Raw genomic sequence first — 222,541 nt, forward strand, 5'->3', positions numbered from 1 at the left:
TGGCCAAAGAGAAGTTCAACCGTTCGAAGCCTCACTGCAACATTGGGACGATTGGCCATGTTGACCATGGCAAGACGTCGTTGACGGCGGCGATCACGAAGGTTCTTGCGGAGACGGGCGGCGCGACGTTCACGGCGTACGACCAGATCGACAAGGCGCCGGAGGAGAAGGCTCGCGGCATCACGATCTCGACGGCGCATGTCGAGTACGAGACCAACAACCGTCACTACGCGCATGTCGACTGCCCCGGCCACGCGGACTACGTGAAGAACATGATCACGGGCGCGGCGCAGATGGACGGCGCGATCCTGGTGGTGTCGGCGGCGGACGGCCCGATGCCGCAGACCCGCGAGCACATCCTCCTGGCGCGCCAGGTCGGCGTTCCGGCGCTGGTGGTGTTCCTGAACAAGTGCGACATGGTCGACGATCCGGAGCTTCTGGAGCTGGTGGAGCTCGAGGTTCGCGAGCTTCTGTCGAAGTACGACTTCCCGGGCGACGACATCCCGATCGTGCGCGGCTCGGCGCTTGTGGCGCTGGAGAACGGCGATCCGGTGCTCGGCCGCGACGCGATCCTCGAGCTGATGACGCAGGTCGACGCCTACATCCCGCAGCCGGAGCGTCCGGTTGACCAGCCGTTCCTGATGCCGATCGAGGACGTGTTCTCGATCTCGGGCCGCGGTGCTCGGCCGCGACGCGATCCTCGAGCTGATGACGCAGGTCGACGCCTACATCCCGCAGCCGGAGCGTCCGGTTGACCAGCCGTTCCTGATGCCGATCGAGGACGTGTTCTCGATCTCGGGCCGCGGTACGGTGGTGACGGGTCGCGTGGAGCGCGGCATCGTGAAGGTCGGCGAGGAAGTCGAGATCGTGGGCATCCGCCCGACGGTGAAGACGACGGTGACCGGCGTCGAGATGTTCCGCAAGCTGCTCGATCAGGGCCAGGCGGGCGACAATGTGGGCGTGCTGCTGCGCGGCACGAAGCGCGAGGACGTCGAGCGCGGCCAGGTCGTGTGCAAGCCGGGTTCGGTGAAGCCGCACACGAAGTTCAAGGCCGAGGCGTACATCCTGACGAAGGAAGAGGGCGGCCGTCACACGCCGTTCTTCACCAACTACCGCCCGCAGTTCTACTTCCGCACGACGGACGTGACGGGCGTGGTGACGCTGCCGGAAGGCACGGAAATGGTGATGCCGGGCGACAACATCTCGGTGGACGTGCAGCTGATCGTGCCGATCGCGATGGAAGAGAAGCTGCGCTTCGCCATCCGTGAAGGCGGTCGCACCGTCGGCGCCGGCGTCGTCGCCGCCATCATCGAGTGATCGATTAAGACGGGATGCGCCCGGCGCATCCCGTTCCGGCCTGAACACCCGGCGCCGATGCGCCGGGCTGTTGATACCGGCGGTACAGCACCTCGACCTTCGTGCGCCGCCGGCTATAGTGCCTCGCGATTCGAGAAGCGGGCGATTTGGGCGATGCCCCGGTCCGCTTCTTTAGGAGTGTAGCTCAACTGGTTAGAGCACCGGTCTCCAAAACCGGGGGTTGGGGGTTCGAGTCCCTCCACTCCTGCCATCCCTTCGGTCGGATGGCGGGCAAGGCGGCAAACGTCCTTTGACGCGAGGCAGCTTTGCGGGCTATACGCCCGCTTCGTGCATTTGGACGGTTGCGTTACGGGTTGTCCGCAAGGGGGCTCGCAACGACATACTGCAGGCCGGCGCGCCAATGTCACACGTTTGGCGCGGGCCGCATCAGAGGCGTTTCGAGACGAGCATGGCGAAGACGAACCCGGTCGAGTTCTTTCAGCAGGTCCGCGCGGAAGCCCGCAAGGTCACCTGGCCGACCCGCCGCGAGACGCTGATCACCACGGCGATGGTGTTCGTCATGGTGGTGCTGGCCTCGCTGTTCTTTCTGGTCGCCGACCAGATCCTGAGCTTTGCCATCGCGCAGATCCTTCAGATCGGCCGGTGAGGAGAGACGCGATGCCGATGCGCTGGTACATCGTCCACGCCTATTCGAACTTCGAGAAGAAGGTCGCCGAATCCATCAAGGAGCAGGCGGCGCAGCGTGGGCTGAACGACCTGTTCGAGCAGGTGCTGGTTCCGACCGAGAAGGTCGTCGAGGTGCGCCGCGGCCGCAAGGTCGACGCCGAGCGCAAGTTCTTCCCCGGCTATGTGCTGGTGAAGATGGACCTGACCGACGAGGCCTTCCACCTCATCAAGAACACGCCGAAGGTCACCGGCTTCCTGGGCGCCGACAACAAGCCGATGCCGATTGCCGAGAAGGAGGCCATGCGCATCCTTCAGCAGGTGCAGGAAGGCATCGAGCGGCCCAAGCCCTCGATCACCTTCGAGGTCGGCGAGACGGTCAAGGTGTCGGACGGCCCCTTCGCCTCGTTCAATGGCATCGTCGAGGAAGTCGACGACGCCCGCTCGCGCCTCAAGGTGGCCGTGTCGATCTTCGGCCGCGCCACGCCGGTCGAGCTGGAATACGGGCAGGTCGAGAAGACCTGAGCGGCATTCGCAAAGCGGAATTCGTCAAAGGCGCGGCTGGGTCCGCGCCTTTTTCTTTGCGCCTCGTCCGGCGGCAACGGCCGCGTTAGCGGGTTAACACCCGGGCGGCTGCCGCGCGTCCTATCCTCCCGCGAGCCACGCCGCCTGTAATGGCGCAACAAGGGAGGATCGAATGGCTGGCAAGCGCATCCTGATGATCGTCGGCGACTATGCCGAGGATTACGAGACCATGGTGCCGTTCCAGGCGCTGCTCGCGGTTGGTCACACCGTGCATGCCGTCTGCCCGGACAAGAAGGCGGGCGACAGCATCGCCACCGCCATCCACGACTTCGAGGGCGCCCAGACCTACTCGGAGAAGCGCGGGCACAATTTCGCGCTGAACGCGACCTTTGCCGATGTCGACCCGGCCCGCTACGACGCGCTGGTGATCCCCGGCGGCCGGGCGCCGGAATATGTGCGGCTCAACGCGCGCGCTCTCGACATGGTCCGCCACTTCTTCACGGCGAACAAGCCGGTCGCCGCCGTCTGCCACGGCGCGCAGCTGCTCGCGGCGGCGGGTGTGCTGGAAGGGCGCACCTGCTCGGCCTATCCGGCCTGCAAGCCGGAGGTGGAGCTCGCCGGCGGCACCTATGCCGACATCGCCATCGACGCGGCGGTGACGGACGGCAATCTCGTCAGCGCTCCGGCGTGGCCGGCGCATCCGGCCTGGATCGCCCAGTTCCTGACCGTGCTCGGCACCACCATCGCCCATGGCGAGGTGAATACGGCGCGCAAGGCGGCCGCGTAGGGCGGCAGCACAAGGCGGGGCGGGCCCGCGCACGCTCGCGTGAGCCTGCCTTCGCGCCCGGGACGATCCCGGCTATGATGATGCGGCGGGGCGCGAGGCTCCGCCGTCGAGGGGAGGCGCTTCATGTGCAAGCTCTTCATCGAGGCCGACCCGCGCCTCTGGCAGACGCGGCTGAAGTCCGTGCGCCTCAACGGCTTCTCGACCAGCGTGCGGCTGGAGAACCTCTACTGGCAGGTGCTGGAGGAGATCGCCCAGCGCGACGGCATGAGCCTGCCCCAGCTGCTCGCCAAGCTGCATGAGGAGCTGGTCTTCACCCATGGCGGGGTCGAGAATTTCGCCTCCTTCCTGCGGGTCTGCTGCGGGCGCTACCTCGCGCTTCAGCTCGAGGGCGACGTCCCGCGCGACCTCGGCACGCCGATCCGCAGCCTCGACGCCGATGCGATCCTCGCCCGCGAGGCCCGGCGGACCGGCCGGCGGCGCAGCTTGTCCTCCGCCGCCTGATCTCCTGTCCGGCACGGCGATGCGCTCGTCCCGGAGGCCGGCGATTGCGTTGGCGCGCGAATTGCTATAACGGAGCGCCTGCATCCCTCGGGGTGCATTCATACGCGGGAGGCACGGCCGGTTCGCCAGCCGGCGTGAAAAACGTGCCGCGACCGCGATCCTCAATATACGCCGCCCGCGATGAAGCCGTCGCGACGGTGTGCTTTGGCGTTTGCGACCGGCAGTCGCGCCGCCGAGGAGGCCACTATGGCGAAGAAGATCACCGGCTACGTCAAATTGCAGGTGCCGGCCGGCTCGGCCAACCCTGCGCCGCCGATTGGCCCCGCGCTCGGTCAGCGCGGCCTGAACATCATGGAGTTCTGCAAGGCGTTCAACGCGCAGACCGGCCAGATGGAAAAGGGCATGCCGATCCCGGTCGTGATCACCGCGTATCAGGACCGTTCCTTCACCTTCGAGCTGAAGACCCCCCCGGTCTCCTACTTCCTGAAGAAGGCCGCCGGCCTCGACACGAAGAAGAAGCCCGGCTCCGGTTCCAAGACCCCGGGCAAGGGCGGCTTCGCCGGCAAGGTCACGCGCGCCCAGCTCGCGGACATCGCCGAGAAAAAGATGAAGGATCTGAACTGCGACACCGTCGAATCGGCGGTCCGCATGATCGAGGGCTCCGCCCGTTCCATGGGCCTCGAAGTGGTGGGTTGAGCTGATGGCCAATGTTTCCAAGCGTTTGCGCGCCGTGCGCGAGGGTGTTGACCCCGCGAAGCTGTACGGCCTCGATGAGGCGATCGCTCTCCTGAAGGAGCGCGCGACCGCCAAGTTCGACGAGACCATCGAAGTGGCGATGAATCTCGGTGTCGATCCCCGTCACGCCGACCAGATGGTCCGTGGCGTGTGCAACCTGCCGAACGGCTCGGGCCGTACGGTCCGCGTCGCGGTGTTCGCGCGCGGCGCCAAGGCCGACGAGGCCAAGGCGGCGGGTGCCGACATCGTCGGCGCCGAGGATCTGCTCGAGACCATTCAGGGCGGTACGATCGATTTCGATCGCTGCATCGCGACCCCGGACCTGATGCCGCTGGTCGGCCGTCTCGGCAAGGTGCTGGGCCCGCGCGGCCTGATGCCGAACCCGAAGGTCGGTACCGTCACCATGGACGTGAAGGGTGCCGTGGAAGCCGCCAAGGGCGGCGCGGTCGAGTTCCGCGTCGAGAAGGCGGGCATCATCCACGCCGGCATCGGCAAGGCCTCCTTCCCGGTCGACAAGCTCGCCGAGAACATCCGCGCCTTTGCCGACGCGGTAGTCAAGGCCAAGCCGACCGGCGCCAAGGGCACCTATGTCCAGCGCATCGCGCTGTCCTCGACCATGGGCCCCGGCCTGAAGATCGAGCCGGCGAGCGTCCTGGTGGCTGGCTGATCGCCAGTCGCAAGACGCGGCGCGGGAGCGGGGCCGGTCGCGGCCCCGTGATCGCGGCGATGTGGATTTGTCAAGCCCTTGATGCTATCAGGGGTGACAAATCCCGAAGGACCCACTATATGGGCGGTTTCGCTCTCGATGACGAGTCGAGGGTGGGCCGATGAGATTCTCAAGCTTTCGCCCGCGTAAAACCGGGCGGAGAGGCCGGCAGGGTTCGCCCTGCCGGCTTTAAGTCCTGTCCGAGACTGCCGGTGCCCCTCTTCGGAGGTGGCTTAATCCCATTCCGGGGCCAGCATAGACGGGGTACGGACCGAAGAAGGGTTCCGGCGTGTCGGGACTTGGCTTTCGGCTCGAACCAGCGCCTTGGCCGGTTTTCCGGTCCCAGGGGGACAGGATACTAACCGTCGTCTCTCCGCGAGGAGGGGCGGCAAGGCGCAAACCCGGCGGGGAAGGTCCTCTTCCTCGCCACCGGAGAGCAAGTGAAGTGGATCGAGCACAAAAAGAAGAGCTCGTCACGTCGCTGTCCGAGGTGTTCAAGAGCACTTCGGTCGTCGTCGTGGCCCACTATTCCGGCCTCACCGTCGCCCAGATGCAGGCCCTGCGCCGGCAGATGAAGGCGAGCGGTGCGACCGTGAAGGTGGCGAAGAACCGCCTCGCCAAGATCGCTCTCGAAGGTTCGGATGTCGCTCACGTCGCGTCCCTGCTCAAGGGTCCGACCATCATCGCTTATTCCAGCGATCCTGTAGCGGCTCCGAAGGTTGCCGTCGACTTCGCCAAGGCGAACGACAAGTTCGTCATCCTCGGCGGAGCGATGGGCACGACGGCCCTGAATGTGGATGGTGTGAAGGCTCTGGCCACCCTGCCGTCCCTCGATGAACTGCGTGCGAAGCTGGTTGGCCTCATCCAGGCCCCGGCGACCAAGATCGCCCAGCTCAGCACCGCGCCGGCGGCGAAGCTCGCCCGCGTGTTCGGGGCCTACAGCCGCGAGAACGAAGCCGCGTGAGGCTTCCCGGTAATACTGGTTCGAACCGAAATCCAAGGACTTAAGTAAAATGGCTGATCTGTCGAAGCTCGTTGACGAGCTTTCCAACCTGACCGTCCTCGAGGCTGCCGAGCTCGCGAAGCTCCTCGAAGAGAAGTGGGGCGTTTCCGCTGCGGCCGCCGTGGCCGTGGCCGCTGCCCCGGGCGCGGCTGCCGGCGGCGGCGCCGCGGCTGCCGAAGAGCAGACCGAGTTCACCGTTGTCCTGGCTTCGGCCGGCGACAAGAAGATCGAGGTCATCAAGGAAGTCCGCGCCATCACCGGCCTGGGCCTCAAGGAAGCCAAGGACCTCGTCGAAGGCGCGCCGAAGCCGATCAAGGAAGGCGTTGCCAAGGACGAGGCCGAGAAGATCAAGGCCCAGATCGAGAAGGCTGGCGCCAAGGTCGAGCTCAAGTGATCTCCTGATCACGTGGGGCCGCCGGTTCGCCGGCGGCCTCTGCCTTCGGGCGTGTGTCTTCGGGTTCTGCCTGAAGGCGACGAAGGGAAGCCCGACGGCTTCCCCGACGATCCCGCCAAGGGTCGTCCGGCGAGCCGTCGGTGCGGAATGGTCGACAGGGCCGGCGTTACGACGCCGTATCCCTGACCGATTGTTTCGCGATCATGCGCCTCCACGGACGGCCGGCGGGGCCTGCCCGTCGGATCGTGGGTGGCGCGGACGGATACTCGGACGGAGCGAGGAGCGACATGGCGCAGACGTTCACCGGTCGTAAGCGGGTCCGCAAGTTCTTCGGCAAGATCAAGGAAGTGGCTGAGATGCCGAACCTCATCGAGGTTCAGAAGGCATCCTACGACCAGTTCCTGCAGATCGAAGAGCCGAAGGGCGGTCGCGCGGACGACGGCATTCAGGCGGTTTTCAAATCGGTTTTCCCGATTTCGGACTTTTCGGGCGCTGCCATGCTCGAATTCGTCCGCTATGAGTTCGAGCCGCCGAAATATGACGTGGACGAGTGTCGCCAGCGCGGCATGACGTTTGCCGCGCCGCTGAAGGTGACGCTGCGCCTCATCGTGTTCGATGTCGATCCGGATACCGGCTCCAAGTCCGTCAAGGACATCAAGGAGCAGGATGTCTATATGGGCGACATCCCGCTGATGACGATGAACGGCACCTTCATCGTGAACGGCACCGAGCGCGTCATCGTCTCGCAGATGCACCGTTCGCCGGGCGTGTTCTTCGACCACGACAAGGGCAAGACCCACTCCTCGGGCAAGCTGCTCTTCGCCGCCCGCATCATCCCGTATCGCGGTTCCTGGCTCGACATCGAGTTCGACGCCAAGGACATCGTGTATGCGCGCATCGACCGCCGTCGCAAGATTCCGGTGACGAGCCTCCTGTTCGCCCTCGGTCTCGACGGCGAGGAGATCCTCAACACCTTCTACGAGACCATCACCTTCACCCGCACGAAGGACGGCTGGCGCATGCCGTTCGATCCCAAGCGGATGAAGGGCTACAAGGCCGTGGCCGATCTCGTCGACGCCGACACCGGCGAAGTCGTGATCGAGGCCGGCAAGAAGGTGACGGTCCGCCAGGCCCGCCAACTCGCCGAGAAGGGCCTCAAGGCCCTCAAGATCTCCGACGAGGAGATGGTCGGCCAGTATGTGGCCGAGGATCTGGTGAACCCGACCTCCGGCGAGATCTATGTCGAGGCTGGTGAGGAAGTCACCGAGAAGATGCTGAAGCAGCTCTCGGAACTCGGCTATGACGAGCTTCCGATCCTCGACATCGACCATGTGAACGTGGGCGCCTACATCCGCAATACGCTGGCGGTCGACAAGAACCTCACCCGTGAGGACGCGCTGTTCGACATCTACCGCGTGATGCGTCCGGGCGAGCCGCCGACGCTGGATTCCGCGCAGGCGATGTTCCACTCGCTGTTCTTCGACGCCGAGCGCTACGACCTCTCCGCGGTCGGCCGCGTGAAGATGAACATGCGCCTCGACCTCGACGCCGAGGACACGGTGCGCGTGCTGCGCCGCGAGGACATCCTCGCGGTCATCAAGACGCTGGTCGAACTGCGCGACGGCAAGGGCGAGATCGACGATATCGACCATCTCGGCAACCGCCGCGTCCGCTCCGTCGGCGAGCTGATGGAGAACCAGTACCGCGTCGGCCTGCTGCGCATGGAGCGCGCCATCAAGGAGCGCATGTCGTCCGTCGACATCGACACCGTGATGCCGCAGGACCTGATCAACGCCAAGCCGGTGGCGGCGGCGGTGCGCGAGTTCTTCGGCTCGTCGCAGCTCTCGCAGTTCATGGACCAGACCAACCCGCTGTCGGAGATCACCCACAAGCGCCGTCTCTCGGCGCTTGGCCCGGGCGGTCTGACGCGCGAGCGCGCCGGCTTCGAGGTGCGCGACGTGCACCCGACGCACTATGGCCGCATCTGCCCGATCGAGACGCCGGAAGGCCCGAACATCGGCCTGATCAACTCGCTGGCGACTTTCGCCCGCGTGAACAAGTACGGCTTCATCGAGGCGCCCTACCGCCGCGTGCGCGACGGCCAGGTCCAGGGCGAGGTGGTCTATCTCTCCGCCATGGAGGAGGGGAAGTACTACGTCGCGCAGGCCAACATCCCGCTCGACGCGGAAGGCCGCTTCACCGAGGACCTCGTCGTCTGCCGTCACGCCGGCGACGTGCTGCTGGTGACGCCGGACCGCGTCGACTTCATGGACGTGTCGCCGAAGCAGCTCGTCTCGGTCGCGGCCGCGCTCATCCCGTTCCTCGAGAACGACGACGCGAACCGCGCGCTGATGGGCTCGAACATGCAGCGCCAGGCGGTGCCGCTGGTTCGCGCCGATGCGCCCTTCGTCGGCACGGGCATGGAGTCCGTGGTCGCCCGTGACTCGGGCGCGGCCATCGCCGCGCGCCGGACGGGTGTCATCGACCAGGTGGACGCCACCCGTATCGTCATCCGCGCGACGGAAGAGAACGATCCGTCGAAGTCGGGCGTCGACATCTACCGGCTGCAGAAGTTCCAGCGCTCCAACCAGTCGACCTGCATCAACCAGCGTCCGCTGGTGCGCGTGGGCGACCGCGTGGCGAAGGGCGACATCATCGCGGACGGTCCCTCGACCGACCTCGGCGATCTCGCGCTCGGCCGGAACATCCTCGTCGCCTTCATGCCGTGGAACGGCTACAACTTCGAAGACTCGATCCTGCTGTCGGAGAACATCTCCAAGGGCGACGTCTTCTCCTCGATCCACATCGAGGAGTTCGAGGTGATGGCCCGCGACACCAAGCTGGGTCCGGAGGAAATCACGCGCGACATTCCGAACGTGTCGGAAGAGGCGCTGAAGAACCTGGACGAAGCCGGCATCGTCTATATCGGCGCCGAAGTGCAGGCGGGCGACATCCTCTGCGGCAAGATCACGCCGAAGGGCGAGAGCCCGATGACCCCGGAAGAGAAGCTGCTTCGCGCCATCTTCGGCGAGAAGGCGGCCGACGTGCGCGACACCTCGTTGCGCGTTCCCCCGGGCGTCACCGGCACGGTCGTCGAGGTCCGCGTGTTCAACCGCCACGGCGTCGACAAGGACGAGCGCGCCCAGGCGATCGAGCGCGAGGAGATCGAGCGTCTCGCCAAGGACCGCGACGACGAGCAGGCCATTCTCGACCGCAACGTCTTCGGCCGCCTGGCCGAGATGCTGGACGGGAAGACCGGCGTCGCCGGCCCGAAGGGCTTCAAGAAGGACACCGTCCTCACCCGTTCGGCGCTGACCGAGTACCCGCGCAGCCAGTGGTGGCAGTTCGCGGTTGCCGACGATCACCTGATGGGCGAGCTGGAAGCGATCCGCAACCAGTACGACGAGTCCAAGAAGCGTCTCGAGCAGCGGTTCCTCGACAAGGTCGAGAAGCTGCAGCGCGGCGACGAGCTGCCGCCCGGCGTGATGAAGATGGTCAAGGTCTTCATCGCGGTGAAGCGCAAGATCCAGCCGGGCGACAAGATGGCCGGCCGTCACGGAAACAAGGGCGTGGTCTCGCGCATTGTCCCCGTGGAGGACATGCCGTTCCTCGAGGACGGCACGCCGGTCGACATGGTGCTCAACCCGCTGGGCGTGCCGTCGCGCATGAACGTCGGCCAGATCCTGGAGACGCATCTGGGGTGGGCCTGCGCGGGTCTCGGCAAGGTCATCGACCGCGCCATCGAGAGCTACCGGCAGACCAACGACGTCGCGCCGCTGAAGGATGCGTTCGGCAAGATCTACGGCAAGGACGAGACCGTCGCCTCGCTCGACGAGGAAGGTCTGGTCGAGCTGGGATCGAACCTGCGCCGCGGCGTGCCGATCGCCACTCCGGTGTTCGACGGCGCCCGCGAGGCGGACATCGAGCACATGCTGGAGCTGGCGGGTCTCGACAAGTCCGCGCAGTCGACGCTGTTCGACGGCCGGACTGGCGAGCAGTTCGACCGTAAGGTGACGGTCGGCTACATCTACATGCTGAAGCTGCATCATCTTGTCGACGACAAGATCCATGCGCGCTCGATCGGCCCGTACTCGCTCGTCACCCAGCAGCCGCTGGGCGGCAAGGCGCAGTTCGGCGGCCAACGCTTCGGCGAAATGGAGGTGTGGGCGCTCGAGGCTTACGGCGCGGCCTACACGCTGCAGGAGATGCTGACCGTCAAGTCGGACGACGTGGCGGGACGCACCAAGGTCTACGAGGCGATCGTCCGTGGCGACGACACCTTCGAGGCGGGTATTCCCGAGAGCTTCAACGTTCTCGTGAAGGAGATGCGTTCGCTCGGCCTGAACGTCGAGCTGATGAACTCCAAGACCCACTCGGCGGTGCCGACCCCGGGCGAGAGCCTGCCGGCGGCCGAATGACCGACTGACAGGGGGGCGGGCGCCGACGCGGCGTCCGCCCCTTTCGACCGCTCGATAGACCAGACTTTTCAGTGACCACAGGCACACGCGGCGGCGGTGCCGGGGTCCAGCCGAAGGAGACGGCGATGAATCAAGAGGTCATGAATCTCTTCAACCCGGCGGCGCCGGCGCCGACTTTCGATCAGATCAAGATCTCGATCGCGAGTCCGGAAAAGATCCTGTCGTGGTCCTTCGGTGAGATCAAGAAGCCGGAGACGATCAACTACCGCACGTTCAAGCCCGAGCGTGACGGTCTGTTCTGCGCGCGTATCTTCGGCCCGATCAAGGATTACGAGTGCTTGTGCGGCAAGTACAAGCGCATGAAGTACAAGGGCATCATCTGTGAGAAGTGCGGCGTCGAGGTCACGCTGTCGCGTGTGCGCCGCGAGCGCATGGGCCACATCGAGCTCGCCGCCCCCGTCGCGCACATCTGGTTCCTGAAGTCGCTGCCGAGCCGCATCGGCCTGCTGCTCGACATGACGCTCAAGGACCTCGAGCGCATCCTGTACTTCGAGTACTACTGCGTCATCGAGCCGGGCCTCACCCCGCTGAAGGAGCGTCAGCTCCTCTCGGAAGAGGACTATCTGCGCGCCCAGGAAGAGTATGGCGACGACTCGTTCACCGCGCTGATCGGCGCGGAGGCGATCCGCGAGATTCTGCGCGGCATGGACCTCGAGAAGATCGCCGGCGACCTGCGCAAGGAGATCGCCGAGGCGACCACCGAGCTCAAGCCGAAGAAGCTCGCCAAGCGCCTGAAGATCGTCGAGGCCTTCCAGGAGTCCGGCAACAAGCCGGAGTGGATGATCCTGACGCACGTCCCCGTCATCCCGCCGGACCTGCGCCCGCTCGTCCCGCTGGACGGAGGCCGCTTCGCGACCTCCGACCTCAACGACCTGTACCGCCGCGTCATCAACCGCAACAACCGCCTGAAGCGGCTGATCGAGCTGAAGGCGCCGGACATCATCATCCGCAACGAGAAGCGCATGCTTCAGGAAGCGGTCGATGCGCTGTTCGACAACGGCCGCCGCGGCCGCGTCATCACCGGCGCCAACAAGCGCCCGCTGAAGTCGCTCGCCGACATGCTGAAGGGCAAGCAGGGCCGGTTCCGCCAGAACCTGCTCGGCAAGCGCGTCGACTATTCCGGCCGTTCGGTGATCGTTGTCGGTCCCGAGCTGAAGCTGCACCAGTGCGGCCTGCCGAAGAAGATGGCGCTGGAGCTGTTCAAGCCCTTCATCTATTCGCGCCTCGACGCGAAGGGCCTGTCCGCCACCGTGAAGCAGGCGAAGAAGCTCGTCGAGAAGGAGCGTCCCGAGGTGTGGGACATCCTCGACGAGGTGATCCGCGAGCATCCGGTGATGCTGAACCGCGCCCCGACGCTGCACCGCCTGGGCATCCAGGCGTTCGAGCCCGTGCTGATCGAAGGCAAGGCGATCCAGCTTCACCCGCTGGTCTGCGCCGCCTTCAACGCGGACTTCGACGGCGACCAGATGGCGGTGCACGTGCCGCTGTCCATCGAGGCGCAGCTCGAAGCGCGCGTGCTGATGATGTCGACCAACAACATCCTGCACCCCGCAAACGGCGCGCCGATCATCGTGCCGTCGCAGGACATCGTGCTCGGCCTGTACTACCTGACCATGATGCGCGACGGCGAGCCCGGCGAGGGCATGGCCTTCGCCAACATGGGCGAGATCGACCACGCGCTGGCCAACAAGGTCATCACGCTGCACACCAAGGTGCGCGGGCGTTATATCGGCGTGGACGAGGACGGTAACCCGGCCTCGAAGATCTACGAGACCACGCCGGGCCGCATGAAGCTCGGCGAGCTGCTGCCGAAGAATCCGAAGACCACCTTCGACGTCGTCAACAAGCTGATGACCAAGAAGGAAATCTCGAACATGATCGACACCGTCTACCGCCACTGCGGTCAGAAGGAGACGGTCATTTTCTGCGACCGGATCATGACGCTCGGCTTCTCCAACGCCTTCCGCGCCGGCATCTCGTTCGGCAAGGACGACATGGTGGTGCCCTCCAAGAAGTGGGACATGGTCGAAGAGACCCGTGCTCTCACCAAGGAGTACGAGCAGCAGTACAATGACGGCCTGATCACCCAGGGCGAGAAGTACAACAAGGTCGTGGACGCCTGGGGCAAGTGCTCCGCGCGTCTGGCCGACGAGATGATGGCCGAGATTTCGGCGGTGAAGACCGACCCCAAGACGGGCCGGGCCAAGCCGATCAACTCGATCTACATGATGGCCCATTCGGGCGCCCGTGGTTCGCGCGAGCAGATGCGTCAGCTCGCGGCCATGCGCGGCCTGATGGCCAAGCCGTCGGGCGAGATCATCGAGACGCCGATCATCTCGAACTTCAAGGAAGGCCTCTCGGTTCTCGAGTACTTCAACTCGACCCACGGCGCTCGTAAGGGCCTCGCGGACACCGCGTTGAAGACCGCGAACTCGGGCTATCTGACCCGTCGTCTGGTCGACGTGGCGCAGGACAGCATCATCACGATCCGCGATTGCGGCACCGACAACGGCATCGCCATGCGTGCCATCGTCGACGCCGGCCAGATCGTTGCGACGCTGGGCTCGCGCGTCCTTGGCCGCACCACGGCGGAAGACGTGATCGAGGGCGGCACGGGCAACGTGCTCATCCCGGCAGGCCACATGATCGACGAGGCCGATGTCGAGCGCATCACCAAGGCGGGCGTGCAGGAGATCAAGATCCGCTCCGTGCTCACCTGCGAGGCCAAGAACGGCGTCTGCGGCACCTGCTACGGCCGTGACCTCGCGCGCGGTACGCCGGTGAACATCGGCGAGGCCGTGGGCGTCATCGCGGCGCAGTCGATCGGCGAACCGGGCACCCAGCTCACCATGCGCACCTTCCACATCGGTGGCGCGGCGCAGCTGTCCGAGCAGTCCTTCATCGAGGCTTCCTTCGAGGGCACGGTGAAGATCCGCAACCGCAACGTGGTGCGGAACTCGGAAGGCGAACTGATCGCGATGAGCCGCAACCTCTCCGTCCTGATCGTCGATCACGACGGCTCGGAGAAGGCGGCGCACCGCATCCAGTTCGGCGCCAAGCTGAAGGTGGACGAGGGCGACACGATCAAGCGCGGCCAGCGCATCGCCGAGTGGGACCCCTACACCCGCCCGATCCTCACCGAGGTCGAGGGCACGGTGGGCTACGAGGACCTAGTGGAAGGCGCCTCGCTGAGCGAGACGGTCGACGAGTCGACCGGCATCGCCAAGCGCGTCGTCACCGACTGGCGCACGGGCCGCGGCTCGGAGCTGCGTCCGTCGCTGGTCGTCAAGGGGCCGGACGGCAAGGTGCTCAAGCTGCAGCGCGGCGGCGACGCCCGCTACACGCTGCCGGTCGACGCCATTCTCTCGGCCGACCCGGGTGCTCACATCAAGGCAGGTGACGTTCTTGCCCGTGTGCCGATGGAAAGCGCCAAGACCCGCGACATCACGGGCGGTCTGCCGCGCGTGGCGGAGCTGTTCGAGGCCCGTCGTCCGAAGGATGCGGCGATCATCGCCGAGATCTCGGGCACGATCCGCTTCGGCAAGGACTACAAGAACAAGCGCCGCCTCTCCATCGAGCCGCAGGATTCGACCGACGATGCGGCCGAGTATCTGATCCCGAAGGGCAAGCACATCCATCTGCAGGATGGCGACCTCGTCGAGAAGGGCGACTTCATCGTCGACGGCAACCCGGCGCCGCACGACATCCTGGCGATCAAGGGCGTCGAGGAACTCGCCGCCTATCTCGTGAACGAGATCCAGGAGGTCTACCGGCTGCAGGGCGTGTTGATCAACGACAAGCACATCGAGGTGATCGTTCGCCAGATGCTGCAGAAGGTCGAGATCGACGACGCCGGCGACAGCGATCTGCTCACCAACGAGCAGGTCGACGTCGCGGAGCTGAACGAGCTCAACGAGCGGCTGATCGCCGAGGGCCAGAAGCCCGCGTCCGGTCATCCGGTCCTGCTCGGCATCACCAAGGCGAGCCTGCAGACCCGCTCGTTCATCTCCGCCGCCTCCTTCCAGGAGACGACGCGCGTGCTCACCGAAGCGGCGGTCAACGGCAAGTCCGACGACCTCGCCGGCCTGAAGGAGAACGTCATCGTCGGCCGTCTCATCCCGGCCGGCACCGGCGCCCAGATGTCCAAGCTGCGTGTCACGGCCACGACCCGCGACGATCTGATCGCTGCGCAGAACGAGCAGGACAACGTCGCGAGCAACGCGCCGCAGATCGAAGGTCCCGCCGCCGCCGAGTGATCGGTCCAGCAGCGAAAGCCTGACAAAGAAGAAGGGCCGCTCCTCCGGGAGCGGCCCTTTTCATTTGCGTATCTGGTGCGGCTGGGTCGGATCGCTCAGGCGACGGTCAGCCGGACGTCGAGGCTGCCGCGCGTGGCGTGGGAGTAGGGGCAGACGATGTGGGCGCGGTTGACGAGATCCTCGGCGACCGAACGCTCGATACCCGGCAAAGAGATGGTGAGCGCCACGTCGAGACCGAAGCCCTGGCCGTCGTCGCGAGGCCCGATGCCGACATCGGCGGTGACGGTGCTGTCGTCCGCCACCTTGATCTTCAGCTGGCTGGCGACGAACTTCACCGCGCCGAGGAAGCAGGCGGAATAGCCGGCGGCGAAGAGCTGCTCCGGGTTGTTGCCGGCGCCGCCGGGTCCGCCGAGTTCCTTCGGGGTGACGAGATCGACCTTGAGCGCGCCGTCATAGGTGGCGGCGGAACCGGTGCGACCACCGGTGGCGGTTGCCTGGGTCTTGTAGAGAACCTTCATGGTGAACTCCTTGGCGTGAAATGCCGGCTTCTGCTCAGTTTGCGATAAAATATCGCGTGCGATACAAATTCCAATAGATCGTTCTCCAACCATTGTCCATCTAAAAATTATCGCGCAAACTATTATCTAGATAGTACAGAGGGCGGAGGCGATACCGCATCGCGGCCGGAAGCCGCCAGGACCGAGCAGGAGAGGGACATGACAGGGATGGATGACGGCCGCAGTTTGGAGGGGCAGTTCTGCTTCGCCCTCTATTCGGCAACCCATGCCGTGATGCGCAGCTATCGGCCGCTGCTGGAGCCGCTTGGCCTGACCTATCCGCAATATCTGGTCATGCTGGTGCTGTGGGAGGCGGGGGAGGAGACCGTCGGCGGAATCGCCGACAGGATGTTCCTCGATCCGAGCACCCTCACGCCGTTGCTCAAGCGGCTGGAGGCCATGGGGCTGGTGACGCGCCGGCGGAATCCCGATAATGAGCGCCAGCTCATCATCGGTCTGACGGACGCGGGTCGGGCTCTTCAGGAGAAGGCGAGGGCGATTCCCCAGGCGCTGCTCTGCGCGTCGGGGCGCGCCTTGCCGGATCTCCTGGCCCTGCGCGACGAACTCAAGGGGATTCGCTCCGCTTTCGACGCCGTTCGCGGCGCGGATTCGGCCGGAGGTGATTCCACTGCCGCCGCCAACCCGGTATGATCAATCGCCTTATTCGTTAATTGCGTCCGGGGCCTATGGGACGAAATCTAACGTCTACAACGGCTCGCACGGGGCTGTGAGCGCGTGAAATCGCAGTTCGGGGTTGACGAAAGGCGAGTCGGCGCGTAGAAGGCGCCTACTTTCACGGCAGGCGGTTGGAATTACCGCGTTCGGACGCCTTGTCCGGACAGAGAATCCCAAGACGCTGCCGGGACGCATGCACGACCAAATCCGGCGCATGATCGCGCATTCCGGCGGTTGATCCAACCGTCCGCGTGATCCTCTGAACGTACAGCGCCCTCGGCCAGGAACTGGCCGGCGGCGCTTCTTTCGTTCGCAGCCATGTCGGAGCGGGCCGATGGGCCTGGGTCGAGCTGACGGTTCCGATCCGTTGAGAGCCAAGAATGCGGTTGTGGCCGCGGAAATTGGGTTAGCGCAGGGCTTCTTCAGTCCGAGCGCCGCGAGACGAAGGCGAGACACGTGCCGACGATCAACCAGCTGATCCGCAAGCCGCGGGAAGCCCAGAAGGCCCGGAACAAGGTTCCGGCGCTGCAGGCCAGCCCGCAGAAGCGCGGCGTTTGCACCCGCGTCTACACGACGACCCCGAAGAAGCCGAACTCGGCGCTTCGTAAGGTCGCCAAGGTTCGTTTGACCAATGGCTACGAAGTCATCGGTTACATCCCCGGCGAGGGGCACAACCTGCAGGAACACTCCGTGGTGATGATCCGCGGCGGCCGCGTCAAGGATCTTCCGGGCGTGCGCTATCACATCCTGCGCGGCGTGCTCGATACGCAGGGCGTCAAGAATCGTAAGCAGCGCCGTTCGAAGTACGGCGCCAAGCGGCCGAAGTGAGGATTTGAGCGATGTCCCGTCGTCATCGTGCAGAGCGCCGCGAAGTCACGCCGGATCCGAAGTTCGGGTCCGAGGTGCTGAGCCGCTTCATGAACGCCGTCATGTATGACGGCAAGAAGTCGGTTGCTGAGGCTATCGTCTATGGTGCGCTCGACCTGGTCGAGAACCGCGCTAAGGCGGAGCCGCTGGGCGTGTTCACCCAGGCGCTCGACAATGTGAGCCCGGCCATCGAGGTGCGTTCCCGTCGCGTCGGCGGCGCCACCTACCAGGTTCCGGTCGAGGTGCGTCCCGAGCGCCGTCAGGCGCTGGCCATCCGCTGGCTGATCACGGCTGCTCGCGGCCGCAACGAGAAGACCATGGTCGAGCGTCTGTCGGGCGAGCTGCTCGACGCCTCGAACAATCGCGGCACCGCCGTGAAGAAACGTGAAGACACGCACCGCATGGCCGAGGCGAACCGCGCCTTCTCTCACTACCGCTGGTGATGACGAGAGCCGGGACGAGGATCTGATATGTCGCGCACGCACGCTATCGAAGACTACCGCAACTTCGGCATCATGGCTCACATCGATGCCGGCAAGACCACTACGACCGAGCGGATCCTTTATTACACCGGCAAGAGCCACAAGATCGGCGAAGTCCATGATGGCGCCGCCACCATGGACTGGATGACCCAGGAGCAGGAGCGCGGCATCACCATCACGTCGGCCGCGACGACCGCTTTCTGGCATGGCAAGCGCCTGAACATCATCGACACTCCCGGCCACGTTGACTTCACCATTGAAGTCGAGCGTTCGCTGCGCGTGCTCGACGGCGCCGTCTGCGTGCTCGACGGCAACCAGGGCGTCGAGCCCCAGACCGAGACCGTCTGGCGCCAGGCCGACAAGTACAACGTGCCGCGCATCGTGTTCGTCAACAAGATGGACAAGACCGGTGCCGATTTCTATCGCTGCGTCGAGATGATCATCGACCGCGTGGACGGCAAGCCGGTCTGCTGCCAGCTGCCGATCGGCTCGGAGAACAATTTCAAGGGCATCATTGACCTCGTCCGCATGAAGGCGGTCGTGTGGGACAATGAAGAGCTCGGCGCGAAGTATCACGACGAGGAGATCCCGGCCGATCTTGCCGACAAGGCTGCCGAATATCGCGGCAAGCTGGTCGAGGCGGCGGTCGAGCTCGACGACGATGCGCTGAGCAACTACCTCGAGGGCGTCGAGCCCGACGAGGAGACCCTCAAGAAGCTCATCCGCAAGGCCGTCATCGGCCGCGTGTTCAACCCGGTCTTCTGCGGTTCGGCCTTCAAGAACAAGGGCGTGCAGCCGCTGCTCGACGCGGTGTGCGATTTCCTGCCGAGCCCGATCGATCGTGGCGCGATCAAGGGTATCGACTTCAACACGGAAGAAGAGACGGATCGCAAGCCGTCCGATTCCGAGCCGCTGTCGGTTCTCGCGTTCAAGATCATGGACGACCCCTTCGTCGGCACGATCACCTTCTGCCGCGTCTACTCGGGCAAGCTCGAGACCGGCATGGGCCTGCTGAACTCGACCCGCGACAAGCGCGAGCGCGTCGGCCGCATGCTGCTCATGCATGCGAACAACCGCGAAGACATCAAGGAAGCCTATGCGGGCGACATCGTCGCTCTCGCCGGCCTCAAGGAAGTCCGCACCGGTGATACGCTCTGCGATCCGGCCAAGCCCGTGATCCTCGAGAAGATGGAGTTCCCCGAGCCCGTCATCGAGATCGCGATCGAGCCGAAGTCGAAGGCCGACCAGGAGAAGCTGGGCATCGCCCTGTCGAAGCTGGCGGCGGAGGACCCGTCCTTCCGCGTGTCGACCGATCACGAGAGCGGCCAGACCATCCTCAAGGGCATGGGCGAACTGCATCTCGACATCAAGGTCGATATCCTGAAGCGCACCTACAAGGTCGACGCCAACATCGGCGCCCCGCAGGTCGCTTACCGCGAGACGATCACCAAGAAGACCGAGGTCGACTACACCCACAAGAAGCAGACCGGCGGTACCGGTCAGTTCGCCCGGGTGAAGTTCATCGTCGAGCCGAACGAGGTCGGCAAGGGCTTTGCCTTTGAAAGCGCGATCGTCGGCGGCGCGGTGCCCAAGGAGTACATCCCGGGCGTCAACAAGGGTCTGGAGAGCGTGCTCGGTAACGGCGTGCTCGCCGGCTTCCCGGTGGTGGACGTCAAGGTGACCCTCATCGACGGCGCCTATCACGAAGTCGACTCGTCGGCCCTGGCCTTCGAAATCGCCTCGCGTGCGGCCTTCCGCGAAGCCCTGCAGAAGGGCGGTCCGGTGCTGCTCGAGCCGATCATGAAGGTCGAGGTCGTCACCCCGGAAGACTACACCGGTTCGGTCATCGGCGACCTCAACTCCCGCCGCGGCCAGATCCAGGGCCAGGACATGCGTGGTAACGCCAACGTCGTGAACGCGATGGTGCCGCTCGCCAACATGTTCGGCTACGTCAATACGCTCCGGTCCTTCTCGCAGGGCCGTGCGACTTTCACCATGCAGTTCGACCACTACGAGCAGGTGCCGTCGAACGTCGCGCAGGAGGTTCAGGCCAAGTACGCGTGATGCGGAAGGCCTGAGTTTCTGAAGCGAATTCGTATCAACATCGAATAAAGACCGACGGAGAGCCCCGTGGCCAAAGAGAAGTTCAACCGTTCGAAGCCTCACTGCAACATTGGGACGATTGGCCATGTTGACCATGGCAAGACGTCGTTGACGGCGGCGATCACGAAGGTTCTTGCGGAGACGGGCGGCGCGACGTTCGCGGTCGTTCCATTGCTCTGGGGCGTTTTCCGGCAACATCACCTCGGAATGGACGACGCCCGGCTTGTTGGAGAAGTCGTGGTCACGGCCCAGCCGGTCATCGCGCAGCCGGGAGGCCGAGCGGTAGGCGGCGGCAGCGACCGCGCTGCGGCCCACCGCGCGTCCGATGACCTGAACGGAGAAATGGTAGATCGCCATGGCGACCGACCAGATACTGCCTTCAAGCGCACGTCGGAACGACGTATAAGCGCGCCCTCGAAATGAATTTCTCGGGATGATCCGCGCCGTTCCAGACCGTCCCGGTAACACAGAAGCATTCCGGCCAGTGCGAAACTATCATCGCTCCATCGACAGCTTATGGAGGACATGATGCGCAGGCCACGGGACTTTGACGCGGAACTGAAGGCGCTGGAGGGCAAGGCGCAAGACCTGAAGAATCGCAAGCTGCAGCAGCTTGGCGAACTGGTCATCTCGACCGGAGCCGACGCGCTCACCGCCGACGAACTGGCGGGCGCGCTGATCGTGCTGGCGGAGACGAAAGATGCCGGAAAGAGGGAGGCATGGGCGAAACGCGGGGCCGCGTTCTTTCAGGGCCGGACGCGGCGATCTGCGCCATCGGCTGACCGCGATGCTAACGGCGCTCCGTCGCAACCGGGCGGCACGCAATCGGCATCAGGCGGCGCGGGCGCGGCATGACATGCGGACATGGCAGGTCGAGCGGCGAAAGAGAACGCGGCACCTGATCGAACTCGGCGGTCTCGTCGTCAAGGCGGGCATCGTGAACCTGACCGGCGATGATCGCTCCGTCATCTACGGCGCGCTCCTCTGGATGGCCGATAAGCTCAAAAGCGATGAACGCGACAAGGCGTTGGCGCTGTGGGCCGCGAAGGGGAAACAGGCGTTCATGGCTGAGCGAGAGGGAGCAAAACCCATCCTGTCAAGGCAGATCCCACCGGATTGACCAGACCCGATCACGGGTGGCGCGGATACCCTACATATCGTAGCGCTGCCCGCCATCGGTCTGCTTGGAACGCAATGCGGTGCATCCCCCTACACGGCTTCGTCTTTTGCATCATAGTGACTCCCGGCGGCGCCGCCAGTATCATTAAGGAGGTAGGAATCGGACGGACTTTCACTATAAGGCCACATAGCCCACGATGCTGGCATAGCAGCATCCGCCCGCATGGCTCGCTCGCCAGCCTGTTCGGGAAGGCGGACAAACAGGAGGGGGCGGATGTATCAGTCGGGACTCACCATCAAGGACGCATTGGAGTCCGTCAGCAAAAATCTATACGTGCTGCCTGCCATACAGCGCGAGTTTGTGTGGCGGCCCGAACAGATTTGCCGCCTTTTCGACAGTCTGATGCAAGGCTACCCGTTCGGGACATTTTTGTTCTGGAAGGTCGAACCCGAAAAGAGCGCACAGTTCAAGTTTTATGGCTTCGTCCAGCACTATCATGCGCGGGATGCCGCCCACTGCCCAGAGTTGGGCTCGCTGCCTAACCGCGAATTGACGGCGGTGTTGGACGGCCAGCAGCGGCTGACGGCCCTCAATATTGGGCTTCGTGGCTCGATGGCGATCAAGGAGCCTAACAAATGGCGAACGAATCCCCACGCATTCCCGCGCCGGACGCTTCACCTCGATCTATTGGCGGCCGGCGGCGAGGATGAGGAGGGAGAAGCCTTCAGTTTCCGCTTTATAGAATCCGACAAAGCCGCCTTTGATGAGGCAAGCCTATGGTATCCAGTGCCTGACATTCTGGGTGTAGCCGATAATTCTCAGTTGTCCGAGTGGCTGTTTACGAAGTTCCAAGAACGTGGCCTTGGGAAGGACCTTCATGCCGGTGCCAGCCGTGCCCTTCATCGGCTCTTCAACGTCGTGCACACCGCTCCGAATCTTACTTTCTACACGGAGAAGAGTCAGGAGCTTGACCGTGTACTACGGATTTTCATCCGCATGAATTCGGGCGGCACCGTGTTGTCCTACTCTGACCTCCTTCTCAGCATCGCTATTGCCCAATGGTCAAAACTCGATGCCCGGCAGGAAATTCACGGCCTCGTTGACGAGATCAACCGGATCGGCGCGGGCTTCAATCTATCCAAGGATTTCGTTCTGAAGGCCGGGCTGATGCTAGCCGACATCGCCAGCGTTGGCTTCAAAGTCGAGAACTTCAACCGCGGCAATATGGGCGTCCTGGAAGGAGTTTGGGCCGATGTCCGAAGGGCGTTGGTGCTCACGGTCGAGCTCGCCGCGTCCTTCGGTCTGAATGAGCAAACGCTGCGTGCCGACAGTGCTCTGCTCCCAGTCGCCTACTACCTTTACAAGCGTAAGCCCGCGGCGAATTGGCTGACCCATCCGAGCTTCGCCGGTGAGCGTGACACAATCCGTAGCTGGCTGATCCGATCTCTGCTCAAGTCCTCCGGCATCTGGGGCAGTGGGCTCGATACCCTTCTCACAGCCCTGCGCGATGTTATTCGCGAGGACCACGACGCATTCCCGGCCGATCAACTCGAAAAGGTCATGGCTGGGCGAGGAAAATCCCTTTCGTTTGGGCCGGAGGAAATCGACGATCTCCTCGACATGGAATACGGTGATCGGCGGATGTTCCCGCTACTGTCGCTGCTCTACCCCTTCATCGACGTTCGTCAGTTGCACCACGTCGACCACTTCTTCCCCAAAAGCCAGCTTCAGCGGCGGCGCTTGGAGAGGGTGGGGTGCGATCACGACACCATCGATGCTTGTCTCGCCGTTCGTGATAGGCTGGCGAACCTCCAACTGTTGGAGGGCCTGTTGAATGTCTCGAAGAACGACTCGTTGCCTGCCGATTGGCTGAAAGCCACGTTCGCCGATGAGGTGCAAAGGCAGGCGTTCCTGGACCGTCACGACCTTGGCACGCCACCCACATCCGCCACAGAGTTCATGACGTTCTACAACGCCCGGCGTGAGCGCATCCGAGGACGCCTGACGAAGCTGCTTTCGCGTGAAGTGGTGGAACAGGCAACTGGACCTGCCCCTGAATTGCTGGTGCCCAGCCTCTCGTAGGAGCCACCCGGGCTCTTCGTTGGTTGAGGAATTTGCGTTCATCGTAGGGCCACAGCGAAAACGTAGTGCTCATCACTATCGGTCGCGGCCCGCCATTTCGCCTTGCGCGTGTCCGCCGCTTTCTCCTCGAAACCTGCAACCGCTACGCCGCGGAGGCCCCCGCAGATCGCGCGATCGTCAGCTTGTGAAGAGGGCATTTTGCCGTTCCGGCCGGCGTCACGGGCCCGCTTTCGGCAAGAACCGGGCATCCGGCGTTAGCGGCTCAACGGAGTGCCTCCGCGAGGCGTAGCAGCAGTGCCGTGACCATCGAGGGATCAAGAGGTGACGCGGCGTTCCGCAGCCGCGTCTCCGCATCGGCCACGATCCCGGAGGCGGCCTCGAGGGCGCTACGGCCGAGGGCCGTCAGTTCGGTCGTCTGAACGCGCCCGTGTTCGGGATGGGGTGTCCGCGCGATTAAGCCGGAACGCTCGAGCCCGACCAGGATGGCCTGCATGGTCTGCGGAGTCACGAAGGCGCGGCGCGCGAGCGCGGCGTTCGAGGCACCCGGTTCGACTTCCAGGAAGGCGAGCACCGCATATTGGGGCGTCGTCAGCCCCATCTCACGCAGTCCGCCATCCAGCCGGGTGCGAAGCGCCTGTTGAGCCTGCTTCAACGCAAAGCCGATCGTCGCGTACGGATCGTCCATCTGCGCGCCGACCTTGCGTCTTGACATATAAGGGCCCTTATAACTATGTATCAGCCTCCTGATATTAACCGGCTCGCATAGCCTAGGGAAAGCCCATTCATGCCCCATCTGATCGGACCCGATTTCATCGGTATCCAAGCCGAAGATCTCGAAGCGGCACGGAAATTCTACGCGGACGTCGTGGGGCTGAAGGTCGCCGCCAAGAGCCCTCCGGGGGCCGTGGTGTTCGACACCAAGCCGATACCGTTCGCCGTCCGCACCCCCGTGGTCGACCTCGGAGATACGGACAAGCTCGGTGAGGGCATTGCCATCTGGTTCGGCTGTGATGACGCCGACGCCCTGCACGACCATCTGATCGAGCAGGGCGTGCCCATTCTCTTCGCGCCCAAGGATGGACCGTTCGGCCGCTATTTCGCGTTCCGCGATCCGTTCGGCTACGCGATCACGGCCCATACGGTCGCGCCATCCTGAGGGGGAATGAAGCGGCCGGGCCTTTGGTCAACCCTTCTGGTTCAGGCCGAATGCCGGGTGATGAATCAGCTCCCCGCGTGGCTCAGTGCCGTCGAAGGGCAGGGCCTGAACCACCTCGGGAGGACAGCCAGTCACGCCCAGACCGGGGAACGCCCGAAAGCCGAACCGGGCGTAATAGGCGGGGTCGCCCACCAGCGCCGCGCCCCGGCTGGTCGCCCGCAGCCGGCGCAGGGCCTCCGCCATCAGGGCGCTGCCGATGCCCTCGCGATGTCTCGACGGCAAGACGACCAGCGGACCGATCAGGCTCCAGCCATCCCGAGTCTCGATTCGCGCTGGCGAGGCGGCGAGATAGCCGATCACCTCGCCGTCCTCCTCGGCCACGAGCGAGAGGCTGAGCCCGCCCTCCGCGCGGAGCTTCTCGACGATGCCCGCCTCGGTTCCGGTGGATTGCGCCAGCATCCGGAGCGCTTCGGTGACGAGCCGGCTGATTGCGGGGATATCGCCGGCGGTTTCGTTACGGATCAACATGTCATGCTTTCTGAACTCGGGTGGCGCGCACGGTAATCGAGTGCGTGCTGCTGACAAGGTCGGCCTTGTTTCGAGCGCGCCGCATCGCTCTTCTTCTCCCCTGAATTGACCCGCGTCATGGCGCCGGGACTACCAAGCGCGGATAGTAACCGGATGCGCAAGGGAGACGATGATGACGCGCGCCAACAACCGCCTGTTCTGGGGCTTCTGGATCGTGCTCGGCCTGTTCTGGCTGGCACTGAATCCCGGCATCTTCGCCGCCGGGAATTTCTTCGCGCTGCGCGGACAGATGGTGCAGCTCTCCGGTGTTGTGGCGATGGCGGCGATGAGCGTGGCGATGGTGCTGTCGCTGCGGCCGCGCTGGCCGGAGGCGCGGCTAGGCGGCCTCGACAAGATGTACCGGCTGCACAAATGGCTGGGCATCGGCGCGCTGGGACTGGCGGTGTTCCACTGGCTGTGGTCGCAGGGGCCGAAATGGGCGGTCGGCTTCGGCCTGCTTGAGCGCCCGAGCCGCGGCCCGCGGCCGGAGATCACCGATCCGGACCACCAGTTCCTGCTCGACCTGCGGGGCACCGCCGAGGGGCTGGGCGAATGGGCCTTTTACACCGTCGTCGCGCTGCTGCTGATCGCACTGATCAAGCTCATTCCCTACCACGTCTTCCGCTACAGCCACCGGCTCGTCCCGGTCGCCTATCTCGTGCTGGCGTTCCATGCCGTGGTGCTGCTCGACTACGGCATGTGGACGACCCCGCTCGGGCCGGTGATGGCGATCCTGCTGCTGGCGGGCTGCTATGCGGCCCTCGTCTCGCTCGCGGGGCGGATCGGCGCCGGACGGCGCATCGCCGGCGAGATCGCCGCGTTGCGCCATTATCCCGGCGTACGCTCGCTGGAGGCCGTGGTGAAGCTGGGGCCCGGATGGCGCGGCCACGCCGCCGGGCAGTTCGCCTTCGCCACCTCGAACGCCTTCGAGGGCGCGCATCCCTACACCATCGCCTCGGCGTGGAACCCGGCCGCACCGAGCGTCACCTTCATCGCCAAGGAGCTCGGCGATCACACGACCGGGCTGGTGGACCGGCTGAAGGTCGGCCAGAAGATCACCGTCGAGGGCCCCTATGGCTGCTTCACCTTCGAGGACGGGCTGCCGCACCAGATCTGGGTCGGCGCCGGCATCGGAATCACTCCCTTCGTGGCGCGGCTGAAGGAGCTGGCGGCGCTGGAGCCCGGCGCCGTGCGGCCGGAGATCGACCTGTTCCACACCACGCGGGAGGTGGACGAGGCGGCGCTGGAGCGCCTCGCGCGCGATGCCCAGGCGGCGAATGTGCGCCTGCATCTGCTGATTGACGCGCGCCACGGCCGGCTGACCGGCAAGCGCATCCGCGAGACGGTGCCGAACTGGCGGGAGGCGAGCCTGTGGTTCTGCGGTCCCAGCGGCTTCGGCGCTGCGCTGCGGGCCGACTTCGCCGCCCATGACATGCCGGTCGAAGGCCGGTTCCATCAGGAGCTGTTCGAGCTCCGGTAGGTGATGAGGGACGGGGCGGGAGCGGGCCTGCGAGGGCGCTTCCGCCCCGTCTTTATGCGTTCTTTATGCGGCGCTGCGGTATTTCGGATCGAACCCTTATCCAAGCACGCCTAGATCGTCGCCAGCTCAATAGAAGGAGCTGGATCATGCTCGATTTCATCTATCTCGCCATCGCCGTCGGCTTCTTCCTGCTGATGGCGATCTATGCGCGCACCGTGTCGAAGGGGTGAGGCGATGTTCGACCTCGTTCTCGGCAGCGCCGTCGCGCTGGCTCTTGCCGTCTACCTCGTGGCCGCCCTGCTGCGGCCCGAGAAGTTCTGACGCGCATCTCCCCCTTCCGAAGACTTCCGCCGAAAGGCATCCATCATGACCGTTCTCGGTTGGCTCCAGATAGCCATCGTCCTCGCGCTCGTCGTCGTCGCGGCCGTGCCGCTCGGCGCGTATATGGCGCGCGTCTATGCCGGCGAGCGCACGCTGCTCTCGACCGTGTTCGGCCCCGTCGAGCGGGGTCTCTACCGCCTGGCCGGCGTCGATCCGGCGCGCGAACAGGGCGCGCTCGCCTATACGCTCGGCATGCTCGCCTTCAACGCGGCGGGGCTGGTGCTGCTCTATGCCATCCTACGGCTTCAGGGCTTCCTGCCGTTCAACCCGCTCGGCTTTGCCGGGGTGAGCCCCGACCTGGCCTTCAACACTGCGGTGAGCTTCGTCTCCAACACCAACTGGCAGTCCTATGGCGGCGAGACCACCATGAGCCTGTTCAGCCAGATGGCCGGGCTCACGGTGCAGAACTTCCTCTCCGCCGCCACCGGCCTCGCGCTGGCGGTCGCGCTGGTGCGGGCCTTCGCGCGCTCCAATGCCTCGACCGTCGGCAATTTCTTCGTCGATATGACGCGCTCGACGCTCTATGTGCTGCTGCCGCTCGCCGTCATCACGGCGCTGGTGCAGGTGTGGATGGGCGTCCCGCAGACGCTCGACGCCACGGCGGCCGCGACCACGCTGGAAGGCGCGCAGCAGACCATCGCCATGGGGCCGGTCGCGACGCAGATGGCGATCAAGCAGCTCGGCACCAATGGCGGCGGCTTCTTCAACGTCAACGCCGCGCACCCGTTCGAGAACCCGACCGCGCTCTCCAACGCGCTGGAGATCTGGCAGATGCTGGTCGTCTCCACGGCGCTCGTCTTCGCCTTCGGCCGCCTCATCGGCGACCGCCGGCAGGCGCGGGCGCTGATCGCGACGATCGCCGTCATCCTCGTCGCCGGCATCGCGGTCGCCTACTGGGCGGAAGCGGCGGGCACCCCTTCGCTCCTCGCGGCGGGCGTCGATCCCGCCGGCGGCAACATGGAAGGCAAGGAGGTCCGCTTCGGCCTCGCAGCTTCCTCGCTCTTCGCGGCAGTGACCACCGGCCTGTCGGACGGCGGCGTCAACGCCATGCACGGCTCCTTCACGCCGCTGGGCGGGCTCGCGCCGATGTTCCTGATGCAGCTCGGCGAGATTCTGCCGGGCGGCGTCGGCTCCGGCCTCTATGGCCTGCTCGTCATGTCGATCATCGCCGTCTTCGTGGCGGGGCTGATGGTCGGGCGCACGCCGGAATATCTCGGCAAGAAGATCGAGGTGGCCGAGGTGAAGATGGCGATCCTCGCCGTGCTGATCCTGCCGACGGCGATCCTCGGCTTCTCGGCAGTGGCAGCGGTTCTGCCGACCGCGCTTTCCGGCCTCGGCAATGCCGGACCGCACGGCCTGTCGGAGATCCTCTACGCCTATTCCTCGGCGGCGGGGAACAACGGCTCGGCCTTCGGCGGCCTCTCGGCGAACAGCCCCTGGTGGAACACCACGCTCGGCCTCGCCATGCTGCTCGGGCGCTTCGCCTACATCGTGCCGATGATGGCGATTGCCGGCTCGCTCGCCTCCAAGACGCGGCTCACCGCCTCGACCGGCACCTTCCCGACCCACGGGCTGCTGTTCGTCGGCCTGCTGGTCGGCGTCATCCTGATCCTCGGCGGTCTGCAGTTCTTCCCCGCTCTCGCCCTCGGCCCCATCGCCGAGCAGGTGCAGATGCTGGCCGGCAAGACCTTCTGACAGATCGCGTTCGGAGACATTCGATGTCCACCGCTTCCCCCCACGCAAAATCCGCCTCCGCGAAAAGCGGCTCCGCCTTCGCCTCGCCCGAGCTGATCGGGCGGGCGATCCGGGACGCGTTCGTGAAGCTCAATCCGGCCGTGCTGATGCGCAACCCGGTGATCTTCGTCACCGAGATCGTCGCGGCCCTCGTCACCGTGCTGTTCGTGCGGGACTTCCTGGTCGGCAATCCGCTGGCTTTCACCGGCCAGATCATGGCCTGGCTCTGGTTCACCGTGCTGTTCGCCAACTTCGCCGAGGCGATCGCCGAGGGGCGGGGCAGGGCGCAGGCGGATTCGCTCCGCAAGGCCCGCACCGACACGGTGGCCAAGCGGCTGGGTGATCCGGCCGCCCGTACCGCCCATGACCGGATCTCGGCGCTCGACCTCAAGGTCGGCGACCATGTGCTGGTCGAGGCGGGCGACCTGATCCCCGGCGACGGCGAGATCGTCGAGGGCATCGCCTCGGTCAACGAGGCGGCGATCACCGGCGAGTCGGCGCCCGTCATCCGCGAGTCGGGTGGTGACCGCTCGGCGGTGACCGGCGGCACCACAGTCATTTCCGACTGGCTGGTGGTTCGCATCACCGCCGCGCCCGGCTCCTCCTTCCTCGACCGCATGATCGCGCTGGTCGAAGGCGCGGAGCGGCAGAAGACCCCGAACGAGCTGGCGCTCTCGGTGCTGCTCGTCGGCATGACGCTGATCTTCCTGATCGCCGTGGTCTCGCTCGCCGGCCTCGGCCGCTATTCCGCCGCCGACGTGCCGGTGCCGATCCTCGTCGCGCTGCTGGTCACGCTGATCCCGACCACCATCGGCGGCCTGCTCTCGGCCATCGGCATCGCCGGCATGGACCGGCTCATCCGCCACAACGTGCTCGCCATGTCCGGCCGCGCGGTGGAAGCGGCGGGCGACGTCGACACGCTGCTGCTCGACAAGACCGGCACCATCACCTTCGGCAACCGCATGGCGTCGGAGATCATCCCCGTTCCCGGCATCAACGAGCACGAGGCGGCGGTGATCGCCGTGCAGGCGAGCCTCGCCGACGAGACGGCCGAAGGGCGCTCCATCCTGGAGCTGGCGCGCGAGAAGTTCGGCATCGCCGCCGACCGCGTGGCGCTCGACGGGGCGTCCTTCGTGCCCTTCTCGGCCTCGACCCGCCTGTCGGGCGTGGATGTCGACGGCCGGCGCATCCGCAAGGGTGCGGTCGACGCCATCAAGCGCTTCGTGCTCTCGGTCGACCCGCAGGCGGCGACCGGCGTCGCGGCCTTCGACGCGGCGGTGGAGCGCATCGCCCGCTCCGGCGGCACGCCGCTCGGCCTTGCCGAGAACGGCCGGCTGCTGGGCGTCATCCATCTCAAGGACGTGGTGAAGCCCGACATCAAGGACCGCTTCGCCGAGCTTCGCCGCATGGGCATCCGCACGGTGATGGTGACGGGTGACAACCCCATCACCGCCGCCGCCATCGCCTCGGAAGCCGGCGTCGACGATTTCATCGCCGAGGCCACCCCGCAGGACAAGCTCGCCTATATCCGCACCGAGCAGCGCCACGGCCGGCTGGTCGCCATGTGCGGCGACGGCACCAACGACGCCCCCGCGCTCGCCCAGGCCGATGTCGGCGTGGCCATGCAGAGCGGCACGCAGGCGGCGCGCGAGGCGGGCAACATGGTCGATCTCGACAGCGATCCGACCAAGCTCATCGAGATCGTCGGCATCGGCAAGCAATTGCTGATGACGCGCGGGGCGCTGACGACCTTCTCCATCGCCAACGACGTGGCGAAGTACTTCGCCATCATCCCGGCGCTGTTCATCGCCGCCATCCCCGAGCTCGGCCTGCTCAACGTCATGGGGTTGTCGACGCCGCAGAGTGCCATCCTGTCGGCGGTCATCTTCAACGCGCTGATCATCATCGCGCTGATCCCGCTGGCGCTGCGGGGCGTGAAGTACCGCGCGCAGGAGGCCGGCACGGTGCTGGCGCGCAACCTGCTGATCTATGGCGGCGGCGGCATCGTGCTGCCCTTCGTCGGCATCAAGCTCATCGACCTCGCCATCACGGCGATCGGCCTCGCCTGAGGAGACCATCATGCTCGCTCAACTCCGTCCGGCGGTGACGCTGCTCATCGCCTTCACCCTGCTCACCGGCATCGCCTATCCGCTGGCGATGACCGAGGTGGCGCAGGCGCTGTTCCCGGCGCAGGCGCGCGGCTCGCTCGTCGAGAAGGACGGCGTGGTCGTCGGCTCGCGGCTGATCGGCCAGGGCTTCGCCGGGGAGGGCTATTTCCGCTCCCGTCCGTCCGCCGCCGGCAACGGCTACGACGCCGCGGCCTCCTCCGGCACCAATCTCGGCCCGACCAGCGCCAAGCTCGCGGAACGGCTGAAGACCGACGCGGCGGCACTGCGGGGGGCCGGCGTCGAGGGGCAGATCCCCGCCGACGCCGTCACCACCTCGGGCAGCGGCCTCGATCCCGATATTTCGCCGGCGAACGCTCTCGCCCAGGTTGCGCGCATCGCCAGGGCGCGCGGCGTGGAGGAGGCCCTTGTGCGCGATCTCGTCACGGCGCACATAGAGAAGCGCCCGCTCGGCGTGTTCGGCGATCCGCGCGTCAACGTGCTGGCGCTCAATATGGCGCTGGACGCGGCCGCGCCGCAGGCGCCGGGCCGCCCGGCTCCGGGCGAGGCGGCGCCGGCCACTGTGTCGGGCTCCTGACGGAAAGGCTTCATGAGCGCACAGGATCCGCCGCGCGCCGACCCGGAAGCCCTGCTCGCGGCGGCCGAGCGGGAGGCGCGCGGCAAGCTGCGCATCTATCTCGGCGCCGCCCCCGGGGTCGGCAAGACCTACGCGATGCTCTCCGCCGCCCGCGCCGCCAAGGCCGCGGGCGGCGACATCGTTGTCGGCATCGTCGAGACGCATGGCCGGGCCGAGACCGAGGCGCTGGTCGAGGGGATGGAGATCCTCCCGCGCAAGGGCATGGCCTATCGCGGACGGCTGGTGCCGGAGTTCGACCTCGAGGCGGCGCTGGCCCGCCGCCCGGGTCTGCTGCTGGTCGACGAATACGCCCATTCCAACGTCGACGGCAGCCGGCACCCCAAGCGCTGGCAGGACGTGCAGGATCTGCTCGCGGCCGGCATCGACGTGTGGACCACGCTCAACATCCAGCACCTCGAAAGCCTCAACGACGTGGTGCAGCGGATCACCGGGGTCCGGGTGCGCGAGACCGTGCCGGACACGGCGCTGCAGAAGGCGGACGAGATCATCCTCGTCGACCTGCCCTCCGACGAGCTGATCAAGCGTCTGGCGGACGGCAAGGTCTATGTCGAGGACACCGCGACCCGCGCCGCGCAAAGCTTCTTCAAGCCGTCCAACCTCACCGCTCTGCGGGAGCTGGCGCTGCGCCGGGTGGCGGCGCGGGTGGACAGCGATCTCGTCGAGCGCATGCAGGGCTCGGCCATCGAGGGGCCCTGGGCGGCCGGCGAGCGGCTGCTGGTCTGCGTCGGGCCGGACATCGCCGCCGAGCGCGTTGTGCGCGAGGCCAAGCGCCTCGCCGACCTGATGGATGCGAGCTGGTTCGCGGTGACGGTCGAGCGGCCGGGCTACGTCATGTCCGGCAGCGACCGCAAGCGGCTGGAGGCCGGCATGCGGCTCGCCGAGACGCTCGGCGCGGAAACCCGGTCGCTGGTCGCGGCGGACGTCGCCGCTGAGCTGCTGCGCTTCGCCCGCTTCGAGAACGTCACCCAGATCATCATCGGCAAGGCGCGGCGGCGCCGGCTGACCTCATGGCTGCGCGCCTCGCTGGCGGATGTCCTGGTGAAGCGGGCGGACGGCGTGGCGATCCACGTCGTCACCGCCGAGGCGGGGGAGGTGCCGGCGCGCCGCCGGTTCGCCCTGCCGCCGGCGGGGCCGTTCATGGGCTACGTCGCGGCCTCGCTCGGCGTGGGCATCGCCACCGTGGTCGGGCTGTTCCTGTCTCGGTTCGTGCCGCTGCCCAACGTCTCGATGCTCTATCTGCTCGCCGTGCTGCTGCCGGCGCTGCTCTATGGTGTCTGGCCGGCGATCACCGCCTCCGGCCTGTCCTTCCTCGCCTATAATTTCTTCTTCATCGACCCGGTGGATACCTTCACCGTCGCCCGCCCGCACGAATTGCTGGCGCTGCTGGTGTTCCTCATCGTGGCGGTGATCATCTCGGCTCTCGCCGGGCAGGCGCGCGAGCAGACCCGCATCGCCGCCCAGCGCATGCGAGCGACCCGGCGGCTCTACGAGTTCACCCGCAAGCTCTCCTCGCTCGCCGACCGCACCTCTGTCGCCGAGGCCGCGGCGGTGGAGCTGCACGCGGCGCTCGGCCATCCGAGCGTGATCCTGCTGTCGGAACATGGCGAGCTCTCCATCGCCGCCGCCTGGCCACCCGAGGACCGGCTCGACACCGGCTCGATGACGGCGGCGGCCTGGGCCTTCGAGCATGGCGAGGCGGCGGGGGCGGGCACCGGCACGCTGCCGCGCGTGCCCTGGCTGTTCCAGCCGCTCGGTGCCGCCGAGGGCGGGGCGCATATCGGCGTGGTCGGCATCGAGCGCGATCTGGAGACGCCCATGCTGGACGCGGAAAGCGAGCGCATCCTCGGCTCGCTGTGCGAGCAGACCGCGGCGGCGCTGGTGCGCACCATGCTGTCGGCCGAGGTGACGCGGGCGCGCACCGCCGCCGAAACCGAGCGGGTGCGCAACATCCTGCTCGCCTCGATCAGCCACGATTTCCGCACCCCGCTCGCTTCCATTCTCGGCGCGGCGACCAGCCTCATCGACTACGGGCCGGAAATACCGGCGGAGACCCGCCGCGACCTTCTGGTGCAGATGCGCGAGGAGGCGGAGAACCTCGACCAGATGGTGCGCAACCTCCTGTCGATGACGCGGCTGGAGGCGGGGGCGCTGGAGATCCACAAGGATTGGGTCGATGCGGTCGAGCTGATGAACCGCGCGGTCTCGGCGGTGCGCCGGCGCGGCGCGACGCAGCGCTTCGTGGTGACGGCGGCGCCCGACCTGCCGCTGATCCAGGCGGACCAGAGCCTGATGGACCAGGCGCTCGGCAATGTCGTCGCCAATGCCGTACGCTATGCCGGACGGGAGGCACGCATCGGCCTCTCCGCCACCGTCATCGAGGGGCAGCTGGTGATCGCGGTGACCGATGACGGGCCCGGCATCCCGGTCGAGACCCTGCCGCATGTGTTCGAGAAGTTCGTGCGCGCCTCGCGCGGCTCCGGGGATGGCGGCGACGGCTCGGGGCTCGGCCTTGCCATCACCAAGGGAATCGTCGAGGCCCATGGCGGCAGCGTTTCCGCCCGTAGCCCGGCGCCGGGCCAGCGGCGCGGCACGCGCATCGCCCTGCGGCTGCCGCTGCCGCCGGAGGCACCGGCGGAGGAGGAGGCGGCATGAGCGGGATCAGTGTGCTTGTCGTCGACGACGAGCCGGCCATCCATCGCTTCATGGCGCCGGCGCTGGCGGCGAACGGCTATGAGGCCATGCGCGCCGACACGGGCACGCAGGCGCTGTCGCTCGCGGTGAACCGGCGGCCCGACATCATCGTGCTCGACCTCGGCCTGCCGGACATGGACGGCAAGGAGGTGCTCCGGCGCCTGCGCGAATGGTCGGACGTGCCGGTCGTGGTGCTCTCGGCGCGCGACCGCGAGATCGAGAAGATCGAGGCGCTCGACCTCGGGGCGGACGATTTCGTCAACAAGCCCTTCGGCATCGGCGAACTGATGGCGCGGCTGCGGGCGGCTCTGCGCCATCGCATGCAGGAGAAGGGCGAGACGCCGGTGCTGCGGCTCGGCGGGATCGAGATCGACATTCCCCGCCATCGGGTGGTGCGCGACGGCGCGGAGATCAAGCTCACGCCGAAGGAATTCGAGCTGATCGCCTTCCTCGCCCGCCACGCCGGCAAGGTGCTGACCCATCGCCAGATCCTGCGCGACGTGTGGGGGCCGGCGCATGAGCACGACACGCAGTATCTGCGGGTCTATGTCGGCCAGCTCCGCACCAAGCTGGAGGCCGACCCGGCCAATCCCGCGCTGATCGTCACCGAGCCCGGCATCGGCTACCGGGCGGGCGACTAGCCGCGCCGCGTGCCTCGGCCGGGGCCCCGGCGCTTGCTTGCCCTGCTGGACGCTGGGAACATTGCATGAACGGCGATTCGGTGGAGGGGATGATGGCGATCCGGGGCAGGCAGGCGGTCGGGCAGTTCGGCATGACGCTGATCGTGCGGGACGTGGCCGCGGCGGCGGACTTCTATCGCGACGTGCTGGGCGCGCGGGAGCTGCGCCGTAATTACATGCACAATCATGGCGAGGCGCCGGGCGAGGAACCGCTCTCGTCGGAGATGGAGCTGGCCGGCGCCTATCTGACGGTGGTGAAGGAAAATCCCCGCTGGGGCGAGGCGCCGCGCGCCGACTGGCCGCGCTCGCCGCTTTCCGCCGGGGCACCGTCGACGGGGATCAATCTCTATGTCGACCATGTGGACGCCATCTTCGCCCGGGCGGTCGCCGCTGGCGCCTCGCCGCAGATCGCCGATGGAAAGCCGCAGGACGGCTATTGGGGCGACCGGCTGGCGCAGTTCTACGATCCGTCCGGCCATTTCTGGCGGCTGCTGACTCGCATCGAGGAGCTCGACGAGGAAGAGCTGCCGGAACGTTTCCATGCGCAGTGCGAAGCCATGCGCGCGGCACGGCGAGGCGCATCGTCGGCGAACTGACAGACTGCCGGGAGCCGACCACGTGCGCGGCAGGCTCCCGGCAGTCGCTCACGCTTCCATGTCGACGTCGCGGGTCTCGTGGCCGAGCAGCAGCGAAATCAGCGTCAGCACGGCCATGGACGAGAGATAGACACCCACCCAGAACGGGCTGCCGGCGCCGAGGCTCCACAGCGCCACCGCGATGAAGGGCGCCACCGCCGCGCCGAGGATCGACGAGACGTTGTAGGCGATGCCCGAGCCGGTGTAGCGGACATTGGCCGGGAAAAGTTCCGGCAGCAGGGCGCCCATCGGGCCGAAGGTCATGCCCATCAGGCTGAAGCCGAGGATGAGCCAGGCCATCACGCCCGCCGGCCCGGCCGCGAGCATCGGCACCCAGACGAGGCCGAAGGCGACGATGCCGAGCGTCACCCAGATGAGGGTACGCCGCCGGCCCCAGCGATCCGCCCACGGCCCCGAGAGCATGGTGAAGATGCCGAAGAACACGACGCCGATGATCATCATCAGCACGAAGGTCGTGTAATCGTAGCCGAGGCCGGGCAGGCCGGCGTTCACCCCGGCGCGGCCGTAGCTCAGCGAGAAGGTCGTCATCAGGTAGAACAGGACGTAGGTCGCGAGCATGTAGAAGGTGCCGAGGATCAGCTCCTTCCAGTGTGTCTGGAACACCGAGGCGAGCGGCAGCTTGTGGACCTTGCCGGCCTTGACGGTCTTCTCGAAGGCGGCGCTCTCGACGAGGTTGAGACGCACCCACAGACCGATGGCGACCATCACGATCGAGAACAGGAAGGGAATGCGCCAGCCCCAGTTGAGGAAGGCGTCGGAGGGGCGTGAGGGATCCTCCGACGGCATGACCGCGGCGATGATCAGGAACAGGCCGTTGGCGAGGATGAAGCCGATCGGCGCGCCGAGCTGCGGGAAGGTGCCGAACACGGCGCGCTTGCCGGGCGGGGCGTTCTCCGTCGCCACCAGCGCCGCGCCGCTCCACTCGCCGCCGAGCGCGAAGCCCTGGGCGAGCCGCATGACGACCAGCAGCGCGGGGGCGAACCAGCCGACGAGATCGTAGGTCGGCAGCAAACCGATGAGGAAGGTGGCGACGCCCATGGTGAGCAGCGCGCCGACCAGCGTCGCCTTGCGCCCGCGCTTGTCGCCGAGATGGCCGAAGAAGATCGCGCCGAGCGGGCGCGCCACCATGGCGGCGCCGAAGATGGCGAAGGAGGCGAGAAGCGCCGCCGTGTCGTTGCCCGCCGGGAAGAACAGGTGCGGGAACACCAGCACCGCGGCCGTGGCGTAGACGTAGAAGTCGTAGAACTCGATGGTGGTGCCGATCAGGCTCGCCAGGATGACGCGGGAGCGCGGATTGGCAACGGCCCCGGAATGCGGGGCGACAAGGGTGGAAGACATTCAAGGCTCCGAAAACGGCAGGCCGGCCGGGCAACGGGACGCGGGACGGCAAGTTTCGGAAGCCCTTTTAGACCACGAAGCCGGCAAATGCAGCGGGCCGGGCTCATACTTTCGAACGGACGGCGCGCCGCATCGGCCTTTCCCCGCCTCAGCCGGGGGGATCGACCTTCACCCCCTGCGGGCCGACCTCAATCTGCAGCGAGTTCCGGTCGCGCTCATAGGCCCGGTAGGCGAAGAAGGCGGCCACGCCCGCCAGCACCACGACGGCGACGGTCAGCAGGGTCCGGTTCATCTGGCTCTCCCGTTTCCGGTTCATCCCCGTCACGGCAGCGCCGCAACGGTACCCGAACGCCGGAAGCGCCGGGACGGTTCCCGGACGCCTTCCCCTGCGGATGACGCAACGCATCGCCCGGCCTCCGCGGCGGCGGTCCGGCACATGCCGGCGATGCCGTGCAAGACGGAAAGCATTGGTCGCCATCCGCCGCTGCGGCATGCGCCGCGCAAGACATCGGCCGGCGGAACAACACATAACGCGGCGCCGTGCGCGCTGAAAAACAATCGCTTCCGCTACGACGTAATGTTGCATGAACTGGCGGCATCATCGAAGAGATGGATAGGTATCGTTAGGTAAACATACCTTGGTATATTTCATGTTGAATCCATTTCAAGAACTGATATCTGTCATGCATTGGTCAAACGGCGCGTGTCTGGAACTTTCAAAGTCTTACTGAACGTAACTATTTGACGTTTGGTAAGTATAGGCGGCGGGCGGCGGGGCCCGTCCTTGCGCATCCGGACATGCGTCCTTTGCCGCGCCTCATACGCGCGATTGCGATCCCGTAAGCGGCCGAAAAGAGCCGCGCTTGTCCAACAGGTCGAGGAAACGTCAATGGAAGCGAGCTCATCGACCGCACGCGCCTGGGAACCCTGGTTCCAGCTGGCCTGCGGCATTCTCTGCATGGCGATGATCGCCAATCTTCAATATGGCTGGACGCTGTTCGTCGATCCGATCGACCAGGCCCATGGCTGGGGCCGCGCGGCGATCCAGACCGCCTTCACCATCTTCGTGCTGACCGAGACCTGGCTGGTGCCGATCGAGGCCTGGTTCGTGGACCGCTACGGCCCGCGCGTCGTGGTGATGTTCGGCGGCGTGATGATCGGCCTCGCCTGGATCGTCAATTCCTACGCCACCTCGCTGGCCATGCTCTATGCCGGCGCGGTCTTCGCCGGCATCGGGGCGGGCGCCGTCTACGGCACCTGCGTCGGCAACGCGCTGAAGTGGTTCCCCTACCGGCGCGGCCTCGCGGCCGGCGCCACGGCGGCCGGCTTCGGCGCCGGCGCGGCGCTGACCGTGGTGCCGATCGCCAACACCATCGCCGCGCACGGCTATCAGGCGGCGTTCTTCTGGTTCGGCATCGGGCAGGGCGCCATCGTGCTGCTGCTGTCGCTGTTCCTGCGTTCGCCCAAGCACAAGATCGCCGCGCCGAAGAAGGCGCTGAGCCTGCCGCAGAGCAAGGTCGACTACCAGCCCTCGCAGACGGTGACCAAGCCGGTGTTCTGGCTGCTCTACCTCATGTTCGTCATGGTCGCCTCCGGCGGCCTTATGGCGGCGGCGCAGATAGGCCCCATCGCGCACGACCTCGGCGTCGCCGACGTGCCGGTGAACCTTCTCGGCCTGCAGGCCGTGGCGTTGACGCTGGCGATCTCGCTCGACCGCATCTTCGATGGCTTCGGCCGCCCGATCTTCGGCTACGTCTCCGACCGGATCGGCCGCGAGAACACCATGTTCATCGCCTTCGGCACCGCGGCCGCGATGCTGCTGCTGCTCGTCTATCACGGCTCGAACCCGCTGGTGTTCGTGCTGGCGACGGCCTGCTTCTTCGGGGTGTTCGGCGAGATCTACTCGCTGTTCCCGGCGACCTGCGGCGACACGTTCGGCTCGAAATTCGCCGCGACCAATGCCGGCATGCTCTACACGGCGAAGGGTACGGCGGCGCTGCTGGTGCCGCTCGCGAGCATCGTGGCGGCCGCCTATGGCTGGTACGCGGTGTTCGCCATCGCGGTCGGGCTCAATGCGGCGGCGGCCTTCCTCGCCATGTTCGTGCTGAAGCCGCTGCGCGCGCGCTTCATCGCCAGCAGCGCGGTGGAGGCGGAGGGCGTCGGGGCGGCGGTCGGCCAGCAGTCGCCCGCGCACTGAAACCGTCGAAGAGAGAAACGAAAAGCGCCGGGCAGTACCCGGCGCTTTTTTGATTCAGAGCGCCGTCATGGCTGGGCTTTGGCCCGGTCATCCAGGCCTTCCTTGGCTCGTATCAGGAGAAAGGCGTGGATCCCCGGGACAGGCCCGGGGATGACGGTGTGATATTGCTCAGCGCTCGCCGGTCACTCCCGCATAGACCTCCGGTCGCCGGTCGCGCAGATGGGTGTTGAGCGCGCGGCCGGCCTCCAGCCGCTCGGGGGAGAGATCGACGACGATCAATTCCTCGCCTTCGCCCGCCAGCACCAGATTGCCGCCATTGGGATCGCCGACGCAGCTCAGCCCCATATAGTCGAGCGTGCCCTCGCTGCCGCAGCGGTTGGCATAGGCGACATAGAGCTCGTTCTCGAAGGCACGGGCCGGCACCACGAAATGGGAGACGGCGTCGTAGGGCTTCATGTTGGCGGTCGGCACGAGGACGAGATCGGCGCCGCCGAGCGCCAGGGCGCGCACCGCTTCCGGGAACTCGACGTCGTAGCAGATGAGGATTCCCAGCCTGTAACCGTCGATCTCCGCGAGTTCCGCCGTGCCGGGTCCGGGGGCGAACATCTCCCGGTCGAGATCGCCGAACAGGTGCGTCTTGCGGAAGTTCAGCAAGGGCGCGCCGTTGCGGTCGAGCAGTAGCGCGGCGTTGTAGATCGCGCCATCCCCGCCGCGCTCGGGGTAGCCGTAGCAAAGCGCGATGTTGCGGGTGCGGGCGATCTCGGCGGCCCGCCGCGCGCTCGGCCCGTCGGCGGGTTCGGCGAGGGCCTGCGCGGCATCGCGGCCGATATTGTAGCCGGAGAGGAACATCTCCGGCGCCAGCAGCAGGTCCGCGCCCTGTTCCGCGGCGGCGGCCGCCGCCGCGTCCAGCCGGTCGAGATTGGCGGCCGGCCGGTTGGCGGGATCGCCCGCCGTCTGCAGAAGAGCGAGCCGCATCAGTCGCCCCGCCGTGCCTTCAGCGCCGTCACCGACATGCAGAAGATCTCGAACAGCACCTGCGCGGCGGCATGGGCGGTGTTGCTGGTGGCGTCGTATTGAGGAGCGACCTCCACCACGTCGCCGCCGATCACGTCGAGCCCATTGAGGCCGCGCAGCAGCTCCAGCACCTCGCGGGAGGTGAGGCCGCCGATCTCCGGCGTGCCGGTGCCCGGCGCGAAGGCGGGGTCGAGGCTGTCGACGTCGAAGGAGACATAGACCGGGCCGGTGCCGAGCACCTGCCTGGCCTTTTCGATGATCGCCGGCACACCCATGCCGGTGACCTCCTCGGCGTGGATCACCGTCATGCCGCTGTCGTAGGAGAACTCCCACAGGAATTCGGCGCCGCCGCGAATGCCGATCTGGATGGTACGCTCGGGATCGAGCACGCCATCGAGCACCGCGTTGCGGAAGGGACCGCCGTGGTGGAACTTGGCGCCCTCATAGGTGCCGCTGGTGTCGCAATGCGCATCGATGTGCAGCATGCCGGCCGGCCGTTTCTCGCCGACCGCCTTGAGGATCGAGCCGGTGATCGAATGGTCGCCGCCCACCGAGAGCGGAACGACGCCGGCGCCGACGATTTTCTTGTAGAAGGCCTCGATGTCCTCGTGGCAGCTATCGAGGCTGAAGCGGGAGCGGAACGGCACGTCACCGATGTCGGCCGCCTTCACTTCCGCCGCCGGCACCATGTTCAGCACATGCTCATAGGGTCCGATGCGTTCGATGGAGCGCACGGCGCGCGGGCCGAGGCGGGCGCCGGCCCGGTTGGTGACGCCGAGATCCATCGGCACGCCGATCAGCGCCACGTCGAGCCCGGCGAAATCCGGCAATTCCGGCGCGTCGGGCCGGTAGGGCGCGTCGAGCAGCGTGGCGGCATTCGCCCACGGCCAGACGCGCTTCTCGCCGTCCTTGAACTGGAGTTCGGCAACGCGCTTGAAGGTCGGGTCGTAGACGACACCGCCGCCCACGCCCGCATATTTGGCCCGCAGCTTTTCGAGCTTTTCCCGATCGGACATTCTTGCCTCGTGCTTCTGGAAGTCCGGTGAGGCTACCCGGACCCGGCGTCATCGGGGAGGGGGCACGAGGCCGTCTTTCGTCGGATGACGCTGAGTGTGTCCCGGCGGGCTCAGCGGATGTTCAATAAGATCTCCGCCACCTCTTCCGGCGCGCTGAGGAAGGGCGAGTGGCCGGTGTCGAGCTGGTGCATCTGCGCGCCGGGCACCGCCGCCTGCATCTCGCGCTGCACGGCGAGCGGCAGGCCGCGATCCCGAAGGCATTCGACATAGTGGCGCGGCAGCCGGCCGAAACGGTGCGGCGTGATCGCCGAGACCGCCGTGAAGGGTGCGTGCGGGGTGACGCGCACGACATTGGCCATGGCGCGGTCGATGTCGTGCTCGGTGCAGTCGGAATAGAGCGAGCGGGAAATGAGGTCGCGACGGGCGAGGTCGAGACCGAGCCCTTCCTTACCGAGCCGCAGCATGCCCTGTGTCTCCACGATGGCCGGATTCTTGAGATAGGTCGGCGTCATCACGAAGTCACGGGCGGTCTTGCCGTTCGGCGCCATGAAGCCGGTCAGGTAGACCAGCGCCTCGATACGCTCGTGCATCTCCTCGCCGAGCCAGGTGCAGGTCGCCCCGCCCACCGAATGGCCGACGAGGATCGCCTTGCCCTCGATCTCCTCCAGCGCCGCGCGCGCGGGGGCAGCGTAGATCGAGATGTCGGTGACGGCGGCGGTCGGCGTCGTGTCGAAGCCGTGGCTGGCGAGGTCCGGGGTGATGACGGCGTGGCCGGCGGCGGCGAGGATGTTCGCCACCTTCATGAAGCAGCCGCCCCACTGCCAGGAGCCGTGGATGAGAATGAAGGTCGCCATGGCGTGTCTCCCCGTATCGTCCGGTGCTCATTGCCCGCGTGGTAGCGGGCGCGGCGTGTGCCGTCCAGCCTGGTATGCCACGGCGTACCGCCGATGAAGGACGGAAGTTGCGCTTTCACGGTATGCTGCGTCGGAGTACGTTTTGGTCATGGCGCCGGAATGAGCACAGAGCGCCGACAGAGGTGGTTGAAACATGCCGTATCGTCATGTGGTCGGGCCGCATGCCTATGTCTTCGCCGATCTCAGGGAACTGATGGCGAAGGCGACCCCGATCCGCTCCGGCGACATGCTGGCCGGCATCGCCGCCGCCTCGGCGGAGGAAAACGTGGCCGCCCGCATGTGCCTCGCCGAGGTGCCGCTGACGGCCTTTCTCAGCGAGGCGCTGGTTCCCTACGAAGACGACGAGGTCACGCGGCTGATCATCGACACGCATGATCAGGTCGCCTTCCGGCCGATCTCGCACATGACGGTAGGCGATTTCCGCGACTTCCTGCTGTCGGGCGTGGCGACCAGCGAGGTCCTTTCCGCCATCGCGCCGGGCGTCACCCCGGAGATGGCGGCGGCCGTCTCCAAGCTGATGCGCAATCAGGACCTGATCGCCGTCGCCCGGAAATGCCGGGTGGTCACGAAGTTTCGCAACACGATCGGGCTTCCCGGTACAATGGCGGTGCGGCTCCAGCCGAACCATCCGACCGACGATCCCGCCGGCGTCACCGCCTCCATCCTCGATGGTCTGCTCTATGGCTGCGGCGATGCGGTGATCGGCATCAATCCCGCATCCGACAGCGTGCCGGTGCTCAGCGAACTGCTCAAGCTGATCGACGGCATCATCCAGCGCTTCGACATTCCGACGCAGGCCTGCGTGCTCACCCATGTGACCACCTCGACCGAGGTGATCAATCGCGGCGTGCCGGTCGATCTGGTGTTCCAGTCCATCGCCGGCACGCAGGCGGCGAACGCCTCCTTCGGCATCTCGCTCGCGACGCTGAAGGAGGGGCGGGAGGCGGCGCTGTCGCTGAAGCGCGGCACGCTCGGCGACAACGTAATGTATTTCGAGACCGGGCAGGGCTCGGCTCTCTCGGCGAACGCCCATCACGGGGTCGACCAGCAGACGCTGGAAGCGCGCGCCTACGCCGTAGCGCGACCCTTTTCGCCACTGCTGGTGAACACCGTCGTCGGCTTCATCGGGCCGGAATATCTCTTTGACGGAAAACAGATAATTCGCGCCGGACTGGAGGACCACTTCTGCGGCAAGCTGATGGGCGTGCCACTCGGTTGCGACGTCTGCTACACCAACCACGCCGAAGCCGACCAGGATGACATGGATACGCTTATGACGTTGCTTGGTGCGGCGGGCGTAACTTACATCATGGGCATCCCCGGATCGGATGATGTGATGCTGAACTACCAGTCTACTTCATTTCACGACCAGCTTTACTTGCGTGAGGTGCTGGGCCTCAAGCGGGCGCCCGAGTTCGAGGCGTGGCTGCAGCGCATGGGCATCACCGGGCCGGACGGGCGCCTGAAAGCCCATCGCGGCAACCATCCCCTGCTCGCCGCCGCACCGGAGCTGGCGGCATGAGCAACCGCGTGAACGAGGAGGCGTTGCCGGCCGACTACGTGATCGAGGATGCCTGGCACAAGCTCGCCGGCACCACGCCGGCACGCATCGCGCTCGGCCGGGCAGGGGCGGGGCTGCCGACGCGTGAGGTGCTGCGTTTCGCTCTGGCCCATGCGCAGGCGCGCGACGCGGTGCACACCCCGTTCGATTCCGCCCGCATGGCCGGCGAGATCGCCACGCTCGGCTTCGAGACGGTCGAGATCGCCTCGGCGGCGCCGGCGCGCGACGCCTATCTGCGCCGACCCGACCTCGGACGGCGCCTGTCGGAAGAGAGCCGCGCCATGTTGCGCGACCGGGCCGGAGATCCGGTGGATGTCGCGATCGTCGTCGCAGACGGGCTTTCCTCGACCGCCATCCACGCGCAGGCCGTGCCGTTCCTGACCGAGTTCAAGATGCGGCTGGCGGAAGGGGGATGGAGCGTCGGCCCCGTGGCGATCGCCAGTCAGGCGCGCGTGGCACTGGGGGACGAGGCGGGCGAGCTGATGAAGGCCTCCGCGGTCGTGGTGCTGATCGGCGAGCGCCCCGGGCTGTCTTCGCCCGACAGCCTTGGCCTCTACCTCACTTTCGCGCCAAAGGCCGGGCGTACCGACGCCGAGCGCAACTGCATCTCGAATGTGCGGAGCGAGGGGCTTTCCCACGCCCATGCCGCCTTCAAGCTCGCCTGGCTGCTGCGCGAGGCACTGGCGCGGCGGCTGACGGGTGTGGCGCTGAAAGACGAGAGCGACCTGTTGCTGGTCAACGGCCAGCCGCCGGCACCCCGGATTGCGTAACGGTGCGGGCACGCAGCTTGCCGTCGGCAACGCAGTAGCGCCCGTGCCGGTAGGTGGCATCCGTCAGGCGAGCGTCGAGATGGCGAAGGGCCGTCAGCAGCTTTCGCACAAGGATATTCAGAAGCATGGTCTCCTCCATGGCCGGGATCGGCTCTGGAGGAGATTTGGCCGCGAGGCCGTAAGATCGCGATTGGAAATGTGACCTTGCGGCATAAGCGGCCGGTAAAGACCGTCCGCCGCTCAGGCCACGACCGGCGCGGCGACCGCGCCGAGCGCAACCGCGGCGTCCTGCGGCTTCAGCCGCACCTGAAGGCCGCGCTGGCCGCCATTGAGATAGACCAGCGCATGAGCCAGCGCCGCCACCTCGATCACCACCGGCACCCGCCGCGTCTGCCCGAAGGGGCTGATCCCGCCGACCTTGTAGCCGGTGATCCGTTCGGCATCCGCCGGTTTCATCATCTGCGCGGCCTTGCCGCCCAGGGCGGCGGCGAGCTTCTTCATCGAGATCTCGCGGTCGGAAGGCACGATCGCGCAGGCCGGCTTGCCGTCGACGAGCGTCATCAGGGTCTTCAGCACGCGATCCGGCGTCTCGCCGATCGCCTCGGCAGCCTGGAGACCGATACGGTCCGCGTCGGGATCGTAGTCGTAGACATGAACGGTGAAGGCGACCCCCGCCTGCTCCAGCGCCCTCGTGGCGCGCGTCGCTTTCGACACCGCAAACTCCCGTCAATCGCGCGACGCCCCGCGCCGTACGACCGTGAAGCACGATGGACGCCGCGAGGGAAGTGGCGGCGTCCCGATGGCCTGCGTCCGTAACGCTTTGGATACCTTAACCGCGCTACCTAATAGATGGACAGGAGTGGGCTCGATATCGCCCCTTGCTCCTCTAGTCGCTGGAGATGGCAGATTCGGCGTGTAGCAGGGAGTTCTCGCCATGAATCGCCGCAGGATCGCGTATAGCCGTATCGATCGCCGCCAATTCGCGCTTCTCGGCGCCGCGTCCGCCGTCTCGCTCCTCGGGATGGGAGGAGCGGCGTCGGCGCAGCGCATGTCCGACAAGATCCTCGGCGAGCCCGGGCCACTGCCGGAGATCGCCTTCGGCCCTGCCGATGCCAAGGTGACGGTCGTCGAGTACGCGTCGCTGACCTGCCATCACTGCCGCGACTTCCATATCAAGACCTGGCCGCAGGTAAAGGCGCGCTATGTCGACACCGGCAAGGTGCGTTTCATCCTCCGCGAGTTTCCGCTCGATCAGCTCGCCCTTGCCGGTTTCGCGCTCGCCCGATGCGCGGGTGAGGGGAACTGGTATCCGACCGCCGACCTGCTCTACCGCAACGACGACGCATGGGCTCATGCCCAGAACCCGCTCGACGGGCTGCGCGCGCTGATGCTGAAGAACGGCATGAGCAAGGAGCGCTTCGACAGCTGCCTTGGCGACAAGGCGCTGCAGGAGAAAATTTTGACGGTTTCCCGCAACGGATCGGTCGCGGGCGTCAACTCTACGCCAACATTCTTTGTCAACGGAAAGAAGTATCAGGGCTTCATGACGGTCGAGCAGTTCGCCGCGATCGTCGATCCCCTGTTGTGAGACCAGGGCGTCTGCCATGAACCTGTTGCGTACCGCCTTCCTGTTCTGCCTCGCCGCGCTGGTCGCCGGCTGCGCGGGCGGAGACTATGACGACCGCGCGTCGGTACCGATCCCGCCGAAGCTGAAGCAGGAGATGGCGGCCAAGGGCATGAGCCCGGCTGATCCCATCATGGTGCGCCTCTACAAGCAGGAGAGCGAGCTGGAGGTGTGGAAGCGCAACAGCTCCGGCCGCTATGCGCTGCTCAAGACCTATCCGATGTGCCGCTGGTCCGGCCGTCTTGGACCGAAGATGCGCGAGGGCGACCGGCAGGCGCCGGAAGGCTTCTACGCCGTGACCCCGGGTCTGATGAATCCCCGCTCGCAGTTCTATCTGGCCTTCAACCTCGGCTATCCGAACCAGCTCGAGAGCGCGCTCGGCTATAGCGGCAGCGCGCTGATGGTGCACGGTGCCTGCACCTCCGCCGGCTGCTACGCCATGACCAATGACGGCATCGCCGAGGTCTATGCGGTGGCGCGCGAGGCGCTCGCGGGCGGGCAGGAGAGCTTTCAGGTGCAGGCGTTGCCCTTCCGCATGACGCCGGCCAATTTCGCCAAGCACCGCGACGACCCGAACATGCCTTTCTGGCGCAACCTCAAGGAAGGCACGGACCTGTTCGCGGTGACGCGGGTTCCGCCGCACGTTTCCGCCTGCGGCGGGCGCTACCGATTCACGCCGGGCACGCAGCCCGGCGAGGAGGCCGCCGATCCGCTCGCGGCCTGCCCGGTCAGCCTGCCGGACCCGGTGGCGGAGGCCGCCGTCAGCAAGCGGGTGCGCGACGACCAGACCATCGCCCAGCTCGCGGTGTCGCAACCGACGGTGAGCGCCGCCTATGTCGATGGCGGCATGCATCAGAGCTTCCGCGAAATCCTGCGCCGGTCGGGCCCGCAGAAGCTCGCGGCTCTCACCTCGGGCAAGATTGAGGTCAGCCGGCCCGACGCCGCTCTCGCCGACCCCTACAAGGGTGCCGAGATGGCGGAGGTCGGGGCCGAGTAGGCGCGCCGCCAGCGGACGAGGGATCTGCCGGGAGGCTTGCCCCTACGGCAGGCTTGCGGCAGATAGGCCGCTCAACGATGGGGGCGCGGCGCCATGGCCAAGAGAATGACCCTGAACGAGATGCAGGCCAGTGTCCGGCATCTCCAGCGCCTTCCTTTCACCGAGCCGGAGCTCGCGACGATACGCCGGGCGACCCCGGCCGTGGCGCCGAAGCTGTCGCCCAAGTTCGAGCCGGCGGATGGCTGCTGCTACCTCGCCGCGCCGCAGCTCCATATGGAATTCGTGGTGGTGAAGTCGGTTCGGCTCCGTTTCCCATTCGGCATCGTGCTGCCGCGCTACACGATCTTTATGGGCTTCGAGCACGGCGAGATCTGGGAGCAGGGGCCGTCGGTGAACCGGTTCAAGGCTATCGCCTATGTCTTCCAGCGTATGGCGCTGACCGATAACTGGCTCGACGGCGAATACGGCCGCAAGCACTAGGCGCATCCCCGGTCGTCTGTCCCCGATGGTAAAACGCCGCCTGCGCGGCTATCTAGGCGGCATCGAAAAACTGGGGAGGCTTCGCATGTTGCGGACGTTTGGGTTGGGTGCGGCCATGATGGCGGCGGGGATGTCCTACGCCGCGGCTCAGAGCTGCGAGCAGAATTTCTCGGTCAGCGGCGTGCCGATGGTGACGGCCGTGGCCTTCAAGACCTTTCAGGACTTCCCAAAGCTCCGGCCGGACGTCGCGCTGGCGAAGCTCGCGCAGGGCGTGGCCGCCGAGGGCTTCCACGGCATCAAGGTCGACAAGACCCTGAGCTCGGTCGACGCCTATCAGGACACGGCGGGTTCCGGCCGCCTGCAGACCCTGCGCGTGGTGGCCCGCAAGCGCGGCGGCGGCACGCGCGTTGACGCGGTCTTCGAGATCCAGGCCGGCCAGATCGCCGACAGCAACATCGTGCGGAAGGGCCTGTGCACGATCGTGGAATCGGCGGTCGACTGAGTGCCGCCGTCCGGGCGGGAAGCTGGCTTATAGCGAAAAGCTCGGAACGTCAGAGGATTGCGAGCCTTTGTTGAAACGCCTCTGCTCGGATTCGATGGCGATATCGGTTGACGGACGGTGAGACCGGCCGTCACGCCGAGGCTTCAGGCAGACGAAGGGGGGCATTCATTTGCGCACCCGCTCGCTGTAGTTAGCACGGCTCCAGCAGTCAGGTGCGCGCGTGAAATCTCCTTTCCTCCATATGCGTCCGATGTTCTTCGGCTCCGTCCTCGGCGTTGGCGGCCTCGCCAATGGCTGGCGGGCGGTCAGCCGGTTGTGGGGCGTATCCCCCCTCGTGGGAGAGACGCTCGCCGTGGCGGCGTTCGTTCTCTGGCTGCTCTGGGCCGCGCTCTATGCCGGCAAGTGGCTGCGATACCCCGAAGATGCCCGCCGCGAGATCGGCCATCCCGCGCAGGGACTGGTGGCAGCCCTCGCGCCAGTGGCGACGCTGATCGCGAGCATGGCCATCGGCCCTCATGTCCCGCTGCTCGGCTGGAGCCTGTTCGCCTGCGGGGCGCTCGGCGTTCTCGCCTACGCAGCGTGGAGTGTCGGGGGCCTCTGGCAGGGCGGGCGCAACACCGAGGCGATGACGCCGGTGCTCTACCTGCCGACGGTCGGCGGCGGTTTCGTCGCCGCCATGGCCAGCGCCACCTTTGGTCAGCCGGGCCTCGGCTGGATGTTCTTCGGCATGGGATTCTTCTCGTGGATCTCGATGGAGTCGGTCTTCCTGACGCGGCTTTTCCAGCACGGCCTGCCCGCCGAACTCCGTACGACGCTCGGCATGCAGCTGGCGCCGGGGGCGGTCGCCTGCGTGGCCTATCTGTCGCTGTCCCCCGGACCGGTCGACCGCGTGGCGCTCGCGCTGTTCGGCTATGGCTGCTTTCTCGCCCTCGTCATGCTGCGGCTGATGCCATGGCTGCGCCAGCAGCCCTTCGGGCCCGGCGCCTGGGGCTACACCTTCGGCATCTCCGCCCTGCCGCTCGCGGCGCTGCGGCTCATCGAGCAGGGCGCGGGCATGCCGGTGGAGGCGCTGGCCGTGCCGATGTTCATCGCCGCCAACCTCATCATCGGCTGGATCGCCATGAGGAGCCTCGTCCTCGTCGGCCGGTTCCTGCGTGGAACGGCGCGGCCGACGCCCGTGGCGGGAGAGTAACATTGCATTGAAGGAGAAGGGGCGGCGCGAGATTGCGGGCGCGGCATCTTCGGGGTAGGAGCGGCGCTGCAGGGCGCCCACCGCCGAGCGTGGCTGTTTGACCGTCAGTGAAGGATGTGCCGGAGAGCCCGCGTTGCTATGATATGGCAGCCAGGGTGAGCACCCGGCATCCCGCCGTGATCGGAAGCTGAGATGAAGCTCGACTTCCTGACCCTTTATCTGGTCATCCTCCTCAATTCCCTCATCTACTGCGTCGTCTGGGCGGGGTTCTGCTACGTCCATCGCGGCATTCCCGGAGCGCGCTACTGGCTCGGTTCATCGCTGATGACGACGCTGGGCGGCCTGCTGATGTCGGGTGACGGCAGCGCCTATGGCCGCCTCCTGATGGTCGCGGGCAATGTCTTCGTCGTGTGGGGCTTCTTCTTCGTCTGGACCGGCATCCGCGTTTTCTATGGCGCAGAGCCGAACCGGCGAGCTGGAGGCTTCATGCTGGCTGTGACGGTGCTGGCCGGCATTCTGGCCGACGAGAGCCGGGCAAGCCAGAACATCGCCTATGCCGTCCCGCAGCTCGTGCCCCTGGGCTTCTCCCTGGTGACGCTGATCCGCAAGGGAGGAGGAGGCCTCGGTGCGCTCGTCGCCGCGGCCGGCGTGCTGGTGGCCATGGCGGGGCAGGGCACCGAGACGATCCTGAACACGCTGCGGCTCATAGGCGATCTTTCGACGGACGGCTACTATTCGGTCGCGGCCTTCCTGCTGGTTGCCGCGATCTTCGGCGCCGGCCTGTGGAATATCGGCTTCCTGCTGATGGCCATCGATCATCTGCACGGCAGGCTGGCGGGCCTTGCCCTGCTCGACGATCTCACCGGCTTGCCGAACCGTCGCGCGTTCTTCGAGGCGGCCGAGGCCGGTCTCAGGCAGGCGCAGAGGGCACGCCGGCCTTTTTCGCTGCTCATGATCGACGTCGACAATTTCAAGGAGATCAATGACCGGCTGGGACATGGCGCAGGCGATGCCTGCCTGCGTCACTTCTCCATGCTTTGTGCCGGGAGCGAGGCGAATCGCGTGGTGGCGCGCATGGGCGGCGACGAGTTCGCCACGCTTCTGGTCGGCGCCGATGCCGTGGCGGCCCGGGCGAGCGCCGAAAGGCTGGTGCAACTGGTCGCGCGTACGCCGCTGCTCTGGCTCGGCGAGAGCATCCCGATGACGGTGAGCATCGGCATCGCGGTGACGGATGCGGACCCCGCCTGCACGCTGGAGAGGCTGATCGACGAGGCGGATCAGGCTCTCTACGAGACCAAGCGGCAAGGCCGCAACGGCTTCAGCCTGGGCGGAGGATTTCGCTCGGGCGAAGTGACGGCGTCCTGACCGCCCCTCGCGCCAAGCCTGGTCCGTTCCTGAAGGGCAGGGGCTCTCAGGCCCCCACGACGCCGTCCTTCACCACGATCCGGAACCCCTTCAGCTCCACCTTCTCGAACAGGCCGGCCTTGCTGTAGGGGTCGCCGGAGACCAGCTTTTCGGCAGCGGTCCGGTCTTCCACCTCGTACACGATGACCGAGCCGCAGGGCTTGCCCTCTTCGTCCAGCATGGGGCCGGCGAAGACGAGGCTGGAGGCGATTTCCCTGAGATAGTCGAGATGCGCGGGGCGGGCTTCAAGACGCACGGAAAGAGCGTTCGGGCGGTCATAGGCGGTCAGAACGAATTGCATGATCAAAGCCCTGTCTGGGGGAGCGGAACCGACGAATCGGAGAGCCGCTACTCAGGCACAAAGCCGGCCCGGCTTGAAGGGCGCGCTTATTTGTAATAAACGAAGTTACATGAAACGGGACAGCCGCCTCTCATCCGTTCTCCACGCTCTCCTGCACATGGCCGAACGCGGCGAGCCGATGACATCGGAAACCCTCGCGCAGTGCATGTGCACGAACCCCGTGGTGGTTCGCCGTACCATGGGCCTGCTGCGCGAAGCCGGCATCGTGGCGTCGAGCCGTGGCCATGCCGGTGGATGGGCGATCGTCGCCGACCTTGAAAAGGTCACCCTGCGCCAGTTGCACGAGGCTTTGGGCGAACCGGCGATCTTCGCCATCGGCAATCGCAACGAGACGCCGGAATGCCTTGTCGAGCAATCGGTGAATGCGGTTCTCGACAAGGCCTTCGCGGACGCCGAGACGCTGCTGCTCGACCGATTTGCCAACGTCACGCTTGCGGCTCTCGTGGCGGATTTCGCCCGGCGCGCCGCCGTCAGGCGTCTACAGAAGGACTAGCCATGCAATACGACGTCATCGTCGTCGGGGGCAGCTATGCCGGAATGGCGGCGAGCCTCCAGCTCCTGCGTGCGCGCCGCAAGGTGCTGATCATCGATGCCGGGCTGCGCCGCAACCGCTTCGTCAGCCATTCCTACGGCTTCCTCGGCAATGACGGCGCCGATCCGGCACGAATCGCCAGCGAGGCACGGCGGCAGCTCGAAGCCTACCCGACCTACGCCCATGTCGAAGCGCTGGCCGAAACGGCCAACGGCCGGAGCGACGCGTTCACCGTCGTCACGTCGGACGGTGCCTCTTATGACGGCCGGCGCCTTCTCTTCGCGACCGGCGTCAGCGATGCGCTGCCGGAGATCGATGGATTGGCCGAACGCTGGGGCCGGAGCGTCTTTCTCTGTCCTTACTGCCACGGTTACGAGCTGAACCGGGGGCGCGTCGGCGTCATCGCGACCGGCCCGATGTCGGCGCATCAGGCCCAGCTTCTCACCGAATGGGGTGAGGTGACGTTCTTCACCAACGGCGCACTTACTCTCGACGAACCCGGCCGGGCCGATCTCGTCTCGCGTGGCGTGAGCATCGAAACGACCCCTGTCGCACGGCTCGCCGGCCACGCCGATGTCGAGTTGGTCGACGGGCGCCGCCTGTCCTTCGCCGGCCTCTTCACCGGCTCCCGCACCGCGCCGTCCACGCCCATCGCGCAGGCGCTCGGCTGCGCGATCGAGGACACGCTCTTCGGCACGCAGATCCGCACCGATGCCATGAAGGAGACGACCGTCGCGGGCGCCTTCGCCTGCGGCGACGCCGCGCGGGTACCCCATTCGGTGTCGCTCGCCGTGGGTGACGGAGCATGGGCCGGCGCGCAGCTCCACCGCTCGCTCGTCTTCCCGCCGTCATCGCAGAGGGGCTGATGGTTGGCCTCCGGCCATGGGTCATCAGCCCCCAGGCCGAGACGATCGCGTGCATAGGCTTCGATTTCGTCCTGTCGGTGAATGAGCCCCGCAAGGGCGGCTTGGTACGCCGCTCGGAGATCCTCTACGTCCATGCGAAGCATGTAGTTCAACATCGCCCGACCAAAGGCAGGAGGTAATGGGGCCATGGTAATCCTCGTCGATGGGGCAAAACGCGCGGGGCTCCGTAGAGTATCCCCGAGACGGCAAGCGCCGACGAGAGCCGTGAAGGGTTTCAGTAGGGGCCGTCAGCCCCAGCCTTGAGCACGCCCTCGACGACCTCTCTTCCAGCGGTGACGTTCCCACCACGTTCGGTCAGGTGGACGACCTGTGTTGATCCTGCCCACGTCGTTCGGAACAGCCCCTTCATGCCAAGTTGATCAGGCAGTCCCGAATCGCCGCATCCCCCAAGGGCGAGACGTTCGAGACGATCTGAAAGAACGTGCTCGTTGGCGGAGCCGTCACGCTGGTACAGGGCGCGGAGAACGGCCAGGCTGCGATGCTCGGCGACGATGCCTTCAAGGTCGCTGATCGGTTCATTGTTCATTCCCGGTGCCTTCACTCTGAGGACCACAGCCGCATGCCGGGACCGCCCCTCTCTCTCCTTAAAAAGGAAGCGGCGGGTCTGCCAACCGTGCTAGGTTGTGCCATGAACAAAATCGAGGATCGCGCCCGAGCGATATGCGAGATTGGACTGCTGGCGAGTGGCCTTAGCGCCGGCCGCGAACTGACAGACGCCGTCGACCGCTACTGGCCGGTGTTCGCGGTCGAGCTGAAGGCGGGAGTGGTCAATATGACCCCACGCCAATCGTTTGCAGATTTAGAGGCGGCGCTTGCCGCCTGTCGCAGCAAGATCACCTGACCCGCGCAGCAATCGCAAAAAGCCCAGCTCTCCCGAGCCGCCGCTCGATCGCCGCATCCCGGAGATCGAAGATCCGGTCACGCGCCGTCTCTGTGAACGGCTGCGGGGCGAGACGAGAAGAGATGAGATAATTTCGGGAACGTTCATCTCCTTCACCGGTTTTCCATCTGCTCAACCGCGCCGCATTGCGACCGCGCGGATCAATATACCTCGGACATCAGATGATGCCGGCTCCAGCAGAAGGAATTTACCATGGGTCTGTTCTCGAAAGACATCAAGACGATGGATGACCTCTTCGTGCACACGCTGCAGGACATCTATTATGCGGAGAAGAAGATCGCGAAATCGCTGCCGGCGATGATCGAGAAAGCCAGCGACCCGCAGTTGAAGGCCGACTTCCAGCGCCATCTCTCCGAGACGCAGAACCACATCCTGCGTGTCGAGGAGGTGTTCAAGATGCATGGCGCCGAGGCCAAGGCGGTGAATTGCCCGGCCATCGACGGCATCGTCGAGGAGGCCGAGGACGTCGCCGGCGACGTGGGCGACGCGGAGGTCCTGGACGCCGCGCTGATCGCCGCCGCGCAGGCCGTGGAGCATTACGAGATCACGCGCTACGGCACCCTCGTTTCCTGGGCGAAGCTGCTCGGCCGGCCGGACTGCGCGGGCGTGCTGATGAAGAACCTCGACGAGGAAAAGAACACCGACGCCAAGCTGACCAAGCTGGCGGAGGCGCGGGTGAACCTGCACGCCGCCGAGTAAGGCGCGCGTCGGCCGGCGCCGGACGGAGGCTCCCCCTTCTCCCTCCGGCGCCGGCCGTTTCCGAACCATGGAGGATGCCATGCCTGCCAAGTCAAAGGCCCAGCAGATGGCCGCCGGCGCCGCGCTGGCCGCCAAGCGCGGCGAGACCAGCAAGAGCGAGCTCCGCGGCGCCTCGAAGTCGATGGAGAAGTCGATGAGCGAGAAGGAGCTCGAGGAGCTTGCCTCGACCAAGCGCAAGGGCAAGCCGGAACACGTCGACCGCCGCTGAACCGCAATCCGTCTCCCCTCGCACAGGAGGACCACGATGGACGCCGTCAACCCGGGCACCGCCCATCCCGCGCCGCCCTTTCCGCGCCAGCCCCAGCCCATGCCCGGCATGACCGCCGCGATGCTGCCGCGGCCCGACCATGGAGAGACGAGCTACCGGGGGTCCGGTCGGCTGGAAGGCCGGCGCGCCATCATCACCGGCGGCGACAGCGGCATCGGCCGGGCGGTGGCCATCGCCTTCGCCCGCGAAGGCGCCGACCTCCTGATCTCCTATCTGAACGAGGGCGACGACGCGGCCGAGACGCAGCGCCTCGTCGAGGAGGCCGGTCGGAAGGCGGTGCTGGTGCCCGGCGACATCCAGCATGCGGAGAACTGCCGCGCCGTCGTCGAGGCGGCGGCCGGCGAGTTCGGCGGGGTGGACATCCTCGTCAACAACGCCGCCCATCAGGCGACGTTCAAGGACATCGGCGACATTAGCGACGAGGAATGGGAGCTGACCTTCCGCGTCAACATCCACGCCATGTTCTACCTGACCAAGGTGGCGGTCCCGCACATGAAGCCGGGCGGCTCGATCATCAACACCGCCTCGATCAATTCCGACAAGCCGAACCCCTCGCTGCTCGCCTACGCGACCACCAAAGGTGCGATCCAGAACTTCACCGCCGGTCTCGCCCAGATGCTGGCGCCCAGGGGCATCCGCGCCAACGCCGTGGCGCCGGGGCCGATCTGGACGCCGCTCATCCCTTCCACCCTGCCGCCGGAATCGGTGGAGCATTTCGGCGAGCAGGTGCCGATGAAGTGGCCCGGCCAGCCGGCCGAGCTGGCGACCGCCTATGTGATGCTGGCCGACCCGCTCTCCAGCTACGTTTCCGGCGCCACCATCGCGGTTACCGGCGGACAGCCGTTCCTCTGAGAGGGAACGAAGACGCAAGCTGCCGCGTTCATGCCCCGCAACCGCGCAGGGGGGTTAGGACATGGCATCGCGCAGCATGCGGTCGGGCCGGCCTTCAAGGTCCTTCTTCACCCGCTTCGCGCAATGGGTCGCCGTCCAGGCGGGCAAGCCGACCACCTTCGCCTGCGCCGCCGCCATCATCGTGCTGTGGGCGATCAGCGGCCCGTTCTTCGGCTTCGGCGATACCTGGCAGCTGGTGATCAACACCTCGACCACCATCATCACCTTCCTGATGGTGTTCGTGATCCAGAACAGCCAGAACCGCGACACGGCGGCGCTGCACATCAAGCTCGACGAGCTGATCTGCAAGAACCATCTCACGCGCAACGTGCTCCTCGATCTCGAAGAACTCGACGACGCCGCGCTGGAGGAGATCCGGGCCGAATATGAGGCCATGGCCCGCGCCGAGCGCGAGAACCGGGCGCCGGTGGCCGCCAGCCGGAAGGGCAAGGCCGAGCCCGGCGGCTAGGCCGGCGTCGGCGGGACGATCAGCCTCTTCCGGCCGCCTTGTCCTTCTTGCCGCTCCTCGCCCGCTTGGTCGCAGCCTTCCCGCCATCGGGCCGGGCGCGATTGGTGAAGCGGGCATTGCCGAGGCCGGTGCCGATGGTCAGCACCCCCCAGCGCTCGACGTCCTGCATGAACGGGGCCTCGCTCAGCCCCTGAACCACCGCGTCATTGTGCATGATCACGATCGTCTCGTGGCCGTCGATCTCGGGGATCGCGTCCCACAGCGCGGCGGGCAGGTTGAAGCGGGGGCTCTCCCAGTTGCCCGGCAGGTTCTGGGCGCCGGCCTCGATGGAGCCGTCGGCGGCGATGGCGCCGGGGCAGCCGACGCCGATGAAGGGGGCGAGCTTCAGCCCTTCCTTGGCGGCCTTGCGGACGAGCTCCTTCAGCATGTCGACGAGGCCGTCGATCGCCTCGCCGCGCGCCGTCGCCTCGTCGCCGTGGCGCCACAGCTCCAGCATGCGCACCTTCGCCCGGGAAAGGTCGTCCGCCTTGTCGAGGTTGAGCTTGACGATGCCGGCGCGGATGTTGGTGCCGCCGATATCGACCGCGAGGATGTCGTCGAAGCTCGCGAACATCCAGCTCGGCGCCAGATGCACCGCGCCGATCAGGCCGGCCTCGTCGGGATCGTTGCGGATCGGGCGCAGCTCCACCTCGATGTCCTCGGCGCGCAGCTTGAGCTCGGCGCGGGCGACTGCGATGGCGGCGAAACGTCCGGCTGTCAGCCCGCCGCCGACCGCTACACGCTGCGTGTGTCGCCAGTCCTTCGTGCGCAGCAGCCGGCGCAGCACGGTCGCGAGCTCCTGCGCGTAATCCTCGATGGCGCTCAGCACCAGCGCCTGCTCGTGCGGCATGCCCTCGGCGAGCACCTCGTCGATTCGGGCTTTCGAGAGCTCCCCGGTCGGCGTGTCGCCGAGCAGGGGGTGCCGCGTGTCGGCGATGCCGCGCCAGCGCGAGAGGCTCTCGAAGAAGGCGGCGCGGCGGGCGCGGTCGCCGACGAAGCCGTCCTCCTCGCGCAGCTGGCTGTTGCAGGCGTCGACGGTCACGCCGGTCAGGGTCGCAGCGCCGTGCACGCCCACTGCGGGCGGCGTTTCCGCGGGCTTGCCGTTGCCCTGGCCGCCGTTCTTGTCCCGCGCCTTCTCAGTCGTTGCCATGCCCACCCCACCCCACATGACGGCCCGCAGTGAGGATATGCAAGGGCTTGCGCACCTCGTCCGCCGGCATGGCCCAACGCTCGCGACGGTTCGCCTCTGGCTGCCAGACATAGTTCATGGGCGGTACAACGCGCCCAACCAACAGGCGTTCCCTACAAGGGACAACGCACTGGAAGGCGCCCAATTCGGACGTCTACCAATTTCGGCTTTCCGAGAATTGGGGCGCTTGGGCCGGGAGACGTCCCGGCGGCTATCTGCGCAGCGCGCGATTTCGATCGCGTCCTACCGTGTCAGCCCGGCTACGTGCGATCACCTACGCCACGGTTCTGCCGGTCGTTTATCTGTCAACCTCGGCGTGGTGGGGATCGACATGTCGGATTACGAACGTGAGCAGGAGCTCGTCGTCGCGTGCATTCTCGATCACCTGTCCAAGGTGGGCGTCGAGACCGACATCAAGCTGTATCACATCGCCGAACAGGCTGGTTTCAAGGAAAGGGCGATCTTGCAAAGCCTTCGCCGCCTGACGGACATTGAGATAATCCGACCTGTCGGCAATTGCTACGAGATGATCGGCAACATCTGACCGCCTGAGCTAGCGCGACATGTCGCCCTCATGGCTTCCTGGCCTCTACCAAGCAAGCGACCTTGGCCCGATGGCAGCGCCGATCCCGCCGACAATGCCTATTGCCATTATGTACCACAGGGCGACGAAGGCAGCGCCGTCGTTCACGCAGGCAATCGTGTAGGCCAACGCACCAATAGCCCCTGCAAGAAGCCCCGCGAAGAAGCCGGCGCGACGAAGGCGCGTTGGAATGCCGCGTCGCATGACGATCAAAATCAGCACTAATCCTGGTAACGATGCGAGAACAATCGCCGCTACGCATAGAAGCACGGAGAAAGGCGGGCGAACACCGGCAAGCGGCAGACCGGAGCTATCGAGAAGCGCACTCACTATGAGAAACAGCACGGCCGGCGCCAGCATGACCACGGGCTTCGGCGCAATTCCAGGAGTAGCGGCTGCACGAACCAGCGACACGGCGCCACTGGCCAGCAGCAGCATTGCCGTCACCTTGAACAGGAAGATCCAGCTTCCGAGAACAGCCGATAGATCGGCCCGGGCGCCGACCAGCGCAAGAACGAGAGCAAGTGAGGCCGGAACCGCGGCGATCACTGCGGCAGCGATCGCTGCGGCAAGGGAAACGCGACCTAGGCCTGATCGGCCCGCCTCGCGTGCCAGGCTGCCCACCAGCTCATCAGTTCCAACTTGGGAAGCCGCTCCTCGATGCGTCATTCGCTATTCCTCTGCTTTGCTGCAGCCATCAGCTTCTTCAGCGAACGGTGAAATGCCACCCGCACGGCCCCCTCTGTGGTGCCGAGGCGATCCGCTGCCTCGCGATGTGAGGCGCCTTCAAGTGCAACCGCTCGAAGCGCCGCCTGCTGACCGGTCGGGAGTTCTGAAAGAAGCTTCTCGACGTCCACAGCTTCGCGGTCGTGACGAGGGTCCGTCGAGACGAACAGTGTCGACCACTCCTCGTCGGACAGATCCACCCGTCCCCGCGCCTGTCGCTGCAAGCGTCGCATCGCGTCGACGGCCTTATAGCGAGCGATGGCGTTGAGCCACGGAACAAGAGGGCGGCGTGCATCCCACTGGTTGCGCTTGGCATGCACCGCGATCAGCACCTCCTGCACCACGTCCTCCACCTCGCCTGTGCCCAGGCTCATCCGACGAAAATGCAAGGTGATGATCCGACGCATGGATGCAGCGAAGTCGCGAAGAAATGCCTCATAGGCAACGGCATCGCCGCGCCGTTCCGCCAACATGGCCCGACTCCACATTGTCTCACGTGAGTTCATGTCGACATCTTCGTTTCCAGCCCCGCCATCGTTACTCTGGCCTTCGAAATTTTATCTCTACGGATCGCACGGCGACCGACGTCGATGGGCGTAACGACGAACCCTTTCAGAGCGAAAGACTCCACCGAAACGCGCTGCGTTCAAGCCTGCTGGATCGTCAACCTCTGGAGCAAATCGCCATGCTTAACCGCCGGACCTTCTCAAAAGCCGTTATCGCCGGGGCCGCGATGTCTCTCGTCGCGTCGAGGCATGCGGCAGCGGCAAAGGGCGCGAGACCCACTCCTGCGCGTAACGTTGTATTCGTTCACGGACTTTTCGCCGACGGATCATGCTGGAGCGAGGTCATCGCCCGCCTGCAGGCGAAGGGGTTGAATGCAACGTCCGTGCAGAACCCGCTGACGACATTGCCAGAGGCCGTCGCCTCGGCCCAGCGCGTGCTGGCGCGGCAGGACGGACCGACCGTCCTGGTTGGACATTCCTTCGGCGGCATGCTGGTAACGGAGACAGGCGTGCATCCGAACGTCTCGGCGCTGGTCTACGTGGCCGCCCGCGCTCCCGATGCGAACGAGGACTATGCCGCTCTTGCAAAGTCCTATCCCACCCCGCCGGCCAGTGCAGGCATCGTGTTTGATGATGATGAGGGAAGACTGGGCGAAGACGCCTTCCTGCGGGACTTCGCCGGTGACCTGCCGGCAGCCAGGGCAAGAGTCCTCTACGCTGTGCAGCAGCCCTTCAACAAGGCTCTTCTGGCTGGCAGGGTGACCCAGGCGGCGTGGCGGTCGAAGCCGAGCTTCTATGCCGTCTCGACCGAGGACCGCACAATCAACCCCGATCTCCAGCGTTTTATGGCGAAGCGCATGGGCGCAGAGACGATCGAAGTGCCCGCAAGCCACCTCTCTCTCATCTCCATGCCTGACGAGATCGCCGGCCTTATCCTCCAAGCTGCTGGGCAGACGGCGTAGCAAGAAGGGGGAACGCCGCTCAGCGTTCACCCCAGCCGGGAGCGTGCCGAATAAAGAACGTTGGTTGGGCTGGTCGGGAAACCTCTCGACCAGCCGGTCGAGCCTCTTGCGGCCTCGGAGCACGTCACTGGCGGCACGACAAGCCGGGAAGACCCCTTGCGTCGACTGGGGTCTCGCGCCCTCATTGCTAGGTTGCGGCACGAACCCTCAAGCCTGATGGGCTTACCTCCGGGAATCGCGCACATGGCGCATCATGCAGCCCTGCTAGGCGATGCCGACCTGCTGAAGAAGCAGGTCGAGGCCGGCGTGCTGGTCCACGCCGGCTACAGCGACGTGAAGCGGATCATCGAAGCGATCCGCTCGTCCCTGCAGGCAAGGGGGCTATAAGAAGCTCGCGCCTGTCAGGAAGTGACAGTGACGCCCCGCGCTCGAATGGCCATGATGCCCCCTTGGGAGAGGCATCATGGCCAACATCAGAGAAGCTCTGTCGAATCTTGAACTGGCTCTAGACGAGCAATCTGCGGTCTTGGCCATGGTCGGACGATCAAACAATCCAGCAGAATGCATCGAGATGATCCGCAAGAACGAGGGCTCATGGCAGCGCATGCTCGCGGCTCACCGGAAGCTCATTCGGCTGGCAAAGGCCGAAGCCTCGTCGCCATCGGGGTCGTAGCGCGCTGATCGCCGCTTGGCCGCCGTTTGACGGCTCATCTTCCACCGGGATACCCGCCTCGGCCGCTGCCGCGATGAAGGCCGCGCGGAAGGTCGACGCCGTGATATGGTCGACCCGCGCGCCGAGCGCAGCAAGCTGCGCGGTACGGTACACAATCGGTGTTCCATGAAAGCCCGCGGCTACTTCATCAGCAGACGAGCGTCGTACCGAACCCCTCCCTGCCGATAATGTCCTTCGGTAACGCAAGCCACCCAGCGCCCCTTGGCGTTACCATCGCACACGAATGCCCAGATTCCCCCCGACGCTTCGTTGCGTCTCGCCGCTCAGACCGGTCGTGTAATCGACCGATCCGAAGGCCGCGACGGTGGGCGTCAACCGGATCGAGACACCGCCGCGCACCTCGAGGGAGGTGCCTTCGAGCTCCGTACCCACATTGGTGCCGTTGAACACCACGTCCGACGACTGCGAGAAGGTGTGCCAGAGGTCAACGCTGATGAAGGGTTGCCAGACGGCGCCTTGGACAACGGTGGTGCCCTCCAGCCGCAATCCCAGCCGGCCTGTGAACGCATCGAAGCTCTGGAAGTCGATGGCGGAATAGAGGTCGCGCGTGTCATCGAAGTCGACGCGCTGCCAGATGGGCTGGGCCTGCGGCTCCAACGTCCAATTATCCGCGATCGTGAAGGGAACACCGCCTTCGAGCGAGGCGACTATCGCGTTCCCGTCGGTGTCTATGCCGACGCCCTGGATCGAGGATGTGCTTCCGCCGAGCCACGTGTACATGGCAACGGCGTCGAGGTACCAGCCGGTCGGTCCTATATGGGTCCAGTACCCGCCAATGCTGTCGCCCTGCAGCGACAGGCTGCCGGCACGGTTGCCGACGATGGCGAGCGTGTTGCCATAGACTGATCCGCTCGCATCGGCATGCGTATAGAAGAGGCCAAGCCGCTCCTGCCCCCATCCCGACTCATAGGCTATGAGGTCGAGACCGACTTGAAGGCCCCAGATATCGCCGTCGATCTCTGGCGCGAGTTGATAGTTGGGGCCGGCGACGGTCGAGCTCCAGCTCTGATCGTGCGTGCCGCCGAATACGCGGCCCCAGGCGGCGGTGGCGATGCCGAGATTGTCCAGCAGGGACTGGTCGCCGCGACGCTCGTGGAACGTGCCGAGCGACGCCGTTCCCATTTGCTGCGCCATCGCGGACGTAAGGACATAGCCGGGAACCTCCCCGCGAATGAGGGGCGTCTGAACCGGCGGCGGTGGTAGCGGTGGAGCCAGTGGTTCCGGCTCCGGAGGCGGCGGCAGGGTGACTCCGGAGCGCAGGAATCAATCATCACCATTGGCCTCATTCGGCGCTATGCCCCTCTGATAGAGAAGATATTCGAAGGGGCCGGCGGCAACCCGCGCGCCCAGCGCGAATTCCGTCTGGGAGGGGCGGCGCTTGGGCTGACGTGTCGCAGATGTCTCACCTGTCACAGACAGGCAGTCGGAGAATCTCATTTTTGACATACCCTCGGCGGTTCGCCTGATCGACGGCAGTCGCTTCTTGAAGCTGCAGCGATGCGATGTTGCGCCTTGTTCTAGCTGGCACGGCGCTTGCCATTCGTTCCCAGGCAAATCGGGAGAATGCAATGCCGTCATCCGTCTCTCTACTGGGGCTTGGCTCCATGGGTAGCGCTCTTGCTCGCGCCCTCATCGCGGCCGGAATTCGTCCGACATTGTGGAACCGCTCGCCCGCGCGCGGTGCGCCCTTTGCCTCCTCAGCCAACCTCACCGACAGTATCGTCGATGCGGTGGAACGCTCCGACCTCGTGATTTCCTGCCTGATCAACTATGCAGCGACCCGGTCCAGCCTCGACCGACCGGAGGTGATCGAGGCGTTGAAGGGCAAGACGCTCGTGCAGCTTGCGACGGGGTTGCCGGCCGACGCGACGGAGCTAGCCGAATGGGCCGGGCGACATGGTATCCGTTATCTCGATGGTCGAATCTGCTGCTTTCCCGCCACGATAGGCCGGCCTGATGCTGTGATTTACTACGGTGGCGACGCAGCTACTTTCGAGGCACATGTCGGGACGCTCGTAGCGCTGGCGGGTAAATCGATCTACGCGGGTGAAAACGTCACCAATCCGACCATGCTCGATTGCGCCTTCCTCAGCTACTGCTTCGCGGCGCCTATGGCGATGTTGCACGGTGCGGCGATTTGCGAGGCGGCGGGTCTCGACCCCGATCTCTTCTTCGCTGCCCTTCCATCCTTTTCAGCCGACGTGAACCGGCGCTCGGTGTCCTTTCGCGAAGCCATTCGGGCGCGGGATTTCGCCAATGTGCAGTCGGCGCTGCAAACCGATCTGGCTGGAGCGAGGATGTGGCTCACCTGTTCGAGCGAACTCGGTGTCGATCCGGCGTTCGCGCAGGCACTCCTCGATGTCATGAAGGTGCCCGTCGACGAAGGAAAGGGAGCGCTCGACACCGCCTATCTTTTTCAGACTTTCAGAGGCGCCAAGGGACGATTGCCATCATGACCAGAACTTCAAAAGTGGTGGGCTGAGCTGGCGGCATCTCCGCTGCGGTCGGCTCGACCTGATTCAGGTCGAGCACGGCGCGCACGCCATCGGCGGAGGGCGGCACACCCCGCCGAGGCGCGCTATCCGATCGCGCTCACCGCTGCTCAAGTCGCTCAAGGCGTTCTTCCAGCTTGGTCGCCTGCGTCCGCATCACCTGAAGCTGCTCGTCGGCGCGGATCGAGCGCTCCATCAACCTGGTCATAGTGGCGATCTGCGCGTCGACCACGCCCATGCGGGTGCTGAGCGAGGCATAGCTCGCCGCCATGGTGGCGGGCACCGAGCTCATGGTCATGACGTGTCTCGGCGCGCACGCCGGCATACCAGTCGCGGCCCTGCTCCAGCCGGCCGTTCGCGAGCGCAAGGGCAGATAGGTCCGCGCCAGGGCGATGAGGGCATCCATGCCGACCTTGAGGGCCGGCAGCTTCACCGGCTCCGGCTTAGGGGGGGCGCCGCGCACCCCGCACACATCATCGGCAGTAAGGTCGCCGCGGCGATCCGGCGGGCGCTTCGCGAGCTCGGCTTCAGCGCGCGCGGCGGGATCGTGAGCACGTCGCCGAAGAACGGCAGGACGGCTTCGAGGCCGGACGGCAGTATGAGGCGGATGCTCCAGGGATAGGTTCCGTTGGTTGGAAGGGGTTCGGCCGTTACCCGCTGCGGCTGTCCGTTTCGGCGCCGTCCTGCGGCTGCTTGACGCCTAGCCGGGTGGTCCACCCTGAGCTCCGGTCGAAGCTCCGCGTCACGTTGTCGATGCGGTAGGTGCCGTCGTGCCGAGTTCGCGTCCCGCTGCCGTGGGGAAACGGTCCGGGTGGCCCAGCCCGAGCCGTTTCTCAAGCCGGAGCAGACGATCGGCACATGCGTGAAATGCTGCTCCGGCACACGCGTCATTCACCTGAAGGGCAACGCCTGATAGGGATGGCGGATGGAAACGTTCATCACCGCTATCAAGTACATCCCACTTGTCGCGATTGGCTTGCTGCCGATCATGAATCCCCTCAGCACCGTGCCGTTGTTTCTGGCGCTGACCAAGCGGATGTCCGTACAGCACAAACGGAAACAGGCCTTGCGAGCATCGCTATATGCGTTCGCGATACTGGCCTCCTTTCTCTTTCTCGGTCACGGCATCATTGCGTTGTTTGGCATTTCCTTGCCGGGCATCCGCGTGGCCGGAGGATTGATCATCCTCGTGCTGGCCTTTCGCATGCTGTTCGCTGGCGAAGGTGAAGCCGCTTCTATCGAGTCCGCTCCTGCCGAGATCAAGCAAGCTGAGATCGATTTCTCCTTCTCGCCACTCGCCATGCCTAGCCTTGCTGGTCCGGGATCCATCGCCATCGTCATGAGCTATGGATCACAGGTGCCGGCAGACCACCGAATACTCGGCTATGTCGTCGTTCTGATCGGCATCTTCCTCTGTATCATGGTCGCCTACGCGGCCTTGGCATCAGCGAACTGGCTTGCGAAGTTCCTCGGTGAACATGGCATCCAAGCTGTGACCAAGATCATGGGCTTCTTGCTTACATGTGTCGCGGTGCAATTCATCGCCTCCGGAGTTCGAGAGTTTGTCGTATCGTTTTCTTAGACGGCGGCCAGCGAAGCCTTGCTCAACCTGCGACCGCGACGCGCAATGAAACTGATCTGAGCAATGCGTGGTGCGAGACCAATGAAGCGATGACGGCCGAAGGGATTGCAGCCGCCTTGGTAACTCCGAGTTCGTCCACCCTTTTTCTTATTGCCGCGATCATTCTCGGGTTAATTGCCGGGCTTCAGTTCATTCTCTCGAAGCGGCTGCACACGGCTGCACTGCGCTTCTGGGCGTCTTCCAATCTCGTCTTCTGCCTCGGATGCACGCTCTTTGCCATGCGCGACGTGCTCCCTCTCTCTGCGCCTTCGGTCGCTGGCAGCGGGCTGCTCATCCTCGGGATCGGCCTCATCGCTGGAGGCATCGCGGCCTTTGATGGCCGACGTCCGCGCTTCGGCCTCCTGTTTGCTGGACCTGTGGTCGCTGTAGCAATGCTCGCGGTCTCGGTTGCCGGCGGTGATCAGCCCGCCGAGCGGATCCTGATCTCTTCACTGGGCGTTACCTTTTACACCTTGCTTGCGGTGACCCTGTTGCTGCGCTTGAAAGTACACCGCCTCGACGGGGTCCAGGTACTGTGCGCCGGGGTCATGTTCCTCTTCGCCGCGGTCTATCTGGCGCGGGGCGGGGGTGTTTATTTCGGTGTGATCGATCCCACAGACCCTTTCGGCGGCGGCTGGGCGCGTGTGCTGGCCCTCACGATGGCCGTTACCTGGAGTTTTTGCTCGCTATTCCTACCGCTCGATCGGGCGGCGTCTGTGGATGGCCTCACCGGGCTTTTCAATCACAAGGCAACACTGTCGGTTGGACAAGACCGGCTGAAGGAAGCGCTGTCACGCAACCATCCTCTGTCGGTACTCCTGCTGGATCTGGACCACTTCAAGCGCGTGAACGACCGTTTTGGCCATCATGTAGGCGATCAGGCTCTGAAGGCCTTCGCAACGGTGATGTTGAGATCGGTACGCACGTGCGATGTAGTCGGCCGCCTGGGCGGCGAAGAGTTCTGCATCATTCTTCCTCTGTGTACCGAGGCCAAGGCCTTCGAAATAGCCGAGCGACTGAGGCGACGATGCGAAACCGAACTCGAGTTCGTCGCCCGTCATAGGATCAGCCTGACGGTTACGATCGGCGTTGTGACGCGCTCCCCCACTTGGGACACTATAAGTTCCCTGATGAAAGCGGCGGATGCGGCGCTGTACGAAGGCAAAGCGCTTGGTCGGAATCGCGTCATCTACGCAGGCGCGACACGCTCGACCGGCGAAATGGTACCTGAATTATAAGCCCTGGCGGATCGCTGTTCGTCTTGCCGGATTGGGATCGGCAGCTTTCACGTCAGCAGGATTCGTCTGGCACGGAGGGGGACTCACACTCGAAAACGCCTTCGTCCATCAGTTGCTATGAAGGGGAAATGGTCAGGAACGAAGTCGCCGGCTTTCGGTTCTACTGCTGCGGCAAGGACCGCATAGGGAGAACGACAATGACGAACGATCCGAAAAACAAGCAGGGAATGGGCGAGCACCACGATACCCGCCAGGGCGATCAGGGCCACAAGTCGAGCCAGCTCAATAACCCTGACAAGCAGCACACCCAGAGCCCCGGCGGCCAGAGGCAGCAGGGCGAGGAGCGCCGCGACCCGAACCAGCAGCACAAGGGCGGCCAGCGCTAACGCGGGCGTCTGCTCGCCGCCCGCCCCAGCTGAGTGCCAGGGCGGGCGGCGTTGTGAATGCAGTGTTCCTCGCACCGCAAAATCAATTCGATTTTTCCGGAACCATCGCCGCAAAGCCTATTTGTGCTCGCTGATCGACGCGGTCGAAGTCGACCAGCACGTCGTGCGCATCACCCCGTCCATGGTCGCCTCATGATGGCGAAGGATGTCGTGGAAGCCATCGGCTACACAGTGAAGTCCTACACCGCCTTCACCCTCAACGGCCTCAAGGTCTCCGAAGCGAACCGGATCACGCTCACCCGCGAGGACTTCGACGCATCCGAGGGACGGCTTGTGCCGACATTCGATCAGGCCACGTTCCTCACCCGCGCCGGACTGGACGAACTGGTGGCAAATGCCGCCGCGAAGAAGGTGCGGACCTTCGGCCCGTGGATGGTGGAGCGGATGGAGAACGGCGCCCCAAAGCGGCAGCCCAAGCCGGCACCGAAGGCCCCGGAAGTCCCGCCTGAAGGGCTCCCTTGGGAGGGCTGAACGCTCACCTCCCGGCCCCGCGAACCCCTCACTATAGGAAGACCTAGCGCGGCCCGAGGGAGCCTCGTGGAGGGCCGCTAAGCCCCCCACTATAGGGAAGACCTGCGGCGTCCCGCCGTGGCGCTTCCCTGCCGCTCTCAGCCGCCCCTTCACACGCGCATCGCGCCAACCTCCGCGCGCCCCAAAGCGGGCTCCTGTGGATAACTCGGTGTGGCCGTGTGAGGGGCTGTCTATCCCCTTTGCGAGCCGCTTCACGACCCCCGAAACGCCCCTTGAACGCGGACTCCTGATGCCGCAAGGAGTCCCCATGAACAAGCAACCGGAACCTCCTGTCCGACACCGCTGGTTTGACGATTGGCGAGGCGCTAGAGGTACTTCTCTTCGCAAGCTCGTGTCGGACATCACCTCTGAAGTCGAGGCGTTGGAGCAGGTTAGCGGAGCCCGCAAGCGAGCCCGGAAGGTGGTCGATAAGGCCCGCTTTGAGGCCGCCGTGGAGGTGGTCCTGAGCAACCTCGCGCACGAGGTGCTGGTGCCGAGCGAGGCCGGCCGCCTAGCCATACTCACCGGCAACGGCGCCAAGGGTGCCACCCGGTACGACAACAAGGCGCTTGGAGAGCCGCTGCGGACTCTGCTGGGGCACCTTCAGGAACTTGGGCTGGTGGATTGGCAATGGACCGGAGAGCGCGGCGTAGCCTCGTCTCTGGCGCCCACGCAGGCGTTCCGCAGCCGAGTTGAGAGGGCCGGCATTGCCATGGCGGACTTCGGCCGAGTGCCGGGTGAGGAAACTATCCTCCTCTCTGCCAAGCTTCCCCTCGGTGGCGAGGGTTCCGGCCTTCATCGGCGGGAGCGGCTGCCCTATGTCGACACCCCGAATACGACAGCGATGCGGGCGGCTGTTGAGGCCCTCAACGGCTTCCTTGCGGGCGCAGACATCGGCTTCGCTGAAGATGGTCTCGGAGCCGTAGACACCTCCGACCGCAGGATGCGTCGGCATTTCGTGCTGAGGGCAGGGGCCAACGGCGAGGCTCCGGTGGTCTCCTTCGACCTCGGAGGGCGTCTGTTCGGTGGCTTCTGGCAGAACCTTCCGTCTTCCCGGCGCAGAGGCATCCGGATCAACGGCGAGCCGGTGGCAGAACTCGACTACGGGCAGATGGCCGTGAGGCTGGCCTACGCGACCGTTGGTGCAACGCCTCCGGAGGACGACATGTACGCTCTTCCGGGGCTGGAGGGGCATCGAGCCGCCGTGAAGATAGCCTTCAACACGCTCCTGAATGCGGGGCCGAAGATGACCCGATGGGGCTATGAGCGGATGGACGGGGCAGAGGGCCAGGACGCCAGCGAACGCCTTCCCGAAGGCTGGACCGTGAAAAGGACCAAGGCTGCCATCCTAGCGCGCCATCCGGCGCTCGCCCCCTGTCTCGGGTCCGGCATCGGCCTCAAGCTCATGCACATGGAGAGCGTGATGCTGGTGGCCGTGCTGGAGGAGATGATGGAACGGGAGGTTGTCGGTCTCGGCATCCACGACGGTGTGCTCGCTCCAGCATCGAAGGCGGAGGAGGTGCGGACAATCATGGAGAAGATGGCGGTGGCGAAGGCCGGGACCACCATCCCGGTCTCCGTCGAGGCGCACTTTCTATAAGAGGCTCTGCTCCATCTACAGGAGGCGTAAGCACTAAGGGCGAGGTGGGGGAGAAGAAGGTGGGCGCCGTTCCGCGCGCGGTAGGCCCAATCCCGTCGCAATTTCCTGAAGGCGGCGCTCTATCACTGCGATTTGCGCGGCCCCGAGGGAGGAGTATTCCATGCCTTCACTTAGCCGGAAGAAAGCGCCGTCTCTGAGCGAAAGCACTGCCACGTCGTCAGGAACCTGCGCTGCGCGAGAATAGACGCTGGGGAACAGCGACAGGGCTCCATACACGAATCTGTCCACGAGGTCGGGTGCCTTGTTGTTCCAGACGTGGACGGCCACAAGCTGATTTCTGATCTTGATGCCGAACGTGGGCTGGAAGCTGACGCGGACGATGCCTGCGGGGCCCTCGGCGGTTACGGTGGCAAAATCCACAATCTCGCCGGGATGGCCGCGTCTCCAGTCGGCCAGCACCTTAATGCCCTCCTTGGCGGACTGGCGCTCGGGAGCTTGTTTAACGCCATCTAGCGAAGTGAGGACTTCTGCCTCCGTCAGCCCTCTTACAAGCAGTCGTTCCGCCGCGAGCTTGAGGCTCTTGTGGTAGTCATACCCGCCCTCGCTGGGCTGTAGGCGTTCTCGGAGCGCTGACTGCTGTCGTCTATCGCTTAGGCAAATCAGCTTCAGATAGGCAGAGAGACCGAAATTCGGCACGGCGCTTCTCCTTCTCGAAACGAGACGACGCCGTTCTGCCGGCAATCACAAGCCGAGAAGGCGCGCGCTGCAACCACGCGCACATGGGTGGCGCAAGGACGTGTAGCAAGGGAATTTGGCAGCAAATTCAAAAGAATTTTGGAATTCTTGCCTGTGCCGATTTTCATCGCGCTTGCCGCTCTCACGCGACATCCGAACGGCAGACGGCGATTACGGCCGAGGGCGAGTCGTTCTGCCGCAGCCGGCCAGTGCCCGCTGGGGTCCATCTTTGGGGTTCATTTGGGGTCCATGTCCATTTTCACGTCAGTGATTATCGAGGAAAATCAAAGACATACGGACATGCAAAATGACTGGCGCGCCCTAGGGGAGTCGAACCCCTCTCTCCACCGTGAAAGGGTGGCGTCCTAACCGATAGACGAAGGGCGCGCAGGCGCGGACCTTATAGGGGCGTGCGGGCCGGCGCACAAGACGTCGCGCGCGGTGTCGTCCACAGGCGTATGAGCTGGCCCCGTCACTTCACCATTTGCCGATATTCGGCAGAGAGGCCCAGGGCTCCTGCGGCGGCAGGGCGCCGCCCTTCTGGAGCAGCTCGATGGAGATATTGTCGGGCGAGCGGACGAAGGCCATGCGGCCGTCGCGCGGCGGGCGGTTGATGGTGACGCCGCCATCCTGCAGCTTCCGGCAGGTTGCGTAGATGTCGTCGACCTCGAAGGCGAGATGGCCGAAATTGCGGCCTTCGCCATAGGCTTCCGGATCCCAGTTGTAGGTCAGCTCGACCTCGGCGAGGCCTTCCTGTCCGGGGGCGGCGAGGAAAACCAGCGTGTAGCGCCCCTGCGGCACCTCCTTGCGGCGCACTTCCACGAGGCCCAGCTTGTTGCAGTAGAAGTCGAGCGAGGCCTCGATGTCGGTGACGCGCACCATGGTGTGAAGATATTTCATGGGTCCTCTCGCAAGCTTCGGCGGCCGCGCGGCCGGCAGGATGGGAGCGCAACATATGACGATGGACGATGACATCAAGGCGGCGTGTGTCGATCTGACGGACATTCTCGCCGGCATGCGGCGGGGTGTCGCCTTCACCGGTGCGGGCATCTCGACCGAGTGCGGCATTCCCGATTTCCGTTCGCCCGGCGGCCTGTGGACGCGCAATCGCCCGATCGATTTCGAGGCGTTCCTGACCAGCCGCGAGATGCGCAACGAAGCGTGGCGCCGGCGCTTCGCGATGGAGGTCGCCTTTGGCGGCGCCACGCCGGGGCGCGGCCACCGGGCGCTCGCCCGGCTTCTGGAAGAGGGCAGGCTGGCCGGCATCGTCACCCAGAACATCGACGGGCTGCATCAGGCCTCCGGCGTGCCGGACGACCGTCTCGTCGAACTGCACGGCAACAGCACCTATGCGACCTGCCTCGACTGCGGCGAGCGCTACGAGCTCGGCTGGGTGCGGGAGCGCTTCGAGGCGCGGGCGCAGACGGCGCCGGACTGCCTCGATTGCGGCGGGCCGATCAAGACCGCCACCGTCTCCTTCGGCCAGCCCATGCCGGGCGAAGCGATGACGCGCGCGGGCGAGCTGACCGCCGCATGCGACGTCTTCCTCGCCATCGGCTCATCTCTGGTGGTGTGGCCGGCGGCGGGCTTTCCCGTTCAGGCCAAGCGCAACGGTGCCCGGCTGGTGATCATCAACCGCGAGCCGACCGAGTTCGACGACATGGCCGATCTCGTGATCCATGCAGACATAGGCGACGTGTTCGAGGCGGCGACCACGTCCTGATCGCCGCGGCTAATCGCGCACCCGAATCAATTTGGGTGTTTTCGTGGCGGAATCGGATGCTATGCTCGGCCAGTCAGAATCATAAGTCTCTGCCATTGGTGCGGAGCGAAGCGTTCCTGGAGGTAGACAGCCGATGGTATCGGACGGTTCTCTGCCACGGACGGGACTGGTCTCGCGGAACGCGCTCGACCAGGACGCCGATGTCGCCGATCGTGCCGATGGCGGCCTCGTCCAGATCGCCGGTACCATCAAATGGTTCGACGTCTCCAAGGGGTATGGCTTCGTCGTGCCGGATGACGGTAGCGGCGATGTGCTGCTGCACGTGACCTGCCTGCGGCGCGGCGGCTTCAACACGGCGCAGGAAGGCGCGCGGGTGGTGTGCGAGGCGGTGGCGCGCGAGCGCGGCTTCCAGGCGCTGCGCGTGCTGTCCATGGACGAGTCGACCGCCCTTCATCATTCGCAGCTGCCGCAGGCGCGCACCCATGTGACGGTGCAGCCGGTCGGCGGCTTCGAGCGCGCCTGGGTGAAATGGTTCAACCGGCTGCGGGGCTTCGGCTTCCTCTCGCGCGGCGAGGGGACCGAGGACATCTTCGTCCATATGGAAACGCTGCGCCGCCATGGGCTGACCGAGCTGCGGCCGGGCCAGATGGTGCTGGTGCGTTTCGGGCCGGGGCCGAAAGGCCTTATGGCTGCCGAAGTGCGGCCGGATGGTGCCGCCACGCCGTCGTCTCACTAGGGAAGCGCTCGCCGCGCCATTGACCGCATGATCATCGCCCGTTCCGTGGCTGGCGCACGCGCCGCCGTGTTCCCGCATGCCGGCCTTCTCCGGCAGTGCGTGGCGGGCCTTGCCGCCGTCACGTTGCTGTTCGCCGCCCTGTTGTCCGCCCAGGCGGCCAGCTTCGAGAAGCTGACCGTCTCGACCAAGGCGGGGCCGGTGGTCTTCGAGGTCGAGCTCGCCGTGACGCCGGCCGAGCGGTCCAAAGGTCTGATGTATCGCACCGAACTGGCCCCGAACGCCGGCATGCTGTTCGACTTCGGGGTCGATCAGCCGGTCTATATGTGGATGAAGAACACCTACTTACCGCTCGACATGGTGTTCATCCGTTCCGATGGCCGTGTGGCCAGCATCGCGGCAAACACCGTCCCCCTCTCGACGGCCACGATTTCCTCCGGCGCGCCGGTGCGGGCAGTGCTGGAACTGCCAGCGGGCACGGCGAAAGCACGGGGCATCGCCGTCGGCGACCGTATCGAACATCGATTGTTCGCCGGAGGCTAACCGAAGTCGTCACAGCGCCCAGGGGGTATCCAGGACCTTCCACTGGCGGGCTTCGACGGGAACGTGTCGGCGCAGGTCCCGGCGCGCAAACGAGCGATCATGTCGTGATATAGGCAGGCAGTGGCGACCGCGGCTGGGCTCGAACCAGCGACCTGCCGCTTAGAAGGCGGCTGCTCTATCCAGCTGAGCTACGCGGCCCCGCTCCACCGGCAACAGACGCGTGTCAGTGGGTCCACTGGCCGACGCGGCGGAAGCTGAAATTGTCGGCATAGGCGATGCGGCGCCGGATCGGCTCCTGGGGCTCCTGCACCTGATAGGCGATGCCATGGCGCTCCGCGTAGGCGATCGCCTCTTCCTTGGTGTCGAAACGCAGGCGAAGCTGGCTCTTCATGTCGCCGGAACTGGTGTAGCCCATGAGCGGCTCGACCTGGCGCGGCTGTTCGGGCTCGTAGTCGAGCACCCAGAGCTTGGTCTTCGCCGTACCGGACTGCATGGCGTTGCGCGCCGGCTTGTAGATGCGTGCCACCATTTCCTTCGCTCCCTCGCCCCACGGGCCGCTCAGCTTCGCACGTCCGAATGGTCGGGGCAGCAGGATTCGAACCTGCGACCTGAAGTACCCAAAACTTCCGCGCTACCGGGCTGCGCTATGCCCCGACGCCGTGTAAACGTTACAGATGTTCGATTCTGGAAATCTGCACGCCTGCTACAGCGGCGATGAAATGGCACAGAATCGCTGCCGGCGGCAAGAGCGGTGCCGGAGTGGCGTCACGAGCCCGGGAGAAGATGGGCCCCGCGTCCTCGCCATGTCGTAGGCTGGACGATGATCCATGAGGCGATCGCCTGCTGCCTCTTTCCCCAATGATCGCGCCGGAGCGGGCCGGTGCGAGCCCTGCGTCGCGCGCATGACAGGGTGGAGAGGGGCACCAAAGTCGAATCGCGGCCAAGGCGGCTGCGCGCTATCGGAACGTCGTTTTTCCGAAACGGAAGGTTTCCGTCATGCATCGTGAGCGTATCCGCCAGCCGTCGCTTCTCGCCAAGGTCGTCAGCGCGGAAGAAGCGGCTTCGCACATACGCGACGGCATGACGGTCGGCATGAGCGGCTTTACCCGCGCAGGAGAGGCCAAGGCCGTGCCGATGGCGCTGGCCCAGCGGGCGAAGACCGAGCCGCTCAAGATCACCCTCATCACCGGCGCCTCGCTCGGCAACGACCTCGACAAGCAACTCGCCGAGGCTCACGTGCTTTCCCGCCGCATCCCGTTCCAGTCGGATCCGGCGCTCCGCAAGGCGATCAATGCCGGCGAGGTGATGTTCGTCGACCAGCATCTGTCCGAGACGGTGGAACTGCTGCGCACGCAGCAGCTCGGCCCGGTCGACGTGGCGGTGATCGAGGCGGTGGCGATCACCGAGCAGGGCGGCATCATCCCTACGACCTCGGTGGGCAATTCGGCGAGCTTCGCCATCCTGGCCAAGAAGGTGATCGTCGAGATCAACCTCTCCCAGCCGCTATTGCTGGAAGGGCTGCACGACATCTACATCCCGACCCGCCGGCCGGTGCGCCATCCCATTCCGGTCGTGGCGCCGGAGAATCGCGTCGGGCTGCCGTTCATCCCGGTCGATCCGGAGAAGATCGCGGCTATCGTCGTCACCTCGAAGCTCGATTCGTCCTCCACCGTGCTGCCGCCGGATGAGGAGACAAAGGCCATTGCCTGGCACCTGACCGACCTGCTGAAGCGCGAGGTGAAGCTCGGCCGGCTGACGAACACGCTCCAGCCGCTGCAGGCGGGCATCGGCACCATCGCGAATGCGGTGATGCACGGGCTGATCGAGAGCCCGTTCCACAATCTCACCATGTATTCCGAGGTGCTGCAGGATTCGACCTTCGACCTTTTCGACGCGGGGAAGATGGACTTCGCGTCCGGCTCGTCGATCACCCTGTCGCAGGCCAAATATCAGGAAGTGCTGCCGGATCTCGCCCGCTACAAGCCGAAACTCATCCTGCGCCCGCAGGAGATCAGCAACCATCCGGAAGTGATCCGCCGCCTCGGAGTCATCGCCATCAACACGGCGCTGGAGTTCGACATCTACGGCAACATCAACTCCACCCACGTGGGCGGCACCCACATGATGAACGGTATTGGCGGTTCCGGTGATTTTGCCCGCAACGCCTACCTCTCCGTCTTCGTTACCAAGTCGATCGCCAAGAACGGCGCGATCTCCAGCGTGGTCCCGATGGTCGGCCATGTCGATCACAACGAGCATGACGTCGACGTGGTAGTAACCGAGCAGGGACTGGCGGACCTGCGCGGACTGGCGCCGCGGGAGCGGGCAGCGGTCATCATCGCCAACTGCGTGCACCCGAGCTATCGGGATGCGCTGTCGGACTATTTCCAGCGAGCACTGGCGCGCGGCGGACATACTCCGCACGTGATCGAGGAAGCACTGAGCTGGCACGCGCGGCTGCGCGAGCGCGGGACGATGCTCGCCGGCTGATTCCCGGCGAGCGGCTCACGCTGTTGCGCCCCTTGGGGCAGGAAGGCTAACTCTGCCGCCTGTCCCCGACGCGCGAATCCTTAGCTCATGCCCGCACGCCTTCGCCTCTACCTCGCCGGACCCGAAGTGTTCCGTGCCGACGCCGCCGAGGAGGGTGTGCGGCTCGTGGCGCTGTGCGAGGCCGCGGGGGCGGAGGGGCTGTTTCCACTCCATGCCGAGGGCGTGGACATCCGTCAGGCCTGCATCGACATGATCGACGCGGCCGATGCCCTGGTCGCCAACATCTCGCCCTTTCGCGGCGTCCACATGGATCCGGGCACCGCGTTCGAGATCGGCTACGCGGAAGCGCGGGGCAAACCGACCTTCCTGTGGTCGGACGATCCACGCCCGCTGACCGAGCGGATGCCGCCGAATCCCGACGGGCGCGACAGTGACGGACATCTGATCGAGGACTTCGGCAGGCCGGAGAACCTGATGATCGTACCCAATGGCCGCCCGGTCCGGGCCAGCGCGGAAGAAGCGATCGCCGAGGCCGTGGGAGCGCTGGGATTCGCGGTGAAGAATCGCCAGCTCCAGCGCATGACGCGGGCGGCGGTAGCCGTCGCTCTCGTCGTCAGTCTTGCGGCGGCGCTTGCCGCTGGCGCCATCGTCAACCGCATCGTCGGCTGGTAGCCGCTCGAGCCTGCGACGCCACCACAACAAGTCGTGACCGGAACCCTAAGCGCGCCGACGTCGTTGTTGCCCATGAACCGGCGGGCATTTTCTTGCCTGCCGCCTCGTGAGTGACAGACGGAGACACATCATGCGCAAGCTGATTCTTGCTACCGCCACTCTCGGCATCCTCACCGCCGCCGGCGTGGCGACCGCGACGGCGCAATATCGCGAACCGATGTATGGCGGGCCGGTCTATCGCGGCCCCGTCTATGAGGGGCGCAACGTCTACATGGCCGAGCCGCGCGGCGTCGTGGTCTATGGCAATCGCTATATGCGGACCGCGCCGCTGGGTCCGAGCTACGGCTATGAGCCGAGCTACGCCGATCCCTGGTACATGCCCGGCGATCAGGCCATCATCAATCAGGAGCGTATCAACGAGCGCAGCAGCCGTTGATGCCGCTTCGCTCAGCACCTTCGTGAAGGGCGGGCCATCGGCCCGCCCTTTTCGTCGTGCATCGTGTCGACCTTGACGCGCGGTGCCCCGGGTCTCTTGAATGACGGCTGCGGACCGGCGCCGAACGCGGCGCGGGATGGCGATGATCGACGCCAAGCATTCGGAGACAGACATGACCAAGCACGCCGGGTTTCCCCTCGACACGTCTTCCCATGAGGAGAGGCTGGACCGGTTGGGGCAGGTGGCGGTGCATGTCGGTCTCGGGCTGCGTCCGGGGCAGGAACTGGTGATCACCGCCTCGATCGACGCCTTGCCGCTGGTGCGGCGCATCACCGAGCATGCCTACAAGGCCGGCGCGAGCCTCGTCACGACGCTGTTCAGCGACGAGGAGACGACCCTCATGCGCTTCCGCAACGCGCCGGACGACAGCTTCGACGCGGCCTCCGGCTGGCTCTATGAGGGCATGGCCAATGCTTTCAAGTCCGGTGCGGCGCGCCTTGCCATCTCCGGCGAGAATCCCTCGCTGCTCGCCCATGAGGATCCCGAGAAGGTCTCGCGAGCGAACCGTGCCCGGTCGAAGGCATATATGCCGGCGCTCTCGCTGATCGCGGGCTTTGACATCAACTGGACGATCGTCTCCTACGCATCGCCCGCCTGGGCGAAGGCCATGTTCCCGGGCGACCCGGAGGACATCGCGGTCGCCAAGCTCTGGCACGCCATCTTCGCCGCCTCGCGCGTCGACACGCTCGATCCCGTGGCCGCATGGGAGGCGCATAATCGTGAGCTGCAGGCGAGCACCGCCCGGCTCAACGGCCGGCGCTATGCCGCGTTGCGTTTCCGCGGCCCCGGCACTGACCTCACGGTCGGTCTCGCCGACGAGCATGAATGGGCGGGTGGGGCCTCGACGGCCAAGAACGGCATTGTCTGCAATGCCAACATCCCGACCGAGGAGGTGTTCACCACCCCGCACAAGGACCGGGTGCACGGCTATGTGACGAGCACCAAGCCGCTCTCCTACCAGGGCACGCTGATCCAGGACATCGCGGTGAAGTTCGAGGGCGGCCGAATCGTCGAGGCGACGGCCCGCACTGGTGCCGATGTGCTGAACAAGGTGCTCGATACCGACGAGGGCTCGCGCCGGCTGGGCGAGGTGGCGCTGGTGCCTCATTCCTCGCCGATCTCGAAGAGCGGCCTGCTGTTCTACAACACGCTGTATGACGAGAACGCCGCCAGCCATATCGCGCTCGGCCAGTCCTACAGCAAGTGCTTCATCAACGGCTCGTCGCTCACCCCGGAGGAACTCGCGGCCCGCGGCGCGAATTCAAGCCTGATCCATATCGACTGGATGATCGGTTCCGGCGAGGTGGACGTCGACGGCATCACCGCGTCCGGTGAGGCCGAACCGGTGATGCGCAAGGGCGAATGGGCCTGATGGTTCGCCGGCAGGAACGGGCGGCTTCCTGATGCCGCCGAACTATGATGAAGTCGCGCCGCCTCGTGGCCGGTCGAATCCGGCCATCGGACGGGAGGGCAGACTGATGTGTCGTTGGCGCGCCTGGTGGAAGGGGCTGCCGGCCCTTGCCGTGCTGGCCGCTGCCGCCATTTTCTTCGGCCGGGCTCCGGTGGAGCATGACCTGACGAGCCGGGCCGAGGCGCTGCTGTCCGAAATCGGCGAATCCTGGGCGCATGCGCGCTTTGAGGGGCGCAGCGCGGTGCTCGAAGGCGAGGCGCTGTCCGAGGAGGCGCGGATCAAGGTGCGCGCCGAGCTCGGTCGCCTTTCCGGCGTGCGTCTGGTCGAGGATCGCACGACGCTGCTGCCCGAGCGCCGGCCGTTCACCTTCGGCGCCATCCGCGACGGCAACAAGCTGCATCTGGAAGGCTATGTGCCTTCCAACTACGCCCGCCGCCGCATTGCCGAAGCCGCCGCCGAGATGGCGCCCGGCGTCGTGGTGAGCGGCGATCAGGAGCTGGTGCGTGCCCGTGGCGTGCCGGCCGGCGACTTCATCGGCGTCGTCGCCTTCGGCATCCGGCAACTGGCCAAGATGCCGTCCGGGCGCATCACGATCTCCGACGATGCCTTCTCGATCGAGGGGCGCGCGCCCGACTTCACGACCTATGACGCGCTCGAGGTGACGGTGCGCAGCGAACTGCCCGGCGACTTCAAGCTGGCGCGCTTCGCGGTGTTGCCGCCGGCGGTGTCGCCCTTCGTTTGGTCGGCCTCGCGCGAGCCGGATGGCGTGACGCTGTCTGGCTACATCCCGCTCGGCGATGCGCGTCGCTCCCTGCTCGACATGGTCCGCGCGGCGGTGCCGGGCGCGGCGATCTCCGACCGGCTGCGGCTGGCCGACGGGGCGCCGCAGACCGAGGGCTGGCTGAAGGCCGTGTCCTTCGCCCTCGGCCAGCTCGGGCGGCTGCCGAACGGCAAGGTCTCGCTCTCGGGCACCACCATCTCGGTGGAGGGTAGCGCGCCGGATTTCGCGGCCTATGACGCGCTTGCCGGTGCGCGCCGCAGCGTGCCGGAAGGCTACACGCTGACGCGATTCGCCGTGGAGCCGCCGACCGCCAACCCGTTTATCTGGAGCGTTCAGCGCAACGCCAACGGCGTGCGCCTGACCGGCTACGCGCCTTCCGAGGACGCCAAGCGCCTCGTGCTCGATGCGGTACGCGGCGACCTGCCCGGCGTGCCTTTGAGCGACGAAATGCGGATCGCCTCGGGCGGCCCGGCGGCCGAAGCCTGGGTCACCGCGACGGCCTTCGGCATCGACCAGCTCTCGAAACTGCTGACCGGGGCGGTGCGCGGCGACGGCACCACGCTCTCGGTTTCCGGCGAGGCGCAGGATTCGGCCGCTTTCAACACGGTGCTCGCCGCACTCGCGCAATCACCGCCGCGTGGCTTCACGCTACGGGCGGATGTGCGCCCCCCAGTGGTCTCGCCCTATGTCTTCAGCCTGCGCAAGGATGCCGATGGGCTGACGATCTCCGGCTTCTTCCCGTCGCCGACCGAGCACGAACGGCTAGTCGCCGCGGCAAAGGCACAGTTCCTCGGGGCGCCGGTGAACGACGTCTCGGCCGTGGCGCAGGGCGCGCCTCAGGGCTTCACGGCCGCCGCGATGGCCGCCATGCGCCAGCTCTCGCGTCTGGAGACGGGTGAGGCCCGCTTCGATGACGGCAGGCTGCGAGTGACCGGCGCGGCCCTCTATCCGGCGGCTGTGGCGTCGATTCGTTCGACGCTGGCTTCGGCGCTTCCCTCGGGCTTCTCGCTCGATGTCGGTCTTGAGGTGGCGGCGCCACACCCGATGGTCGACCGTGCCGCCTGCCAGAAGGCGATCGACGAGTTGCTGGAGAAAGGCACCATCGCCTTTCTCGATGACGGCACGCGTATCGATCCGGCGAGTTACGGGCTGCTCGACCATGTGGCATCCGTCGCGGCCAGTTGCCCGGACTCGATGATCGAGATCGCCGTCCGGCAGCCGCAAGCCAGCGCGGTGCTGGCGGCGGGACGGGCGCAGTCGGTAACCAAGTATCTGGCGGGTGCCGGTATCGCGCCGGACCGCCTCGCCACCGGGGAGCGCCCGGCGCTTGCCGCGCAGGCCACCGTACCGGGCCGTATCGGCGAGCCCGGCATCCAGCTGATCGTGAGGTGACGCCGATGTGGTTCCTGGCGCTCGAATTGTGGCCCTATCTCCTCGGCGCACTCGCCATCGGGCTCGTTACCGGATGGTTCGGCGGCTGCAAACCGGCGCGGCGCAAGACGACACCCGTCGAGGCAGAGGAGGCGGTATCGTGACCTCCTTCGCCATCGACGTCACCATTCTGCTGATGGCGGCCTATCTTGTCGGCTGTATCAGCGGCTGCTGGCTCCGACGTGTAATCACGCAGCGTCGCGCCGGCTGATTACCCTATCTATCGGTCCCGCCTCAGAAGCGGGAGCCGCGCAGGTCGGCTTCGATCTGCAGGGTGTCGCGCGTTCCGAAGCGCGACTTGTAGACCTGAGCGTTCTCCATCACGCGCTGAACGTAATTGCGCGTCTCGGAGAAGGGGATGCGCTCCACCCAGTCGATGGGATCGACCGAGGGGTCACGCGGGTCGCCATACTGGGCGATCCACTTGGAGACATTGCCCCGTCCGGCATTGTAGCCGGCGAAGGTCAGCACGTAGTTGTTCTGGTAGTTGTCCAGCAGGCTGCGCAGCTCGGCGGCGCCGAACTGGACGTTGACCGTCGGGTGGCTCAGCCGCTTGGGATCGTAGGTGGCGCCGGTGCGCTGGGCGATGGTGCGTCCGGTCGCCGGCATGACCTGCATAAGGCCCGTCGCGCCCGCCCGCGAAACCGCCGACGGGTTGAACATGCTTTCCTGCCGGGCGATAGCATAGACCAGCGACCGGTCCACGTCGGTGGTGATCGGCTGGTAGTTCGGGATGCCGATGGTGGGATAGGCCTCCGCTTCCAGCGGAATGCCGCGATTGAGCGCGACCTTGCCGATCGTCGTCATCGCGCGAGCGTCGCCCTGCTGCTTGGCGAGTTCGGCCAGCAGGCCGAGCTGGGCGGAATCCGGCAGACGCTCGGCGAGGTCGTAGGCGAGGGCGAGCGACAGCGCCGACTTGTCCAGCCGGTCCAGCAGCTTGAAGATCATCACGCCTTCATCGCGCGAGAAGGCGGTACGCTGGGCGGCCGAGGCGGCCGGCGCGGCGTTGATCCGCACACGGGAATTGCCCAGCCGCGCGCTGGCAAGCTGGCCGTAATAGGCCGTGCCGTATTCGGCCGCGGCGGCGTACTGCGCCCGGGCATTGGCGGTGGACCCCATCGCCTCGAGCGCGCGGCCCTGCCAGTAATAGCCGCGCGAAACGGTCGCCGGGTGGGTCTGCCGCTCGGGGATCTTGGAGAAATGCTGGAGCGCGGTCTTCGGATCGTTGAGGAAGCGCAGCGCGATCCAGCCAGAAGTGAACTGCTGCTCGGCGCGCAGATGCTCGTCGTCCGGCACCGCCGCGTCGCGGGCGACCTTGTAGGCGCCGCGGGCATCGCCTTTGTCGAGCAGGCCGCGAGCGACGAGACGGCGCTCGATCCACCACTCATCCGGATCGACCAGAACATCGGCGTCCTTCGGCGCGCTGGCCAGCGTGCGCGCCGCACCCGCGTGGTCGTCCTTGCGGCGCTGCACCTTGGCGAGCGTATAGAGATAGGCCGGGTCGGAGCGCAGCGACATCGGCACGGAGGCGAGGGCCTTGGCGACGTCGCCCTTGCCAGAAGCCAGCGCGATGCGGGCACGAGCGAGGGCGACCACGTCGTCGCCGGCCCGCTGTGCGGCGCGCAGGCCACGTTCGGCATCCTCGGCATAGAGCAGCTTGTCGGCCCGGCGCTTGTGGTCGCCGCGCGTCAGCAGTCCGCCGAACTCCACCATCACCGTCGATTCGGTGTCGGCGGACAGAGGATCCTCCTGCCAGGCATTGCGCAGCCACGCCGCGCCGGCCTTCTGGTCGCCGGCGGCGAACAGCGCGCGGGCGAGCGCGATCTTGCCCTCGCCGGAATAGGGCGCCTGCTCGGCGAAGAAGCCGAGGATCGTCTGCGGATCCTTGTTCTCGACGTAGAGCAGATATTCGAGTCGGCGGCGCAGCACGACGGGCGTCGGCAGGGTGGGGTGGGCGCGCAGGATGGCGACGGCCCGGTCGAAGCCGACGTCACGCGCGGTAACGCGCAGCGCCAGCCAGCGCACGAGCGCCTGGGCACCGGGATCGCGCATGGAATCGGCCATGGCCAGCGCCTGGGCGGATTGCCCCTTCTCCACCAGACTCACCGCCTGCTGGAGATCACCGGACGCACCGCCCAGCACGCGCGTCGGCATCAGGCTCGCCGCACCGGCGGAGGCGGCAGAAGCGGCCGTGAGCTTGGGGGAGGGCGTGATGGTGGGCTTCGCCGCAGGTGTCGCGACGGCCGTCGGCTTGGCGCTCGGCTTCGGCGCCGGCTTGGCGGCCGCGGTCTTGCCGCTCGCCTTGTCCTTGCTGGCGGTCGAAGGCTTCGCCACCGGCTTTGCGCCGGGCTTGGGAGCCGGTGTCGGCACCGGCGTCGCGTGGACGACGGAGGAAGCGACGGGTGTCAGGAGCGAGGCGGAGCCCAGCAGCAATGCGGCGGCGACCGGCAGAATCAGTCCGCCCGTCCGGCGACGCTGGACCGCATATTCGTTCTCGGACTCGCTCATGGGTTCTCGCATTTCCCGCCCAACAGACGACGTGTGATCCTGCGACGGTGCAGGCAGGACCATACCTATCTGTTGTCCCGCGATCTTATTGACGAATTGCTAACCACAACCCCACGCTTGCGCTCAACCTATACTCAACCGCTGCGCTTGTCTTGGCCAATAGGCGATCAACCCGGCGAAACCGGGGCAGGGTGCCGCACCCGGCCGGCTCTGCCAAGGCGCCGCGGGTCGGTGCGCCAACAATGTTCTTTCTTCGGCGCCGCCGACGCGATATCTGATGGCCCCTTTGCTGCGCCATGCCGGTTATGGCGCGCGAGAACGACGAGAAAAGCTTCAGGAGCGCTCCATGCCCCATTCGCTGCCCTTCCGTGGATCCTTTACGGCGCTCGTGACGCCGTTCCGCGACGGCGCGCTGGACGAGAAAGCGTTCCGGGACCTCGTCGACTGGCAGATCGAGGAAGGCATCCACGGCCTCGTGCCCGTTGGCACGACGGGCGAAAGCCCGACGGTCTCGCATGACGAGCACAAGCTCGTGGTCGAATGGACCGTCGAGCAGGCGCGCGGCCGCGTGCCCGTGATCGCCGGCGCCGGCTCGAACAACACCATCGAGGCCATCGACCTCGCGCGCCATGCCGAGAAGGCCGGCGCCGACGCGGTGCTCGTCGTCACGCCCTACTACAACAAGCCGGGGCAGGAGGGCCTGTACCAGCACTACAAGGCCATCAACGATGCGATCGGCATTCCGATCTACATCTACAACATCCCCGGCCGGTCGGTGGTCGACATGTCGGTGGAGACGATGGCCCGGCTGTCCGAGCTGAAGAACATTGCCGGCGTGAAGGACGCGACCGCCAATCTCGCCCGCGTCAGCATGCAGCGTCAGGCGATGGGGCCGAGCTTCAACCAGCTCTCCGGCGAGGATGCCACGGCGCTGGCTTTCATGGCCCATGGCGGCGACGGATGCATCTCGGTCGCCTCCAACGTGGCCCCGCGCCTCTGCTCCGACCTGATGAACGCCTGCATCGCCGGCGACTACAGCAAGGCGCTGGAGCTGCAGGATCGCCTGTTCCCGCTGTTCCAGGCGCTGTTCGTTGAAACCAACCCGAGCCCCACCAAATATGCGCTGAGCGTCCTCGGCAAGATCGCTGACGAGGCGCGCCTGCCCATGGTGCCCGTCACCGACAAGACCAAGGAAACCGTCCGCGCGGCCATGCGCCACGCCGGACTGCTCAACTGACCTAGATCGGGGCGTTCGCTCCGGTTCGGAGCAACAGCGATGGCCGAGAAAAAATCACAGACACGCAAGGTCGTCGCCGACAATCGGCGGGCACGGTTCGACTACGACATCGGTGAGGTGTTCGAGGCCGGCATCGCGCTCTCCGGCACGGAGGTGAAGAGCCTGCGCGGCGGCAAGGCGACGGTGGCCGAGAGCTATGTCTCGGCGAAGACCGGCGAGGCCATCCTCTACAATTCCTTCATCCCGGAATATCTGCAGGCGAACCGCTTCAACCACGAGCCGCGCCGGCCGCGCAAGCTGCTGATGCACAAGCGTGAGATCGCCAAGCTCTGGCAGGCGGTGGAGCGCGAGGGCATGACCGTGGTGCCGCTGCGCATCTATTTCAACGAGCAGGGCCGCGCCAAGGTCGAGCTCGCCATCGCCCGCGGCCGCAAGGCGCACGACAAGCGCGAGGCGCTCAAGGAGAAGGACTGGGCGCGCGACAAGCAGCGGCTGATGCGCGACCGGGGATAGAGGGTGCCCGATCTCGCCGTCGTCCCGACCATGGCGCTACCCAAAACGCCGAATTCAAAAGAAAAGCCCGGCACTTGGCCGGGCTTTTTGATTCGAAATGTCGGAGACCAGCCTCAGTCTTTGGCGCGCTCGACATAGGAGCCGTCGGCGGTCATCACCACGATGCGGGTACCGATGCCGACATGCGGCGGTACTGCCGAACGCACGCCGTTGGACAGCACCGCCGGCTTGTAGGAGGAGGAGGCAGTCTGGCCCTTCACGACGGGCTCGGTATCGACCACTTCGAGCACCACGCGCTGGGGCAGCTCGATGGCGATGGCGTTGCCCTCGTGGACGGAAAGCATGACCTGCATGCTTTCCTGCAGATAGGCCGCCTGGTCGCCGATCACGTCCGGCTGCACCGCGACCTGATCATAAGTCTCGGGGTTCATGAAGTGATAGCCTTCACCGTCCGAATAGAGGAAAGTGAAGGGACGGTCCTCGACATGGGCGCGCTCGACCTGCTCGGTCGTGCGGTAGCGCTCCGAGATTTTCGTGCCGTCGGAGATGCGGCGCATGTCGAGCTGCGTGACCGGCGTGCCTTTGCCGGGATGAATGTTGTCGGCGGTGAGCACGACATAGAGCCTGCCGTCGATATCGACCACGTTGCCCTTGCGCAGCGTGCTGGCGATGACCTTGACCATTGCGGTCCTCTGGCTGTTGGGTGCGCCACATCGCGCGGGGCACCGTGGGATTCCGTTGGGCGCCTCCTATACAAGCGCCCCCGCCATCCGCCAACCCCACCCGCGCCAACCGAAGAGAACTGTCGGAGGATCGCCAATGTCCCTTTCCGCCTCTCCCTGGTGGTCGCCCGAGCGCCACGCCGACCGGCGCCCGTTCCTGCTGGCCCGCCAGCGAATCCAGGGCGCGCTGCGCGCGTTCTTCACTGCACGCGACTTTGTCGAGGTGGAAACACCGATCCTGCAGGTCTCGCCGGGCAACGAGACGCATCTGAAAGCCTTCGCCACGGAACTTGAGGGGCCGGACGGGGCGCGCGCGCCGCGCTATCTACACACCTCGCCGGAATTCACCGCCAAGAAGCTGCTGGCGGCGGGCGAGCGGCGGCTTTTCACTTTCGCTCGCGTATTCCGCAACGGCGAGCGTACGGCGCTGCATCATCCCGAATTCACCCTGCTGGAATGGTATCGCGCTCGTGAGGGCTATGAGGCGCTGATGCGTGACTGCACGACCCTGCTGGCGATCACCGCCGAAGCGGTCGGCGCGCGGGAGTTCCATTTCGGCGGACATGTCTGCGATGTCGGCGAGGCCCCGGAGCGGCTGACCGTGGCGGAAGCCTTCGACCGTTTCGCTGGCATCGATCTGATGGCAAGCGTCGGTGCCGACGGTAACGACCGCGACACGCTCTGGCACGCGGCGCAGGCGCGCGGCATCCGCGTGGCGGCGGATGACGGCTGGGCGGATGTCTTCACCCGGGTCATGGTCGAGAAGGTCGAGCCGCATCTCGGCATTGGGCGGCCGACCATCCTGTGCGAGTACCCGATCTCGGAGGCGGCGCTGGCGCGGCCGAAGCCGACCGACCCGCGCGTCGCCGAGCGTTTCGAACTCTATGTCTGCGCCGTCGAACTCGCCAATGCCTTCGGCGAGTTGACCGACGCCGCCGAGCAGCGCCGCCGCTTCGTGCAGTGGATGGACGAGAAGGAGCGCATCTATGGCGAGAGCTACCCGATCGACGAGGACTTCCTCGCCGCGCTGGCGGTCATGCCGGAAGCCTCGGGCATCGCGCTGGGATTCGACCGGCTCGTGATGCTCGCAGCGGGTGCGCGGCGGATCGAGGACGTGCTCTGGGCGCCCGTGGCGCCCTGAGTTCTCCGCCGCTCAGACGAGCGCGTCGATATGGGCGCGCACCTTGGCGAACACGGCATGGAACATCTCCGGCGTCAGCACGCCAGTGTTCGTGTTGTAGCGGGAGCAGTGGTAGCTGTCGAAAAGCACCACCTCGCCGAGCCGGTGCACCGCGCCATGGGCGAATTTGTGCCGCGAGAGCTTCTCGCCATGGGCGGCCAGCACCTGGTCATGCGCGATCTTGCCCAGCGCCACGATGGCGCTGAGCCGCGGCAGCAGGCCGATGGTGGCCGCGAGGAAGGGGCGGCAGGTGCGCATCTCCTCGGTCGTCGGCTTGTTCTCCGGCGGCACGCAGCGCACGGCATTGGTGAGGCGCGAATCGACCAGCCGCAGCGAATCGTCCGGTCGCGCCTCGAAGGTGCCGGTGGCGAAACCGAAGCGGATCAGCGTCGAATAAAGCAGGTCGCCGGCATAATCGCCGGTGAAGGGCCGTCCCGTGCGGTTGGCCCCGCGCAGGCCGGGCGCCAGCCCGACGATGAGAAGCCGGCCGTCGACCGGGCCGAAAGAGGGCACGGGCTCGTTGTGCCAGGACGGCTCCTGCGCGCGCCAGTGCTCGCGGAAGGCGACAAGGCGCGGGCAGAGCGGGCAGTCCCGGTCCGGCTCGGCCTCGGCCGGGACAAGCCGTTCGCGCGCGGGGGCGGCCATTTTCATCAGGAATCCGACATCTCGTCGTTTTCATCCGCCGCCGGCGGCGCCGCGCGGCGCTCCAGGAAGCGCGGCGTCTCCTGCATGCGGCCGGAACGATCCGCCGGGTCGCGGCCGACGCGGGACTGGAGGTCGACGAGGTCGAGGAACACGTCCGCCTGCCGGCGCAACTCGTCGGCGATCATCGGCGGCTGGGTGTGGATGCTGGAGACCACGGTGACCCGGACGCCCTTGCGCTGGATCGCCTCCACCAGCGAGCGGAAGTCGCCGTCGCCGGAGAAGATCACGATATGGTCGACATGGGAGGCGAGCTCCATGGCGTTGACCGCCAGCTCGATATCCATGTTGCCCCGCACGCGGCGGCGGCCCTGGCTGTCGGTGAATTCGCGCGCCGGCTTGGTGACGACCGAATAGCCATTGTAATCGAGCCAGTCGAGCAGCGGGCGGATCGATGAGTACTCGGAATCCTCGACCAACGTCGTGTAATAGAAGGCCCGCAGGACGTAGCCTCGGCCCTGAAATTCTTTTAGCAAACGCTTGTAATCAATATCAAAACCGAGCGACTTGGTGGCTGAATAGAGGTTGGCGCCGTCAATGAAAAGCGCGATCTTTTCCATACCCTGAACCATACGAGGCAATACCCGGGGACAAGAGGGGTTGAAACATGTTGCGGCGCACCGCGAAGCACGCCGCCTTCCCCCGCCATAGACATAGCCCATTTGTGGCACCCGCGAGACGAAGCGGCGGACCGTCGTGCGTTTTGTGGTGGACAGCGAAAAGCCGCCGCCGCCTCGTTTGCCGCTCAGGTTGATGCGCCGCCGCACGCAAGGCTTGCTCCATCGTCCGCATTGGTTTAAGGAGGCCGCTTCCCTTACACCGTCAGGAGTGCCGAGGCATGGCTCGCGTCACCGTCGAGGACTGCATCGACAAGGTCGACAATCGCTTCGAGCTCGTTCTTCTTGCCGGCCACCGCGCCCGGATGATCGCGTCGGGTTCGCCGATCACGGTCGACCGCGACAACGACAAGAACCCCGTTGTGGCTCTGCGCGAGATCGCCGACGAGACGATTTCGCCGGAAGACCTGCGGGAAGAGCTGATCCATTCGCTCCAGAAGTTCACCGAGGTGGACGAGCCGGAGCCCGAGACCGTTCCGATGATCGCTTCGGGCGGCTCGGAAGGCGCGGACGATTCCGACATCATGCTCGACCGCATGACCGAGGAAGAGCTGCTGGCCGGTCTCCAGGGTCTCGTGCCGCCGGAGCCGAGCGACGACGACGAAGGCTGATCGACCATCGATCCGATCGAGCGGCCCGGCCCTGTGCCGGGCCGTTTGCGTTCTGGAGCCGAGTTCTCCTGCCTTTTCCGCGACATGCGGCTTGCGCGGCCGGGCGCCGCGGATGATATCTAGCGGATCGGCCCTGTCGGCCGACCATTCTCGCGAGTCCCTGTCATGATGCGGCAGTACGAGCTCGTCGAGCGCGTGCGCCGGTACAATCCCAATACCGACGAAGCGCTGCTTGACCGCGCTTACGTCTATGCAATGCGCGCCCACGGCACGCAGAAACGCGCCTCGGGCGATCCCTACTTCTCGCATCCGCTCGAAGTCGCGGCCATCCTGACAGACCTGAAGCTCGACGACGCCACTATCGTCGCGGCCCTACTGCACGACACCATCGAGGATACCGACGCCACCCGCGAGGAGATCGACCGGCTCTTCAGCCCGCAGATCGGCGCGCTGGTCGAGGGCCTCACCAAGATCAAGAAGCTCGATCTCGTCTCCAAGCAGGCCAAGCAGGCCGAGAACCTGCGCAAGCTGCTGCTGGCCATCGCCGACGATGTGCGGGTGCTGCTGGTCAAGCTCGCGGACCGGCTGCACAACATGCGCACCCTGAAATGGGTGCCGGAGGAGAAGCGTTCGCGCGTCGCGCAGGAGACGCTCGACATCTATGCGCCGCTCGCGGGACGCATGGGCATGCACGACATGCGCGAGGAGCTGGAGGACCTGTCGTTCCGCCAGCTTTCGCCGGAGGCCTATGAGTCCATTCGCAGCCGCCTGCAGGCGCTGAAGGAGAAGAACGGCGAGCTGGTCGCGGCGATTGAGCGCGAGCTCTCGGACGCCATCGCTCACAAGGACATCGCCGCCATCGTGAGGGGACGCGAGAAGCGGCCCTATTCGATCTGGCGGAAGATGGAGCAGAAATCGATCGCCTTCGAACAGCTCTCCGACATCTACGGCTTCCGCATCCTCGTGGAGAAAGTCGAGGACTGCTACGCCGCGCTCGGTGTCGTCCACACCAAGTGGCCGCTCGTGCCCGGCCGCTTCAAGGACTACATCTCGACGCCGAAGCAGAACGACTACCGCTCGCTCCACACGACCGTCGTCGGCCCGGGCCGCCAGCGCGTCGAACTGCAGATCCGCACCCGCCAGATGCACGAGATCGCCGAGTACGGCATCGCGGCGCATGCGCTCTACAAGGACAATGGCGGCCCCGACGTGCTGACCCGCGACTCCAACGCCTATGGATGGCTGCGGCGGACCATCGAACTTCTGGCGGAAGGGTCGAGCCCGGAGGAGTTCCTCGAGCACACGAAGCTCGAGCTGTTCCACGACCAGGTCTTCTGCTTCACGCCCAAGGGGCGTCTCATCACCCTGCCGCGCCGGGCGACGCCGATCGACTTCGCCTACGCCGTCCACACCGGCGTCGGCGACCGGGCGGTGGGCGCCAAGATCAACGGCAAGGTGTCGCCGCTCGTCTCCGAGCTGCAGAACGGCGACGAGGTGGAAATCATCACCGCGGCCGGCCAGACACCGCCGGCGGCATGGGAATCCATCGTCGTCACCGGCAAGGCCCGCGCCGCGATCCGCCGCGCCACCCGGGCGGCGGTGCGCGCGCAATATGCCGGGCTCGGCAAGAAGATCGTCGAGCGCGCCGTGGTGCGCGCCGGCAAGGTCTTCTCCGAGGAAAAGCTCGCCAGCGCGATCGGCCGCCTGGCGCGCCCCTCGACCGAGGACGTCTATGCCGCCGTTGGGCGCGGCGAGATGCGCTCGGACGACGTGGTGAAGGCCATCTACCCGGAATGGACCGGCCCGCGCCCCGAGGAGCGTGCCGCGCTCAAGGGGGAGGGCTGGTTCGAGCTGGAGAAGGGCCAGAGCCTCAAGTTCAAGATCCCTGGCATCGAGAGCGATCCCGATCCCAAGACGGCCATCCCGATCCGCGGCATCAACCGCGAGCTGCCGGTGCGCTTCGCCCCGAATGGCGGCGCGGTGCCGGGCGACCGTATCGTCGGCATCCTGACGCCGGGCGAGGGGATCACCATCTACCCGATCCAGTCGCCCGCGCTACAGGACTTCGAGGAGGAGCCGGAACGCTGGCTCGACGTGCGCTGGGATGTGGACGAGGACGACCCGCAGCGCTTCCCGGTGCAGATCGTCGTGGTGGCGAGCCACGAGCCGGGTTCGCTGGCGCAGATCGCGCAGGTGATCGGCGAGCGTGACGGCAATATCGAGAATCTGCGCATGTCCTCCCGCTCGGCGGATTTCACGCGCATGGTCATCGACATCGGCGTCTACGATCTGCGCCACCTCAATGGCATCATCGCCGATCTGAGGGCCCGCCAAGTTGTCTCATCCGTCGAGCGCGTCAACGGCTGAACCCGCCCCGCCGGGCGGATCGGTCGTGACGCGGCAGTGCGGATGGGCTATCACCCCAACCGTTCAGAAACTTCCGGGCATTCAGATGACACAAGACGAGGTCGTGGCCGAATTCCGTGCCGCCGGTGCGCTGCTTGAGGGCCATTTCATTCTGTCGTCGGGCCTGCGCAGCCCCGTCTTCCTCCAGAAGATGTTCATCTTCCAGGATCCCGTGCGCACCGAGCGGCTCTGCAAGGCGCTGGCGCAGAAGGCCGAGGCCACCTTCGGCAAGATCGACTACGTCGTCTCGCCGGCGGTCGGCGGCATCGTGCCGGGCTACGAGACGGCACGCCATCTCGGTGCCAAGGCGGTGTTCGTCGAGCGCGAGGACGGCCGGTTCCAGCTGCGGCGCGGCTTCGCCATCCCTGAGGAGGCGAAGGTGTTGATGGTCGAGGACATCGTGACCACGGGTCTTTCCTCCCGCGAGTGCCTCGCCGCCATCGCCGAGCACACGAAGAACGTCGTGGGTGCCGCCTGCCTGATCGACCGCTCGAACGGCAAGGCCGATCTCGGCGTGCCGCTGGTCTCGCTGGCCAAGCTCGACATTCCCGCCTATCCGGCCGATGCCCTGCCGCCGGAACTCGCGGCGCTGCCGCCGGTGAAGCCCGGCAGCCGCGGCATCCAGGGCGCGAAGGCGTAGCCGCCATGACCCGTATCGTCCCGCCGATCCGTCTCGGAGTGAACGTCGATCACGTCGCGACCGTGCGCAACGCGCGCGGCGGTGCGCTGCCCGATCCGGTGCGCGCGGCCCAGCTCGCCTGCGCGGCCGGCGCCGACGGCATCACCGCGCATCTGCGCGAGGATCGTCGCCATATCCGCGATGCCGACATGCGCCGCCTGCGCGAGGTGCTGACCGTTCCGCTGAATTTCGAGATGGCGGCGACTGACGAGATGGTCGCTCTGGCGCTGGAACTGAAGCCGCATGCCTGCTGCCTCGTGCCGGAGCGGCGCGAGGAACGCACCACCGAGGGCGGCCTCGACGTGCTGGGCGGCGGCATCGACCTCGCCCGCAAGGTCGAGAAGCTCGGCCATGCGGGTATCCGCGTCTCGCTCTTCGTTGCCCCCGACGAGGATCAGATTGCCCGTGCGGCGGATATCGGCGCGGCGGTCGTCGAGCTTCATACCGGAGCTTGGTGCGACTTCCTCACCGCCGGCGAAGCGAGCGCAGCGGAATCCGAGTTCACCCGTCTGCGGCGCGCGGCCGTACAGGGCAGCGAGCTCGGGCTGGAGATCCACGCCGGCCACGGCCTCGATTACGCCACGGCTGAGACGATCGCCGCTCTCGCCTCCGTGCGCGAACTGAACATCGGGCACTTCCTCATCGGCGAGGCGATCTTCGCTGGGCTCGAGGAATCGATCCGGCACATGCGCGAGGCGATGGCGCGCGGGCGGGCGCGTCTCGGCGCGCCGCAGGCGGCGTGAGGCGCTCGTGATCATCGGCATCGGCTCCGACATCACCGACGCCCGGCGCGTCGCCGAGGTGCTGGAGCGCCATGGCGAGCGCTTCCTCGACCGTGTCTTCACGCCGATCGAGCGCGCAAAATCCGACCGGCGGGCCCGGCGCGTCGAAAGCTACGCCAAGCGCTTCGCCGCCAAGGAGGCCTGCGCCAAGGCGCTTGGCACCGGGCTCGCGCAAGGCGTGTTCTGGAAGGACATGGGCGTGGTCAACCTGCCGTCCGGCAGGCCGACCATGGCACTGACCGGCGGGGCGAAGGCGCGGCTCGACGCCATCACGCCGGAAGGCTTCGAGGCGCGCATCGACCTCACCATCACTGATGACGGTCCGCTGGCCCAGGCCTTCGTCATCATCAGCGCCGTACCGAAAAAAGACGGTGGCTGACGTACTGTCACCTCGTGCGATCGTGAGCGGCGCGCGTTGCCGCGACCTCGCCAAGCGGTTATAGGAGCCGCACGGCCGCCTTGCGCGGCGCATGCCGCGCCGCGAGCGCACCGGAAGGCGACATGACTTCGACGACCGAACCGAAGAAGAAGGAAGGCGGCCTCGGCGAGACCGTCAAGGTGATCATCCAGGCGTTCCTGATCGCCATCTTGATCCGCACCTTCCTGTTCCAGCCGTTCAACATCCCGTCCGGCTCGATGAAGGAGACGCTGCTCGTCGGCGACTATCTGTTCGTGTCGAAGTTCAGCTATGGCTATTCGCGCTTCTCGCTGCCCTTCTCGCCGCCGCTCTTCGACGGGCGCATCCTCGGCTCGACGCCGAACCGCGGCGACGTGGTGGTGTTCAAGCTGCCGCGCGACGAGAGCACCGACTACATCAAGCGAGTGATTGGCCTGCCCGGCGACGAGATTCAGATGATCGGCGGCGTGCTGCACATCAACGGCCAACCGGTGAAGCGCGAGGATGCCGGCTACTGGATGGACGACGAGGGCGGCGGGCGTGTCGAGCGCGTGAAGCGCTGGACCGAGACCCTGCCGAACGGCGTGAGCTACTACACGCTCGATCTCGTGGACAACGGCTTCTACGACAACACCCCGGTCTACAAGGTGCCGGCCAACCACTATTTCATGATGGGCGACAACCGCGACAACTCCACCGACAGCCGCGTGCTCAGCCAGGTCGGCTACGTGCCCTATGAGAACCTCATCGGCCGGGCGCAGGTCATCTTCTTCTCGGTGAAGGAAGGCGACGCCGCCTGGCAGTTCTGGAAGTGGCCCTGGACGGTGCGCTGGGACCGCATCTTCTCCTTCGTGCGATGACGCGCAGCAAGGCGCGGCCCGCCGACGACATCGGCCTCGACGCGCTCGAAGAGGCTCTCGGGCACAGCTTCGCGGATCGCGCGCATCTGCGTCTCGCACTGACCCATATCAGCTCCGTGACGGAGGTTCAGGGCTCGCGCGCTCGCGTGCGGTCCTACCAGCGGCTGGAGTTTCTCGGCGACCACGTGCTGGGGCTGGTGGTTTCCGACATGCTCTACCGCGCCTATCCGCATGCGGAGGAGGGCGAACTCTCGCGGCGGCTGGCGGATCTCGTCTGCGAGGACGCCTGCGCCGAGGTAGCCCGCGCGATGGGGCTGGGCCCGCATCTTCGCCTCGGCGCCGGCGAGGAGCGTTCCGGCGGGCGCGATCGCTCCACCATTCTCGCCGATGTCGCCGAGGCGGTGCTGGCGGCGGTCTATCTCGATGCCGGCTTTCCGGCGGCGGAAGCGCTGATCGAACGGTTCTGGCGGCCACGGCTGGCGACTCCGGGAAGCTCGGCCCGCGATCCGAAGACGGCGCTGCAGGAATGGGCGCAGGGGCGGGGACTGCCGCCGCCACACTACCGGCTGGTCGATCGCTCGGGACCCGACCATAATCCCGAGTTCCGAATTGCCGTCGAGGTGCCCGGCTACGAGCCTGTCGAGGCGACCGGCACCTCCAAGCAGAATGCACAGAAGACCGCCGCCGCGGCGTTCCTCGAACGGGTTACTTCATGAACGAAACCACCGAAGAGACGCGCTGCGGCTTCGTTGCCCTGATCGGGGCGCCGAACGCGGGCAAGTCGACGCTCACCAACGCGCTGGTCGGCACCAAGGTGTCGATCGTCTCGCACAAGGTGCAGACCACGCGCTCGCTGGTGCGCGGCATCGCGCTCGAAGGCACGACGCAGATCATCCTCGTCGACACGCCTGGCATTTTCGCCCCCAAGCGCCGGCTGGAGAAAGCCATGGTCCGCTCCGCCTGGAGCGGGGCCGGTGATGCCGATGCCGTCGTGCTGCTCATCGACGCGCGTGCCGGCCTGACCGAGGATGTCGAAGCCATCATCAAGGGGCTCGCCGACGTGAAGCGGCCGCGGGCGATCCTGCTCAACAAGATTGACCTGGTGAAGCGCGACAGCCTCTTGGAGCTGGCCGCCAAGGTGGCCGAGCTCATCAGCTTCGACCGCCTGTTCATGGTCTCCGCGCAGAACGGCGACGGCCTCAAGGAGCTGCGCGAATGGCTGGCGCAGACACTGCCGCTCGGTCCCTGGCTCTATCCGGAAGACCAGATTTCCGATGCGCCCATGCGCTCGCTGGCGGCGGAGATCACCCGCGAGAAGCTGTTCCATCGCCTGCATGAGGAGCTGCCCTACCGCTCGACAGTCGAGACCGATAGCTGGCAGGAGCGCAAGGATGGCTCGGTGCGCATCGAGCAGACCATCTTCGTCGAGCGCGAAAGCCAGCGGAAGATCGTGCTCGGCAAGGGCGGAGAGACCATCAAGGCGATCTCCATGGCCGCCCGCAAGGAGCTGACCGAGATCGTCGAGGCGCCGGTGCACCTATTCCTCTTCGTGAAGGTACGCGAAAACTGGGCCGACGACCCCGAACGCTACCGCGAGATGGGGCTCGACTTCCCGCAATCCGACTGAGGCCGCCATGGAGTGGTCCGACGAGGGCATCATTCTGGGCCTGCGCCGTCACGGCGAGGCCAATGCCATCGTCGAGCTGATGACGGCCGCGCACGGGCGGCATCTCGGCCTCGTGCGCGGGGGGAGCTCGCGCCGGCAGGCAGCCGCCCTGCAGCCCGGCAACGGCGTGCGGGTCGTCTGGCGGGCGCGGCTTGACGAGCATCTCGGCACCTTCGCTCTGGAAGTCGTCGCGCCGCGTGCGGGGCGGTTGATGGCTTATGCCCATTCCGCCTTCGCGCTGAGCCATGTCGGCAGCCTCGTGCGCATGCTGCCGGAGCGCGACCCGCATCCCGGACTGCATGAAACGCTGGTCGCCGTGGTCGAGCATCTCGACGAACCGCGCCTCACCGGCATGCTGATCGCCCGGCTGGAACTGATGATGCTGTCGGAACTCGGCTTCGGGCTCGATCTCGATCGCTGCGCTGCAACCGGCGGGCGCAACGACCTGCTCTATGTCTCCCCGAAATCGGGGCGGGCGGTCAGCCGCGATGCCGGCGAGCCGTGGCGCACGCAGCTCTTCGAACTGCCCTATTTCCTCATCGGGGAGGTCGCCGAGCCCCCGTCGCGGCACGATGTCGAAGCGGCGCTGGAACTGACCGGCCACTTCCTCGCCCGGCGCGTGTTTGAGCCGCGTGGCACGGCCCTGCCGGATTCCCGCGCGGCGCTGATCGCCGCATTGCACCGGCTGGACGCTAGTTGAGCGGCGTCATGAAATTCGGGTCGGCGTAATAGTTCCCGTTGTGGAAGTAGCGTTTGCCGACCCACACCATGTTGCACATGGGAACCTGGACCTGGACCGGCTGCCCCCGCCAGTCCTGCCGGATGATAGGGCGTTCGCGGCAGACGTTCATCCAGCCGGTGGAGACCTGCGGCTCCCGTGGTTCCTGAATCACCTGCTCGCGCAGGCCGAGATATTGATAGGTCGGCCGTTGGGCGCTTGCCGGAAGGATCGACCATCCGGCAAGCGCGACGGCCAGTCCGAAGACAGGCGTCTTTCTCACTGCGACTGTTCCCCCGAATAGTCGTGCAGCAACCCTAGCGTGAGTCCGGCACTCTGCCTAGAATTTATTTTTAAATTGGAAATTGTTTCATTTCATGCCGAACGAATGCCGAGGGAAGCGGAGCGTGGTTTTCATTCGCGCCTCTGGCGCTCCTGCTGTCCTTGGGATCGGGCTTTGAAATGTGGCGCCATGCAAATCGTGCGCGGACAACGGCGCCGCCTTGCGCGTTCGCGTCTTGTTCCCGGCATCGCTTCGATGTAGCCAGAGGACATGGGAGAGCCACCGATTCCGACCGATGACGGCACGATCGAACCGATCGGCCTGAAGGCGGCGCTCGAGGAGCGCTACCTCGCCTATGCGCTCTCGACCATCATGCATCGCGCCCTGCCGGATGCCCGTGACGGGCTGAAGCCGGTGCACCGGCGCATCCTCTATGGCATGCGCCTCCTGCGCCTCGATCCGGGCGGCGGCTTCCGCAAGAGCGCGAAGATCGTCGGCGACGTGATGGGCTCGTTCCATCCGCACGGCAACATGGCGATCTACGACGCCATGGTCCGCCTCGCGCAGGATTTTTCCCAGCGCTATCCGCTGGTCGACGGGCAGGGGAATTTCGGCAATATCGATGGCGATAACGCCGCCGCCGAGCGCTACACTGAGGCCCGCTTGACCGATGTGGCGCGGCTCATCCTCGACGGTATCGACGAGGACGCCGTCGACTTCCGCCCCAACTATGACGGCACGACCGAAGAGCCGGTCGTCATGCCCGGCGCCTTCCCGAACCTGCTCGCCAACGGTTCCACCGGCATCGCGGTGGGCATGGCGACCTCGATCCCGCCGCACAACGCGGCTGAGCTGATCGACGCCAGCCTGCACATCATCGAGAACCCGCAGGCGACCACCGACGACCTGCTGAAATTCGTGAAGGGGCCGGACTTCCCGACCGGCGGGGTCATCATCGAGTCACCAGCCTCGATGGCGGATGCTTATGCCACTGGCCGCGGCGGCTTCCGCCTGCGCGCGCGCTGGCACAAGGAAGAGACCGGGCGCGGCACCTATGTAGTCGTCGTCACCGAGATTCCCTACGGCGTGCCCAAGTCGCGCCTCGTCGAGAAGATCGCCGACCTCCTCAACGAGAAGAAGCTGCCGCTGCTCGCCGACGTGCGCGACGAGAGCGCCGAGGATGTGCGGCTGGTGCTCGAACCGCGCGCGAGAAATGTCGACGCCGAGCTACTGATGGAAAGCCTGTTTCGGCTCACCGAGCTGGAAACGCGCTTCCCGCTGAACATGAACGTGCTGGTCGGCGGGCAGGTGCCGAAGGTCGTCAGCCTGCTGGAAGCCTTGCGCGAATGGGTCGACCATCGCCGCGAGGTACTGCTGCGCCGTTCGCGCTATCGCCTGGCGCAGATCGAGCACCGGCTGGAAGTGCTGGGCGGCTACCTCATCGCCTATCTCAACCTCGACGAGGTGATCCGCATCATCCGCGAGGAGGACGAGCCGAAGCCGGCGCTGATGGCGCGTTTCGAGCTTACCGACGTGCAGGCCGAGGCAATCCTCAACATGCGCCTGCGCTCGCTGCGCAAGCTCGAGGAATTCGAGATCCGCAAGGAGCACGACGCCCTCACCAAGGAGAAGGACGGCATCGAGAAGCTGTTGGCCTCCGAAGCCAAGCAGTGGAAGACCGTCGCCTGGGAGCTGGGCGAGACCCGCAAGATGTTCGCGCCCGACACCCCGCTCGGCCGCCGGCGCACCGGCTTCGGCGAGGCGGCCGCCCATGACGCCGACGCGGTGATCGAGGCGCTGGTGGAGCGCGAGCCGGTGACGGTCGTGGTGTCGGAAAAGGGCTGGGTGCGGGCGCTGAAGGGCCATGTCGCGGATCTCTCGACACTGGCCTTCAAGGGCGACGACAAGCTGAAGATCAGCTTCTTCGCCGAGACCACCTCGAAGCTTCTGGTCTTCGCCACCAACGGCCGCTTCTACACGCTCGACGCCTCCAAGCTGCCGGGTGGGCGCGGCCATGGCGAGCCGCTGCGCCTGTCGATCGACCTCGAGCAGGAGGCCGACATCGTCGACGTGCTGCCCTATCAGGGCGGGCGTAAGCTGCTGGTCGCGGCGAAGGAGGGCAGGGGCTTCGTCGTCGCCGAGGACGATTGCCTCGCCAATACCCGCAAGGGCAAGCAGGTGCTCGGCGTCGATGGGCAGGACGCCGCCACGGTGGTGCCGGCGGTCGGCGACAGCGTCGCGGTCATCGGCGAGAACCGCAAGCTCCTCGTCTTCCCGCTGTCGCAGATCCCGGAGATGGCGCGCGGGCGCGGCGTGCGGCTGCAGCGCTACAAGGACGGCGCGATGAGCGATGTGAAGGTGTTCGCCGCGGCCGATGGGCTGACTTGGACCGACACTTCCGGCCGCACCTGGACGGTGACGGATCTCACCGAATGGCGCGGCGAGCGCGCCGGGGCCGGCCGCCTGCCGCCCAAGGGCTTCCCCCGCAACAACAAATTCGCATGAAAAAGGCCGCCGGCGTAAGGCCGGCGGCCAGGTTGTCTTCGGTCCGGCGGGGGACGCAACACCCGGCCGGCCCATGCGGGTCGACCGGCATCCTTTCAGGCTGGTCGGCTGCCGGCGCCGTCAGACGCCGATCTTGCCGCCATCCTTCTTGGTGATCACGACGACCGCCGGGCGCACCGGTATGTCGTTCCTGAAGTCCGGCCAGCGGGTCGACAGGTCCTCGTAATAGGAGGGCCGCCCGAACGGCGCCCAGTCAGTGCCGCCGTCGCCCGGATGCTGGACGGCGACGAAGGCGGTGCGGTCGTCCGGTGTGAACAGCGGACCACACATCTCGGCGCCGACCGGCACGCGGAAGAACAGCTTGGAGGTAGCGCGCGCCTCGCCGTCCACATCGACCGCCCAGAGCCCGTCCGTACGACCGGTATCCTTCGGGTTGTTGCCGTCCGTCGCCACCCAGAGGCGGCCGGCGGAATCGACCGCGCAGTTGTCCGGCATGCCGAACCAGCCGTTTCGGGTGGTGTCGGTGGAGAAGGAGGCGCCGACCGCCGCAACGGAAGGATCGCCGCACTTCAGCAGCACTTCCCACCTGCCCTTGGTGGCGGCGAAATCGCCATCGGTCTCGGCGATCTCGATGATGTGGCCGAAGGCGTTCTTGGCGCGCGGGTTGGCGGCGTCGATCTGCTCGTCCTTGCGCTTCGTATTGTTGGTCAGCATGACGTAGACCTTGCCGTTCACGCCATTCGGCTGGATGTCCTCGGGACGGTCCATCTTGGTGGCGCCGAGCAGGTCGGCGGCGCGGCGGGTCTCGATCAGCACGTCGGCCTGGCTGTTGAAGCCGTTGGCGGCGGTCAGCGGACCTTCGCCGAAGACCACCGGCAGCCAGTTCAGCGTGCCGTCGGCCTCGAACTTGGCGACGTAGAGCGTCCCGGAATCGAGCAGGTCCATGTTCGCCGCGCGGTCGTTCGGGTTGAACGTGCCTGATGTGATGAACTTGTAGACGTAGTCGAAGCGCTCGTCGTCGCCGAGATAGAAGACCACGCGGCCATCCCTGGCCACGATCGACTCGGCGCCCTCATGCTTGAAACGACCAAGCGCGGTGCGCTTCTTCGGCACCGAATTGGGGTCGTTCACGTCCACCTCGACGATCCAGCCGAAGCGGTTCGGCTCGTTCGACTCTTTCGAGAGGTCGAAGCGGTCGTAGAAATTGCCCCACTCATAGGTGCCTTCCGGCACGCCGTAGCGCTTGTAGTTGGCGGCTTCGGGGTGGCCTTCCGGCAGCTGGCCGAGGAAGTAGCCGTGGAAGTTCTCCTCGGCCATCACATAGGTGCCCCAGGGCGTCACGCCGCCGGCGCAGTTGTTGAGCGTGCCGAGCACCTGCTTGCCGGTCGGGTCGTCCTTGGTCTTCACGCGGTCATGGCCGGCGACGGGGCCCGAAAGCTGCATCGGCGTGGTGGAGGTGATGCGACGGTTCAGCTTGCCCTCGCGCACCGGCTGCCACTTGCCGTCGACCTTGCGGATCTCGACGATGGTGCCGCCATGGGCCGCCATCTCGATGTCGACGCGGCTCAGATCGGCCGGCGCCACCTTCAGCTTACCTTCGGCGATGCTGACGATGCCGGGGAACATCAGGTGCTCGTTGGTGTATTCGTGGTTCACCACCAGCAGCCCGTGCTCGGACGAGCCGTCGAGCGGGATGAAGCCCACATAGTCGTTGTTGTAGCCGAACTGGCGACGCTGGGCTTCGGCGCTCTGGTTCTTCGGGTCGAAGGCCGGCGAATCGGGGAACAGCCCGTCGCCCCAGCGCAGCAGCACGTCGGCGTCATAACCATCGGCGACGTGGTGGGTCTCGTCGACGCCGGCTTCCACCTCGACGAAGCTGAACGCCGAGCCGCTGCTAGCGGAATTGTTCGCCGCCTGGGCCTTCTCGGCGGAGAGAAGCGCCATCGGACCGACGGTCGAGGCGATGGCGGAGACGGCGAGCGAGCCTTTCAGCAGACCACGCCGCGAGAAGCGGATCGAGATCAGCTCGCCCATCGTCGGGTTGACGGTCGGGTTGCTGCCGTCACCTTCGGCTTCTTCGAGCCGGCTGGTGCGGAACGGCGACTCGGGGACGGGATCGAGCGTATCGTCGGTCATGGCAGGGCTCCGGCAAGTCTGGAAATCTCTGGATTAGAGGTCTTCCAACTTGCTAGGCCTGTCCGATCACAGGGTCATGACACCCCATGCCATCGCCGGCCGCTGCCTATTCGTCGGCGCGTATCCAGCCGGCCGGGGCGAGCCGTTCCTGCGGCAGGAAGCGACGCTTGTAGTCCATCTTGTCCGATCCCTCGACCCAGTAGCCGAGATAGACATAGGGCAGGCCCATCGCTCTGGCCTTGGTCACATGGTCGAGGATCATGAAGGTGCCGAGCGAGCGCGCCGCCTCGTCGGGATCGTAGAACGAGTAGACCATCGACAATCCGTCGGCGAGCACGTCGGTCAGCGCCACGGCGTGGAGCGCCCCCTGGCCGCGCCCGTTGACGGCGGTGGCCGGGCCCCGCCGGCGATATTCGATGAGACGGGTGCGGACGTGGCTGTCCTCCACCATCATCGCGTAATCGAGCACGGTCATGTCGGCCATGCCGCCGTCGCTGTGGCGGCTGTCGAGATAGGCGCGGAACAGCGAGTACTGCTCGGCCGTCGGCACGGCGGCGCGGATATCGCCTATGAGGTCCTCATTAGCCTGCCGCACGCGGCGGAAGCTGCGGGTCTCGTGGAAATCGTCGACGCATACCCGAACCGAGACACAGGCCCGGCACTGTTCGCAGGCGGGACGATAGGCAATCGACTGGCTGCGGCGGAAGCCACCATGGGTCAGCACGTCGTTGAGCTGGGTCGCCCGCTCGCCCACGAGATGCGTGAAGACCTTTCGCTCCGAGCGCCCCGGCAGATAGGGGCAGGGCGACGGTGCGGTGAGGTAGAACTGCGGTGTATCGCGCGGGTGCTCTGTCACGGGTGCTTCACGTAGCGGCTGCGCCAAGGATCGCGCGAGCCGGCCCGGACGTCAAAGCCCCTTTTGTTCCCGTTCGCGCTTTCGTGTCAACGGTAGCGGCGCAGGGATGCCGCCCGCTCCTCGGTGTTGGTGACGACGGTGCCGATGATCAGGTCGTGGAGCAGCCGGCGACGGCTGTTGAACAGGCCGACGATGGCGACCAGCGGCGTCAGCACGCTCGTCGACACCCAGAACAGCACGACACTGACCACGGCGAGCAGCGGATACATCGGCGCGCCGTACCAGAGCCGCATCTCGATGCCCATGGTGCGCATGCCGATCGTCGCCGAGTGCGGGCCGCCGAGAGTGAGGCCGGTATAGACCAGCCCCCACACCACGAAGCCGGGACTCAGCAGGCCGAACAGGAACCAGCCCACGCCGAAGGTGACGAAGCCGAGGACGAAGATCAGCAGCGCCGCCAGTCCGATCGGCACGCAGATGATCAGCGCATCGATCAGGAAGGCCACGAAGCGGCGGAACAGCACGCCCTCGAAGTACTCCGGCTCGGACACCGGACTGAAGGCGTAGGGCTTGGGCTCGCCATAATATTGCGCGTCGGACATGCCGGTCTCCTTGCGAGCCTCAGGTGGTGGTGGAGCGTGGCCGGAACAAGCCCCGCCGCGCTCCACGACGGCCATCGGGACGTCAGTTGCCGCTGCGCCAGTCGATGCGCTCGACATCCATGCCGTTCTCGATCAGCGCCCGGTAGACCGCGTCGGCATGGGTACGATCGCGGGTTTCGACCGTTACGTCGAGACGGGCGCCCTTGGCATGGACGTCGAGGAAGTGGCGCTTGTGCTCGACCTCGAGAATGTTGGCTCCGAGGCTGCCGAGCAGGCTGGCGATGATGCCGAGTTCGCCGGGGCGGTCGAGCATGGAGAAACGGAAGGAGACGATGCGTTCCTCGCGCTCCAGCTCGCGCATCATGATCGAGGCGACGATGCGCGGGTCAATGTTGCCGCCCGAGACCACCAGGCCGACCTTGCGCCCGCGATAGCGGTCGGGCTCGGCGAGCAGCGCCGCGAGGCCCGCCGCGCCGGCGCCCTCGGCCAGCGTCTTCTGCTGGGTCAGGAACAGGTTGACCGCCCGCTCGATGGTCGGCTCGCTCACCAGCACCACGTCGGAGACGAGGGCGGAGACGATCTCGCGGGTCAGCGTGCCCGCCTGCTTCACCGCGATGCCTTCCGCCAGCGTCGCGCCCTCGCAGGGCAGGCCCTGCTGATGCAGCGCGTTCCACATCGACGGGTAGAGGCGCGTCTCGACGCCGACGATCTCGATGTCCGGCCGCAGATGGCGGGCGGCGACCGCCATTCCGGAGATGAGCCCGCCGCCGCCGACCGGCACCAGCAGCGCGTCGAGATCGGGGGCGTCCTCCAGCATTTCGGCGGCGATGGAACCCTGGCCGGCGATGACATGGGCGTCGTCATAAGGGTGGACCCAGACAAGGTTTTCCTCGCGGGCGATGCGGTCGGCTTCCTCGCTGGCGTCGCCCACCGACTCGCCGTGCAGCACCACGCGGGCGCCGTGCGCCTCGGTCGCGGCGACCTTCACGATCGGCGTGTGCTTGGGCATGACGATGGTGGCGCGGATGCCGAGCCGGGCCGCGTGATAGGCGACCGCCTGGGCATGGTTGCCGGCCGACATGGCGACGACGCCGGCGGCCCGCTCCTCCGGGGTCAGGCTGGAGAGCTTCACTAGCGCGCCGCGCTCCTTGAAGCTCGCCGTGACCTGGAGGTTTTCGTATTTGACGAAGACATGGGCGCCCGTAATCGCCGAAAGGCGCGGCGCCGGCAGCGTGGGCGTGCGCAGCACCGCGCCGTCCAGCACCTTGCGTGCGGCGGCGACGTCGGCGGGAGAGACGGGCAAAGTCATCGAACCACTCAGAATTCTCGCGGCGAAGCTGCCGCACGATTGAGGAGCCCACCCGGCCGCAACACAAGGAAAGCCGCCAGGAGGGAATAGATCACCACGTCGCGATACGCGATGTCGAAGGCCGAGGACCACACGATTTCGACGCCGGCGACAAGGGCGGCGCCGAGAAAAGCGCCCGGCACCGAGCCAATGCCGCCAATAATTGCCGAAATCAAGGCTTTGAGCGTAATCGCCAGTCCATCGCCGGGCGAAATCGTACCGTAGGCGATCACCATCGCCGCGCCTGCCAGCCCGGCGCAGGCGCCGGCGAGCGCGAAAGTCGCACCGACCAGAAGCGGCACCCGCACGCCGAGCAGCACTGTCATGAGCGGGTCCTGCGCGTAGGCGCGCCAGTTGCGTCCATAGGGTGAGAAGGCGATGAGGCCGAGCAGAGTGGACACGCCCGTCAGCGCGAGCCCCGTGGCGAGGAACTGCGCCGGGGTCGTCGTAGCGACGAAACCGTCCTGTCCGGCGATGTAGATCGGCCGGTTGAGCAGGGCCGGCAGCCAGTTCTCGCGGCTGCCGGAAGTGATGCGGAAAGCCTCCGACAGCGTGATGGCGACGGCGATGGTGGCGATCAGCACCGGCTGCGGGGAGCGGGTTCGTCTCGCGATGGGTGCGAATACCGCCCGCCCGACAATCCAGCTCAGCAGCGCTGCCGCCGCCACGCCGAAGATGAGCGCAAGGGCCAGCGTTCCCGGACCGAGCCGGGCGTGGACGCCCGCCACCCCGACGGCGATGAGCATGTAGATGCCGCCCGCGACCGCGATTTCGCCAAAGGCGAGGTTGATGCGTCCGTAGAGGCCGTGGACCAGCGCAAATCCCGTAGCGATGAGCCCGTAGACGCCGGCCATCAGGACGCCGCCCAGAGCTTGCTGGAGCCAGTAGGCCTCACGCTTGCCGAGGGCGAACAGGGCAGGGCGGCTCGCTTCGGCAACATCCGAAAGGCCCCAGCGCTTGAGGATGTGGAGCTTGATGCCCCCCACTGGGCCTCGATCGGTATCGACGGCCACGAGATCGAACCGCCCGGCCCCGGTCTGCGACGCGAAGCTGCAGATCAGCCAGTGCGGACCGCTGCCCAGCGGGCCTCGCGCCCGATAGCTCAACCGGAGCCCCGTGGCGGAGCCGGCCACCGGATTGAGCGAGCTCTCGGCGATCGTGGTCTCGTCGTCGTGCAACAGCGGCGCGACCGCGCGGCAGATGCGCGCCTGATCGGCGTCGATGATGGAGCCGCAGCCCGGCAGGAGCAGCAGGCCGAGGAAAAGCGCGAGACGAGCAACGGAGCCGGTTCGGGCGATGGGAACCGGCATGGCGGGTGCCGCGAGGCGCTCAGGCCTCGCGGGCGAGCTTCTCGGCGACGCGGGGCGCGAAATAGGTCAGCACACCGTCGGCGCCGGCCCGCTTGAAGGCCATCAGGCTCTCCATCATCGCCTTTTCGCCGTCGAGCCAGCCATTGCGCGCGGCCGCTTCGATCATCGCGTATTCGCCGGACACCTGATAGGCGAAGGTCGGCAAGCCGAAACTCTCCTTCAGCCGGTAGACGATGTCGAGATAGGGCAGGCCGGGCTTCACCATCAGCATGTCCGCGCCCTCCTCGATGTCGAGCGCGGCTTCACGTAGCGCCTCGATACCGTTGGCGGGGTCCATCTGGTAGGTGCGCTTGTCGCCCTTGAGGCAGCCGGACGAGCCGACCGCGTCGCGGAACGGGCCATAGAAGGCCGATGCGTATTTGGCGCTGTAGGCGAGGATCTGCGCGTCGAGATGGCCGGTGGCATCGAGCGCCCGGCGGATGGCGCCGACCCGCCCGTCCATCATGTCGGACGGCGCGATCACATCGGCACCGGCATCGGCCTGCACCAGCGCCTGCTCGACCAGCACGGCGACCGTTTCGTCGTTGAGGATGCGCCCATCCGCGTCGAGCAGCCCGTCATGGCCGTGGCTCGTATAGGGATCGAGCGCGACGTCGGTGATGAGGCCGATCTGCGGCACGGCGGACTTGATGGCGCGCAGGGCCCGGCAGACAAGGTTGTCGCGGTTGAGCGCCTCGCGTCCGTCGACCGTCCGCAGAGTCGGATCGGTGTAGGGGAAGAGAGCGAGGGCGGGAATGCCGAGATTCGCGGCCCGCTCCGCCTCGCGCACCGCCTCGTCCACGGTGAGCCGCTCCACGCCCGGCATCGAGCCGACCGGGGTGCGCTCGCCATCGCCGTCCATCACGAAGATCGGCCAGATCAGATCCGCGACGGTGAGCGTGTTCTCCCGCATGAGTTGGCGCGCCCATTCCGACTTCCGGTTGCGCCGGGGGCGCTGCACCAGATCGAGCTTCGACGACACGTCCGGCCGGCCAGCGGGCTCGGGATAGACAGGGCGCGGACGGGCGAAGGGAATGGTCATGGACATGCTCGCAAAGGCTGGTTGGGTCGCTCGGACCTCGAAGCGGCAGTTTCGAATGCTTATAGCTTCATATGAGACGAAGCGCGACCTGTTCAGCCGGGCGATTGCGTATAAGCCCGTCAACACGTCGCAGGGCATGTTGACGCGCCCCGTTACCCCCTAGCCGGACGGCTGGCTTTTCCCGGCGTGCCGAACAGCTTAAGTGGCGATGGGGAAACCGAAGCGAGGCCGGCGACGTGACGACAGATATCGGCATCAGGTTCGAGGTGCGCGGCGCGGCCGGCATCGTCACGCTCGACCGCCCACGGGCGCTGAACGCGCTCGACCATCCCATGGCACGTGCCATGCTCGCCCAGCTTGATGCGTGGAGCGGCGACAATCGGGTTGCCCACGTGGTGCTGCGCTCGGCGCATGACCGCGCCTTCTGCGTCGGCGGCGACGTGCGGGCGATGGCGACCCTCGGCCGCGCCGGACGCAAGGAAGAAGCGCGCGACTACTGGCGGGATGAGTACAGGCTCGATTACCTCATCGCCCGCTATCCCAAGCCCTTCGTCTCGCTGGTCGACGGCTTGTGCTTCGGCGGCGGCTTCGGCATGTCCGGCCACGGGCGTTACCGCGTCGCCGGCGAGAATCTCGGCTTCGCCATGCCGGAAGTCGCCATCGGCCTGTTCCCGGATGTCGGCGGCACCTTCATGCTGCCGCGCCTTCCCGGCTGGAGCGGCACCTGGCTCGCGATGACCGGCGCGCGCATCGGCATGCCCGATGCCATGGCGCTCGGGCTTTACACCCATCACATCCCGACCGTCCGCTGGCCGGAGCTCGTCGAGGTCCTCGCGGCGGGCGAGGCGATGGACGGCACACTGTCCCGCTTCGCCGTCGCCCCGCCGCCTCCAGCCCTGCAGGCGCTCTACTCGCACATCGACCGCATCTTCGCGGGCGGCTCGGTGGAGGCGATCCTGATCGCGCTGGAGAAGGTCGGGGAGGGCGAGGGGCCGGTCGCCGAATTCGCACGCGCCCAGCGCGACACCCTTCGCCGCGCCTCGCCCACCAGCGTGCACATCGCCTTCCAGCAGATGCAGCGCGGCCCCGGCACCGACCTTGCCGGCTGCTTCAAGCTGGAGTTCCGGCTCGTCACCCATCTGCTCGACCAGCACGACTTCTATGAAGGCGTGCGCGCCCTGCTGATCGACAAGGACCAGAAGCCGGTCTGGCGCCCCTCCCGGCTGGAGGATGTCGATCCGGCCGCCATCGCCGCCATGTTCGACGCGCCGCTTCCCGACGATTTGCTGCTTGCCTGAGCGCGTTTTGGAGTATGGAAGCGGCATGAGCTCGCCCTACGACCCCATCGACGCCACGCTTGGCCCCGCCGGCGCGCAGATGCCGCCCTGGCAATGGCGCGTGCTCGTCTATCTGCGCGGGCTGGCGGGCTTCCTCATGCTGAAGACCGTCTATAGCTGGACGCTGATCTGCGGCGTATGGGATGGCGATACCAGCCGCTTCGAGATGCTCTCGCTGGCGGCGCAGTCGGCGGTCATCTGGGCGGCGATCATGAATCCCGTCGCGGCGGTCGGGCTCTGGCTCGGCGCGTCGTGGGGCGTCGTGCTCTGGCTGGTGACGGCGATGGTGCAGATCCTCATCAACGCCTCCGCGCCGGAAGGCGTCGGCCGGCTGATGTTCGTCGCCGCGCTGGAGACGGTGCTGGTCGCGGCCTATGCCTTCCTCACCTACAAGGCGACGCGAGAGAGCGAAGGCTGATCGTAACCTTTCGTTAACGCATTGCGGTGACGAAGGATTCAGCCTTTCGCTTAAACCGATCTTAGCGGCGCGATCCCACACTCCGGTTCTTGATCAGAGGGAGCCAATCCCCAGAAAGACACCGGGGTGTGATGATGCGAGCAGGTCAGGCGGCCAACGTCGTTCCGTTCACCGATGCCGAGGAAACCCGCGCGGACGACGTCCGGCGGGACGAACTGCGCCCGCTCTATCGCGAGGCCGTCACGCTGGTCGAGCGGCTGCACCGGCGCCTGCTCGACGTGGTGAAGGACGAGTTCGACCGGCGCGGCCGCGACGACGTGAACGCGGTGCAGGCGCTGTTGCTGTTCAACATCGGCGATTCCGAGCTCACGGCCGGCGAGCTGCGCACGCGCGGCTACTATCTCGGCGCCAACGTCTCCTACAATCTCAAGAAGCTGGTCGAGATGGGCTATCTCGATCACCGCCGCTCGCGCATCGATCGCCGCGCCGTGCGCATCAAGCTCACCGAGAAGGGCGAGGAAGTGCGCGCCGTGGTCGAGGGGCTGCATCTCAAGCACATCGCCACGATCGAACAGATCGGCGGCATCGGCCCGGGCGAGTTCCAGATGCTCAACAAGGCGCTGAACCGGCTGGAGCGCTTCTGGACCGACCAGATCCTGTACCGCCTCTAGCGCTGCCTCGCCTGCGGCACGACTCGGCGTTCGTCTGCGGCGCAGCAATCTGATACAGCGGCATGCAGGGCGCTCCCGCTGTCCATCAGAGCCGCGATCGTGACTCCGCTGCGTCTATTCATCCTGCTGAACCCGGCCATCGGCCTCGTCTTCGCGACGGTGTTCGTCGTGCTCTGGCTCAACCAGCGCAATCGGCCGTACATCCTCATGATGGCCGGTGCGTCGGCGTCGTATGCGCTCGCGGTCACGGCCCAGATGACGATCCCGGCCATGCCCCGGATCGGCCTCAATACGATGACGTCGGCGGTGCTCTACCAGCTCGCCCTCAGCCTGTTCGTCGATGCCATGCTGACGCGCGTCGGCGTGGTCGGAAACCGCCGCTGGCTCCTCGGCATCTCGGCGGTCATCCTGTCGCTGGTCGCCTATTTCTTCTACGTCGACGACAGCCTCTCGACCCGCATCTACGTGCAGAATCTCGGCGCGGGGGCGATGCTGTGCTTCGCCGCGCTGCGTCTTCTCGCGGCGCCGGTCTGGAAGCCCATCGACCGGGTGCTGTTCTGGGTCGTGCTGCTCACCGGGCTGCATTTCCTGCCGCGCACGGTGATGACGATGCGGGTCGACGTGCCGGCGGGCATGATCACGCCGGAGAATTTCGGCCGCTCGCTGTTCTATTCAGCGCTTGGTTTCGCGCTGGTCATCCTGGCGCTGCTGCTCTGCCTCACCTTCCTGCTGGCCGTGGCGCTGGACATTTTCGACGACCTGCGGCGGGAGCGGAACGGCGACAGCCTCACGCCCCTGCTCAACCGCCGGGGCTTCGAGGAGGAGGCCGACCGGCGCCTCGTGCGTCTGCACGGGGCACCTGCGAGCGTGATCTTCTGCGATATCGACCGCTTCAAATCGATCAATGACGGCCACGGCCACGCCGCCGGTGACGAGGTGATCCGCGCCGTCGGCCGGCTGATCGCCGAGGAACTGCGGCGCGAGGACATTGCAGGCCGCATCGGCGGCGAGGAATTCGTGATCCTGCTTCCCCAAAGCGGCCATGAGGACGCGCGCCTGCTGGCCGAGAGGCTGCGGGCGCGGATTGCGGAGCTGCACATCGGTGCCCTTGCCGGTGCGACGCTTACCGCCAGCTTCGGCGTGGCGGAGGCAGGGCCCAACGAGCCGCTGGACGAAGTGATGGAGCGCGCGGACGATATGCTCTATCGCGCCAAGCGCGGCGGGCGGAACCGCGTCGAGGGCTGAGCCGGTTCAGCCCTGCAGGAAACCTTCCAGCGTGTTGGCCACGTTGGTGCCGATGGCATCGACGGCATAGCCGCCCTCCATCACGAACAGCGTCGGCATTCCCAGCCGGGCGATCCGCGCGCCGATCCTGAGATAATCCGGGCTGTCGAGCTGGAAGGCCGAGATGGGATCGCCCTTGAAGGTGTCGACGCCCAGCGAGACGACCAGCGCGTCCGGCGCATAGGCTTCGAGGCGTGCGCAGGCCGCTTCCAGCGCCGCGCTCCACGCCGCGTAGTCGGTGCCTTTGGGAAGCGGATAATTGGCGTTGAAACCCTCGCCGGCCCCGGCGCCGGTTTCGTCCGCATAGCCCAGGAAATACGGATAGGCCTGTCGCGGATCGGAGTGGATGTTGCACACGAGCACGTCGGCGCGGTCGTAGAAGATCGACTGCGTGCCGTTGCCGTGGTGATAGTCCACGTCGAGGACGGCCACCCGCGCAGCGCCCCGGTCGCGCAGGCCCTGCGCCGCGACGGCGGCATTGTTGACGAAGCAGTAGCCGCCCATCGTCGCCTGCTGGGCGTGATGGCCGGGCGGGCGGCAGAGGGCGAAGGCCATCCGCTCGCCGGCCGAGATCAGATCGGCGCCGGTGAGCGCGAGGTCGGCGCCGGCCTGCACGGCGTCCCAGGTGCCCGGAACGATGCAGCAGCCGCCGTCGAAGGAGAAGAAGCCGAACTTGCCGTCAACGTAGTCCGGCTCGATGTCGCGCATGCCGGGCGCCCGCCAGAAGCTCGGCAGCGCCGGATTGTCGCGCCCGCTCGCGGTCCACAACTCCCAGGCCGTGGCAAGAAAACGCACATAGGCCGTGTCGTGCACCCGTCGAACCGGGTCGAGGCCGTGCGCGGTCGGCTCGACGAACAGCCCGAGCCGGCGCTCGCCGAGCGCCTTCATGATCATCGCGACTCGCTCGGGCTTCTCGAAGGCCGGCACGATCCGGCCGTGCGTGAGTTCGACATGGCCGGCATGGCCGAGATGTCGCGGCGAATGGATGATCTTCATGGTCAAAGCGTCCGGAAACGGTCGCGGGGCAGGGAGCCCAACGATAAGCAACGCCAGTGGGGAATGCCATCCGCTGGCCACCCCGTGTCGCACGGTTCGGCGCGAGCTGCCGCGTGGATGCAAGGCGCTTCTGCGGCAGGCGTGCTTTGAAACGTTCCGGGTGCTGTGCTAAGCGACCCGCCTCGATTTCGCGGCCGGCACGAGGTCGGCCGGGAGGCATCGCCACCGCCCAGGGAGGCCGGTCTATGTCGTCCGAAGCTCACGCTTCTTCCAGCAACACCATCAGCCGCTTCTTCTCGGCGTCGCTTGCCGAGACCGATCCGGAGCTCGCCGGCGCGATCACCGCCGAACTCGGTCGCCAGCGCGACGAGATCGAGCTGATCGCTTCGGAGAACATCGTCTCGCGCGCCGTTCTTGAGGCGCAGGGTTCGGTGCTGACGAACAAGTACGCCGAGGGCTATCCGGGTCGTCGCTACTACGGTGGCTGCCAGTTCGTGGACGTGGCCGAGCAGCTCGCCATCGACCGCGCCAAAAAGCTCTTCGGTGCCGGTTTCGCCAATGTGCAGCCCCATTCGGGCGCGCAGGCGAACACCGCCGTGTTCTTCGCCCTCATGCAGCCGGGCGACACCTTCCTCGGCCTCAACCTCGCCGCCGGCGGTCATCTGACCCACGGTGCGCCGGTGAGCCTGTCGGGCAAGTGGTTCAAGCCGGTGCCTTACAGCGTGCGCCGCGACGACCAGCGCATCGACTATGAAGAGGTCGCCAAGCTCGCCGACGAGCACAAGCCGAAGGTGATCGTCGCCGGCGGCTCGGCCTATCCGCGTCACATCGACTTCGCGAAGATGCGCGCCATCGCCGATTCGGTCGGTGCGTATCTGATGGTCGACATGGCGCACTTCGCCGGCCTCGTCGCGGGCGGCGCGCACCCCAATCCGGTGCCGCATGCGCATGTGACCACCACCACGACCCACAAGACCCTGCGCGGCCCGCGCGGCGGCATGATCCTGACCAATGACGAGGATCTGGCGAAGAAGTTCAACTCCGCCATCTTCCCCGGCATCCAGGGTGGCCCGCTGATGCACGTCATCGCGGCGAAGGCCGTGGCCTTCGGCGAGGCGTTGCAGCCGGAGTTCAAGGTCTACGCGAAGAACGTCGTCGAAAACGCGAAGGCGCTTGCGGAAAATCTCAAGGGCCACGGCTTCGAGATCGTCTCGGGCGGCACCGACACGCACCTGATGCTGGTCGACCTGCGGCCGAAGAAGCTGACCGGCAAGGTCTCCGAGATCGCGCTCGGCCGGGCCCACATCACCTGCAACAAGAACGGCATCCCGTTCGATCCCGAGAAGCCGATGGTGACGTCGGGCGTGCGCCTCGGCACGCCGGCGGGCACCACCCGCGGCTTCGGTGTCGCGGAATTCCAGCAGATCGGCGATATGATAGCGGAAGTTCTCGACGTGCTCTCGCAGAAGGGCACGGACGAGGATAGCCTCGTCGAGGCGGCGGTGCGCGGCAAGGTCGCCGAGCTTCTCGCCCGCTTCCCGATCTATAGCTGAGGCCCACGATGCGCTGTCCCTACTGCGGAAGCCTCGACACCCAGGTCAAGGACTCCCGTCCCACCGAGGACAGCGCCGCCATACGCCGCCGCCGCATCTGCCCGGATTGCGGCGGCCGCTTCACCACCTTCGAGCGCGTGCAGCTGCGTGAGCTGACCGTCCTCAAGCGCTCCGGTCGCCGCGTTCCCTTCGACCGCGACAAGCTCGCCCGCTCGATCGAGGTGGCGCTGCGCAAGCGCCCCGTCGATCCCGAGCGGGTCGAGCGCCTCGTCTCCGGCCTCGTCCGGCGGCTGGAAAGCATGGGCGAGAGCGAGATCACCTCCGAGATGATCGGCGAGCGGGTGATGGAAAGCCTCAAGCAGCTCGACGACATCGCCTATGTCCGCTTCGCCTCGGTCTACCGCAATTTCCGCGAGGCCAAGGATTTCGAGGCCGTTCTCGGCGAGCTCGAGACCCGGCCTTCCGATGGCCTCTCCGATGATGACGATCTGAGACCCGTCCGCCGCGCCGGCGGTGCAGGGCTCGATGATTGATGCCGCTCCCCACGCCTCCTGCCGGAACGGCATGTTCCTGCCATGACCAAGACCTCTTATGACGAAGCCCTGATGGCCGCCGCGCTGAGCGCCGGCCGTCGGGAAATGGGCCACACCTGGCCGAACCCCGCCGTTGGCGCGCTCGTCGTGCGCGAGACGCCGCAAGGCCCCGTCGTGCTCGGCCGCGGCTGGACCGCGAAGGGCGGGCGCCCGCACGCCGAGCCTCAGGCTCTGGAACAGGCCGGGGAGGGCGCGCGCGGCGCAACCCTCTACGTGACGCTGGAGCCGTGCTCCCATCACGGCGGCACGCCGCCCTGTGTCGACGCGGTGCGCGCGGCGGGGATATCCCGCGTGGTGGCGGCCATCGAGGACCCGGATTTCCGCGTCGCCGGGCGCGGCTTCTCCATCCTGCGCGAGGCGGGCATCGAGGTGGAAGTCGGCGTCGGCGCGGCCGAGGCGCGCGTCGCCCATGCCGGCCACATCCGCCGCGTCACCGAGGGGCGGCCGCACATCATGCTCAAGCTCGCCGTGTCGGCGGACGGCAAGGTCGGGCTGGCCGGCCGGCGTCCCGCGGCGATCACGGGCGAGGTGGCGCGCGGGCGGGTGCACATGATGCGCTCGCTGCATGACGCGGTGCTCACCGGCATCGGCACCGTGCTCGCCGATGATCCTCTGCTGACCTGCCGTCTGCCCGGCATGCAGGACCGCTCGCCGCTGCGCATCGTGCTCGATGCGTCGCTCCGCCTGCCTCCGACCAGCGCGCTCGCCCGCAGCCTCTCCGTCGCCCCGCTCTGGGTCGTCGCGGCGGAGGACGCGCCGGACGCGCCCGAGGCCATGCTGGTGGCGATGGGCATCGAAGTGATGCGCGTGCGCCGCCGTCCCGATGGCGAGCTCGACCTCAACGAGACGCTGAAGCTGCTGGCGCTGCGCGGTATCACCCGTGTCATGGTGGAGGCTGGCCCACGCATCGCGGCGGCCTTCCTGCGCGAGCGGCTGGTCGACGAGGCCAACGTCTTCGAGGCGCCGGTACGGCTTGGCGACGAGGCGCTCGATGCGCTGGAGGGCCTGCCGCTTTCCGCCCTCGATGACTATCTGACGGTCTGTGAAAGCGAGCGGCATGGCGAGGATCGCCTGCGCATCATGAGGCGTCGTTAATGTTCACCGGCATCGTCACCGACATCGGCACCCTGCGCGCCGTGGAGCCCCGCAACGACGTGCGGCGGCTGACCATCGCCACCCGCTACGACACCGCGACCATCGAGCTCGGCGCCTCCATCGCCTGCTCCGGCGTGTGCCTCACCGTGGTGGCGACGCAGCCCGATGCCTTCGAGGTCGAGGCCGCGCCCGAGACGCTGGCCGTGACCACGGCGAGCGGCTGGACCGAAGGCCGCCGGCTCAACCTCGAGCGCGCGCTGAAGATCGGCGACGAGCTCGGCGGGCACATCGTGCAGGGACATGTCGACGGCATCGCCCGCGTCGTCGAGCGCGAGGATCTCGGCGAAACGACCCGCTTCACCTTCGAGGCGCCGGAAGCGCTGGCTCCCTTCATCGCCGTGAAGGGCTCGGTGACGCTCGACGGCACCTCGCTTACCGTCAACGATGTCGACGGCACACGCTTCTCCTGCCTTCTCATCCCCCACACGCTCACCCATACGACATGGGGCGACGTCCGCGCGGGCGGTCTTGTCAATATCGAAGTCGACATGATGGCCCGTTATGCTGCGCGTCTTGCGGAGTTCCGTTGACGGCTGTACGTCGTCGGCCCGAGCAGAGTTCATGAGGTTCCTTCCATGGCGAGCCCCCGCCCGCCGCGTGCATCCGATGATGCCGCTGCCGCCGTGCCGCTGACCGGCGCGCGCGTCCTCATTGTCGAGGCGCGCTTCTATGACGATATCGCCGACGAGCTTCTGGCGGGCGCCCGGCAAGCGGTCGCCGCTGCCGGCGCCACGGCGGACGTGATCTCCATGCCCGGCGCGCTGGAGATTCCGACCGCCATCGCCATTGCGCTTGACGCCGCCGCCGCCGCCGGCACCCCCTATGACGCGGCCGTCGCGCTGGGCTGCGTGGTGCGGGGCGAGACCTATCATTTCGAGATCGTCGCGGGAGAATCCTCGCGCGCGCTCATGGATCTCGCGGTCGCCCGCAAGCTGCCGCTCGGCAACGGTATCCTCACCGTCGAGAACGACGAGCAGGCCTGGGCCCGCGCCCGCGTGTCGGAAGGCAACAAGGGCGGCGGCACGGTCGAGGCGGCTTTCGCCCTGCTGCGCCTCAAACGGCGCGTGGGTGAGGCATCATGACGAGCGCCAAACCCGTCAATCACAAGCCGCTGCGCAAGAGCGCGGCACGGCTCAACGCCGTCCAGGCGCTCTACCAGATGGATCTGGCTGGGACGCCGCTATCGGAAATCCTCGCCCAGTTCGAGAGCCATTGGATCGGGCAGGAGATCGAGGGCGACGAGATCGCGGCTGCCGACCTCAATCTGTTCCGCGACATCGTCGGCGGCGTGGTGCGCGAGCAGCGCGCCATCGATCCGGTGCTCGACGCGGCGCTGGTGAAGGGCTGGCCCCTCAAGCGCATCGAGGCGGTGTTGCGCGCCGTGCTGCGCGCGGGCGCCTATGAACTAACCGAACGCTCCGATATTCCCGCCCGCGTCGTCGTGGCGGAATATGTGAACGTGGCCGCCGCCTTCCTCGACCGCGAGGAAACCGGCATGGTCAACGCCGTGCTGGACGGGCTGGCGCGTGAGAAGCGGCCGGCCGAATTCACCGGCTAGGGAGGCGGGATGACGGCGGGTGGCTCCGGCGATGCGAAGGCTTCGGGTGAAGACCTGCTGATCGCCCGGCTGTTCGAGCCGATCGCGACCCACCCCGGCGCGCTCGGCCTCAAGGACGATGCCGCGCTGCTCTCCGTCCCGCCGGGCCACGAACTCGTCCTGACCAAGGACGCTCTGGTCGCCGGCGTGCACTTCTTCGCCGACGATCCGCCGGAAGCCATCGCCCGCAAGGCGATGCGGGTGAACCTGTCCGATCTCGCCGCCAAGGGCGCCGAACCCCTCGGCGTACTGCTCGCCTTCGCCATCCCTCCCGAAATGGATGCCGCCGCACTCACCGCCTTCGCGCGTGGTATCGGTGCCGACGCGTCCCTCTACGGCGCGCCGCTGCTCGGGGGCGACACCGTGCGCACGCCGGGGCCCTTCATCGTGTCCATCACGGCCTTCGGCGTTGTGCCGGCCGGGCAGATGGTGCGCCGGGCAACCGCAAAGCCCGATCAGGCCATTGTGGTGAGCGGCACCATCGGCGACGCGGCACTGGGCCTTGCCCTGCGGCTCGACCCGTCGCGGGCGGGGTTTGCCGGCCTCGGAGAAAAGGCCGCCTCCTTCCTGAAGGAGCGCTATCTCCTTCCACGGCCGCGCCTTGCGCTCGCCCGTGCTCTGCGAGGCCGGGCCAGCGGAGCGATGGATGTGTCGGACGGGCTGGTGGGCGACCTGACGAAGATGCTGGCTGCCTCCGGCGTCGCCGGCGAGATCGAGGTCGACCGGGTGCCGCTCAGTCCCGCCGCGCGCGCGGCCATCAAGGCCGAGCCAGCCCTGATCGAGACCGCGCTGACCGGCGGCGACGACTACGAGATCCTCGCGGTCATGCCGGACGAGGAACTGGACGCCTTCACCACCTTCGCGACGGCGGCCGGCATCGGCGTCTCGGTCATTGGCCGCACGCAGGCCGGGCAGGGGCTGACGGTGCGCGCCTCCAATGGAGCGGCGATGACCTTCGCGAGGGGCAGCTTCAGCCACTTCTGAGACTGCACCAAAGGCTAGGCGATTCCCCGATTGCCTGTGCCGAGGCTCCGACCTAGCCTCTTGGGGAAGGCATCGGAGCATCCGGTGCCTGACATCGGGAACCGCCAAAATGAAAATCGCCAAGATTCTGATCGCAGCCGCCGCCCTTGCCATCGGCACGGGCGCCGCGCAGGCCGAGATCAAGAAGGTGCGCATCGGCACCGAGGGTGCCTATCCGCCCTTCAATTCGGTCGACACGACCGGCAAGCTCATCGGTTTCGATATCGATATCGCCAACGCGCTGTGCGAGAAGATGAAGGTCGAATGCACCTTCGTGGCGCAGGACTGGGACGGCATCATCCCGGCGCTGCTCGCCAAGAAATACGACGCCATCGTCGCCTCCATGTCGATCACCGACGAGCGCAAGGAAAAGGTGGATTTCACCATCCCCTACTACCTGACGCCCGGAAACTTCATGGCGCCGAAGGACACCAAGATCACCGAGATCACGCCGGAGGCCCTGAAGGGCAAGGTCGTCGGCGCCCAGTCGTCCACGACCAGCGCGACCTATCTCGAGGACAAGTACAAGGGCACCGAGGCCAAGCTCTACCCGACCCAGGACGAGGCCAATGCCGACCTCGCCGCCGGCCGTCTCGACGCCGTCCTCGTCGACAAGTTCGTGGGCTATGAGTGGCTGGAGAAGACCGACGCCGGCAAGTGCTGCAAGTTCGTCGGCCCGGACCTCAAGGACGTGAACCCGCAGGGCACCGGCATCGCCGTCCGCAAGGAGGACACCGAGCTTCGCGAGATGCTCAACAAGGCGATCAAGGAGATCCAGGCGGACGGGACCTACCAGAAGATCAACGCCAAGTACTTCCCGTTCCCCATCAACTGAGGACGGAGCGGGCGGCGCGTTCCGGCGCGCCGCCCTTGCACGCCTTCCCCGTCTCCCGAAAGTCCTTTTCATGAAGACCGACACGATCGTGCTCGGTGCCGGCATCGTCGGTACCTCCATCGCCCTCAATCTCGCGATGCGCGGACGGTCGGTCGTCCTGGTCGACCGGAGAGGGCCGGGAGAGGAGACCTCCTACGGCAATGCCGGGCTGGTCGAGCGGGCCTCGATCTATCCCGTCGCCTTTCCCCGCAGGATATCCGCGCTGGCCGACGTCGCTCTCGGCCGCAATCCCGCGGCGCATTACCACTGGAACGCGCTGCCCGGCCTCGTGCCGTGGCTGTTCGCCTACTGGCGCGCTTCCGCGCCTGCGCGCATCCTCAACTATGCCCGCACCATCGAGACCCTGCTGGCCCACAGCCTCGCCGAGCATGAGCGCCTCGCCGGGGCGAGCGGAGCCGGGCATTTCTTCCGCGAAGGCGGCTGGCTCAAGCTCTACCGCACAGAGGCCGGGCTTGAGAACGAGCGCGGTGAGTTTCCGCTGGCCAGCCAATACGGCCTCAGCGCGCGCGAGATCGGCGTCGACGAGGCCCTGGCGATGGAACCGTCGCTGCGCCCGGTGTTCCGCGGCGCGGTGATCTGGTCGGACCCGCACTCGGTCTCCAGCCCCGGAGGCGTCACCCAGGCCTATGCCGCCCATTTCGCGGCATTGGGCGGGCACGTGCGCCGCGGCGACGCGCGCACCCTCGCACGTCTCGGCGCGGGCTGGTCGGTGACGACGGAGGAGGGTGGTGTCGAGGCGCCGGAGGTGGTGGTCGCGCTCGGCCCGTGGGCGATGGACGTGCTGCGCCCCTTCGGCCTGCGCCTGCCGCTGCAGGTCAAGCGCGGCTACCACATGCATTATCACGCCGCAGACGGCGCGGCGCTGTCGCGGCCGGTGCTCGATGAGGAAGGCGGCTACGTCATCACACCGATGGTCGGCGGCATTCGCCTGACGACGGGCGTGGAATTCGCCCGCCGCGACGCGACGAAGACGCCCGTGCAGCTCGATCGCACGGAGACGCTGGCGCGCCAGCTCTTCCCCCTCGCTGCACGCGCCGAACCGGAGCCGTGGATGGGTTCCCGCCCGGCCTTCCCGGACATGCTGCCCGTCATCGGGGCAGCGCCCGGCCAGAACGGCATGTGGCTCGCCATCGGCCACCAGCATCTGGGTTTCACGCTCGGGCCGATCACCGGCCGGCTGCTAGCGGAGATGATGGACGGGGAGACGCCCTGCACGGATCCCGCGCCGTTCTCGCCGCACCGCTTCGGCTGAAACGCGCTGCCCGCCACCGCCAGAAAAGCGAATGGCCGGGACGGGCCCGGCCATGACGCATCCTGCGCGAAGCGTAGGGCGATCCTACATCCCCGGCCGGAAGTTGGTGGCGTTGAAGATCTGGCCGATGAGCGAGACTTCCTGTCCGCCGGTCGGCGTGGAGCGACTGATGAAGTCGAACACCTTGCCATCCTTCAGGCCATAATCCGCGATGCGGGTGACGCGCTTGTCCTTCGGGTCGAAATAGACCGCGAGCACGCGCTGGTCGACGATCTCCGGCCGCATGAACATCACCTTCTTGGCCTTCTGCGAGATGTAATAGAACACCTCACCGTCCACGGTGGCGACGGTCGAAGGGGTGCCCAGCACCAGCAGGACCTGCTCCTGGCTCGACCCGATGGGAATTTGCTCGAGCGCCCCCTCGGTGATCACATAGCCACGCTGCTGTTCGGAGACGAAGCCGGTGGGCGAGCGCGAGAGGCCCATATTGGCCGTGGCCATCGGCATGCCGCCGGAGCAACCCGCGAGCCCGACCGCCACGACCCCTGTCGCCGCCAGCGCAGCCAAGGCGGAAAGACGGGCGCCGGGCGCCCCCTTCTGCGTCACGCGCGTCGATGCCATCCACTCAACTCCAACCATTCGCCGTCCAGACGGACCCGTCTCTTCCGACGTGATACGGCAGAAAGCACAGGGCAGGGGCCTGAGGCAACCGGGCACCCCGCCGTAGCGTCAGCAAGACCCGTGCGGGGTTGCCAGCGCCATCGGCCCGCGCTACCCCGCCAGTGCCGGTCCGCCAAGGGGCGCGGCGACGTCAGCGAGGCAGGAACCGTCCATGATTCTGCGTTTCTTCCGCCGGAATGACGGAGGCGAGACCATTCAGCGGCTCTATGGCGCGATCGTGGCGCAGGCCCGCAATCCGGCCTTCTATACCGATTATGATGTCCCGGACACCATCGAAGGCCGCTTCGAGATGATCCTCGTCCATGCCTTCCTGCTTTTTCATCGCCTGAAGGACGAGGACGGGGAACGCCGGTCCCTCAGCCAGAAGGTGTTCGACGTCTTCTGCGTCGATATGGATTCCAACCTGCGCGAGATGGGCGTCGGCGACCTCACCGTGCCGAAGAAGATGAAGCGTGTCGCCGAAGCCTTCTACGGCCGCGTCGGCGCCTACGAGGCGCCTCTCGACGCCCGTCAGGCCGATGCGCTCGGCGAAGCCGTGCTGCGCAACGTCTATGCGTCCCGTCCCGAGGCGGACCTGCAGGCGAAGGCGCTCGCGACCTATATGATCGACACCGCCGGGGCGCTGAAGGCCATTCCCTTCGAGACCTTCGCGTCCGGCGACTTTCCGGCGCCTTCCCCGGTCCGGAACCCTTCCACGGAGACTGCCCCGTCATGACGGATGCCTTGCCTCTTACCCATCCCGTTCTCGTGGCCAGCCTCCCCGAGGACGGACTGACATTGAAGATCGCGCCGGACGCGGCGACGCGCGCCGCGCTGGCGAAGGATTTCGGCATTCCCGGCATTCCGGCCGTGAAGGCCGAGGTGACGCTCCGGCCGGAGCGTGGGGGAACCGTGCACGTCACCGGCCACGTCGACGCGGTGGTGACGCAGACCTGCGTGGTGACGCTCGAGGACTTCGATTCTCCGGTGTCGGAGGAAATCGATCTGCGCTTCGCGCCGGAGGACCAGATTCCCGAGATCCGGCCGGGCGCCGAAATCGACGTCACCGAACTCGACCTTCCCGATCCGCTGGTCGACGGCACCATCGACGCCGGGGCCGTGGTGGCGGAATTCCTTGCTCTCGGCCTCGATCCTTACCCCCGCAAGCCGGGCGCAGAGTTCAAGGGGCCGGCCGAGCCGGGACCCGAGGAAACCTCCCCCTTTGCCGCTCTCGGGCGGCTGCGGGGCAAGGATGACGAGGACTCCAATTAGTCCCGCCATGACCGAGAAAATGCAGGACGCTATTGTCATGCGCGTTCATCTGGGGCATGCCGTCTGCACAAGAGCGGCACTGTCCCGCCGCCCCAACGCCGAATGAGACCGCGCCGCTAGATGTCCTCGACCGTCCGAATAGCGCTCGACGTCATGGGCGGTGATCACGGCCCCGACGTGGTTCTGCCCGGCGCCGAGATCGCGCTGACGCGACACCCGGACATCAGCTACCTGCTGTTCGGCGATGCCGGCCGGATCAACGACATCCTCAAGCAGCACCCGCGCCTCGCCGCAGCGAGCACGGTGATCCACACCGATGTCGTGGTGCGCATGGACGACAAGCCCAGCCAGGCGCTGCGGCAAGGCCGCCGTGTCTCCTCCATGTGGCGGGCCATCGACGCGGTGAGGCTGGGGGAGGCGGATTGCGCCGTCTCGGCCGGCAACACCGGCGCGCTCATGGCGATGGCCAAGGTCAATCTCAAGACCATGGCCGGCATCTCCCGCCCGGCGATCGCCTGCCTGTGGCCCACCACGCGCGGGGAAAGCGTGGTGCTGGACGTCGGCGCCTCGATCGGCGCGACCGCGCAGCACCTCGTCGACATGGCGGTGATGGGCGCGGCCATGGCCCGCATCGTCTTCGATATCGAGCGCCCGACCGTCGGCCTGCTCAATGTCGGCGTCGAGGAGATCAAGGGCGTCGAGGAAGTGAAGGAAGCGGCCGCCGCGCTGCGCGGGACCGGCCATCCAGGACTCTCCTATCACGGCTTCGTCGAGGGCGACGATATCGGGCGCGGCACGGTCGACGTCGTCGTGACCGAAGGCTTTTCCGGCAACATCGCGCTCAAGACCGCCGAGGGCACCGCCAAGCAGGTGGCGGAGTTCCTGCGGGGTGCGATCAACCGCAGCTTCATGGCGAAGATCGGCTACCTGCTGGCGCGCGGAGCCTTCCGCGCCCTGCGCGAGAAGCTCGATCCGCGTAAGTCGAACGGCGGCGTCTTCCTCGGCCTCAACGGCGTCGTCATCAAGAGCCATGGCGGCACCGACGCCGAGGGTTTCGCCTCGGCCGTCGATATCGGCTACGACATGGTTCGCTACCAGCTCCTGTCCCGCATCGAGGCGGGAATGAATGATCGTCCCCAGGTCGCCGCGACCGGCCCGGCGGAAGCCACCGTCTCCGGCGAGTTACAGGTTTCATCGTGAGTGCTATCCGTTCCGTGGTACGCGGTGTCGGCGCCTATCTGCCCGCCCGCTGCCTGACCAATGCCGACCTCGTGCAGATGGTCGACACCTCCGACGAATGGATCGTCCAGCGCACGGGCATCCGCACGCGCCATATCGCCGCCGAAGGCGAGGTGACGTCGGATCTGGCCCTGAAGGCCGCCCAGGCCGCCCTGGCAGATGCCGGGTTGGAGCCGGGCGACATCGACCTGATCGTGCTGGCCACCTCGACGCCCGACAACACCTTCCCGGCGACGGCCGTCAGCGTGCAGGCCGGCCTTGGCATCACCCATGGCGCGGCCTTCGACATCCAGGCGGTGTGCTCCGGTTTCGTCTACGCACTCGCGACCGCTGACAATTTCCTCAAGTCCGGCGCCTACCGGCGCTGCCTCGTCATCGGCGCCGAGACCTTCTCGCGAATCCTCGACTGGTCCGATCGCACCACCTGCGTCCTGTTCGGCGACGGCGCCGGTGCGCTGGTGCTGGAAGCGGTGCGGGACGGCGAGGATGGCCGCGGCGTGCTGACCACGCATCTGCGCTCCGACGGCCGCTACAAGAACAAGCTCTATGTCGACGGCGGCGTCTCCTCGACCCGCAGCGTGGGCTATCTACGCATGGAGGGCCGGGAGGTCTTCCGCCATGCCGTCGGCATGATCACCGACGTGATCGTCGATGCCTTTTCCGCGACGGGCGAGAGTGCCGAAACCATCGACTGGTTCGTGCCGCATCAGGCTAACCGGCGCATCATCGACGCGAGCGCCGTCAAGCTCGGCATCGCGCCCGAAAAGGTGGTGATCACCGTCGACAAGCACGGCAACACCTCCGCCGCGTCGATTCCCCTCGCGCTGACGACGGCGCACGCCGATGGCCGCATCAAGCGTGGCGATCTCGTGCTGCTGGAGGCGATGGGCGGCGGATTCACCTGGGGTTCGGCGCTCGTTCGCTGGTAATGCGCTCCCGGAGCGCTATGCGCCGTTGACCGGCGGCAGTGACGGCGCCTAGTTTGGCGCTTCAAGAAAAGACAGGGCCGACGGAACAGGGAAGACAGCAATGGCGGGTCGCACCATCACGCGCGCCGATTTGTGCGAGGCGGTATATCAGCGTGTCGGGCTTTCGCGCACCGAGTCGGCGGCGCTCGTCGAAACGGTTCTGTCCGAGATCGCCGATTGCGTGGCCCGGGGAGAGACGGTGAAGCTGTCCTCCTTCGGCTCCTTCGTGGTGCGCCAGAAGGGCGAGCGCGTCGGCCGCAACCCGAAGACCGGCGAGGAAGTGCCGATCGCGCCGCGCCGTGTGATGGTCTTCAAGCCGTCCAACATCCTGAAGCAGCAGATCAACGCCGCCTCGCTCGAATCGTGAGCCTGCGGCAGGAGCAGATGAGCGTGGAGAAGGGCCCGGACGCCTTCCGCACGATCAGCGAGGTCGCTGAAGATCTCGATCTGCCTCAGCACGTCCTGCGTTTCTGGGAAACCCGCTTCCCGCAGATCCGCCCGCTGAAGCGCGGCGGCGGGCGGCGCTATTATCGCCCGGACGATGTCGAGTTGCTGCGCGGCGTGCGCCACCTGCTCTACGGGGAGGGCTACACGATCCGCGGCGTCCAGCGCATCCTCAAGGAGGAAGGCCCGCGCTATGTGCAGGCCATCTGGCGCGACGCCGAGGCGGAAGCCCGCGCCGTCGCCGAACTGGACGAACGCGAGGAGCGGGCAGGGCGCCACGCCACTGTCGACGCCGGCCATCCCGGCCGCGCTCGCGAGGCCGAGCCGCCGCGTTCCGGGCCGCTCAGCGGCATCCTGAACCTTCTTCCCACGCGCCAGCGCGAGCCGGTCGAGGAGCCGTCGCCGCGTCGCGGCAAGCGCCGGCCCGAAAACGAGCCGGATCTTCTGGAACTGCCGCTGCTGCCCGACATGGCGCCGCAGAGCAAGCCGTCGCGGCAGGAACTGCAGCCCCGAGTCGAGCCCCCGCGCATGGATCCTCCGCGAGCGGAGCCGCCGCGCATGCCTCCGCCGCGCAGCGAGCCCCCCCTGCGTGGGGCGCCTCCAAGGCCCGAAGCCGAACAGGACCCGACCGACATGCCCGACCCGCGCCGTCTGCCGCCGCGCGAGCCGGCGCGCCTTGCCGAGTCGCGGCCCGCCGAGCCCCGCCCGGAAGGGCGCGCGGCCTTTCCGTTCCGCGCGGTCGCGCCGGAGCCGGATGCGGACGACTATGCCGATGATGTGGACTACGTGCCCGAGCGTTCCCGTCCGGCGCCTGTCGCGCCGCGGCCCGCCGAGCCGGCGCCGGTCAGCCGGGCGCCGCTGCGCGCGGACGGGGCACAGGAAAACGAGATCCCCGTCCGGGCGAAGCTGAGCCGCGACGACGTCCAGCGGCTCCAGGCCGCGCTCTACGAGCTTCAGGACTGCCGGCGCATACTCGATACCGCGCGCGCTCAGGGCTGAGCGCGGCGGGTAGTGCCGAAGCACGGGCGCACCTGCCGGCCGCGCCCATCATCCCCGTCTCAATCGATGACGGCGATATCGACCTTGGTGACGCCCCGCCGGCGGAACCCGAGTTCCTCTGCTGCGGCCGTCGACACGTCGATGATCCGGCCCCTCACGAAGGGACCGCGATCGTTGATCCGCACCACCACCGAACGGCCGTTGATCTTGTTGGTGACGCGGACCTTGGTGTTGAAGGGCAGGCTGCGATGCGCGGCCGTTAGTGCCTGCGCGTTGTGCCGCTCGCCATTCGCGGTGCGGCCGCCATATCCGTAATAGGACGCCGTTCCCGACGTCGCATAATTGCTTTTCTTGTCAGCAAGCGCGGCATTGCCGCCGGCGATAAAGATAACCCCCGCCGCGACTGCCGCGCCGGCGATCCGTCCCATTCCCCAAGCCGTCAATACCCTCGTCCTTCTCCAATTGCATCCGAGGATTGTGCATGGAAAGGAATTATGGCCGGAGGATCACGACAATATGGCTATAATGGGATCGGCCGAACGTGTCGCGGCGCACAGCATAAGAAATAACACAGGCATAGTCACGATCGACTTGGTCCAATCCCCAAGATGAATCGTGATATTTCGACAATCGCCCAAAATTCTAGCCTCCACGCCAAACGCTTGATTTTTCGTGTCGAACGAACCGCTGCGGGAGATGGCGGCAATTGCTGGAACGCTTCCGCCGGCCCTATTCTCGGCCGAAAGCTGCGATGGATTCACCGCGTCCGGCGGTGCTAAGGAGCGCGGCGAAACGACAGGCCTCGACAGGGAGCGTCACCATGGCGACCAAGGATATCCGCAAGGCTCAGCAGCCGGTCACGGAGGAGGTTGCGCATGTGCTGCGGACCCTCGGCGTGCCGGATTCGAGCTGGCGGAACGGCACCCGTCCCGTGCGCTCGCCGATCACCGGCGAGGTGGTCGCCCATGTCGCCGAGGCCAGCGCCAGGGACGTCGCCCACGCCGTCGACCGCTCCATCGCCGCCTTCGAGGCGTGGCGCACCGTCCCGGCACCGCGCCGGGGCGAGCTCGTTCGCCTGCTGGGCGAGGAACTGCGCGCCCACAAGGCCGAGCTCGGCCGGCTGGTGACGCTGGAAGCCGGCAAGATCGTCTCCGAGGGCCTCGGCGAGGTGCAGGAGATGATCGACATCTGCGACTTCGCCGTCGGCCTCTCCCGCCAGCTCTACGGCCTCACCATCGCGTCCGAGCGGCCCGGCCACCGGATGATGGAAAGCTGGCACCCGGTGGGGCCCGTCGGCATCATCACCGCCTTCAATTTCCCCGTGGCCGTGTGGTCGTGGAACGCCGCCCTGGCGCTCGTCTGCGGCGACAGCGTGCTGTGGAAGCCCTCCGAGAAGACCCCGCTGACCGCTCTCGCGGTGCAGGCCCTGTTCGAGCGGGCCGCTGTCGCCTTCGGCGGCGCGCCGGAAGGCCTGTCGCAGCTTCTGGTCGGCGGCGCCGAAGTCGGCGCGGCGCTGACCGACGACACCCGCGTGCCGGTCATCTCGGCCACCGGCTCGACCCGCATGGGCCGCATCGTCGGCGAGCGCGTCGCACGCCGCTTCGGCCGGTCGATCCTCGAACTCGGCGGCAACAACGCCGCCATCGTCTGCCCTTCGGCGGACCTCGATCTCGCGCTGCGCGGCATCGCCTTCGCCGCGATGGGCACCGCCGGGCAGCGCTGCACCACGCTGCGCCGCCTCATCGTGAACGAGGGCGTCTACGAGACGCTGATCCCGCGTCTCGCCAGGGCCTACGGCTCGGTCGGCATCGGCGATCCGCGCGAGGCCGGCACGCTCATCGGGCCGCTGATCGACGCCGCCGCCTATGAAGGCATGCAGAAGGCCCTTGCCGAGGCCCGCGCAGCGGGAGCGCGGATCCATGGCGGCGAGCGCGTGCTCGCGGCGGAATGGCCGGACGCCTACTACGTCCGCCCGGCACTGGTGGAGATCGATTCGCAGATCGACATCGTGAAGCACGAGACCTTCGCGCCGATCCTCTATGTGCTGCGCTGCGCCGGTCTGCCCGAGGCGATCAAGCTGCACAACGCCGTGCCGCAGGGCCTGTCGTCGTCGATCTTCACCAACGACTTGCGCGAGGCCGAGACCTTCCTGTCGGCGGAGGGCTCCGACTGCGGTATCGCCAACGTCAATATCGGCCCGTCCGGCGCCGAGATCGGCGGTGCGTTCGGCGGCGAGAAGGAGACCGGCGGCGGCCGCGAATCCGGCTCCGACGCGTGGAAGGCCTATATGCGGCGCGCCACCAACACCATCAATTACTCGCGCGCCCTGCCGCTCGCTCAGGGCGTGTCGTTCGACATCGACTGATCGGGAGACGCCGGCTCCGCCGACCAGAAGCGCACGACCTCGTCGAGGGCCGGCCGCGGCCGGTCCTCGTTTGCCTGCACCGGCCTGCCCACATGGATGAAGCCGGCCACCTTCTCCTGCGCCGTCAGACCGAGGAGGGCGGCGGCCTCCGGGTCGCGGCCGGGCCATTTCAGCAGCCATTGCGTGGCGAAGCCGAGCGCCGAGGCGGCGACGGTGAGCGCCATGCCCGCCGCCCCGGCCGAAAGCACCTGATTCCACTCCGGCACCTTGGCTGCGGCATCGGGCCGGCTGACCAGCACGACCGTCAGCGGCGCGCGCATCATGTAGAGCGTCCACATATCCGCCTTGGCCGCCGGCAGGCCGGGATTCTGCCGGGCATAGAGGGCATCGAGCCTTTCGCCCAGCACGCGGCGGGCATCCCCCTCGACGACGATGAAGCGCCAGGGAACGAGCCTTCCATGGTCCGGCACCCGCGTGGAGAGCCGCAACAGGCGCTCCAGTTCCTCCGGCGTCGGTCCCGGCTCGACGAGGCCGCGCAGCGGCGCCGAGCGGCGCGCTTCGAGCCTTGCCAGCATTTCCTCCGACGTCGGTACGGCGAGCGGCCCGGCATCGGCGGGAGGGTCGACCGATGGATGATGGCCATGCGCGTGATGATTCATGGCGATGGCTCCTCCGCGTCCCCGTGTCGCCCCATCATAGGGCGGTCCTGCCGAATCCACACCCCGACCTGATACGAGGCGCCCTTGCCGCTGTGTGGGCCCGCTCTACTTACAGCGGCAATCCGGTGTGGAGCCCTGCATGAGTCTCTTCATCCGCATCGTCTTCGCCATCGCCGCCTGTGCCCTCATGGCCGTCGCCGCGGCCCTGCTGGTCTACGCTCCCTATGTGGTCCTGCGCGACAGTCTGGCGGGGACGGCGGTACTCCACGAATCTCTGCTGGGCGTGGTGGGCTATCTCATCGTCGCCATCGCCCTGTTCGACGTGGCGAAGTATTTCTTCGAGGAAGAGGTGCCAGCCGGCCGCGAGCGGCGGTCAGCGGGCGATGCCCGGCGCGGGCTCACCAAATTCATCTCCACCATCATCATCGCGATCTTCCTCGAAGCACTCGTGCTGATCTTCGAAACCGCGCGCGATGATGTGACGGAGGTGAAATACGCCGCGCTTCTCGTGCTCGCCGGCTGCGTGACGCTGGTCTCGCTCGGCCTGTTCCAGCGGCTGAGCGCCTCCGTAGAACAGACGGTCGGCCCCGAGCCCGATACGAAGGACGAGGAAAAGCAGAGCCCGAAAGACGCCGGCCGGCTTGCATCATGACCGGCAAATGGCTACAGAGACGGCGCCTCACGGCGTCGGAGCGTAGCGCAGCCCGGTTAGCGCACTAGTCTGGGGGACTAGGGGTCGGAGGTTCAAATCCTCTCGCTCCGACCATTCCATCTCTTTCCGTTTTAACACGGTGGAAACCATGACGGTGCCTAATGGGCACCATGATGGATCCGAACGACATCTCCGTGAACACGGTGGCGCCGTCGCCCGATGAGGCGAACGTGGAGCCGGGAGATGCGATTCGGACAACCGGCACGTTGCGGCATCTGCGCCGTCTCCTGTTCGGACCCGCCATCGCCGCCTTGCTCGTTGCCGGCGCGACCAGCCAGATCGCAACGCCGCGTTACACGGCGCAGGCCCGTGTGTGGAGCGATCATCGCAGCTTCGCCGCAGGTCGGGACGGCGTGCAGGTGCTCTCCTCGCGTGAGTTCGCCCGGCAGGTCATCGAAAGCCACAACCTCGCGGCGCGCCTCGCCAAACCGCTGGGTGAGCCGGCCAATGCGCTGTCCGGCGCGGTAAGTCTCGCCGGCTTCGCCACGCCGCCCGAGCCCATGCCCGCTTCGCGCGAGGCGCTGGCACTGCGCACGATCGAACGTGGCCTGAGCGTGCGCGACGCGGGGAATGGCCAGATCGCCGTCGATTTCGCCTCGCCCGACCCGCGTCTTTCCGCCGATGTCGCCAACGCCTTCGCCAGAAACTACCTCGAGCTGCGCGAGACTCGCGGTCCGTTCAGCATGGACCCGAACGGCGCGACGACCGCGCCGTCTCCGGCGCCGGTGCGAATCATCGCCTCGGCGGTGCCCTCGACGTCGGCGCGCTGGCCGACCCCGCTGATTTCCAGCCTCGCGACCGGCATCGGCACCTTCCTGCTCGTCCTCGGCTTTCAGGCGCTCGCCCGCCGCCGTGCCTCCACTGGCGGGCAGGAGATCGGTGCCGTGCCCATGCCGGAAATGGCGCCGCAGACGATGCAGCATCTGCCTTGGATCGGCGCCGCGACCGGCGACTATGCGGACGAGACGGAGAGCCCGAGGCCGTTCCGGCGCTTCTCGCGCGAGCGGGAGCTCGCGGACCTCTCGCGCCTCGTCGAGCTGCGCGGCGAGGCGGCTCGCCTCGTCATCGTGACCGGCGCGACGGCGGATGAAGGTATCGCCCGCTGTGCCATCTCGCTCGGCCGGTCGCTGTCCGGCGCGGCCGAACGGCGCGTGGTCATCGTCTGCCTCGATGTCGCGGCCGAACCGCTGGATGCGCTGGCGGCCGATCCCCGCGCACCGGGCCTCACCGACCTGCTGTTCGGCGTCGCCAGCTTCTCCGACGCGATTCACCGCGAGAACGGCTCGCGCTGCCACGTCATCCCGCCCGGACGCGGCGCGCGCGAGGCGAGCGGCCTCGTCGCCTCCGACCGGCTGCCGTTGATCCTCACCGCCCTCAAGCAAACCTATGACCACGTCGTCGTCGCCGCGCCGCCGCTCGGGCGGACGGAAGGCGCCGAGCGTATCGCTGCGCTCGACCCGACGACGATATTGGTGACGCACCCCGGTGCCATGGCGACCGATGCGGTGCAGGCCTTCGATGCGCTGGCAGCTCAGGGGTTCGGCGATATCGCCATGGTGACCTTCACGCCGGAGACCGAGGCCGGCAGCCTGCCACGCGCCGCGTAACGCCGATTCTCAGAGCGTGTCCGGCTTGCGGTCGTGCTTCTGCATCCAGCGGATCAACCAGGCCGCCGGCACGATCCAGCCGATCCCCAGCAGCGCATAGGCGACGAACTGCCAGAAGCCGGGCAGGGTGGTGACGCGCCCCTGCGCCAATGCCATGGCGCCGAGCGACCAGCACACTACCAGCACCACCATCAGCACCGTGCCGATGAACTTGCGCAGGCGGGCGGACATGCCAGGGCGCTGATCGGTCATGCTCGTACTCCGTCTGGACGGCGCCTGCGCGCGGGACAAAGAGTCCCGTTGCGCCCGGGCGCCCGCCTCTATATCGCTCGCGGCGCCCGGGAGGAAGTCGCCCGGCGCGGGACGGCCGGTGGGGCTGGCGGCCGTCATTGCAGGGAGCGCGTGCAATGGCCCTCGATCAACTCGCCACATCGCAGGATGGTGCCGCGGCGCCGCTCGCCGCCGACCGATTGCGGCCGGTCCGGCTCTGGCTGTGGTTCGTCGCGGCGCTGATCGTGCTGATGGTGGTCGTGGGCGGCGCCACGCGGCTCACCGAATCCGGTCTTTCCATCACCGAGTGGAAGCCGGTGACCGGCACGCTGCCGCCGCTGAGCGCGGAAGCGTGGCAGGCCGAGTTCGACAAGTACCGGCAGATCCCGCAATACCAGCAGATCAACCGGGGCATGAGCCTCGAGGAGTTCAAGTACATCTTCTGGTGGGAGTGGGGGCATCGGCTGCTCGGCCGCCTCATCGGCTTCGTGTTCCTGCTGCCCTTCCTGTTCTTTCTCTGGCGCGGGCTGGTCGACCGCGCGCTCGGCTGGAAGCTCTCCGGCCTGTTCGTGCTCGGCGGCCTGCAAGGCGCCGTCGGCTGGTGGATGGTCGCCTCGGGGCTGGTGAACCGGGTCGACGTCAGCCAGTACCGCCTTGCCACCCATCTGACGCTTGCCTGCATCATCCTCGCCGCCACGGCGGCGGTCGCGACCTCGCTCAAGCCGGCGGCGGAGCGGCGAGCGTCATCGGACTGGCTGCGCGGCTATGCCCGCATCCTGTTCGGCGTCGTGCTTCTGCAGATCTTCCTTGGCGGCCTCGTCGCCGGCCTTGACGCCGGGCTGACCTACACGACCTGGCCGCTGATGGACGGCCATCTGGTCCCGCCGATGGCCAATCTCTTCGTTCAGCAGCCGGCGTGGCGGAACTTCTTCGAGAACGTCCTCACCGTGCAGTTCAACCACCGGCTGGTGGCTTACGCGCTGTTCGCGCTGGCCATCGGCCACTGGCTCAGTGCGCGGCGGGTGGGCGGCATGGTCGCCCGTCGCGCCCTGCTCATCCTCGGCCTTGTGGCGGCGCAGGCCACACTCGGCATCCTGACGCTGATCTATCAGGTACCGATCGACATCGCGCTGGCGCACCAGTTCGGCGCGACGATCGTGCTGATCGCCGTGACGGTGAATCTCGTGCGATTGCGGCAGGATGCCTAGCGCTCCTTGAGCGATACATACTCACCCTAAGGAGTCGACTCGGCCTGGCTCTCAGAAGCGGTAGGCGACATCTTTGACCGTCATCCCCGGGCTTGGCCTGGGGATCTACCACTTTGCCGGTGCGCCCGCGGGGCTCAAGGCGTGGATGGCCGGGTCAAGCCCGGCCATGACGTGTCTCCAAGCACTCCGGTCGCAGATTACGGGTCAGCCTCTGGGATTCTTCCCAGTCTCGACGTCAGCCCGGTCAAAGCCGACGTGTATCCGGGATCGCTCTCCATTCTGCACGCGATCCCGGATACGGCCTGGCGACCGTTCCGGGATGACGCTTCAGGGGATGGAGACGGACGCGCCCCGCGCTACTCCGCCGCGCTGCGAGGTTTCATCGGCCGGCGCTCCAGCACCTCGGAGAGGAAGCGGCCGGTATGGCTACGCTCGCTCCTGGCGATCACTTCCGGCGGCCCCGCCGCGACGATCTCGCCGCCGCCGTCGCCGCCTTCCGGGCCGAGGTCGATCACCCAGTCGGCGGTCTTGATGACCTCGAGATTGTGCTCGATCACCACCACCGTGTTGCCCTGCTCGACCAGTTCGTGCAGCACTTCCAGCAGCTTGGCGACGTCGTGGAAATGCAGGCCGGTGGTCGGCTCGTCGAGGATGTAGAGCGTGCGCCCGGTGGCCCGGCGCGACAGCTCCTTGGAGAGCTTCACGCGCTGCGCCTCGCCGCCCGACAGTGTGTTCGCCTGCTGGCCGACATGGATGTAGCCGAGGCCAACACGCGAGAGCGTCTCCAGCTTCTCGCGCACCGCCGGCACCGCCTTGAAGAACTCCGCCCCCTCGTCGACCGTCATGTCGAGCACGTCGGCGATGGACTTGTTCTTGAAGGTGACCTCCAGCGTCTCGCGGTTGTAGCGCTTGCCCTTGCAGACATCGCAGGTGACGTAGACGTCGGGCAGGAAGTGCATCTCGATCTTGATGACGCCGTCGCCCTGGCACGCCTCGCAGCGCCCGCCCTTCACGTTGAAGGAGAAGCGCCCCGGCCCGTAGCCGCGCGCCTTGGCCTCGGGCAGGCCGGAGAACCATTCGCGGATCGGCGTGAAGGCGCCGGTATAGGTCGCCGGGTTCGAGCGCGGGGTGCGTCCGATCGGCGACTGGTCGATGTCGATCACCTTGTCGAGATGTTCCAGCCCCTCGATGCCGTCATGGGGGGCGGGCGGTTCGGAGGCACCGTTCAGCCGGCGCGCCACCGCCTTGTAGAGCGTGTCGATCAGCAGGGTCGACTTGCCGCCACCCGACACGCCGGTGACGGCCGTGAACAGGCCCAGCGGGATCGATGCCGTGACGTTCTTCAGGTTGTTGCCCCGCGCATTGACCACGCGAAGCATCCGCTTCGGGTTCGGCTTGCGCCGCTTGGGCACCGGCACGGTCATCTCGCCGGTAAGGTATTTTCCGGTGAGGGAGTTCGGGTTGGCGAGGATCTCCGGCGGCGTCCCCTGGGCGACGATCCGCCCGCCATGCACACCGGCGCCGGGACCGACATCGACCACGTAGTCCGCGGCGAGGATGGCGTCCTCATCATGCTCGACCACCACCACCGTGTTGCCGAGGTCGCGCAACCGCTTCAGCGTACCGAGCAGTCGCTCATTGTCGCGCTGGTGCAGGCCGATGGACGGCTCGTCCAGCACGTAGAGCACGCCGGTCAGCCCTGAGCCGATCTGCGAGGCGAGGCGGATGCGCTGGCTCTCGCCGCCCGACAGCGTGCCGGATGCCCGGGCGAGCGTGAGATAGTCGAGACCGACATCGAGCAGGAAGGCAAGCCGCTCGCGGATCTCCTTGAGGATGCGTACCGCGATCTCGTTCTGCTTTTCGGTGAGCTGGCCGGGCAGGGCGGCGAACCAGTCGAGGGCATGCCGCACCGAAAGCTCCGCCGCCTGCCCGATGTGCCGGCCGGCGATCTTCACCGCCAGCGCCTCGGGCTTGAGCCGGTAACCGTTGCAGGCAGCGCAGGGCACGGCGGAAAAATACTTGCCGATCTCCTCGCGCGCCCAGTCGCTCTCGGTCTCGCGCCAGCGGCGCTCCAGGTTGGTGACGATGCCCTCGAAGGTCTTCACCGTCTCATAGGCACGCATGCCGTCGTCATAGACGAAGCGGATGGTCTCCGCGCCCGAGCCATGCAGGATCACGTCCCGCACTTTCTCCGGCAGCTCCGACCACGCCAACGTAAGCTTGAAGCCGTAGTGGCGGGCGAGCGCGTCGAGCGTCTGGCCGTAATAGGGCGAGGTCGACTTCGCCCAGGGCGCTATGGCGCCCTGCTTCAGCGTGCGCGACTTCTCCGGCACCACGAGGTCCGGGTCGATCTTGCTTTCATGGCCGAGGCCATCGCAGACCGGGCAGGCGCCGAACGGGTTGTTGAAGGAGAACAGCCGCGGCTCGATCTCGGGGATGGTGAAGCCGGAGACCGGGCAGGCGAACTTCTCCGAGAAGACGATGCGGCGCGGCTCGCCATTCTCTTCCTTCTCGTCGGCGAACTCGATCACGGCGATGCCGTCGGCGAGGCCGAGCGCGGTCTCGAAGGAATCCGCGAGGCGGCTGGCGATGTCCGGCCGCACCACGAGCCGGTCCACCACCACGTCGATGTCGTGCTTGAATTTCTTGTCGAGCGCCGGCGCGTCGGCGATCTCGTAGAACTCGCCATTCACCTTGACGCGCTGGAAGCCCTTCTTCTGGAATTCCGCGAGCTCCTTGCGGTATTCGCCCTTTCGCCCGCGCACCACGGGGGCAAGCAGATAGAGCCGCGTCTTCTCCGGCAGGGCCAGCACGCGGTCCACCATCTGGCTGACCGTCTGGCTCTCGATCGGCAGCCCGGTGGCGGGCGAATAGGGCACGCCGACGCGCGCCCAGAGCAGGCGCATATAGTCGTAGATCTCGGTCACCGTGCCGACGGTCGAGCGCGGATTCTTCGAGGTGGTCTTCTGCTCGATGGAGATGGCCGGCGACAGGCCGTCGATCTGGTCGACGTCCGGCTTCTGCATCATCTCCAGGAATTGCCGCGCATAGGCCGACAGGCTCTCGACATAGCGTCGCTGCCCCTCGGCATAGATGGTATCGAAGGCGAGCGACGACTTGCCCGAACCGGAAAGCCCGGTGAACACCACCAGGCTGTCGCGCGGGATCTCGAGGTCGACATTCTTCAGATTGTGCTCGCGCGCGCCACGTATCGTGATCGAACGGGCGTCGCGGCGCGGCAAATCCACGCGGTCCTTCATTCCGAACTCTTCTCGCCGGTGTTTTTAACGGGCGGCTACGCCGGGTGGTGCATCTCCGGGGCGGCGCCCGTCCCGGCGAGGAGTCAGCCCCCGACGCCGTGCAGCGCCGCCGCGAGACCGGCCGCCGCGATCATCCCGCCGGCTACGGCGAGAATGGCGCGGCGGACGAGCGCCTGACGGGCTTCCTCGGCGCGGATGGCGATGGCGCGGGCGCGCGGACGGTTGCGCAACTGGGTCATGATGGGACGAAGCTCCCTTGAGAACGCAACGCTAACATAGTCTCGCTCCCGCGCTGTGCAATGCGCGACTCGTTCACTTGCACCACCCTAACCATAATGCTAGGAACATAACAAGAACGATCGCTGTACTGGATGTTCCGGCGTTTTCTCCCGGGCGTACGGGGTGGAAGGCCGCGCGGCGCAAGGTGTGGACAAGGGTCCCGGCGCGGGGCGCGGGCCGGCGGCGGCTGGTTTAAGATGCGTTCCCTTATGCAAGCGCGCGCCACGGCGGGCGTCCCACTGTTTCGGAGGACAAGATGGCGGGCAGCGTCAACAAGGTGATCCTGATCGGCAATCTCGGCCGCGATCCGGAGGTGCGCACGTTCCAGAATGGCGGGCGGGTCTGCAACCTGCGCATCGCCACCTCCGAGACCTGGCGCGACAAGGCGACCGGCGAGCGCAAGGAGCGCACCGAGTGGCACAGCGTGGTGATCTTCAACGAGAACCTGCTGCGCGTGGCCGAGCAGTATCTGCGCAAGGGCACCAAAGTTTACATCGAGGGCCAGCTCGAAACCCGCAAGGCCACCGACCAGTCGGGCGCCGAGCGCTACTTCACCGAGGTCGTGCTGCGTCCGTTCCGCGGCGAGCTGACCATTCTCGACAGCCGTAGCGGCGGATCCTCCGAAGGGGGTGACGAGTACGGCGCCGGCGGCAGCGATTTCGGCTCCGGTGGCGGGAACTTCGGTGGTGGCTCGGGTGGTGGGCGCTCCTTCGGCGGCGACCGCAAGCCGGCGGCGGCCGTGGGTGGTGGCAGCAGCGGCGGCAAGTTCGGCGGAGGTGGCGGCGGCGACCTCGACGACGAGATCCCGTTCTGACGTTCCGGGACTGACGCGCAGGGCCCCGTGACCCTCGCCCCGCTGCTCGACGCCTCGCTGGCGATCCGCATCCATGCCTTCGCCGCCCTCGCGGCGCTGGCGTTGGGAGCGGTTCAACTCGCCGCACCCAAGGGTACGCTGCCGCACCGCGGCCTCGGCTGGCTGTGGGCGGCGCTGATGGCGACGGTCGCGCTCTCGTCCTTCTGGATCCACGAGATGCGCTGGTTCGGGCCGTTCGGGCCCATCCATCTTCTCTCGCTCTACGTCGTCTGGGCGCTGCCGCGGGCGCTGTTCCGCGCGCATCGCCACGACGTCGCCCGTCACGCGGCGGGCATGCAGGGCCTGTTCCTCGGCGGGTTGGTGCTGGCCGGGCTGTTCACCCTCTGGCCGGGCCGCATCATGCATCAGGTGCTGTTCGGCAATTGAGCCGACCGATCAGGCGAGGAAGGCGGCGCGGATTCCGTCGATCACGAACTGCACCGCCAGCGCCGCCAGCACGATGCCGAGAAGGCGCGAGAGGATGACGTTACCGGTGACACCGAGCAGGCGGTCCATCCGCTCCGCCGCGCGGAAGACCGCGAGACAGCTCGCCACCACCAGCAGGGTGATCACGAGCAGCGCCAGCAGCCGCACCGGATCGCCCTTCGCCTCGCCGGCGAGCAGCAGCATGGCGGTGATGGCGCCGGGGCCCGCCATCAGCGGTATGGCGAGCGGGAACACCGCCAGCGTGCGCAGCAGCTTCTCGCGCTGGGCCACCTCGGAAGCGTCGAACTTGCGCTCCGTGCGGCGCCCGAACACCATCTCGAAGGAGATCGTGAACAACAGCAGCCCGCCGGCCATGCGGAAGGCGGGCAGGGTGATGCCCAGCGCCGCCAGCAGCGGCGCACCGACAAGGCCGAAGACGACGAGGATGGCGAGCGCGATGGCCGAGGACCGCCACGCCACCAGCCGGCGCTCTTCGCCCGTCAGATCGGTGGTCACAGCAAGGAACAGCGGCGCGAGGCCGATGGGGTCGATGACGACCAGCATCGTCACCGCGGCCGAGAAAACGTAGTCCAGCACGATCCTGCCCGCCCCCGAAAGCCCGTCCGCGCCCTATAAGACCGCGCCGCGCCATGGCTGCCAAGGGGGCTTTCCTCCGACCCGGCGCTGGCCCACCAGCGGGCGCGTGGACCATGCTTTTCCGCCCCTTTGCGAGGCGCCGGCGCCATGCTTCCGCCACGATCCAGCGACGTTGTGGAAACTTGCCCGCAATCCTTTGATTTTAAACGGATTTTAAGGGCGCCGAAAAAGCCGTCCGACTGGCGCTTCCGACCGGAATCGGCTACACAGGTGCACCTGTTCCGCAACCACGGAAAGTCGTTTCCTTGTCCGATTCCGATACGATCAAGCCGGAGGGCGGCGGCCCTTCGGATATCCGGCCCGTCTCGATCACCGAAGAACTGTCGCGCAGCTATCTCGATTACGCGATGAGCGTGATCGTCTCCCGCGCCCTGCCGGACGTGCGCGACGGCCTGAAGCCGGTGCATCGCCGCATCCTGTTCTCCATGCGCGAGAACAACTACACGCCGGATCGGCCGTACAACAAATCCGCCCGCGTCACCGGCGACACGATGGGTAAGTACCATCCGCACGGCAACCAGGCGATCTACGACGCGCTGGTGCGTCTGGCGCAGGACTTCTCCATGCGCCTGATGCTCGTGGACGGGCAGGGGAACTTCGGCTCCATCGACGGCGACCCGCCGGCGGCCGAGCGCTACACCGAGGTGCGCCTCGCCAAGCCGGCGATGACGCTGCTGGACGACCTCGACAAGGACACGGTCGATTTCCAGGACAACTATGACGGGCGCGAGCAGGAGCCGACCGTGCTCCCGGCCCGCTTCCCGAACCTGCTGGTCAACGGCGCCGGCGGCATCGCCGTCGGCATGGCCACCAACATCCCGCCGCACAATCTCGGCGAGGTGGTGGATGCCTGCCTGGCGCTGATCGACGACCCGGCGCTCGATGTCGAGAAGCTGCTGGACTACATTCAGGGCCCGGACTTCCCGACCGGTGCGCTCATCCTCGGCCGCAGCGGCATCCGCCAGGCCTATCTGACCGGCCGTGGCTCCATCGTGATGCGCTCCCGCGCCACCATCGAGGAGCTGCGCAAGGACCGCGACGCCATCGTCGTCACCGAGATTCCCTACCAGGTGAACAAGGCGACGATGATCGAGCGCATCGCCGAGCTGGTGCGCGAGAAGCGGCTGGAAGGCATCGCCGAGATCCGCGACGAATCCTCCCGCGAGGGTCTGCGCGTCGTGTTCGAGATCAAGCGCGACGCCCAGGCGGACGTCGTGCTCAACAATCTCTACCGCATGACGGCGCTGCAGACCTCCTTCGGCGCCAACATGGTGGCGCTGAACGGCGGCAAGCCGGCGCTGATGACGCTGCACGACCTGCTGACCGCCTTCATCGCCTTCCGCGAGGACGTCGTTAGCCGGCGCACTAAATTCCTGCTGCGCAAGGCGCGCGAGCGGGCCCATGTGCTGGTCGGTCTCGCCATCGCGGTCGCCAATATCGACGAGGTGATCCACACCATCCGCACCTCGCCGGATCCGGCGACCGCCCGCGAGGCGCTGATGACCCGCGACTGGCCGGCGATGGACGTCGCGCCGCTGATCGCGCTGATCGACGATCCGCGCCACAAGCTGGCGGCGGACAACACCTACCGCCTGTCGGCCGAGCAGGCCCGTGCGATCCTCGACCTGCGCCTGCAGCGCCTCACCGCGCTCGGCCGCGACGAGGTGGCGGACGAGCTCGACAAGATCGCGGTGGAGATCCGCGAATATCTCGACATCCTCGCCAGCCGCGAGCGCATCCGCGCCATCGTCAAGGACGAACTCATTACGGTCAAAGCCGAATTCGGCACCGACCGGAAGACCGAGATCACCGAGGCGGAAGGCGATTTCGAGGACGAGGATCTCATCGCCCGCGAGGACATGGTCGTCACGGTCTCGCATGCGGGCTATGTGAAGCGCGTGCCGCTCTCCACCTACCGGGCGCAGCGGCGTGGCGGCAAGGGTCGCTCGGCGATGCAGACCCGCGACGAGGATTTCGTCACCCGGCTCTTCGTCGCCTCCACCCATGCGCCGGTGCTGTTCTTCTCGTCCAAGGGGCAGGTCTACAAGCTCAAGGTCTGGCGCCTGCCGATCGCCGCGCCGCAGGCGCGCGGCAAGGCGCTGGTCAATATCCTGCCGCTGACCGAGGACGAACGCATTACCTCCATCATGGCCCTGCCGGACGAGGAAACGTGGAGCCGGCTACAGATCATGTTCGCGACCACCGGAGGCACGGTGCGGCGCAACGAGCTGTCCGACTTCACCAATGTGAACCGCAACGGCAAGATCGCCATGAAGCTGGAGGAGGGCGAGGCGATCGCCGACGTCCAGCTCTGCACGGTGGCCGACGACGTGCTGCTCACCAGTGCCAATGGCCAGTGCATCCGCTTCCCCGTCACCGAGGTGCGCGTGTTCAAGGGCCGCGACTCCATGGGCGTGCGCGGCATCCAGCTTGAGGAGGGCGACCGCCTCATCTCGATGGCCATCATCCATCACGTCGACGCCACCGCCGAGGAGCGCACCGAATACATCAAGCGCGCCAATGCCGTACGCCGTGCGCAGAACGGCGCCGAGGCCGAGGACGTTGCGGATGTCGCCGATGCCGAGGTCGAGGAGGCGCCGGAGGAGGGCGAGGCGGCCGCGGCCGGCGCCGCCAGCTTCGACCAGGCGCGTTACGTCACAATGAGCGCGGCCGAGCAGTTCATCCTCACCCTGTCGGAGAACGGCTACGGCAAGCGCACCTCGTCCTACGAGTACCGCACGACGCGGCGCGGCGGTAAGGGCATCGTCGCCATGGCGGTCAACGACCGCAACGGGCCGCTGATCGCCTCCTTCCCGGTGGAGGAAGCCGACCAGATCATGCTCGTCACAGATGGCGGCCAGCTTATCCGCTGCCCGGTCAACGGCATCCGCATCGTCGGGCGCGGCAGCCAGGGCGTGATCGTGTTCAACACCGCCGACGACGAGAAGGTCGTCTCGGTCGAGCGCGTGAACGAGGAAGAAGGCGAGGGCGACGAGGACCTCGGCGAGGAAGCGGCGGACTGATCGGCCCGCCGTCCTCATCCAATCAACGAGGGAACGGCGCCATCGAGGCGCCGTTGCTTTTTGAGGATCACGCCATGCGTCGTCTCTGCGTCTTTCTCGGCTCCAATGCCGGCCATCGGGCGGATTATGCCGAGGCCGCCGTCGCCCTCGGCACGCTGCTGGCACGGGAGGGCATCGGCCTCGTCTATGGCGGGGCCTCGGTCGGGCTCATGGGCCGGCTGGCCGATGCGGCGCTCGCCGCCGGTGGAGAGGTCATCGGCGTCATTCCGCGCGGCATCCTTGAGCGCGAGGTCGCCCACAAGGGTTTGGCGGACCTGCGCGTCGTCGGCTCCATGCACGAACGCAAGGCGCTGATGGCCGAGCTCGCGGACGGCTTCGTCGCCCTGCCCGGAGGCGTCGGCACGCTGGAGGAACTGTTCGAGATCTGGACCTGGGCACAGCTCGGCAGCCACGAGAAGCCTTGCGCACTGCTCAACATCGCCGGCTATTACGACCGGCTGCTCGGCTTCCTCGACCACGTGGTCGGCGAGGGTTTCATGCGCGCGGCGCATCGCGACATGCTGCTGGTCGCGGACGAACCGTCTGCCCTGCTGGCGCGGCTGCGCGCCTATCGCGCGCCTCAGGTCACCAAATGGATCGGCCGCGAGGAGCGCTGAGCCGGCGGGCGGGCGGGGGCGGCGGGCACACCGCATATATACCGTATCGCTTGCGTCCGCAGCGGGAGGCCGCTAACCCTTGCCCCGCATCGAGAGGCTCCGCATGAGCGCCACGCGCACCGCCTTCTATCCCGGCTCGTTCGATCCGCCGACCAATGGCCATGTCGAGGTCGCGCGCGCCGCCGCCCGTCTCGTCGACCGGCTCGTGGTCGGCGTCGGCATCCATCCCGGGAAGGCGCCGCTGTTCAGCGCGCCCGAGCGGCTGGAGATGCTGCGCGAGGTCTTCGAGCCGATCGTCGCCGCCGAGGGCGCGCGCTTCGACTGCGTGACCTTCGACAATTTGGTGGTCGACGCCGCCGAGGCGCAGGGTGCGGGCCTGCTCATCCGCGGCCTGCGCGACGGCACCGATCTCGATTACGAGATGCAGATGGCCGGCATGAATGCGGTGTTGAAACCGCGGGTGCAGACCGTCTTCCTGCCCGCATCGCCCATTGCCCGCCCCATCACCGCCACTCTGGTCAGGCAGATCGCCGCCATGGGCGGCGACGTGTCCGCCTTCGTTCCGCCCGCCGTGCTGGCCCGGCTCCGGGCCCGGCTCGGGCGCGACGGCTAGCGGCGGGCCGCGGTCCGCCTTCGCTCAACGGAGTTCCATCGATGATCCGAAGCCTTATTGCCGCCTTCGCCCTCGTCGGCGCGCTGGCCGTCGCGGCGGTCTCGCCGGCGGCGGCGCAGGCCCCCAAGCTGCCGCCGAATGTCGATCCGCAGAACGCCATCATCATGCAGACCACCAAGGGACCGGTGGTCTTCGCCCTGCGCGCCGACCTCGCCCCGCAGCATGCCGAGCGCATCAAGACGCTGGCGCGCGAGGGCTATTACGACAACGTGCCGTTCCATCGCGTCATCGAAGGCTTCATGGCCCAGACCGGCGACGGACAGTACGGCAACGGCACGGGCGGCTCGCGCTATCCCAACCTGCCGGCCGAGTTCTCCAACGTGCCCTTCAAGCGCGGCACGGTGGGCATGGCCCGCGCCTCGAGCCCGAACAGCGCCAACTCGCAGTTCTTCATCACCTTCGGTGACGCTTCCTTCCTCAACGGCCAGTACACGGTCATCGGGCAGGTCGTCTCCGGCATGGAGAACGTCGACAAGATCAAGCGCGGCGAGCCGGTGCAGAACCCGGACAAGATCGTCTCGATGAAGGTCGCCGCCGACGTCAAGTGAGCGCGCGAGCACCGCACGCCGCCCCGCATTCTGAAGGAGAGAGAAAATGACCGACACCGCCGAGACCACGCTGCTGCTCGAAACCACGCAGGGGCCGGTCAAGATCCGCTTCCGCCCGGACCTCGCGCCCGGCCATGTCGCGCGCATCGCCGAGCTGGCGAAGCAGGGCTTCTATGACGGCGTGCCGTTCCACCGCGTCATCGAGGGCTTCATGGCCCAGACCGGCGATCCGACCGGCACCGGCCGCGGCGGCTCGGGCAAGAACCTGAAGGCCGAGTTCAACAAGGGCCGCCACGTGCGCGGCACCGTGTCGATGGCCCGCGCCCAGCACCCGGATTCGGGTGACAGCCAGTTCTTCATCTGCTTCGCCGACGCCGGCTTCCTCGACGGCCAGTACACCGTCTGGGGCGAGGTGATCGAGGGCATGGAGAACGTCGACAAGATCAAGCGCGGCGAGCCGGTGCAGAACCCGGACAAGATCGTCAAGGCGACCGTCTCCGCCTGATCGCCGGCCCATCCACAACGCTGTCCCGGACGCGCGCGAGCGCGCTCCGGGACAGCTTTTTCCAGGCCACCTTTTCAACCGCCATCGTTTCCGTTGCCATGCGTGTCGACCTGTTCGATTTCGAGCTGCCCCCCGAGCGGATTGCGCTGCGTCCGGTCTCGCCGCGCGACGCGGCGCGGATGCTGGTCGTGCACCCCGGCGACGCGCCCGAACTGACCGACGCACACGTCTTCGACCTGCCGGCGCTGCTCCGCCCCGGCGACGCGCTGGTGGTGAACGACACCCGCGTCGTCCCCGCCCGCCTCGACGGCATCCGCCGCCGCACTTCCTCGCAGGGCGAAGGCGTGCGGGTCGAAGCCATGCTCCACAAGCGCGTCGGCCCCGATACCTGGCTGGCGCTGGCGCGCCCCGGCAAAAGGCTCGCGCCCGGCGACCGCATCGCCTTCGGCGGGGAGGGCAATACCTGCCTCCTCGGCTCGCTCGACGCCACCGTGGAAGAGAAGGGGGAGGGCGGCGAGGTCACGCTGCGCTTCGATCTTTCGGGCGCGGCTCTGGACGAGGCCGTCGCCGCCGTCGGGCATATCCCGCTGCCGCCCTACATCGCGGCCAAGCGGCCGGACGACGAACAGGACCGCAGCGACTACCAGACGATGTTCGCCGCTTATGAAGGCTCAGTGGCCGCACCCACGGCCGGCCTGCACTTCACGCCGGATCTGATCCACCGGCTGGAGGAGCGGGGCGTCGAGACCCATCGCGTCACCCTGCATGTCGGCGCCGGCACCTTCCTGCCAGTCAAGGCGGACGACACCACCGACCATCGCATGCATGCGGAATGGGGCGAGGTCTCCGCCGCGACGGCCGAGGCGCTCAACACCGTGAAGGCGCGCGGCGGGCGCGTCGTCACCGTCGGCACCACGGCGACCCGCCTCATCGAGAGCGCCGCTTCGGACGCTGGCCGGCTCGCCGCCTGGCGTGGCGAGACCGACATCTTCATCACGCCCGGCTACCGCTTCCGCTTCATCGACGGCATGCTCACCAACTTCCACCTGCCGCGCTCGACGCTGGTGATGCTGGTGGCGGCCTTCATCGGCCATGAGAGCCAGAAGCGCGCCTACACCCACGCGATCGCGAACGGCTACCGCTTCTATTCCTATGGCGATGCCTGCCTTTTGCTGCCAAAAGCGCGCGCATGATCGAACAGACCGAATTCCAGTACCGCCTGAAGGCTACCGACGGCGCCGCACGTCTCGGCGAGGTCCTCACCCCGCGCGGCGTCATCCGCACGCCGGCCTTCATGCCGGTCGGCACCGCCGGCACGGTGAAGGGGATGTATCCAAGCCAAGTGCGCGAGCTCGGCGCCGACATCCTGCTCGGCAACACCTATCACCTGATGCTGCGCCCCGGCGCCGAGCGCGTGGCGAAGCTCGGCGGCCTACATGAACTCATGCGCTGGCCGCACCCGATCCTCACCGATTCCGGCGGCTTCCAGGTCATGTCGCTAGCCGCGCTGCGCAAGATGAGCGAGAACGGCGTCACCTTCCGCTCGCACATCGACGGTTCCTATTACGAGCTCACGCCCGAGCGTTCGGTCGAGATCCAGGGCCTGCTCGGCTCCGACATCCAGATGCAGCTCGACGAATGCGTGCGCCTGCCGGCGAGCCGGGAGGAGATCGCCCGCGCGCTGCGCCTGTCGCTGCGCTGGGCGGAGCGCTCCAAGAAGGCGTTCGAAAGCCAGCCGAAGGGGCGGGCGCTGTTCGGCATCGTGCAGGGCGGCGACGATCCGGCGCTGCGCGAGGAATCCGCGCGCGGCCTCGTCGACATCGACTTCCCCGGCTATTCCATCGGCGGCCTCGCGGTTGGCGAGCCGCAGGACGTGATGCTGAGGATGCTGGAGGTGGTGAACCCGATCCTGCCGGCCGACAAGCCGCGCTACCTGATGGGTGTCGGCACGCCGGACGACATCATCGAGAGCGTGGCGCGCGGCGTCGACATGTTCGACTGCGTGATGCCGACCCGCGCCGGCCGGCACGCCCAGGCCTTCACCCGCTTCGGCAAGATCAACCTGAAGAACGCTCGCCATGCCGAGGATTCCCGGCCGCTGGACGAGGAAAGCGACTGCCCGGCGGCGCGCGACTACAGCCGCGCCTATCTTCACCACCTCATCCGCTCGGACGAGATGCTGGGATCCATGCTGCTGACCTGGGTGAACCTCGCCTACTACCAGAGCCTGACGGCCGGCATCCGCGCCGCCATCGCCGAAGGCCGGTTCGAGGACTTCAAGGCGGGAGTGAAGGAAGGCTGGGCGCGCGGCGACATACCGGCGCTCTGAACGCCGCTCGGCCCTCAGAAATCGTCCCCGGAATCGTCATGGCCGGGCGTGGCCCGGCCATCCACGACTTCCCTCGGTCAAGACGTGGATGCCCGGCACAAGGCCGGGCATGACGTCGTCCGGCCGGATCAGCCGTGCAGCTTGGCGGCGATGCTCGCGACGTGCTTGCCCTGATAGCGGGCGCCGTCGAGCTCGGCCTTGGAGGGCTGGCGGCTGCCGTCGCCGTCCGTGATGGTGGACGCGCCATAGGGCGAGCCGCCCTTGATCTCGTCGACGCCCATCTGGCCCTGGAAGGCATAGGGCAGACCGACGACGACCATGCCGTGATGCAGCAGGGTCGGGACGAAGCCGAGGATGGTCGATTCCTGCCCGCCATGCTGGGTCGCCGAGGAGGTGAACACCGAGCCGACCTTGCCGACCAGCGCGCCCGTGAACCACAGGCCGCCCGTCTGGTCGATGAAGCTGCGCAGCTGCGAGGTCACGGTGCCGAAGCGCGTGCCGGAACCGAAGACGATCGCGTCGTAATCCTTGAGTTCGTCGACCGTGGCGATCGGGGCCTTCTGGTCGAGCTTGAAGCCCGCCTTCTGGGCGACTTCCAGCGGCACCGTCTCCGGCACGCGCTTGACCGTCACCTCGGCACCGGCTTCGCGCGCGCCTTCGGCGACCGCTTCCGCCATGGCTTCGATATGCCCATAGGACGAGTAGTAGAGAACGAGAACTTTGGCCATCGGATCGACTCCTGTATCGGTTCGCCGGGCCGCTCCGTGGGCCCCGCCTGAATTCGTGGCGCAAAGCTAGTCCGCCCCCGGCGACACCGGAAGCGGTATGATCGACAGGACGGTCTTGCATCCATGCAATGCGAAAGTCCTTGGCCCTCCATTCGCGCATCCACCGAAAGCGGCAGCATGAAAGGGCAGGGCGTCTTGCCATCGCCGGACGAAACCCTTAATGCCCCTCCCGTGGGAGCCCGTAGCTCAGCCGGTAGAGCACGTGACTTTTAATCATGGGGTCCTGGGTTCGAGTCCCAGCGGGCTCACCACCGTCAAACTTCCGAGCGGGATCGACTAGGTATCTGGCCTTAATTGCGGCCACCGCCGATCCCGGTACAGTCTGCCCCCGCGGGGTGATGGTATCCCCGTCTCCGGCCATTCCGGCCAAGGGCGCAGGCGCAATGAGTGCAACGGTACGTTCGGTTACCTACGATCTTCTGCGGAAACTCGAACTGACGACCTTCTTCGGCAATCCCGGCTCGACCGAGGAAACCTTCCTCAAGGACTTCCCGGCGGATTTCACCTATCACCTCGCGCTGCAGGAAGCCTCCGCCATTGCCATTGCCGACGGCTATGCGCAGGCGACCGGCAAGCCGGCCATCGTGAACGTCCACACCGCCGCCGGCCTCGGCAATGCGATGGGCAATCTGATCACCGCCAGCCTCAACAAGACCCCGCTCATCGTCACCGCCGGCCAGCAGACGCGCGAAATGCTGCTGATGGAGCCCTGGCTCACCAATGTCGACTCCACCCAGCTTCCACGCCCGTGGGTGAAGTGGGCCTATGAGCCCGCGCGTGCGGAGGACGTACCCGCCGCCTTCATGCGCGCCTACGCCACCGCGGTGCAGGCGCCGGCGGGTCCGGTGTTCCTGTCGCTCCCGCTCGACGACTGGGACAAACCGTTCGACGGCCCGGCCGTGGTGCGCACAGTGAGCCGTCGCATCGCTCCCGATCTCGACCGGCTGGAGGAATTCGCCGACCTGCTCTCGCGCGCAGCTAATCCCGCGCTCATCTTCGGTGCCGCCATCGATCGCGGGCACGGCTGGTCCGCCGCCGTCGCGCTGGCGGAGAAGCTCGACGCGACCGTTTGGGCGGCACCGGCGAGCGAGCGGGCACCGTTCCCGGAAGACCATCCGCTCTATGTCGGCGGCCTTCCCTTCGCCATCGGCCCGCTTTCCGAGCGGCTGAAGGGCCATGACGTCGCCATTGTGATCGGTGCGCCGGTGTTCCGCTATTACCCCTATGTCGCCGGCGAGTATCTGCCCGCCGGGCTGCGGCTGCTGCATATCAGCGACGATCCGGCCGAGACGGCCCGCGCGCCCGTGGGCGACAGTCTGGTCGGCGACGCCGTGCTGGCGACGCGGGCGCTGGCCGACCTGGTGAAAGCCCGGGCCTCCAGCGGCGCGAGCCGCCCGAAACTCTCGCACCGCATGGCGCCGCACCCGGCCGCCGAGCCGAAGGCCTCCACAGGTCCCGTGCCGACCGCCGCCGAGGTGTTCGCCGCGCTCGCCGAAGTGCGGCCGTCGCATGCCGTGCTGGTCGAGGAGTCACCGTCCAACCTCGCCGACCTGCACCGCCGCTGGCCGATCACCGAGCCGGCGACCTTCTTCACCTTCGCCAGCGGCGGCCTCGGCTGGAACCTGCCGGCCTCGGTGGGCATCGCCCTCGGCGAGCGCGACACCGGTCGCAGGCGGCCGGTGATCATGGTCATCGGCGACGGCTCGTTCCAGTACTCGGTGCAGTCGCTGTGGACCGCCGCCCGCGAGAAGCTGCCGATCGTCTTCATCGTGTTGCGTAACGGCGAGTACGGCATCCTCAAATCCTTCGCGGTGCTCGAGGACACCCCCGGCGTGCCCGGCCTCGACATTCCCGGCATCGATATCGTCGCCCTGGCGAAGGGCTATGGCTGCACGGCCGAGCGCATCACCGACCTCGCGGCGCTCAAGGCCAAGGTCGCCGCGGCGTTCGGCGGCGACGGCCCGCATCTCTTCGAGGTGCCGATCGATCCGTCGATCCCGCCGCTGATCTGATCGCCAGCTTGCGCGCGTCGACGGAAGCTTTTCCGCCGGCGCGCGGAAAAGTGACACGATGACGTCGCGGCACCGCCGTTTCCTCTTCTGTGGTTACGGCGTACCAAAGCGGGCGCCTTTGCCGACCGATGGAGACCTCCATGCCCTCGACCACTGCCCGCGTACCGACCGCCAATGCCAGCCGCTATCTCCAGCAGCTCTGCAAGCACTGGGCGCACAAGCTGGAGGTTTCCTTCACGTCGGAGCATGGCGAGGTGAAGCTGCCGGACGGCGCGCTCGCCACCATGGACGCCGCGCCCGAGGCGCTCGACGTGCGCATCGAGGCCGGCGACGCCGAGGTTCTGGAGCGGATGAAGGACGTGGTGGCACGCCATCTCGACCGCTTCGCCTTCCGCGAGGCGCCGCTGCCCTTCGACTGGCGCGACGCCGCCTGAGCCGCCGTTCACCCGCTCTTGCGGATGCGGAAGGCGATCACGGCGCCGTCCCGGTCCTGCGCCTCCAGCGCGTGACCGGCCTGCTGCACGAGATGGGGAATGTCGATCACCGCCATCGGGTCGGTGCACTCGACGAGGATCACCGTTCCCGGCGCCGCACGCTCCAGCGCCCGCCGCGTGTGCAGCGCCGGCAGGGGGCATTTCAGCCCCTTCAGGTCGAGCCGCAGCGCGGCGGTTTCGCGGTCCATCGCACAACTCCCGCGCCCGAGTAGGACGGCCGCCCGCCGCCGGCAAGCGGAAAGCGTGATCGGGCGATGGCGCCCGCCCGCTTGACGCGACGGCACCGAAGCCCGAGTTCAGGGAAACAGCGAGGGGAGGCGTGCATGCGGCTGATCGGCTTTGCGGGATGGAGCGGGGCGGGCAAGACCACGCTGCTGGCGCGGCTCATTCCGGTGCTCGTCGCGCGTGGCCATCGCGTCTCGACCATCAAGCACGCGCATCACGAATTCGACGTCGACAAACCCGGCAAGGATTCCCACACCCACCGCGTCGTCGGCGCTTCCGAGGTGCTGGTCTCCTCGGCCAATCGCTGGGCGCTGATGCACGAGCTGCGCGGCGCGCCGGAGCCGGACCTGCCGGAGCTGGTGAGCCATCTGGCGCCGGTCGATCTGGTGCTGGTCGAGGGCTTCAAGCGCGACCATCACCCCAAGATCGAGATTCACCGCGCGGAGGTCGGCAAGCCCTTCATCCACCCGCAGGACCCGTTCGTCGTCGCCATCGCCTCCGACACGCCGCTGCCGGGCCTGCCGCTGCCGGTGCTCGCGCTCGACGACGTGGAGGCCATCGCCGATTTCGTCGACCAGCACGCCGCGCCGATCGACGGCATCGCGTGGCGGCCCGACGCCGGTCAGAGCGCCGGATAGGCAGCGACCAGGCGCTCCGCCTCGGCGAGGTCGTCGGGCGTATTGACGTTGAAGAACGGATCGAACGGATCGGCCGGCCAGTCGATCGCGGCGGCGCCCAGCCGCTCGGTCCAGCGGTCCATGCGGCGCTCGCCGTCCTCGACCAGCCGCCGGCGTAGTTCGCCCCGCGCCTCGACCGGCCACAGCCCGACCACCGGATGCGCCCGTCCGCCCGAGTGCGCATAGGCCGCCCCGGTCTCCACAGCCGCCGACAGAAGGCGCCGGGCGAGATCCGAGGGCAGGAAGGGGCAGTCCGCTGGCACGGTCAGCAGGAAGCGCTCCTCCGGCCGATGCCGCGCCACATGGTCGAGCCCGGCGAGAATGCCGGCCAGCGGCCCCGGCGCATTGGGCAGGGTGTCCGGCACCACCGGCAGGTCGAGCCCGAAGCGCGCGGCGGAACCGTTGGCGTTCAGCAGCAGCGCGCGCACCTGCGGGCGCAACCGCCGCGCGATCCGCGCGAGGATCGTCTCGCCGCCAAGCACGCGCAGCGCCTTGTCGCCTCCGCCCATGCGGCGCGACAGGCCACCGGCCAGGATGAGGCCGGTCGGAACATCGGCGGCCATTACGTCACCGGCCGGGTCAGGAGATAGGCGGAGACGGCGACGAAGATCGCCCCGATGATCGTCAGCACCGGCACGGAGAGGCCGATGACGACCAACAGCCCGAAGCTGCCCGCCATGCTGCCGGTCGCCACGAGCTGGGCCCAGCGCGGCACCACGCCGTTCTCGCGCCACGCCACCACGGAGGGGCCGAGCCGCGGATGGGTCAGCAGCCAGTTCTCGAAGCGCGGCGAGGAGCGGGCGAACAGCCAGGCGGCAAGAATGAGGAACACCGTCCCCGGCATCACCGGCGTCACGATGCCGACCACGCCGAGAGCCACGCACACCCAGGCGAGCACGAACAGGATCCAGCGTCCGGGTGCCGCAAGGGAATAAAGTTTCGGCCGCCGCTCCATCATCGGGGTTCGCATAGCCGCACCATCAAGTCATTCGATCCTACTCATACAATATTCATCCCGCGCTTAGGAGTTTCACCGCCACGTCGCGTTCAAAAATATGTAAGAGCAGGCGCAGTGCGGCGCCACGCGGGCCAACGAGATCAGAATCGTTCTTAACTGTTGCTGTCGCCTCGGCCCGCGCGCGCTCCAGAAGATCGCCATGTATCTCCAGCCGTGCGAGGCGGAAGCCCGGAAAGCCGCTCTGCCGCGTGCCGAGCACATCGCCTTCTCCGCGCAGCTTCAGGTCCTGCTCGGCGAGGAAGAAGCCGTCCTCGGAGGAGCGCAGCGCCTCCAGCCGCTGCCGGGCGACCTCGCCCAGCGGGCGGCGGTAGACCAGCAGGCAGGTCGAGGCGATGTCGCCGCGCCCCACGCGCCCGCGCAATTGATGAAGCTGGGCGAGGCCGAAGCGCTCGGCGTGCTCGATGACGATGATGCTCGCCTCCGGCACGTCCACCCCGACCTCGACGACCGTCGTCGCCACGAGGAGTTGCGTCTGCCCCGCGGCGAAGGCGGCCATGGCGGCGTCCTTCTCGGCCCCCTTCATCTTGCCGTGCACGAGGCCGACGCGCGCGCCGAAATGGGCCTGCAGGTCGGCGAAGCGGGCCTCGGCCGCCGCGAGGTCGGAGCTTTCCGATTCCTCCACCAGCGGACAGATCCAGTAGGCCCGCCGCCCCTCGGCGAGCGCCCGGCCGAGGCGGGCGACCACCTCGTCGAGCCGGTCGGAGGGGATGGCGCGGGTGTCGATCGGCTGGCGACCCGCCGGCTTCTCGCGCAGCTCGCTCGAATCCATGTCGCCGAAATAGGTCAGCACCAGCGTGCGGGGAATGGGCGTCGCGGTCATCACCAGCACGTCGACCGCCTCGCCCTTGGAGGCCAGGGCGAGCCGCTGGTGCACGCCGAAGCGGTGCTGCTCGTCGACGACGGCGAGCGCGAGGTCGCGGAAGCTCACGCCCTCCTGGAACAGCGCGTGGGTGCCGATGACGAGGTCGATCTCGCCGCTCGCCAACGCGGCCAGAAGCTGCTCACGGGCACGCCCCTTCTCACGCCCGGTCAGCAGCGCCACCCGCAGTCCGGCCTGCCGCGCCAGCGGTTCGATGGTCTTCAGGTGCTGGCGTGCGAGGATTTCGGTCGGCGCCATCAGCGCCGCCTGTCGCCCGGCCTCGATGACGGTCGCCGCCGCCAGCAGCGCCACCACGGTCTTGCCCGAGCCGACATCGCCCTGCAGCAGCCTCAGCATCCGGTCGGAAGAAGCGAGGTCGGCGCGGATGGCCTTGAGCGCCTCCACCTGCGAGCCGGTGAGCGAGAAGGGCAGGGCCGCCTCGATCCTCCGCGCCAGCGCGCCGTCGCCGATGCTCGGGCGTCCGGCCTGCTTCACCGTGCGCGCCCGCAGCAGGGCGAGCGCGAGCTGGCCGGCCAGCAATTCGTCATAGGCGAGCCGCCGCCACGCCGGGCCGGCGGGGTTCGCGTCAAGCGTGTCGTGCGGCTGGTGCACGGTGCGCAGTGCGGCATGGAAGCCGATTACCGGCGCCTCCGCCTGCCATTCCGGCAGCTCGGCGGTCTGCGCCAGTGCGGCCTCGACCGCGCGCCGCACATGGCCATGGCCGAGCCCTTCCACCAGCGGGTAGATCGGCTCGATGGGCGGCAGCTTGGCGAGTCCGGCGGCGTCCACCACGCGGTCGGGATGCACCATCTGCGGGATGCCGTCATAGAGCGTCACCGTGCCGGACACCCAGCGCGTCTCCCCGACCGGCAGCAGGCGCTCCATCCAGCTCCGCTCGGCCTTGAAGAAGGCCAGCACGAGGTCGCCGGTCTCGTCATGCGCGTAGACGCGATAGGGCGCCCGCGAGCCGCGCGGCGTGGGTACGTGCCGGTCGACATGGATTTCCACCGTCACCACCGTGTCCGGCACCACCTGCGACAGGGTGGGACGCGCCCGCCGGTCGATGGTGGAGGAGGGCAGGTGCATCAGCAGGTCGAGCACCCGCGCGCCTTCCTCATGCCCCAGCAGCCGGTTGAAGGGCCGGGCGAGCTTGGGACCGATGCCGGGCAGGCCGGTGATGGACGCGAAATAGGGATTGAGGATGTCGGGCCGCATGGTGCGGGGAAGGTGGACGAAGGCGCGCCCGTGCGCAACGTAGCGGGCCGCTCGTCATCCCCGGGGCTTGGCCCGGCCATCCACGACTTCCGTTCAGCCCGGCGTGCGCGGCAAGTCGTGGATCCCCAGGCCAAGCCCCGGGGATGATGGCATTGCCGTTCCGGCTATGCGCTCCGCCTGCAGCACCGATCCGGGCCCGAGCAAAGGTTCTTCAGCCTCGCCCCACATACCCATCGCGTGACATCGCCCAATGCCTACCTGACATCGGCCGCGTGCCGCGCTAAACACTCGGCCTTCCACGGCCTTGAGCCTTTGGGGCACAGAACCCACATGACCGGAACCACCCGTTCGAGCGCCGGGCTCGATGCCCGCCGCCGCCGCATCCTCTACCGCGCCTGGCATCGCGGCACCCGTGAAATGGACCTTCTGATGGGCCGCTTCGCGGATGCCTATCTCGCCGCGCTGAGCGAGGAGGAAGTGGCCGATTTCGAGCTGCTCATCGAGGTTGAGGATCCCGACCTGTTCGGCTGGATCAACAGCGGCGAGCCTGCTCCGGAATTCGACACACCCATTTTTCACCGCTTCCGGCAGTTCCATCTGTCGGGTGAGGGCGTTCCCGAAATATGAAGACTCCGCATTCCGCCATCATCTCGCGCCTTTCTGCCGGCCGGACTCTGACGCTCGCCAACGTGCCCGCCGGCATGGAAGGGCTGGTGGTGGCCGATCTCGCGCGCGCCCTCGCCGCGCAGGAGAACGCCCCCTGGCCGACGCTGATGGTCGTCTGCCGCGATACCGAACGCATGGCGGAACTCGAACGCGCGCTCGGCTTCTTCGCGCCCGGCGTCGAGGTTCTGCCTTTCCCCGCGTGGGATTGCCTCCCCTATGACCGCGCCTCGCCGAACGCGTCGATCATCGCCCGGCGCATGACGACGCTGGCCCGCCTCGCGCGGGTGAAAGGACGCGAAGCGGGCACCATCGTGCTCACCACGGTGAACGCGGCGCTCCAGCGCGTGCCCCGGCGCGATCTGGTGGCCACGCAGTCCTTCTCGGCCGCCCCCGGCAACGCGCTGTCGCTCGACGAGGTGGTCGGCTGGGCCGAGATCAATGGCTTCCAGCGCACCTCCACCGTGCGCGACACCGGCGAATACGCGGTGCGCGGCGGCATCGTCGACCTGTTCCCGCCGGGGCTTCCGGCCCCCGTGCGGCTCGACTTCTTCGGCGACACGCTGGAATCCATCCGCTCCTTCGATCCCGAGACCCAGCGCACGGCCATGCAGATGCGCGCGCTCGATCTCGTGCCGATGAGCGAATTGCAGCTCACCACCGAGTCGATGCGCCGTTTCCGCATGGCCTATGTCGCCGCCTTCGGCGCGGCCCAGCGCGGCGACCTGCTCTACGAGGCGGTCAGCGAGGGACGTCGCTATCCCGGCATGGAGCACTGGCTGCCGCTGTTCCATGACGGGCTGGATACGCTGTTCGACTACGCGCCGGACGCGCCCATCGTCATGGAGGCGCAGGGGGATGAGGCCGCCGCTTCGCGCCTCGACCAGATCGCCGACTATTACGATGCCCGCAAGCACGGCATGGAGCACGCCTCCGGCGGCGCCCCGTACAAGCCGCTCCCGCCCGACGCGCTCTATCTCACCGCCGAGGAGTGGCAGGGCCGGCGTCAGAAGGCGGCGAATGTCGCCGTCTCCGGCTTCGCCCTGCCGGAATCCAAGGACGTCATCGACCTCGACGGCCGCCCCGCGCGCTCCTTCGCGCCGGAACGCGCGGACCCGGAGGTGAACCTCTTCGAGATCGCCGCCGACTATCTGCGCGATCTCGCCACGAAGAAGCGCACCATCCTCGCCGCGTGGTCGGACGGCTCGCGCGACCGCCTCGCGACGGTCCTCGCCGATCACGGCTTGAAGGGCACCCAGACCATCGGCTCACGCGACGCCGCTGACACCCTGCCGAAGGGCGCCATCGGCCTCGCCGTTCTGGGCATCGAGGGCGGCTTCGAGACCGACACGCTCGCCGTCATCGGCGAGCAGGATATTCTCGGCGACCGTCTGGTGCGGCCCAAGCGCAAGGCGCGGCGCCCGCAGGACGTCATCGCCGAGCTGACCTCGCTCACCGCCGGCGACCTCGTGGTGCATGTCGACCACGGCATCGGACGCTTCATCGGCCTCAAGACCATCGAGGCGATGGGCGCGCCGCACGACTGCCTCGAGATCCACTACGCGGAAGGCTCCAAGCTCTTCCTGCCGGTGGAGAATCTCGAGCTGCTCTCGCGCTACGGCTCGGAGGATACCGAGGCGCAGCTCGACCGGCTGGGCGGCGGCGGGTGGCAGGCCCGCAAGGCGCGGATGAAGAGCCGCATCCGCGAGATGGCGGCCGAGCTCATCAAGGTCGCCGCGCAGCGCCAGCTCCAGGAGGCGCCGCGCCTCGTCCCGGCCGCCGGGCTCTACGACGAGTTCCGCGCCCGCTTCCCCTATGAGGAGACCGAGGACCAGGAAGCCGCCATCGAGGCGGTGTTCGACGATCTCGGCTCCGGTCACCCCATGGACCGCCTCGTCTGCGGCGATGTCGGCTTCGGCAAGACCGAGGTCGCGCTGCGCGCCGCCTTCGCGGTGGCGCTCAGCGGCAAGCAGGTGGCGGTGGTGGTGCCCACGACGCTGCTCGCCCGCCAGCATTTCAAAACCTTCTCCGAGCGCTTCAAGGGCCTGCCCATCGTGGTGCGGCAGGCCTCCCGGCTGGTCACGGGCAAGGAGCTGTCGGAGACCAAAAAGGGCCTCGCCGACGGCACGGTCGACATCGTCGTCGGCACCCACGCCCTGCTCGGCAAGACCATCTCCTTCAAGGATCTCGGCCTCGTCATCATCGACGAGGAGCAGCATTTCGGTGTCTCCCACAAGGAGCGGCTGAAGCAGCTGCGCGCCGAGGTCCATGTGCTCACGCTCACCGCGACGCCGATCCCGCGCACCCTTCAGCTCGCCATGACCGGCGTGCGCGAGCTCTCCATCATCGCCTCGCCGCCGGTGGACCGCCTCGCGGTACGCAGCTTCGTCACCCCCTTCGACCCGCTGATCGTGCGCGAGGCGCTGCTGCGCGAGCGCTACCGCGGCGGCCAAAGCTTCTACGTCTGCCCGCGCATCGAGGACCTCGCCGAGGTCAAGGACTTCCTCGACCGGCAGGTTCCGGAGGTGCGGGTCGCCGTCGCGCACGGCCAGATGGCGGCGACGCAGCTCGAAGAGATCATGTCCGCCTTCTATGACGGCCAGTTCGACGTGCTGCTCTCCACCACCATCGTGGAATCCGGCCTCGACATCCCGACCGCCAACACGCTGATCGTGCACCGCGCCGACATGTTCGGCCTCGCCCAGCTCTACCAGCTGCGCGGGCGCGTCGGCCGCTCGAAGACGCGCGCCTACGCCATCTTCACCCTGCCGGCGGAAAAGCAGGTGACGGCCCAGGCCGACCGCCGGCTCAAGGTGCTGCAGTCGCTCGACACGCTGGGCGCCGGCTTCCAGCTCGCCAGCCACGACCTCGACATTCGCGGCGCCGGCAACCTGCTCGGCGACGAGCAGTCCGGCCACATCAAGGAAGTCGGCTACGAACTCTACCAGGAGATGCTGGAGGAGGCGATCGCCAACCTCAAGGCTGGCATCACCGCGCCGGTCGCCGACAAGTGGTCGCCCACCATCTCCATCGGCACGCCGGTGCTGATCCCGGAGGAGTATGTCGCGGACCTGCATGTCCGCCTCAGCCTCTACCGCCGGCTGGCCGATCTGGAGACGGATGCGGAGATCGAGTCGGTCGGCGCCGAGCTGGTCGACCGCTTCGGCCCGCTCCCCGAGGAGGTCGAGCAGCTTCTCAAGCTGGTGTCGATCAAGGCGCTCTGCCGCCGCGCCAATGTGGAGAAGGTCGATGCCGGCCCGCGCGGCATGGTGCTCACCTTCCGCGACGGGCTGTTCCCGAACCCGGCCGGCTTCATCGCCTATGTCGGCAAGCCTCACGTCGTCGCGAAGATGCGCCCGGACGGAAAGGTGGTGTTCTCGGAGGACTGGCCGAGCCCGAATGCGCGGCTCAAGGGCAGTGCGGCCATTCTCAAGGAGCTGGCGAAGATCGCCGAGCAGGGCGCCAAGGCAGCGTAAGCCGCCCGGCGCCCGGTATCGTCACTCGATCGGGCTGCCATAGGCGCCGTCGCTGTCCGGCAGGATGTCGGCATCGACGTCCGAGCCCGGACCGGCGTCGTTCATGTAGTCGCCGCCAGCCTGGTTCATGTAGTCCTGGCTCTTATCGGTGCCGGGATCGTTCGGCATCGGGCCGGGATCGAGGTAGTTCGGGTTGTTGATCGGCGGAATGGTGATCTCGAGGCCACCACCGTTCCCCGGCTGGGCCCTCGGATGCACCGTGATCGATTCCTGCGCGGCCGCAGGCAGGGCGCCCGCGATCACGAGAGCGACGGCGGAAATGACGGCGTAACGCATGGTCCGGCTCCAGGACGCGATTTTCGGCGACTTCGACAGGGTGACGCGCAGCAGGTCCACCGGACCGGCGCGTCACGTTCTTCCCTAAGGACCGCGTTCCGGCCGCGCTGTCCAGCCCTTCATGTGCCCGAAGGCGAGGTTTCCGCCGGCCGTGGTAGCGCTCTCCTTAACGTCGCTCGTGGAGCGGCGGGATCAGCCCGCCCCCTGCCACCAGCTCTCGGCCAGCGTTCCGGAAAGCGCCACCCGCGCCGGCCGCTCCACCTTGCGCCAGCGCGCCACCCATTGGCCTGGCGTGTAGAAAAGCGGCACGGAGAAGCGCGCGGAGATCAGCACCCGGTCGAGCGCCCGCACGGCGGAGACGAAATCCGCCCGCTCGCGCGCGGCGAGCAGCGCCTCGATCATCGCGTCGGCGGCCGGGCTCTTCAGGCCCATGAAATTGCGCGTGCCCGGCGTGTCGGCGGCGGCCGAGCCGAAATAGAAGGACTGCTCGTTGCCGGGCGAGAGTGACTGGTCCCAGATATAGGGCACCATGTCGTAGTCGTAGGTCTGCTTGCGGGCCTCGAATTGCACGTTGTCGACCAGCCTTATGTTCAGCTTCACGCCGGCTCGACGCAGCATGTTCTGGTAGGCGAGGGCGAGCCGCTCCTGGTCCTTCGTCCCCACCACGAGCTCCGGCGCGAAGGGCCTGCCCGTGGCGCGCGAGGTGAGGGTGCCGCCCTTCAGGTCCCAGCCGGCGGCGGCGAACAGTTCCAGTGCCCGGCGCAGCCGCTCGCGGTCGCGGCCCGAGCCGTCGGAGCGGGGCGCATGCCAGGTACCCTCCATCACCTCCGGCAGCACCGTATCGGGGAAGCGCGCCAGCAATTCGCGCTCGCGCGCATCGGCCGGGCGGCCGAGCGAGGACAGTTCGGAGCCATCATAGAAGCTGCCGTTGCGGCGGTAGAGGCCGAAATAGAGATTCTCGTTGGCCCATTCGAAGTCGAACAGCTCGACCATGGCCTGCCGCACCCGCACGTCGGTGAAGATCTCGCGACGCATGTTGAAGATCAGCGCCGAATAGGGCTTCGGCATGCCGGTCTCGATCTCCTCGCGGACGATCCGCCCGTCGCGCACGGCGGGAATGTCGTAGCCGGTCTTCCAGCGACCCGGGTCGGTCTCGAAGCGTATGTCGTAGAGCCCGCGCTTGAAGGCCTCGAACTGGGCGTTCACGTCGCGATAGAAATCGTAGCGCAGGCTGTCGAAATTGAAGTTTCCGCGATTGACCGGCAACTCCCGGCCCCAATAGTCCGGAACGCGCGCCAGGATGACGGTTTCGCCGGGCTTGACCTCGACCGCCTTGTACGGGCCGCTCCCGAGCGGCGGGGTGAAGCTGGTCTGCTCGAAGCGCTCGGGATCGACCGCATGGCGGGCCAGCACCGGCATGAGCGCGAGGATCAGCGGCAGCTCACGGTCGACCACCCCGAAGGTGAAGCGAATGACGCGCGGCCCCGTCACCTCGGCCTTCGCGACCTTGCCGTAATAGGAGCGGTGATTCGGCCGCCCCTTTGCCCGCAGCAGCTCGAAGGAGAAAAGCACGTCATCCGCCGTCACCGGCGCACCGTCCGAGAAGCGGGCGCGGGGATCAAGCTCGAAGGCGACATAGCTGCGGGCGTCGTCCGTCTCGACGCTGCGCGCCAGCAGGCCGTAGCAGGTGAACGCCTCGTCCGGGCTGCGGGCCATGAGGCTTTCGACAATGTTCCAGCGCACGAAGGGCGGGGCCGTGCCGCGCACGATGAAGGGGTTCAGACTGTCGAAGGTGCCGACCGCACCCTGCGTCAGCCGTCCGCCCTTCGGTGCGTCGGGATTGACGCTCTTGTAGTGCGTGAATCCATCGGGATAGAGGGGCTCGCCATGCATCGCGATGCCGTGGCGGGCCGCGGCGGCTTCCGCGCGGGCGAATGACAGTGGAGAGTAGCCGAATGCCGCCCCGCACCCGGCGATTAATACGTTGCGCCCGAAGGCGCGCCGGGTGATATCGATCACGCCTCGGCTCCCTGGTCACAGATTCGGCTCGCGGCCATGGCAGAGTTCTAGCATGAACAGGACACCGAAATTCCCGAGGGTCACTGTGTCGCCTCATTTGGACGGGAGACAGCCCCTCGATCCCGATACGGCGCTGAGGCGTCTGCCGCCTTCGCTCACGTTGCGGTTCGCACGACAGGAACTCGATATGATCATACGCTCCACTTTCGCGCGCAGCCTTGCGGGTGCTGCCCTTGCGCTCGCCGTCGCCGGCTCCGCCGCGGTTGCGCAGCAGCAGCCGAAGCCGGCCAAGCCGGCGGCCAACGCCCAGCAGGCGCCGGCCAATGGTCAGCAGGCCGCCGCTCCGCAGCAGATCCCCGCCATCCCGATCCCGTGGGTGAAGCGCTGCCGCCAGGAGCCGTCGATCAACAAGGAAGTCTGCGAGATGGAGCAGTCCATCATCACGGACACCGGGCAGTTCCTCGTGCGCTTCGGCATCTTCGAGGTGAAGGACGATCCGAAGAAGGCCTTCACCGTCGCGTTCCCCACCGGCCTCCTGCTCCGCAACGGCTTCCGCATCGCACTCGCCAACGAGCAGCCGATGCTCGGCACCTTCGTCATGTGCGACGAGCGCGTGTGCCGCGGTGACATCCAGGTCGATCAGGGCTTCGTGGACCGCATGAAGAAGGCCCCCGGCCTGACGCTTCAGGTCGCGAACGCCGTCGGCCGCCTGATCTCCTATCCGATCGGCCTCGGCGACTTCGCCAAGGTCTATGATGGCCCGCAGACCGACCAGAAGGTCTTCGAGGAGCAGCTCAAGAAGATCCAGGAGCAGGTCAAGACCCGCCAGGAAGCGCTCAAGGCCGAGGCCGAGCAGCGCGAGCAGCAGACCAAGGCCGGCCTCGAAAAGCTCGGTGCCGAGAAGCTGAAGAACGCGCAGCCCGCCCAGTAAGGCCGCGCCGACTTCCTGAAACGAAAACGCCCGGCCATGTGCCGGGCGTTCTTGTATGTGCGGGGTTGTTTACCGGCCGGATAGCTCGGCAGCGCCGGAGCGCCGTCACCTTATTGCAGCCGCTCGCTGCGCACGCGCCAGCCGCCGTCGCCGTCCGCCGCCAGCATTTCCTCGACCTGCGGATGGCGCACCGGCTCACCCGAGGTATCGGGTTCGAGATTCTGCTCGGAAACATAGGCGACGTATTCGGTCTCCGCGTTCTCGGCGAGCAGGTGATAGAAGGGCTGGTCCTTGGTCGGGCGGATCTGTTCGGGGATCGATTCCCACCACTCATCGGTGTTCGAGAATTCGGGATCGACGTCGAAAACCACGCCTCGGAACGGGTAGAGACGATGACGGACGACCTGTCCGATGCGGTATTTTGCGTTCCGCTCTTTCATCATAAACCCGCTGACCTTCCTCACGGCGAGCCCTACGGGTGCGCCTGCTTCGTGTCAACCGGAGGCTGATGCAACGACCGTGCCCGTGCAGAAGGCACAGTGCTGCGAAAGTCGCGCTCCGGGAAGCTTCGTTAGCGGTTGACCACCCTCGGGCGAGCCGGTAGCCAGCCGGCATGGCCGAAGTCCTGGCGCTGGCGCTTCCCTTCTTTGGTGTGATCTTCCTGGGTCTGGGGTGCGGCCGGCTGGCGCGCATCCCCGAGAGCGGGCTCGCCTGGCTCAGCTTCTTCATCGTCTATGTGGCGCTGCCGGCCCTGTTCTTCTCGCTGGTGGCGCGCACGCCCTTCCACGAGTTGACGAACGGCACCTTCATCGCCGCGACGACCCTCACGACGGCCGCCTGCTTCGCGCTGTCGCTGCTGGTCGGCCTGTGGCTGCGGCGGGGCAATCTGCCGGAAGCCACGATCGCCGCCATCCTCGGTTCCTACTCGAACGTCGGCTATATGGGGCCGGGCCTGACGCTCGGCGCGCTGGGCGCCGCGGCTTCCGTGCCGACCGCGCTGATCTTCGTCTTCGACAGCCTGTTCTTCTTCACCATCGTGCCGGTGCTGATGGCGGTCAGCGGGCGCGACAGGCACAGCCTCGGCGCCACGCTGCTGCTGGTGGTGCGGCGGGTGGTGACGCACCCCTTCAACGTCGCCACCTTCCTCGGCGTCGCCGCCGCCTTCTTCGAGTTCCACCCGCCGGCGGCCGTCGAGAAGACGCTGGAATTCCTGCGCAACGCCGCCGCGCCCTGCGCGCTGTTCACTCTCGGTGTCTCCGTCGCCCTGCGGCCGATGGAGCGCATGCAGGGCGAGGTGCCGTGGCTCCTCGCCATCAAGCTCGTCGTCCATCCCGCGCTGGTCTGGCTGGTGCTGACGAGCGTCGGCGGCTTCGAGCCGGTCTGGATCGCCACCGCCGTGCTGATGGCCAGCCTGCCGCCGGCCCTCAACGCCTTCATCATGGCGAAGCAGTACGAGACCTACGTCGCCGGCGCCTCGGGCGGGGTGTTGATCGGCACGGTCGTCTCCGTCGCCACGGTCACGGCGATGCTCTACGCCGTGCAGCACGACATGCTGCCCTACGGCCTCAACTGACGGTCACAGCCGCGTTCCCGCCAGCAGGCGCGGCACGTCGCGCGTCGGCCCCACGCCTTCGCGCATGACCACCCGGCGCAGCCCGGAGGATTGTCCGAGCAGCCAGAGGCCGAGCCCGCGCAGCCCGGCGACCGGCAGCAGGTCGGAGAGCAGCGAGCGGTTGAAAAGGTCCACCGCGAAGCCGCGGCTCGCCACGTCCGCCCGGCGGCGGCGCTCATAGGCGTCGGTCACCGACGCACCGCCGATATCCTCGCCGGCGCGGACGGCGTCGCTCGCCAGCTCCGCCAGCGTGGCCGCGTCGCGGATGCCGAGATTGAGCCCCTGCGCGCCGATCGGCGGGATGATGTGCGCGGCTTCCCCGATCAGCGCGATCCGCCCGCGCGCAAAGCGCTCGGCGGTCCGCTGGCTCAGCGGGAAATGCCCGCGCGGCGAGACGAGGCCCATCCGCCCGAGGATCGAATGCGCCTTGCGCTCCATGACGCGCGCGAACGCCTCCGGCTCCAGCGCCGCAAGTTCCTCCGCCTCGGCCGCCGACACCACGCAGACCACGCTCGACCGCTCGCCGGGCAGCGGCACGAGCGTGAAGGGGCCGGTCTTCGTGTGGAATTCCGTGGAGACGTCGCCATGGGGCCGGCTGTGCGCCAGCGTCGCCGTCACGGCCACCTGGGGATACTCGCGCACCCGCATCCCGATCCCCGCCGCCCGCCGGCTGGGCGAGTTGCGCCCGTCCGCCGCCGCGACCAGCGCGACATCGATCGACGCGCCGTCGTCGAGCTCCACGCGCGCCCGCTCCGGCCCCTCGACGACCTGCCGGACGCTGGCGGCGATGCGCTGGATGCGGGATTCGCCCGCCACCGCCTCGTCGAGCGCCGCGAGCAGCGTTTCGTTCTCGAGGTTCCATGCGAAGCCGTCGAGCTCCAGTTCGCTGGCGCGGAACTCGACCTCCGGCGCGCGCAGAAGCCGGCCCGTATCGTCGATCAGCCGCATGATGCGCAGCGGCGAGGCATTGGGGCGGAGCGCATCCCACAGGCCGAGCGTCTGCAGGGCGCGCACCGAGCCGTCCATGAGCGCCGTCGTGCGCGGGTCCGGCGCGCGGGAAGGGGCGACCAGCTTGACGGCGAGGCCGCCGGAGGCCAGAGCCAGCGCCGCGACGAGGCCGCTGGCGCCGCCGCCGATCACGGCGACCGTCTGTTCCGCTTGCGGGCGAGATGTCATATGGGCCTCCATCCGCAGTCGCCGGGACTATAAGCCGGCCCGCGAGTGTGGGATAAGCAGCCCCGCGTGGTCTGGCAATGCGGATCAATGCGGGCACATGCTATATGCGTAACGTGGAAGAAGCAGGCGGCAACGGTATGGAGCCGGCAGTCGGGGGAGAAGATCCGGTGGCGATCACGTCCAAGTCGCTCAGCGAGCGCCCGGCCGGCCGACGCACGCTGGCCTTCGCCGTCCACATCTTCACCGCCTCGGGCGCCGTCTGCGGCCTCATGGCGCTCATGGCGGCCGTGGAAGGGCGCTGGGCGATCATGTTCGCCTGGCTGGGCGCCGCTCTCTTCGTCGACGGCATCGACGGCACCATGGCCCGGCGCGCCCGCGTCGGCGAAGTGCTGCCGCGCTGGTCGGGCGAGACGCTCGATCAGGTCGTCGACTACCTGACCTATTGCCTCGTGCCGGCCTTCGCCGTGGCGAGCGCCGGGCTCATGCCGTTCTGGATGGGCGTTCTCGCCAGCGTCGCCATTCTGGTGACCAGCGCGCTCTATTTCGCCGACACCTCGATGAAGACCGAAGACCTGTATTTCCAGGGCTTCCCGGCGGTGTGGAACCTCGTGGTGTTCTACTTCTTCCTGCTGCCGCTCAATCCGTGGGTCATCGCCGGCGTTGTCGCGGTGCTGTCGGTCGGCACCTTCCTGCCGATCAAGTTCGTGCATCCGTTCCGGGTCGTGCGCCTGCGCCTGCTGACCATCGCGCTGCTGGCCGTCTGGGCGGTGCTGGCCATCATCGCCGTCGTGGACGACATGCGGCCGGACCTCTGGGTCACCGTCGGCCTGTGCGCCTGCGCGGTCTACTTCACCCTGTTCGGCCTGATTCCGTCGCGCCGCCGCGCGGATGGGCCGCACGACTGATGACGGCATTGGCGAGACTGGCAGGAGAGTGACGATGGCGTGGGCGATTCGTATTCACGAGACCGGCGGTCCCGAGGTTCTGAAATACGAAGAGATCTCGCTCGGCTCTCCCGGACCGGGCGAGGTCCGCCTGCGCCACACGGCGATCGGTCTCAATTTCATCGACACCTATTTCCGCAGCGGCCTCTACCCGGTGCCGCAGGGGCTTCCCTTCATTCCCGGCAACGAGGCGGCCGGCATCGTCGTCGAGGTCGGCGAGGGCGTCGGCGACCTCAAGCCCGGTGACCGCGTGGCCTATGGCTCCTCCCTCGGGGCCTATTGCACGGAGCGGATCATCTCCGCGGCGGTGCTGGTCAAGCTGCCGGAGACGATCAGCGACGAGACCGCCGCCGCGATGATGCTCAAGGGCATGACCGCCCGCTATCTGCTGCGCCAGACCTTCAAGGTGAAGGCCGGCGACACCATCCTCGTCCATGCCGCAGCCGGCGGCGTCGGGCTCATCCTGTGCCAGTGGGCCGCGCATTTGGGCGCCACCGTCATCGGCACCGTCGGCTCCGCCGAGAAGGCGGAACTCGCCCGGGCCAACGGCGCCGCCTACACGATCAACTACAACGAGGAGAACTTCGCCGAGCGGGTGAAGGAGATCACCGAGGGCGCGCTCTGCGATGTCGTCTATGACGGCGTGGGGCAGGCGACCTATCCGGCCTCGCTCGATTGCATCAAGCCGCGCGGGCTCTTTGCCAGCTTCGGCAACGCATCCGGTGCCATCCAGAATTTCAGCCTGCTCGCCCTGTCGCAGAAGGGCTCGCTCTACGCGACGCGACCGACGCTCTTCACCCACATATCCACACGCGCCGCCCTGCTCGAAAACGCCAACGATCTGTTCGGTGCGGTCGGTTCGGGCGTGGTTCATATCCCGGTCAATCAGCGCTTCAGGCTTGCCGATGCGGCGGAAGCGCACCGGGCTCTGGAATCGCGCCGCACCACCGGCTCGACCGTCCTTCTGCCCTGATGCCGGCGCGCCGGCGACTGGCGCGAAACGCGCCAGAAACCGGATCGGACGGACCAGACTTTGGGCTTGCCCCATAAAGGCGGCATGCCATGCTGACCTCTTGTCTACGGTCACATCGAAGCGTGCATGATCCGCGAGCAGAAGACCGATCCCCGTTTCCCCACCGGCTTGACGACATCGACCGTTACGTATCGGTGGCGATATGGATGACGTGATGACGGTGGCCGGCGGAGAAACGGCCAGCCCGGTTGCCGTGCTGGAAGCCGTCGCGCTCACCAAGCGCTTCGGCGCGCTCGTCGCCAATGACCATGTCAGCCTCTCCATCCGAGCCGGCGAGACGCACGCGCTGCTGGGTGAGAACGGCGCCGGCAAGTCGACGCTGGTGAAGATGCTGTGCGGTCTGCTGCAGCCCGATTCCGGCGAGCTTCTCTACGATGGCGCACCCATCGTCTTTCCCGATCCCGCCAGCGCGCGCGCCAAAGGCATCGGCGTCGTGTTCCAGCACTTCGCCCTGTTCGACGCCATGACGGTCGTGGAAAACGTCGCGCTTGGGCTGCCGGGGCACGAGCCGCTGGCGACGCTCGCCGGGCGGATCGATGACTGCGTGAGCCGCTATGGCCTGGCGGTCGAACCGTTCCGGCGGGTCGGCGATCTTTCCGTGGGCGAGCGCCAGCGGGTGGAGATCGTGCGCTGCCTGCTGGGCGACCCGCGCGTCCTGATCCTCGACGAGCCGACTTCGGTGCTGACGCCGGACGAGTCCGAGAGCCTGTTCCGTACCGTGGATCTGCTCACCGGCGAGGGCAGGGCGGTGCTGTTCATCAGCCACAAGCTCGACGAGGTGCGCCGGCTCTGCCATCGGGCAACCGTCTTGCGCGGCGGCAAATTCATCGCCGAGGTCGATCCCAGGCAGGAATCCTCGGCTGGCCTAGCCCGGCTCATGGTGGGAGCGGAGGTGCCGCGTCCGCCGCGCCTCATCCGGCACGAACTCGGCGAGCCGCGCCTTCTGCTGCGCCATCTCAACGTCGCCGGCGACGGCTCGCGCGGCTCGGCGCTGCACGATATCGACCTTGAAATCCGCGCCGGTGAGATCGTCGGCATCGCCGGTGTGGCCGGCAACGGGCAGACCGCCCTGTTCGAGGCGCTGTCGGGCGAGAAGCTGGTGGACGATCCCGAAAGCATCGTCATCGACAAGGTGCCGGCGGGCGGTCTCGGACCGACCGAGCGCCGCGCCTTGCGCGCCGGCTTCGTGCCGGAGGAGCGGCTCGGCCATGCCGCCGCGCCCGATATGACACTCTCCGACAACGTGCTGCTCACCACCCATGGTGACGGCGCCATCGTGAAATACGACGTCATCCGCCACTCGATCCTGAAGTCCTTCTTCCGGCGGATCGTGAAGGGCTTCGACGTGCGCTTCGGCGGCAAGGATCCCAAGGCGCGGCGCCTGTCGGGCGGCAATCTGCAGAAATTCGTCATCGGCCGCGAGGTGCTGCGCGACCCGGTCCTGATCGTCGTCGACCAGCCGACCTGGGGCGTGGACGCCGCCGCCGCGGCCTTCATCCGCACCACGCTGCGCGAGAAGGCGGCGGAGGGCTGCGCCGTGCTGGTGATCAGCCAGGACCTCGACGAACTGCTCGAATTCGCCGACCGCATCGCGGTGATGAGCGAGGGCCGGCTCACCACGCCCGTTCCCGTCGCCGAGACCTCGCGCGAGGCCATCGGCCTCGCCATGGGCGGCGCGCAGACGAACGGCGCGCATCATGCGCCGGCCGGGGAGGGCAGCCATGCCGCTTAGGCTCGAACGGCAGGAGAACATCTCCACGCTGCGCCTCGCGGCGGCGCCGCTGGTCGCGCTCGTCGTCACGCTGATCGTCGGCGCGGTGATGTTCGTCGCGCTCGGCCACGATCCGGTACGCGCCTTCACCATCTATTTCATCGAACCGCTGGGCGATCCCTGGACCTTGCAGGAGCTGGTGGTGAAGGCATGCCCGCTGCTGCTGATCGGCATCGGCCTCGCCTTCTGCTACCGCGCCAACCGCTGGAACATCGGCGCGGAGGGGCAATACGTCGCCGGCGCCGTGCTCGGCTCCTGGCTGGCGCTGGCGACCCACGGCACGGAGGCCGGTCCCTGGGTATTGCCGGCCATGCTGCTGCTCGGCGCCATCGGTGGCGCGCTCTGGGGCCTCATCCCCGCCTTCCTGCGGGTGCGCTTCGGCTCCAGCGAGATCCTCACCAGCCTGATGCTGGTCTATGTCGCCCAGTACGGGCTCGACTATCTCGTGCGCGGCCCGTGGAAGGACCCTCAGGGCTTCAACTTCCCGCAGAGCGTGACCTTCGACGACGTCGCGCTGATGCCGCTGCTGTTCGGAGAGGGGCGGCTGCACGGCGGCGTCATCCTCGCGCTCGTCACCGTGGTGGTCGCCACCTTCGTGCTGGGCCGCACCCTGATCGGCTTCTCCATCGAGCTCGGCGGCTCGGCGCCCCGCGCCGCGGCCTTCGCCGGCTTCGACGAGAAGCGCGTCACCTACGGCGTCTTCGCCGTCTCCGGCGCGCTGGCGGGGCTCGCCGGCATCGTCGAGGTGGCCGGCCCCATCGGCCAGCTGCAGCCCACCATCTCGCCCGGCTACGGCTTCACCGCGATCATCGCCGCCATGCTCGGCCGCCTGCACCCGGTCGGCATCCTCGTGTCCAGCCTCGTGCTGGCGCTGACCTATATCGGCGGCGAGGCGGCGCAGATCTCGATGCGCCTGCCCTTCGACGTCACCCGCGTCTTCCAGGGCACGCTGCTGATCGCCATCCTGGCGGCGGACGTGCTGGTGCGCTACCGCATCCGCCGGGTGGAGGGCGCGAGCCATGCTTGACGCGGCCATCCTCGGGGCGGTCCTCGCCAGCATCGTGGCGGCGGCGACGACGCTGCTGCTCGCCTCGCTCGGCGAATTGGTGGCCGAGCGCGCCGGCACCCTCAATCTCGGCGTCGAGGGCATGATGATCGTCGGCGCGGCGGTCGGCTACGCCACCGCCTATTCCTCCGGCAGCCTGCTGCTCGGCACGCTGGCCGCCATGCTTGCCGGCACGGCGCTCTCGCTCGTATTCGCGGTGCTTGCCGTATGGCTCGCCACCAACCAGGTGGCCTCCGGCCTCGCCACCACCATTCTCGGCCTCGGCCTCGCCGGCCTGATTGGCTCGCCCTTCGTCGGCACCCGGGTCGACGCCGCGCCGGCGCTCGCCATTCCCGGGCTGACCGATCTGCCGGTGATCGGGCCGGCCCTGTTCGGCCAGGACGCCTTCGTCTACGCCTCCATCCTGCTGCTCATCGCCGTGGCCTGGGGCCTCGCCCGCACCCGCGCCGGGCTGGTGCTGCGGGCGGTCGGCGAGAACCACGCGGCCGCCCACGCGCTCGGCCATCCCGTGCGCCGCATACGCACGCTGGCGGTGATGTTCGGCGGCGCCTGCGCCGGCCTCGCCGGGGCGCATCTGTCGCTTGCCTACACGCCCTTCTGGGCCAGCGACATGACCGCCGGTCGCGGCTGGATCGCGCTGGCGCTGGTGGTGTTCTCCGCCTGGCGGCCGCTCTGGCTGCTGGGAGGGGCCTATCTGTTCGGCGCGGTATCGATCTTGCAGCTCCACGTTCAGGGCTTCGGGCTCGGCATCCCCGCGCAGCTGCTTTCGTCGCTGCCCTATCTCGCGACGATCGCGGCGCTCGTCGTCATCTCGGCGCTCAAGCACGGGCAGGGGGCACCCGCCTCGCTCGGCGTGCCCTTCGTGCCGGATCGCTGACGAGGACGCACGGTTTCGACTGGCCCGACGGCCCCCGGCGCGCGACGCGGCCCGCGCGACGCCGGCAACAGATTGGCCGCGATTGATGGAGCGGAGACGTTCATGCGCAAGATTCTCGCCATGGCGGTGGCCCTCGCTTCGGGCGCCGTCCTCGCGGGCGGCAGCCCGATCGAGGCGCGGGCGGCGGAGAAGCTGAAGGCGGCCTGGGTCTATATCGGCCCGGTCGGCGATTTCGGCTGGACCTACCAGCACGATCAGGGCCGGCAGGCGGTGGAGAAGGAGCTCGGCGACAAGGTCGAGACCACCTATGTCGAGAGCGTGCCGGAAGGCCCCGACGCCGAGCGGGTGATCGAGCAGCTCGCCCGCGCCGGCAACACGCTCATCTTCACCACCTCCTTCGGCTACATGGAGCCGACGCTGAAGGTCGCCAAGCGCTACCCGAAGGTCTTCTTCGAGCACGCCACCGGCTACAAGACCGCCAAGAACGTCTCCACCTACAACGCCAAGTTCCATGAGGGCCGCTACGTCATCGGCCAGATCGCGGCGAAGACCTCGAAGACCGGAACGATCGGCTACATCGCCTCCTTCCCGATCCCGGAAGTGATCTCCGGCATCAACGCTCTGATGCTCGGGGCGCAGTCGGTCAACCCGGATATGAAGATCAAGATCGTCTGGGTGAACTCATGGTTCGACCCGGCCAAGGAAGCCGATGCCGCCAAGGCGCTGATCGACCAGGGCGCCGACGTGATCTCCCAGCACACCGACAGCCCCGCCGCCATGCAGGCCGCCGAGGCGCGCGGCGTGAAGGCCTTCGGGCAGGCGTCGGACATGATCAAGTTCGGCCCCAACGCCCAGCTCACCTCGATCGTCGACAACTGGGCGCCCTATTACATCGAGCGCACCAAGGCCGCGCTCGACGGCACCTGGACCTCGACCGACACCTGGGGCGGCATGAAGGACGGCGAGGTCGTCATGGCGCCCTACACCAACATGCCCGACGACGTGAAGAAGATGGCCGAGGCCACGCAGGCCGCCATCACCGCCGGCACCCTGCACCCTTTCAAGGGGCCGATCTACGATCAGGCGGGCAAGCTCGTCGTGAAGGAAGGCGAGGTGCTGCCGGACAAGGACATCCTGTCCATGAACTGGTACGTGAAGGGCATCACCGATACGGTGCCCGGCAAATAGCCGCGCGTCGTTAGCCGAGCGCGAGCCACGCATCCGACGCATGGCGGCATCGGCATCCCGGTGCCGCCGTCGTTGCCAAAGACGGTTGCATATGCCATTGCGCAGGCTGGAGCGCGACGGCATCACCCGCAAGCGCGGAAGGGCGAGAAGCGCAGCGTCGACACGATGAAAATCCCATTGGACATCGCTGCTCTTGGAGCGCGCGCGGCGGCGATGATCGACGAACTCGGCGCCATCTCCGCCAGCCCCGACCATCTCACCCGGCTCTTTCTCACCCCCGAGCATCGCCGCGCGGCCGATATCGTCGCGCGCTGGATGGCCGAAGCCGGCCTCGCGGTGAGCGAGGATGCGATGGGCACCGTGCGCGGGCACTGGCATCCCGCCGGCCGTGACGCGCCACGCCTGCTCATCGGCTCGCACATCGACACCGTGGTCAATGCCGGCAAGTATGATGGCCCGATGGGCGTCATACTGGGCATTCTCGCCGTGCAGGAGATGGTACGCGCCGGCTTCCGGCCTCCCTACGGCATCGACGTTCTCGCCTTCGGCGACGAAGAAGGCACGCGCTTTCCGACCACCCTGTCGGCCTCCTCGGCGGTCGCCGGTGTCTTCCCGCCCGCCAGCCTTGCCGCCGTCGACGCCGAGGGCATCAGCCTGCGCGACGCGCTGGTCGCGTACGGCAAGAACCCCGACGAGATACCGGCCGCCGCCTACGATCCGGGCAAGGTCATCGCCTATGTCGAGGCCCATATCGAGCAGGGGCCGGTGTTGGAGGCGGAAGGCGAGCCTTTGGGCGTCGTCACCGCCATTGCCGGCGCCTCGCGTCTGTCCGTTACCGTGACGGGCGAGGCGGGCCATGCCGGCACCGTGCCGATGCGCATGCGCCGCGACGCCCTGCTCGGCGCCTCCGAAATGGCCCTCGCGGTCGAGCGCATCGCCAAGGCCGACCCGCACGGCATGGTGGCGACCGTCGGGCGCATGCATGTCGAGCCCGGCTCGATCAACGTCATCCCGTCGCGCGTCGTCTTCACCATCGACCTGCGCTCCAGTTCCGACATGTCGCGACGCGAGGCGCTGACGCGCTTCGAGCGCGAGGCGCACCGCATCGCCGACCAGCGCCATCTCGGCGTGGTGATCTCGGCCTTCCACGAGGTCGCGACGGTGCCGTGCTATCGCGACCTGCAGCTCCGGCTGCGTAACGCCGTGGCCGACCTCGGCCACCGCGCGCCGTCGCTGCCTTCCGGTGCCGGCCATGACGGACAGGCGATGTCGAAGCTGTGCCCCATCGGCATGCTCTTCGTGCGCTGCCGGAACGGCGTCAGCCACAACCCGGCGGAATACACCTCGCCCGACGACATGGGACTGGCGGCAGCCGCGCTCATCCGTTTCATCGAGCGCTTTCAACTCCCGCAACTCGACAGCAGCACAGGCGGAGCACCGACGTGAGCAACCTTGGCGACGATACGCAGAAGCTGGCCCGCGAGGTCGACTTCCTCAAGGCGCTCGTGCGCGTGCCGAGCGACAATCCGCCGGGCGATTGCGCACCGCATGCCGAGGTTGCCGGCCAGTTGCTGGAAGAGCTCGGCTTCACCGTCGAACGCCATGTGGTGCCCGAGCCCTTCGTGAAGAGCTACGGCATGAAGTCGGTGATCAACCTCGTCGTGCGCGAGCGGTTCGGCTCGGGCAAGGGGCCGGTGATCGCGCTCAACGCCCATGGCGACGTCGTTCCGCCGGGTCAGGGCTGGACCTACGATCCCTACGGAGCGGAAGAGAAGGGCGGGGCGATCTACGGGCGCGGCGCCGCGGTCTCCAAGTCCGACTTCGCCACCTATACCTTCGCCCTGCTCGGCCTGAAGGAAAAGCCGGAAGGCCTCGACGGCACGGTCGAGCTGCACTTCACCTATGACGAGGAAGCCGGCGGCTTCGTCGGGCCGAAATGGCTGCTGGAGCACGACGTCACCAAGCCGGACTACGCCATCTCCGCCGGCTTCTCCTACGCCGTCGTCGTGGCGCATAACGGCGCGCTGCACCTTGAGATCGTGGTGCGCGGCAAGCAGGCGCACGCCGCCATGCCGGAGACCGGGGCGGATGCGCTGGAGGCTGCCACGGCCATTCTCGACGCGATCTATGCCGAGCGGCGCCGGCTTTACGGCATCATCAGCGCGACGCCCGGCATCGGCTCACCCAAGATCACGGTCGGCCTCATCTCCGGCGGCATCAACACCAACGTCGTGCCCGACCGCATCGTCATGCGCGTCGACCGCCGCCTGACGCCGGAGGAAGACGGCGCGAGCGTCGAAGCCGAACTGAGCGCTCTGATCGAGCAGGCGGTCGCGGGCCGGCCCGGCATCGAGATCGAATGCCGCCGCATCATCCTCGCCGAGCCGCTGCGCACCCTTCCGGGCACCGAGAAGCTGGTCGAGACCATCCAGAAGCACGCAGCCGCCGTGCTGGGCGAGACGCCGCCGGCGACCGCCGTGCCGCTGTACACCGATGCCCGGCACTACACGGCCGCCGGCATTCCCACCGTGCTCTACGGTGCCGGTCCCCGCTCCATCCTCGAGGCGAACGCGCACGCCGCCGACGAGCATGTGCGGATCTCCGACCTCAAGGCGGCGACGCAGGTGATCGAGGCCACGCTCCGTGACCTGCTGACGGCCTGAGCCGGAGATCGCCGGCGTGACCTGGAGCCGCCTGTTCGTCAGCCAGTACTTCCCGCTCTTCGTCTTCTTCGTCGGGACCGTACCGCTTCTGACGGGATGGGTCTGCTACCATCTCGCCATGCGCCCGCGCGCCGTTGCGGTCTTCCATCCGAGGGACCTGCAGACCTCCTATCTCGGCGCGCTCACGCTGCCCTTCGCCCTGTTTCTGGCCTTCATGGTCAGCGACATCTGGAACCGCGAGAACCGCTACGCGCAGACGGTGTTGCAGGAAGTGCAGCAGCTCGACGCCATGCTCGACATCGCGCGGGTGTGCGGTCCGAGCTGTGCGCCCGTCGACGAGGCGGTCGGCGCCTATGCGCGCTCCCTGTCCCGCTACGAATGGGACGAAGGCTGGGTCGCGCCCCGGCCGGAGGTGTCGCAGGCATTCGAGGGGCTGGCGCGTGCCATCGCCGGGGCCGAGGCGGACACGACAGTAGCGAGCCACATGCGTAGCGCGCTACTGTCCGGTGAAATCCAGTTGCGACGTCTGCGGACAGATCGCTACTTCATTCTCCATGCGGATCTCGCACCGCACCGCTGGATCGTGGTGCTGATACTCGGCGTGCTGTCGCAGATCGGGTTGGCGGCGCTACACGTCGGCAAGCGGCCGCAGCTCATCGTCGCCCTGGTGACGTTCTCGATCGCCTTTTCGACGACACTGGCTTACACCGTCGCGCTTTCCTGGCCGACGGTGGACGAGAGCATCGTGCCCTCCGAAGAGCTTCGCCGCATCCTGGAATAGGTTTGCGCGGCGGTCAGAAGCCGACGGCGGTGCCGTGCAGGTCGTACGCGTCGGCGCGCTCGATCTTCACCGTGACGATCTCGCCAACCCGCAGCGGCCGCCGCGCTGCTACGTGGACGCTACCATCGATTTCCGGCGCATCCGCCCGAGAGCGCCCCAGAGCCACAGTCGGTCCCACACTGTCGATAATCACCTGCTGGCGCGTGCCAACCTTGCGCTTCAGGCGACGGGCGCTGACACGCTGCTGCACTTCCATGAAGCGCTTCCAACGCGCCTCCTTCACTTCGTCCGGGACGGCGGCGCCGAGATCGTTGGCCGGCGCGCCCGCGACGGGCTCGTATTTGAAGCAGCCGACGCGATCCAGCTCCGCCTCATCGAGGAAGGAGATGAGTTCTTCGAACTCCGCGTCGGTTTCGCCCGGGAAGCCGACGATGAAGGTCGAGCGCAACGTCAGATCCGGGCAGTCCTTCCGCCACGCCTGGATGCGCGCCAGCGTCTTCTCCTGTGCCGCCGGGCGCTTCATACGCTTGAGCACACTCGGGGAAGCGTGCTGGAAGGGAATGTCGAGATAGGGGAGGATGACGCCGTCGGCCATCAGCCCGATCACTTCGTCGACATGCGGATAGGGGTAGACGTAGTGCATGCGCACCCATGCCCCCAGCGTGCCAAGTTCGCGCGCCAGATCGAGGAAGCGGGCGCGGACCTCGCGATCCTTCCACTTGCTCGTCGCATATTTCACGTCGACGCCGTAGGCCGACGTATCCTGCGAGATGACGAGGAGTTCCTTCACCCCGGCCGAGACCAGACGCTCCGCTTCGCGCAGCACATCGGCCGCCGGACGGCTGACCAGATCACCACGCAGCTTGGGGATGATACAGAAGGTACAGCGGTTGCTGCATCCTTCGGAAATCTTCAGATAGGCGTAATGACGCGGGGTGAGCTTGATCCCCTGCGGCGGCACGAGATCGACGAAGGGATCGTGCTGGGGCGGCACCGCCTGATGAACCGCCGCCAGCACGCTTTCATATTGCTGCGGTCCGGTGACGGCGAGAACGCCCGGATGCACGTCGCGGATCTGCTCGGGCTCGGCCCCCATGCAGCCGGTGACGATGACCTTGCCGTTCTCCTTCAGGGCGTCGCCGATGGCGGCGAGGCTCTCAGCCTTGGCACTGTCGAGAAAACCGCAAGTGTTCACGATCACGAGGTCCGCACCCTCGTGATGACGCGATAGCTCGTAGCCCTCCGAGCGCAGGCTGGTGATGATGCGCTCGCTGTCGACCAGCGCCTTCGGGCAGCCAAGCGAGACGAAGGAAATGCGCGGCGCGTCCACGCGCGCGGAGGAAAGGGCGTCGGACGACGCGATATCGGCCATGATCGGTGCGGCACCCGGGATTTTCAGGATCGCGAGCGGTTACGGCACGCGATCCATTCCGTCAACTGCGCACGCGGCAGCCCGGCCCCGCGTCGCCATCATGTGACGCGGAAAGTGCCGACGAGCCCAACTGGCTCAAGCGGCCTGCTCGCCGGCCTGCTGGGCGATGACGCTCTCGAACAGTTCGACCTCGGGATGACCGATATAGAGCGGCTTGTTGCCACCCGCGCTGCGGTGCGCCATGCGGAATTCTTCCGAACGAGTCCAAGCCTCGAAATCGGCCCGCTCGCGCCAGACCGAATGAGACGCGTAAAGCGTGTGGTCGTCCTTGGAAGGACCGCGAAGCAGGTTGAATGCGACAAAGCCCGGCACGCGCTGCAGATAGCTGTCGCGCTGGCGCCACACGGCCTCGAACTCCTCCTCGGATCCGTGCTTCACCTTGAAACGGTTCATGGCGAGGAACATGGCTTTCTCCTTTATCGACCCGGCACAGAGCAGACTTAGCTGATGGCGCAGCTAAGGTCGATGCGGGTCCTTGACGGAAAGCGTCACGCAAAAAAGAAGGGCGGCTTACGCCGCCCGCCGATATCCGGGAGAGACCGCCGGTATCGGAACTACTTCAGCTTGTCGACGTCGATACCGAAGGTGACGGCGCCGATGGCTACGTCCTTGTCAGAGATGGCGACGCTGACCTGGGCGATCTTCTTGCCGTCCTCTTCCTCGACCTTGTCCACGAAGATGGCGCCGGGGCCGACGGCATACGTCTTCTGCCACTTGGCCTCATCGGCCTGCCACAGATCGGACGTGCCGTCCGTCTGGCCGACGTTCAGGCCGCGATTGTCCATCACGAAGGCTTCGGTGATGACACCGCCCGAGGCTTCCTTCTTCTTGATCAGGAATTCAGACAGCTTGTTCTTGCGGATGCCGTCGATCAGCGCCTGGTCCTTGGCGACCCACGCCTTGTCGAGTGCCGTGATCTCCTCCTGCATCAGCTTCTTGTGCTTCTTGTTGGACTCGACGATGGCCGTGACGACCACAGGATCACTCAGCCAAGGCTCTATGTTCTTCTGGACATAGGCCGTCGCCGACTTCACGTGGGGCGCTTCGTCCTGCGCCACCGCGGGCGCTATGGCGAGAATGCTGGCCGCCGCGGCCAACACGGCGAGCCTGTTACGGATGGTCATTGGCGTTTCCTCCTCAGGGCGGTCTTTGCGCCGCCCGCCCTACCGTAACATGATGTAATCACTAGCCCGCAAGAGGTATTCGACGTTGCACGGCAACATAGATAGTGCATTCAATTCGCAACAGCGATATCGTTTTCGCGACAATAATATTGATTGTGATGTTTATATTTTACCCAAGGCAAACAATTGATGTATCTAGATAGGATTGATCACAAATTTTCGCAAACAATGTCATCTGGCCTCACGCAGAGGCAAGAGCACATGGGATCAGAGATGCAATGTCTTTCCTTAGAAAAGCGAGCGGCTCCTTAAACATCCGGATCGCCCTGGGATGCCACATTCCATGTACGATGCGCCGTATTCTTCATGGCGAACATCACTGATCACCGAAATGTGCGCGCTGAGAACCCCGCAATGCCGCTACGGATGAGGCGTTATCGGCGATATTCCTTGACTGCGTCATTTGCGCGCCAAATTGAAATGCAAAGAAGAGACTGCCGGCGCGGAATGTCGCCACCGGGCCGGATCAACCAAAAAAGCCGAGCACAGGGAGGTTCCACGATGACGAACGCGATTGAGCGTGCCGCCTTTCAGCCCCAGCCGATCCATGTGCGTGTCGGACGAGAAGACCTCGAGATCGAATCTCTCGACAGTGCCATCCACTTCATACGGTCGCTGCGCCACGACCATCTCGGCCGGTACGCCGAGATGCTGCTGACACAGATGGAATCGGCCCGCCAGCCGCAGCAGCAGCACGACGCCTGGGTTGCGTTCTCGACCTGGACCGACGCCTGTCACCTGCGCCACGACAGCGGTCACTGGAGCCGCGCCGCCTGAACGGGCGACGCCCTCGGAATTCAGACGCGGGGAGGGAGTTAACCTTCCCGCGTTTCGCCTGTCTTCCGGCGGATGTTGGTACACAAAGACAATGGCGATTGCGCCGGCGATGGGGTAAATCTGTCGCCGGGGTGCGAAGTAATCCGCCAAGCGAGCGATCGAATTGAAGCCTGTTCATCTTGCATCGGCCGTGCTGCTCGCCGGCCTCATATCCGCTATCGCACCCGCCTCCGCCCAGACGCCGACCAGCCCGACGATCACGGCGGCGCAAGAGCGGCCGGCGGCGCCTCAGGCACCACTGATTCTGCTTCTGGATGGCCTCGGCGTCTATGTCGAGAGCAATTACATCGGTGTCTCGTCGCTGGCACGACCGCTGCAGCAGCAGGGCTTCCGCACCCGTACCGACTCCCACCTGATGGCAAGGACTCAAGGGCTCGTGCCCGATATCATCATCGGGCATTCCATGGGCGGCGAGACCGCCATGCGTTACGCTGCCCGGCTGGTGCGTTCCGGCTATCCTGCACCGCTCATCATCACTATTGACGCCGCTCCCGCGCCGCCGCCCTGTCCGGTCGCGCGCTGCATCAATATCGCCGGCCCCGGCTTCACCCGCGTGCGCGGCGCCACAAACATCAGTGCCTGGGCGGCGGGAGCTCGCTTCGTCAATCACGCCCAGCTTCCTACTCATCCCGCGGTCAAGCAACTCATCCTGCAGGAGACAGGCTCGTGGCTATCGCGGCGAAAAGTGGCTTCAGCCGGCGCTTCGAACGCCAGACAATCTCGCGCGAAGCCCGCACAAGCTGACGGTACCCGGTCCAGTGCGCAGGCGCCCGCCACTTCCCCGAAGCCGAAGGCGTCCGCCCAGACCCTGCCGAACAGCGCCACCTCCGAGACGCCTCGCAACGGCGGCTGACCTTGCCCGCGCGAACGCGCTTGCCAAAGCGAGCGAGTTTCGAAACAAGGGCTGCGGCGATAGCCGGGGAAGGGTGGCCGAGTGGTTTAAGGCAGCGGTCTTGAAAACCGCCGTGGGTGCAAGCCCACCGTGGGTTCGAATCCCACCCCTTCCGCCAAAAACGACGTTATTTCAAGCGCTTGTTTCCTAATGCGCATGGTGTCGCGCCGCCGCTTGCGGCGAACAAAACGGCACCAACTGGGACGGAAGCGCACGCCTTGGCGCAGAAAGTCCCGAAATGTGTTATGCGTTCGTTCGCAGGCTTATGCGGGGAAGGGGTTATGTGCAACCTGTACAGCCATCCCAGCAACGCCGAGGCGATCGACGATCTGGTCGGCACATTGCCATCTGCCACACGGGGCACTCACACCGAACTCAGCATGATGCTGGTCTCGCTGTTCAGCACACCATCGATCGTACGGACCTCACGCAACACACGATCGAAATCGCTGAGGCTGGGGGCATGGATCTCGGCGATCAGGTCCCATGTTCCGTTTGTCGTGTGCAGCGAGTGAAGCTCTGGCATCCCGCGAAGCTGCTTGATGACGGCGGTGGTCGAACGTCCCGTCACCTCTACCATCATGATCGCCCGGATAGCCGAGCCGTCATGGTCCTGACGGAAGCGTACCGTGAAGCCGAGCACGGCCCCGGACTCAAGCAACCGGTCGAGGCGCTTCTGCACGGTGGCCCGGGTGACGCCCAGGATCGCCGCCAGCTTGGACACCGGCGCACGTCCGTCCTCCCGCAGGGCAGCGATGAGGCGATGGTCGAATTCGTCGAAGACATGCATGGTACAATATGTATCCTTGATGAAAGCAATCTGCTCTCGAATCGGAAAATAAGTTAACTCGATAGGAATTTCGAGCACAAACTGCTCTGCTCTAGCATGGCGCATGTTCGTATTTTGAGGCGCGCGGCGCCGGCCTTGGTCCGGCGCGCAGCCGGGAGCCGAATGCACCATGAGGACGATGCCGAGAATTTCCGTCCAGGCGCCACGAAGCGTCGTGATGATCCGCCCACACCACTTCACGCCGAACGAGGCGACGGCGGCGGACAATGCGTTCCAGACCTGCCCGGCGACGGGCGCCCGCGAGACCCTTGCCGAGGCGGCCTACCGCGAGGCGACAGGTGTAGCGGCAGCACTCGAACACGCTGGCATCACCGTTCAGCTGTTCGAAGACGAGAGCGGTGCGACACCCGATTCAGTCTTCCCGAACAACTGGTTCTCTACCCACACCGGCGGACATATAGCAATATATCCTATGTATTCTACAAGTCGTCGAGGCGAACGGCGCAACGATATCATCGAGACACTAAAACAGATCTACCGGGTTCAGGACATCATAGATTATTCCGGCCTCGAACAGGATGGAGTTTATCTTGAAGGTACTGGCGCCATGGTTCTCGACCATATCGAGAGGGTGGCTTATGCGGCGCGTTCCAACCGTAGCAATGAGGTAGCGCTGGAGCGCTTCTGCACCCATTTCAACTTCGAGCCGGTGGTGTTCGACGCCGTCGACGCGCAGGGGCGGGCGATCTACCACACCAACGTGCTGATGTGCATCGGCACCGAGTTCTGCCTGATCGGCCTCGACACGATCCGCGATGCCGCGCGTCGCGCCGAGATCGCCACGCGGCTCGCCGACACCGGGCGCGCCGTCGTCGACCTCAGCCATGAGCAGATCTGCGACTTCGCCGGCAACGCCATGGAACTGCACGGACGCAACGGGCGCATCCTCGCGCTGTCCTCGCGCGCCGCGCGGGCACTGCGTCCGGATCAGCTCGCGACACTGGAGCGCTCGGTCAGCATCCTGCCGCTCGACGTCCCGACGATCGAAATGGCCGGCGGCTCGGTGCGCTGCATGCTCGCCGGCATCCACCTGTCGCCCCGTGGCTGACACGGGACGACATCCCGACGCGATGAAGAGGGCGGCGCCGGCAAAGGGCGCCGCCCGGTCTTTCTCAGCGCGCCGCCTGCCGCGCCAGCACGCCCATCGAGGTGGTGATGAGGCGAGCCACGTTGAGCGCGCCGAGGCCCGCCACGTCGCGCTCCGGCATGAACTCCACGAAGTTCATCGCGGCGATGCGCCCGCGCGCGGCGGCGCCCTTGATGAGGTCGGTCATCTGATAGTAGCTCAGCCCACCGGGGCAGCGGCCGATGACGCCCGGAACCAGTGCCGGGTCCATGACGTCGGCGTCGATCGAGACGACGATGTTGGATCCTTCCGGAATGAGGGCCAGCGCCGCCTCGACGCCGTGCTTGTGGACCTCGTAGCCGGTGACGAACTTCGCGCCCCAGTCCAGCGCGTCCTGATAGTCCTGCGGCCGCGCCGAGCCGATGCTGCGCGCGCCGACCTGTACGATCCGCTCGATATGCTTCATCTCGGAAGCCCGGCGCATGGTCGAGGAAAGGCCCTGGCTCTCGCCCATATATTCGTCGCGCCAATCGATATGCGCGTCGATCTGCAGGATGGTGTAGCTCTCGCCGGTGGCGCCGAGCGCCTCGATCACCGGGATCGGGATGGAATCGTCGCCGCCGACGGTGATCGGCACCGCGCCGCGCGCCCGGATGGTGGTGATCGCCTTGCGGATGATCTCGCGGTTGCCGGCGGCATCGGCCTCGTCGAAGGGCAGGTTGCCACAGTCCACCGCCGCGAGCTCGGCGCTGGGGAAGACCGGGCCGCCGAGGTCGAAATCATAGTGCCAGAGATTGGCGGCGAGCGGCACGGTCGCCTCACGCAGCGCATCCGGCGCGTGGCGGCAATAGGCGCCGACCGCGCTGTAGGGGCTGGCACAGGGCGCGCCGATAAGCGCGACCGGAGCCTTGAGGCTGTTCAGGTCCGTGCAGGCCTCGATGCCCATGAAGGTCGAGGCGCTGGAGCCGAAGAGGGCGGCGAGATCGGGTTTGTCTGTCATGAAGGAAGCCTCGGAAGGTTTCTGGAAAAGAGAGCAGGGCGGGCTCGCACGGCACCCTCAGGCGAGAGGAATGCCGCGCTTCTGCGCCAGACGTTCGACCATCGCCCATTCCTCGTCGCGCAACTGGATGCCGTTGGCACGGTACTCGCGCTCGGTCGCGGCCGCGCCGCCGCCCGGCAAACGCACGGCGTCGAACCCCTGCGCCGGACGGGAACCGGTCAACGTTGCGATCATGCGGTCGGCCGCGGCGGCAAAGGCGGCCGGATCCTGGAACTGCGACACCGAAATGGCGATGAAGGTGTGAGCGTAATAGGCCGCGCGGCCGGTGGGATCGGCCGGCCGCTCACCCAGCCAGTCGCGCTCGCCGCTGAGCAGCGCCGAGAGCAGCTCGACCATCAGCAGCATGCCGAACCCCTTGGGGCCGGAGGGCAGGAGAGCGCCGGACATGCGCGACTCGCGGTCCATCACATTCAGGATCACGCGCAGCGGATCGTCGGTATAGATGCCCTCGCCATCAACAACGGCCTTCTCGTCGAGACGCTTGCCGTCGCGCGCGGCGAGGACGACCTTGCCCATCGAGCCGGCGCTCGTGGCCATGTCGATGACAATGGGATCGCGCTCGCCGCTCGGCACGGCGATGGCGAGCGGATTGGTGCAGAAATAGGCGTCGCGCCCGCCCCAGGGCGCGACGAGAAGCGGGCCGGTGCTCATCGAGATGCCGATCATACCCCGGTCCAGCGCCTGCAGCGCGTAGTTCGAGGCCATGCCGTAATCGCCCGAGCGCTTGACGGTGGCGAAGCCGACGCCGGCGCTTTCCGCCTTGGCGATGGCAATATCCATCGCCTTCTTGCCGACGACGTGGCCGCTGCCGCCATGACCATCGATCAGTGCGGTAGCGGACGACTCACGTTCGACGGCGATCGGGCGGCCGAAATGCATGACGCCGGCCTCGTAGAGTTCGTCGAGATAGGGCAGCAGGCCGAGGCCCTGCGTGTGATGCCCCCGCATATCGGCGCGCAGCAGGCCGTCGGCGAAGATCGTCGCTTCCTCGTCTCTCGCGCCGTGGACACGAGCGACGCTCGCATAAAGGGCGTGCAGACGGTCGATCGAGATGCGCATGAGGCGTTTCCGGCGTCGGTCGAAGGACGGCATCGCCCAAGGGGCGAAGCGCAGGACATGCCTTCTGTGAATATATTTATCCTATATGTCAACATACTTGACATGCGGAAACGTTGAATGTCAGTTACGCCCAAACGGAGCCAGTCGATGCCGAGCGTGGACAGGGAAAGCGGTGCCGCCGGCGCCATTCAGCCGATCATCGTGGCGGACCGGATCTGCAAGGATTTCGGCTCGCTTACGGTGCTGCGCGGCGTCTCGCTGGAGGCCGCCAATCACGACGTGATCTCGATCATCGGCGCCAGCGGCTCGGGCAAGAGCACCTTCCTGCGCTGCCTCAACCTGCTGGAGATGCCGACCAGCGGCGAGATCAGCATCCAGGGCGAGAAGCTCGACCTGAGGCCTGGCCCGGAGGGCCTCGTCTCCCATGACAAGGCGCAGGTGCGGCGCATCCGCTCCTCGCTCGGCATGGTGTTCCAGGGCTTCAATCTCTGGTCCCACATGACGGTGCTCGAAAACGTCATGGCCGCGCCCATTCACGTGCAAGGAAAGTCCAAGGCCGAAGCGCGCGAGAAGGCCGAGCACTACCTCCAGCGCGTCGGCCTCTACGAGAAGCGCGACGCCTATCCGGCCTTCATGTCCGGCGGCCAGCAGCAGCGCGCCGCCATCGCACGCGCGCTCGCCATGGAGCCGGCTGCCGTGCTGTTCGACGAGCCGACATCCGCGCTCGATCCCGAGCTTGTCGGCGAGGTGCTCAAGGTCATTCGCGGTCTCGCCGAGGAAGGGCGAACCATGATCGTGGTCACGCACGAAATGGCTTTCGCCCGCGACGTCTCCTCGAAAGTGCTCTTCCTGCACAAGGGAGAGGTGGAGGAAGCGGGACCGCCGCAGGAGGTCCTGCGCCAGCCGCGCTCGGAACGACTTCGTGCCTTTCTGACCCGGGCCGCCGTCTGACGGCGGCTCCAATCACCACAGGGGAATTATTCATGAAAAAGCATCTGGCCTTCGGGCTCGTCCTGTCCTGCCTCGCCGGCGCGCTCGCCGTGCCGGCCGCCGCGCAGGACAAGACCATCGTCTTCGCCACCGAGGCGGCCTATCCGCCCTTCAACCTGCTGACCTCGGACGGCAAGATCGCCGGCTTCGACGTCGACATCGCCATGGCCGCCTGCGAGAAGATGAAGCGCAAGTGCGAGTTCGTGCAGCAGGACTGGGACGGCATCGTCGCCGGCCTGCAGACCCGCCGCTACGACGCCATCTTCTCCTCGATGGGCATCACCGAGGAGCGCAAGAAGCAGCTGCTCTTCACCGATCCCTATTATCGCCCCTCGGCTTCCTTCGTCGGCAAGTCGGACGTCAAGGCGGACTTCAAGGATCCGACGCTCGGCGGCGTCACCGTCGGTGCCGTGCCCGGCATCTATGAGTGCTACGTGAAGAAGGCCTATCCGAAGGCCAACCTGACGGTCTACCCGAACTCCGACGCGCTCTATCTCGACCTGACCTCGGGCCGCCTTGACCTCGCCTTCAACGGCACGGTCGCGATCACCGATTCCTTCCTCAAGGGCGCCGACGGCAAGGGCTTCGCGCTGGCCGGCGAGCCGGTGCGCGACGTGCAGTGCCTCGGCGAGGGCGCCGGCGTCGCCATGCGCAAAGATGACACCGCCCTGAAGGACGCCCTGGACAAGGCCTTCAAGGAAATCCGCGCGGACGGCACCTACAAGAAGATCAACGACAAGTACTTCGCCTTCGACATCTACGAGTGATGCGCCGTGCCGGCGCGTCCCTCGCGGCGCGCCGGCCTTCGCCCGGCTTTCCGAACCGGACGACCAACGCCACCACCGCGGCTGACGCCGCAAGATCCGACCCACAAGGCCCGTTCCGATGGATGTGCTCGCCGACTTCCTGCCTATCGTCCTGCGCGGCATGCTGGTGACGGTCGTGCTCAGCCTGAGCGCGATGGTGCTGGCGACGGCGATCGGCCTCGTCGGCGCCTGGGCGCGGCTGGCTGGCAGCGCTCCGGTGAAGGCTCTGGCACTGATCTATACGGTGGTGGTGCGGGGCATGCCGCCGCTGGTGCTGATGCTGCTCATCTATTTCGGCGGCCAGACCGCGCTCAACGCGGCGGCCGACGCGATGCAGGTGGAGCCGATCCGCATCGAGCCCTTCACCGCCGGCATCGTTTCCGTCGGCATCATCTTCGGCGCCTATCTCACCGAGACGTTCCGCGGCGCCTATCTCGGCATCCCGCAGGGGGAGATCGAGGCGGGCGTCGCCTTCGGCATGCCGACCCTGACGCTGGCACGCCTCGTCGTGCTGCCGCCGCTGATGCGGCTGGCCCTGCCGAGCTTCTGGAACATTTGGCTGACGCTGGTGAAGGCCTGCGCGCTGGTGTCGGTCATCGGCCTGCAGGATGCTGTCTATGCCGCGCTGTCGATCGGCCGCTCCACCCGCGAGCCCTTCACCTTCATGCTGGTCGTGGCGGCGCTGTACCTTGCCTATACCGGGCTGTCCGACCTCGTCTTCCGCCGGCTCGGCCGGCACCTGGCGCGCGGCACCCGCGCGGCCTCGGTCTGAGGTGCCGCCATGTATGCCTGGCAGGTCGCCCTCGACCATATCCCGCTCTTCCTGACCGGCCTGCGCAACACCGTGCTGCTGCTGGTCGTCTCGACCGTCATAGCGTCGGTGTTCGCCGTGCCGCTGGCGCTGGTGCTGACGCGCAAGGTGCCGGTCGCCGCGCCGATCATCGAGGCGGTGAGCTACGTCTTCCGCGGGACGCCGCTGATCGTGCAGGTGTACCTGCTCTATTACGGGCTGGCGCAGTTCGCCTTCATCCGCACCAGCGTGCTCTGGCCATGGCTGCGCGAGGCGTGGACCTGCCTGCTGATCGCCTTCTCGCTCGGCACCTGCGCCTATCTCGTACAGATCCTGCGCGGCGCCATCGAGGCGGTGCCGCATGGCGAGGTCGAGGCGGCGCGCGCGGTCGGCATGACGCCGTTCCAGACGCTGCGCATCGTGGTGCTGCCGAACGCGTTCCGCCGCGCGCTGCCGAGCTACGAAAACGAGATCATCTTCCTGCTCCACGCCACCGCTATCGCCAGCCTGGTGACGGTGATCGACCTGGTCGGGGCAGGGCGCAACTTCAATACGATCTACTATTTTACCTATGAGGGCTTCGCCATCGCCGGTGTGATCTACCTCGCGATCGTCGGCGTCATCCGCCTTTCGTTCGGCCTTCTTGAAAGAAGGCTGCTGGTCCACCTGCGGCGCGCCGGCATCTGAGCCGCGCGCCATGCGCCGGCCGCCGCGGGCGGTCGAGCCACGGGAAGCATCATGACCGAACCGCTATCCGAGAGGACTCCCTCCGACTGGAAGACGCTGGCCGCCGGACTGCGCATCCGCTCGCAGGCCTTCATCGACGGGCGCTTCCGCGACGCCGCCGACGGCCGGACCTTCGAGACGGTCAACCCGGCGACCGGGGTGAAGATCGCCGACATCGCCGCCTGCGATGCCGCCGATGTCGACCTCGCCGTCGCCGCCGCGCGGCGCAGCTTCGAGGCCGGCGTGTGGTCGCGGCGCGATCCCACCGAGCGGCGGCGCGTGCTGGTGCGGCTCGCCGACCTGATCCTCGCCCATGGCGAGGAACTCGCGCTGCTCGAGACGCTCGACATGGGCAAGCTGCTGCGCGATTCCGCGACGCTGGACATCCCCACCTCCGCCGAGGTCTTCCGCTGGTACGGCGAGGCCTGCGACAAGCTGAACGGCGAGGTGGTGCGAGCGGGCGAGGGGGCCTTCGCGCTGATCGACCGCGAGCCGGTCGGCGTGATCGGCGCGGTGGTGCCGTGGAATTTCCCGCTCAAGATGGCGGCCTGGAAATGCGCCCCGGCGCTCGCGGCGGGCAACAGCGTCATCCTCAAGCCCGCCGAGCAGTCGCCGCTCACCGCCCTGCGCCTTGCCGAACTCGCCGCCGAGGCCGGCATTCCCGATGGCGTGTTCAACGTGCTGCCGGGCTTCGGCCATGAGGCGGGGCAGGCGATCGGCCTGCATGAGGGCATCGACTGCGTGGCCTTCACCGGATCGACGGAGATCGGCAAGAGGTTCCTCACCTATGCCGGCGCCTCCAATATGAAGCGCATCTGGCTGGAATGCGGTGGCAAGAGCGCCAACCTCGTCTTCCCGCAGACGAAGGACCTCGACCGAGCCGCCGGCTTCGCCGCACAGGGCATCTTCTTCAATCAGGGAGAAGTCTGCTCGGCGACCTCCCGCGTCTTCGTGCACCGCTCCATCGCCGAGGCATTTACCGAGCGCCTGCTGGCGAAGGTCGACGCCTACCGGCCCGGCGACCCGCTCGATCCGGCGTCCGGCATGGGCGCCATGGTGACGGAAGAGCACACGCGCCGCGTCATGGACTACATCGCCATCGGCAGCGAAAGCGCCACGTTGGCTTGCGGCGGCGAACGGGTGCTGACGGAAACCGGCGGCTGCTTCGTCGCCCCGACCGTTTTCACCGGCGTCGACCCGCTCTCGCGGATCGCGCGCGAGGAGGTGTTCGGCCCGGTGCTCGCCATTTCGACCTTCGAGGACGAGGCGGAGGCGGTCCGGCTCGCCAATGACTCCATCTATGGCCTCGGTGCCTCCGTGTGGACGGACGACCTGGGGCAGGCGCACCGCGTCGCACGCGCGCTGCATGTCGGTTCGGTCAGCGTCAACACCGTCGACGCGGTGGATGTGCGCACGCCCTTCGGCGGTGTGAAGCAATCCGGCAGCGGGCGCGACCTCTCGCTGCATGCCTTCGACAAGTACACCGACCTGAAGACGACCTGGATTTCGCTATGAACGCGCATGTGAGGCCGCCTCGCCTGACGGATGGCGACCGGCTGTGGTCGAACCTCATGACGATGGCCGAGATCGGCGCGCTGCCGCATGGCGGCTGCTGCCGGCTCGCGCTGACCGACGAGGACCGGCAGGCCCGCGACCTCTTCGTGCGTTGGGCGCGCGAAGCGGGCTGCGAGGTGAGCGTCGATCCGTTCGGCAACATCTTCGCCACCCGTCCCGGCCGGTCGCGCGACGCCGCCCATGTGCTGGTCGGCAGTCATCTCGACACCCAGCCGCATGGTGGACGCTTCGACGGCGTCCTCGGCGTCCTGGCCGGGCTGGAGACGGTGCGTGCGCTGAACGAACTCGGCGTGGAGACAGAACACGCCGTGACGGTGGTCAACTGGACGAACGAGGAGGGCGTGCGCTTCTCGCCCGGCCTGACCGGTTCCGGCGGCTTCGTGGGCGCCATCCGCTCCTACGACACCTCGGCGATCAGCGGCGTCGGCGGCGTGCCCTTCTATCCGGAGCTTCACCGCACCGGCTATGGCGGCTCGACCCGGCTGACGGCGCGCATCGCCGGCTATTACGAGCTCCATATCGAACAGGGGCCGGTGCTCGAGCGGGCAGGGGTCTCCGTCGGCGTTGTCGAAGGCGTGCAGGGCGTTCGGTGGCTGTCGGTGGACTTCACCGGGGAGGACCGCCATGCGGGCACTACGCCCGCGCGCGACCGGCGCGACGCCTTCATGGCGGCGGCGCGGCTCGCGGTCGACATGCGAACCGCCGCGCTGGCGCTCGATGACGCCTTCCGCATCACCTTCGGCCGCGTCAGCGTCGAGCCCGGCTCGATCAACACCGTGCCGGGCCGTGTGAACATGACGGTCGACCTGCGCCATTCGGAAGTCAGCCACCTCGACCGCATCGACGAGGCTATTCGCCGAGAAGTCGTTGCCCTGCACGGAACGGAAGGGGTGGAGGGCACGGTCGAGCGGCTGATGGACGTCGCCCCCGTACGCTTCGATCCGGCGATGCAGGCGAACATCGAGACCTCGGCGGCTGAGCTCGGCATCGCGACCAGCCGCCTGCCGAGCGGGGCGATGCATGATGCCAGCAATCTGGCGACCGTGGCGCCGAGCGCCATGATCTTCGTACCGTCGCGCGACGGTATCAGCCACAATGAGAATGAGTGGACCGATCCAATCCATGTCGCCGACGGCTGTGAGGTTCTGGCACGGGCCGTGCTGCGCCATGCGATGGGAGATATGGGACCGCACTGAGGGGGAATGATGGAAACGCCCGACGCCAATGTCAGGATCGGCGCCAAACTCAAACATGCCCGGCTTCTGATGGGCCTGAGCCTCAGCGAGCTCGGCCAGCGTGTCGGCGTCACCGAAGGCTATCTGTCAAAGCTAGAGAACGGGCGTTCGCAGGCATCCCTCGCGACGTTGCACAAGCTGGTGCAGGCGCTGGACACCAATATGAGCACGCTCTTCGCCGCCGCGCCCGAGGGGGAGGGAGCGGTGACGGTCGTGCGCGCCAAGGAACGCCCACGACTGGAGACGGGGCATCTGCGCGCCGGCAACCAGGTCGTGCTGGAGCGGCTGGTGCCGCACCGGCCTGACCAGCTCCTGCAGATCAACATCCACGTCATCCCCTCCGGCGGCGGCAGCCCGGACTTCATCAGCCATGGCGGGCAGGAGTTCGGTTATGTGCTGGCCGGCGCCTTCACGCTGGTCGTCGACGGGCATGAGCGCGCGCTGAGTGAGGGGGATTCGTTCTATTTCGACTCCTCCCTCCCGCACGGCTACCGAAACGATGGGGAGGCGGAGGCGCGGGTGCTGTGGGTGAACACGCCCCCCACCTTCTAGCGTCGGGCCGCGATCGTCAGCATCGCGCCTGTCGGTCAAGTATATATCCATTTAGGAAAGTTGCTTGACTTAACCGAGGTCGCTGCCTAAGCAGGAAGCCTCATTCCCCTCAGCGCGAGAATGCTCATGGCCTACGATGTGCAGGATGTCCGGCGGCAGTTTCCCGGGCTCGCCCGCGAGCGCGACGGCAAGCCGGTCGCCTTCCTCGACAATCCGGCGGGCACGCAGGTGCCGCTTTCGGTGGTCGATCGCATGGCGGCGGCCATGCTGCACACGAACAGCAATCTCGGCGGCTATTTCGACACCTCCGTCGAGGCCAGCGAGCTCGTCGCCAAGGCCCACCGCGCCGCCGCCACGCTGGTGAACGCTGCGGAGACCGGGGAGGTGTTCTTCGGCCAGAACATGACGACGCTGACCTTCGCCATGTCGCGCAGCATCGGCTCGCTCCTGAAGGAAGGCGACGAGATCGTCCTCTCCCGCATGGACCACGACGCCAATGTCGCCCCCTGGCTGATGCTGGCGGAGGACAAGGGCCTCGTGGTGCGCTGGCTCGACTTCTCACCGGAGACCTACGAGTTCGACCTCGCCGATCTCAAGGCGCTGATGAACGAGCGCACGCGCCTCGTCGCCGTATGCTACGCCAGCAACGTGACCGGCACGATCAACGACATCGCCGCCATCTCGGCCATCGCGCACGAGGCGGGAGCACTGGTCTATGTCGACGCGGTCCAGTACGCGCCGCACGGCCTCATCGACGTGCAGGCGCTCGGCTGCGACTTCCTCGTCTGCTCCGCCTACAAGTTCTTCGGCCCGCATTACGGCATCTTCTGGGGCCGGCGCGAGGTGCTGGACCGGCTGCGCCCCTACAAGGTGCGCGCCGCCTCCAACGATCTGCCCTGGCGCTTCACCACCGGCACCACGAACCGCGAGCAGCTCGCCGGCGTGCATGCGGCGATCGATTACATCGCCGGCCTGTCGCGCTTCGACGCGGGAACCGCCGGCACGGCGGGGCTGCGCGAGAAGCTCGCGGCGGGCTTCAAGGTGATGAAGCAGCACGACGACATGCTCACCCAGCGGCTGATCGACGGCCTGAAACCGTTCAACCGCGTGCGCATCCTCGGCATCACCGATCCGGCGGCGATCGGCCGGCGTGTCTCGACCGTCAGCTTCTTCGTCGAGGAGGCGTCGTCGGCGGACCTCGTGAAGTCCTGGGCGGCCGATGGCCTTCAGGTCTGGAGCGGGCACAATTACGGACTCGAAGCCAACCGGCGGCTCGGCATTCTCGACCTCGGCAGCGGCATCCGCGTCGGGCCGGTACATTACAATACGGCCGAGGAAATCGACCGGGTGATCGGCGCCGTCGACCGGTCGCTGGGCGGCCGCTAGCGGCCCGGCGCGCCGGATCGCCCTAGAATGCCCCGACGAATCGGCCGCCCGCCGAACCCCGGCGCGGCGGCCACGACCGGAGGGCAGCGGGCATGGATTCGGCGGCATTGCTTCACATCCTCTACCTCGTCGCCATCGTCGCCGAGGCGATGACCGCCGCGCTGGCCGCGGGGCGGCGGCAGATGGACTGGGTGGGCGTCTACCTGCTCGGCTGCATCACGGCGCTGGGCGGCGGCTCGGTGCGGGATGTGCTGCTGAACCGCTATCCGCTCTCGTGGGTCGAGCATCCGATCTATCTCGTGCTGACCGGCGGGGCAGCGCTGGCGACCATCGCCATCGCCCGCCACATGCGCCATCTGCGGCGGCTGTTCCTGTTCCTCGACGCCGTCGGCCTCGTGGTCTTCACGGTGATCGGCTGCAACATCGCGATGGGGCTCGGCATGCCCGTGATCATCGTCGTCGCCGCCGGGATGATCACCGGCTGCGTGGGCGGCGTCCTACGCGACATACTCTGTGCCGACGTGCCGCTGCTGTTCCGTGCCGAACTCTATGCCACCGTCTCCATAGTGACTGGCGGAATCTATGTTGCTGGCCAGCAGACCGGCATTCCGCACGAGGTGCTGATGGGCCTCGCCATGGCGACCGGGCTCGCCCTGCGCCTGCTCGCGCTGCGCTTCGGCTGGAGCATGCCGAAATTCGTCTACACCGATCAGCTCCACTAGGCGCTCCGTTCGGTGCATAGCCACGACGCAGCGACATGCAACCACAAGGCGAATTCGAGGCAGACACGTGACACCAGTGCCATGCCTTGCGTGGATTGCTCTTGCCCTGCCGTTACTTACCCTTCGTTCACCATAACAGCCGACGCGCCCCATTTTCGCCTCACTGAGGCAGCCTCCTGAGAGACAAGGAGTGGGATCGTCGGTATTCTGTCGCGATCTCGGGTGAGGTGCGCCTCCGCCTGTCCGGACGATGAACGAGCCGGACGGAAGGGCAGGGCGCTCACGATTGGTTGGGGTGCATGGGGACGTTTCCAGTTTTTGCTCGTGCCGGCGGCACGTGGGTGGCAAACGGAACCGCCGCCCGGATCGGCCGGGTCGTCGCGCTCTGCGGCGTGGGCCTCCTGGTCGCCAACTGCAATGGCGGTTCCAAGCTCACCAGCAAGATCGACCCGAAATACGGCGTCTCCGCCAGCCCGCGCGTCGTGGCGGCCGGTCAGCCGGTGCCGAAGGGCGGTGGCACCTATCGCGTCGGCAAGCCCTATGTCGTCGCCGGCAAGACCTACGTTCCCACGGAATCGACCAATTATCGCGCCGAAGGTCTCGCCTCCTGGTACGGCGATGACTTCCACGGCCGCCTGACCGCCAACGGCGAAGTCTTCGACATGCACTCCATCGCCGCGGCGCATCCGACGCTGCCGATGCCTTCCTATGTGCGCGTCACCAACATGGCGAACGGCCGTTCCATGGTGGTGCGCGTCAACGATCGCGGGCCGTATCACGGCAACCGCGTGATCGACGTGTCGCAGCGCGCGGCCGACCTGCTCGGCTTCAAGAATCGCGGCACGGCCCGCGTCCGGGTCGAATATGTCGGCCGGGCGCCGCTGGAAGGCTCCGACGATATCCAGCTCGCCTCCACGCTTCGCCAGAACGGCCAGCCGGCCCAGATGTCCGGCGTGATGGTCGCCTCCGCCGGCTCCATGCGCGGCGTCGCCCCGACCGGCGATGTGCCGGTGCCTTCGGGCCGCCCGTTCGATCTGGGCAACGGCGACGAGATGGCCGCCGCCCCGACGGCGGTGCGTACGGCCGCGATGGCTCCGGCACGCGTCGCCAGCAAGCCTCGCCCGGCGCCCGTCGTAGCCGCCGCTCCGGCTCCTCGCGTTGCCCCGGCTCCCGCTCCCGCCGTGCAGGTGGCGAGCCTGCAGCCGCCGGTGCGCGCGCCGAAGCCGGCACCTGCCGCCGCTCCCGCCCAAGCCGGCATGCCCGCGGGCTGGGTTGTCGGGCCGCAGCCGGTCCTCGGCTATGCCGAGACCGGTGCCGAGATGACCGCCGACTCCGGGCGCGGTCTTTACTGATCCTTCCAAACCCCGCGCCTCGCGGGGTTTCTTTTCCTCCGGCCACGCCGCCGCCGAGGAGCCGCATTGCAGCGGCCTCCGCCGGCTGCTAACTCTGCCGGGGGAGGGTTGTTGAGCATGCTGAGCATGATAGGCCCCAACCGGCACCTGTCCGGCCTGCCGATCATCCGCCGGATAGCCTGCGCCGCGCTCCTCGTCGTCGGCCTCGCTGCCCTTGCCATACCCGCGCGTGCCCAGTCGCAGCCGGACATCGCCTCTCCGCAGGCCATCCTCGTCGATTTCGAGAGCGGCTCCGTGCTGTTCGAGCGCGCGGCGGATACGTCGAGCCCGCCCGCGAGCATCGCTAAGATGATGACCATGGCGGTCGTCTTCCGCGAGATCGCCGAGGGGCGAGTATCGCCCGATACCGAATACAAGGTCAGCGAATACGCCTGGCGGCGGGGCGGGGCGCCTTCTGGCGGTGCCACCATGTTCGCGGCCCTGAACAGCCAGATCAAGGTCAGCGACCTGCTGCGGGGCGCCATCGTGCCTTCCGGCAACGACGCCGCCATCGTGCTCGCCGAGGGCATGGCCGGCAACGAACTGGCCTTCACCGTGAAGATGAACGAGGAGGCCAAGCGCCTCGGCCTCACGGGCTCGTCCTTCGTCAATGTCAGCGGCCTGGCCGATCCGGCCCAGAAGACGACGCCGCGCGACATGGCGAAGATCGCCGCGCACATCATCCGCAGCTATCCCGACCTCTACAAGATCTACAGCGAGCCGGACTTCCTCTGGAGCAAGATCCGTCAAAGCAACCGCAATCCACTGCTCGGCATGAGCCTTGGCGCGGACGGCTTCGTGACCGGCTACCAGAAGGACGCCGGCTATAACCTCGTCGGTTCCGCGATCCAGAACGGTCAGCGGCTGATCGTCGTCATCATGGGCTCCAAGACCGAGAAGGAGCGGGCCGAGGATGCCCGCCGGCTGCTCGAATGGGGCTTCCGTTCCTTCGAGTCGCGCCTGCTCTTCCAGTCGGGGCAGGTGGTCGGCGAGGCAACGCTCTATGGCGGGGCGCGGGGCGGGGCACCGCTGGTCGGTACGGGACCGATCTATGTGCTGGTATCGCGCACCGGCGACGAGAAGGTCACCGCGCGCATCCGCTACGAGGGTCCGATTCCCGCTCCGGTCGAAAAGGGGGCGGTGCTCGCGCGGCTACAGGTCTATCGCGGTGATCAGCTCGCGCTGGACGTGCCGCTGGCCGCGGCGGAAACCGTGCCGCAGGGGCCCCTGTGGCGGCGGGCGATGGATGGAGCCTACGAGCTGGTCGTGAGCCTGCTGCGTCAGGGCTACGCCAAGCTGACGGGCTGAACATGCCGCCTCGCAGGATCGACACGCCCGCAAACGCCGCTGCCGAGATAACGCCGGCGCGCGTCCGGCGCAAGCCTGGCCGTTTCATCACCTTCGAAGGCGGGGAGGGCGCCGGCAAGTCCACGCAGGTGCGCCGGCTGCAGGAGCGTCTCGCCTCCATGGGTATCGACGCCGTGGCGACGCGCGAGCCGGGCGGCTCGACCGGCGCCGAGATCGTCCGCCATCTCATCCTTTCCGGCGCCGCCAAGCCTCTCGGGCCATTGGCCGAGGCCGCCCTGTTCGCCGCCGCCCGCGCCGATCATCTCGACGCGACGATCCGGCCGGCACTGGCCCGTGGGGCCTGGGTGGTCTGCGACCGTTTCGCCGACTCGACACGAGTCTATCAGGGAGCGCTCGGCAATATCGATCCCCGCCTGATCGCGGCGCTGGAGACGGTGACGGTGGGCGAGACCAAACCCGACCTGACCATCATCCTCGACATACCGGCGGAGGAGGGGCTGGCGCGAGCCACGGCCCGTTCAGGCATCGCGGCCGACCGTTTCGAAAGCGAGGGGCTGAGCTTTCACCGCAGCCTGCGCGATGCTTTCCGGGAACTCGCCGAGGCCGAGCCCGAACGCTGCGTGCTGATCGATGCGCGCGGCGATGCGGATACGGTCGCGAGCACCGTCTGGAGCGCGGTCCGCCAGCGGCTCAAGCCTGTCGCGCGCCGCCGGAGTGCCGCCACGTGAGCGAAGTAGCCCTGGAGGCCGACCGCTTCGGCACGGCACCCTCACCGCGGGAGAACCGGCGCCTCATCGGCCATGACGAGGCGCAGGCTCTTGTGCGCGCCGCATGGGATGCCGGCCGCCTGCCGCACGCCCTGCTCCTCGGCGGTGCCGAAGGCGTGGGCAAGGCGACGCTGGCCTATGCCATCGCGCGCTTCGTGCTTTCCGGCGGGGCAGCGCCCGCCCATTCCATCACCGTCGACCCCGACCATCCGGCTGCGCGACAGGTCACGGCCCTCTCCCATCCCGATCTTCTGGTGTTGCGCCGCACGCCCTCCGACAGCGGCAAGCTGCCGGCGACCATCCCGGCGGAGACCGTGCGGCGGGTGCGCAGCTTCTTCGGCTCCACCGCCGCGCTGGGCGGCTGGCGTGTCTGCATCGTCGACACGCTGGACGAGATGAACGTCCAGGGCGCGAACGCATTGCTCAAGACGCTGGAGGAACCGCCAGCGCGCGCCCTGTTCCTGCTGGTGAGCCATGCACCCGGCCGCCTGCTGCCGACCATACGCTCGCGCTGCCGCATGGTGAACCTGCGGCCGCTGACGGGGGAACAGGTGGTGGAGGCGCTGGCGAACCTCGCTCCCACCATGCCGGACCTCGACCGCGACCGCTTCGCCGAGGCGGCGGACGCTTCGGGCGGCAGCGTGCGCGAGGCATTGGCGCTGCTCTCCGGTGACGGGCTGGCGGTGCGCAACGCGACCAACGTGCTGCTGGAGGGCCTTCCCGACATCGACCCCAAGGCGCTGCACACGCTCGGCGAGCGGCTTCAGGGCGACCGGGGAGGGGCGCTGGAGAGCTTCGTCGGCACCGTCGAGAGATGGATCAGCGACCACGCCACGGGCCGCCGCCAGACCGCCTCCGTGCGCCTTGCACGCCTGCCGGAGGTGTGGGAGAAGGTTCGCCGCGCCGCGGTCGACGCCGACGTCTACAATCTCGACCGCAAGACCCTCGTCTTTCGGATCTTCGCGTCGCTCAACGAGGCCCTGCGCCCCTGACCGGAGCGGAAGCCGGACACGCCGCAGGAAGCGACCTTGAAGCCCGCCTTCTACATCACCACCGCCATCGATTACCCCAACGGCTCGCCGCATATCGGCCACGCCTATGAGAAGATCGCGTCCGACGCCATCGCCCGCTTCAAGAAGCTGGACGGCTACGACGTCTTCTTCCTCACCGGCACCGACGAGCACGGGCTGAAGATGGCGCAGACGGCCGAGAAGCAGGGGCTGACGCCGTTCGAGTGGGCGACCAAAAATGCTACACGCTTCAAGGAGATGGACGCACTTCTTGGCGTAGATTACGATCGCTTTATCCGCACCACGGACGAGGACCACATCGCCTCCTCGCAGGAAATCTGGCGCCGCATGGTGGAAAGCGGCGACATCTATCTCGGCGCCTATTCCGGCTGGTACTCCGTACGCGACGAAGCGTATTATGCAGAGGACGAGACCACGGTGAACGCCGATGGCGTGCGTCTCGGCCCGCAGGGCACGCCGGTGGAGTGGACCGAAGAGAAGAGCTATTTCTTCCGCCTCTCGGCCTATCAGCAGAAGCTGCTCGACTATTATGACGCTCACCCGGACTTCATCCGCCCGGACGTGCGGCGCAACGAGGTGACGAGCTTCGTCAGGGGTGGCCTGCAGGACCTCTCGATCAGCCGCACGACCTTCACCTGGGGCATTCCCGTGCCGGACGCGCCCGAGCATGTGATGTATGTGTGGGTCGACGCGCTCACCAACTACATCACGGGCGTCGGCTATCCCGACACGGCGAGCGAGAGCTTTAGGCGCTACTGGCCGGCGAACCTGCACGTCATCGGCAAGGACATCATCCGCTTCCATGCCGTGTACTGGCCGGCCTTCCTGATGTCGGCCGGGCTGGAGCCGCCGAAGACGGTGTTCGCCCACGGCTTCATCCATAACCGCGGGGAGAAGATGTCGAAGTCGGTCGGCAACGTGATCGACCCCTTCGATCTCGCCAAGGCCTACGGCGTCGACGCGCTGCGCTATTTCCTGCTGCGCGAGATTCCCTTCGGCCAGGACGGCTCCTACAGCCACGAGGCCATCGTTGCGCGCACCAATGCCGACCTCGCCAACGACCTGGGCAACCTGGCGCAGCGCTCGCTGTCCATGATCGCCAAGAACCTCGGCGGCACGCTGCCGGCGCCCGGCCCGCTCTCGGCCGACGACGCGGAAATCCTCGCCAGCGCCGACGCCATGGGCGCCAGGGTGCGCGAGGCAATGGACGGCCAGCAGATCCATCACGCGCTCGGCGCGATCTGGCAGGTCGTGGCCGACGCCAACCGCTATTTCGCCGGTGCGGCGCCGTGGGAGCTGCGCAAGACCGACCCGGAACGCTTCGGCACCGTGCTGTGGACGACCGCAGAGGTGATCCGGCAGGTGGCGCTGCTCGCCCAGCCCTTCATTCCGGTGAGCGCCGGCAAGTTGCTGGACCTGCTGGCGCTTTCCCCGGACGCGCGCGGCTTCGCCAGCCTCGGTGACGCCGGCCGGCTCAAGGGCGGTACGCTGCTGCCGGCGCCGGCGCCGGTCTTCCCGCGCTATGTCGAGCCCGAGGCCTCGGAGCCGGCATGATCGTCGACAGCCATTGCCATCTCGATTTCCCGGACTTCGCGGCGGAGCTCGACGCGGTCGTCGCGCGGGCGCGGGCGGCGGGTGTCGGCCGCATGGTCACGATCGGCACCCGCGTACGCCGTTCCGGGGAGGTGAGGGCGATCGCCGAGCGCTTCGACGACGTGTTCTGCTCCGTCGGCACCCACCCGCACAATGCCGGCGAGGAAGCCGACGTCACGCTCGACGAACTGCTGCGCGAGGCGGACCATCCCAAGGTGGTCGCCATCGGCGAGGCCGGGCTCGACTACCATTACGATACGGCGCCGCGCGAGGCGCAGCATGCCGGTTTCCGCCTGCATATCGAGGCGGCGCGCCGCACCGGCCTGCCGCTCGTCATCCACGCCCGCGAGGCGGATGACGACGTGGCGGCGATCCTCGAGGAGGAAAGCGCCCGGGGCGCGTTCGCCTTCGTGCTGCACTGCTTTACCGCCGGGCCGGAACTCGCCCGCCGCGCGGTGGCGCTGGGCGGCTACGTGTCGTTTTCCGGCATCCTGACCTTCAAGTCCGGCGCGCCGCTGCGCGAGATCGCCGCTGCGCTGCCGGCCGACCGCATCCTGGTGGAGACGGACGCGCCCTATCTCGCGCCCAATCCTTGGCGCGGAAAGCGCAACGAGCCTTCCTATGTCGTCGAAACGGCCCGTATACTCGCGGAGACGCGCGGCGTGTCCATCGAGGACATCGCCGCGCTGACCACCGGAAACTTCTTCCGTCTCTTCTCCCGCGCATCCTGAAGGCTCATCCACGCCATGGCGCTTACCTTCACCATCCTCGGCTGCGGCTCCTCCGGCGGGGTGCCGCGAGTCGGGCAGGGGTGGGGCGCCTGCGATCCGGCGGAGCCCCGCAACCGCCGTCGGCGCTGCTCCATGCTGGTGGAGCGTTTCGAGCCGGATGCCGGGCAGCCGACGCGCCTGCTGATCGACACCTCGCCCGATCTGCGTGAGCAATTGCTCGATGCCGAGGTCGACCGGCTCGACGGCGTACTGTTCACCCACGAGCATGCCGACCACACGCATGGCATCGACGACCTGCGCCCGCTGACCATCATGCACCGCAAGCGCATTCCGGTGCATGTGGATGCGGAGACCTCGGCGATCCTGCACCAGCGGTTCGGTTACTGCTTCGAGACGCCGCCCGGCAGCGACTATCCGCCGATCCTGGCCGAGCACCGTTTCCGGGCCGGCGACACGATCGCGGTGGATGGTCCGGCCGGCGTCATCGAGGCGACGGCGTTCCGCCAGTACCACGGCGCCATCACGTCCTATGGCTTCCGCATCGGCGGACTCGCTTATTCGAGCGACCTGCACGACCTGCCGGACGACAGCCTGGCGTATCTCGCCGATCTCGACCTGTGGATCGTCGACGCGCTGCGCATCGCGCCGCATCCGACGCATTTCTCGCTGAGCGAGGCGCTGGCCTGGATCGAGCGGCTGAAGCCGCGCCGCGCCGTTCTGACCAACCTGCACACAGATCTCGACTATCGTACGCTGGCGCGCGAACTTCCGGAAGGCGTGACGCCGGCTTATGACGGCATGAAAATCACACTCTGACAGCCTGTTAGGGCGCAACGCTCATGTCAAACGGCGTCGAAAATCATGGATATGTTTTCCATAATATGTCTTATGCGACTCATGGAGACCCGGACTTGAGGCCCTCCCGTGACATCCAGCACCTGCTCGACATCATGGCGGCATTGCGCACGCCGGAGACTGGCTGCCCCTGGGATCTGGAGCAGGACTTCTCCTCCATCGCGCCGTACACGATCGAGGAAGCCTATGAGGTGGCGGACGCGATCGCGCGCCATGATCTCGATGATCTGTGCGACGAACTGGGCGACTTGCTCCTGCAGGTGGTCTTCCACGCGCGGATGGCGCAGGAGCGCGATGCCTTCGACTTCGGCGATGTCGTGCTGGCGATCACCTCGAAGATGATACGCCGCCATCCGCACGTCTTCGGCGGCGCACGCGGACGCGCCGTGGCGGCCGTCAATGCGGCCTGGGATGAGATCAAGGCCGAGGAGAAGGCCGAGCGTACCGCGCGGCGTGCCCGCCACGGCCTGCCGCCGGAACCCGAAGGAGGGCGCACGCTCGATGGCGTGCCAGTGGGAGCACCTGCCCTCACCCGCGCTGTGAAGCTCCAGACCAAGGCCGCCCGTGTCGGCTTCGACTGGCCGGATGTCCGGCCGGTACTCGACAAGATCCGCGAGGAGATCGACGAGGTCGAGGCGGAGATCACTGCCGGAGATCGCGAAGCCGCCGCCGGAGAGATTGGCGACCTGCTGTTCGCGCTCGCCAATCTCGCCCGCCATCTCGATATCGACCCGGAAGCGGCGCTGCGTGGCACGAACCAGAAATTCGTCCGCCGCTTCGCCTATATCGAGGACCGGCTGGCCGACGAAGGCCGGCGCCCAGCCGAAGCGAGCCTCGATGAGATGGAAGCGCTCTGGCAGGCGGCGAAGACGAACGCCGCGCCGAACGAATAGGGCCGGGCCGCGCTCAGCCGCCCCCTGCCCCTTTGATGCGGCGGGCGCCGAAGCGGCGCTCAATATGCTCGGCACGGTCCGGCGGCACGCGCACGGCGAGATGCAGCTTTCCGTCGGAATCCTCCCGACGCTCCAGCACCTCGCTGTGTCGATAGAGCCAACTCAATCCGCCGCCATCCGTCGCGTCGAGATCCACCCTCAGGCTGACGCGCTCCCGCGAAAGACGCTGGGAGATGCCCGCGAGGAGGGCGTCCATCCCCTCCCCGGTCAGTGCCGAGACGGGGATCGGCCGCGCATCGCCCTCGCGCCGCGACGCAGTGTTGAACAAGCTCGCCTTGCCCTCGTCGTCCAGACGGTCGATCTTATTCCATACCTCGATGAGGCGGTGATCGTCGTCCGGATCGATGTCGAGATCGGACAGGACGGCCTCGACGTCACGCGCCTGCGCCTCGGCGTCCTCATGGGACATGTCACGCACATGCAGGATGAGATCGGCCTCGATGACCTCTTCCAGCGTGGCGCGGAAGGCGGCGACGAGTTGCGTCGGCAGATCGGAGATGAAGCCGACGGTATCGGACAGGATCACCCGCTCGCCGGAGGGCAGCTGAACCGCGCGCAGCGTCGGGTCGAGCGTGGCGAAGAGCAGGTCCTGCGCCATCACGTCGGCACGGGTCAGCCTGTTGAACAGCGTCGATTTGCCGGCATTGGTGTAGCCGACCAGCGCGACGACCGGATAGGGCACCTTCTTGCGGCTGGCGCGATGCAGCGCGCGGGTGCGCTTCACCTGCTCCAGCTCGCGCTCGATCTTGACGATGCGCTCGCCGATGAGCCGCCGGTCGGCCTCGATCTGCGTCTCACCGGGACCGCCGAGGAAGCCGAAGCCGCCGCGCTGGCGCTCAAGGTGCGTCCAGGACCGGACCAGACGGCTGCGCTGGTAGTTGAGATGGGCGAGCTCGACCTGCAGCACGCCCTCCTTGGTGCGAGCGCGCTGACCGAAGATCTCCAGAATGAGAGCTGTCCGGTCGATGACCTTGGCAGACCACGCCTTTTCGAGGTTGCGCTGCTGCACCGGGCTCAGCGGGGCGTCGACGAAGACCAGCCCCGCCTCCTCCGCCTTCACGATGCCGGCAATCTCCTCGACCTTGCCTCCGCCGAGATAGGTCGCGGGACGCACCTGGGAAAGGCCGACCAGCTGGCTGGACACCACCTTGAGATCGATGGCGAGGACGAGGCCGACCGCCTCGTCGAGCCGCGCCTCGGGCGAACGGCGGAGGTCGTCCTCCCCTGCCCCGCGGCGCGTGAGATGAGGCACGACCACGACGACGCGGGTCGCGTCGCCATCGGCGCCATGCTCCGGTGGAAGGCCGGCATCACGTCCGGCCGGCGACCGCCGGGAACCCTTAAGCTCCAAATTCAGCCCTTCTCGCCGGTCTCGTCCGGTTCGAACAGCTGAACCGGATGCCCGGGCATGATGGTCGAGATGGCGTGCTTGTAGACGAGCTGCGAATGGCCGTCCCGACGCAGCAGCACGCAGAAATTATCGAACCAGGTGACGACCCCCTGGAGCTTCACACCGTTGACCAGAAAGATGGTGAGCGGCGTCTTGTTCTTGCGGACGTGGTTGAGGAAGGTGTCCTGGAGGTTCTGGGAACGTTCCGCGGCCATGGTTTTTTTGATCCGTTTGTTTGTTGTTGCTCGTAGTCGGCGCGGTCGCCTTCACCCTTGCGCCCCGTCCGGGGGCGGACATGCATGAAGACGTGCAGCGTAAGCATGGCACACCATGCCTATCGCGCAAGAAGCTTTCGCCAAGTTGGCTCGACTTGGCAAGTCCCTTCGTCGGCGTGGAGCTTTACCCCCAACCCCTTCGCCGGAATCAGCGGGCGATCTCGGCAACCTTGTGAAAGTTCTCGCGCAGGGCGCGCGCCACCGGCCCCGGCTTGCCGTCTCCAATGGACTGGCCGTCGATTCGCACCACCGGCGTGGCGAAGTTCGTTGCCGAGGTCACGAACGCCTCACGCGCGCCGAGCGCCTCCTTGACGGTGAAGGCACGTTCCTCAACGCGCAGCTGGAGCTTTTCGGCGACTTCCATTATCACCGTGCGTGTGATGCCGCGCAGGATGCCGCTCTCCGCCGGGCGGGTCACCAGCTTGCCGTCCCCGGTCACGATCCAGGCGTTGGTGGAGCCGCCTTCCGTGACATTGCCGTCGCGGTCGACGAACCAGGCCTCGCGCGCGCCGGCCTGCCGGGCCGCCTCCTTGGCAAGGACGTTGGGCAGCAGGCCAACCGTCTTGATGTCTACCCGCTCCCAGCGATTGTCCGGCACGGTGATGATGGCGATCCCCTGTGCCGCCACCGCCTCGCCCTTGGCGGGATCGGCCGCTCGGGCGGTTACCACGATGGACGGCGGCGTCTCCGGATCGGGGAAATAGTGGTCGCGGCGCGCCACGCCGCGCGTGACCTGCAGGTAGACGAAACCGTTGCGCACCCGGTTGCGCCGCACCGTCTCGCGCAGCACCACGCCAAGCGCCGCCAGCGGCATGGGCAGGCGGATACGAATCTCGTTCAGCGAGCGCACGAGGCGCTCCATGTGACGGCGCTCGTCCACCATGTGGCCGCCGCGCACCTCGCACACCTCATACACGCCGTCGGCGAACTGATAGCCGCGATCCTCGACATGCACGACCGCTTCGGCGTGCGGCACATAAAGTCCATTCACATAGGCGATGCGCGACATCAGGGTTCCATTCCCGCGGCGTCACCGCCGCCACAGCGCGAAATTGGCGAGCCCCAGCACGACAAGGATCTCCAGCCGGCCGAGAATCATGGCGAGGGCGAGTATAATCTGCGCGTAGGCCGGCAGAGCGCCCCATTCAGGCCAGACCACCCCCTCCTGCCAGCCGACCGGGTAGATGGGGCCGACATTGCTCAGCGCGGCGACGATGGAGACGAAGGCCGCCTCGAAGCTCGGCATGGCCGGCGCGATGGCGGCGGAGAGCGCGGCGATCACCGTGCAGGCGACGCCGAACATGATCCAGATCGCCTTCATCATCTGCAGCGTCACGTTCTGCTGCCCCAGCCGGCGCGGACGCACCGCATTGGGATGGACCAGCCGCTCAAGCTCGCGGAAGCTCTGCAGGAACATGATCCCGGCCCGGTAGATCTTGATGCCGCCGGCGGTGGAGAAGCTCGCGCCGCCGATGAACACCACCGCGATGATGAGGGTGAGCGGCAGGCTGGCGAAGGCACCGCCATGCGGCTCGATGCCGGTGGTCGTCACCAGCGAGACCGCCGTGAACAGGCCGTCCTCCAGCGCCATGGGCAGGGAGAGGCCGCCGTAGGGCGTGCGGTAGCCGATGGCGGCGGCGATGATGCCCAGGCCAAAGCACAGGCCGAGCAGCGCGAGGTTCTCGTACTGGCCGAAAGCGAGCCGGAAACGGCGCGACAGCAGCATACGATGCCAGAGCACGCTGGTGCCGCCGATCAGCATGAAGACGATCAGCACCATCTTCACCGCGAAGTGTCCATAGGCGGCGATGCCGTCCGGATCGGGCAACAGGCCACCCGTCGACAACGCCGACCCGGCAAGGCCCAGCGCATCGAACATGTGCACGCCGGTCATGAACAGCAGCAGCGTGCAGAGCACCGTCGCGCCGAGATAGATGGGCAGGACCAGCCGGAGCGCGTCGTCGAGCGCGGTCTGCTCGGTCACGCCCAGCAGGTTCGTGCGGGCGCTGCGATCCGGCAGGCCGCCGATCCCCGCCGGTCCGAGGACGGCGACAAAACCGAGCAGGGTCAGCAGGCCGCCGGCCCATTGCAGCGTCAGCAGCCAGCCGAGCGTGGCGCGCGGGACGTTGTCGAGATCGTGTATCTGGATGGCACCTGTCGTGGTGAAGGCCGATACCGCTTCGAGCCAGGCGGCCATCGGGCCGAGGGAGGTGGTGGCAGCGATCGGAACCGCCGCGATGACGGGAACGCCAAGCCACACGACGAGGAGCAGCCCGTAGGCGGCGAGCCGGTCCAGCCGCCCGCCGCGGTTGCGCACCGCCAGATACATGGCGCCGGCACCGAACACGGTGAGCACCGCCGTCAGCAGAAACACGTCGGCGCCGGGCTCGTTGCGGAACAGCGAGACCAGCGCGGCGAGCAGTAGGAAGCCGGCCATCACTCCGGCGGTGAGCGCGCTGTGGCGGACGACCGCGATCATCTCGTCCCGCCTCTCAGAAGAATTCCAGGCTCACCCGGAAGAGCTGCTCCACCCGTTTGACCTTGTCGGCGAGGGCGAACATCACCACCCGGTCGCGGGCCTGGATGACGGTGTCGCCGCGCGGCAGCAGCACCCTCCCCGCCCGGATCACCGCGCCGATCCGCATGCCGTCGAACAGGTCGAGCTGCTTGAGCGGCTTGCCGACCAGCGGCGAGGTCTCCAGCGCCTCCGCCTCGATTACCTCGCCCGCGCCGTTCAGCAGCGAATGGACGCCACGGATGCGGCCCTTGCGGACATATTGCAGGATCTTGGAGACGGTGATCTGGCGCGGGTTCACATAGGCGTCGATGCCCAGTCCGCGCGCGAAGGCCGGATAGGCGGGATCGTTGAGCAGCGACAGCATGCGCTTGGCGCCAAGCTCGCGCGACAGCAGGCAGGACAGGATGTTGACCCGGTCGTCATTGGTGACGGCGATCACCGTGTCGGCATCGCCGACTGCGGCCTCCTCCAGAATGCTGCGGTCGAGCGCACTGCCGCGAAGGACCACCGTACGCGACAGCTCCTGAGCGATAGACTCCGCCCGCTCGGCGCTGTCCTCGATGATCTTCACGCGCGCCTTCGGATTGCGCTGTTCCAGCTCCCGCGCGACGTAGAGACCGATATTGCCGCCACCGCCAATGACGATGCGCTGCGCCGGCGGCTCGTCGTGGCCGAAGATCGACAGCGTGCGGCTGACCTGATCGCTCTGGGCGACGAAGTAAGCGAGATCACCGGCGAGCAGCGCGTCGGTGGAGCGCGGGACGAAGGTCTTGCCGTTGCGGTTCACCGCCACGACGACCGCCCGCAGGTCCGGGAACAGGTCGGTGAGCTGGCGCAGCGGCGTGTCGAGGACCGGACAATCCTCCTGGCAGCGCACGCCGACCACCACGACATTGCTGTCGCCGAAGCTCACCGTGTCGACCGCCCCCGGCAGAGAGAGGCGACGCAGCACCATTTCGCCGACTTCCAGCTCCGGTGAGATCACGACGTCGATCGGCAGATGATCGCGCGAGAACAGGTCACGCCAGTGGCCCTGCAGATAGCTTTGCGCGCGCACACGAGCAATCTTCGTCGGCACATCGAACAGCGCGTGACCGACCTGGCAGGCGATCATGTTGACTTCGTCGTGCAAGGTCACGGCGATCAGCATGTCCGCCGCCTCGAGCCCCGCGCGGGCGAGCACGTCGGGATGCGAGCCGTGGCCGACGAAGCCGCGCACGTCGAGCGTGTCGGTCACCGCCTGGATGAGGCGCGGCGAGGTGTCGATGATGGACACGTCGTTCTGCTCGGCGGCAAGCCGCTCGGCGATGCCGAACCCAACTTGCCCCGCCCCGCAAATGACGACCTTCATGAAAACCCCGCTCGAACCCGCCCGATAACGCCCGACCGGCGCCTTCGGCTCAACCTGCTCGATTCACTCTATAGCAGGTTCGCAGCCGGCCGGAGATGGATCATGCGAGGAGCAGGCGCTCAGCCGATGCCGAGCGCCTTGAGCTTGCGGTGCAGCGCCGAGCGTTCCATGCCGACGAACTCGGCCGTGCGCGATATGTTGCCGCCGAAGCGGCTGATCTGGGCAACCAGATACTCCCGTTCGAACACCTCGCGCGCATCGCGCAGCGGCAGGCCCATCAGATGCTCGCCGCCATTGCCGCTCGGCAGGCTGGGCACAAGCGAGCCGACATCCGGCGGCAGCATGTCCGCCGTCACCAGCGCCTCGGCGTCGCCGGAAGCGAGGATCAGCAACCGCTCGATGTTGTTGCGCAGCTGGCGCACATTGCCGGGCCAGTCATGCGACTGGAGCACGGCAAGCGCGTCGTCGGCGATGCGTCGGCGGGCAAGGCCGGTCGCCTGCGAGATGTGCTCGAGGAAGAACTCGACCAGTTCCGGCACATCCTCGCGACGCTCGGCCAGCGGGGGCACACGGATCGGTACCACTCCAAGGCGGTGATAGAGGTCTTCGCGGAACCGCCCTTCGGCGATCTCCTTCTCCAGATTGCGCGCCGTCGAGGAGATGATGCGCACGTCGACCGAGACGCGGGTCGCCCCGCCCACCCGAAGGAAATTCTGGTCGACCAGCACGCGCAGGATGCGATTCTGCGTCTCGCGCGGCATGTCGGCGATCTCGTCGATGAAGAGCGAGCCGCCATGCGCCTCTTCGAGCGCGCCGACCTGACGGCCCTGCCCGTCCGTCCCCTCGATGCCGAAGAGCTCGATCTCCATGCGCTCCGGCGTGATCGCCGCGGCGTTGATCACCACGAACGGCCCGCCGGCGCGCGAGGAGGCCGCGTGGATCATGCGGGCCGTCAGTTCCTTGCCAGAACCGGAGGGGCCGACGATCATGATGCGGCTGTTGGTCGGAGCCACGCGCTCGATCGACTGGCGCAGCTGGTTCATCACCGAGGAGCGGCCGACTAGCTGCTGCGCTACCGGGGTGCGCTGCTTCAGGTCGCGCACCTCGCGCTTCAGGCGCAGCGTCTCCAGCGCGCGCTCGGCCACGAGGATCAGCCGGTCCGAGTTGAACGGCTTCTCGATGAAGTCGTAGGCGCCCTGCTTGATGGCGGCGACCGCCGTCTCGATGGTGCCGTGGCCGGAGATCATCACCACCGGGACGTCCGGATGGTTCTTCCTGATGACCTCCAGAAGCTGCAGGCCATCGAGCTTCGAGCGCTCGATCCAGATGTCCAGGAAGACCAGATGCGGCCGGCGCGCCTCGATGGCGGCCAGCGCCTCGTCGCTGTCTTTGGCGGTGCGAGCGCTGTAGCCCTCATCCTCCAGGATGCCGGCCACCAGCCCGCGAATGTCGGCCTCGTCGTCGACGATCAGAATGTCGGTCGCCATGAAACCGTTCTCCTTCAGCCGGCCAGCCGGGCGGATGCCGCGTCGCCGTTGCCGTCATTGTGTGCGGTGGGGCCCCCGTCGCGCGCGAAGCGCAGGCGGATCCAGGCGCCACGTCCGTTCGGGGCATCGTCGAGTTCGATTCCGCCACCATGTTCTTCCATGATCTTCCCCACGATCGCGAGACCGAGCCCGGTGCCCTTCTCGCGGGTTGTCACATAAGGTTCCAGAAGCCGCGCCCGGTTTTCGGTCGGCAGGCCCTTGCCGTTGTCGATGACGTCGATCGTCACCATCCGTTCGTCCGCATGGACCGCCACCTGAATGCGCGGCGGCTCCATGCGTTCCTCAGGCGGTACGGCGCCGAGTGCCTCGGTGGCGTTCTTGATGATGTTGGTCAGCGCCTGCGAGATCAGCCGGCGGTCGAAGCGCGCGACCACCGGGTTCTCCGGCACGTCGAAGTCGATGGCGATGTCCGGATTGCCCACCCGCATGAGGAAGACCACCTGCCGCGCCGTCTCGCCGACGTCCTGCGCCTCGGCCACCGGCTTGGGCATGCGCGCGAAGGAGGAAAACTCGTCCACCATGCGGCCGATATCACCGACCTGGCGGATGATCGTCTCGGTGCACTGGTCGAAGACCTCGCGGTCTCCCTCGATCACCTTGCCGTACCGCCGGCGCAGCCGCTCGGCCGAGAGCTGGATCGGGGTGAGCGGGTTCTTGATCTCGTGGGCGATGCGGCGCGCCACGTCCGCCCAAGCGGAGGTGCGCTGAGCGACGACCAGCTCGGTGATATCGTCGAGCGTGACCACCCACCCATGCTCGGCCTCGCGCGACTGCTCGGTGGTGACGCGCACGGCGATCACGCGGTCGCGGCCACTGCGGGTCAGCGTCGTATTGCCCTGCACACTGCGCTCTCCAGCCTCCATCGCCTCGGCCAGCAAGGAGGAGATCTCTGGAATCACCGTGCCGAGCTCGCTGCCGAGCACTTCCGCCTCGACGACGCCAAGCAACTTCTCCGCCGGCCGGTTGATGATCGAGATGCGTCCGAGGGAATCGAGGCCGATTACACCCGCGCCAACGCCCGACAGCACCGCTTCGGTGAAGCGGCGGCGGGTATCGATCTGGTCGCGGGCCTGAACGAGGTCGTTGCGCTGGGTGCGCAGCTCCTGCGTCATCTTGTTGAAGGTCTCGGCAAGGCTCGACAGGTCGCCCTCGGTGCGGCGCACGGGCACCTCGACGAAGAGATTGCCGGCGGCGACGAGATCGGCGGCGCCGATGAGGCGGCGGATGGGGGCCACCAGCCGGTTGGCGAAATGGATGCCCAGCCACACCGCGCACAGTAGCACGGTGAGCGAGATCACCGCGTAGAGGACGGCGAAGGCGACCTGAACGCCGACGCGCTGCTGCTCGAGATTGCGGTAGTCGACGACCGCCGCCTGCGTCTCCTTGAGATAGTCGATGACCCGTGGATCGACGGCGCGCGCGACGTAGAGGTAGAGATCGCCGAACTCCTTCAGCGGGATGACCGCACCGACATAGTCGGCGTCGCCCGGCAGGTAGATCAGCGGCTGCTCCTCGGTCGCGTCCTTGAGCGCGAGGTTGGCCGGCACCACGAATTCGCGGCCGACCCGCAGCGTCGCCCGGTCGACGATGTTGAGATCCTTGTCGATGATCATCGCCGCGGGCAGGCCGCGCACCACAGACTGGGCGGTCAGCGCCTGCCGGAAGCGGCTGCGGTCCTGGTCCCACAGCGGGCGGATACGCTGCATGTCGCGCGCCATGCCGAGAATGTCGCCTCGGATCGAATAGGCATGCTCGCGCACATAGGTCTGCGCGACGGAGACCGCGTTGTCGACGATCGCGCGGGTACGCACCGAGAACCAGCGGTCGAGGCCCTTGTCGAGGGTGATGCTGGCGAGGATCGCCACCAGCAGCGCCGGCACAACCGCGACGACGCCGAACAGGCCGACGATGCGCACATGCAGCCGCGCGGCCGCCCTGCCCCGTCGCCGCGCCTTGACGATGCGCCAGACCTCGCGGCCGATGATGCCGATGAGGACCAGCGACATCACGCCGTTGAGGCACAGGACGGTGATGACCACTTCCTGCGAGGGCACCAGCGGCGTAATGCCGATGAGGATGATGAAGCTGGCCAGCGCCATGACGAGCGCCAGCAGCACCGCCAGCGGCGCGAGCCCCCAGAGGGAGAATCGGAAACCCATCGCGCCGAGGTCCAGCGCGTCGTCCCTGTTCGGCCCGCGAGTCGAAGCGTCGTTCATCCATCACCATGCCGGCGGGCCGGGAATCAGCCTGCCCCACTGATGCAGTGGTATGACACTGGTGCAAAAATGTGACATTGGCGACCACCTCCCCGCTTTATTCACGGGGGCGATGGAGCAACCGGATCAGCGGCTGGTGCGGATGATCTGGATGTCGAGGTCCCGGATCTTCTTGCGCAGCGTGTTGCGATTGAGCCCGAGAAGCTCCGCCGCCTTGATCTGGTTCCCGCGCGTCGCCGCCAGGGCGGCGGAAAGCAGCGGGTATTCCACGTCCTTCAGAATCCGGTGATAGAGGCCGGGAGGCGGCAGGTTCTCGCCGAAGCCACCGAAATAGGTGTTGAGGTGGCGCTCCACCGAGGAGGAGAGCGTCTCGTCCTGCCCGGTCTCCTCCGGCGCCGCGGTCGAAACCGGCGTCGACAGCTCGGCCTCGATGATGGAGGCGGTGATGATCTCCTGCGGATAGAGCGCGGCAAGGCGGCGGATCAGGTTCTCCAGCTCGCGCACGTTGCCCGGCCAGCGGTAGCGCTTGAGGCGGTCCAGCGCGGCGGCGTCGATCTGCTTGCGCGGCAGCCCCTCGCGCTCGGCCTGCAGGAAGAAGTGGCGCGCGAGGTCCGGCACGTCCTCGGCCCGCTCGCGCAGCGGCGGCAGGCGCAGCGGCACGACGTTGAGGCGGAAGAACAGGTCCTCGCGGAACAGGCCCTGCTGGATGAGGATGCGCAGATCCTTGTTGGTCGCGGCGACGATGCGCACGTCGGTCTTGATCGGCGTGCGGCCGCCGACGGTCGTGTACTCGCCCTGCTGGAGAACGCGCAGCAGGCGCGTCTGGGCTTCCATCGGCATGTCGCCGATCTCGTCGAGGAACAGCGTGCCGCCCTCGGCCTGCTCGAAACGGCCGGCAGAACGGGCATTGGCGCCGGTGAAGGCCCCTTTCTCGTGGCCGAACAGCTCGGACTCGATGAGGTCGCGCGGGATGGCCGCCATGTTGATGGCAACGAAGGGTCCGTTGCGGCGTTTGCCGTAATCGTGCAGCGCGCGCGCCACCAGTTCCTTGCCGGTACCGCTCTCGCCCGCGATCATCACCGTGAGATCGGTCTGCATCAGCCGCGCCAGCACACGGTAGATGTCCTGCATCGCCGGCGAGCGGCCGACCAGCGGAATGCTGTCGGCATCCTCGCCGAGGGTCTTCAGGGCATTCTCGGGCTTCTTCGGCTCGGACAGGGCGCGGCCGACGATGGAGATGAGCTCCTTCAGGTCGAAGGGCTTGGGCAGGTACTCGTAGGCGCCCTTCTCCGAGGCGCGGATCGCCGTCATGAAGGTGTTCTGCGCGCTCATGACGATGACCGGCAGGTCCGGCCGTACCTTCTTGATACGCGGGAGGAGATCGAAGGCGTTCTCGTCCGGCATCACCACGTCGGTGATGACGAGATCGCCGTCTCCCTGGCTGACCCAGCGCCAGAGGGTGGCCGCGTTGCCGCAGGAGCGCACCTCGTAGCCCGCCCGCGACAGCGCCTGATTGAGAACGGTGCGGATGGCGGCATCGTCATCGGCGACCAGAATGCTTCCCGTCGGCATGGCGGCTCTCAACTCTTCTCGTTACCGCGGCTGGCGCGATACATGGGCATGAGGACACGAAAGGTCGTGCGGCGGGGCTGGCTGTCGCATTCGATGATGCCGCCATGGTCGCCCACGATCTTCGCGACCAGCGCAAGGCCAAGGCCCGTGCCGGTGGGCTTGGTGGTGACGAAGGGGTCGAACAGGTGGGGCATGAGGTCTTCCGGGACGCCGGGGCCGTTGTCCCTCACGCAGAACTCCAGCGGCAGGCTGACACGGGCCGGTGCGCCGGGCACCATGAGGCGCACACCGGGGCGGAAGGCGGTGGTGAGATGAATCTCGCCGTCCGGCGCATCGCCAATGGCTTCAGCGGCATTCTTCACCAGATTGAGGAAGACCTGGACGAGTTGGTCGCGATTGGCCAGCACCGGCGGCAGCGAGGGATCGTACTCCTCGACGAAGCGGATGTTGCGCGCGAAGCCGGTGCTCGCCAGCGTGCGCACATGCTCCAGCACCGCGTGGATGTTGACCGGCTCACGCTCGATGGGGCGCTCGTCGGAGAACACTTCCATGCGGTCGACCAGCTTCACGATGCGGTCGGCCTCGTCGGTGATCAGCCGGGTCAGGGAGCGGTCGTCGTCGCTGGCCGACAATTCGAGAAGCTGCGCCGCGCCGCGAATGCCCGACAGCGGGTTCTTGATCTCGTGGGCCAGCATGGAAGCCAGAGCCGTGACCGAGCGCGCCGCGCCGCGATGGGTGAGCTGACGGTCCATCTTGTCGGCGATGGTCCGCTCCTGAAGCATGATCACCACATGGCCCGGCGCTTCCGACAGCGGCGCGACATGGATGTCGACGATGCGCTCGCCGCCATTGCGCGGCGTGCCCAGATCCACGCGATACTCATTCACCGCGGCGCCGCGCGTGCGCACCTGCTCCACCAGCGACAGGATCGGGCTGCCGAAGGGCACGAACTCCTGCAGCCGATGGCGCGTCAGCACGGCCAGCGACGCCTCGAAGAAGGCTTCGGCGGCGACATTGGCGTCCACCAGCCGATCATCCTCCGCGACCGTGATAACGGGGTGCGGCAGGGCGTTCACCACGGCTTCGGCGGTCGCGCTGCCGGCGCGCTGGCCGGTTCGTTGCGAGGGGACCGACTTCATGCCGCGGCTCTCCATGCGATGTCGTCGAACGCGTCGCGGATACCTTCCGCAACGCGCACGGGGTCTTCAAGCGTAAGCAGGCGCTGGCGCCAGCCCTGGGCGATCTCCGGCGCACGGCCGGCGCTCGCCACCGCGGCGGCCAGCGACCAGCCGATGTGCTTGCGGGCGCAGCGCATGCCGAGTTCCCGCCCGTAATGGCCCAGCCAGCCGTCGTAGAGTTCCAGCAACACGTCGCGCTGCTCCTCCGGTGCGGGATCGGCGGGCATCCGGCCGGTGCGCAGGCGCTCGATCACCTGTCCAGGGAACCAGGGACGCCCCTGTGCACCACGGCCAATCATCAGCCCATCGGCGCCGGAAGCGGCCAGCATGACCGGCGCGTCCTCGGCATCGACGAGATCGCCGTTGGCGAGCACGGGAACGCCCACCGCCTGCTTCACCCTGGCGATCGCCGCCCAGTCGGCGCGGCCGGTATAGAACTGGCAGCGGGTACGGCCATGAATGGTGATGAGCTGGACGCCGATCTCTTCCGCCCGGCGGGCAAGTTCAGGCGCCACCAGCGCGCCGTCGTCCCAGCCGAGACGGGTCTTCAACGTCACCGGAACCGAGACCGCGCCGACCACCGATTCGATGATGCGGGTGGCGAGATCGAGATCGCGCAGCAGCGCCGAGCCGGCAAGGCCCGTGGTGACGCGCTTGGCCGGGCAGCCCATGTTGATGTCGATGATCGCCGCCCCGGCGGCTTCCGCGATGCGGGCTGCGCGCGCCATGGAAGCGGGCTCGTTGCCGGCGAGTTGCACCGCATGCACGGCGACGCCCGCCCCTTCGGACCGCAGCACTGTTTCCTCATGGCCGGTTTCGAGCGCGCCGGAAGCGACCATCTCCGACACCGCGAGGCTCGCACCATAGCGCAGCGCCATGCGCCGCATCGGCGCATCGGTGATACCAGCCATGGGCGCGAGCACGACCGCCCCCGGCACTGTGACGGTGCCGATCTGCAGGTTGGCCGTTGCGAGGGAGGAAAGGGTCAAGCGGTGATCACTCGATGCACATTATATGAGCCCGACCAGCGGTGCCTATATAATAGCCACGACGCGACCGTCATCAACCCTTCTGTATGGCTTATGCCAAATCTTTTGCAATGAGGCTCCGCTTTTGCGCTAAACGAGGCTGCGGGGCAAGCCTGCGCTGATGAAGCGGCAGTCACTGCCGGGAGGAATGCACTCGAACATGCGCACGGACGTGATCGTGGTCGCGGCAGGCCGCGGCCAAAGAGCAGGCGACGGATTACCTAAGCAATACCGCACGCTAGCCGGCCAGCCCGTGCTGCGCCGGACACTTGCCCGCTTCGTCGGCCAGCCGGGCATCCGCTTCGTGCAGCCGGTCATCTCGCCCGAGCATGCCGACCTTTTCGCCAGCGTCGCCGAGGGGCTTCCCGATGTGCGCCCTCCGGTTACCGGCGGCGCGACGCGGCAGGCTTCCGTGCGCGCGGGTCTCGAAGCTCTGGCAGCCGATCCGCCCGATCTCGTGCTGATCCACGACGCCGCCCGCCCCTTCGTCTCCGGGCGGCTGGTGGCCGACGCCGTCGCCGCCGCTGCCGCGCATGGCGCCGCCGTGCCAGCGCTGGCGCTGGTCGATACGCTGAAGGCCCTCACCGATCCCGGCTTCGTTGCCACCGGACCCGATCGCAACGCGGTGCGCGGCGTGCAGACGCCGCAGTCCTTCCGCTACGAACTCATCCTCGCCGCGCACCGCGCCCAGGCTGAAAATGGCGACCTGACGGACGATGCCGCAGTAGCGGAAGCCGCCGGCCACAGGGTCGCGATCTTTCCGGGAGACCCGGCCAACATCAAGCTCACCACGCCCGAGGATTTCGTGACCGCGGAACGCAACGCCCTGCTCGCCCTCGCCGATGTCCGCACCGCCACCGGCTTCGACGTGCACGCCTTCGGTCCCGGCGACCATGTAGTGCTGGGCGGCCTGCGCATTCCCCACACGATGGGGCTCGCCGGCCACTCCGACGCCGATGTGGTGCTGCACGCGCTGACTGACGCGCTGCTCGGCACCATCGGCAGCGGTGATATCGGCCATCACTTCCCGCCCTCAGACCCGCAGTGGAAAGGCGCCTCCTCGGACCGCTTTCTCGTCCATGCTGCCAACCTCGTGCGCGCGGCGGGTGGAAGGATCGCTCATCTCGACGCCACCATCGTCTGCGAGGCGCCGAAGATCGGCCCGCATCGCGAGGCCATGCGCGAACGCATCGCCGCCATCGTCGACATCCCGGTGGCGCGCGTGAGCGTGAAGGCGACGACCAGCGAGCAACTCGGCTTCACCGGACGCCGCGAGGGCATCGCCGCGCTGGCGGCGGCCACTGTCCGCCTGCCGTGGATCGACTGAGGACAGGGAGGCCGCCATGAACGACGCGCAGGACGCCATCGACATCGAGGCGATGCGGGTGCTCGACCTCTGCCGCGCCCGCAACCTGACGGTGTCGACCGCCGAATCCTGCACCGGCGGCCTCGTCGCCGGAGCCCTGACCGACATTGCGGGCTCCTCCGACGTGGTGGACCGGGGCTTCGTCACCTATTCGAACCAGGCGAAGATCGAGGTTCTCGGCGTCTCGCCGGCCACCCTCGCCGCCCACGGCGCGGTGAGCGAGGAGACGGCCCGCGAGATGGTCACCGGCCTGCTGCGCACGGCAAGGACCTCGCTCGGCGTTTCGATCACCGGCATTGCCGGCCCCGGCGGCGGTTCGGCGGAAAAGCCGGTTGGCCTCGTGCACTTCGCGGCGGCGAACGACAAGGGCGACGTCCTGGTCCGCCGGGAGGTCTTCGCCGGGCAGGACCGCGCCGGGGTGCGCCGGCTCTCCGTGCTCACCGCGCTCGCCATGCTGGCGGAATTGGCCGCTCAGGCGCCCGCGAGATCCTGACGGCCATAGATCTCGTCCGCCCGCACCTCGAACGCCTCGGCGAAGCGGCGGAAGGCGGCGTCGAACATCGCCCCCATCAGCAGGCCGAGCGTGCGCGAACGGAAGTCGTAGGAAATGTAGAAGTCGACCTCGGAGGCCCGCTCTTCCAGCAGCTTGAAGGTCCAGCGGTTCTCCAGCCGGCTGAACGGCCCATCGAGATATTCCACCACGATGGACAGGCGCGGCCGGTCGAGCGTGACGCGGCTGGTGAAGCTCTCACGAAACATCTTGTAGGCGACGCCCATGTCGGCGACGAGGATGTCGACGCCCTCCCCGCTCGCCACGCGCCGGCGTACATGCAGCTTCTCGCAGAGCGGCACGAATTCGGGATAGCGCTCCACATCCGCCACCAGATCGAACATGTCCGACGCCGAATGGCGGACGCGCCGCTTGTTGCGGAAGGCCGGCATCGCTCAGGCGATAACCGCCGGAGCGACCGCGGTCCCGAGCTTGGCGTCGCGTGCGGCGCGCAGCCGGGCGAAGTCCTCGCCGGCATGATGCGACGAGCGGGTCAGCGGGCTCGACGACACCATGAGGAAGCCCTTCGCATAGGCGATGGTCTCGTAGGACTTGAAATCCTCAGGCGTCACGAAGGCCATCACCGGATGATGCTTGCGCGTCGGCTGGAGGTACTGGCCGATGGTCATGAAGTCGATATCGGCCGAGCGCAGGTCGTCCATGAGCTGCAGCACCTCGTTCCGCTCCTCGCCGAGACCGACCATGATGCCGGACTTGGTGAAGATGGAGGGATCGAGCTCCTTCACCTGCTGAAGTAGGCGTAGCGAATGGAAGTAGCGCGCGCCGGGCCTCACCTTGAGGTACAGCGAAGGCACGCATTCGAGATTGTGATTGAACACGTCGGGACGCGCCTCGACCACCACCTCCAGCGCGCCATCCTTGCGCAGGAAATCGGGTGTCAGCACCTCGATGGTCGTGCCGGGGCTGGTAGCGCGGATGGAGCGGATGGTACGGGCGAAATGCTCGGCGCCGCCGTCCGCGAGATCGTCACGGTCGACAGAGGTCACCACCACATGCTCGAGCCCGAGCCGGGCCACGGCATCGGCGACCTTCTGCGGCTCGTCCCGATCGAGCGGCCCGGGCATGCCGGTGCGCACGTTGCAGAACGCGCAGGCGCGCGTGCACGTGTCGCCCATGATCATGAACGTCGCGTGCTTCTTCTGCCAGCACTCGCCGATGTTGGGGCAGCTCGCCTCCTCGCACACGGTGACGAGGCCGTTGGCGCGGACGATATTCGCCGTTTCCTGCCAGCCGGGCGTACCCGGCGCGCGGACGCGGATCCAGTCCGGCTTCTTCAGCACGGGCGTCTCGGCGCGCTTCACCTTTTCCGGGTGACGAGGCTTTTCGAGAGCGCGGTTGAGAGTGTTGAGAACGACGACCATTCGCTTTCCGCTGGCTGCACTCGACGGTCGGAACCGCGAGCCGGTTGCCCCACAGTTAAGCCTCGTCCCGCCGTTGCGAAAGGGGAGCGCCGACGCACCCGCCCCGTGCCGGACGCATGACACCGAACCCGGCGCCAGGACATGGGAGCGGCACGCCTCGCGACGCGCCGCCCTCCGGCGGCCTATCGGCCGGTGCGGATCTTCCGCCAGACGAACAGCACGAGGATGGCGCCCACCGTCGCCGCGATCAGCGTGCGGAAGAAGCCGAAGACGGGAATATCGACGATCTCGGCCAGGTACTTGCCGACGAAAGCGCCGATAAGACCGAAGAGCAGGTTCCCGAGGAGCCCATGGTCGCTCTCGGTGACCCTCTCGGCGATCCAGCCCGCGAGCAGGCCGATGATGATCATCGCGAACCAGCCGACGCCCGGCTCGTTCAAGGCCGAATAGATCTGTCCGTCCATCAAAGGCTCCTACCCCCGTACGGGCCGCCCCGGCCCGACTTCAGATATGAATCGCGCGCCCATAGGCATTGAGCACGCTCTCGTGCATCGTCTCAGAAACCGTCGGATGCGGGAAGACGGCGTTTATCAGCTCTTCCTCGGTGGTTTCCAGATTCATCGCCAGAACGAAGCCCTGGATGAGCTCGGTCACCTCCGCGCCGACGAGGTGCGCGCCCAGCAGCTGGCCCGTCTTGGCGTCGAAGATCGTCTTCACCAGCCCCTCCGGCTCGCCGAGCGCCACGGCCTTGCCGTTGCCGATGAAGGGGAAGCGGCCGACCTTGATCTCGTAGCCTGCCTCCTTGGCCTTCTTCTCGGTGAGACCGACGGAGGCCACCTGCGGCATGCAGTAGGTGCAGCCGGGAATCATCAGCTTGTCCATCGGGTGGGCATGCTTGCCGGCGATGGCCTCGGCAGCGATGACACCCTCGTGCTCCGCCTTGTGAGCGAGCATGGGCGGACCAGCGACATCGCCGATGGCCCAGATGCCGGGTACGTTGGTGCGGCACAGGCCATCGACCACCACGCAGCCACGATCGGTCTTCACGCCAAGCTTCTCGAGGCCGAGATTCTCGATGTTGCCGACCACGCCGACGGCCGAGATCAGCCGCTCGGCGGTGATGGACTGGCTCTTGCCGTCAGCCGTCTCCACCGTCGCGGTTACGCTGTCGGCGCCCTTCACGACCTTGGAGACCTTGGCGCCGGTGAGGATCTTGATGCCCTGCTTCTCGAAGCGCTTGCGGGCGTGCTCGGCGATCTCCTCGTCCTCGACGGGGAGGATCTGCGGCAGCAGCTCGATGATCGTCACATCCGAGCCCATCGCCTTGTAAAAAGAGGCGAATTCGACGCCGATGGCGCCCGAGCCCATGATCAGCAGCGACTTCGGAACGCTCGCCGGTGCCAGCGCCTCGAAATAGGTCCAGATCAGCTTCTTGTCCGGCTCGATGCCGGGCAGCGCGCGCGGGCGGGCGCCCGTGGCGATGACGATGTTCTTGGCGGTGTACTCACCGGCCGGCAATGCGCCCTTGGGCGCGGGCTCGGACGAGGCGGCGACCGACACCTTGCCGGGAGCGGTGATGGTCGCCTGCCCCCAGATGATGTCGACCTTGTTCTTCTTGAGCAGGAAGCCGACCCCGTTGCTCATCTGCGCGGCGATGCCGCGCGAGCGCTTCACCACGCCGGCGATGTCGACGCCGGTCTTCTCGGCTATGAGGCCGTAGTCCTTGGCATGCTCGATGTAGTGGATGATCTCGGCCGAGCGCAGCAGCGCCTTGGCCGGGATACAGCCCCAGTTCGGGCAGATGCCGCCCACGAAGGAACGCTCCACCACGCCGACCTTGAGGCCGAGTTGCGCGGCGCGAATGGCGCCCACATAGCCGCCGGGGCCGGAACCGATAATGAGGACGTCGTAGTTGTTCGCCATGATCGTACCTCAGACCAGCATCGACATCGGCTTTTCGATGATCTGCTTGAAGGCGGTGAGGAGCTGCGCGCCCATGGCGCCGTCCATCACCCGATGGTCGCAGGAGACGGTGACAGTCATTTGCGTCGCCACCACCAGCTGCCCGCCCTTCACCACCGCACGCTGCTCGCTGGTGCCGACCGCAAGGATCGTTGCATGCGGCGGATTAATAATCGCCGTGAAGTCCTTGATTCCAAACATGCCGAGGTTCGAAATCGCCGACGAGCCGCCTTGATATTCGTGCGGCATCAGCTTCTTGTTGCGGGCGCGCGCAGCGAAATCGCGGGTCTCATTGGAGATCGTCGACAGGGTCTTGGTCTCCGCCTTGCGGATGATCGGGGTCAGAAGACCCTTGCCGCCGTCGATCGCCACCGCGACGCCGATATCGGAGTGCTTCAGCTTCAGATAGCGGTCGCCGCCCCAAACCTGATTGGCGTCGGGGACCTGCTGGAAGGCGAGCGCATAGGCCTTGATGACGAAGTCGTTGACCGAGAGCTTGTAGGCCGGCTTGCCGTCCTTCTCGGGGGCCGCCTTGTTCAGCTCCTCGCGCAGCTTCAGCAGCGCATCCACGTCGCAATCGACCGTGAGGTAGAAGGTCGGCACCGTCTGCCGGGCCTCGGTCATGCGCTGGGCGATGACCCGGCGCATGGCGTCGAGCGGCACTTCCTCATAGGTGCCGGGCTCGTAGTAGGCCTTCACCTGCTCCAGCAGCGCGCTGTTGGACAGCGGAGCGACAACCGGGGCGGCGGGAGCCGAACCCACAGCCGGTGCGACGGCCGACTTCGCGGCACCGCCAGCCAGGGCGGCAACGACATCCGCCGCAACGACGCGGCCGCGCGGGCCGGAACCCTTCACCACGGAGAGGTCGATGCCCTTCTCCTTCGCGAGGCGACGGGCCAGAGGCGAGGCAAACACACGAGCGCCGGAAGCGGCGGGCGCTGAAACCGGAGCCGCGGGAGCCGCCGGGGCCGGAACAGGCGCGGCCGGCTCCGGAGCCTTGGGCGCCTCCACCTTCGAAGCTTCGGCCTTCGGGGCCTCAGCCTTGGCCGGCGCGGCACCACTGCCGGCCGCCACGGCCTTCACGTCCTCGCCATCGGTGGCAAGCACGGCGATGAGCTGGTTCACCGGCACGTCGACTGTGCCTTCCGGCACGACGATCTTGGCCAGCGTGCCCTCGTCGATGGCCTCGACTTCCATCGTGGCCTTGTCGGTCTCGATCTCGGCGATCACGTCGCCGGGGGCGACTTTGTCGCCCTCCTTTTTCAGCCACTTGGCCAGGTTGCCCTTCTCCATGGTGGGAGACAGGGCCGGCATGAGGATCTCGATGGACATGGCGATCTCCGTCCTCAGCGATAGGTGACGGTCCGGGCGGCGTCGATGACGTCCTGCACCGACGGAAGCGCGAGCTTTTCGAGGTTCGCGGCGTAAGGCATCGGCACGTCCTTGCCGGTCACCCGCAGCACGGGGGCGTCGAGATAATCGAACGCCTTCTCGACCAGCTGGGCGACGATCTCGGAGCCGACACCCGACTGCGGCCAGCCCTCCTCCACCGTGACGCAGCGCCCGGTCTTCTGGACCGAGGCGATGATGGTCTCGATGTCCAGCGGGCGGATGGTGCGCAGGTCGATCACCTCGGCCTCGATGCCGATCTTAGACAGCTCCTCAGCGGCCTTCAGCGCGTAGTTCATGCCGATGGACCAGGCGACCAGCGTCACGTCCTTGCCGGGACGTGCGATCTTCGCCTTGCCGATCGGGACGGTATAGTCGTCCAGCTTCGGCACCGGGGAGGCGTGCCCATACAGGATCTCATTCTCGAGGAAGATGATCGGGTTGGGATCGCGGATCGCCGACTTGAGAAGCCCCTTGGCGTCGGCCGCCGTATAGGGCGCGACCACCTTGAGGCCCGGAATGTGGCTGTACCAGGCGGAATAATCCTGGCTGTGCTGGGCGGCGACGCGGGCGGCGGCGCCGTTCGGGCCGCGGAACACGATGGAGCAGCCGATCTGGCCGCCCGACATGTAGTGCGTCTTGGCGGCGGAGTTGATGATCTGGTCGATCGCCTGCATGGCGAAGTTGAAGGTCATGAACTCGACGATGGGCTTGAGGCCCGCCATCGCCGCGCCGACGCCGACGCCGGCGAAGCCGTGCTCGGTGATCGGCGTGTCGATCACGCGCCGCGCGCCGAATTCCTGCAGCAGTCCCTGGGTGATCTTGTAGGCGCCCTGATACTCGGCGACCTCCTCACCCATGACAAAGACGTCGCCGTCGCGGCGCATCTCCTCGGCCATGGCGTCGCGCAGCGCCTCACGCATGGTCTGGTTGACGAACTCGGTGCCTTCCGGAACGTCCGGCTCGGGCAGAATCTCGGGCTGAGGCGGCGCGGCGACGGCGGAGGTGACGACAGCGGGCGTCGCCGGGGCGGACGCCGCCACCGGCGCGGGCTCGACCGGTGCGGTCGGGACCGGCGCAGCGGCCTTCGGGCTCGGCACACTAACCGCGCTCGCATCCTCGCCGTCGGCGAGGATGACGGCGATCGGCGTGTTCACCGCGACATCCTGCGTGCCTTCCGGCACGAGGATCTTGCCGAGGGTGCCCTCGTCGATGGCCTCGACCTCCATGGTCGCCTTGTCGGTCTCGATCTCGGCGATCACGTCGCCGGACTTGACCGTGTCGCCCTCTTTCTTGAGCCACTTGGCTAGGTTGCCCTTCTCCATGGTCGGAGAGAGCGCAGGCATAAGGACTTCGGTCGGCATGGCGGCGTTCCCCAAAGAAACGTGCGTCAACAATCGCGCGTCACTGCGTCCGTACCGGCGGAACGAACGTCAGGTTGCTGTAGACGGCCATCGAAGCGATGGCGACGAGAATGGCAATGAAGAAGGCGACCATCATCTTGTTCAGCATGGTCGCCGTTTCGGCACTGGCGCCGGCGGTCTGACGTGCCCCGAAGGGCCAGAGCACGGCGAGAACCCAGCCGAGCGGGCCAGCTTGCCGGGCGCCGGCGAGGCGAAGGGCAAGCCGGGCCGCGAAGACCCAGATGACCACCGCCGCCGATACACCGGTGACCAGCGTGACCCAGAACAGCTCGGCGAGCATCCGCGCGTTCCGCCGTTCAGCGCAGCACGTCGGTGTAGAGCTCGGAGGCGTCCGGCTCCGGATCGGCGCTGGCGAAGTCGGCGGCCGCGTTCATCTGGTCGCGGATCTCGGCGTCGATCGCCTTCAGCTCGTCCTCGGTCGCCCACTTCTTCTCCAGCAGGCGGTTGCGCACCTGCTCGATGGGATCGTGCTCGGTGCGCATCTTCTGCACCTCCTCCTTGGACCGGTACTTAGCCGGGTCCGACATGGAGTGGCCGCGATAGCGGTAGGTGAGCATCTCGAGGATGTACGGCCCCTTGCCGGAACGGGCGAACTCGACCGCGCGGGCGCCGGCGGCCTTGACCGCCCGCACGTCCATGCCGTCGACCTGTTCGCCGGGAATGTTGAAGGAGGTGCCGCGCTTGGAGAAATCGGTCTGGGCGGAGGCGCGGTTTACCGCGGTACCCATCGCGTACTTGTTGTTCTCGATAATGTAGATGACCGGCAGCTTCCAGAGCTCCGCCATGTTGAAGCTCTCATAGACCTGGCCCTGATTGGCGGCGCCGTCACCGAAATAGGTCAGGCAGACGCCGCCATTGCCGCGGTAGTGATCGGCGAAGGCGAGGCCGGTGCCGAGAGAAACCTGCGCGCCGACGATGCCGTGGCCACCGAAGAAGCCCTTCTCGATGCTGAACATGTGCATCGAGCCGCCCTTGCCCTTGGAATAACCGCCGCGGCGGCCGGTGAGCTCGGCCATCACGCCCTTGGGGTCCATGCCGCAGGCCAGCATGTGGCCGTGATCGCGATAGCCGGTGATGACCTGATCGCCATCCTTGAGGGCGGCCTGCATGCCGACGACGACCGCTTCCTGGCCGATATAGAGATGGCAGAAGCCGCCGATGAGACCCATGCCGTAGAGCTGGCCCGCCTTTTCCTCGAATCGGCGAATTTCGAGCATCCGGCGGTAGGCGTCGAGTTCATCGTCCTTGGAGAAGTCGAGAACCGCGGCGGCCTTGTCAGACCGGCGCGCCGGGCTCCTGGCCGCAGCCGCCTTGGCCGGGGCTTTCGGAGCGGCGGCCTTTCCGACGGTCTTGCTGACGGGCGATTTCTTGGCGGCAACTACCATGGCGCTTCCTCAGCTCGAGACTTATGTCGCCGAGCTTCATAACGCACCTTCACCCATAGCGCTACGCGCGCAATGCAATGCTGCGCCGCACAACATGTTGCTGGCGCAATGGTTTCCCGATTTGAACTTATTTTCAGTTCATATCAAGACTTAACTTGTATCAAGTTAAGTTTCTGGAATTCCGTCATTTCCCAACGGGAATGCCCTGGCATGCCAGAAAACGGGTCGCTCACCTATTTTTCGCGATCATTGCACCTGCGGCACCGCGGGAGCGCGCAGCAGCACCAGATCCCTAGGATTGATGAGATTGAGCAGCACGCGCGCCTGCTCGTCGAGCATATCGGCATCGATGAGATCGGGCGAGAGTAGCCGAACCTTCGCCTCCAACGCCTGCCGCTGGGTGCGCAGCTTGTCGCGCTCCTCGGTCAGCTCGGTGTGCTGCTGCTCGAAGGTGCGGCGGGCGATGAGGCCGTACTGGCCGTTATAGCCCTGAACCGCGAAATAGCCGATGAGCGCCGCCGCCCCGAGATGCAGGGTGACGGTCTGGAAGATGGAGCGCCAGCGGGTGCGTATAATCATGGAAACGGAGCCTAACCGGGGTCGGTTGAGGCTCCGTTAACCGTGTCGGCCGGAAGCGGGCTTCCGGTAGAAAAAGAGATCAGGCGAGCGCCTTCAGCGCCGCGCGGCCGGCATAGATCGCCTGCGGCCCCAGCTCTTCCTCGATACGCAGGAGCTGGTTGTACTTGGCCGTGCGGTCCGAACGCGCCAGCGAGCCGGTCTTGATCTGACCGCAGTTGGTGGCCACCGCGAGGTCGGCGATGGTCGAATCCTCCGTCTCGCCGGAGCGGTGCGACATGACCGCGGTGTAGGCCGCCTTGTGCGCCATCTCGACCGCATCGAGCGTCTCGGTCAGCGAGCCGATCTGATTCACCTTCACGAGGATGGAGTTGGCCACGCCCTGCTTGATGCCGGCGGAGAGGCGGGTGACGTTGGTGACGAACAGGTCGTCGCCCACCAGCTGGCACTTGGAGCCGATGGTGTCGGTCAGCAGCTTCCAGCCCGCCCAATCGTCCTCGGCCATGCCGTCCTCGATGGTGGCAATCGGGTAGCGGGCGACGAGATCGGCGAGGTACTTCACCTGGGCCTCAACGTCGCGCACGACGCCTTCGCCCTCGTAATCGTACTTGCCGTTCTTGAAGAACTCGGTCGAGGCGCAGTCGAGGCCGAGATACACATCCTCGCCCGGCTTGTAGCCGGCGCTCTCGATGGCCTTCATGACGAAGCCCAGCGCCGCATCGGCCGACGGCAGGTTCGGCGCGAAGCCGCCCTCGTCGCCCACATTGGTGTTGTGGCCGGCGTCCTTGAGGGCCTTCTTCAGCGTGTGGAAGATTTCGGCACCGGTGCGCAGGGCCTCGGCGAAGGTCGGGGCGCCGACCGGCAGGATCATGAATTCCTGGAAGTCGATCGGGTTGTCGGCATGGGCGCCGCCATTGACGATGTTCATCATCGGCACCGGCAGGACGCGCGCGTTGACGCCGCCGACATAGCGGTAGAGCGGCAGTTCGCGGGCGGCGGCCGCCGCCTTGGCCAGGGCGAGCGAGACGCCGAGAATGGCGTTGGCGCCGAGACGCGCCTTGTTCGGCGTACCGTCGAGCTCGATCAGGATCTTGTCGATCGCCGCCTGCTCCTCGGCATCCATGCCGCCGATGGCGTCGAAGATCTCGCCATTGACCGCGTCGACCGCCTTGGAAACGCCCTTGCCGAGATAGCGGCCCTTGTCGCCGTCCCGCAGCTCGACGGCTTCATGCGCGCCGGTCGAGGCGCCCGAGGGAACAGCGGCGCGGCCCTTGGAGCCGTCCTCCAGCACCACATCCACCTCGACGGTCGGATTGCCACGGCTGTCCAGGATTTCACGCCCAATGATATCGACGATGGCGGTCATGCGTTTCCCCACTTCTCACTCGGCCAGAATGGTCGAGCGCTTCTACTCGACCGATGTGACATGCGAAAGAGGTGCCACGGACATATCGCCCGACCCGACAGGAGGGAAACCATGACGAACCCGCAGGAGGGCCCGCTCCAGCTCGGCCGTCCCACGACGATGCCGGCCTCGCCGGAGGAGGCCGTGCTCGACCGCGTGCCCAACCCGCAGGCCGACACGCTCTATGTGGCGCGCTTCACGGCGCCCGAATTCACCTCGCTCTGCCCGGTGACGGGACAGCCGGATTTCGCCCATCTGGTGATCGACTACGTGCCGAAGGACTGGCTGGTCGAATCGAAATCGCTGAAGCTCTATCTCGCCAGCTTCCGCAATCACGGCGCCTTCCATGAGGACTGCACCGTCGCCGTCGGCCGGCGTATCCACGACCTGCTGCAGCCGCACTGGCTGCGCATCGGCGGCTACTGGTATCCGCGCGGCGGCATTCCGATCGACGTGTTCTGGCAGAGCGGCGCGCCACCGAAGGAGGTCTGGCTGCCGGACCAGGGCGTGCCGCCCTATCGCGGGCGGGGGTAGCCCCTACTTCAGTCCAATGACCGTCTCATCCTGAGGTGCCCGGCCAGCGGCCGGGCCTCGAAGGATGCTCATCCGGGCGCGCTGCAACGACCATCCTTCGAGGCTCGCTACGCTCGCATCTCAGGATGACGGCGGACTGGGGGCAAGCTTCCATAGGGCAGAGCGCCCTACTCCACCGTCACCGACTTGGCGAGGTTGCGCGGCTGGTCGACGTCCGTGCCCATCACCACCGCCGTGTGATAGGCGAGCAACTGGATCGGGATCGCATAGACCAGCGGCGCCACCAGCGGGTGCATGTCCGGCAACACCAGGGTCGCCTCGGTCTCCAGCGAAGCCTTTTGCGCGCCGGAAGTGTCGGTCAACAGGATGATCCGGCCGCCGCGCGCGGCAACCTCCTGCATGTTCGACATGGTCTTCTCGAACACGGCGTCATGCGGAGCGATCACCACCACCGGCATTTTCTCGTCGATCAGCGCGATGGGGCCATGCTTGAGTTCGCCGGCCGCGTAGCCCTCGGCGTGGATGTAGGAGATCTCCTTCAGCTTCAGCGCCCCTTCGAGCGCCAGCGGGAAGGAGGTGCCACGGCCGAGGTAGAGCACGTCCTGCGTCTTGGCGAAGGAACGGGCGAGATGCTCGAT

219 protein-coding genes, 7 tRNA genes and 5 pseudogenes (1 of these 231 only partly in view) are annotated in these 222,541 nt (G+C 66.9%); 152 read left to right on the forward strand and 79 right to left on the reverse strand.

Features of this window, described 5'->3' with window-relative positions; genetic code table 11:
- Positions 1–41: 41 nt before the first annotated feature.
- The 13 genes and pseudogenes from STARVERO_RS05845 to rpoC form a co-directional block, all read left to right on the forward strand.
- Positions 42–665: pseudogene (locus STARVERO_RS05845) on the forward strand (GTP-binding protein); the annotation flags it as partial.
- Positions 666–681: 16 nt separating this feature from the next.
- A pseudogene (locus STARVERO_RS05850) lies at positions 682–1,317 on the forward strand (EF-Tu C-terminal domain-related protein); the annotation flags it as partial.
- A gap of 173 nt (positions 1,318–1,490) precedes the next feature.
- A tRNA-Trp gene (locus STARVERO_RS05855) sits at positions 1,491–1,567 on the forward strand.
- 198 nt (positions 1,568–1,765) lie between these two features.
- A complete protein-coding gene (gene secE, locus STARVERO_RS05860) occupies positions 1,766–1,963 on the forward strand; it encodes a preprotein translocase subunit SecE (protein ID WP_144344629.1) in 198 nt (65 codons plus the stop codon).
- An 11-nt stretch (positions 1,964–1,974) separates the two neighbouring features.
- Positions 1,975–2,505 carry a transcription termination/antitermination protein NusG gene (nusG, locus tag STARVERO_RS05865; protein ID WP_144344630.1) on the forward strand — a complete coding sequence of 177 codons (531 nt, stop codon included), beginning with the start codon at positions 1,975–1,977 and terminating at the stop codon, positions 2,503–2,505.
- Positions 2,506–2,677: 172 nt separating this feature from the next.
- Positions 2,678–3,292, forward strand: coding sequence for a DJ-1/PfpI family protein (locus STARVERO_RS05870; RefSeq protein WP_144344631.1), 615 nt, complete (start codon positions 2,678–2,680; stop codon positions 3,290–3,292).
- A 123-nt stretch (positions 3,293–3,415) separates the two neighbouring features.
- On the forward strand, positions 3,416–3,793 hold the full coding sequence (locus STARVERO_RS05875) for a ribbon-helix-helix domain-containing protein (protein ID WP_144344632.1): 378 nt from the start codon (positions 3,416–3,418) through the stop codon (positions 3,791–3,793).
- Positions 3,794–4,039: 246 nt separating this feature from the next.
- Positions 4,040–4,489 (forward strand): 50S ribosomal protein L11, encoded by a 450-nt coding sequence (gene rplK, locus STARVERO_RS05880; protein ID WP_144344633.1) that lies wholly within the window; start codon positions 4,040–4,042, stop codon positions 4,487–4,489.
- 4 nt (positions 4,490–4,493) lie between these two features.
- Positions 4,494–5,195, forward strand: a complete 702-nt coding sequence (gene rplA / locus STARVERO_RS05885; RefSeq protein ID WP_144344634.1) for a 50S ribosomal protein L1 — start codon at positions 4,494–4,496, stop codon at positions 5,193–5,195.
- A 484-nt stretch (positions 5,196–5,679) separates the two neighbouring features.
- Complete coding sequence (gene rplJ / locus STARVERO_RS05890; RefSeq protein WP_159598224.1) at positions 5,680–6,198, forward strand: 50S ribosomal protein L10; 519 nt, start codon at positions 5,680–5,682, stop codon at positions 6,196–6,198.
- A gap of 49 nt (positions 6,199–6,247) precedes the next feature.
- Positions 6,248–6,631, forward strand: coding sequence for a 50S ribosomal protein L7/L12 (gene rplL, locus STARVERO_RS05895; RefSeq protein WP_144344636.1), 384 nt, complete (start codon positions 6,248–6,250; stop codon positions 6,629–6,631).
- A 287-nt stretch (positions 6,632–6,918) separates the two neighbouring features.
- Positions 6,919–11,049 (forward strand): DNA-directed RNA polymerase subunit beta, encoded by a 4,131-nt coding sequence (gene rpoB / locus STARVERO_RS05900; RefSeq protein WP_144344637.1) that lies wholly within the window; start codon positions 6,919–6,921, stop codon positions 11,047–11,049.
- Positions 11,050–11,174: 125 nt separating this feature from the next.
- Positions 11,175–15,365: a DNA-directed RNA polymerase subunit beta' gene (rpoC, locus tag STARVERO_RS05905; RefSeq protein ID WP_144344638.1), complete on the forward strand. Its 4,191-nt coding sequence runs from the start codon at positions 11,175–11,177 to the stop codon at positions 15,363–15,365.
- Positions 15,366–15,460: 95 nt separating this feature from the next.
- Here the strand turns inward: rpoC and STARVERO_RS05910 are convergent, their stop codons facing one another.
- On the reverse strand, positions 15,461–15,883 hold the full coding sequence (locus STARVERO_RS05910; RefSeq protein WP_144344639.1) for an organic hydroperoxide resistance protein: 423 nt from the start codon (positions 15,881–15,883) through the stop codon (positions 15,461–15,463).
- Positions 15,884–16,090: 207 nt separating this feature from the next.
- Between STARVERO_RS05910 and STARVERO_RS05915 the strand changes: the two genes are divergently transcribed.
- The 5 genes and pseudogenes from STARVERO_RS05915 to STARVERO_RS05935 form a co-directional block, all read left to right on the forward strand.
- A complete protein-coding gene (locus STARVERO_RS05915) occupies positions 16,091–16,573 on the forward strand; it encodes a MarR family winged helix-turn-helix transcriptional regulator (RefSeq protein WP_422802172.1) in 483 nt (160 codons plus the stop codon).
- A gap of 480 nt (positions 16,574–17,053) precedes the next feature.
- Complete coding sequence (gene rpsL, locus STARVERO_RS05920; protein ID WP_018390597.1) at positions 17,054–17,425, forward strand: 30S ribosomal protein S12; 372 nt, start codon at positions 17,054–17,056, stop codon at positions 17,423–17,425.
- 11 nt (positions 17,426–17,436) lie between these two features.
- Positions 17,437–17,907 carry a 30S ribosomal protein S7 gene (gene rpsG / locus STARVERO_RS05925; RefSeq protein WP_144344641.1) on the forward strand — a complete coding sequence of 157 codons (471 nt, stop codon included), beginning with the start codon at positions 17,437–17,439 and terminating at the stop codon, positions 17,905–17,907.
- Positions 17,908–17,934: 27 nt separating this feature from the next.
- Positions 17,935–20,010: an elongation factor G gene (gene fusA / locus STARVERO_RS05930; protein WP_144344642.1), complete on the forward strand. Its 2,076-nt coding sequence runs from the start codon at positions 17,935–17,937 to the stop codon at positions 20,008–20,010.
- Between the two features lie 66 nt (positions 20,011–20,076).
- A pseudogene (locus STARVERO_RS05935) lies at positions 20,077–20,208 on the forward strand (GTP-binding protein); the annotation flags it as partial.
- Here the strand turns inward: STARVERO_RS05935 and STARVERO_RS05940 are convergent.
- Positions 20,203–20,406 (reverse strand): annotated as a pseudogene (locus tag STARVERO_RS05940) (MobA/MobL family protein); the annotation flags it as partial. The pseudogenes STARVERO_RS05935 and STARVERO_RS05940 overlap by 6 nt on opposite strands.
- A gap of 171 nt (positions 20,407–20,577) precedes the next feature.
- Here STARVERO_RS05940 and STARVERO_RS05945 point away from each other — a divergent pair.
- The 3 genes from STARVERO_RS05945 to STARVERO_RS05955 all read left to right on the forward strand — a co-directional run bounded on the left by STARVERO_RS05945 (position 20,578) and on the right by STARVERO_RS05955 (position 23,251).
- Positions 20,578–20,904 (forward strand): conjugal transfer protein TraD, encoded by a 327-nt coding sequence (locus STARVERO_RS05945; RefSeq protein ID WP_200837896.1) that lies wholly within the window; start codon positions 20,578–20,580, stop codon positions 20,902–20,904.
- Between the two features lies 1 nt (position 20,905).
- A complete protein-coding gene (locus STARVERO_RS05950) occupies positions 20,906–21,169 on the forward strand; it encodes a conjugal transfer protein TraD (RefSeq protein ID WP_159598227.1) in 264 nt (87 codons plus the stop codon).
- A gap of 273 nt (positions 21,170–21,442) precedes the next feature.
- Positions 21,443–23,251, forward strand: coding sequence for a DUF262 domain-containing protein (locus STARVERO_RS05955; protein ID WP_159598228.1), 1,809 nt, complete (start codon positions 21,443–21,445; stop codon positions 23,249–23,251).
- 262 nt (positions 23,252–23,513) lie between these two features.
- Here the strand turns inward: STARVERO_RS05955 and STARVERO_RS05960 are convergent, their stop codons facing one another.
- Positions 23,514–23,963, reverse strand: a complete 450-nt coding sequence (locus STARVERO_RS05960) for a MarR family winged helix-turn-helix transcriptional regulator (protein ID WP_244616614.1) — start codon at positions 23,961–23,963, stop codon at positions 23,514–23,516.
- 72 nt (positions 23,964–24,035) lie between these two features.
- Here STARVERO_RS05960 and STARVERO_RS05965 point away from each other — a divergent pair, with 72 nt between their 5' ends.
- Positions 24,036–24,407 (forward strand): VOC family protein, encoded by a 372-nt coding sequence (locus tag STARVERO_RS05965; RefSeq protein ID WP_159598229.1) that lies wholly within the window; start codon positions 24,036–24,038, stop codon positions 24,405–24,407.
- Between the two features lie 27 nt (positions 24,408–24,434).
- On the opposite strand, the gene STARVERO_RS05970 is transcribed toward STARVERO_RS05965, so the two are convergent.
- Positions 24,435–24,935 (reverse strand): GNAT family N-acetyltransferase, encoded by a 501-nt coding sequence (locus STARVERO_RS05970; protein WP_159598230.1) that lies wholly within the window; start codon positions 24,933–24,935, stop codon positions 24,435–24,437.
- A gap of 172 nt (positions 24,936–25,107) precedes the next feature.
- On the opposite strand from STARVERO_RS05970, the gene STARVERO_RS05975 reads away from it, so the two are divergent.
- From STARVERO_RS05975 to STARVERO_RS06010, 8 genes are all read left to right on the forward strand, one after another.
- Complete coding sequence (locus STARVERO_RS05975) at positions 25,108–26,454, forward strand: ferredoxin reductase family protein (RefSeq protein ID WP_244616616.1); 1,347 nt, start codon at positions 25,108–25,110, stop codon at positions 26,452–26,454.
- Positions 26,455–26,658: 204 nt separating this feature from the next.
- Positions 26,659–26,775, forward strand: coding sequence for a K(+)-transporting ATPase subunit F (gene kdpF, locus STARVERO_RS05980; protein ID WP_200837705.1), 117 nt, complete (start codon positions 26,659–26,661; stop codon positions 26,773–26,775).
- Between the two features lie 45 nt (positions 26,776–26,820).
- Positions 26,821–28,530 carry a potassium-transporting ATPase subunit KdpA gene (kdpA, locus tag STARVERO_RS05985; protein ID WP_159598231.1) on the forward strand — a complete coding sequence of 570 codons (1,710 nt, stop codon included), beginning with the start codon at positions 26,821–26,823 and terminating at the stop codon, positions 28,528–28,530.
- 23 nt (positions 28,531–28,553) lie between these two features.
- Positions 28,554–30,638, forward strand: a complete 2,085-nt coding sequence (gene kdpB, locus STARVERO_RS05990) for a potassium-transporting ATPase subunit KdpB (RefSeq protein WP_159598232.1) — start codon at positions 28,554–28,556, stop codon at positions 30,636–30,638.
- Positions 30,639–30,648: 10 nt separating this feature from the next.
- Entirely contained in the window at positions 30,649–31,272 is a 624-nt protein-coding gene (gene kdpC / locus STARVERO_RS05995; RefSeq protein ID WP_159598233.1) for a potassium-transporting ATPase subunit KdpC, read from the forward strand.
- 12 nt (positions 31,273–31,284) lie between these two features.
- Entirely contained in the window at positions 31,285–33,984 is a 2,700-nt protein-coding gene (locus STARVERO_RS06000; RefSeq protein WP_159598234.1) for a sensor histidine kinase, read from the forward strand.
- Positions 33,981–34,664, forward strand: coding sequence for a response regulator (locus STARVERO_RS06005; protein WP_159598235.1), 684 nt, complete (start codon positions 33,981–33,983; stop codon positions 34,662–34,664). The genes STARVERO_RS06000 and STARVERO_RS06005 overlap by 4 nt, the downstream gene beginning before the upstream one ends.
- 65 nt (positions 34,665–34,729) lie before the next feature.
- Entirely contained in the window at positions 34,730–35,299 is a 570-nt protein-coding gene (locus STARVERO_RS06010) for a VOC family protein (protein ID WP_159598236.1), read from the forward strand.
- A 48-nt stretch (positions 35,300–35,347) separates the two neighbouring features.
- Here the strand turns inward: STARVERO_RS06010 and STARVERO_RS06015 are convergent, their stop codons facing one another.
- Positions 35,348–36,697 (reverse strand): MFS transporter, encoded by a 1,350-nt coding sequence (locus STARVERO_RS06015; protein ID WP_159598237.1) that lies wholly within the window; start codon positions 36,695–36,697, stop codon positions 35,348–35,350.
- A gap of 148 nt (positions 36,698–36,845) precedes the next feature.
- Entirely contained in the window at positions 36,846–36,989 is a 144-nt protein-coding gene (locus STARVERO_RS23335) for a hypothetical protein (RefSeq protein WP_186291968.1), read from the reverse strand.
- Positions 36,990–37,586: 597 nt separating this feature from the next.
- Between STARVERO_RS23335 and oxlT the strand changes: the two genes are divergently transcribed.
- Complete coding sequence (gene oxlT / locus STARVERO_RS06020; RefSeq protein WP_144343634.1) at positions 37,587–38,894, forward strand: oxalate/formate MFS antiporter; 1,308 nt, start codon at positions 37,587–37,589, stop codon at positions 38,892–38,894.
- A 168-nt stretch (positions 38,895–39,062) separates the two neighbouring features.
- Here the strand turns inward: oxlT and STARVERO_RS06025 are convergent, their stop codons facing one another.
- The 3 genes from STARVERO_RS06025 to STARVERO_RS06035 form a co-directional block, all read right to left on the reverse strand.
- On the reverse strand, positions 39,063–39,869 hold the full coding sequence (locus STARVERO_RS06025) for a carbon-nitrogen hydrolase family protein (protein ID WP_159598238.1): 807 nt from the start codon (positions 39,867–39,869) through the stop codon (positions 39,063–39,065).
- The gene (speB, locus tag STARVERO_RS06030) at positions 39,869–40,924 is read right to left on the reverse strand and encodes an agmatinase (RefSeq protein WP_159598239.1); all 1,056 of its coding nucleotides are present in this window, start codon (positions 40,922–40,924) and stop codon (positions 39,869–39,871) included. Before speB ends, STARVERO_RS06025 begins: the two co-directional genes overlap by 1 nt.
- A 110-nt stretch (positions 40,925–41,034) precedes the next feature.
- The gene (locus STARVERO_RS06035) at positions 41,035–41,778 is read right to left on the reverse strand and encodes an alpha/beta fold hydrolase (protein WP_159598240.1); all 744 of its coding nucleotides are present in this window, start codon (positions 41,776–41,778) and stop codon (positions 41,035–41,037) included.
- 193 nt (positions 41,779–41,971) lie between these two features.
- Between STARVERO_RS06035 and STARVERO_RS06040 the strand changes: the two genes are divergently transcribed.
- A complete protein-coding gene (locus STARVERO_RS06040; RefSeq protein WP_144343630.1) occupies positions 41,972–43,360 on the forward strand; it encodes an ethanolamine ammonia-lyase subunit EutB in 1,389 nt (462 codons plus the stop codon).
- Positions 43,357–44,169 (forward strand): ethanolamine ammonia-lyase subunit EutC, encoded by an 813-nt coding sequence (gene eutC / locus STARVERO_RS06045; RefSeq protein ID WP_159598241.1) that lies wholly within the window; start codon positions 43,357–43,359, stop codon positions 44,167–44,169. Before STARVERO_RS06040 ends, eutC begins: the two co-directional genes overlap by 4 nt.
- Here the strand turns inward: eutC and STARVERO_RS06050 are convergent.
- Both STARVERO_RS06050 and ybaK read right to left on the reverse strand, forming a co-directional pair.
- Positions 44,135–44,296, reverse strand: coding sequence for a hypothetical protein (locus STARVERO_RS06050; RefSeq protein WP_159598242.1), 162 nt, complete (start codon positions 44,294–44,296; stop codon positions 44,135–44,137). The genes eutC and STARVERO_RS06050 overlap by 35 nt on opposite strands.
- Before the next feature lie 113 nt (positions 44,297–44,409).
- Positions 44,410–44,883: a Cys-tRNA(Pro) deacylase gene (gene ybaK, locus STARVERO_RS06055; RefSeq protein ID WP_159598243.1), complete on the reverse strand. Its 474-nt coding sequence runs from the start codon at positions 44,881–44,883 to the stop codon at positions 44,410–44,412.
- Positions 44,884–45,103: 220 nt separating this feature from the next.
- Between ybaK and STARVERO_RS06060 the strand changes: the two genes are divergently transcribed.
- From STARVERO_RS06060 to STARVERO_RS06085, 6 genes are all read left to right on the forward strand, one after another.
- Positions 45,104–45,757: a DsbA family protein gene (locus tag STARVERO_RS06060; RefSeq protein ID WP_159598244.1), complete on the forward strand. Its 654-nt coding sequence runs from the start codon at positions 45,104–45,106 to the stop codon at positions 45,755–45,757.
- A 16-nt stretch (positions 45,758–45,773) separates the two neighbouring features.
- Positions 45,774–46,790 (forward strand): L,D-transpeptidase family protein, encoded by a 1,017-nt coding sequence (locus STARVERO_RS06065; protein ID WP_144343626.1) that lies wholly within the window; start codon positions 45,774–45,776, stop codon positions 46,788–46,790.
- Positions 46,791–46,883: 93 nt separating this feature from the next.
- Entirely contained in the window at positions 46,884–47,270 is a 387-nt protein-coding gene (locus tag STARVERO_RS06070) for a hypothetical protein (protein ID WP_186291967.1), read from the forward strand.
- Between the two features lie 85 nt (positions 47,271–47,355).
- On the forward strand, positions 47,356–47,772 hold the full coding sequence (locus STARVERO_RS06075; protein ID WP_144343728.1) for a hypothetical protein: 417 nt from the start codon (positions 47,356–47,358) through the stop codon (positions 47,770–47,772).
- Positions 47,773–47,992: 220 nt separating this feature from the next.
- Entirely contained in the window at positions 47,993–48,964 is a 972-nt protein-coding gene (locus STARVERO_RS06080) for a TDT family transporter (RefSeq protein WP_308676863.1), read from the forward strand.
- A gap of 192 nt (positions 48,965–49,156) precedes the next feature.
- Entirely contained in the window at positions 49,157–50,329 is a 1,173-nt protein-coding gene (locus STARVERO_RS06085) for a GGDEF domain-containing protein (protein WP_159598245.1), read from the forward strand.
- Positions 50,330–50,375: 46 nt separating this feature from the next.
- Here the strand turns inward: STARVERO_RS06085 and STARVERO_RS06090 are convergent, their stop codons facing one another.
- On the reverse strand, positions 50,376–50,669 hold the full coding sequence (locus tag STARVERO_RS06090; protein ID WP_159598246.1) for a YciI family protein: 294 nt from the start codon (positions 50,667–50,669) through the stop codon (positions 50,376–50,378).
- Positions 50,670–50,778: 109 nt separating this feature from the next.
- Here STARVERO_RS06090 and STARVERO_RS06095 point away from each other — a divergent pair, with 109 nt between their 5' ends.
- Both STARVERO_RS06095 and STARVERO_RS06100 read left to right on the forward strand, forming a co-directional pair.
- Positions 50,779–51,222 carry an RrF2 family transcriptional regulator gene (locus tag STARVERO_RS06095; RefSeq protein ID WP_159601630.1) on the forward strand — a complete coding sequence of 148 codons (444 nt, stop codon included), beginning with the start codon at positions 50,779–50,781 and terminating at the stop codon, positions 51,220–51,222.
- Between the two features lie 2 nt (positions 51,223–51,224).
- The gene (locus STARVERO_RS06100; protein ID WP_159598247.1) at positions 51,225–52,127 is read left to right on the forward strand and encodes an NAD(P)/FAD-dependent oxidoreductase; all 903 of its coding nucleotides are present in this window, start codon (positions 51,225–51,227) and stop codon (positions 52,125–52,127) included.
- Positions 52,128–52,401: 274 nt separating this feature from the next.
- On the opposite strand, the gene STARVERO_RS06105 is transcribed toward STARVERO_RS06100, so the two are convergent.
- Complete coding sequence (locus tag STARVERO_RS06105; RefSeq protein WP_159598248.1) at positions 52,402–52,713, reverse strand: hypothetical protein; 312 nt, start codon at positions 52,711–52,713, stop codon at positions 52,402–52,404.
- Between the two features lie 102 nt (positions 52,714–52,815).
- Here STARVERO_RS06105 and STARVERO_RS06110 point away from each other — a divergent pair, with 102 nt between their 5' ends.
- From STARVERO_RS06110 to STARVERO_RS06130, 5 genes are all read left to right on the forward strand, one after another.
- Positions 52,816–53,028, forward strand: coding sequence for a hypothetical protein (locus STARVERO_RS06110; protein ID WP_159598249.1), 213 nt, complete (start codon positions 52,816–52,818; stop codon positions 53,026–53,028).
- Positions 53,029–53,280: 252 nt separating this feature from the next.
- A complete protein-coding gene (locus STARVERO_RS06115) occupies positions 53,281–53,787 on the forward strand; it encodes a YciE/YciF ferroxidase family protein (protein WP_144343620.1) in 507 nt (168 codons plus the stop codon).
- 79 nt (positions 53,788–53,866) lie between these two features.
- The gene (locus STARVERO_RS06120; RefSeq protein WP_144343619.1) at positions 53,867–54,055 is read left to right on the forward strand and encodes a DUF3008 family protein; all 189 of its coding nucleotides are present in this window, start codon (positions 53,867–53,869) and stop codon (positions 54,053–54,055) included.
- 36 nt (positions 54,056–54,091) lie between these two features.
- On the forward strand, positions 54,092–54,967 hold the full coding sequence (locus tag STARVERO_RS06125) for an SDR family oxidoreductase (protein WP_159598250.1): 876 nt from the start codon (positions 54,092–54,094) through the stop codon (positions 54,965–54,967).
- Positions 54,968–55,028: 61 nt separating this feature from the next.
- Positions 55,029–55,475: a low affinity iron permease family protein gene (locus STARVERO_RS06130; protein WP_159598251.1), complete on the forward strand. Its 447-nt coding sequence runs from the start codon at positions 55,029–55,031 to the stop codon at positions 55,473–55,475.
- A 19-nt stretch (positions 55,476–55,494) separates the two neighbouring features.
- Here the strand turns inward: STARVERO_RS06130 and STARVERO_RS06135 are convergent, their stop codons facing one another.
- Entirely contained in the window at positions 55,495–56,664 is a 1,170-nt protein-coding gene (locus STARVERO_RS06135; RefSeq protein WP_159598252.1) for an ROK family protein, read from the reverse strand.
- Between the two features lie 226 nt (positions 56,665–56,890).
- On the opposite strand from STARVERO_RS06135, the gene STARVERO_RS06140 reads away from it, so the two are divergent.
- The gene (locus STARVERO_RS06140) at positions 56,891–57,247 is read left to right on the forward strand and encodes a hypothetical protein (RefSeq protein WP_159598253.1); all 357 of its coding nucleotides are present in this window, start codon (positions 56,891–56,893) and stop codon (positions 57,245–57,247) included.
- 45 nt (positions 57,248–57,292) lie between these two features.
- Here STARVERO_RS06140 and STARVERO_RS06145 read toward each other — a convergent pair whose 3' ends face one another.
- Both STARVERO_RS06145 and STARVERO_RS06150 read right to left on the reverse strand, forming a co-directional pair.
- The gene (locus tag STARVERO_RS06145; RefSeq protein WP_159598254.1) at positions 57,293–57,955 is read right to left on the reverse strand and encodes an NrsF family protein; all 663 of its coding nucleotides are present in this window, start codon (positions 57,953–57,955) and stop codon (positions 57,293–57,295) included.
- On the reverse strand, positions 57,952–58,485 hold the full coding sequence (locus STARVERO_RS06150; protein WP_244616618.1) for a sigma-70 family RNA polymerase sigma factor: 534 nt from the start codon (positions 58,483–58,485) through the stop codon (positions 57,952–57,954). The genes STARVERO_RS06145 and STARVERO_RS06150 overlap by 4 nt, the downstream gene beginning before the upstream one ends.
- Positions 58,486–58,697: 212 nt before the next feature.
- Between STARVERO_RS06150 and STARVERO_RS06155 the strand changes: the two genes are divergently transcribed.
- From STARVERO_RS06155 to STARVERO_RS06165, 3 genes are all read left to right on the forward strand, one after another.
- A complete protein-coding gene (locus tag STARVERO_RS06155) occupies positions 58,698–59,480 on the forward strand; it encodes an alpha/beta fold hydrolase (RefSeq protein WP_159598256.1) in 783 nt (260 codons plus the stop codon).
- Positions 59,481–59,723: 243 nt separating this feature from the next.
- Complete coding sequence (locus STARVERO_RS06160) at positions 59,724–59,867, forward strand: hypothetical protein (protein ID WP_159598257.1); 144 nt, start codon at positions 59,724–59,726, stop codon at positions 59,865–59,867.
- A 76-nt stretch (positions 59,868–59,943) separates the two neighbouring features.
- Entirely contained in the window at positions 59,944–60,153 is a 210-nt protein-coding gene (locus STARVERO_RS06165) for a hypothetical protein (protein WP_159598258.1), read from the forward strand.
- A gap of 267 nt (positions 60,154–60,420) precedes the next feature.
- Here STARVERO_RS06165 and STARVERO_RS06170 read toward each other — a convergent pair whose 3' ends face one another.
- Positions 60,421–61,473 (reverse strand): autotransporter family protein, encoded by a 1,053-nt coding sequence (locus STARVERO_RS06170; RefSeq protein ID WP_159601632.1) that lies wholly within the window; start codon positions 61,471–61,473, stop codon positions 60,421–60,423.
- Positions 61,474–61,781: 308 nt separating this feature from the next.
- Between STARVERO_RS06170 and STARVERO_RS06175 the strand changes: the two genes are divergently transcribed.
- Positions 61,782–62,669, forward strand: coding sequence for an NAD(P)-dependent oxidoreductase (locus STARVERO_RS06175; protein ID WP_159598259.1), 888 nt, complete (start codon positions 61,782–61,784; stop codon positions 62,667–62,669).
- Positions 62,670–62,805: 136 nt separating this feature from the next.
- Here STARVERO_RS06175 and STARVERO_RS23340 read toward each other — a convergent pair whose 3' ends face one another.
- Positions 62,806–63,003, reverse strand: coding sequence for a hypothetical protein (locus STARVERO_RS23340; protein ID WP_200837707.1), 198 nt, complete (start codon positions 63,001–63,003; stop codon positions 62,806–62,808).
- Positions 63,004–63,630: 627 nt separating this feature from the next.
- Between STARVERO_RS23340 and STARVERO_RS06180 the strand changes: the two genes are divergently transcribed.
- The 5 genes from STARVERO_RS06180 to STARVERO_RS06200 all read left to right on the forward strand — a co-directional run bounded on the left by STARVERO_RS06180 (position 63,631) and on the right by STARVERO_RS06200 (position 68,120).
- Positions 63,631–64,287 carry a MarC family NAAT transporter gene (locus STARVERO_RS06180; protein WP_144343613.1) on the forward strand — a complete coding sequence of 219 codons (657 nt, stop codon included), beginning with the start codon at positions 63,631–63,633 and terminating at the stop codon, positions 64,285–64,287.
- 89 nt (positions 64,288–64,376) lie between these two features.
- A complete protein-coding gene (locus STARVERO_RS06185) occupies positions 64,377–65,564 on the forward strand; it encodes a GGDEF domain-containing protein (protein WP_159598260.1) in 1,188 nt (395 codons plus the stop codon).
- Positions 65,565–65,761: 197 nt separating this feature from the next.
- Positions 65,762–65,950, forward strand: a complete 189-nt coding sequence (locus tag STARVERO_RS06190; RefSeq protein WP_144343611.1) for a hypothetical protein — start codon at positions 65,762–65,764, stop codon at positions 65,948–65,950.
- Positions 65,951–66,160: 210 nt separating this feature from the next.
- Positions 66,161–66,481 carry a hypothetical protein gene (locus STARVERO_RS06195; protein WP_244616620.1) on the forward strand — a complete coding sequence of 107 codons (321 nt, stop codon included), beginning with the start codon at positions 66,161–66,163 and terminating at the stop codon, positions 66,479–66,481.
- Positions 66,482–66,788: 307 nt separating this feature from the next.
- The gene (locus STARVERO_RS06200) at positions 66,789–68,120 is read left to right on the forward strand and encodes a hypothetical protein (protein WP_159598261.1); all 1,332 of its coding nucleotides are present in this window, start codon (positions 66,789–66,791) and stop codon (positions 68,118–68,120) included.
- A 33-nt stretch (positions 68,121–68,153) separates the two neighbouring features.
- Here the strand turns inward: STARVERO_RS06200 and STARVERO_RS06205 are convergent, their stop codons facing one another.
- From STARVERO_RS06205 to STARVERO_RS06215, 3 genes are all read right to left on the reverse strand, one after another.
- Positions 68,154–68,816 (reverse strand): hypothetical protein, encoded by a 663-nt coding sequence (locus STARVERO_RS06205; protein WP_159598262.1) that lies wholly within the window; start codon positions 68,814–68,816, stop codon positions 68,154–68,156.
- A gap of 351 nt (positions 68,817–69,167) precedes the next feature.
- Positions 69,168–69,242 (reverse strand) — tRNA-Glu (locus STARVERO_RS06210).
- A gap of 90 nt (positions 69,243–69,332) precedes the next feature.
- Entirely contained in the window at positions 69,333–69,755 is a 423-nt protein-coding gene (locus STARVERO_RS06215; protein ID WP_159598263.1) for a VOC family protein, read from the reverse strand.
- A 55-nt stretch (positions 69,756–69,810) separates the two neighbouring features.
- Here STARVERO_RS06215 and STARVERO_RS06220 point away from each other — a divergent pair, with 55 nt between their 5' ends.
- From STARVERO_RS06220 to STARVERO_RS06230, 3 genes are all read left to right on the forward strand, one after another.
- A complete protein-coding gene (locus STARVERO_RS06220) occupies positions 69,811–70,578 on the forward strand; it encodes an SIR2 family NAD-dependent protein deacylase (RefSeq protein ID WP_159598264.1) in 768 nt (255 codons plus the stop codon).
- 133 nt (positions 70,579–70,711) lie between these two features.
- Complete coding sequence (locus tag STARVERO_RS06225; protein WP_144343606.1) at positions 70,712–71,314, forward strand: cold-shock protein; 603 nt, start codon at positions 70,712–70,714, stop codon at positions 71,312–71,314.
- Between the two features lie 27 nt (positions 71,315–71,341).
- Positions 71,342–71,854: a DUF192 domain-containing protein gene (locus STARVERO_RS06230; RefSeq protein ID WP_144343605.1), complete on the forward strand. Its 513-nt coding sequence runs from the start codon at positions 71,342–71,344 to the stop codon at positions 71,852–71,854.
- 121 nt (positions 71,855–71,975) lie between these two features.
- Here the strand turns inward: STARVERO_RS06230 and STARVERO_RS06235 are convergent.
- From STARVERO_RS06235 to STARVERO_RS06245, 3 genes are all read right to left on the reverse strand, one after another.
- Positions 71,976–72,052: transfer RNA gene (locus STARVERO_RS06235), tRNA-Arg, on the reverse strand.
- A 25-nt stretch (positions 72,053–72,077) separates the two neighbouring features.
- Positions 72,078–72,383 (reverse strand): ETC complex I subunit, encoded by a 306-nt coding sequence (locus tag STARVERO_RS06240; RefSeq protein ID WP_144343604.1) that lies wholly within the window; start codon positions 72,381–72,383, stop codon positions 72,078–72,080.
- Positions 72,384–72,431: 48 nt separating this feature from the next.
- A tRNA-Pro gene (locus STARVERO_RS06245) sits at positions 72,432–72,508 on the reverse strand.
- A gap of 342 nt (positions 72,509–72,850) precedes the next feature.
- Between STARVERO_RS06245 and STARVERO_RS06250 the strand changes: the two genes are divergently transcribed.
- From STARVERO_RS06250 to STARVERO_RS23345, 6 genes are all read left to right on the forward strand, one after another.
- Complete coding sequence (locus STARVERO_RS06250; protein WP_144343603.1) at positions 72,851–74,344, forward strand: acetyl-CoA hydrolase/transferase family protein; 1,494 nt, start codon at positions 72,851–72,853, stop codon at positions 74,342–74,344.
- Between the two features lie 87 nt (positions 74,345–74,431).
- Complete coding sequence (locus STARVERO_RS06255) at positions 74,432–75,016, forward strand: nucleoside 2-deoxyribosyltransferase (RefSeq protein WP_159598265.1); 585 nt, start codon at positions 74,432–74,434, stop codon at positions 75,014–75,016.
- Positions 75,017–75,146: 130 nt separating this feature from the next.
- A complete protein-coding gene (locus tag STARVERO_RS06260; RefSeq protein WP_144343601.1) occupies positions 75,147–75,452 on the forward strand; it encodes a hypothetical protein in 306 nt (101 codons plus the stop codon).
- Positions 75,453–75,624: 172 nt separating this feature from the next.
- The gene (locus tag STARVERO_RS06265) at positions 75,625–76,884 is read left to right on the forward strand and encodes an aminopeptidase (protein ID WP_159598266.1); all 1,260 of its coding nucleotides are present in this window, start codon (positions 75,625–75,627) and stop codon (positions 76,882–76,884) included.
- 106 nt (positions 76,885–76,990) lie between these two features.
- A complete protein-coding gene (locus STARVERO_RS06270; RefSeq protein WP_244616622.1) occupies positions 76,991–79,096 on the forward strand; it encodes an OmpA family protein in 2,106 nt (701 codons plus the stop codon).
- Positions 79,097–79,101: 5 nt separating this feature from the next.
- Positions 79,102–79,239 (forward strand): hypothetical protein, encoded by a 138-nt coding sequence (locus STARVERO_RS23345; protein WP_200837709.1) that lies wholly within the window; start codon positions 79,102–79,104, stop codon positions 79,237–79,239.
- Between the two features lie 130 nt (positions 79,240–79,369).
- Here the strand turns inward: STARVERO_RS23345 and STARVERO_RS06275 are convergent, their stop codons facing one another.
- Positions 79,370–81,643: a lytic transglycosylase domain-containing protein gene (locus STARVERO_RS06275; protein WP_159598267.1), complete on the reverse strand. Its 2,274-nt coding sequence runs from the start codon at positions 81,641–81,643 to the stop codon at positions 79,370–79,372.
- A gap of 346 nt (positions 81,644–81,989) precedes the next feature.
- On the opposite strand from STARVERO_RS06275, the gene dapA reads away from it, so the two are divergent.
- Both dapA and smpB read left to right on the forward strand, forming a co-directional pair.
- Entirely contained in the window at positions 81,990–82,880 is an 891-nt protein-coding gene (gene dapA, locus STARVERO_RS06280) for a 4-hydroxy-tetrahydrodipicolinate synthase (protein WP_159598268.1), read from the forward strand.
- 39 nt (positions 82,881–82,919) lie between these two features.
- Positions 82,920–83,393 (forward strand): SsrA-binding protein SmpB, encoded by a 474-nt coding sequence (gene smpB, locus STARVERO_RS06285; protein ID WP_144343597.1) that lies wholly within the window; start codon positions 82,920–82,922, stop codon positions 83,391–83,393.
- A 113-nt stretch (positions 83,394–83,506) separates the two neighbouring features.
- On the opposite strand, the gene efp is transcribed toward smpB, so the two are convergent.
- On the reverse strand, positions 83,507–84,076 hold the full coding sequence (gene efp, locus STARVERO_RS06290; RefSeq protein ID WP_144343596.1) for an elongation factor P: 570 nt from the start codon (positions 84,074–84,076) through the stop codon (positions 83,507–83,509).
- Between the two features lie 136 nt (positions 84,077–84,212).
- Between efp and epmA the strand changes: the two genes are divergently transcribed.
- Entirely contained in the window at positions 84,213–85,256 is a 1,044-nt protein-coding gene (gene epmA / locus STARVERO_RS06295; protein WP_159598269.1) for an EF-P lysine aminoacylase EpmA, read from the forward strand.
- Positions 85,257–85,268: 12 nt separating this feature from the next.
- Here the strand turns inward: epmA and STARVERO_RS06300 are convergent, their stop codons facing one another.
- Positions 85,269–85,946: a uracil-DNA glycosylase gene (locus STARVERO_RS06300; protein WP_200837711.1), complete on the reverse strand. Its 678-nt coding sequence runs from the start codon at positions 85,944–85,946 to the stop codon at positions 85,269–85,271.
- Positions 85,946–86,569 (reverse strand): LabA-like NYN domain-containing protein, encoded by a 624-nt coding sequence (locus tag STARVERO_RS06305; protein WP_144343724.1) that lies wholly within the window; start codon positions 86,567–86,569, stop codon positions 85,946–85,948. Before STARVERO_RS06305 ends, STARVERO_RS06300 begins: the two co-directional genes overlap by 1 nt.
- 266 nt (positions 86,570–86,835) lie before the next feature.
- On the opposite strand from STARVERO_RS06305, the gene rpoZ reads away from it, so the two are divergent.
- The 9 genes from rpoZ (at position 86,836) to recO (ending at position 94,715) form a co-directional block, all read left to right on the forward strand.
- Positions 86,836–87,225, forward strand: a complete 390-nt coding sequence (gene rpoZ, locus STARVERO_RS06310; protein ID WP_144343593.1) for a DNA-directed RNA polymerase subunit omega — start codon at positions 86,836–86,838, stop codon at positions 87,223–87,225.
- A gap of 165 nt (positions 87,226–87,390) precedes the next feature.
- Complete coding sequence (locus tag STARVERO_RS06315) at positions 87,391–89,592, forward strand: RelA/SpoT family protein (RefSeq protein WP_144343592.1); 2,202 nt, start codon at positions 87,391–87,393, stop codon at positions 89,590–89,592.
- Between the two features lie 85 nt (positions 89,593–89,677).
- Positions 89,678–90,271, forward strand: a complete 594-nt coding sequence (gene pyrE, locus STARVERO_RS06320; RefSeq protein WP_159598270.1) for an orotate phosphoribosyltransferase — start codon at positions 89,678–89,680, stop codon at positions 90,269–90,271.
- 5 nt (positions 90,272–90,276) lie between these two features.
- A complete protein-coding gene (locus tag STARVERO_RS06325) occupies positions 90,277–91,053 on the forward strand; it encodes a pyridoxine 5'-phosphate synthase (RefSeq protein ID WP_159598271.1) in 777 nt (258 codons plus the stop codon).
- A gap of 7 nt (positions 91,054–91,060) precedes the next feature.
- Positions 91,061–91,471, forward strand: a complete 411-nt coding sequence (gene acpS, locus STARVERO_RS06330) for a holo-ACP synthase (protein ID WP_159598272.1) — start codon at positions 91,061–91,063, stop codon at positions 91,469–91,471.
- A gap of 122 nt (positions 91,472–91,593) precedes the next feature.
- Positions 91,594–92,349 (forward strand): signal peptidase I, encoded by a 756-nt coding sequence (lepB, locus tag STARVERO_RS06335; protein ID WP_159598273.1) that lies wholly within the window; start codon positions 91,594–91,596, stop codon positions 92,347–92,349.
- The gene (gene rnc / locus STARVERO_RS06340) at positions 92,346–93,065 is read left to right on the forward strand and encodes a ribonuclease III (RefSeq protein WP_144343587.1); all 720 of its coding nucleotides are present in this window, start codon (positions 92,346–92,348) and stop codon (positions 93,063–93,065) included. The genes lepB and rnc overlap by 4 nt, the downstream gene beginning before the upstream one ends.
- Positions 93,062–93,976, forward strand: coding sequence for a GTPase Era (gene era, locus STARVERO_RS06345; protein ID WP_144343586.1), 915 nt, complete (start codon positions 93,062–93,064; stop codon positions 93,974–93,976). Before rnc ends, era begins: the two co-directional genes overlap by 4 nt.
- Before the next feature lie 7 nt (positions 93,977–93,983).
- A complete protein-coding gene (gene recO / locus STARVERO_RS06350; protein WP_144343585.1) occupies positions 93,984–94,715 on the forward strand; it encodes a DNA repair protein RecO in 732 nt (243 codons plus the stop codon).
- Here recO and STARVERO_RS06355 read toward each other — a convergent pair.
- The gene (locus STARVERO_RS06355; RefSeq protein ID WP_159598274.1) at positions 94,708–95,016 is read right to left on the reverse strand and encodes a hypothetical protein; all 309 of its coding nucleotides are present in this window, start codon (positions 95,014–95,016) and stop codon (positions 94,708–94,710) included. The genes recO and STARVERO_RS06355 overlap by 8 nt on opposite strands.
- A gap of 270 nt (positions 95,017–95,286) precedes the next feature.
- Between STARVERO_RS06355 and parC the strand changes: the two genes are divergently transcribed.
- Complete coding sequence (gene parC / locus STARVERO_RS06360; protein ID WP_144343583.1) at positions 95,287–97,521, forward strand: DNA topoisomerase IV subunit A; 2,235 nt, start codon at positions 95,287–95,289, stop codon at positions 97,519–97,521.
- A gap of 120 nt (positions 97,522–97,641) precedes the next feature.
- Here the strand turns inward: parC and STARVERO_RS06365 are convergent, their stop codons facing one another.
- The 6 genes from STARVERO_RS06365 to hemB form a co-directional block, all read right to left on the reverse strand.
- The gene (locus STARVERO_RS06365; RefSeq protein WP_159598275.1) at positions 97,642–99,657 is read right to left on the reverse strand and encodes a PhoX family protein; all 2,016 of its coding nucleotides are present in this window, start codon (positions 99,655–99,657) and stop codon (positions 97,642–97,644) included.
- A gap of 106 nt (positions 99,658–99,763) precedes the next feature.
- Positions 99,764–100,513 (reverse strand): arginyltransferase, encoded by a 750-nt coding sequence (locus STARVERO_RS06370; protein WP_144343581.1) that lies wholly within the window; start codon positions 100,511–100,513, stop codon positions 99,764–99,766.
- An 86-nt stretch (positions 100,514–100,599) separates the two neighbouring features.
- Positions 100,600–101,115 carry an RDD family protein gene (locus STARVERO_RS06375; RefSeq protein WP_144343580.1) on the reverse strand — a complete coding sequence of 172 codons (516 nt, stop codon included), beginning with the start codon at positions 101,113–101,115 and terminating at the stop codon, positions 100,600–100,602.
- Positions 101,116–101,197: 82 nt separating this feature from the next.
- Positions 101,198–102,424: a threonine ammonia-lyase gene (locus tag STARVERO_RS06380; RefSeq protein WP_159598276.1), complete on the reverse strand. Its 1,227-nt coding sequence runs from the start codon at positions 102,422–102,424 to the stop codon at positions 101,198–101,200.
- An 8-nt stretch (positions 102,425–102,432) separates the two neighbouring features.
- Entirely contained in the window at positions 102,433–103,773 is a 1,341-nt protein-coding gene (locus STARVERO_RS06385; protein WP_159598277.1) for a branched-chain amino acid ABC transporter permease, read from the reverse strand.
- A gap of 19 nt (positions 103,774–103,792) precedes the next feature.
- Positions 103,793–104,854: a porphobilinogen synthase gene (gene hemB / locus STARVERO_RS06390; protein WP_159598278.1), complete on the reverse strand. Its 1,062-nt coding sequence runs from the start codon at positions 104,852–104,854 to the stop codon at positions 103,793–103,795.
- Between the two features lie 236 nt (positions 104,855–105,090).
- Here hemB and STARVERO_RS06395 point away from each other — a divergent pair, with 236 nt between their 5' ends.
- From STARVERO_RS06395 to STARVERO_RS06410, 4 genes are all read left to right on the forward strand, one after another.
- Positions 105,091–106,152 (forward strand): enoyl-CoA hydratase/isomerase family protein, encoded by a 1,062-nt coding sequence (locus STARVERO_RS06395; protein ID WP_159598279.1) that lies wholly within the window; start codon positions 105,091–105,093, stop codon positions 106,150–106,152.
- A 25-nt stretch (positions 106,153–106,177) separates the two neighbouring features.
- On the forward strand, positions 106,178–106,609 hold the full coding sequence (locus STARVERO_RS06400; protein ID WP_144343575.1) for a DUF6163 family protein: 432 nt from the start codon (positions 106,178–106,180) through the stop codon (positions 106,607–106,609).
- Between the two features lie 134 nt (positions 106,610–106,743).
- Positions 106,744–107,280: a transcriptional regulator LdtR gene (ldtR, locus tag STARVERO_RS06405; protein ID WP_244616880.1), complete on the forward strand. Its 537-nt coding sequence runs from the start codon at positions 106,744–106,746 to the stop codon at positions 107,278–107,280.
- Between the two features lie 99 nt (positions 107,281–107,379).
- Positions 107,380–108,525, forward strand: a complete 1,146-nt coding sequence (locus tag STARVERO_RS06410) for a GGDEF domain-containing protein (protein WP_159598280.1) — start codon at positions 107,380–107,382, stop codon at positions 108,523–108,525.
- Between the two features lie 6 nt (positions 108,526–108,531).
- Here the strand turns inward: STARVERO_RS06410 and STARVERO_RS06415 are convergent, their stop codons facing one another.
- Positions 108,532–109,560: a histone deacetylase family protein gene (locus STARVERO_RS06415; protein ID WP_159598281.1), complete on the reverse strand. Its 1,029-nt coding sequence runs from the start codon at positions 109,558–109,560 to the stop codon at positions 108,532–108,534.
- Positions 109,561–109,805: 245 nt separating this feature from the next.
- On the opposite strand from STARVERO_RS06415, the gene glyA reads away from it, so the two are divergent.
- The 9 genes from glyA to STARVERO_RS06460 all read left to right on the forward strand — a co-directional run bounded on the left by glyA (position 109,806) and on the right by STARVERO_RS06460 (position 117,628).
- Positions 109,806–111,113, forward strand: coding sequence for a serine hydroxymethyltransferase (glyA, locus tag STARVERO_RS06420; protein ID WP_144343572.1), 1,308 nt, complete (start codon positions 109,806–109,808; stop codon positions 111,111–111,113).
- 8 nt (positions 111,114–111,121) lie between these two features.
- Complete coding sequence (nrdR, locus tag STARVERO_RS06425) at positions 111,122–111,646, forward strand: transcriptional regulator NrdR (RefSeq protein ID WP_144343571.1); 525 nt, start codon at positions 111,122–111,124, stop codon at positions 111,644–111,646.
- 42 nt (positions 111,647–111,688) lie between these two features.
- On the forward strand, positions 111,689–112,801 hold the full coding sequence (ribD, locus tag STARVERO_RS06430; protein ID WP_159598282.1) for a bifunctional diaminohydroxyphosphoribosylaminopyrimidine deaminase/5-amino-6-(5-phosphoribosylamino)uracil reductase RibD: 1,113 nt from the start codon (positions 111,689–111,691) through the stop codon (positions 112,799–112,801).
- Complete coding sequence (locus STARVERO_RS06435; protein ID WP_159598283.1) at positions 112,801–113,391, forward strand: riboflavin synthase; 591 nt, start codon at positions 112,801–112,803, stop codon at positions 113,389–113,391. The genes ribD and STARVERO_RS06435 overlap by 1 nt, the downstream gene beginning before the upstream one ends.
- A gap of 45 nt (positions 113,392–113,436) precedes the next feature.
- Positions 113,437–113,943 carry a 6,7-dimethyl-8-ribityllumazine synthase gene (ribH, locus tag STARVERO_RS06440; protein ID WP_159598284.1) on the forward strand — a complete coding sequence of 169 codons (507 nt, stop codon included), beginning with the start codon at positions 113,437–113,439 and terminating at the stop codon, positions 113,941–113,943.
- On the forward strand, positions 113,940–114,419 hold the full coding sequence (nusB, locus tag STARVERO_RS06445; RefSeq protein WP_144343567.1) for a transcription antitermination factor NusB: 480 nt from the start codon (positions 113,940–113,942) through the stop codon (positions 114,417–114,419). Before ribH ends, nusB begins: the two co-directional genes overlap by 4 nt.
- 9 nt (positions 114,420–114,428) lie before the next feature.
- Positions 114,429–115,442 carry a thiamine-phosphate kinase gene (gene thiL, locus STARVERO_RS06450; RefSeq protein ID WP_159598285.1) on the forward strand — a complete coding sequence of 338 codons (1,014 nt, stop codon included), beginning with the start codon at positions 114,429–114,431 and terminating at the stop codon, positions 115,440–115,442.
- A gap of 109 nt (positions 115,443–115,551) precedes the next feature.
- Positions 115,552–116,316: an ABC transporter substrate-binding protein gene (locus STARVERO_RS06455; protein ID WP_144343565.1), complete on the forward strand. Its 765-nt coding sequence runs from the start codon at positions 115,552–115,554 to the stop codon at positions 116,314–116,316.
- 70 nt (positions 116,317–116,386) lie between these two features.
- Positions 116,387–117,628, forward strand: a complete 1,242-nt coding sequence (locus STARVERO_RS06460) for an NAD(P)/FAD-dependent oxidoreductase (RefSeq protein WP_159598286.1) — start codon at positions 116,387–116,389, stop codon at positions 117,626–117,628.
- An 84-nt stretch (positions 117,629–117,712) separates the two neighbouring features.
- Here the strand turns inward: STARVERO_RS06460 and STARVERO_RS06465 are convergent, their stop codons facing one another.
- Positions 117,713–118,249 (reverse strand): outer membrane protein assembly factor BamE, encoded by a 537-nt coding sequence (locus tag STARVERO_RS06465; RefSeq protein WP_144343563.1) that lies wholly within the window; start codon positions 118,247–118,249, stop codon positions 117,713–117,715.
- A gap of 211 nt (positions 118,250–118,460) precedes the next feature.
- Here STARVERO_RS06465 and STARVERO_RS06470 point away from each other — a divergent pair, with 211 nt between their 5' ends.
- The 6 genes and pseudogenes from STARVERO_RS06470 to STARVERO_RS23495 form a co-directional block, all read left to right on the forward strand.
- Entirely contained in the window at positions 118,461–119,024 is a 564-nt protein-coding gene (locus STARVERO_RS06470) for a ubiquinol-cytochrome C chaperone family protein (RefSeq protein ID WP_159598287.1), read from the forward strand.
- A complete protein-coding gene (locus STARVERO_RS06475) occupies positions 119,021–119,560 on the forward strand; it encodes a YceD family protein (RefSeq protein ID WP_159598288.1) in 540 nt (179 codons plus the stop codon). Before STARVERO_RS06470 ends, STARVERO_RS06475 begins: the two co-directional genes overlap by 4 nt.
- A 120-nt stretch (positions 119,561–119,680) precedes the next feature.
- Positions 119,681–120,760, forward strand: a complete 1,080-nt coding sequence (gene plsX / locus STARVERO_RS06480; RefSeq protein WP_159598289.1) for a phosphate acyltransferase PlsX — start codon at positions 119,681–119,683, stop codon at positions 120,758–120,760.
- Complete coding sequence (locus STARVERO_RS06485; protein WP_159598290.1) at positions 120,757–121,728, forward strand: beta-ketoacyl-ACP synthase III; 972 nt, start codon at positions 120,757–120,759, stop codon at positions 121,726–121,728. Before plsX ends, STARVERO_RS06485 begins: the two co-directional genes overlap by 4 nt.
- 100 nt (positions 121,729–121,828) lie before the next feature.
- Entirely contained in the window at positions 121,829–122,134 is a 306-nt protein-coding gene (locus tag STARVERO_RS06490) for an integration host factor subunit alpha (protein ID WP_144343558.1), read from the forward strand.
- Positions 122,135–122,157: 23 nt separating this feature from the next.
- Positions 122,158–122,410: pseudogene (locus STARVERO_RS23495) on the forward strand (MerR family transcriptional regulator); the annotation flags it as partial.
- Positions 122,411–123,269: 859 nt separating this feature from the next.
- Here the strand turns inward: STARVERO_RS23495 and STARVERO_RS06500 are convergent.
- Positions 123,270–123,638, reverse strand: coding sequence for a septal ring lytic transglycosylase RlpA family protein (locus STARVERO_RS06500; protein ID WP_144343556.1), 369 nt, complete (start codon positions 123,636–123,638; stop codon positions 123,270–123,272).
- A 392-nt stretch (positions 123,639–124,030) separates the two neighbouring features.
- Between STARVERO_RS06500 and amaB the strand changes: the two genes are divergently transcribed.
- Positions 124,031–125,575 (forward strand): L-piperidine-6-carboxylate dehydrogenase, encoded by a 1,545-nt coding sequence (amaB, locus tag STARVERO_RS06505; protein ID WP_159598292.1) that lies wholly within the window; start codon positions 124,031–124,033, stop codon positions 125,573–125,575.
- Here amaB and STARVERO_RS06510 read toward each other — a convergent pair.
- Positions 125,548–126,234, reverse strand: coding sequence for a nitroreductase family protein (locus STARVERO_RS06510; protein WP_159598293.1), 687 nt, complete (start codon positions 126,232–126,234; stop codon positions 125,548–125,550). The genes amaB and STARVERO_RS06510 overlap by 28 nt on opposite strands.
- A 139-nt stretch (positions 126,235–126,373) precedes the next feature.
- Here STARVERO_RS06510 and STARVERO_RS06515 point away from each other — a divergent pair, with 139 nt between their 5' ends.
- The 3 genes from STARVERO_RS06515 (at position 126,374) to STARVERO_RS06525 (ending at position 128,553) form a co-directional block, all read left to right on the forward strand.
- Entirely contained in the window at positions 126,374–126,886 is a 513-nt protein-coding gene (locus STARVERO_RS06515) for a GNAT family acetyltransferase (protein ID WP_159598294.1), read from the forward strand.
- A gap of 36 nt (positions 126,887–126,922) precedes the next feature.
- Positions 126,923–127,000 (forward strand) — tRNA-Pro (locus STARVERO_RS06520).
- A gap of 47 nt (positions 127,001–127,047) precedes the next feature.
- Complete coding sequence (locus tag STARVERO_RS06525; RefSeq protein WP_244616624.1) at positions 127,048–128,553, forward strand: lipopolysaccharide biosynthesis protein; 1,506 nt, start codon at positions 127,048–127,050, stop codon at positions 128,551–128,553.
- 9 nt (positions 128,554–128,562) lie between these two features.
- Here STARVERO_RS06525 and STARVERO_RS06530 read toward each other — a convergent pair whose 3' ends face one another.
- Complete coding sequence (locus STARVERO_RS06530; RefSeq protein ID WP_144343552.1) at positions 128,563–128,805, reverse strand: DUF2842 domain-containing protein; 243 nt, start codon at positions 128,803–128,805, stop codon at positions 128,563–128,565.
- A gap of 155 nt (positions 128,806–128,960) precedes the next feature.
- On the opposite strand from STARVERO_RS06530, the gene STARVERO_RS06535 reads away from it, so the two are divergent.
- A complete protein-coding gene (locus STARVERO_RS06535; protein ID WP_159598295.1) occupies positions 128,961–130,031 on the forward strand; it encodes a COX15/CtaA family protein in 1,071 nt (356 codons plus the stop codon).
- Between the two features lie 356 nt (positions 130,032–130,387).
- On the opposite strand, the gene uvrA is transcribed toward STARVERO_RS06535, so the two are convergent.
- Together uvrA and STARVERO_RS23350 are read right to left on the reverse strand one after the other, a co-directional pair.
- Complete coding sequence (uvrA, locus tag STARVERO_RS06540; protein WP_159598296.1) at positions 130,388–133,291, reverse strand: excinuclease ABC subunit UvrA; 2,904 nt, start codon at positions 133,289–133,291, stop codon at positions 130,388–130,390.
- A gap of 83 nt (positions 133,292–133,374) precedes the next feature.
- Positions 133,375–133,530 (reverse strand): hypothetical protein, encoded by a 156-nt coding sequence (locus tag STARVERO_RS23350; protein ID WP_186291960.1) that lies wholly within the window; start codon positions 133,528–133,530, stop codon positions 133,375–133,377.
- Positions 133,531–133,826: 296 nt separating this feature from the next.
- Here STARVERO_RS23350 and ssb point away from each other — a divergent pair, with 296 nt between their 5' ends.
- Together ssb and STARVERO_RS06550 are read left to right on the forward strand one after the other, a co-directional pair.
- The gene (ssb, locus tag STARVERO_RS06545; RefSeq protein WP_144343549.1) at positions 133,827–134,384 is read left to right on the forward strand and encodes a single-stranded DNA-binding protein; all 558 of its coding nucleotides are present in this window, start codon (positions 133,827–133,829) and stop codon (positions 134,382–134,384) included.
- A gap of 27 nt (positions 134,385–134,411) precedes the next feature.
- Positions 134,412–134,810, forward strand: a complete 399-nt coding sequence (locus STARVERO_RS06550; RefSeq protein WP_159598297.1) for a DUF2306 domain-containing protein — start codon at positions 134,412–134,414, stop codon at positions 134,808–134,810.
- 9 nt (positions 134,811–134,819) lie between these two features.
- On the opposite strand, the gene STARVERO_RS06555 is transcribed toward STARVERO_RS06550, so the two are convergent.
- Positions 134,820–135,446, reverse strand: a complete 627-nt coding sequence (locus STARVERO_RS06555; protein ID WP_159598298.1) for a MarC family protein — start codon at positions 135,444–135,446, stop codon at positions 134,820–134,822.
- Between the two features lie 305 nt (positions 135,447–135,751).
- On the opposite strand from STARVERO_RS06555, the gene gyrA reads away from it, so the two are divergent.
- The 7 genes from gyrA (at position 135,752) to tgt (ending at position 143,240) form a co-directional block, all read left to right on the forward strand.
- Positions 135,752–138,529 (forward strand): DNA gyrase subunit A, encoded by a 2,778-nt coding sequence (gene gyrA / locus STARVERO_RS06560; RefSeq protein ID WP_200837715.1) that lies wholly within the window; start codon positions 135,752–135,754, stop codon positions 138,527–138,529.
- A gap of 74 nt (positions 138,530–138,603) precedes the next feature.
- Positions 138,604–139,185: an LOG family protein gene (locus STARVERO_RS06565; protein WP_159598299.1), complete on the forward strand. Its 582-nt coding sequence runs from the start codon at positions 138,604–138,606 to the stop codon at positions 139,183–139,185.
- Between the two features lie 103 nt (positions 139,186–139,288).
- Positions 139,289–139,798: a pantetheine-phosphate adenylyltransferase gene (gene coaD / locus STARVERO_RS06570; protein WP_144343545.1), complete on the forward strand. Its 510-nt coding sequence runs from the start codon at positions 139,289–139,291 to the stop codon at positions 139,796–139,798.
- Positions 139,799–139,839: 41 nt separating this feature from the next.
- Positions 139,840–140,406 carry a peptidylprolyl isomerase gene (locus STARVERO_RS06575; RefSeq protein WP_144343544.1) on the forward strand — a complete coding sequence of 189 codons (567 nt, stop codon included), beginning with the start codon at positions 139,840–139,842 and terminating at the stop codon, positions 140,404–140,406.
- Positions 140,407–140,452: 46 nt separating this feature from the next.
- Complete coding sequence (locus STARVERO_RS06580; protein WP_144343543.1) at positions 140,453–140,911, forward strand: peptidylprolyl isomerase; 459 nt, start codon at positions 140,453–140,455, stop codon at positions 140,909–140,911.
- 98 nt (positions 140,912–141,009) lie between these two features.
- The gene (gene queA / locus STARVERO_RS06585; protein ID WP_159598300.1) at positions 141,010–142,104 is read left to right on the forward strand and encodes a tRNA preQ1(34) S-adenosylmethionine ribosyltransferase-isomerase QueA; all 1,095 of its coding nucleotides are present in this window, start codon (positions 141,010–141,012) and stop codon (positions 142,102–142,104) included.
- Positions 142,101–143,240, forward strand: coding sequence for a tRNA guanosine(34) transglycosylase Tgt (tgt, locus tag STARVERO_RS06590; RefSeq protein WP_144343541.1), 1,140 nt, complete (start codon positions 142,101–142,103; stop codon positions 143,238–143,240). The genes queA and tgt overlap by 4 nt, the downstream gene beginning before the upstream one ends.
- Before the next feature lie 128 nt (positions 143,241–143,368).
- On the opposite strand, the gene wrbA is transcribed toward tgt, so the two are convergent.
- Positions 143,369–143,968 (reverse strand): NAD(P)H:quinone oxidoreductase, encoded by a 600-nt coding sequence (gene wrbA / locus STARVERO_RS06595; protein WP_159598301.1) that lies wholly within the window; start codon positions 143,966–143,968, stop codon positions 143,369–143,371.
- 235 nt (positions 143,969–144,203) lie between these two features.
- On the opposite strand from wrbA, the gene STARVERO_RS06600 reads away from it, so the two are divergent.
- The 3 genes from STARVERO_RS06600 (at position 144,204) to STARVERO_RS06610 (ending at position 146,474) form a co-directional block, all read left to right on the forward strand.
- Positions 144,204–144,279, forward strand: a tRNA-Lys gene (locus tag STARVERO_RS06600).
- 132 nt (positions 144,280–144,411) lie between these two features.
- Positions 144,412–146,040, forward strand: coding sequence for a benzoylformate decarboxylase (gene mdlC / locus STARVERO_RS06605; protein ID WP_159598302.1), 1,629 nt, complete (start codon positions 144,412–144,414; stop codon positions 146,038–146,040).
- A 140-nt stretch (positions 146,041–146,180) separates the two neighbouring features.
- Positions 146,181–146,474, forward strand: a complete 294-nt coding sequence (locus STARVERO_RS06610) for a DUF2218 domain-containing protein (RefSeq protein WP_159598303.1) — start codon at positions 146,181–146,183, stop codon at positions 146,472–146,474.
- Positions 146,475–146,482: 8 nt separating this feature from the next.
- Here the strand turns inward: STARVERO_RS06610 and STARVERO_RS06615 are convergent, their stop codons facing one another.
- On the reverse strand, positions 146,483–146,722 hold the full coding sequence (locus STARVERO_RS06615) for a sulfurtransferase TusA family protein (RefSeq protein ID WP_144343537.1): 240 nt from the start codon (positions 146,720–146,722) through the stop codon (positions 146,483–146,485).
- 135 nt (positions 146,723–146,857) lie between these two features.
- Between STARVERO_RS06615 and mobB the strand changes: the two genes are divergently transcribed.
- Positions 146,858–147,397 (forward strand): molybdopterin-guanine dinucleotide biosynthesis protein B, encoded by a 540-nt coding sequence (gene mobB, locus STARVERO_RS06620; RefSeq protein ID WP_144343536.1) that lies wholly within the window; start codon positions 146,858–146,860, stop codon positions 147,395–147,397.
- Here mobB and mobA read toward each other — a convergent pair.
- The 3 genes from mobA to recG are packed head-to-tail and all read right to left on the reverse strand — an operon-like array spanning position 147,382 to position 150,528.
- On the reverse strand, positions 147,382–147,999 hold the full coding sequence (mobA, locus tag STARVERO_RS06625; RefSeq protein ID WP_159598304.1) for a molybdenum cofactor guanylyltransferase MobA: 618 nt from the start codon (positions 147,997–147,999) through the stop codon (positions 147,382–147,384). The genes mobB and mobA overlap by 16 nt on opposite strands.
- Positions 147,999–148,406 carry a YbaN family protein gene (locus STARVERO_RS06630; RefSeq protein WP_244616626.1) on the reverse strand — a complete coding sequence of 136 codons (408 nt, stop codon included), beginning with the start codon at positions 148,404–148,406 and terminating at the stop codon, positions 147,999–148,001. Before STARVERO_RS06630 ends, mobA begins: the two co-directional genes overlap by 1 nt.
- A 40-nt stretch (positions 148,407–148,446) precedes the next feature.
- Positions 148,447–150,528 (reverse strand): ATP-dependent DNA helicase RecG, encoded by a 2,082-nt coding sequence (gene recG, locus STARVERO_RS06635; RefSeq protein WP_159598305.1) that lies wholly within the window; start codon positions 150,526–150,528, stop codon positions 148,447–148,449.
- A 330-nt stretch (positions 150,529–150,858) separates the two neighbouring features.
- Here recG and STARVERO_RS06640 point away from each other — a divergent pair, with 330 nt between their 5' ends.
- Positions 150,859–151,155: an FAD assembly factor SdhE gene (locus tag STARVERO_RS06640; RefSeq protein ID WP_144343533.1), complete on the forward strand. Its 297-nt coding sequence runs from the start codon at positions 150,859–150,861 to the stop codon at positions 151,153–151,155.
- Positions 151,152–154,667, forward strand: coding sequence for a transcription-repair coupling factor (gene mfd / locus STARVERO_RS06645; RefSeq protein ID WP_159598306.1), 3,516 nt, complete (start codon positions 151,152–151,154; stop codon positions 154,665–154,667). Before STARVERO_RS06640 ends, mfd begins: the two co-directional genes overlap by 4 nt.
- A gap of 21 nt (positions 154,668–154,688) precedes the next feature.
- Here the strand turns inward: mfd and STARVERO_RS06650 are convergent, their stop codons facing one another.
- Together STARVERO_RS06650 and STARVERO_RS06655 are read right to left on the reverse strand one after the other, a co-directional pair.
- Positions 154,689–155,003 (reverse strand): hypothetical protein, encoded by a 315-nt coding sequence (locus tag STARVERO_RS06650; protein ID WP_144343531.1) that lies wholly within the window; start codon positions 155,001–155,003, stop codon positions 154,689–154,691.
- A 192-nt stretch (positions 155,004–155,195) separates the two neighbouring features.
- Entirely contained in the window at positions 155,196–157,022 is a 1,827-nt protein-coding gene (locus tag STARVERO_RS06655) for an extracellular solute-binding protein (RefSeq protein ID WP_422802128.1), read from the reverse strand.
- Between the two features lie 187 nt (positions 157,023–157,209).
- Here STARVERO_RS06655 and STARVERO_RS06660 point away from each other — a divergent pair, with 187 nt between their 5' ends.
- Positions 157,210–157,953: an invasion associated locus B family protein gene (locus STARVERO_RS06660; RefSeq protein ID WP_144343530.1), complete on the forward strand. Its 744-nt coding sequence runs from the start codon at positions 157,210–157,212 to the stop codon at positions 157,951–157,953.
- Between the two features lie 110 nt (positions 157,954–158,063).
- On the opposite strand, the gene hspQ is transcribed toward STARVERO_RS06660, so the two are convergent.
- A complete protein-coding gene (gene hspQ, locus STARVERO_RS06665) occupies positions 158,064–158,396 on the reverse strand; it encodes a heat shock protein HspQ (protein ID WP_144343529.1) in 333 nt (110 codons plus the stop codon).
- 170 nt (positions 158,397–158,566) lie between these two features.
- Here hspQ and STARVERO_RS06670 point away from each other — a divergent pair, with 170 nt between their 5' ends.
- A complete protein-coding gene (locus STARVERO_RS06670) occupies positions 158,567–159,526 on the forward strand; it encodes an AEC family transporter (protein ID WP_144343528.1) in 960 nt (319 codons plus the stop codon).
- A gap of 3 nt (positions 159,527–159,529) precedes the next feature.
- Here the strand turns inward: STARVERO_RS06670 and STARVERO_RS06675 are convergent, their stop codons facing one another.
- Positions 159,530–160,741 (reverse strand): UbiH/UbiF family hydroxylase, encoded by a 1,212-nt coding sequence (locus tag STARVERO_RS06675; protein WP_159598307.1) that lies wholly within the window; start codon positions 160,739–160,741, stop codon positions 159,530–159,532.
- A 167-nt stretch (positions 160,742–160,908) separates the two neighbouring features.
- Here STARVERO_RS06675 and STARVERO_RS06680 point away from each other — a divergent pair, with 167 nt between their 5' ends.
- The 9 genes from STARVERO_RS06680 (at position 160,909) to STARVERO_RS06720 (ending at position 171,064) form a co-directional block, all read left to right on the forward strand.
- On the forward strand, positions 160,909–161,646 hold the full coding sequence (locus STARVERO_RS06680) for a CDP-alcohol phosphatidyltransferase family protein (protein ID WP_244616628.1): 738 nt from the start codon (positions 160,909–160,911) through the stop codon (positions 161,644–161,646).
- A 34-nt stretch (positions 161,647–161,680) separates the two neighbouring features.
- Positions 161,681–162,658: a quinone oxidoreductase family protein gene (locus STARVERO_RS06685; RefSeq protein WP_144343525.1), complete on the forward strand. Its 978-nt coding sequence runs from the start codon at positions 161,681–161,683 to the stop codon at positions 162,656–162,658.
- A 214-nt stretch (positions 162,659–162,872) separates the two neighbouring features.
- Positions 162,873–164,450 carry an ABC transporter ATP-binding protein gene (locus tag STARVERO_RS06690; RefSeq protein WP_159598308.1) on the forward strand — a complete coding sequence of 526 codons (1,578 nt, stop codon included), beginning with the start codon at positions 162,873–162,875 and terminating at the stop codon, positions 164,448–164,450.
- Positions 164,440–165,516, forward strand: a complete 1,077-nt coding sequence (locus STARVERO_RS06695) for an ABC transporter permease (protein ID WP_144343523.1) — start codon at positions 164,440–164,442, stop codon at positions 165,514–165,516. The genes STARVERO_RS06690 and STARVERO_RS06695 overlap by 11 nt, the downstream gene beginning before the upstream one ends.
- A complete protein-coding gene (locus tag STARVERO_RS06700; protein WP_159598309.1) occupies positions 165,509–166,432 on the forward strand; it encodes an ABC transporter permease in 924 nt (307 codons plus the stop codon). Before STARVERO_RS06695 ends, STARVERO_RS06700 begins: the two co-directional genes overlap by 8 nt.
- Before the next feature lie 102 nt (positions 166,433–166,534).
- Positions 166,535–167,620: a BMP family ABC transporter substrate-binding protein gene (locus STARVERO_RS06705; RefSeq protein ID WP_144343522.1), complete on the forward strand. Its 1,086-nt coding sequence runs from the start codon at positions 166,535–166,537 to the stop codon at positions 167,618–167,620.
- A gap of 177 nt (positions 167,621–167,797) precedes the next feature.
- A complete protein-coding gene (locus STARVERO_RS06710; RefSeq protein ID WP_244616629.1) occupies positions 167,798–169,066 on the forward strand; it encodes an allantoate amidohydrolase in 1,269 nt (422 codons plus the stop codon).
- Complete coding sequence (locus STARVERO_RS06715; RefSeq protein WP_144343520.1) at positions 169,063–170,283, forward strand: ArgE/DapE family deacylase; 1,221 nt, start codon at positions 169,063–169,065, stop codon at positions 170,281–170,283. Before STARVERO_RS06710 ends, STARVERO_RS06715 begins: the two co-directional genes overlap by 4 nt.
- Positions 170,284–170,299: 16 nt before the next feature.
- Positions 170,300–171,064, forward strand: coding sequence for a bestrophin-like domain (locus tag STARVERO_RS06720; protein ID WP_159598311.1), 765 nt, complete (start codon positions 170,300–170,302; stop codon positions 171,062–171,064).
- 13 nt (positions 171,065–171,077) lie between these two features.
- Here the strand turns inward: STARVERO_RS06720 and rimO are convergent, their stop codons facing one another.
- The 3 genes from rimO to STARVERO_RS06735 form a co-directional block, all read right to left on the reverse strand.
- The gene (gene rimO / locus STARVERO_RS06725) at positions 171,078–172,436 is read right to left on the reverse strand and encodes a 30S ribosomal protein S12 methylthiotransferase RimO (RefSeq protein ID WP_200837717.1); all 1,359 of its coding nucleotides are present in this window, start codon (positions 172,434–172,436) and stop codon (positions 171,078–171,080) included.
- 135 nt (positions 172,437–172,571) lie between these two features.
- Positions 172,572–172,901: a heme-degrading protein HmuQ gene (gene hmuQ / locus STARVERO_RS06730; protein ID WP_144343518.1), complete on the reverse strand. Its 330-nt coding sequence runs from the start codon at positions 172,899–172,901 to the stop codon at positions 172,572–172,574.
- 149 nt (positions 172,902–173,050) lie between these two features.
- Complete coding sequence (locus STARVERO_RS06735; protein WP_159598312.1) at positions 173,051–173,620, reverse strand: hypothetical protein; 570 nt, start codon at positions 173,618–173,620, stop codon at positions 173,051–173,053.
- A gap of 561 nt (positions 173,621–174,181) precedes the next feature.
- Between STARVERO_RS06735 and STARVERO_RS06740 the strand changes: the two genes are divergently transcribed.
- The 3 genes from STARVERO_RS06740 to STARVERO_RS06750 all read left to right on the forward strand — a co-directional run bounded on the left by STARVERO_RS06740 (position 174,182) and on the right by STARVERO_RS06750 (position 175,527).
- Positions 174,182–174,457, forward strand: coding sequence for a hypothetical protein (locus tag STARVERO_RS06740; protein WP_144343516.1), 276 nt, complete (start codon positions 174,182–174,184; stop codon positions 174,455–174,457).
- A gap of 163 nt (positions 174,458–174,620) precedes the next feature.
- Positions 174,621–175,370, forward strand: a complete 750-nt coding sequence (locus STARVERO_RS06745; RefSeq protein ID WP_244616631.1) for an alpha/beta fold hydrolase — start codon at positions 174,621–174,623, stop codon at positions 175,368–175,370.
- Between the two features lie 67 nt (positions 175,371–175,437).
- Positions 175,438–175,527, forward strand: a tRNA-Ser gene (locus STARVERO_RS06750).
- Positions 175,528–175,773: 246 nt separating this feature from the next.
- Here the strand turns inward: STARVERO_RS06750 and STARVERO_RS06755 are convergent.
- Entirely contained in the window at positions 175,774–176,199 is a 426-nt protein-coding gene (locus STARVERO_RS06755; RefSeq protein WP_159598313.1) for an Lrp/AsnC family transcriptional regulator, read from the reverse strand.
- Between the two features lie 178 nt (positions 176,200–176,377).
- On the opposite strand from STARVERO_RS06755, the gene ctlX reads away from it, so the two are divergent.
- The gene (gene ctlX / locus STARVERO_RS06760; protein ID WP_159598314.1) at positions 176,378–177,307 is read left to right on the forward strand and encodes a citrulline utilization hydrolase CtlX; all 930 of its coding nucleotides are present in this window, start codon (positions 176,378–176,380) and stop codon (positions 177,305–177,307) included.
- Positions 177,308–177,371: 64 nt separating this feature from the next.
- Here ctlX and STARVERO_RS06765 read toward each other — a convergent pair whose 3' ends face one another.
- Both STARVERO_RS06765 and STARVERO_RS06770 read right to left on the reverse strand, forming a co-directional pair.
- Complete coding sequence (locus tag STARVERO_RS06765) at positions 177,372–178,325, reverse strand: arginase family protein (RefSeq protein ID WP_159598315.1); 954 nt, start codon at positions 178,323–178,325, stop codon at positions 177,372–177,374.
- Positions 178,326–178,382: 57 nt separating this feature from the next.
- Positions 178,383–179,444 carry an Ldh family oxidoreductase gene (locus STARVERO_RS06770; RefSeq protein ID WP_159598316.1) on the reverse strand — a complete coding sequence of 354 codons (1,062 nt, stop codon included), beginning with the start codon at positions 179,442–179,444 and terminating at the stop codon, positions 178,383–178,385.
- Positions 179,445–179,591: 147 nt separating this feature from the next.
- On the opposite strand from STARVERO_RS06770, the gene STARVERO_RS06775 reads away from it, so the two are divergent.
- The 17 genes from STARVERO_RS06775 (at position 179,592) to mazG (ending at position 196,795) form a co-directional block, all read left to right on the forward strand.
- Positions 179,592–180,395 carry an ABC transporter ATP-binding protein gene (locus tag STARVERO_RS06775; protein ID WP_159598317.1) on the forward strand — a complete coding sequence of 268 codons (804 nt, stop codon included), beginning with the start codon at positions 179,592–179,594 and terminating at the stop codon, positions 180,393–180,395.
- Between the two features lie 32 nt (positions 180,396–180,427).
- The gene (locus tag STARVERO_RS06780; RefSeq protein ID WP_144343512.1) at positions 180,428–181,201 is read left to right on the forward strand and encodes a transporter substrate-binding domain-containing protein; all 774 of its coding nucleotides are present in this window, start codon (positions 180,428–180,430) and stop codon (positions 181,199–181,201) included.
- Positions 181,202–181,319: 118 nt separating this feature from the next.
- Positions 181,320–182,012, forward strand: a complete 693-nt coding sequence (locus tag STARVERO_RS06785; protein WP_159598318.1) for an ABC transporter permease — start codon at positions 181,320–181,322, stop codon at positions 182,010–182,012.
- 9 nt (positions 182,013–182,021) lie between these two features.
- On the forward strand, positions 182,022–182,717 hold the full coding sequence (locus tag STARVERO_RS06790; RefSeq protein ID WP_159598319.1) for an ABC transporter permease: 696 nt from the start codon (positions 182,022–182,024) through the stop codon (positions 182,715–182,717).
- 51 nt (positions 182,718–182,768) lie between these two features.
- Positions 182,769–184,271 (forward strand): aldehyde dehydrogenase, encoded by a 1,503-nt coding sequence (locus tag STARVERO_RS06795; RefSeq protein WP_159598320.1) that lies wholly within the window; start codon positions 182,769–182,771, stop codon positions 184,269–184,271.
- A gap of 8 nt (positions 184,272–184,279) precedes the next feature.
- Complete coding sequence (locus STARVERO_RS06800) at positions 184,280–185,527, forward strand: Zn-dependent hydrolase (protein WP_200837719.1); 1,248 nt, start codon at positions 184,280–184,282, stop codon at positions 185,525–185,527.
- A gap of 6 nt (positions 185,528–185,533) precedes the next feature.
- On the forward strand, positions 185,534–186,118 hold the full coding sequence (locus STARVERO_RS06805) for a cupin domain-containing protein (protein ID WP_244616632.1): 585 nt from the start codon (positions 185,534–185,536) through the stop codon (positions 186,116–186,118).
- A gap of 126 nt (positions 186,119–186,244) precedes the next feature.
- Positions 186,245–187,504, forward strand: a complete 1,260-nt coding sequence (locus STARVERO_RS06810) for a cysteine desulfurase-like protein (protein WP_159598322.1) — start codon at positions 186,245–186,247, stop codon at positions 187,502–187,504.
- A gap of 92 nt (positions 187,505–187,596) precedes the next feature.
- The gene (locus tag STARVERO_RS06815) at positions 187,597–188,226 is read left to right on the forward strand and encodes a trimeric intracellular cation channel family protein (RefSeq protein ID WP_144343506.1); all 630 of its coding nucleotides are present in this window, start codon (positions 187,597–187,599) and stop codon (positions 188,224–188,226) included.
- A 299-nt stretch (positions 188,227–188,525) separates the two neighbouring features.
- Positions 188,526–189,578 (forward strand): septal ring lytic transglycosylase RlpA family protein, encoded by a 1,053-nt coding sequence (locus tag STARVERO_RS06820; RefSeq protein WP_159598323.1) that lies wholly within the window; start codon positions 188,526–188,528, stop codon positions 189,576–189,578.
- Positions 189,579–189,695: 117 nt separating this feature from the next.
- Positions 189,696–190,925: a D-alanyl-D-alanine carboxypeptidase family protein gene (locus tag STARVERO_RS06825; protein ID WP_159598324.1), complete on the forward strand. Its 1,230-nt coding sequence runs from the start codon at positions 189,696–189,698 to the stop codon at positions 190,923–190,925.
- A 2-nt stretch (positions 190,926–190,927) separates the two neighbouring features.
- Positions 190,928–191,653 (forward strand): dTMP kinase, encoded by a 726-nt coding sequence (gene tmk / locus STARVERO_RS06830; protein ID WP_159598325.1) that lies wholly within the window; start codon positions 190,928–190,930, stop codon positions 191,651–191,653.
- Positions 191,650–192,684 (forward strand): DNA polymerase III subunit delta', encoded by a 1,035-nt coding sequence (locus STARVERO_RS06835; protein WP_159598326.1) that lies wholly within the window; start codon positions 191,650–191,652, stop codon positions 192,682–192,684. Before tmk ends, STARVERO_RS06835 begins: the two co-directional genes overlap by 4 nt.
- Positions 192,685–192,720: 36 nt before the next feature.
- On the forward strand, positions 192,721–194,277 hold the full coding sequence (gene metG / locus STARVERO_RS06840; protein ID WP_159598327.1) for a methionine--tRNA ligase: 1,557 nt from the start codon (positions 192,721–192,723) through the stop codon (positions 194,275–194,277).
- Positions 194,274–195,047: a TatD family hydrolase gene (locus STARVERO_RS06845; protein ID WP_159598328.1), complete on the forward strand. Its 774-nt coding sequence runs from the start codon at positions 194,274–194,276 to the stop codon at positions 195,045–195,047. The genes metG and STARVERO_RS06845 overlap by 4 nt, the downstream gene beginning before the upstream one ends.
- A gap of 15 nt (positions 195,048–195,062) precedes the next feature.
- Positions 195,063–195,863, forward strand: coding sequence for an MBL fold metallo-hydrolase (locus STARVERO_RS06850; RefSeq protein WP_159598329.1), 801 nt, complete (start codon positions 195,063–195,065; stop codon positions 195,861–195,863).
- A gap of 95 nt (positions 195,864–195,958) precedes the next feature.
- Complete coding sequence (mazG, locus tag STARVERO_RS06855) at positions 195,959–196,795, forward strand: nucleoside triphosphate pyrophosphohydrolase (protein ID WP_159598330.1); 837 nt, start codon at positions 195,959–195,961, stop codon at positions 196,793–196,795.
- Positions 196,796–196,808: 13 nt separating this feature from the next.
- On the opposite strand, the gene hflX is transcribed toward mazG, so the two are convergent.
- The 10 genes from hflX to dusB form a co-directional block, all read right to left on the reverse strand.
- The gene (hflX, locus tag STARVERO_RS06860; protein WP_422802129.1) at positions 196,809–198,206 is read right to left on the reverse strand and encodes a GTPase HflX; all 1,398 of its coding nucleotides are present in this window, start codon (positions 198,204–198,206) and stop codon (positions 196,809–196,811) included.
- Between the two features lie 2 nt (positions 198,207–198,208).
- Positions 198,209–198,460 carry an RNA chaperone Hfq gene (hfq, locus tag STARVERO_RS06865; protein ID WP_013166585.1) on the reverse strand — a complete coding sequence of 84 codons (252 nt, stop codon included), beginning with the start codon at positions 198,458–198,460 and terminating at the stop codon, positions 198,209–198,211.
- Positions 198,461–198,668: 208 nt separating this feature from the next.
- The gene (locus STARVERO_RS06870) at positions 198,669–199,529 is read right to left on the reverse strand and encodes a D-amino-acid transaminase (protein WP_159598331.1); all 861 of its coding nucleotides are present in this window, start codon (positions 199,527–199,529) and stop codon (positions 198,669–198,671) included.
- Positions 199,530–199,550: 21 nt separating this feature from the next.
- Complete coding sequence (locus STARVERO_RS06875; protein WP_159598332.1) at positions 199,551–200,999, reverse strand: TrkH family potassium uptake protein; 1,449 nt, start codon at positions 200,997–200,999, stop codon at positions 199,551–199,553.
- A gap of 13 nt (positions 201,000–201,012) precedes the next feature.
- Complete coding sequence (gene trkA / locus STARVERO_RS06880; protein WP_144343494.1) at positions 201,013–202,389, reverse strand: Trk system potassium transporter TrkA; 1,377 nt, start codon at positions 202,387–202,389, stop codon at positions 201,013–201,015.
- A gap of 119 nt (positions 202,390–202,508) precedes the next feature.
- Positions 202,509–203,876 carry a nitrogen assimilation response regulator NtrX gene (gene ntrX, locus STARVERO_RS06885; RefSeq protein ID WP_144343493.1) on the reverse strand — a complete coding sequence of 456 codons (1,368 nt, stop codon included), beginning with the start codon at positions 203,874–203,876 and terminating at the stop codon, positions 202,509–202,511.
- A 14-nt stretch (positions 203,877–203,890) separates the two neighbouring features.
- Positions 203,891–206,152: a sensor histidine kinase NtrY-like gene (locus STARVERO_RS06890; protein WP_159598333.1), complete on the reverse strand. Its 2,262-nt coding sequence runs from the start codon at positions 206,150–206,152 to the stop codon at positions 203,891–203,893.
- A 126-nt stretch (positions 206,153–206,278) separates the two neighbouring features.
- Positions 206,279–207,724: a nitrogen regulation protein NR(I) gene (ntrC, locus tag STARVERO_RS06895; RefSeq protein ID WP_144343491.1), complete on the reverse strand. Its 1,446-nt coding sequence runs from the start codon at positions 207,722–207,724 to the stop codon at positions 206,279–206,281.
- A gap of 8 nt (positions 207,725–207,732) precedes the next feature.
- The gene (locus STARVERO_RS06900; RefSeq protein WP_144343490.1) at positions 207,733–208,863 is read right to left on the reverse strand and encodes a two-component system sensor histidine kinase NtrB; all 1,131 of its coding nucleotides are present in this window, start codon (positions 208,861–208,863) and stop codon (positions 207,733–207,735) included.
- Positions 208,860–209,891 carry a tRNA dihydrouridine synthase DusB gene (dusB, locus tag STARVERO_RS06905; RefSeq protein WP_186291956.1) on the reverse strand — a complete coding sequence of 344 codons (1,032 nt, stop codon included), beginning with the start codon at positions 209,889–209,891 and terminating at the stop codon, positions 208,860–208,862. The genes STARVERO_RS06900 and dusB overlap by 4 nt, the downstream gene beginning before the upstream one ends.
- A gap of 187 nt (positions 209,892–210,078) precedes the next feature.
- Here dusB and STARVERO_RS06910 point away from each other — a divergent pair, with 187 nt between their 5' ends.
- Positions 210,079–211,257 (forward strand): bifunctional 2-C-methyl-D-erythritol 4-phosphate cytidylyltransferase/2-C-methyl-D-erythritol 2,4-cyclodiphosphate synthase, encoded by a 1,179-nt coding sequence (locus STARVERO_RS06910; protein ID WP_159598334.1) that lies wholly within the window; start codon positions 210,079–210,081, stop codon positions 211,255–211,257.
- A gap of 16 nt (positions 211,258–211,273) precedes the next feature.
- Positions 211,274–211,789 carry a CinA family protein gene (locus tag STARVERO_RS06915; RefSeq protein ID WP_159598335.1) on the forward strand — a complete coding sequence of 172 codons (516 nt, stop codon included), beginning with the start codon at positions 211,274–211,276 and terminating at the stop codon, positions 211,787–211,789.
- Here the strand turns inward: STARVERO_RS06915 and STARVERO_RS06920 are convergent.
- The 10 genes from STARVERO_RS06920 to eno form a co-directional block, all read right to left on the reverse strand.
- Positions 211,768–212,238, reverse strand: coding sequence for a type II toxin-antitoxin system RatA family toxin (locus tag STARVERO_RS06920; RefSeq protein ID WP_144343487.1), 471 nt, complete (start codon positions 212,236–212,238; stop codon positions 211,768–211,770). The genes STARVERO_RS06915 and STARVERO_RS06920 overlap by 22 nt on opposite strands.
- A 3-nt stretch (positions 212,239–212,241) precedes the next feature.
- The gene (lipA, locus tag STARVERO_RS06925; protein ID WP_144343486.1) at positions 212,242–213,228 is read right to left on the reverse strand and encodes a lipoyl synthase; all 987 of its coding nucleotides are present in this window, start codon (positions 213,226–213,228) and stop codon (positions 212,242–212,244) included.
- Positions 213,229–213,410: 182 nt separating this feature from the next.
- Complete coding sequence (locus STARVERO_RS06930; RefSeq protein ID WP_144343485.1) at positions 213,411–213,692, reverse strand: GlsB/YeaQ/YmgE family stress response membrane protein; 282 nt, start codon at positions 213,690–213,692, stop codon at positions 213,411–213,413.
- Positions 213,693–213,732: 40 nt separating this feature from the next.
- The gene (gene lpdA / locus STARVERO_RS06935) at positions 213,733–215,151 is read right to left on the reverse strand and encodes a dihydrolipoyl dehydrogenase (protein ID WP_159598336.1); all 1,419 of its coding nucleotides are present in this window, start codon (positions 215,149–215,151) and stop codon (positions 213,733–213,735) included.
- A 9-nt stretch (positions 215,152–215,160) separates the two neighbouring features.
- Entirely contained in the window at positions 215,161–216,522 is a 1,362-nt protein-coding gene (locus STARVERO_RS06940; protein WP_159598337.1) for a pyruvate dehydrogenase complex dihydrolipoamide acetyltransferase, read from the reverse strand.
- A 14-nt stretch (positions 216,523–216,536) separates the two neighbouring features.
- A complete protein-coding gene (locus tag STARVERO_RS06945) occupies positions 216,537–217,943 on the reverse strand; it encodes a pyruvate dehydrogenase complex E1 component subunit beta (RefSeq protein ID WP_159598338.1) in 1,407 nt (468 codons plus the stop codon).
- Between the two features lie 40 nt (positions 217,944–217,983).
- Complete coding sequence (locus STARVERO_RS06950) at positions 217,984–218,283, reverse strand: hypothetical protein (protein WP_159598339.1); 300 nt, start codon at positions 218,281–218,283, stop codon at positions 217,984–217,986.
- A 16-nt stretch (positions 218,284–218,299) separates the two neighbouring features.
- Positions 218,300–219,388 carry a pyruvate dehydrogenase (acetyl-transferring) E1 component subunit alpha gene (pdhA, locus tag STARVERO_RS06955; protein ID WP_144343480.1) on the reverse strand — a complete coding sequence of 363 codons (1,089 nt, stop codon included), beginning with the start codon at positions 219,386–219,388 and terminating at the stop codon, positions 218,300–218,302.
- Between the two features lie 246 nt (positions 219,389–219,634).
- Positions 219,635–219,967 (reverse strand): FtsB family cell division protein, encoded by a 333-nt coding sequence (locus STARVERO_RS06960; protein WP_159598340.1) that lies wholly within the window; start codon positions 219,965–219,967, stop codon positions 219,635–219,637.
- 79 nt (positions 219,968–220,046) lie between these two features.
- Positions 220,047–221,330, reverse strand: a complete 1,284-nt coding sequence (gene eno, locus STARVERO_RS06965) for a phosphopyruvate hydratase (RefSeq protein ID WP_144343478.1) — start codon at positions 221,328–221,330, stop codon at positions 220,047–220,049.
- Positions 221,331–221,441: 111 nt separating this feature from the next.
- Here eno and queF point away from each other — a divergent pair, with 111 nt between their 5' ends.
- Positions 221,442–221,903 (forward strand): preQ(1) synthase, encoded by a 462-nt coding sequence (gene queF / locus STARVERO_RS06970; RefSeq protein ID WP_159598341.1) that lies wholly within the window; start codon positions 221,442–221,444, stop codon positions 221,901–221,903.
- Positions 221,904–222,070: 167 nt separating this feature from the next.
- Here queF and glmS read toward each other — a convergent pair whose 3' ends face one another.
- Positions 222,071–222,541: the 3' end of a glutamine--fructose-6-phosphate transaminase (isomerizing) gene (gene glmS / locus STARVERO_RS06975; protein WP_159598342.1), read on the reverse strand. 1,353 nt of this gene lie beyond the right edge of the window; the window shows 471 of its 1,824 coding nt (coding positions 1,354–1,824); its start codon lies off the right edge, out of view — the gene reads right to left on this strand; the stop codon is at positions 222,071–222,073.

Origin of the sequence: Starkeya nomas, from assembly GCF_902703545.1 — a bacterium.
Lineage (GTDB): Bacteria > Pseudomonadota > Alphaproteobacteria > Rhizobiales > Xanthobacteraceae > Ancylobacter > Ancylobacter moscoviensis.

Excerpts from the sequence above, each read along its gene's own strand:
- STARVERO_RS05975 (WP_244616616.1), top strand. The coding sequence starts at position 25,108 with ATGACGCGCGCCAACAACCGCCTGTTCTGGGGCTTCTGGATCGTGCTC.
- STARVERO_RS06535 (WP_159598295.1), top strand. The coding sequence starts at position 128,961 with ATGGCCCTCGATCAACTCGCCACATCGCAGGATGGTGCCGCGGCGCCG.
- queA (WP_159598300.1), top strand. The coding sequence starts at position 141,010 with ATGCGTGTCGACCTGTTCGATTTCGAGCTGCCCCCCGAGCGGATTGCG.
- STARVERO_RS06165 (WP_159598258.1), top strand. The coding sequence starts at position 59,944 with ATGGCCAACATCAGAGAAGCTCTGTCGAATCTTGAACTGGCTCTAGAC.
- STARVERO_RS06415 (WP_159598281.1), bottom strand. The coding sequence starts at position 109,560 with ATGAAGATCATCCATTCGCCGCGACATCTCGGCCATGCCGGCCATGTC.
- STARVERO_RS06825 (WP_159598324.1), top strand. The coding sequence starts at position 189,696 with ATGCTGAGCATGATAGGCCCCAACCGGCACCTGTCCGGCCTGCCGATC.
- STARVERO_RS06255 (WP_159598265.1), top strand. The coding sequence starts at position 74,432 with ATGCCCGCACGCCTTCGCCTCTACCTCGCCGGACCCGAAGTGTTCCGT.
- STARVERO_RS06365 (WP_159598275.1), bottom strand. The coding sequence starts at position 99,657 with ATGACCGACGATACGCTCGATCCCGTCCCCGAGTCGCCGTTCCGCACC.
- STARVERO_RS23350 (WP_186291960.1), bottom strand. The coding sequence starts at position 133,530 with ATGACCCAGTTGCGCAACCGTCCGCGCGCCCGCGCCATCGCCATCCGC.
- STARVERO_RS06575 (WP_144343544.1), top strand. The coding sequence starts at position 139,840 with ATGATCCGAAGCCTTATTGCCGCCTTCGCCCTCGTCGGCGCGCTGGCC.
- STARVERO_RS06470 (WP_159598287.1), top strand. The coding sequence starts at position 118,461 with ATGATTCTGCGTTTCTTCCGCCGGAATGACGGAGGCGAGACCATTCAG.
- kdpF (WP_200837705.1), top strand. The coding sequence starts at position 26,659 with ATGCGCGCACCGTGTCGAAGGGGTGAGGCGATGTTCGACCTCGTTCTC.
- STARVERO_RS06265 (WP_159598266.1), top strand. The coding sequence starts at position 75,625 with ATGACCAAGCACGCCGGGTTTCCCCTCGACACGTCTTCCCATGAGGAG.
- eutC (WP_159598241.1), top strand. The coding sequence starts at position 43,357 with ATGAGCAACCGCGTGAACGAGGAGGCGTTGCCGGCCGACTACGTGATC.
- STARVERO_RS06515 (WP_159598294.1), top strand. The coding sequence starts at position 126,374 with ATGAGTCTCTTCATCCGCATCGTCTTCGCCATCGCCGCCTGTGCCCTC.
- STARVERO_RS05915 (WP_422802172.1), top strand. The coding sequence starts at position 16,091 with ATGGATGACGGCCGCAGTTTGGAGGGGCAGTTCTGCTTCGCCCTCTAT.
- STARVERO_RS06275 (WP_159598267.1), bottom strand. The coding sequence starts at position 81,643 with ATGAGCGAGTCCGAGAACGAATATGCGGTCCAGCGTCGCCGGACGGGC.
- STARVERO_RS06400 (WP_144343575.1), top strand. The coding sequence starts at position 106,178 with ATGAGCTCGCCCTACGACCCCATCGACGCCACGCTTGGCCCCGCCGGC.
- plsX (WP_159598289.1), top strand. The coding sequence starts at position 119,681 with ATGTCCTCGACCGTCCGAATAGCGCTCGACGTCATGGGCGGTGATCAC.
- STARVERO_RS06670 (WP_144343528.1), top strand. The coding sequence starts at position 158,567 with ATGGCCGAAGTCCTGGCGCTGGCGCTTCCCTTCTTTGGTGTGATCTTC.
- STARVERO_RS06380 (WP_159598276.1), bottom strand. The coding sequence starts at position 102,424 with ATGACTTTGCCCGTCTCTCCCGCCGACGTCGCCGCCGCACGCAAGGTG.
- STARVERO_RS06920 (WP_144343487.1), bottom strand. The coding sequence starts at position 212,238 with ATGCCGGCCTTCCGCAACAAGCGGCGCGTCCGCCATTCGGCGTCGGAC.
- STARVERO_RS06960 (WP_159598340.1), bottom strand. The coding sequence starts at position 219,967 with ATGATTATACGCACCCGCTGGCGCTCCATCTTCCAGACCGTCACCCTG.
- STARVERO_RS06125 (WP_159598250.1), top strand. The coding sequence starts at position 54,092 with ATGGACGCCGTCAACCCGGGCACCGCCCATCCCGCGCCGCCCTTTCCG.
- STARVERO_RS06250 (WP_144343603.1), top strand. The coding sequence starts at position 72,851 with ATGCATCGTGAGCGTATCCGCCAGCCGTCGCTTCTCGCCAAGGTCGTC.
- STARVERO_RS06685 (WP_144343525.1), top strand. The coding sequence starts at position 161,681 with ATGGCGTGGGCGATTCGTATTCACGAGACCGGCGGTCCCGAGGTTCTG.
- mdlC (WP_159598302.1), top strand. The coding sequence starts at position 144,412 with ATGAGTGCAACGGTACGTTCGGTTACCTACGATCTTCTGCGGAAACTC.
- parC (WP_144343583.1), top strand. The coding sequence starts at position 95,287 with ATGGGAGAGCCACCGATTCCGACCGATGACGGCACGATCGAACCGATC.
- STARVERO_RS06050 (WP_159598242.1), bottom strand. The coding sequence starts at position 44,296 with ATGCTTCTGAATATCCTTGTGCGAAAGCTGCTGACGGCCCTTCGCCAT.
- STARVERO_RS05955 (WP_159598228.1), top strand. The coding sequence starts at position 21,443 with ATGTATCAGTCGGGACTCACCATCAAGGACGCATTGGAGTCCGTCAGC.
- epmA (WP_159598269.1), top strand. The coding sequence starts at position 84,213 with ATGTCCCTTTCCGCCTCTCCCTGGTGGTCGCCCGAGCGCCACGCCGAC.
- STARVERO_RS06095 (WP_159601630.1), top strand. The coding sequence starts at position 50,779 with ATGAAACGGGACAGCCGCCTCTCATCCGTTCTCCACGCTCTCCTGCAC.
- STARVERO_RS06000 (WP_159598234.1), top strand. The coding sequence starts at position 31,285 with ATGAGCGCACAGGATCCGCCGCGCGCCGACCCGGAAGCCCTGCTCGCG.
- STARVERO_RS06185 (WP_159598260.1), top strand. The coding sequence starts at position 64,377 with ATGACGGCCGAAGGGATTGCAGCCGCCTTGGTAACTCCGAGTTCGTCC.
- hfq (WP_013166585.1), bottom strand. The coding sequence starts at position 198,460 with ATGGCCGCGGAACGTTCCCAGAACCTCCAGGACACCTTCCTCAACCAC.
- STARVERO_RS06945 (WP_159598338.1), bottom strand. The coding sequence starts at position 217,943 with ATGCCGACCGAAGTCCTTATGCCTGCGCTCTCTCCGACCATGGAGAAG.
- STARVERO_RS06940 (WP_159598337.1), bottom strand. The coding sequence starts at position 216,522 with ATGTCCATCGAGATCCTCATGCCGGCCCTGTCTCCCACCATGGAGAAG.
- STARVERO_RS06435 (WP_159598283.1), top strand. The coding sequence starts at position 112,801 with ATGTTCACCGGCATCGTCACCGACATCGGCACCCTGCGCGCCGTGGAG.
- STARVERO_RS06145 (WP_159598254.1), bottom strand. The coding sequence starts at position 57,955 with ATGACGCATCGAGGAGCGGCTTCCCAAGTTGGAACTGATGAGCTGGTG.
- tgt (WP_144343541.1), top strand. The coding sequence starts at position 142,101 with ATGATCGAACAGACCGAATTCCAGTACCGCCTGAAGGCTACCGACGGC.
- ribD (WP_159598282.1), top strand. The coding sequence starts at position 111,689 with ATGACCAAGACCTCTTATGACGAAGCCCTGATGGCCGCCGCGCTGAGC.
- STARVERO_RS06500 (WP_144343556.1), bottom strand. The coding sequence starts at position 123,638 with ATGGGACGGATCGCCGGCGCGGCAGTCGCGGCGGGGGTTATCTTTATC.
- rpoZ (WP_144343593.1), top strand. The coding sequence starts at position 86,836 with ATGGCTCGCGTCACCGTCGAGGACTGCATCGACAAGGTCGACAATCGC.
- STARVERO_RS06135 (WP_159598252.1), bottom strand. The coding sequence starts at position 56,664 with ATGGCAACGACTGAGAAGGCGCGGGACAAGAACGGCGGCCAGGGCAAC.
- STARVERO_RS06305 (WP_144343724.1), bottom strand. The coding sequence starts at position 86,569 with ATGGTTCAGGGTATGGAAAAGATCGCGCTTTTCATTGACGGCGCCAAC.
- STARVERO_RS06740 (WP_144343516.1), top strand. The coding sequence starts at position 174,182 with ATGACGAACGCGATTGAGCGTGCCGCCTTTCAGCCCCAGCCGATCCAT.
- STARVERO_RS06650 (WP_144343531.1), bottom strand. The coding sequence starts at position 155,003 with ATGCGTTACGCCGTCATTTCCGCCGTCGCTCTCGTGATCGCGGGCGCC.
- STARVERO_RS06325 (WP_159598271.1), top strand. The coding sequence starts at position 90,277 with ATGACCCGTATCGTCCCGCCGATCCGTCTCGGAGTGAACGTCGATCAC.
- STARVERO_RS06770 (WP_159598316.1), bottom strand. The coding sequence starts at position 179,444 with ATGCGCATCTCGATCGACCGTCTGCACGCCCTTTATGCGAGCGTCGCT.
- lepB (WP_159598273.1), top strand. The coding sequence starts at position 91,594 with ATGACTTCGACGACCGAACCGAAGAAGAAGGAAGGCGGCCTCGGCGAG.
- speB (WP_159598239.1), bottom strand. The coding sequence starts at position 40,924 with ATGTCCGATCGGGAAAAGCTCGAAAAGCTGCGGGCCAAATATGCGGGC.
- ntrX (WP_144343493.1), bottom strand. The coding sequence starts at position 203,876 with ATGGCGACCGACATTCTGATCGTCGACGACGAGGCCGACATTCGCGGG.
- oxlT (WP_144343634.1), top strand. The coding sequence starts at position 37,587 with ATGGAAGCGAGCTCATCGACCGCACGCGCCTGGGAACCCTGGTTCCAG.
- STARVERO_RS06675 (WP_159598307.1), bottom strand. The coding sequence starts at position 160,741 with ATGACATCTCGCCCGCAAGCGGAACAGACGGTCGCCGTGATCGGCGGC.
- STARVERO_RS05960 (WP_244616614.1), bottom strand. The coding sequence starts at position 23,963 with ATGTCAAGACGCAAGGTCGGCGCGCAGATGGACGATCCGTACGCGACG.
- STARVERO_RS06200 (WP_159598261.1), top strand. The coding sequence starts at position 66,789 with ATGAACAAGCAACCGGAACCTCCTGTCCGACACCGCTGGTTTGACGAT.
- STARVERO_RS05945 (WP_200837896.1), top strand. The coding sequence starts at position 20,578 with ATGCGCAGGCCACGGGACTTTGACGCGGAACTGAAGGCGCTGGAGGGC.
- STARVERO_RS06845 (WP_159598328.1), top strand. The coding sequence starts at position 194,274 with ATGATCGTCGACAGCCATTGCCATCTCGATTTCCCGGACTTCGCGGCG.
- ribH (WP_159598284.1), top strand. The coding sequence starts at position 113,437 with ATGGCGAGCCCCCGCCCGCCGCGTGCATCCGATGATGCCGCTGCCGCC.
- hemB (WP_159598278.1), bottom strand. The coding sequence starts at position 104,854 with ATGACCATTCCCTTCGCCCGTCCGCGCCCTGTCTATCCCGAGCCCGCT.
- STARVERO_RS06315 (WP_144343592.1), top strand. The coding sequence starts at position 87,391 with ATGATGCGGCAGTACGAGCTCGTCGAGCGCGTGCGCCGGTACAATCCC.
- trkA (WP_144343494.1), bottom strand. The coding sequence starts at position 202,389 with ATGAAGGTCGTCATTTGCGGGGCGGGGCAAGTTGGGTTCGGCATCGCC.
- nusB (WP_144343567.1), top strand. The coding sequence starts at position 113,940 with ATGACGAGCGCCAAACCCGTCAATCACAAGCCGCTGCGCAAGAGCGCG.
- STARVERO_RS06810 (WP_159598322.1), top strand. The coding sequence starts at position 186,245 with ATGGCCTACGATGTGCAGGATGTCCGGCGGCAGTTTCCCGGGCTCGCC.
- STARVERO_RS06110 (WP_159598249.1), top strand. The coding sequence starts at position 52,816 with ATGAACAAAATCGAGGATCGCGCCCGAGCGATATGCGAGATTGGACTG.
- STARVERO_RS06090 (WP_159598246.1), bottom strand. The coding sequence starts at position 50,669 with ATGCAATTCGTTCTGACCGCCTATGACCGCCCGAACGCTCTTTCCGTG.
- rplA (WP_144344634.1), top strand. The coding sequence starts at position 4,494 with ATGGCCAATGTTTCCAAGCGTTTGCGCGCCGTGCGCGAGGGTGTTGAC.
- glyA (WP_144343572.1), top strand. The coding sequence starts at position 109,806 with ATGTCGTCCGAAGCTCACGCTTCTTCCAGCAACACCATCAGCCGCTTC.
- ntrC (WP_144343491.1), bottom strand. The coding sequence starts at position 207,724 with ATGCCGACGGGAAGCATTCTGGTCGCCGATGACGATGCCGCCATCCGC.
- STARVERO_RS06510 (WP_159598293.1), bottom strand. The coding sequence starts at position 126,234 with ATGAATCATCACGCGCATGGCCATCATCCATCGGTCGACCCTCCCGCC.
- STARVERO_RS06005 (WP_159598235.1), top strand. The coding sequence starts at position 33,981 with ATGAGCGGGATCAGTGTGCTTGTCGTCGACGACGAGCCGGCCATCCAT.
- STARVERO_RS06795 (WP_159598320.1), top strand. The coding sequence starts at position 182,769 with ATGACCGAACCGCTATCCGAGAGGACTCCCTCCGACTGGAAGACGCTG.
- hmuQ (WP_144343518.1), bottom strand. The coding sequence starts at position 172,901 with ATGTTCCTCGCCATGAACCGTTTCAAGGTGAAGCACGGATCCGAGGAG.
- rpsG (WP_144344641.1), top strand. The coding sequence starts at position 17,437 with ATGTCCCGTCGTCATCGTGCAGAGCGCCGCGAAGTCACGCCGGATCCG.
- lpdA (WP_159598336.1), bottom strand. The coding sequence starts at position 215,151 with ATGGCGAACAACTACGACGTCCTCATTATCGGTTCCGGCCCCGGCGGC.
- STARVERO_RS06910 (WP_159598334.1), top strand. The coding sequence starts at position 210,079 with ATGCACTCGAACATGCGCACGGACGTGATCGTGGTCGCGGCAGGCCGC.
- recG (WP_159598305.1), bottom strand. The coding sequence starts at position 150,528 with ATGCGGCCCGACATCCTCAATCCCTATTTCGCGTCCATCACCGGCCTG.
- STARVERO_RS06085 (WP_159598245.1), top strand. The coding sequence starts at position 49,157 with ATGAAGCTCGACTTCCTGACCCTTTATCTGGTCATCCTCCTCAATTCC.
- kdpA (WP_159598231.1), top strand. The coding sequence starts at position 26,821 with ATGACCGTTCTCGGTTGGCTCCAGATAGCCATCGTCCTCGCGCTCGTC.
- rpoC (WP_144344638.1), top strand. The coding sequence starts at position 11,175 with ATGAATCAAGAGGTCATGAATCTCTTCAACCCGGCGGCGCCGGCGCCG.
- kdpB (WP_159598232.1), top strand. The coding sequence starts at position 28,554 with ATGTCCACCGCTTCCCCCCACGCAAAATCCGCCTCCGCGAAAAGCGGC.
- STARVERO_RS06230 (WP_144343605.1), top strand. The coding sequence starts at position 71,342 with ATGATCATCGCCCGTTCCGTGGCTGGCGCACGCGCCGCCGTGTTCCCG.
- rpoB (WP_144344637.1), top strand. The coding sequence starts at position 6,919 with ATGGCGCAGACGTTCACCGGTCGTAAGCGGGTCCGCAAGTTCTTCGGC.
- STARVERO_RS06870 (WP_159598331.1), bottom strand. The coding sequence starts at position 199,529 with ATGTCGCGCATCGCCTATGTGAATGGACTTTATGTGCCGCACGCCGAA.
- mfd (WP_159598306.1), top strand. The coding sequence starts at position 151,152 with ATGAAGACTCCGCATTCCGCCATCATCTCGCGCCTTTCTGCCGGCCGG.
- mobB (WP_144343536.1), top strand. The coding sequence starts at position 146,858 with ATGCGGCTGATCGGCTTTGCGGGATGGAGCGGGGCGGGCAAGACCACG.
- STARVERO_RS06610 (WP_159598303.1), top strand. The coding sequence starts at position 146,181 with ATGCCCTCGACCACTGCCCGCGTACCGACCGCCAATGCCAGCCGCTAT.
- STARVERO_RS06490 (WP_144343558.1), top strand. The coding sequence starts at position 121,829 with ATGGCGGGTCGCACCATCACGCGCGCCGATTTGTGCGAGGCGGTATAT.
- coaD (WP_144343545.1), top strand. The coding sequence starts at position 139,289 with ATGAGCGCCACGCGCACCGCCTTCTATCCCGGCTCGTTCGATCCGCCG.
- STARVERO_RS06070 (WP_186291967.1), top strand. The coding sequence starts at position 46,884 with ATGGCCAAGAGAATGACCCTGAACGAGATGCAGGCCAGTGTCCGGCAT.
- STARVERO_RS06385 (WP_159598277.1), bottom strand. The coding sequence starts at position 103,773 with ATGCCGGTTCCCATCGCCCGAACCGGCTCCGTTGCTCGTCTCGCGCTT.
- STARVERO_RS06025 (WP_159598238.1), bottom strand. The coding sequence starts at position 39,869 with ATGCGGCTCGCTCTTCTGCAGACGGCGGGCGATCCCGCCAACCGGCCG.
- queF (WP_159598341.1), top strand. The coding sequence starts at position 221,442 with ATGACGAACCCGCAGGAGGGCCCGCTCCAGCTCGGCCGTCCCACGACG.
- STARVERO_RS06615 (WP_144343537.1), bottom strand. The coding sequence starts at position 146,722 with ATGGACCGCGAAACCGCCGCGCTGCGGCTCGACCTGAAGGGGCTGAAA.
- smpB (WP_144343597.1), top strand. The coding sequence starts at position 82,920 with ATGGCCGAGAAAAAATCACAGACACGCAAGGTCGTCGCCGACAATCGG.
- STARVERO_RS05875 (WP_144344632.1), top strand. The coding sequence starts at position 3,416 with ATGTGCAAGCTCTTCATCGAGGCCGACCCGCGCCTCTGGCAGACGCGG.
- amaB (WP_159598292.1), top strand. The coding sequence starts at position 124,031 with ATGGCGACCAAGGATATCCGCAAGGCTCAGCAGCCGGTCACGGAGGAG.
- rimO (WP_200837717.1), bottom strand. The coding sequence starts at position 172,436 with ATGGCCGATATCGCGTCGTCCGACGCCCTTTCCTCCGCGCGCGTGGAC.
- kdpC (WP_159598233.1), top strand. The coding sequence starts at position 30,649 with ATGCTCGCTCAACTCCGTCCGGCGGTGACGCTGCTCATCGCCTTCACC.
- STARVERO_RS06215 (WP_159598263.1), bottom strand. The coding sequence starts at position 69,755 with ATGAAATATCTTCACACCATGGTGCGCGTCACCGACATCGAGGCCTCG.
- ldtR (WP_244616880.1), top strand. The coding sequence starts at position 106,744 with ATGCGAGCAGGTCAGGCGGCCAACGTCGTTCCGTTCACCGATGCCGAG.
- STARVERO_RS06040 (WP_144343630.1), top strand. The coding sequence starts at position 41,972 with ATGCCGTATCGTCATGTGGTCGGGCCGCATGCCTATGTCTTCGCCGAT.
- STARVERO_RS06300 (WP_200837711.1), bottom strand. The coding sequence starts at position 85,946 with ATGAAAATGGCCGCCCCCGCGCGCGAACGGCTTGTCCCGGCCGAGGCC.
- STARVERO_RS06035 (WP_159598240.1), bottom strand. The coding sequence starts at position 41,778 with ATGGCGACCTTCATTCTCATCCACGGCTCCTGGCAGTGGGGCGGCTGC.
- efp (WP_144343596.1), bottom strand. The coding sequence starts at position 84,076 with ATGGTCAAGGTCATCGCCAGCACGCTGCGCAAGGGCAACGTGGTCGAT.
- STARVERO_RS06785 (WP_159598318.1), top strand. The coding sequence starts at position 181,320 with ATGGATGTGCTCGCCGACTTCCTGCCTATCGTCCTGCGCGGCATGCTG.
- nusG (WP_144344630.1), top strand. The coding sequence starts at position 1,975 with ATGCCGATGCGCTGGTACATCGTCCACGCCTATTCGAACTTCGAGAAG.
- STARVERO_RS06180 (WP_144343613.1), top strand. The coding sequence starts at position 63,631 with ATGGAAACGTTCATCACCGCTATCAAGTACATCCCACTTGTCGCGATT.
- STARVERO_RS06850 (WP_159598329.1), top strand. The coding sequence starts at position 195,063 with ATGGCGCTTACCTTCACCATCCTCGGCTGCGGCTCCTCCGGCGGGGTG.
- STARVERO_RS06475 (WP_159598288.1), top strand. The coding sequence starts at position 119,021 with ATGACGGATGCCTTGCCTCTTACCCATCCCGTTCTCGTGGCCAGCCTC.
- rplL (WP_144344636.1), top strand. The coding sequence starts at position 6,248 with ATGGCTGATCTGTCGAAGCTCGTTGACGAGCTTTCCAACCTGACCGTC.
- STARVERO_RS06780 (WP_144343512.1), top strand. The coding sequence starts at position 180,428 with ATGAAAAAGCATCTGGCCTTCGGGCTCGTCCTGTCCTGCCTCGCCGGC.
- fusA (WP_144344642.1), top strand. The coding sequence starts at position 17,935 with ATGTCGCGCACGCACGCTATCGAAGACTACCGCAACTTCGGCATCATG.
- nrdR (WP_144343571.1), top strand. The coding sequence starts at position 111,122 with ATGCGCTGTCCCTACTGCGGAAGCCTCGACACCCAGGTCAAGGACTCC.
- STARVERO_RS06220 (WP_159598264.1), top strand. The coding sequence starts at position 69,811 with ATGACGATGGACGATGACATCAAGGCGGCGTGTGTCGATCTGACGGAC.
- era (WP_144343586.1), top strand. The coding sequence starts at position 93,062 with ATGAACGAAACCACCGAAGAGACGCGCTGCGGCTTCGTTGCCCTGATC.
- hspQ (WP_144343529.1), bottom strand. The coding sequence starts at position 158,396 with ATGATGAAAGAGCGGAACGCAAAATACCGCATCGGACAGGTCGTCCGT.
- STARVERO_RS05965 (WP_159598229.1), top strand. The coding sequence starts at position 24,036 with ATGCCCCATCTGATCGGACCCGATTTCATCGGTATCCAAGCCGAAGAT.
- STARVERO_RS06225 (WP_144343606.1), top strand. The coding sequence starts at position 70,712 with ATGGTATCGGACGGTTCTCTGCCACGGACGGGACTGGTCTCGCGGAAC.
- STARVERO_RS06565 (WP_159598299.1), top strand. The coding sequence starts at position 138,604 with ATGCGTCGTCTCTGCGTCTTTCTCGGCTCCAATGCCGGCCATCGGGCG.
- STARVERO_RS06890 (WP_159598333.1), bottom strand. The coding sequence starts at position 206,152 with ATGAACGACGCTTCGACTCGCGGGCCGAACAGGGACGACGCGCTGGAC.
- STARVERO_RS06155 (WP_159598256.1), top strand. The coding sequence starts at position 58,698 with ATGCTTAACCGCCGGACCTTCTCAAAAGCCGTTATCGCCGGGGCCGCG.
- STARVERO_RS06700 (WP_159598309.1), top strand. The coding sequence starts at position 165,509 with ATGCTTGACGCGGCCATCCTCGGGGCGGTCCTCGCCAGCATCGTGGCG.
- uvrA (WP_159598296.1), bottom strand. The coding sequence starts at position 133,291 with ATGAAGGACCGCGTGGATTTGCCGCGCCGCGACGCCCGTTCGATCACG.
- STARVERO_RS06115 (WP_144343620.1), top strand. The coding sequence starts at position 53,281 with ATGGGTCTGTTCTCGAAAGACATCAAGACGATGGATGACCTCTTCGTG.
- STARVERO_RS06690 (WP_159598308.1), top strand. The coding sequence starts at position 162,873 with ATGACGGTGGCCGGCGGAGAAACGGCCAGCCCGGTTGCCGTGCTGGAA.
- ctlX (WP_159598314.1), top strand. The coding sequence starts at position 176,378 with ATGCCGAGAATTTCCGTCCAGGCGCCACGAAGCGTCGTGATGATCCGC.
- STARVERO_RS06105 (WP_159598248.1), bottom strand. The coding sequence starts at position 52,713 with ATGAACAATGAACCGATCAGCGACCTTGAAGGCATCGTCGCCGAGCAT.
- STARVERO_RS06075 (WP_144343728.1), top strand. The coding sequence starts at position 47,356 with ATGTTGCGGACGTTTGGGTTGGGTGCGGCCATGATGGCGGCGGGGATG.
- STARVERO_RS05910 (WP_144344639.1), bottom strand. The coding sequence starts at position 15,883 with ATGAAGGTTCTCTACAAGACCCAGGCAACCGCCACCGGTGGTCGCACC.
- pdhA (WP_144343480.1), bottom strand. The coding sequence starts at position 219,388 with ATGGTAGTTGCCGCCAAGAAATCGCCCGTCAGCAAGACCGTCGGAAAG.
- rnc (WP_144343587.1), top strand. The coding sequence starts at position 92,346 with ATGACGCGCAGCAAGGCGCGGCCCGCCGACGACATCGGCCTCGACGCG.
- STARVERO_RS06950 (WP_159598339.1), bottom strand. The coding sequence starts at position 218,283 with ATGCTCGCCGAGCTGTTCTGGGTCACGCTGGTCACCGGTGTATCGGCG.
- recO (WP_144343585.1), top strand. The coding sequence starts at position 93,984 with ATGGAGTGGTCCGACGAGGGCATCATTCTGGGCCTGCGCCGTCACGGC.
- dapA (WP_159598268.1), top strand. The coding sequence starts at position 81,990 with ATGCCCCATTCGCTGCCCTTCCGTGGATCCTTTACGGCGCTCGTGACG.
- STARVERO_RS06735 (WP_159598312.1), bottom strand. The coding sequence starts at position 173,620 with ATGACCATCCGTAACAGGCTCGCCGTGTTGGCCGCGGCGGCCAGCATT.
- STARVERO_RS06775 (WP_159598317.1), top strand. The coding sequence starts at position 179,592 with ATGCCGAGCGTGGACAGGGAAAGCGGTGCCGCCGGCGCCATTCAGCCG.
- rplK (WP_144344633.1), top strand. The coding sequence starts at position 4,040 with ATGGCGAAGAAGATCACCGGCTACGTCAAATTGCAGGTGCCGGCCGGC.
- STARVERO_RS06805 (WP_244616632.1), top strand. The coding sequence starts at position 185,534 with ATGATGGAAACGCCCGACGCCAATGTCAGGATCGGCGCCAAACTCAAA.
- STARVERO_RS06580 (WP_144343543.1), top strand. The coding sequence starts at position 140,453 with ATGACCGACACCGCCGAGACCACGCTGCTGCTCGAAACCACGCAGGGG.
- STARVERO_RS06015 (WP_159598237.1), bottom strand. The coding sequence starts at position 36,697 with ATGTCTTCCACCCTTGTCGCCCCGCATTCCGGGGCCGTTGCCAATCCG.
- STARVERO_RS06160 (WP_159598257.1), top strand. The coding sequence starts at position 59,724 with ATGGCGCATCATGCAGCCCTGCTAGGCGATGCCGACCTGCTGAAGAAG.
- STARVERO_RS23345 (WP_200837709.1), top strand. The coding sequence starts at position 79,102 with ATGTGGTTCCTGGCGCTCGAATTGTGGCCCTATCTCCTCGGCGCACTC.
- STARVERO_RS06130 (WP_159598251.1), top strand. The coding sequence starts at position 55,029 with ATGGCATCGCGCAGCATGCGGTCGGGCCGGCCTTCAAGGTCCTTCTTC.
- STARVERO_RS06060 (WP_159598244.1), top strand. The coding sequence starts at position 45,104 with ATGAATCGCCGCAGGATCGCGTATAGCCGTATCGATCGCCGCCAATTC.
- STARVERO_RS06695 (WP_144343523.1), top strand. The coding sequence starts at position 164,440 with ATGCCGCTTAGGCTCGAACGGCAGGAGAACATCTCCACGCTGCGCCTC.
- STARVERO_RS06455 (WP_144343565.1), top strand. The coding sequence starts at position 115,552 with ATGAAAATCGCCAAGATTCTGATCGCAGCCGCCGCCCTTGCCATCGGC.
- STARVERO_RS06065 (WP_144343626.1), top strand. The coding sequence starts at position 45,774 with ATGAACCTGTTGCGTACCGCCTTCCTGTTCTGCCTCGCCGCGCTGGTC.
- STARVERO_RS06640 (WP_144343533.1), top strand. The coding sequence starts at position 150,859 with ATGACCGGAACCACCCGTTCGAGCGCCGGGCTCGATGCCCGCCGCCGC.
- ssb (WP_144343549.1), top strand. The coding sequence starts at position 133,827 with ATGGCGGGCAGCGTCAACAAGGTGATCCTGATCGGCAATCTCGGCCGC.
- STARVERO_RS06175 (WP_159598259.1), top strand. The coding sequence starts at position 61,782 with ATGCCGTCATCCGTCTCTCTACTGGGGCTTGGCTCCATGGGTAGCGCT.
- STARVERO_RS06270 (WP_244616622.1), top strand. The coding sequence starts at position 76,991 with ATGTGTCGTTGGCGCGCCTGGTGGAAGGGGCTGCCGGCCCTTGCCGTG.
- STARVERO_RS06930 (WP_144343485.1), bottom strand. The coding sequence starts at position 213,692 with ATGGACGGACAGATCTATTCGGCCTTGAACGAGCCGGGCGTCGGCTGG.
- STARVERO_RS06465 (WP_144343563.1), bottom strand. The coding sequence starts at position 118,249 with ATGGCATCGACGCGCGTGACGCAGAAGGGGGCGCCCGGCGCCCGTCTT.
- wrbA (WP_159598301.1), bottom strand. The coding sequence starts at position 143,968 with ATGGCCAAAGTTCTCGTTCTCTACTACTCGTCCTATGGGCATATCGAA.
- STARVERO_RS06660 (WP_144343530.1), top strand. The coding sequence starts at position 157,210 with ATGATCATACGCTCCACTTTCGCGCGCAGCCTTGCGGGTGCTGCCCTT.
- STARVERO_RS06820 (WP_159598323.1), top strand. The coding sequence starts at position 188,526 with ATGGGGACGTTTCCAGTTTTTGCTCGTGCCGGCGGCACGTGGGTGGCA.
- STARVERO_RS06755 (WP_159598313.1), bottom strand. The coding sequence starts at position 176,199 with ATGCATGTCTTCGACGAATTCGACCATCGCCTCATCGCTGCCCTGCGG.
- STARVERO_RS06630 (WP_244616626.1), bottom strand. The coding sequence starts at position 148,406 with ATGCGAACCCCGATGATGGAGCGGCGGCCGAAACTTTATTCCCTTGCG.
- STARVERO_RS06150 (WP_244616618.1), bottom strand. The coding sequence starts at position 58,485 with ATGTTGGCGGAACGGCGCGGCGATGCCGTTGCCTATGAGGCATTTCTT.
- pyrE (WP_159598270.1), top strand. The coding sequence starts at position 89,678 with ATGACACAAGACGAGGTCGTGGCCGAATTCCGTGCCGCCGGTGCGCTG.
- STARVERO_RS05950 (WP_159598227.1), top strand. The coding sequence starts at position 20,906 with ATGCGGACATGGCAGGTCGAGCGGCGAAAGAGAACGCGGCACCTGATC.
- STARVERO_RS06900 (WP_144343490.1), bottom strand. The coding sequence starts at position 208,863 with ATGAAGTCGGTCCCCTCGCAACGAACCGGCCAGCGCGCCGGCAGCGCG.
- STARVERO_RS06460 (WP_159598286.1), top strand. The coding sequence starts at position 116,387 with ATGAAGACCGACACGATCGTGCTCGGTGCCGGCATCGTCGGTACCTCC.
- STARVERO_RS06765 (WP_159598315.1), bottom strand. The coding sequence starts at position 178,325 with ATGACAGACAAACCCGATCTCGCCGCCCTCTTCGGCTCCAGCGCCTCG.
- secE (WP_144344629.1), top strand. The coding sequence starts at position 1,766 with ATGGCGAAGACGAACCCGGTCGAGTTCTTTCAGCAGGTCCGCGCGGAA.
- thiL (WP_159598285.1), top strand. The coding sequence starts at position 114,429 with ATGACGGCGGGTGGCTCCGGCGATGCGAAGGCTTCGGGTGAAGACCTG.
- STARVERO_RS06815 (WP_144343506.1), top strand. The coding sequence starts at position 187,597 with ATGGATTCGGCGGCATTGCTTCACATCCTCTACCTCGTCGCCATCGTC.
- STARVERO_RS06240 (WP_144343604.1), bottom strand. The coding sequence starts at position 72,383 with ATGGTGGCACGCATCTACAAGCCGGCGCGCAACGCCATGCAGTCCGGT.
- tmk (WP_159598325.1), top strand. The coding sequence starts at position 190,928 with ATGCCGCCTCGCAGGATCGACACGCCCGCAAACGCCGCTGCCGAGATA.
- STARVERO_RS06190 (WP_144343611.1), top strand. The coding sequence starts at position 65,762 with ATGACGAACGATCCGAAAAACAAGCAGGGAATGGGCGAGCACCACGAT.
- STARVERO_RS06705 (WP_144343522.1), top strand. The coding sequence starts at position 166,535 with ATGCGCAAGATTCTCGCCATGGCGGTGGCCCTCGCTTCGGGCGCCGTC.
- STARVERO_RS05870 (WP_144344631.1), top strand. The coding sequence starts at position 2,678 with ATGGCTGGCAAGCGCATCCTGATGATCGTCGGCGACTATGCCGAGGAT.
- STARVERO_RS06915 (WP_159598335.1), top strand. The coding sequence starts at position 211,274 with ATGAACGACGCGCAGGACGCCATCGACATCGAGGCGATGCGGGTGCTC.
- STARVERO_RS06530 (WP_144343552.1), bottom strand. The coding sequence starts at position 128,805 with ATGACCGATCAGCGCCCTGGCATGTCCGCCCGCCTGCGCAAGTTCATC.
- STARVERO_RS23340 (WP_200837707.1), bottom strand. The coding sequence starts at position 63,003 with ATGACCATGAGCTCGGTGCCCGCCACCATGGCGGCGAGCTATGCCTCG.
- mobA (WP_159598304.1), bottom strand. The coding sequence starts at position 147,999 with ATGGCCGCCGATGTTCCGACCGGCCTCATCCTGGCCGGTGGCCTGTCG.
- lipA (WP_144343486.1), bottom strand. The coding sequence starts at position 213,228 with ATGGTCGTCGTTCTCAACACTCTCAACCGCGCTCTCGAAAAGCCTCGT.
- STARVERO_RS23335 (WP_186291968.1), bottom strand. The coding sequence starts at position 36,989 with ATGAACCGGACCCTGCTGACCGTCGCCGTCGTGGTGCTGGCGGGCGTG.
- STARVERO_RS06260 (WP_144343601.1), top strand. The coding sequence starts at position 75,147 with ATGCGCAAGCTGATTCTTGCTACCGCCACTCTCGGCATCCTCACCGCC.
- STARVERO_RS06525 (WP_244616624.1), top strand. The coding sequence starts at position 127,048 with ATGGGCACCATGATGGATCCGAACGACATCTCCGTGAACACGGTGGCG.
- STARVERO_RS06375 (WP_144343580.1), bottom strand. The coding sequence starts at position 101,115 with ATGTCCGACGCGCAATATTATGGCGAGCCCAAGCCCTACGCCTTCAGT.
- STARVERO_RS05970 (WP_159598230.1), bottom strand. The coding sequence starts at position 24,935 with ATGTTGATCCGTAACGAAACCGCCGGCGATATCCCCGCAATCAGCCGG.
- STARVERO_RS06100 (WP_159598247.1), top strand. The coding sequence starts at position 51,225 with ATGCAATACGACGTCATCGTCGTCGGGGGCAGCTATGCCGGAATGGCG.
- eno (WP_144343478.1), bottom strand. The coding sequence starts at position 221,330 with ATGACCGCCATCGTCGATATCATTGGGCGTGAAATCCTGGACAGCCGT.
- STARVERO_RS06010 (WP_159598236.1), top strand. The coding sequence starts at position 34,730 with ATGAACGGCGATTCGGTGGAGGGGATGATGGCGATCCGGGGCAGGCAG.
- STARVERO_RS06120 (WP_144343619.1), top strand. The coding sequence starts at position 53,867 with ATGCCTGCCAAGTCAAAGGCCCAGCAGATGGCCGCCGGCGCCGCGCTG.
- STARVERO_RS06790 (WP_159598319.1), top strand. The coding sequence starts at position 182,022 with ATGTATGCCTGGCAGGTCGCCCTCGACCATATCCCGCTCTTCCTGACC.
- STARVERO_RS06875 (WP_159598332.1), bottom strand. The coding sequence starts at position 200,999 with ATGATCGCGGTCGTCCGCCACAGCGCGCTCACCGCCGGAGTGATGGCC.